191 protein-coding genes, 8 tRNA genes and 1 riboswitch (2 of these 200 only partly in view) are annotated in these 230,686 nt (G+C 63.7%); of the genes, 133 read left to right on the top strand and 66 right to left on the bottom strand.

Annotated elements, in window-relative coordinates; genetic code table 11:
- A protein-coding gene (locus JNB89_RS09050) for a TetR/AcrR family transcriptional regulator (protein WP_041728751.1) crosses the window boundary here: on the bottom strand, window positions 1-666 show its 5' portion. The gene continues 48 nt to the left of window position 1, outside the view; only the first 666 of its 714 coding nucleotides appear in the window; its start codon is at window positions 664-666; its stop codon lies off the left edge, out of view.
- A gap of 341 nt (window positions 667-1,007) precedes the next feature.
- Here JNB89_RS09050 and JNB89_RS09045 point away from each other — a divergent pair, with 341 nt between their 5' ends.
- From JNB89_RS09045 to JNB89_RS09010, 8 genes are all read left to right on the top strand, one after another.
- On the top strand, window positions 1,008-2,315 hold the full coding sequence (locus tag JNB89_RS09045) for a Zn-dependent hydrolase (protein WP_220361955.1): 1,308 nt from the start codon (window positions 1,008-1,010) through the stop codon (window positions 2,313-2,315).
- Window positions 2,316-2,488: 173 nt separating this feature from the next.
- Window positions 2,489-3,838 carry an NAD(P)-dependent oxidoreductase gene (locus JNB89_RS09040; protein WP_220361954.1) on the top strand — a complete coding sequence of 450 codons (1,350 nt, stop codon included), beginning with the start codon at window positions 2,489-2,491 and terminating at the stop codon, window positions 3,836-3,838.
- 70 nt (window positions 3,839-3,908) lie between these two features.
- Window positions 3,909-5,231 (top strand): NAD-dependent dihydropyrimidine dehydrogenase subunit PreA, encoded by a 1,323-nt coding sequence (gene preA, locus JNB89_RS09035; protein ID WP_220361953.1) that lies wholly within the window; start codon window positions 3,909-3,911, stop codon window positions 5,229-5,231.
- A 114-nt stretch (window positions 5,232-5,345) separates the two neighbouring features.
- Window positions 5,346-6,857 carry an NCS1 family nucleobase:cation symporter-1 gene (locus tag JNB89_RS09030; protein ID WP_220361952.1) on the top strand — a complete coding sequence of 504 codons (1,512 nt, stop codon included), beginning with the start codon at window positions 5,346-5,348 and terminating at the stop codon, window positions 6,855-6,857.
- A 50-nt stretch (window positions 6,858-6,907) separates the two neighbouring features.
- Window positions 6,908-8,359, top strand: coding sequence for a dihydropyrimidinase (gene hydA, locus JNB89_RS09025; protein WP_220361951.1), 1,452 nt, complete (start codon window positions 6,908-6,910; stop codon window positions 8,357-8,359).
- 373 nt (window positions 8,360-8,732) lie between these two features.
- Window positions 8,733-9,515 (top strand): amino acid ABC transporter substrate-binding protein, encoded by a 783-nt coding sequence (locus JNB89_RS09020; RefSeq protein WP_220361950.1) that lies wholly within the window; start codon window positions 8,733-8,735, stop codon window positions 9,513-9,515.
- A 22-nt stretch (window positions 9,516-9,537) separates the two neighbouring features.
- Window positions 9,538-10,215 carry an amino acid ABC transporter permease gene (locus JNB89_RS09015; protein ID WP_013338679.1) on the top strand — a complete coding sequence of 226 codons (678 nt, stop codon included), beginning with the start codon at window positions 9,538-9,540 and terminating at the stop codon, window positions 10,213-10,215.
- Window positions 10,215-10,982, top strand: coding sequence for an amino acid ABC transporter ATP-binding protein (locus JNB89_RS09010; protein ID WP_220361949.1), 768 nt, complete (start codon window positions 10,215-10,217; stop codon window positions 10,980-10,982). The genes JNB89_RS09015 and JNB89_RS09010 overlap by 1 nt, the downstream gene beginning before the upstream one ends.
- Before the next feature lie 213 nt (window positions 10,983-11,195).
- On the opposite strand, the gene leuA is transcribed toward JNB89_RS09010, so the two are convergent.
- On the bottom strand, window positions 11,196-12,914 hold the full coding sequence (gene leuA / locus JNB89_RS09005) for a 2-isopropylmalate synthase (protein WP_220361948.1): 1,719 nt from the start codon (window positions 12,912-12,914) through the stop codon (window positions 11,196-11,198).
- Window positions 12,915-13,214: 300 nt separating this feature from the next.
- Here leuA and JNB89_RS09000 point away from each other — a divergent pair, with 300 nt between their 5' ends.
- Window positions 13,215-13,670 (top strand): hypothetical protein, encoded by a 456-nt coding sequence (locus JNB89_RS09000; protein ID WP_220361947.1) that lies wholly within the window; start codon window positions 13,215-13,217, stop codon window positions 13,668-13,670.
- 257 nt (window positions 13,671-13,927) lie between these two features.
- Here JNB89_RS09000 and JNB89_RS08995 read toward each other — a convergent pair whose 3' ends face one another.
- The 3 genes from JNB89_RS08995 to JNB89_RS08985 form a co-directional block, all read right to left on the bottom strand.
- Window positions 13,928-15,874 carry a glycosyl transferase family 1 gene (locus JNB89_RS08995; protein WP_220361946.1) on the bottom strand — a complete coding sequence of 649 codons (1,947 nt, stop codon included), beginning with the start codon at window positions 15,872-15,874 and terminating at the stop codon, window positions 13,928-13,930.
- A gap of 143 nt (window positions 15,875-16,017) precedes the next feature.
- Entirely contained in the window at window positions 16,018-17,289 is a 1,272-nt protein-coding gene (locus tag JNB89_RS08990) for a DUF3443 domain-containing protein (protein ID WP_220361945.1), read from the bottom strand.
- Between the two features lie 132 nt (window positions 17,290-17,421).
- The gene (locus tag JNB89_RS08985) at window positions 17,422-17,880 is read right to left on the bottom strand and encodes a DUF2844 domain-containing protein (RefSeq protein ID WP_220361944.1); all 459 of its coding nucleotides are present in this window, start codon (window positions 17,878-17,880) and stop codon (window positions 17,422-17,424) included.
- Window positions 17,881-18,226: 346 nt separating this feature from the next.
- Between JNB89_RS08985 and bamC (JNB89_RS08980) the strand changes: the two genes are divergently transcribed.
- Together bamC (JNB89_RS08980) and JNB89_RS08975 are read left to right on the top strand one after the other, a co-directional pair.
- Window positions 18,227-19,459: an outer membrane protein assembly factor BamC gene (gene bamC / locus JNB89_RS08980; RefSeq protein WP_013338686.1), complete on the top strand. Its 1,233-nt coding sequence runs from the start codon at window positions 18,227-18,229 to the stop codon at window positions 19,457-19,459.
- A gap of 185 nt (window positions 19,460-19,644) precedes the next feature.
- Window positions 19,645-19,809 (top strand): hypothetical protein, encoded by a 165-nt coding sequence (locus tag JNB89_RS08975; protein WP_220361943.1) that lies wholly within the window; start codon window positions 19,645-19,647, stop codon window positions 19,807-19,809.
- Window positions 19,810-20,248: 439 nt separating this feature from the next.
- Here the strand turns inward: JNB89_RS08975 and JNB89_RS08970 are convergent, their stop codons facing one another.
- The 7 genes from JNB89_RS08970 to JNB89_RS08940 all read right to left on the bottom strand — a co-directional run bounded on the left by JNB89_RS08970 (window position 20,249) and on the right by JNB89_RS08940 (window position 28,282).
- Window positions 20,249-21,175 (bottom strand): DMT family transporter, encoded by a 927-nt coding sequence (locus tag JNB89_RS08970; RefSeq protein WP_135893341.1) that lies wholly within the window; start codon window positions 21,173-21,175, stop codon window positions 20,249-20,251.
- A 270-nt stretch (window positions 21,176-21,445) separates the two neighbouring features.
- Window positions 21,446-23,044 carry an L-lactate permease gene (locus JNB89_RS08965; protein ID WP_135893342.1) on the bottom strand — a complete coding sequence of 533 codons (1,599 nt, stop codon included), beginning with the start codon at window positions 23,042-23,044 and terminating at the stop codon, window positions 21,446-21,448.
- 461 nt (window positions 23,045-23,505) lie between these two features.
- Window positions 23,506-24,096, bottom strand: coding sequence for a hypothetical protein (locus JNB89_RS08960; RefSeq protein WP_220361942.1), 591 nt, complete (start codon window positions 24,094-24,096; stop codon window positions 23,506-23,508).
- Window positions 24,097-24,399: 303 nt separating this feature from the next.
- Window positions 24,400-24,612: a glycine zipper 2TM domain-containing protein gene (locus tag JNB89_RS08955; RefSeq protein ID WP_013338691.1), complete on the bottom strand. Its 213-nt coding sequence runs from the start codon at window positions 24,610-24,612 to the stop codon at window positions 24,400-24,402.
- Window positions 24,613-24,873: 261 nt separating this feature from the next.
- Window positions 24,874-26,805, bottom strand: coding sequence for a phosphomethylpyrimidine synthase ThiC (thiC, locus tag JNB89_RS08950; protein WP_013338692.1), 1,932 nt, complete (start codon window positions 26,803-26,805; stop codon window positions 24,874-24,876).
- 131 nt (window positions 26,806-26,936) lie between these two features.
- A riboswitch (TPP riboswitch) is annotated at window positions 26,937-27,055 on the bottom strand.
- Between the two features lie 211 nt (window positions 27,056-27,266).
- Window positions 27,267-27,686, bottom strand: coding sequence for a GreA/GreB family elongation factor (locus JNB89_RS08945; protein ID WP_135893344.1), 420 nt, complete (start codon window positions 27,684-27,686; stop codon window positions 27,267-27,269).
- A 203-nt stretch (window positions 27,687-27,889) separates the two neighbouring features.
- Window positions 27,890-28,282, bottom strand: a complete 393-nt coding sequence (locus tag JNB89_RS08940; protein ID WP_220361941.1) for a hypothetical protein — start codon at window positions 28,280-28,282, stop codon at window positions 27,890-27,892.
- A 109-nt stretch (window positions 28,283-28,391) separates the two neighbouring features.
- Here JNB89_RS08940 and JNB89_RS08935 point away from each other — a divergent pair, with 109 nt between their 5' ends.
- The 5 genes from JNB89_RS08935 to JNB89_RS08915 all read left to right on the top strand — a co-directional run bounded on the left by JNB89_RS08935 (window position 28,392) and on the right by JNB89_RS08915 (window position 32,468).
- Entirely contained in the window at window positions 28,392-29,225 is an 834-nt protein-coding gene (locus JNB89_RS08935; protein WP_220361981.1) for a DUF1223 domain-containing protein, read from the top strand.
- 27 nt (window positions 29,226-29,252) lie between these two features.
- Window positions 29,253-29,891: a cytochrome b/b6 domain-containing protein gene (locus JNB89_RS08930; RefSeq protein ID WP_013338695.1), complete on the top strand. Its 639-nt coding sequence runs from the start codon at window positions 29,253-29,255 to the stop codon at window positions 29,889-29,891.
- 76 nt (window positions 29,892-29,967) lie between these two features.
- Window positions 29,968-30,759 carry a molybdopterin-dependent oxidoreductase gene (locus JNB89_RS08925; protein WP_013338696.1) on the top strand — a complete coding sequence of 264 codons (792 nt, stop codon included), beginning with the start codon at window positions 29,968-29,970 and terminating at the stop codon, window positions 30,757-30,759.
- Between the two features lie 114 nt (window positions 30,760-30,873).
- Window positions 30,874-31,116 (top strand): pentapeptide MXKDX repeat protein, encoded by a 243-nt coding sequence (locus JNB89_RS08920; RefSeq protein ID WP_135893346.1) that lies wholly within the window; start codon window positions 30,874-30,876, stop codon window positions 31,114-31,116.
- A 422-nt stretch (window positions 31,117-31,538) separates the two neighbouring features.
- Entirely contained in the window at window positions 31,539-32,468 is a 930-nt protein-coding gene (locus JNB89_RS08915; RefSeq protein WP_013338698.1) for an EamA family transporter, read from the top strand.
- 60 nt (window positions 32,469-32,528) lie between these two features.
- Here JNB89_RS08915 and JNB89_RS08910 read toward each other — a convergent pair whose 3' ends face one another.
- A complete protein-coding gene (locus JNB89_RS08910; RefSeq protein ID WP_220361940.1) occupies window positions 32,529-34,577 on the bottom strand; it encodes an NADPH-dependent 2,4-dienoyl-CoA reductase in 2,049 nt (682 codons plus the stop codon).
- Between the two features lie 362 nt (window positions 34,578-34,939).
- Between JNB89_RS08910 and JNB89_RS08905 the strand changes: the two genes are divergently transcribed.
- Window positions 34,940-35,734 carry a DUF4397 domain-containing protein gene (locus tag JNB89_RS08905; RefSeq protein ID WP_220361939.1) on the top strand — a complete coding sequence of 265 codons (795 nt, stop codon included), beginning with the start codon at window positions 34,940-34,942 and terminating at the stop codon, window positions 35,732-35,734.
- A 292-nt stretch (window positions 35,735-36,026) separates the two neighbouring features.
- Here the strand turns inward: JNB89_RS08905 and JNB89_RS08900 are convergent, their stop codons facing one another.
- Both JNB89_RS08900 and JNB89_RS08895 read right to left on the bottom strand, forming a co-directional pair.
- The gene (locus JNB89_RS08900) at window positions 36,027-36,161 is read right to left on the bottom strand and encodes an entericidin A/B family lipoprotein (RefSeq protein ID WP_006052452.1); all 135 of its coding nucleotides are present in this window, start codon (window positions 36,159-36,161) and stop codon (window positions 36,027-36,029) included.
- Window positions 36,162-36,394: 233 nt separating this feature from the next.
- On the bottom strand, window positions 36,395-37,978 hold the full coding sequence (locus JNB89_RS08895; protein ID WP_222858921.1) for a sensor histidine kinase: 1,584 nt from the start codon (window positions 37,976-37,978) through the stop codon (window positions 36,395-36,397).
- Between the two features lie 219 nt (window positions 37,979-38,197).
- On the opposite strand from JNB89_RS08895, the gene JNB89_RS08890 reads away from it, so the two are divergent.
- From JNB89_RS08890 to JNB89_RS08870, 5 genes are all read left to right on the top strand, one after another.
- Window positions 38,198-38,374: a DUF1328 domain-containing protein gene (locus JNB89_RS08890; RefSeq protein ID WP_013338703.1), complete on the top strand. Its 177-nt coding sequence runs from the start codon at window positions 38,198-38,200 to the stop codon at window positions 38,372-38,374.
- A gap of 135 nt (window positions 38,375-38,509) precedes the next feature.
- Complete coding sequence (locus JNB89_RS08885) at window positions 38,510-38,671, top strand: DUF1328 domain-containing protein (RefSeq protein ID WP_006052455.1); 162 nt, start codon at window positions 38,510-38,512, stop codon at window positions 38,669-38,671.
- Window positions 38,672-38,753: 82 nt separating this feature from the next.
- Window positions 38,754-39,326 carry a ferritin-like domain-containing protein gene (locus JNB89_RS08880; protein ID WP_220361938.1) on the top strand — a complete coding sequence of 191 codons (573 nt, stop codon included), beginning with the start codon at window positions 38,754-38,756 and terminating at the stop codon, window positions 39,324-39,326.
- Window positions 39,327-39,492: 166 nt separating this feature from the next.
- Window positions 39,493-40,125, top strand: coding sequence for a response regulator (locus tag JNB89_RS08875; protein ID WP_013338705.1), 633 nt, complete (start codon window positions 39,493-39,495; stop codon window positions 40,123-40,125).
- Between the two features lie 20 nt (window positions 40,126-40,145).
- The gene (locus JNB89_RS08870) at window positions 40,146-40,574 is read left to right on the top strand and encodes a response regulator (protein ID WP_041728756.1); all 429 of its coding nucleotides are present in this window, start codon (window positions 40,146-40,148) and stop codon (window positions 40,572-40,574) included.
- A 12-nt stretch (window positions 40,575-40,586) separates the two neighbouring features.
- On the opposite strand, the gene JNB89_RS08865 is transcribed toward JNB89_RS08870, so the two are convergent.
- Entirely contained in the window at window positions 40,587-41,786 is a 1,200-nt protein-coding gene (locus tag JNB89_RS08865; protein ID WP_220361937.1) for an MFS transporter, read from the bottom strand.
- Between the two features lie 284 nt (window positions 41,787-42,070).
- Between JNB89_RS08865 and JNB89_RS08860 the strand changes: the two genes are divergently transcribed.
- Window positions 42,071-42,586, top strand: coding sequence for a DUF2569 family protein (locus tag JNB89_RS08860; protein ID WP_220361936.1), 516 nt, complete (start codon window positions 42,071-42,073; stop codon window positions 42,584-42,586).
- Window positions 42,587-42,611: 25 nt separating this feature from the next.
- On the opposite strand, the gene JNB89_RS08855 is transcribed toward JNB89_RS08860, so the two are convergent.
- The 6 genes from JNB89_RS08855 to JNB89_RS08830 all read right to left on the bottom strand — a co-directional run bounded on the left by JNB89_RS08855 (window position 42,612) and on the right by JNB89_RS08830 (window position 48,586).
- A complete protein-coding gene (locus JNB89_RS08855; RefSeq protein WP_135893351.1) occupies window positions 42,612-43,439 on the bottom strand; it encodes a phosphodiesterase in 828 nt (275 codons plus the stop codon).
- A 44-nt stretch (window positions 43,440-43,483) separates the two neighbouring features.
- Window positions 43,484-44,572: an ABC transporter ATP-binding protein gene (locus JNB89_RS08850; RefSeq protein WP_220361935.1), complete on the bottom strand. Its 1,089-nt coding sequence runs from the start codon at window positions 44,570-44,572 to the stop codon at window positions 43,484-43,486.
- Window positions 44,569-45,474: an ABC transporter permease gene (locus tag JNB89_RS08845; protein WP_220361934.1), complete on the bottom strand. Its 906-nt coding sequence runs from the start codon at window positions 45,472-45,474 to the stop codon at window positions 44,569-44,571. Before JNB89_RS08845 ends, JNB89_RS08850 begins: the two co-directional genes overlap by 4 nt.
- Window positions 45,475-45,523: 49 nt before the next feature.
- Window positions 45,524-46,348, bottom strand: coding sequence for an ABC transporter permease (locus tag JNB89_RS08840; RefSeq protein ID WP_220361933.1), 825 nt, complete (start codon window positions 46,346-46,348; stop codon window positions 45,524-45,526).
- Window positions 46,345-47,448, bottom strand: coding sequence for an ABC transporter substrate-binding protein (locus tag JNB89_RS08835; RefSeq protein WP_431026584.1), 1,104 nt, complete (start codon window positions 47,446-47,448; stop codon window positions 46,345-46,347). The genes JNB89_RS08840 and JNB89_RS08835 overlap by 4 nt, the downstream gene beginning before the upstream one ends.
- 79 nt (window positions 47,449-47,527) lie before the next feature.
- Window positions 47,528-48,586 (bottom strand): LacI family DNA-binding transcriptional regulator, encoded by a 1,059-nt coding sequence (locus tag JNB89_RS08830; protein ID WP_220361931.1) that lies wholly within the window; start codon window positions 48,584-48,586, stop codon window positions 47,528-47,530.
- Between the two features lie 203 nt (window positions 48,587-48,789).
- Between JNB89_RS08830 and JNB89_RS08825 the strand changes: the two genes are divergently transcribed.
- Window positions 48,790-48,874: transfer RNA gene (locus JNB89_RS08825), tRNA-Leu, on the top strand.
- A 562-nt stretch (window positions 48,875-49,436) separates the two neighbouring features.
- Here JNB89_RS08825 and JNB89_RS08820 read toward each other — a convergent pair.
- Together JNB89_RS08820 and JNB89_RS08815 are read right to left on the bottom strand one after the other, a co-directional pair.
- Window positions 49,437-49,640 (bottom strand): hypothetical protein, encoded by a 204-nt coding sequence (locus JNB89_RS08820; RefSeq protein ID WP_013338715.1) that lies wholly within the window; start codon window positions 49,638-49,640, stop codon window positions 49,437-49,439.
- Between the two features lie 19 nt (window positions 49,641-49,659).
- Window positions 49,660-50,160, bottom strand: coding sequence for a hypothetical protein (locus JNB89_RS08815; RefSeq protein WP_220361984.1), 501 nt, complete (start codon window positions 50,158-50,160; stop codon window positions 49,660-49,662).
- Here JNB89_RS08815 and JNB89_RS08810 point away from each other — a divergent pair.
- The 5 genes from JNB89_RS08810 to JNB89_RS08790 all read left to right on the top strand — a co-directional run bounded on the left by JNB89_RS08810 (window position 50,126) and on the right by JNB89_RS08790 (window position 55,640).
- Window positions 50,126-51,637, top strand: a complete 1,512-nt coding sequence (locus JNB89_RS08810; protein ID WP_220361930.1) for a sugar ABC transporter ATP-binding protein — start codon at window positions 50,126-50,128, stop codon at window positions 51,635-51,637. The genes JNB89_RS08815 and JNB89_RS08810 overlap by 35 nt on opposite strands.
- A 16-nt stretch (window positions 51,638-51,653) precedes the next feature.
- Window positions 51,654-52,679: an ABC transporter permease gene (locus tag JNB89_RS08805; protein ID WP_013338718.1), complete on the top strand. Its 1,026-nt coding sequence runs from the start codon at window positions 51,654-51,656 to the stop codon at window positions 52,677-52,679.
- Window positions 52,680-52,775: 96 nt separating this feature from the next.
- Entirely contained in the window at window positions 52,776-53,717 is a 942-nt protein-coding gene (locus JNB89_RS08800) for an ABC transporter substrate-binding protein (RefSeq protein ID WP_220361929.1), read from the top strand.
- Between the two features lie 33 nt (window positions 53,718-53,750).
- The gene (locus JNB89_RS08795; RefSeq protein WP_220361928.1) at window positions 53,751-55,049 is read left to right on the top strand and encodes an L-fuconate dehydratase; all 1,299 of its coding nucleotides are present in this window, start codon (window positions 53,751-53,753) and stop codon (window positions 55,047-55,049) included.
- 87 nt (window positions 55,050-55,136) lie between these two features.
- A complete protein-coding gene (locus tag JNB89_RS08790; protein ID WP_013338721.1) occupies window positions 55,137-55,640 on the top strand; it encodes a YgjP-like metallopeptidase domain-containing protein in 504 nt (167 codons plus the stop codon).
- Between the two features lie 108 nt (window positions 55,641-55,748).
- On the opposite strand, the gene JNB89_RS08785 is transcribed toward JNB89_RS08790, so the two are convergent.
- Window positions 55,749-58,100: an FdhF/YdeP family oxidoreductase gene (locus JNB89_RS08785; RefSeq protein ID WP_220361927.1), complete on the bottom strand. Its 2,352-nt coding sequence runs from the start codon at window positions 58,098-58,100 to the stop codon at window positions 55,749-55,751.
- 170 nt (window positions 58,101-58,270) lie between these two features.
- Between JNB89_RS08785 and JNB89_RS08780 the strand changes: the two genes are divergently transcribed.
- Window positions 58,271-59,713 carry a PLP-dependent aminotransferase family protein gene (locus tag JNB89_RS08780; protein WP_220361926.1) on the top strand — a complete coding sequence of 481 codons (1,443 nt, stop codon included), beginning with the start codon at window positions 58,271-58,273 and terminating at the stop codon, window positions 59,711-59,713.
- A 78-nt stretch (window positions 59,714-59,791) separates the two neighbouring features.
- Complete coding sequence (locus JNB89_RS08775; protein ID WP_220361925.1) at window positions 59,792-60,136, top strand: helix-turn-helix domain-containing protein; 345 nt, start codon at window positions 59,792-59,794, stop codon at window positions 60,134-60,136.
- Window positions 60,137-60,259: 123 nt separating this feature from the next.
- On the opposite strand, the gene JNB89_RS08770 is transcribed toward JNB89_RS08775, so the two are convergent.
- The gene (locus JNB89_RS08770; RefSeq protein ID WP_220361924.1) at window positions 60,260-60,910 is read right to left on the bottom strand and encodes a lysozyme inhibitor LprI family protein; all 651 of its coding nucleotides are present in this window, start codon (window positions 60,908-60,910) and stop codon (window positions 60,260-60,262) included.
- A gap of 249 nt (window positions 60,911-61,159) precedes the next feature.
- Between JNB89_RS08770 and JNB89_RS08765 the strand changes: the two genes are divergently transcribed.
- The 4 genes from JNB89_RS08765 to JNB89_RS08750 all read left to right on the top strand — a co-directional run bounded on the left by JNB89_RS08765 (window position 61,160) and on the right by JNB89_RS08750 (window position 66,193).
- Window positions 61,160-63,463: a putative bifunctional diguanylate cyclase/phosphodiesterase gene (locus JNB89_RS08765; protein ID WP_013338726.1), complete on the top strand. Its 2,304-nt coding sequence runs from the start codon at window positions 61,160-61,162 to the stop codon at window positions 63,461-63,463.
- Window positions 63,464-63,598: 135 nt separating this feature from the next.
- Window positions 63,599-64,999, top strand: coding sequence for an FAD-containing oxidoreductase (locus JNB89_RS08760; RefSeq protein WP_220361923.1), 1,401 nt, complete (start codon window positions 63,599-63,601; stop codon window positions 64,997-64,999).
- A gap of 95 nt (window positions 65,000-65,094) precedes the next feature.
- The gene (locus tag JNB89_RS08755; protein ID WP_013338728.1) at window positions 65,095-65,670 is read left to right on the top strand and encodes a TMEM175 family protein; all 576 of its coding nucleotides are present in this window, start codon (window positions 65,095-65,097) and stop codon (window positions 65,668-65,670) included.
- A gap of 34 nt (window positions 65,671-65,704) precedes the next feature.
- Window positions 65,705-66,193, top strand: a complete 489-nt coding sequence (locus JNB89_RS08750) for a metallophosphoesterase family protein (RefSeq protein ID WP_220361922.1) — start codon at window positions 65,705-65,707, stop codon at window positions 66,191-66,193.
- 122 nt (window positions 66,194-66,315) lie between these two features.
- On the opposite strand, the gene proP is transcribed toward JNB89_RS08750, so the two are convergent.
- The 3 genes from proP to argA all read right to left on the bottom strand — a co-directional run bounded on the left by proP (window position 66,316) and on the right by argA (window position 70,325).
- On the bottom strand, window positions 66,316-67,776 hold the full coding sequence (gene proP / locus JNB89_RS08745) for a glycine betaine/L-proline transporter ProP (RefSeq protein WP_013338730.1): 1,461 nt from the start codon (window positions 67,774-67,776) through the stop codon (window positions 66,316-66,318).
- An 826-nt stretch (window positions 67,777-68,602) separates the two neighbouring features.
- Complete coding sequence (locus JNB89_RS08740; protein WP_013338731.1) at window positions 68,603-68,878, bottom strand: oxidative damage protection protein; 276 nt, start codon at window positions 68,876-68,878, stop codon at window positions 68,603-68,605.
- A gap of 58 nt (window positions 68,879-68,936) precedes the next feature.
- On the bottom strand, window positions 68,937-70,325 hold the full coding sequence (gene argA / locus JNB89_RS08735; RefSeq protein WP_013338732.1) for an amino-acid N-acetyltransferase: 1,389 nt from the start codon (window positions 70,323-70,325) through the stop codon (window positions 68,937-68,939).
- A 23-nt stretch (window positions 70,326-70,348) separates the two neighbouring features.
- Here argA and hrpA point away from each other — a divergent pair, with 23 nt between their 5' ends.
- Window positions 70,349-74,698 (top strand): ATP-dependent RNA helicase HrpA, encoded by a 4,350-nt coding sequence (gene hrpA / locus JNB89_RS08730; RefSeq protein WP_220361921.1) that lies wholly within the window; start codon window positions 70,349-70,351, stop codon window positions 74,696-74,698.
- Window positions 74,699-75,176: 478 nt separating this feature from the next.
- Here hrpA and JNB89_RS08725 read toward each other — a convergent pair whose 3' ends face one another.
- Entirely contained in the window at window positions 75,177-78,329 is a 3,153-nt protein-coding gene (locus JNB89_RS08725) for a YadA-like family protein (protein ID WP_220361920.1), read from the bottom strand.
- A 577-nt stretch (window positions 78,330-78,906) separates the two neighbouring features.
- On the opposite strand from JNB89_RS08725, the gene JNB89_RS08720 reads away from it, so the two are divergent.
- The 4 genes from JNB89_RS08720 to JNB89_RS08705 all read left to right on the top strand — a co-directional run bounded on the left by JNB89_RS08720 (window position 78,907) and on the right by JNB89_RS08705 (window position 82,862).
- The gene (locus tag JNB89_RS08720) at window positions 78,907-79,926 is read left to right on the top strand and encodes a beta-propeller fold lactonase family protein (RefSeq protein ID WP_220361919.1); all 1,020 of its coding nucleotides are present in this window, start codon (window positions 78,907-78,909) and stop codon (window positions 79,924-79,926) included.
- A gap of 94 nt (window positions 79,927-80,020) precedes the next feature.
- Window positions 80,021-81,016 (top strand): sterol desaturase family protein, encoded by a 996-nt coding sequence (locus tag JNB89_RS08715; protein WP_013338736.1) that lies wholly within the window; start codon window positions 80,021-80,023, stop codon window positions 81,014-81,016.
- Between the two features lie 151 nt (window positions 81,017-81,167).
- On the top strand, window positions 81,168-82,001 hold the full coding sequence (locus tag JNB89_RS08710; RefSeq protein WP_013338737.1) for an EI24 domain-containing protein: 834 nt from the start codon (window positions 81,168-81,170) through the stop codon (window positions 81,999-82,001).
- Between the two features lie 30 nt (window positions 82,002-82,031).
- The gene (locus JNB89_RS08705; protein ID WP_220361918.1) at window positions 82,032-82,862 is read left to right on the top strand and encodes a competence/damage-inducible protein A; all 831 of its coding nucleotides are present in this window, start codon (window positions 82,032-82,034) and stop codon (window positions 82,860-82,862) included.
- A 450-nt stretch (window positions 82,863-83,312) separates the two neighbouring features.
- On the opposite strand, the gene JNB89_RS08700 is transcribed toward JNB89_RS08705, so the two are convergent.
- A complete protein-coding gene (locus tag JNB89_RS08700; RefSeq protein ID WP_220361917.1) occupies window positions 83,313-83,777 on the bottom strand; it encodes a rhodanese-like domain-containing protein in 465 nt (154 codons plus the stop codon).
- 447 nt (window positions 83,778-84,224) lie between these two features.
- Between JNB89_RS08700 and glnA the strand changes: the two genes are divergently transcribed.
- The 4 genes from glnA to JNB89_RS08680 all read left to right on the top strand — a co-directional run bounded on the left by glnA (window position 84,225) and on the right by JNB89_RS08680 (window position 90,837).
- Window positions 84,225-85,640: a type I glutamate--ammonia ligase gene (gene glnA, locus JNB89_RS08695; protein ID WP_013338740.1), complete on the top strand. Its 1,416-nt coding sequence runs from the start codon at window positions 84,225-84,227 to the stop codon at window positions 85,638-85,640.
- A gap of 142 nt (window positions 85,641-85,782) precedes the next feature.
- Complete coding sequence (gene glnL, locus JNB89_RS08690) at window positions 85,783-86,925, top strand: nitrogen regulation protein NR(II) (protein WP_135894410.1); 1,143 nt, start codon at window positions 85,783-85,785, stop codon at window positions 86,923-86,925.
- A gap of 47 nt (window positions 86,926-86,972) precedes the next feature.
- Window positions 86,973-88,487: a nitrogen regulation protein NR(I) gene (ntrC, locus tag JNB89_RS08685; RefSeq protein WP_135894411.1), complete on the top strand. Its 1,515-nt coding sequence runs from the start codon at window positions 86,973-86,975 to the stop codon at window positions 88,485-88,487.
- A gap of 205 nt (window positions 88,488-88,692) precedes the next feature.
- On the top strand, window positions 88,693-90,837 hold the full coding sequence (locus JNB89_RS08680) for a prolyl oligopeptidase family serine peptidase (RefSeq protein WP_220361916.1): 2,145 nt from the start codon (window positions 88,693-88,695) through the stop codon (window positions 90,835-90,837).
- 6 nt (window positions 90,838-90,843) lie between these two features.
- Here the strand turns inward: JNB89_RS08680 and xth are convergent, their stop codons facing one another.
- Complete coding sequence (gene xth / locus JNB89_RS08675; RefSeq protein WP_220361915.1) at window positions 90,844-91,620, bottom strand: exodeoxyribonuclease III; 777 nt, start codon at window positions 91,618-91,620, stop codon at window positions 90,844-90,846.
- A gap of 216 nt (window positions 91,621-91,836) precedes the next feature.
- On the opposite strand from xth, the gene JNB89_RS08670 reads away from it, so the two are divergent.
- Window positions 91,837-92,124 (top strand): hypothetical protein, encoded by a 288-nt coding sequence (locus tag JNB89_RS08670; RefSeq protein ID WP_218741539.1) that lies wholly within the window; start codon window positions 91,837-91,839, stop codon window positions 92,122-92,124.
- A 92-nt stretch (window positions 92,125-92,216) separates the two neighbouring features.
- Window positions 92,217-92,293 (top strand) — tRNA-Met (locus JNB89_RS08665).
- A 136-nt stretch (window positions 92,294-92,429) separates the two neighbouring features.
- Here the strand turns inward: JNB89_RS08665 and JNB89_RS08660 are convergent.
- Window positions 92,430-93,128, bottom strand: a complete 699-nt coding sequence (locus tag JNB89_RS08660; protein WP_220361914.1) for an aspartate/glutamate racemase family protein — start codon at window positions 93,126-93,128, stop codon at window positions 92,430-92,432.
- Window positions 93,129-93,354: 226 nt separating this feature from the next.
- Here JNB89_RS08660 and JNB89_RS08655 point away from each other — a divergent pair, with 226 nt between their 5' ends.
- A complete protein-coding gene (locus JNB89_RS08655) occupies window positions 93,355-94,647 on the top strand; it encodes an amidohydrolase family protein (RefSeq protein WP_220361913.1) in 1,293 nt (430 codons plus the stop codon).
- A 149-nt stretch (window positions 94,648-94,796) separates the two neighbouring features.
- Here the strand turns inward: JNB89_RS08655 and JNB89_RS08650 are convergent, their stop codons facing one another.
- Window positions 94,797-96,914, bottom strand: coding sequence for a M3 family metallopeptidase (locus JNB89_RS08650; protein ID WP_013338747.1), 2,118 nt, complete (start codon window positions 96,912-96,914; stop codon window positions 94,797-94,799).
- A gap of 294 nt (window positions 96,915-97,208) precedes the next feature.
- Here JNB89_RS08650 and JNB89_RS08645 point away from each other — a divergent pair, with 294 nt between their 5' ends.
- Window positions 97,209-98,363, top strand: a complete 1,155-nt coding sequence (locus JNB89_RS08645; RefSeq protein ID WP_220361979.1) for an acyltransferase family protein — start codon at window positions 97,209-97,211, stop codon at window positions 98,361-98,363.
- 324 nt (window positions 98,364-98,687) lie between these two features.
- Here JNB89_RS08645 and folD read toward each other — a convergent pair whose 3' ends face one another.
- The 3 genes from folD to fixL all read right to left on the bottom strand — a co-directional run bounded on the left by folD (window position 98,688) and on the right by fixL (window position 103,047).
- Window positions 98,688-99,548, bottom strand: coding sequence for a bifunctional methylenetetrahydrofolate dehydrogenase/methenyltetrahydrofolate cyclohydrolase FolD (folD, locus tag JNB89_RS08640; RefSeq protein ID WP_220361912.1), 861 nt, complete (start codon window positions 99,546-99,548; stop codon window positions 98,688-98,690).
- A gap of 341 nt (window positions 99,549-99,889) precedes the next feature.
- Window positions 99,890-100,534 (bottom strand): oxygen response regulator transcription factor FixJ, encoded by a 645-nt coding sequence (fixJ, locus tag JNB89_RS08635; RefSeq protein WP_006051254.1) that lies wholly within the window; start codon window positions 100,532-100,534, stop codon window positions 99,890-99,892.
- The gene (gene fixL, locus JNB89_RS08630) at window positions 100,531-103,047 is read right to left on the bottom strand and encodes an oxygen sensor histidine kinase FixL (RefSeq protein ID WP_041728759.1); all 2,517 of its coding nucleotides are present in this window, start codon (window positions 103,045-103,047) and stop codon (window positions 100,531-100,533) included. The genes fixJ and fixL overlap by 4 nt, the downstream gene beginning before the upstream one ends.
- Window positions 103,048-103,322: 275 nt before the next feature.
- Here fixL and aceE point away from each other — a divergent pair, with 275 nt between their 5' ends.
- From aceE to lpdA, 3 genes are all read left to right on the top strand, one after another.
- A complete protein-coding gene (gene aceE, locus JNB89_RS08625; RefSeq protein ID WP_135894418.1) occupies window positions 103,323-106,019 on the top strand; it encodes a pyruvate dehydrogenase (acetyl-transferring), homodimeric type in 2,697 nt (898 codons plus the stop codon).
- Window positions 106,020-106,116: 97 nt separating this feature from the next.
- Window positions 106,117-107,802: a dihydrolipoyllysine-residue acetyltransferase gene (gene aceF, locus JNB89_RS08620; protein WP_220361911.1), complete on the top strand. Its 1,686-nt coding sequence runs from the start codon at window positions 106,117-106,119 to the stop codon at window positions 107,800-107,802.
- Between the two features lie 210 nt (window positions 107,803-108,012).
- On the top strand, window positions 108,013-109,788 hold the full coding sequence (lpdA, locus tag JNB89_RS08615; RefSeq protein WP_220361910.1) for a dihydrolipoyl dehydrogenase: 1,776 nt from the start codon (window positions 108,013-108,015) through the stop codon (window positions 109,786-109,788).
- 391 nt (window positions 109,789-110,179) lie between these two features.
- On the opposite strand, the gene JNB89_RS08610 is transcribed toward lpdA, so the two are convergent.
- Window positions 110,180-110,752 carry a phasin family protein gene (locus tag JNB89_RS08610; protein ID WP_006051259.1) on the bottom strand — a complete coding sequence of 191 codons (573 nt, stop codon included), beginning with the start codon at window positions 110,750-110,752 and terminating at the stop codon, window positions 110,180-110,182.
- Between the two features lie 751 nt (window positions 110,753-111,503).
- On the opposite strand from JNB89_RS08610, the gene pbpG reads away from it, so the two are divergent.
- A complete protein-coding gene (gene pbpG, locus JNB89_RS08605; protein WP_220361909.1) occupies window positions 111,504-112,685 on the top strand; it encodes a D-alanyl-D-alanine endopeptidase in 1,182 nt (393 codons plus the stop codon).
- Window positions 112,686-112,800: 115 nt separating this feature from the next.
- Here the strand turns inward: pbpG and JNB89_RS08600 are convergent, their stop codons facing one another.
- A complete protein-coding gene (locus tag JNB89_RS08600; protein WP_013338756.1) occupies window positions 112,801-113,613 on the bottom strand; it encodes an IclR family transcriptional regulator in 813 nt (270 codons plus the stop codon).
- Window positions 113,614-113,792: 179 nt separating this feature from the next.
- Between JNB89_RS08600 and JNB89_RS08595 the strand changes: the two genes are divergently transcribed.
- Window positions 113,793-114,515 (top strand): (Fe-S)-binding protein, encoded by a 723-nt coding sequence (locus JNB89_RS08595; RefSeq protein ID WP_220361908.1) that lies wholly within the window; start codon window positions 113,793-113,795, stop codon window positions 114,513-114,515.
- Between the two features lie 10 nt (window positions 114,516-114,525).
- A complete protein-coding gene (locus tag JNB89_RS08590) occupies window positions 114,526-115,941 on the top strand; it encodes a lactate utilization protein B (RefSeq protein ID WP_220361907.1) in 1,416 nt (471 codons plus the stop codon).
- Window positions 115,942-116,119: 178 nt separating this feature from the next.
- Here JNB89_RS08590 and JNB89_RS08585 read toward each other — a convergent pair whose 3' ends face one another.
- The gene (locus JNB89_RS08585; RefSeq protein ID WP_220361906.1) at window positions 116,120-116,632 is read right to left on the bottom strand and encodes a hypothetical protein; all 513 of its coding nucleotides are present in this window, start codon (window positions 116,630-116,632) and stop codon (window positions 116,120-116,122) included.
- A 267-nt stretch (window positions 116,633-116,899) separates the two neighbouring features.
- Here JNB89_RS08585 and JNB89_RS08580 point away from each other — a divergent pair, with 267 nt between their 5' ends.
- From JNB89_RS08580 to iscX, 10 genes are all read left to right on the top strand, one after another.
- Window positions 116,900-117,139 (top strand): hypothetical protein, encoded by a 240-nt coding sequence (locus JNB89_RS08580; protein ID WP_220361905.1) that lies wholly within the window; start codon window positions 116,900-116,902, stop codon window positions 117,137-117,139.
- Between the two features lie 144 nt (window positions 117,140-117,283).
- Complete coding sequence (locus tag JNB89_RS08575; RefSeq protein ID WP_220361904.1) at window positions 117,284-117,781, top strand: low molecular weight protein-tyrosine-phosphatase; 498 nt, start codon at window positions 117,284-117,286, stop codon at window positions 117,779-117,781.
- A gap of 188 nt (window positions 117,782-117,969) precedes the next feature.
- Window positions 117,970-118,500, top strand: coding sequence for a Fe-S cluster assembly transcriptional regulator IscR (gene iscR / locus JNB89_RS08570; protein WP_013338762.1), 531 nt, complete (start codon window positions 117,970-117,972; stop codon window positions 118,498-118,500).
- Between the two features lie 73 nt (window positions 118,501-118,573).
- Window positions 118,574-119,797, top strand: a complete 1,224-nt coding sequence (locus JNB89_RS08565) for an IscS subfamily cysteine desulfurase (RefSeq protein WP_013338763.1) — start codon at window positions 118,574-118,576, stop codon at window positions 119,795-119,797.
- 90 nt (window positions 119,798-119,887) lie between these two features.
- Window positions 119,888-120,301 (top strand): Fe-S cluster assembly scaffold IscU, encoded by a 414-nt coding sequence (iscU, locus tag JNB89_RS08560; protein ID WP_013338764.1) that lies wholly within the window; start codon window positions 119,888-119,890, stop codon window positions 120,299-120,301.
- A gap of 133 nt (window positions 120,302-120,434) precedes the next feature.
- Window positions 120,435-120,758 carry an iron-sulfur cluster assembly protein IscA gene (gene iscA / locus JNB89_RS08555; RefSeq protein WP_013338765.1) on the top strand — a complete coding sequence of 108 codons (324 nt, stop codon included), beginning with the start codon at window positions 120,435-120,437 and terminating at the stop codon, window positions 120,756-120,758.
- Window positions 120,759-120,912: 154 nt separating this feature from the next.
- Window positions 120,913-121,440 (top strand): Fe-S protein assembly co-chaperone HscB, encoded by a 528-nt coding sequence (gene hscB, locus JNB89_RS08550; protein ID WP_013338766.1) that lies wholly within the window; start codon window positions 120,913-120,915, stop codon window positions 121,438-121,440.
- Between the two features lie 177 nt (window positions 121,441-121,617).
- Window positions 121,618-123,489 (top strand): Fe-S protein assembly chaperone HscA, encoded by a 1,872-nt coding sequence (hscA, locus tag JNB89_RS08545; protein WP_220361903.1) that lies wholly within the window; start codon window positions 121,618-121,620, stop codon window positions 123,487-123,489.
- Window positions 123,490-123,648: 159 nt separating this feature from the next.
- Window positions 123,649-123,990: an ISC system 2Fe-2S type ferredoxin gene (gene fdx / locus JNB89_RS08540; protein WP_013338768.1), complete on the top strand. Its 342-nt coding sequence runs from the start codon at window positions 123,649-123,651 to the stop codon at window positions 123,988-123,990.
- A 15-nt stretch (window positions 123,991-124,005) separates the two neighbouring features.
- Window positions 124,006-124,203, top strand: a complete 198-nt coding sequence (iscX, locus tag JNB89_RS08535) for a Fe-S cluster assembly protein IscX (protein ID WP_013338769.1) — start codon at window positions 124,006-124,008, stop codon at window positions 124,201-124,203.
- Window positions 124,204-124,320: 117 nt separating this feature from the next.
- Here the strand turns inward: iscX and JNB89_RS08530 are convergent, their stop codons facing one another.
- The 5 genes from JNB89_RS08530 to JNB89_RS08510 all read right to left on the bottom strand — a co-directional run bounded on the left by JNB89_RS08530 (window position 124,321) and on the right by JNB89_RS08510 (window position 131,228).
- Window positions 124,321-125,100, bottom strand: a complete 780-nt coding sequence (locus JNB89_RS08530) for a glycine zipper 2TM domain-containing protein (protein ID WP_220361902.1) — start codon at window positions 125,098-125,100, stop codon at window positions 124,321-124,323.
- Window positions 125,101-125,396: 296 nt separating this feature from the next.
- On the bottom strand, window positions 125,397-126,923 hold the full coding sequence (gene lysS, locus JNB89_RS08525) for a lysine--tRNA ligase (RefSeq protein ID WP_013338771.1): 1,527 nt from the start codon (window positions 126,921-126,923) through the stop codon (window positions 125,397-125,399).
- A gap of 115 nt (window positions 126,924-127,038) precedes the next feature.
- Window positions 127,039-128,143, bottom strand: a protein-coding gene (gene prfB / locus JNB89_RS08520) for a peptide chain release factor 2 (RefSeq protein ID WP_013338772.1) whose coding sequence is annotated in 2 segments (ribosomal slippage) — window positions 127,039-128,061 and window positions 128,063-128,143 — 1,104 coding nt in all. Because the reading frame shifts where the segments join, the coding sequence is not laid out codon by codon here.
- Window positions 128,144-128,347: 204 nt separating this feature from the next.
- Window positions 128,348-130,054 carry a single-stranded-DNA-specific exonuclease RecJ gene (gene recJ, locus JNB89_RS08515; RefSeq protein WP_220361901.1) on the bottom strand — a complete coding sequence of 569 codons (1,707 nt, stop codon included), beginning with the start codon at window positions 130,052-130,054 and terminating at the stop codon, window positions 128,348-128,350.
- 37 nt (window positions 130,055-130,091) lie between these two features.
- Window positions 130,092-131,228, bottom strand: a complete 1,137-nt coding sequence (locus JNB89_RS08510) for a regulator (protein WP_220361900.1) — start codon at window positions 131,226-131,228, stop codon at window positions 130,092-130,094.
- A 443-nt stretch (window positions 131,229-131,671) separates the two neighbouring features.
- Between JNB89_RS08510 and JNB89_RS08505 the strand changes: the two genes are divergently transcribed.
- The 9 genes from JNB89_RS08505 (at window position 131,672) to ftsB (ending at window position 143,513) form a co-directional block, all read left to right on the top strand.
- On the top strand, window positions 131,672-132,925 hold the full coding sequence (locus JNB89_RS08505; protein WP_013338775.1) for a lipoprotein-releasing ABC transporter permease subunit: 1,254 nt from the start codon (window positions 131,672-131,674) through the stop codon (window positions 132,923-132,925).
- Window positions 132,918-133,661, top strand: a complete 744-nt coding sequence (gene lolD / locus JNB89_RS08500) for a lipoprotein-releasing ABC transporter ATP-binding protein LolD (protein ID WP_013338776.1) — start codon at window positions 132,918-132,920, stop codon at window positions 133,659-133,661. Before JNB89_RS08505 ends, lolD begins: the two co-directional genes overlap by 8 nt.
- A gap of 151 nt (window positions 133,662-133,812) precedes the next feature.
- On the top strand, window positions 133,813-134,601 hold the full coding sequence (locus JNB89_RS08495; protein WP_220361899.1) for a TatD family hydrolase: 789 nt from the start codon (window positions 133,813-133,815) through the stop codon (window positions 134,599-134,601).
- 147 nt (window positions 134,602-134,748) lie between these two features.
- Window positions 134,749-137,808: a ComEC/Rec2 family competence protein gene (locus JNB89_RS08490; RefSeq protein WP_220361898.1), complete on the top strand. Its 3,060-nt coding sequence runs from the start codon at window positions 134,749-134,751 to the stop codon at window positions 137,806-137,808.
- 224 nt (window positions 137,809-138,032) lie between these two features.
- Window positions 138,033-138,836 (top strand): alpha/beta fold hydrolase, encoded by an 804-nt coding sequence (locus tag JNB89_RS08485; protein ID WP_220361897.1) that lies wholly within the window; start codon window positions 138,033-138,035, stop codon window positions 138,834-138,836.
- 121 nt (window positions 138,837-138,957) lie between these two features.
- On the top strand, window positions 138,958-140,631 hold the full coding sequence (locus JNB89_RS08480; protein ID WP_013338780.1) for a CTP synthase: 1,674 nt from the start codon (window positions 138,958-138,960) through the stop codon (window positions 140,629-140,631).
- Entirely contained in the window at window positions 140,628-141,482 is an 855-nt protein-coding gene (gene kdsA / locus JNB89_RS08475) for a 3-deoxy-8-phosphooctulonate synthase (protein ID WP_013338781.1), read from the top strand. Before JNB89_RS08480 ends, kdsA begins: the two co-directional genes overlap by 4 nt.
- Window positions 141,483-141,679: 197 nt before the next feature.
- A complete protein-coding gene (gene eno / locus JNB89_RS08470; RefSeq protein ID WP_013588905.1) occupies window positions 141,680-142,963 on the top strand; it encodes a phosphopyruvate hydratase in 1,284 nt (427 codons plus the stop codon).
- Window positions 142,964-143,081: 118 nt separating this feature from the next.
- Window positions 143,082-143,513: a cell division protein FtsB gene (gene ftsB / locus JNB89_RS08465; protein ID WP_013338783.1), complete on the top strand. Its 432-nt coding sequence runs from the start codon at window positions 143,082-143,084 to the stop codon at window positions 143,511-143,513.
- A gap of 219 nt (window positions 143,514-143,732) precedes the next feature.
- Here the strand turns inward: ftsB and JNB89_RS08460 are convergent, their stop codons facing one another.
- The 3 genes from JNB89_RS08460 to JNB89_RS08450 all read right to left on the bottom strand — a co-directional run bounded on the left by JNB89_RS08460 (window position 143,733) and on the right by JNB89_RS08450 (window position 145,840).
- Window positions 143,733-144,119 (bottom strand): hypothetical protein, encoded by a 387-nt coding sequence (locus JNB89_RS08460; RefSeq protein WP_135894436.1) that lies wholly within the window; start codon window positions 144,117-144,119, stop codon window positions 143,733-143,735.
- 172 nt (window positions 144,120-144,291) lie between these two features.
- Entirely contained in the window at window positions 144,292-145,242 is a 951-nt protein-coding gene (gene hslO, locus JNB89_RS08455) for an Hsp33 family molecular chaperone HslO (RefSeq protein WP_013338785.1), read from the bottom strand.
- A gap of 73 nt (window positions 145,243-145,315) precedes the next feature.
- A complete protein-coding gene (locus JNB89_RS08450; protein WP_013338786.1) occupies window positions 145,316-145,840 on the bottom strand; it encodes a gamma carbonic anhydrase family protein in 525 nt (174 codons plus the stop codon).
- 374 nt (window positions 145,841-146,214) lie between these two features.
- Here JNB89_RS08450 and JNB89_RS08445 point away from each other — a divergent pair, with 374 nt between their 5' ends.
- The 10 genes from JNB89_RS08445 (at window position 146,215) to JNB89_RS08400 (ending at window position 155,508) form a co-directional block, all read left to right on the top strand.
- Complete coding sequence (locus tag JNB89_RS08445) at window positions 146,215-147,138, top strand: ferritin-like domain-containing protein (protein ID WP_220361896.1); 924 nt, start codon at window positions 146,215-146,217, stop codon at window positions 147,136-147,138.
- Window positions 147,139-147,222: 84 nt separating this feature from the next.
- Window positions 147,223-148,107: an alpha/beta fold hydrolase gene (locus tag JNB89_RS08440; RefSeq protein ID WP_220361895.1), complete on the top strand. Its 885-nt coding sequence runs from the start codon at window positions 147,223-147,225 to the stop codon at window positions 148,105-148,107.
- A 211-nt stretch (window positions 148,108-148,318) separates the two neighbouring features.
- The gene (locus JNB89_RS08435) at window positions 148,319-149,149 is read left to right on the top strand and encodes a 3',5'-nucleoside bisphosphate phosphatase (RefSeq protein ID WP_220361894.1); all 831 of its coding nucleotides are present in this window, start codon (window positions 148,319-148,321) and stop codon (window positions 149,147-149,149) included.
- Window positions 149,150-149,299: 150 nt separating this feature from the next.
- Window positions 149,300-149,935 (top strand): L-threonylcarbamoyladenylate synthase, encoded by a 636-nt coding sequence (locus JNB89_RS08430; protein ID WP_013338790.1) that lies wholly within the window; start codon window positions 149,300-149,302, stop codon window positions 149,933-149,935.
- A 47-nt stretch (window positions 149,936-149,982) separates the two neighbouring features.
- Window positions 149,983-150,645 (top strand): site-2 protease family protein, encoded by a 663-nt coding sequence (locus tag JNB89_RS08425; RefSeq protein ID WP_013338791.1) that lies wholly within the window; start codon window positions 149,983-149,985, stop codon window positions 150,643-150,645.
- A gap of 6 nt (window positions 150,646-150,651) precedes the next feature.
- Window positions 150,652-151,854 carry a tryptophan--tRNA ligase gene (locus JNB89_RS08420; RefSeq protein ID WP_013338792.1) on the top strand — a complete coding sequence of 401 codons (1,203 nt, stop codon included), beginning with the start codon at window positions 150,652-150,654 and terminating at the stop codon, window positions 151,852-151,854.
- Between the two features lie 16 nt (window positions 151,855-151,870).
- Entirely contained in the window at window positions 151,871-152,470 is a 600-nt protein-coding gene (locus JNB89_RS08415) for a class I SAM-dependent methyltransferase (protein ID WP_220361893.1), read from the top strand.
- Window positions 152,471-152,513: 43 nt separating this feature from the next.
- Window positions 152,514-153,464 (top strand): 4-hydroxy-tetrahydrodipicolinate synthase, encoded by a 951-nt coding sequence (gene dapA, locus JNB89_RS08410; RefSeq protein WP_220361892.1) that lies wholly within the window; start codon window positions 152,514-152,516, stop codon window positions 153,462-153,464.
- A gap of 123 nt (window positions 153,465-153,587) precedes the next feature.
- On the top strand, window positions 153,588-154,727 hold the full coding sequence (bamC, locus tag JNB89_RS08405) for an outer membrane protein assembly factor BamC (RefSeq protein ID WP_013338795.1): 1,140 nt from the start codon (window positions 153,588-153,590) through the stop codon (window positions 154,725-154,727).
- A gap of 7 nt (window positions 154,728-154,734) precedes the next feature.
- Window positions 154,735-155,508 (top strand): MBL fold metallo-hydrolase, encoded by a 774-nt coding sequence (locus JNB89_RS08400; protein ID WP_220361891.1) that lies wholly within the window; start codon window positions 154,735-154,737, stop codon window positions 155,506-155,508.
- Window positions 155,509-155,656: 148 nt separating this feature from the next.
- On the opposite strand, the gene JNB89_RS08395 is transcribed toward JNB89_RS08400, so the two are convergent.
- On the bottom strand, window positions 155,657-156,355 hold the full coding sequence (locus JNB89_RS08395; RefSeq protein ID WP_006051305.1) for a Bax inhibitor-1/YccA family protein: 699 nt from the start codon (window positions 156,353-156,355) through the stop codon (window positions 155,657-155,659).
- A 331-nt stretch (window positions 156,356-156,686) separates the two neighbouring features.
- Between JNB89_RS08395 and ndk the strand changes: the two genes are divergently transcribed.
- The 17 genes from ndk (at window position 156,687) to JNB89_RS08310 (ending at window position 176,362) form a co-directional block, all read left to right on the top strand.
- The gene (gene ndk, locus JNB89_RS08390; RefSeq protein ID WP_013338797.1) at window positions 156,687-157,112 is read left to right on the top strand and encodes a nucleoside-diphosphate kinase; all 426 of its coding nucleotides are present in this window, start codon (window positions 156,687-156,689) and stop codon (window positions 157,110-157,112) included.
- Between the two features lie 169 nt (window positions 157,113-157,281).
- The gene (gene rlmN / locus JNB89_RS08385; RefSeq protein WP_220361890.1) at window positions 157,282-158,433 is read left to right on the top strand and encodes a 23S rRNA (adenine(2503)-C(2))-methyltransferase RlmN; all 1,152 of its coding nucleotides are present in this window, start codon (window positions 157,282-157,284) and stop codon (window positions 158,431-158,433) included.
- A gap of 217 nt (window positions 158,434-158,650) precedes the next feature.
- Window positions 158,651-159,736 carry a helix-turn-helix domain-containing protein gene (locus tag JNB89_RS08380; RefSeq protein WP_220361889.1) on the top strand — a complete coding sequence of 362 codons (1,086 nt, stop codon included), beginning with the start codon at window positions 158,651-158,653 and terminating at the stop codon, window positions 159,734-159,736.
- A gap of 83 nt (window positions 159,737-159,819) precedes the next feature.
- Window positions 159,820-161,136 (top strand): flavodoxin-dependent (E)-4-hydroxy-3-methylbut-2-enyl-diphosphate synthase, encoded by a 1,317-nt coding sequence (gene ispG, locus JNB89_RS08375; protein ID WP_220361888.1) that lies wholly within the window; start codon window positions 159,820-159,822, stop codon window positions 161,134-161,136.
- Between the two features lie 18 nt (window positions 161,137-161,154).
- Window positions 161,155-162,495 carry a histidine--tRNA ligase gene (hisS, locus tag JNB89_RS08370; RefSeq protein ID WP_013338801.1) on the top strand — a complete coding sequence of 447 codons (1,341 nt, stop codon included), beginning with the start codon at window positions 161,155-161,157 and terminating at the stop codon, window positions 162,493-162,495.
- A 78-nt stretch (window positions 162,496-162,573) separates the two neighbouring features.
- Window positions 162,574-163,203, top strand: a complete 630-nt coding sequence (locus tag JNB89_RS08365) for a tetratricopeptide repeat protein (protein WP_013338802.1) — start codon at window positions 162,574-162,576, stop codon at window positions 163,201-163,203.
- Window positions 163,204-163,263: 60 nt separating this feature from the next.
- Window positions 163,264-164,409, top strand: a complete 1,146-nt coding sequence (gene bamB / locus JNB89_RS08360) for an outer membrane protein assembly factor BamB (RefSeq protein WP_013338803.1) — start codon at window positions 163,264-163,266, stop codon at window positions 164,407-164,409.
- Between the two features lie 614 nt (window positions 164,410-165,023).
- Window positions 165,024-166,361 (top strand): ribosome biogenesis GTPase Der, encoded by a 1,338-nt coding sequence (gene der, locus JNB89_RS08355; protein WP_013338804.1) that lies wholly within the window; start codon window positions 165,024-165,026, stop codon window positions 166,359-166,361.
- Between the two features lie 154 nt (window positions 166,362-166,515).
- On the top strand, window positions 166,516-166,752 hold the full coding sequence (gene hfq, locus JNB89_RS08350) for an RNA chaperone Hfq (RefSeq protein ID WP_006051315.1): 237 nt from the start codon (window positions 166,516-166,518) through the stop codon (window positions 166,750-166,752).
- A gap of 70 nt (window positions 166,753-166,822) precedes the next feature.
- Entirely contained in the window at window positions 166,823-167,995 is a 1,173-nt protein-coding gene (gene hflX / locus JNB89_RS08345) for a GTPase HflX (RefSeq protein WP_013338805.1), read from the top strand.
- 69 nt (window positions 167,996-168,064) lie between these two features.
- Window positions 168,065-169,462, top strand: coding sequence for an FtsH protease activity modulator HflK (hflK, locus tag JNB89_RS08340; protein ID WP_220361887.1), 1,398 nt, complete (start codon window positions 168,065-168,067; stop codon window positions 169,460-169,462).
- Between the two features lie 12 nt (window positions 169,463-169,474).
- Complete coding sequence (gene hflC, locus JNB89_RS08335; RefSeq protein WP_135894449.1) at window positions 169,475-170,380, top strand: protease modulator HflC; 906 nt, start codon at window positions 169,475-169,477, stop codon at window positions 170,378-170,380.
- Between the two features lie 42 nt (window positions 170,381-170,422).
- Window positions 170,423-170,614 carry a DUF2065 domain-containing protein gene (locus JNB89_RS08330; RefSeq protein WP_013338808.1) on the top strand — a complete coding sequence of 64 codons (192 nt, stop codon included), beginning with the start codon at window positions 170,423-170,425 and terminating at the stop codon, window positions 170,612-170,614.
- 250 nt (window positions 170,615-170,864) lie between these two features.
- Complete coding sequence (locus tag JNB89_RS08325) at window positions 170,865-172,016, top strand: ATP phosphoribosyltransferase regulatory subunit (RefSeq protein WP_220361886.1); 1,152 nt, start codon at window positions 170,865-170,867, stop codon at window positions 172,014-172,016.
- A 264-nt stretch (window positions 172,017-172,280) separates the two neighbouring features.
- A complete protein-coding gene (locus JNB89_RS08320; RefSeq protein WP_135894451.1) occupies window positions 172,281-173,627 on the top strand; it encodes an adenylosuccinate synthase in 1,347 nt (448 codons plus the stop codon).
- A 3-nt stretch (window positions 173,628-173,630) separates the two neighbouring features.
- Window positions 173,631-174,221, top strand: coding sequence for a phosphoribosyltransferase (locus JNB89_RS08315; protein WP_013588876.1), 591 nt, complete (start codon window positions 173,631-173,633; stop codon window positions 174,219-174,221).
- A 254-nt stretch (window positions 174,222-174,475) separates the two neighbouring features.
- Window positions 174,476-176,362: a potassium transporter Kup gene (locus tag JNB89_RS08310; protein WP_220361885.1), complete on the top strand. Its 1,887-nt coding sequence runs from the start codon at window positions 174,476-174,478 to the stop codon at window positions 176,360-176,362.
- A gap of 239 nt (window positions 176,363-176,601) precedes the next feature.
- Here the strand turns inward: JNB89_RS08310 and JNB89_RS08305 are convergent, their stop codons facing one another.
- The gene (locus tag JNB89_RS08305; RefSeq protein WP_220361884.1) at window positions 176,602-178,947 is read right to left on the bottom strand and encodes a Tex family protein; all 2,346 of its coding nucleotides are present in this window, start codon (window positions 178,945-178,947) and stop codon (window positions 176,602-176,604) included.
- A 131-nt stretch (window positions 178,948-179,078) separates the two neighbouring features.
- Window positions 179,079-179,348, bottom strand: coding sequence for a hypothetical protein (locus tag JNB89_RS30935; protein WP_222858919.1), 270 nt, complete (start codon window positions 179,346-179,348; stop codon window positions 179,079-179,081).
- Between JNB89_RS30935 and JNB89_RS08300 the strand changes: the two genes are divergently transcribed.
- The 3 genes from JNB89_RS08300 to JNB89_RS08290 all read left to right on the top strand — a co-directional run bounded on the left by JNB89_RS08300 (window position 179,347) and on the right by JNB89_RS08290 (window position 183,021).
- Window positions 179,347-180,249: a hypothetical protein gene (locus JNB89_RS08300; RefSeq protein WP_222858918.1), complete on the top strand. Its 903-nt coding sequence runs from the start codon at window positions 179,347-179,349 to the stop codon at window positions 180,247-180,249. The two genes, JNB89_RS30935 and JNB89_RS08300, sit on opposite strands and share 2 nt — an antisense overlap.
- 209 nt (window positions 180,250-180,458) lie before the next feature.
- The gene (locus JNB89_RS08295; protein WP_013338815.1) at window positions 180,459-180,677 is read left to right on the top strand and encodes a DUF465 domain-containing protein; all 219 of its coding nucleotides are present in this window, start codon (window positions 180,459-180,461) and stop codon (window positions 180,675-180,677) included.
- A gap of 64 nt (window positions 180,678-180,741) precedes the next feature.
- Complete coding sequence (locus JNB89_RS08290) at window positions 180,742-183,021, top strand: ATP-dependent DNA helicase (RefSeq protein ID WP_220361883.1); 2,280 nt, start codon at window positions 180,742-180,744, stop codon at window positions 183,019-183,021.
- Between the two features lie 219 nt (window positions 183,022-183,240).
- On the opposite strand, the gene JNB89_RS31010 is transcribed toward JNB89_RS08290, so the two are convergent.
- Together JNB89_RS31010 and JNB89_RS08285 are read right to left on the bottom strand one after the other, a co-directional pair.
- The gene (locus JNB89_RS31010) at window positions 183,241-183,507 is read right to left on the bottom strand and encodes a hypothetical protein (protein ID WP_083788033.1); all 267 of its coding nucleotides are present in this window, start codon (window positions 183,505-183,507) and stop codon (window positions 183,241-183,243) included.
- A gap of 233 nt (window positions 183,508-183,740) precedes the next feature.
- Window positions 183,741-184,991 carry a cupin domain-containing protein gene (locus tag JNB89_RS08285; RefSeq protein WP_220361882.1) on the bottom strand — a complete coding sequence of 417 codons (1,251 nt, stop codon included), beginning with the start codon at window positions 184,989-184,991 and terminating at the stop codon, window positions 183,741-183,743.
- A 32-nt stretch (window positions 184,992-185,023) separates the two neighbouring features.
- Here JNB89_RS08285 and JNB89_RS08280 point away from each other — a divergent pair, with 32 nt between their 5' ends.
- The gene (locus JNB89_RS08280) at window positions 185,024-185,569 is read left to right on the top strand and encodes an FKBP-type peptidyl-prolyl cis-trans isomerase (protein ID WP_013338818.1); all 546 of its coding nucleotides are present in this window, start codon (window positions 185,024-185,026) and stop codon (window positions 185,567-185,569) included.
- A 3-nt stretch (window positions 185,570-185,572) separates the two neighbouring features.
- Here JNB89_RS08280 and JNB89_RS08275 read toward each other — a convergent pair whose 3' ends face one another.
- The 4 genes from JNB89_RS08275 to JNB89_RS08260 all read right to left on the bottom strand — a co-directional run bounded on the left by JNB89_RS08275 (window position 185,573) and on the right by JNB89_RS08260 (window position 192,303).
- Window positions 185,573-186,979, bottom strand: a complete 1,407-nt coding sequence (locus JNB89_RS08275) for a hypothetical protein (protein WP_431026583.1) — start codon at window positions 186,977-186,979, stop codon at window positions 185,573-185,575.
- Window positions 186,936-189,611, bottom strand: a complete 2,676-nt coding sequence (gene mutS, locus JNB89_RS08270) for a DNA mismatch repair protein MutS (protein WP_220361881.1) — start codon at window positions 189,609-189,611, stop codon at window positions 186,936-186,938. Before mutS ends, JNB89_RS08275 begins: the two co-directional genes overlap by 44 nt.
- 135 nt (window positions 189,612-189,746) lie before the next feature.
- The gene (gene lplT / locus JNB89_RS08265) at window positions 189,747-191,045 is read right to left on the bottom strand and encodes a lysophospholipid transporter LplT (RefSeq protein ID WP_220361880.1); all 1,299 of its coding nucleotides are present in this window, start codon (window positions 191,043-191,045) and stop codon (window positions 189,747-189,749) included.
- A gap of 454 nt (window positions 191,046-191,499) precedes the next feature.
- Complete coding sequence (locus JNB89_RS08260) at window positions 191,500-192,303, bottom strand: inositol monophosphatase family protein (RefSeq protein ID WP_013338822.1); 804 nt, start codon at window positions 192,301-192,303, stop codon at window positions 191,500-191,502.
- 347 nt (window positions 192,304-192,650) lie between these two features.
- Here JNB89_RS08260 and JNB89_RS08255 point away from each other — a divergent pair, with 347 nt between their 5' ends.
- Window positions 192,651-193,529 carry an RNA methyltransferase gene (locus JNB89_RS08255; RefSeq protein WP_220361879.1) on the top strand — a complete coding sequence of 293 codons (879 nt, stop codon included), beginning with the start codon at window positions 192,651-192,653 and terminating at the stop codon, window positions 193,527-193,529.
- A gap of 212 nt (window positions 193,530-193,741) precedes the next feature.
- Window positions 193,742-194,755 carry a serine O-acetyltransferase gene (gene cysE, locus JNB89_RS08250; protein ID WP_220361878.1) on the top strand — a complete coding sequence of 338 codons (1,014 nt, stop codon included), beginning with the start codon at window positions 193,742-193,744 and terminating at the stop codon, window positions 194,753-194,755.
- Window positions 194,756-194,863: 108 nt separating this feature from the next.
- Here cysE and JNB89_RS08245 read toward each other — a convergent pair whose 3' ends face one another.
- From JNB89_RS08245 to JNB89_RS08230, 4 genes are all read right to left on the bottom strand, one after another.
- Entirely contained in the window at window positions 194,864-195,661 is a 798-nt protein-coding gene (locus JNB89_RS08245) for a UDP-2,3-diacylglucosamine diphosphatase (RefSeq protein ID WP_013338825.1), read from the bottom strand.
- A gap of 44 nt (window positions 195,662-195,705) precedes the next feature.
- A complete protein-coding gene (locus JNB89_RS08240; protein ID WP_218741531.1) occupies window positions 195,706-196,200 on the bottom strand; it encodes a peptidylprolyl isomerase in 495 nt (164 codons plus the stop codon).
- Between the two features lie 167 nt (window positions 196,201-196,367).
- Window positions 196,368-196,952, bottom strand: coding sequence for a peptidylprolyl isomerase (locus JNB89_RS08235; RefSeq protein WP_013338827.1), 585 nt, complete (start codon window positions 196,950-196,952; stop codon window positions 196,368-196,370).
- Between the two features lie 59 nt (window positions 196,953-197,011).
- Window positions 197,012-197,743: a tetratricopeptide repeat protein gene (locus tag JNB89_RS08230; RefSeq protein WP_220361877.1), complete on the bottom strand. Its 732-nt coding sequence runs from the start codon at window positions 197,741-197,743 to the stop codon at window positions 197,012-197,014.
- A 565-nt stretch (window positions 197,744-198,308) separates the two neighbouring features.
- Here JNB89_RS08230 and cysS point away from each other — a divergent pair.
- The 10 genes from cysS (at window position 198,309) to JNB89_RS08180 (ending at window position 210,617) form a co-directional block, all read left to right on the top strand.
- A complete protein-coding gene (gene cysS, locus JNB89_RS08225; RefSeq protein ID WP_220361876.1) occupies window positions 198,309-199,706 on the top strand; it encodes a cysteine--tRNA ligase in 1,398 nt (465 codons plus the stop codon).
- A gap of 47 nt (window positions 199,707-199,753) precedes the next feature.
- Window positions 199,754-200,851 (top strand): DNA-3-methyladenine glycosylase family protein, encoded by a 1,098-nt coding sequence (locus tag JNB89_RS08220; RefSeq protein ID WP_220361875.1) that lies wholly within the window; start codon window positions 199,754-199,756, stop codon window positions 200,849-200,851.
- Window positions 200,852-200,976: 125 nt separating this feature from the next.
- The gene (locus JNB89_RS08215) at window positions 200,977-201,948 is read left to right on the top strand and encodes an acetyl-CoA carboxylase carboxyltransferase subunit alpha (protein ID WP_013338831.1); all 972 of its coding nucleotides are present in this window, start codon (window positions 200,977-200,979) and stop codon (window positions 201,946-201,948) included.
- Window positions 201,949-202,010: 62 nt separating this feature from the next.
- Window positions 202,011-203,459 carry a tRNA lysidine(34) synthetase TilS gene (gene tilS / locus JNB89_RS08210; RefSeq protein ID WP_220361874.1) on the top strand — a complete coding sequence of 483 codons (1,449 nt, stop codon included), beginning with the start codon at window positions 202,011-202,013 and terminating at the stop codon, window positions 203,457-203,459.
- Between the two features lie 436 nt (window positions 203,460-203,895).
- Window positions 203,896-205,146: an aspartate kinase gene (locus JNB89_RS08205; protein WP_013338833.1), complete on the top strand. Its 1,251-nt coding sequence runs from the start codon at window positions 203,896-203,898 to the stop codon at window positions 205,144-205,146.
- A gap of 189 nt (window positions 205,147-205,335) precedes the next feature.
- Window positions 205,336-205,429, top strand: a tRNA-Ser gene (locus tag JNB89_RS08200).
- Between the two features lie 97 nt (window positions 205,430-205,526).
- On the top strand, window positions 205,527-205,895 hold the full coding sequence (locus tag JNB89_RS08195) for a DUF3987 domain-containing protein (RefSeq protein ID WP_220361873.1): 369 nt from the start codon (window positions 205,527-205,529) through the stop codon (window positions 205,893-205,895).
- A 130-nt stretch (window positions 205,896-206,025) separates the two neighbouring features.
- The gene (locus tag JNB89_RS08190) at window positions 206,026-208,479 is read left to right on the top strand and encodes a type VI secretion system Vgr family protein (RefSeq protein ID WP_220361872.1); all 2,454 of its coding nucleotides are present in this window, start codon (window positions 206,026-206,028) and stop codon (window positions 208,477-208,479) included.
- 46 nt (window positions 208,480-208,525) lie between these two features.
- The gene (locus JNB89_RS08185) at window positions 208,526-209,365 is read left to right on the top strand and encodes a hypothetical protein (RefSeq protein WP_223216720.1); all 840 of its coding nucleotides are present in this window, start codon (window positions 208,526-208,528) and stop codon (window positions 209,363-209,365) included.
- A gap of 118 nt (window positions 209,366-209,483) precedes the next feature.
- Window positions 209,484-210,617, top strand: a complete 1,134-nt coding sequence (locus JNB89_RS08180) for a WD40/YVTN/BNR-like repeat-containing protein (protein ID WP_431026582.1) — start codon at window positions 209,484-209,486, stop codon at window positions 210,615-210,617.
- A 214-nt stretch (window positions 210,618-210,831) separates the two neighbouring features.
- Here JNB89_RS08180 and JNB89_RS08175 read toward each other — a convergent pair whose 3' ends face one another.
- The gene (locus JNB89_RS08175) at window positions 210,832-211,608 is read right to left on the bottom strand and encodes an SDR family NAD(P)-dependent oxidoreductase (RefSeq protein WP_220361976.1); all 777 of its coding nucleotides are present in this window, start codon (window positions 211,606-211,608) and stop codon (window positions 210,832-210,834) included.
- Window positions 211,609-211,761: 153 nt separating this feature from the next.
- Between JNB89_RS08175 and JNB89_RS08170 the strand changes: the two genes are divergently transcribed.
- The 8 genes from JNB89_RS08170 (at window position 211,762) to JNB89_RS08135 (ending at window position 221,064) form a co-directional block, all read left to right on the top strand.
- On the top strand, window positions 211,762-212,367 hold the full coding sequence (locus tag JNB89_RS08170; RefSeq protein ID WP_223216718.1) for a TetR/AcrR family transcriptional regulator: 606 nt from the start codon (window positions 211,762-211,764) through the stop codon (window positions 212,365-212,367).
- Between the two features lie 435 nt (window positions 212,368-212,802).
- Window positions 212,803-213,429: a class I SAM-dependent methyltransferase gene (locus JNB89_RS08165; RefSeq protein ID WP_220361869.1), complete on the top strand. Its 627-nt coding sequence runs from the start codon at window positions 212,803-212,805 to the stop codon at window positions 213,427-213,429.
- A gap of 477 nt (window positions 213,430-213,906) precedes the next feature.
- Window positions 213,907-214,254, top strand: a complete 348-nt coding sequence (locus JNB89_RS08160) for a hypothetical protein (RefSeq protein WP_027213364.1) — start codon at window positions 213,907-213,909, stop codon at window positions 214,252-214,254.
- A gap of 161 nt (window positions 214,255-214,415) precedes the next feature.
- Window positions 214,416-216,371, top strand: a complete 1,956-nt coding sequence (locus JNB89_RS08155) for an extracellular solute-binding protein (RefSeq protein WP_220361868.1) — start codon at window positions 214,416-214,418, stop codon at window positions 216,369-216,371.
- Between the two features lie 64 nt (window positions 216,372-216,435).
- Complete coding sequence (locus JNB89_RS08150) at window positions 216,436-217,473, top strand: microcin C ABC transporter permease YejB (protein ID WP_013338839.1); 1,038 nt, start codon at window positions 216,436-216,438, stop codon at window positions 217,471-217,473.
- Complete coding sequence (locus JNB89_RS08145; RefSeq protein ID WP_220361867.1) at window positions 217,473-218,579, top strand: ABC transporter permease; 1,107 nt, start codon at window positions 217,473-217,475, stop codon at window positions 218,577-218,579. Before JNB89_RS08150 ends, JNB89_RS08145 begins: the two co-directional genes overlap by 1 nt.
- Before the next feature lie 95 nt (window positions 218,580-218,674).
- On the top strand, window positions 218,675-220,261 hold the full coding sequence (locus JNB89_RS08140) for an ABC transporter ATP-binding protein (RefSeq protein WP_220361975.1): 1,587 nt from the start codon (window positions 218,675-218,677) through the stop codon (window positions 220,259-220,261).
- 137 nt (window positions 220,262-220,398) lie between these two features.
- Complete coding sequence (locus tag JNB89_RS08135; protein WP_013338842.1) at window positions 220,399-221,064, top strand: C40 family peptidase; 666 nt, start codon at window positions 220,399-220,401, stop codon at window positions 221,062-221,064.
- A gap of 189 nt (window positions 221,065-221,253) precedes the next feature.
- Here JNB89_RS08135 and JNB89_RS08130 read toward each other — a convergent pair whose 3' ends face one another.
- Window positions 221,254-222,210, bottom strand: coding sequence for a patatin-like phospholipase family protein (locus JNB89_RS08130; RefSeq protein ID WP_041728776.1), 957 nt, complete (start codon window positions 222,208-222,210; stop codon window positions 221,254-221,256).
- 392 nt (window positions 222,211-222,602) lie between these two features.
- Here JNB89_RS08130 and gltX point away from each other — a divergent pair, with 392 nt between their 5' ends.
- From gltX to JNB89_RS08095, 7 genes are all read left to right on the top strand, one after another.
- On the top strand, window positions 222,603-224,012 hold the full coding sequence (gene gltX, locus JNB89_RS08125; protein WP_013338844.1) for a glutamate--tRNA ligase: 1,410 nt from the start codon (window positions 222,603-222,605) through the stop codon (window positions 224,010-224,012).
- A gap of 141 nt (window positions 224,013-224,153) precedes the next feature.
- A tRNA-Ala gene (locus tag JNB89_RS08120) sits at window positions 224,154-224,229 on the top strand.
- Window positions 224,230-224,407: 178 nt separating this feature from the next.
- Window positions 224,408-224,483: transfer RNA gene (locus JNB89_RS08115), tRNA-Glu, on the top strand.
- A 104-nt stretch (window positions 224,484-224,587) separates the two neighbouring features.
- Window positions 224,588-224,664: transfer RNA gene (locus JNB89_RS08110), tRNA-Asp, on the top strand.
- Between the two features lie 61 nt (window positions 224,665-224,725).
- A tRNA-Glu gene (locus JNB89_RS08105) sits at window positions 224,726-224,801 on the top strand.
- An 84-nt stretch (window positions 224,802-224,885) separates the two neighbouring features.
- A tRNA-Asp gene (locus tag JNB89_RS08100) sits at window positions 224,886-224,962 on the top strand.
- Window positions 224,963-225,102: 140 nt separating this feature from the next.
- The gene (locus tag JNB89_RS08095; RefSeq protein ID WP_013338845.1) at window positions 225,103-225,567 is read left to right on the top strand and encodes a GNAT family N-acetyltransferase; all 465 of its coding nucleotides are present in this window, start codon (window positions 225,103-225,105) and stop codon (window positions 225,565-225,567) included.
- 41 nt (window positions 225,568-225,608) lie between these two features.
- On the opposite strand, the gene JNB89_RS08090 is transcribed toward JNB89_RS08095, so the two are convergent.
- Complete coding sequence (locus JNB89_RS08090) at window positions 225,609-226,523, bottom strand: AraC family transcriptional regulator (RefSeq protein ID WP_220361866.1); 915 nt, start codon at window positions 226,521-226,523, stop codon at window positions 225,609-225,611.
- A gap of 135 nt (window positions 226,524-226,658) precedes the next feature.
- Between JNB89_RS08090 and JNB89_RS08085 the strand changes: the two genes are divergently transcribed.
- Entirely contained in the window at window positions 226,659-227,060 is a 402-nt protein-coding gene (locus tag JNB89_RS08085) for a gamma-glutamylcyclotransferase family protein (protein ID WP_013338847.1), read from the top strand.
- 149 nt (window positions 227,061-227,209) lie between these two features.
- On the opposite strand, the gene aceB is transcribed toward JNB89_RS08085, so the two are convergent.
- Window positions 227,210-228,805: a malate synthase A gene (gene aceB / locus JNB89_RS08080; RefSeq protein ID WP_220361865.1), complete on the bottom strand. Its 1,596-nt coding sequence runs from the start codon at window positions 228,803-228,805 to the stop codon at window positions 227,210-227,212.
- Window positions 228,806-228,900: 95 nt separating this feature from the next.
- On the bottom strand, window positions 228,901-229,845 hold the full coding sequence (locus JNB89_RS08075; protein WP_220361864.1) for a (S)-2-haloacid dehalogenase: 945 nt from the start codon (window positions 229,843-229,845) through the stop codon (window positions 228,901-228,903).
- 148 nt (window positions 229,846-229,993) lie between these two features.
- On the opposite strand from JNB89_RS08075, the gene JNB89_RS08070 reads away from it, so the two are divergent.
- Window positions 229,994-230,686, top strand: the 5' portion of a protein-coding gene (locus tag JNB89_RS08070; RefSeq protein ID WP_220361863.1) for a LysR family transcriptional regulator. Its footprint extends 210 nt past the window's final position; the window shows 693 of its 903 coding nt (coding positions 1-693); it begins with the start codon at window positions 229,994-229,996; the stop codon falls past the right edge of the window.

Genomic DNA, 230,686 nt, shown 5'->3' with positions numbered 1-230,686 from the left:
GCCGCACGCGCGAATCACGAGTTGCACGACTTCTTCAGTCGTCGCCTCGAACGACTTTTGCGTGAGCGCGCGCTTGCCTTTGAGCGCGCGGATCTGCGCGTCGAAGTCCGCGTAGTGCTGGGTGGTGGCCCAGATCATGTACATCAACGTGCGCGGGTTCACCGGGGCGAGCAGCCCGCGTGCAATCCAGCTGTCGATTACTTTCACTCGGCTGTCGAGCCACGGCTTGACCCGGCCCGTGAGAATGTCTTCCATATGCTCCGCGCCGTGAATGATCTCGCTCGCCCATACTTTCGAGCCGAGCGGACGCCGCCGCGACAATTCCATTTTCGCCCGCACATAGCCGCCGATTGCCTCGACGGGGTCGTCGCTGCATTCGAAGGTATCGGCCGCGCGATGCCAGTCTTCGAACAGGTCTTCGAGCACGCGGCGGTACAGCGCAAGTTTCGTCGGGAAGTAGTAATGCACGTTGGCTTTCGGTAGACCTGCGCGCTCGGCGATCATCGCGGTGCTTGCGCCGTCCAGCCCGCGTTCGGCAAAAACCGCTTCCGCACACGCCAGAAGGTGGGCTTCGTTCGACTCGCGAATGTGCGCCTTGCGCCGCCGCAAAGGCGCGCGTGTTTCGTCATGATCGGTGATGCGTGCCGCTACGTCTTCGTCTCTCATGTTCGCCTTCGTCGGCATGCGTGCCGCGTCGCGCTTCATTCTAGCCGCTCGACGCCGCGCTCACACACGTATTTCTCACGTGCCGCGCGGCCGTGCTGCAATGCAATGGCACGCTTCTCGCTCTTGTTTCTCTCGTGCGAAAGGCATTGATTTGGCGGTGTGAATCGTCTACAACCTGTCCAACTGGACAGGATTGACAGAGCGGGACATGCACCAGGGTTTGCCCTTTGTATCAGTGGGCAGCCGAGTGCATCGAGCTTGCACCGCCACCGTGCGGACACGCCCCACAACCGCCGCCCATGCACCAGTTTCATGTCGGTTCACCGAAAGGAGCGAGACGAATGAACGCGGTTACTGAAGCGCTGAAGGGCGCGCCGAAGGGTGCTCCCGTGGCGGGTGCGGACGACGCGGCGTCGGTCCGGGTCGACGGCAAGCGGCTGTGGGACAGCCTCATGACAATGGCGAAGATCGGCGCAACGCCCAGAGGCGGCGTGTGCCGCCTTGCGCTCACCGACCTCGACAAGCAGGGGCGCGACCTGATAGTTAGCTGGGCGAAGGAAGCGGGCTGCACGGTCAGCATCGACCAGATGGGCAACGTCTTCATGCGCCGCGCGGGGCGCAATCCGGACGCGCTGCCTGTGATGACCGGCTCGCATGCCGATTCGCAGCCGACGGGCGGCCGCTTCGACGGCATCTACGGTGTGCTGGGCGGTCTGGAAGTGATTCGCAGCCTGAACGATCACGGTATCGAAACAGAGCATCCCATAGAGGTCGTGATCTGGACCAACGAAGAAGGCTCGCGCTTTGCACCCGCCATGGTCGCGTCCGGCGTATTCGCGGGGGTGTTTTCCCTCGAGTATGGCTTGTCGCGCAAGGACGTAGACGGCAAGACCATCGGCGAGGAATTGCAGCGCATTGGCTATGCGGGCGATGTACCGTGCGGCGGTCGCCAGTTGCACGCGGCGTTCGAACTGCATATCGAGCAGGGGCCGATTCTCGAGGCCGAGCAGAAAACCATCGGCGTGGTCACCGACGCGCAGGGCCAGCGCTGGTATGAAATCACGTTGACGGGTCAGGAAGCGCATGCGGGGCCGACACCCATGCCGCGGCGGCGCGATGCGCTGCTGGGCGCCTCGCGCGTTGTCGATCTTGTCAATCGCATTGGGCTCGACCATGCGCCGCTCGCATGCGCGACGGTCGGCATGATGCAGGTGCATCCGAACTCGCGCAATGTGATTCCAGGCCGCGTGTTCTTTACCGTCGACTTCCGTCACCCCGACGACGCCGTGCTCGCAAAAATGGATGCCGCATTGCGCGAGGGCGTTGCTCGCATTGCCGGCGGCATTGGGCTCGAAACCGAACTCGAGCAGATCTTTTACTACGCTCCGGTTGCGTTCGACGAAGCCTGCGTGAAGTCCGTGCGCGCGGCGGCGCAGCGCTTCGGTTACTCGCATCGCGACATGGTGTCGGGCGCGGGACACGATGCGTGTTACCTCGCGCAGGTCGCGCCCACGTCGATGGTGTTCGTGCCCTGCGTGGACGGTATCAGTCACAACGAAATCGAGGACGCCACGTTCGAATGGATCGAGGCGGGCGCGAACGTCCTGCTGCACGCCATGCTCGAGCGGGCGTGCGAGCCGGTTTCATAGTGGGTGCTTCTTGGGTTGCTCTAGTGCTTTAGTGCACTAGCCGCTTCACCGCAGCGACCGCAGTAATCGCAGAAACCGTAGTAATCGCAGTGCCAGAAAAATGCCGTGCGAGCCTCGTCCACGCGAGCGCCGACCAACGCGGCTGCGTCCTCACATCGACAGAAGGAACGTGTATGGCCATCAAGCAAACCGGCGATATCGCCGCGCAGCGCCTGTCGTCCGAGCAGCTTGCCTGCGAGTTCTCCGACATTGCGCCGTTGCTCGACGCGAGTGCCGCCGCGGCGGCGGCGAACCGCTGCCACTATTGCTACGACGCCCCGTGCGTGAACGCATGCCCGACGCAGATCGACATCCCCAGCTTTATCCGCAAGATCGGCAACGGCAATCTGAAGGGCGCGGCGCTGGACATTCTGTCGGCGAATCCGCTTGGCGGCATGTGCGCGCGCGTGTGCCCCACCGAGATTCTTTGCGAAGGTGCTTGCGTGCGCAACCATCAGGATGCGAAGCCGGTAGCCATTGGCGCGCTGCAACGCCATGCGACCGATTGGGCGATGGCGCGCGGCGAAGCGCTCTTTACGCGCGCGCCCGCAACCGGCCGGCGGGTTGCCGTGCTCGGCGCGGGCCCGGCAGGTCTTTCCTGCGCGCATCGCCTCGCGCTGTTCGGCCACGACGTGACGATTTACGACCCGCATGAGAAAGCCGGCGGGCTCAACGAATACGGGATTGCGGCCTATAAGACCGTCGACGATTTCGCGCAGCGCGAAGTGCAATGGCTGTGCTCGGTCGGCGGTATCGAGATCAGGCACGGTATGGCGCTCGGTCGCGACGTCGAACTGGATGCGCTGCGCAAGCAATACGACGCGGTGTTTCTCGCGATCGGCCTCGCGGGCGTGCGTGAGCTTGGCGCGGCGGGCGAGGATCTGGCCGGCGTGATGAACGCAGTGGACTTTATCAAAACGATTCGCAGCGCGCGCGATTGGGGCAGCGTGTCGGTTGGCCGCCGCGTCGTCGTCATAGGCGGAGGCAATACGGCAGTGGACGCCGCGGTGCAAAGCCGCAAGCTCGGCGCGACTGCGGTGACGATGGTGTACCGGCGCGGCGTCGAATCCATGAGCGCGACGTGGGCAGAGCGGGAGTTCGCGCAGACCAACGGCGTCACGCTCGTCACGCACGCAACGCCGGTGCGTCTGCTCGGAGAGGGCGGCGTGGTGACGGGGGTGGAGTTCGAACGAACGCTGAGCACGGGTGACACTGAGCGCCTCGTCATTGAAGCGGACATGGTGCTGAAGGCAATCGGGCAGACGCTCGTGACCGTTGGACTCGATCGCGAACTGCTGACGCTCGACGGCAGCCGCATCGCCGTCGATGCGAACGGGCAGACCTCGCTCGCCGGTGTGTGGGCCGGGGGCGATTGTGCGGCGAGCGGCGGCGTCGATCTGACGGTACAGGCGGTGCAGGACGGCAAGCTTGCCGCCGACGCCATTCATGCGCAGTTTGCACGCACCGGCATCAAGGCCGCCTAGCGCGAAAGACCCGAGAGGCGGGTCGCATAAAACGAGTCACATAAAAACAGCCGTCCCCAAGGAGCCCAACATGGCCGATCTGCGCTGTACGATTGCCGGCATTACATCGCCGAATCCCTTCTGGCTCGCCTCCGCGCCGCCAACCGACAAAGCCTATAACGTGAACCGCGCGTTCGAGGCAGGCTGGGGCGGCGTGGTGTGGAAGACCCTCGGCCTCGACCCGCACGTGGTCAACGTCAGTTCGCGCTACGGCGCCGTGCAATGGAACGGTCAGCGTATCGCGGGGCTCAACAACATCGAGTTGATTACGGATCGTCCGCTGGAAGTGAATTTGCGGGAGATCGCGCAGGTCAAGCGCGACTGGCCTGAGCGCGCGATGATCGTGTCGCTGATGGTGCCGTGCAACGAGCGTGACTGGAAGTGGATATTGCCGCTCGTCGAAGACACCGGCGCCGATGCGGTGGAATTGAATTTCGGCTGCCCGCACGGCATGAGCGAGCGAGGCATGGGCTCGGCGGTCGGCCAGGTGCCGGAGTACATCGAAATGGTCACGCGCTGGGTCAAGGAAGGCTCGTGCCTGCCGTGTCTCGTGAAGCTCACGCCGAACATCACCGACATTCGCCTCGGTTCGCGCGCGGCATATAAAGGCGGCGCGGACGGCGTGTCGTTGATCAACACGATCAACTCGATTGTCGCAGTGGATCTCGACGCAATGTCGCCGTTGCCGATGGTCGACGGCAAGGGCACGCACGGAGGCTACTGCGGCCCGGCGGTCAAGCCGATCGCGCTCAACATGGTGGCTGAAATTGCGCGCGACGAACAAACGCCGAACCTGCCCATCTCGGGAATAGGCGGCATTTCCACGTGGCGCGATGCGGCGGAATTCATGGTGCTGGGCGCCGGCAGCGTGCAGGTTTGCACGGCGGCCATGCACTACGGCTTCCGCATCGTGACGGATCTCGCGGACGGCCTGTCCAACTGGATGGATGAAAAGGGCTACGCGACACTCGACGACATCCGCGGGCGCGCGGTGCCCAATGTCACCGACTGGAAGTATCTGAACCTCAACTACAGCATCAAGGCGCGCATCGATCAGGACAAGTGCATTCAATGCGGGCTGTGTCATATCGCGTGCGAAGACACTGCGCACCAGGCAATCACGAAAGAAAAAGCTGGCGTGCGGCATTTTGAAGTGATGGACTCCGAATGTGTGGGCTGCAATCTGTGCATGCACGTGTGCCCCGTCGAGCAATGCATAACGATGGAGCGCGTGGATAACGGCGAATACGCGAACTGGACCACGCATCCGAACAATCCGGCGCGCGTGAATGTGGCACAGAGCGAAGCACACGAAGCAGGCACGGAGCCGGCGCACGCAGCAAAAGCCGCGTGAAACCGGGCACTTTCTGTCATTTGCGCAGTGCTTGTGCAGGAGCCGTGTTTCCCTTAACGCCCGACGCGCCGCAAGAAGCCGCGCGGGCTGCAACGTTCAAGTGGAGATCTTTCGATGAAGCAGACCGCGCAACCCGCCGACCCGCAATTCGCGGCCGGCGCGCACAGCAGCAGTCTTTACAACGACGACCTCGCGCCGACCGGCACTGCGCAGCGCACATGGCGCTGGTATCACTTCGCGGCGCTGTGGGTCGGCATGGTGATGAACATTGCGTCATACATGCTGGCCGCCGGCTTGACCGAACAGGGCATGTCGCCGTGGCAGGCGGTGTTGACCGTGTTGCTCGGCAATTTGATCGTGCTCGTGCCCATGCTGCTGATCGGCCACGCGGGCGCGAAGCACGGCATTCCGTATGCGGTGCTGGTGCGCTCGTCGTTCGGCACCCAGGGCGCGAAGCTGCCTGCAATGCTGCGCGCCATCGTGGCGTGCGGCTGGTACGGCATACAAACGTGGCTGGGCGGCAGCGCGATCTATACGCTACTGAATATTCTGACCGGCAACGCGCTGCATGGCGCGGCCTTGCCGTTCATCGACATTTCCATTGGACAGCTCGCCTGTTTTCTCTTCTTCTGGGCGCTGCAGATTTACTTCATCGTGCACGGCACAGATTCGATCCGCTGGCTCGAAAGCTGGTCGGCGCCGATCAAGATTGTGATGTGCGTGGCGCTCGTATGGTGGGCGACGTCGAAGGCGGGCGGCCTCGGCTCGATGCTTTCCGCACCGTCGCAGTTCGTGCCGGGCGGCAAGAAAGAGGGGATGTTCTGGGCCACGTTCTGGCCGGGCCTCACTGCGATGGTCGGCTTTTGGGCCACGCTCGCGCTGAACATTCCCGACTTCACACGCTTTGCAAGAACACAGCGCGACCAGATGGTCGGACAGTCGATCGGCTTGCCGGTGCCGATGGCTTTGCTCTCGGTGATCTCCGTCGTCGTGACCTCGGCGACCGTGGTGATCTACGGCAAGGCGATCTGGGACCCGATCGATCTGACGAGCCGGATGACGGGCATTGGCGTCGGACTGGCGCTCATTATTCTCACGCTCGACACCATGTGCTGCAATCTGGCCGCGAATCTCGTCGGCCCCGCCTATGATTTTTCGAGCCTGTGGCCCAAAGGCATTTCGTATCGCGCGGGCGGCATGATTACCGCGACCATTGCGATCGTGATGATGCCGTGGAAGATTCTCGCGACCACGCAGGGCTATATCTTCACGTGGCTCGTCGGCTATTCGGCGTTGCTGGGTCCGGTGGCAGGCATTCTGATGGTCGACTACTTCCTGATTCGCGGCACGCGCCTCGATACGCGCGAGCTTTTCGACGAACGCGGCGAATACAGCTATACGGGCGGCTGGAACATTGGCGCGGTGGTGGCGCTCGTGATCGGCGTGCTGCCGAATCTGCCCGGTTTCCTGCACACTGCCTTTCCGGCTTCGTTTGCCAACGTGCCGTCGATCTTCAATACGCTCTATACGTATGCGTGGTTTGTCGGGCTTGCATTGGCGTCCGTCGTGTATAGCGCCTGGATGAAGTTCAGCAAGGGACCGAGTGCGCGCGTGGCGAGCGCGTAGACAATAACGCAGACGGCAGCGATATACGCAAGTTCACAAGGAGGCGGAACATGACGACCCTGATTCGCGGCGGCACGATCATCGACGCGGAAAACACCTACCGTGCCGACGTGTTATGTGCCGACCCGCAGGACGGCGGCACGATCCTGCAGATCGGCACGGACCTCGCGGCCCCGGCGGACGCGTCGATAGTCGACGCGGGCGGCCAGTACGTGATGCCGGGCGGCATCGATCCGCACACGCATATGGAACTGCCGTTCATGGGCACCACGGCGAGCGACGATTTCTACACCGGCACGGCGGCCGGATTGTCGGGCGGCACGACGAGCATCATCGACTTCGTGATTCCCAGTCCTAAGCAAAGCCTGATGGAAGCGTTCAACGAGTGGCGCGGCTGGGCCGGGAAGGCGGCGGCGGATTATGGCTTTCATGTGGCTGTGACGTGGTGGGACGACTCGGTGTACCGCGACATGGGCACGCTCGTGCATGAGCACGGTGTGTCGAGCTTCAAGCATTTCATGGCCTACAAGAACGCGATCATGGCCGACGACGAAGTGCTGGTGAACAGCTTCTCGCGTTCGCTCGAACTCGGCGCGCTGCCCACCGTGCATGCGGAAAACGGCGAGCTGGTGTTTCAGTTGCAGCGTCAGTTGCTCGCAAAGGGCTTTACCGGTCCGGAGGCTCATCCGCTATCGCGGCCGCCGGAGGTGGAAGGCGAGGCCGCCAATCGCGCGATTCGCATTGCGCAGGTGCTGGGCGTGCCGGTGTATATCGTGCACGTGTCCGCGAAAGACGCGGTCGACGCGATTTCGCGCGCGCGCAGCGAGGGGCTGCGCGTATTCGGCGAAGTGCTGCCGGGGCACCTGGTGATAGACGAAGCGGTGTATCGCGACCCCGACTGGACGCGCGCGGCGGCCCATGTGATGAGCCCGCCGTTTCGCTCGGCCGAGCATCGCGAAGCACTATGGCGCGGCTTGCAGGCCGGGCAGCTGCATACCACGGCCACCGATCACTGCGTCTTTTGCGCATCGCAGAAGGCAATGGGCCGCGAAGACTTCACGAAGATCCCAAACGGCTGCGGCGGCGTGGAAGACCGCATGGCCGTGCTATGGCATCACGGCGTGAACTCGGGGCGTCTCACGCCCAATGAGTTCGTGCGTATCACGTCCACCAACGCCGCGCAAATCTTCAATCTGTATCCGCGCAAAGGCGCAATACGCGTGGGCGCCGATGCGGACATCGTCGTATGGGACCCGCATGCAAGCAAGACCATTTCGGTGAAGACGCATCATCAGAACGTGGACTTCAACGTCTTCGAAGGAATGACCGTGCAGGGCGTGGCCATGCACACGCTCACGCGCGGCGCGCTTGCGTGGACCGATGGCGAGTTGCGCGCGGTGCGTGGCGCGGGCCGTTATCAGAAGCGTCCGCCCAACCCGGCCTACTTCGATGCGATCCGGGTGTCCAACCGGCTCAAAGAGCCGCACCCGGTGGAGCGGTAGAGGTTTTGCAAGCCTGACCGGCGGCGCGGGCATGCCACGCCCGCGCCGCATTTGCCACGCTGCCGCGCATTCGCTGCGGCACAAGCGTCTCGCGTTTTCCCCGATGGCGCCGCGCCCACCTTCCATGTTGCGATGCATGCCGCGCATTCGTATCTGCTGTAGAGTTGAAACTCGCGCGATGACGAACGCCGCGGATGCGGCTTAGCACGCATATGCATATGAATTGGAAACCTGATCCTTTGTAAAAAGGCAAGCCGTTTGCTACAGTCCGCCCACTCCGCCGGGCGCGCTGCCTGCGGGACTGCCGACACAAGACCAGGCATACGGCCTGGCCACACCAGGCATTGCGCCTGGCCACTTTAGGGAGCCTCTCATGAAGTCGATTCGTTCCATTGTTCTGGTTGCGCTGCTGCATGCGGTCGCCGCGAGCCCCGTCTTCGCAGCCGATGAATTCGCGCAGATCAAGTCCTCGGGCGTGTTCAGGATCGGCACCGAAGGCACTTATGCGCCGTTCACGTACCACGACGAATCGGGCAAGCTGACCGGCTTCGACGTGGAGATCGGCACGCAGATCGCGCAGCGTCTTGGCGTCAAGCCGCAATTCGTCGAGGGCAAATGGGACGGCCTGATCGCGGGGCTCGACGTGAACCGCTACGACGCGGTGATCAATGAAGTGGCGGTTACGGACGCGCGCAAGGCGAAATACGATTTCTCGGACCCGTACATCACGTCGCACGCGGCGCTGATCGTGCGCTCGGACAACACCACCATCAAGACTTTCGACGACCTGAAAGGCAAGAAGTCGGCCAATACGCTCACCAGCAACTTCGGCAAGATAGCAGCGGCGCACGGCGCCGAAGTGATTCCGGTGCAGGGCTTCAACGAATCGATCGACCTGTTGACCGCGGGGCGGGTGGATGCAACCGTCAACGATTCGCTGTCGTTCCTCGACTTCAAGAAGCACAAGCCGAATGCAAAGGTGAAGATTGCCGCGCTGGATACGTCGGGCGAGAGCAGCGACAAGTCCGCTGTGCTGATCCGCAAGGGCAGCCCGGAACTCGTCGCGGCCATCAACAAGGCGCTCGCGGATATGAAGAAAGACGGCACGTACGCGAAGATTTCGCAGAAGTACTTCGGCAAGGACGTCTCCCAGTAAACGCCTTTTGCGAGTCTGAATCATGCCGGCATGGTTGCATCTGATGGCACAGTCGCTGTGGCCCCTGCTGTATGCGGGGCTCGTGTTCACGGTGCCGCTCACGCTGGCGTCGTTCGCTATCGGTCTCGCGCTCGCGTTTATCGTCGCGCTCGTGCGGCTGTTCGGGCCGAAGTGGGCGGTGGCGGCGGTGCGCTTTTACGTGTGGCTCTTTCGTGGCTCACCGTTGCTCGTGCAACTATTCGTGATCTTCTATGGCTTGCCGAACGTCGGCATCGTGCTCGATCCGTTGACAGCCGCGATTATCGGTTTTTCGCTGAACGTGGGCGCCTACAACTCGGAGGTGATACGCGGCGTGATCGAGTCGATCCCGAAAGGGCAGTGGGAAGCCGCATATTCGATGGGCATGACGCGCGAGCAGGCGCTGCGTCGTGCGATCCTTCCGCAAGCGGCGCGTGTCGCGCTGCCGCCGCTATCGAACTCATTTATTGCGCTCGTGAAGGACACCTCGCTCGCGGCGGTGCTGACCGTGCCCGAGGTGTTCCAGGCCGCGCAGCGAATTGCTTCGGTGACCTACGAACCGTTGATCCTGTACACCGAGGCGGCGCTCGTCTATCTGCTGTTCAGCTCGGTGCTGTCTTCGGCGCAGGTGAGGCTCGAGCGCAAGTTCGGCCGTCATGCACTCTTTCAGGCGGGCAACTGATGATCCGACTGGAAAAAATCGACAAATACTTCAGCGGGCACCGTGTGCTCGATTCGGTCGATCTGCAACTGGCGCAAGGCAACGTGACCGCGCTCATCGGTCCGTCGGGCAGCGGTAAAAGCACGCTGCTGCGCTGCGTGAATCTGCTTGAAATTCCCGAGGCCGGTTCGCTCGAAATCGGCGATCAGAGGCTCACGTTTACTCGGGACGAGCGGCCGTCGCGCGAAACGGTGCTCACCATTCGGCGCCGTACCGGCATGGTGTTTCAGAACTTCCAGCTGTTTCCACATTTGACGGTGCGTCAGAACGTGATGGAAGGGCTGCTGACCGTGCTCAAGTGGGATAAGGAAAAAGCGCGCGCCCGCGCCGACGAACTGCTCGAAAAAGTGGGCATCGCGCATAAAGGCGATGCGTGGCCCGTCACCCTCTCGGGCGGGCAGCAGCAACGCGTGGCGATTGCGCGCGCGTTGGCGCCGTCGCCGGAAGTGTTGCTGTGCGACGAACCCACCTCCGCGCTCGATCCCGGCCTTGCCGCCGAAGTGGTGGAAGTGCTCAAGCAACTCGCAAGCGAAGGCATGACCATGCTGATGGCCACGCACGACTTGCGGCTCGCGGCGACAATCGCGCGCGACGTGGTGTTTCTGAACAATGGCGTGGTGGTGGAGTCGGGTCCGTCGCGCGATGTCTTCATGCGGCCGAAGCAGGAGGAGACCGCGCGCTTCGTGTCGACGCTCACGCACAGCTTGCCTGATGCGTGGTCCGAGTAGAAGGCGGGGTTTGTCGCACGGCAGGTGTGGGTAGGTACGCCGCTCGGGTTGGGGTATACAGCAAAGGCTGCTGTGAGCCCAAAAAACCGCACCCCCGAAATTGGACACAGGTCCAACCTTTGGGGTGCTTCACCGTTTTCCCGGACTCGCGGTGCGGCGGCTCAGCCCGCGCGCTTTCGCGAGTCCGGTCATCGCCACCCGGCTAGCTGCCGCTCATGCCTCCGCGCGCTCGGCTTCGTCACTCAGCGCCGTATCGAAGAAGCGTTGCTTCGCTGCTTCGCTGGCACGCGCATAAGCGCGGTTCACACCGCTGATTACCGCGCGAATCGACGCCGTCACCAGATTGGCGTCGATACCCACGCCGAACGCGCTGCCGGTTACGTCGGCACCGGCCATTTCAGCGACGGCCACCGCGCGCGCATCCGCGCCTTGCGTCAACGCGCGCTCCTCGTAGTGCTGGATACGCACCGGCACGTCGAGCGCATGCATGAGAGCGTCGAGCGGACCATTGCCTTCACCGTGCAACACGCGGCGCGCGCCGTTGATGTCGACAGTCAGCTTGATGCGCTCGCGTCCGTTCTGCTCGGACAGGCTGTGGCCGACGTAATGAACCGGCGCCGCGGTGCGCACATATTCCTGCTGGAACAATTCCCAGATCTGCGGCGAGGTGACTTCCTGTCCGCTCGTATCGGTAAAGCGCTGCACGGCCGAGCTGAAATCCACCTGCAGGCGACGCGGCAACACCACGCCGTAGCTCTGCTCGAGCAGATACGCAATGCCGCCCTTACCCGACTGGCTGTTCACGCGAATCACGGAGTCGTAGGTGCGGCCGAGGTCGTTCGGATCGATCGGCATATAGGGCACTTCCCACAACGCGTCCGGCTTCTGCGCGGCAAAGCCCTTCTTGATCGCGTCCTGGTGCGAGCCGGAGAACGCCGTGAACACCAGGTCGCCGACATACGGGTGACGCGGATGCACCGGCAACTGCGTGCACTCCTCGGCGGTGCGTGCGATTTCGTTGATGTTCGAGAAGTCGAGCCCCGGGTCGACGCCCTGCGTGTACAGATTCAACGCGAGGGTGACGAGGTCGACGTTGCCGGTGCGCTCGCCGTTGCCGAACAGGCACCCTTCGATGCGGTCCGCGCCGGCCATCACCGCGAGTTCCGCGGCGGCGACAGCCGTGCCGCGGTCGTTATGCGGATGCACGGAGACGATCAGCGAATCGCGGCGGGCGAGGTTGCGGTGCATCCATTCGATCTGGTCGGCGTACACGTTCGGGGTCGCCATTTCAACCGTCGCCGGCAGGTTGACGATGGCTTTGTGTTCAGGCGTCGGTTGCCAGATGTCGAATACGGCGTCGCAGACTTCCTTGGCGAATTCCAGTTCGGTGCCGCTGAACACTTCCGGGCTGTACTGCAGCGTGAAGTGCGTTTCCGGCGCGGCGTCGGCAAGACGCTTCATGGTGCGCGCGGCTTTTTGCGCGAGTTCCTTCACGCCGTTCTGGTCGAGGCCGAACACGATCTTGCGGAATTCCGGCGCTGTCGCGTTGTACAGGTGGACGATCGCGCGCGGCGCACCACGCAACGACTCGAAGGTGCGTTCGATCAGGTCGTCGCGAGCCTGAGTCAACACTTCGATCGTGACGTCGTCGGGAATATGGCCGCCCTCGATCAGCTCGCGCACGAAATTGAAATCGGTTTGCGACGCCGACGGGAACGCGACCTCGATCTCCTTGAAGCCGATCTGCACCAGCGTCTTGAACATGCGCATCTTGCGTTCGCTGTTCATCGGCTCGAACAGTGCCTGGTTGCCGTCGCGCAGGTCGGTGCTCATCCAGATCGGCGCGCGCGTAATGGTGCGCGACGGCCACTGGCGGTCCGTCAAATTGATGGGCTTGAACGAGCGGTACTTGGTGGCAGGGTTTTTCAACATTTTCATCGTCCGTGGATTCGACAGGCAGGTAGTCGACCGGACGACAAAAACGTAAAGCAGGGCCGCCGGTCGGGAACCGGGGCTGGTCAGTTACTGGGGAATTATGCGGTGCTTCGGGTGATTCAGTTGGAAGCGCGCAGCAGCAGACCTAGCCCGGTAGAGCGGGCTAGTAGTAGCGATAGGGTGGTCTGGGCGCGGTACATAGTGCGCAATGGGAACATATTATTGGGACGGCGTCAAGCACAGGCTTGTGCACGCGCCCAGGCTACAATTCGCGACGGTTTGACAAACGGAACGTCAATGAAGATTCGGATTCTCACTCTCGCGTGCGTCTCGACCACTGCGGCACTGCTCGCGGCCTGCACCGCTGTCTACAAGAACTCCGACGCGTGCGAGCAGTTAATGCGCAGCAAGCTGGCGCAAACATCGTCCGATACGCTGAAGATCCGGCATACGGGCGCCGGTATCGACGGTTCGCGCGTGGTGGTGGAAGGATCGATCGAACACGTGATGACGGCGTCCGAAGTTGCGGCGGCGCGTGCCGCTTCGGCGGTCGGGGCGGGGACCGGGGCGGCTTCCGAAGCCCGAGCGGCTGCGCAAGCGCAGGCACCGGGCTCGGACAAGCCGAAAAAGGCCATTCAAGCCGCGGCCGCCGAGTGCACGTTTCATGGCCCCGTTCTCGGCACGTTTAGCTGGCTTGCGCCAGCAAAGCTGGCCGCGCCGTCGGGGCAAGACGAGAACGAGGCGGACGAATAAAGCGGACGAATAAAGCAGAAAGCAGAGTGGACGAACAAAGCTCCACGACGCAACGATTACCGGCGTGCGTGAAGAAGCCACGCCAGCGTGCGTGAAGAGACCACGGCCGAGGGCACGGCAGAGCGCTGCCGCCGCGGCCGTGCCATGCGAGAACAAAAGCTCACTCGCGCCAGTACAGGTTGCGCATGCGGCGCCGCCACCCGCGTGGTGTGCGGACGGCCGCGCCGGCCCTCAGGCAAGCATTTGCCGCACAACGCTCAGCTCGTTACCTCGACTTCACGCCGGCTGCGCGTTTTTTCCATCAGGGCGAGCACGCTTTCGGGAAACGCTTCGGGGTGGCCTTCAAAGCAGCGCTCGACCGCTTGTGTATCGAGCAACTGCTGCCGCAACGCTATACGTTCGTCGTGCCCGTCGATCATGCGGACTGCTGCCGCTATATAACCCGCTGTGTCGTCTGCCGTGGTCCACAGCGGCATGCCCACGCGCTGGAACAGCGCGCTGTCAATCCGCTCGAACACCTCACGCCCGCGCATGCACACGCCAGGCAGGCCGAGCGTGAGCGCGTCAACGATGCCATTGGTATTGCCGAACGGGAACGGGCTCAGGAACAGATCGGAGCCATTGACCCGCTCCATATAGCCCGGATACTGATGGAACCCATGCACGACCGATCCAGGCAACGCGCGGCCGATTACCTCGCGCATATGATCGAGCGGCAGACCGGGATGCACGCCGCTCATGAAATGAAACTCGACGGGCGTTGTGGCGCGCGCCCCGATTTCCCTGCATGCGTCGAGAAACGCGGGGTTCAGCTTCATCGCGCTCGCGGTAATGACGACCTGCAGCGTGGCGCGTGCCGGCCCAAGGGGGGGGACGCCAGCAGGAACGACAGCAGGAACGACGCCGGGAACGACAGCAGGAACGATGGCCGGCAGCGCGACGGAAGGCCGGTACGGCTGCCCGTCTTTCGGCAGCTTCATGATGCGCTCGCTGAAGCAGGCCGGATCGCCGAGATAGTCTTCCTCCACGCTGACGTAGTCGATCTTGTCCGAGTGCGTGGTGGCCGGGTGCCCGAGCCCCGCTATCTGCACCGGCGCGACCCGCAGGTTCGACATGAAGATGGTCATTACGAACATGCCGACGCTCGGCATGTACAGCACGTCCGGCTTTTCCCGCTCGGCAAAATCGCGAATAGTGTGCAGACATTCGCCGATGTACTCCGGCTCCTCGAGTTCGATAAAACGGTCGAAAACGGCTCGGCCGATGTCATCGATTGCATAACCGAAGCCGAAGGCCACCACTTCGAAATGCTTGCGCGCAGCCTCCAGCGTGCGTGAGTGCGTCCGGTAGATGGAATGCGCGCCGCCGAACCATTCGAGCACCACCAGCATGAGCGGCTTCTTGCGCCGCTTCGCCTTGGTTTTTGAGTTTGCCTTCGCCTTCGCCACGCCGGATGGAGGCGGCGCCGGCAGGTCGCTCAGGCCGAGTTGCGCAAGCTTGCGCCGCACCAGCACGTTGATGTCGCGCTTGATCTCATGCCGGCGAGGCGACTGGGCGTAGCTGCAGAACATGTAGGCGTTATGCAGCAGGGCAGTGGGCAGGTCGTCGAGGTCTTCGATCTCCTGCAGTTTGCCAGGCAGCCATTCGATCAGCGCCTCGCGCTTCACGTGCGCGTTCGCCGAGCCCTTGAAAACCGGTGCGAACAGGACAAGCGCGAGGCAGGCGGCAAGCACTTTGTCGTACGCCCACAGCGCGGCAAACTCCAGTTCGAACTCGGACTCCGTCGAATAAAGTACGCAGAGCTTTTCCACAAAAGTGTCGCCCGGCAGAAACTGCCGGTCTTGCGGGCCGCGCGGGTTCAGGTGGCGCGCCACATGGTCTGCATTGCCGAACGGTGTGACGGAAAACAGCAAGCCGACCCATTCGTGCAACGTCAAAAAAAGCCTGAAGCAGTCGGCCGGCGGCGTGAATGTGGGATCGGAAAACAGTGTGGAAGCCGCGCTCGCGAGCCGCGTGCAGAAGCGCTTGCGTTGCTCGGCAGGCGTGAGGCCGATCATGCCCGACGCGAGGAAGCTCTCGTCGAGCAGGCCGCGCTTGTGCTGCATCAGCGCGAGTGCGCAGAGCAACTGGACGGTTGCGCGGTTATGCTGCCGCGTATAAACCAGTTGCTCGAAATCGTCGAGGGAAAAGGTGGCGTCTTGCATTGGTTGGCGGTGGGTAGTTTTGCATGACTAACTATCTTCCTGGAAGCGTTAGCCGCGAACAGCCATTATCGCAGCCACCCAATATCGAATTTATGCGGTGCGTCAGTTTGTGAATTTTCGGCACATCAAATGCGGTCTTGCCTTCAGAAGGCGTAGTACGGCCCCGGTCCCGCGGACGTCATGCGCGAGGCAATCGCCGTGTACACGCGCCGGCCGAAGAAGAACGGCAAGCCCCAGCCGAAGCTGCTCGCGGCAGGCCCCGCGAGATTGTTGAACGCATTATTTGCTGACGCAAACAGCTCGCGCGAGTTGCCGACATTGAAGGTCACCGTGTTCGAAGCGCCGTTCGCTCCGGTGATCGTCGCGCTCGCTGTTTGCGTCGAAGCAGGGCAATACCAGTAGCCGCACTGCGGCAGTTGCGTGTCGCGATAGAAGAGACCGTTCGAGCCCGTGTCGAGATAGCTCTGCGTGTAGAGCTGCCCGTTCTGCGTCGTGCTGACGTAGCCGGTTTGCGCACTGCCTTTGAGCACGCCCGCGCCGCCAAGCGTGTTGTTCGCCTGCGTGTCGATGCCGAAGATCATCGAACCGGACACGGTAAGCGCGCCCTCGTCAGGAATGGCGGGCAGATCGATCACCACGCCGTTGTTGTCGAGCGGGAAGCGGCTGACGGGATTCACCACCTGCTGCGCGAGCGGCTGCGTGCTCGGTTGGCAGGCGCCGCTCGGGTCGCAGCTGTAGTACCAGCGGGGCAGGGCGGCGTTCGCGCAGGCGCCGCCGCAGTCGGCCGCGAACACGCCGACGCCGAGAATCCCGTTGGCGCGCAAGGTGTCGAGCGTGAGCATTGACGGGCCGGAGGCGGCGCAGTCCGAGGGCACCGACGGCACGGAAGGGTCCGCAATCAGCTGGATTGGAATTGCCGCGGCGAGCTGTCCGGCCATGCGCACGTCGGCGCTGCGCACGGCGCCCCACGCGTAGCCGCCGCCGAACACCGCGCATTCGCCGGACACGCCGCCGCTCGCGGGCACTGCGGCGAGCGGCAGGCTGGCAGGCAGCGCCGAGGCAAGAATGCGCAGGCCGTGCGAGCCGGTGTCGACCTGAATGTTGTCGATGGTCGCGCAGTTGCCGGTGCCTGGCTGACACAACGTGACGCTCGTGGTCAGCATATTGCGCGTGAGATGCGGTGCGGCGTGCACGACGATCGGCTGAACGTTCGGCGTATTCGATTGGGCGACGCTCGTGCCGCCGGGCGCGGGAGCCGCAAGCGGTGCGGAGGCGGCCGCCGGCGCGCTGGCCGTGCCGACGGGAGCGGCGGCCGGTGTGCTGCCGCCACCGCCACCGCCGCCGCCACTGCCGCCGCAAGCGGCGAGCGCGGCACAGAGAACGAACAGGACGCTGGGAAGGGCGTTTGGTTTCATGGCGTCAGGGGCGATAGTTTTTGTGTTTGTGGAGGACCGGCGCGTTAGCGGAACGCGGCGCGGGCGTCGGGGCTTCGACGCGGATTGCGCCGCAACCGTCCGCGCCAGGCAGCGGCCGGATGCGAACGACGCTCAGTGCAGGTCGTCCGCCGACACGCCCGGCGGCAACGCGGCGGGAAGCCACGCGCGGCCCGCATAGCCGCGCATCGGACCGCCCGATTCGACGATCACGTCCGGCCGCGCGACGCGCGACGCGTGCAGATTGCCGGTCGCCGCCGCAGCCGCTGCGCCCGCGCGGTAAGAGCCGGCGTACTTGCCGAGCAGCGCGGCCAGATCCGGCATGGTCGGCCCTTGCCACGTGTAGGCGACGATCTCGCCGTTGCTCGTCCCATACTCGTTGATGGTCGTGTTGCCCGCATCCGTCGAGGTGCGCATGCGCAGCGCGCCGTTGAGCACGTTTTGCGGCGCGCTGGCGCCTGCTTTGGCCGCCATCACAGCACCGAGTTGCGCGCAAGCATTTGCGCTGCTGCATAGCGTCGCGACAGCCATTACGGAGGCGGACAGAAGGCGGGAAGGATCGGGTTGCGGCATGGCGTTATCTCCTGCGTAGGACGCCCAAGGCTTGCTGCAAGGGCGTTTTGAAGATAGCACTCGTGCTGGCTAACCACGCCTGGCGCCAATCTCGCGGGTTTGCGTCATCCCAAAAGCGGCAGGTGCCGAATCTCAAAAAGAGCCTTTGAAAACAATATCCTGACAAGCGATAGGCACGGCTCTGACAAGCTATTAGGAATCGTTGTCGATTGTTAAAAGTGTCTCGTGCAGGAGTCCGTCTCGGGCGGGGCAAACCCCACTTTTTGCACAGGGCTCGCCGGGATCGGTAAAATGTTGGGTTGATCCACGGAAACTTGCCGTGGCGTAGCGGAAGGATTCCCCGAACATGACTGATCTTCGTCTTACCAAGCGGTTCGCAGTAATGCTGATGGCAGGCGGGCTGGTCGCCGGCTGCGGCACGTCGTCGCCGACCAAGGTCGACTACAAGAGCGACTCCAAATCGAAGCAGGTGTCACTTGCCGTCCCGCCGAATCTGATCGACGAGACGGCCGATCAGCGTTCCTTGCCCCCGCAAGGCGGCGAAACCTCGTTGTCCACGCTGCGTCAGGTGCAGGCGCAGGCGCCCGCCGCGAACACCCTGTCCGTCGTGCCGCCGGTGAGCGGCATGCACATTCAGCGCGACGGCACGGAAAGCTGGCTCGTCATCGACAACAAGGCGCCGGCGCAGGCCTGGCCGCAGATTCGCCGCTTCTGGCAGGAGCAGGGCTTCCTGCTGGTCGTCGATCAGCGCGACAAGGGCGTGATGGAGACAGACTGGAACGAAACGCACGCGCAGATCAACGACGGCCTGATCCGCAGCACGCTGTCCAAGGCCATGGGCAACAGCTACGTCACGTCCGAACGCAACAAGTACCGCACCCGCCTCGAAGCGGCGCCCAATGGCGGCACGTATGTGTTCATCAGCCAGAAGGGCATGCGCGAAGCGTTGACCGGCACGAACAACGACTCGAGCACGTGGCAGCCCAAGCCGAATGATCCCGGCCTCGAACAGGAATATCTGAAGCGCCTGATGGCTGCACTGGCACTCGCCGATTCGCGCACGAAGGCGGGCGGCGCGCAGAGCGCCGAGCTCTCGCCCGCGGGTGCCCAGGCGGCGCCTGGTGCGGCGAGCGCAGGTGCGAAGTCGGCGGCCGCGGCCACGGCTGCGCAGAACGTCGTGCTGGCGGCACAGCAGCCCGTGCGCGATCCGCAGTCGGCGGGCGGCTCGGCGCAGCTAACGTCGAACGAGCTGACACTTGGCGAACCCTACGACCGCGCCTGGCTGCGGGTGGGCTTGGCGCTCGATCGCAGCAACTTCACCGTCGACGATCGCGATCTGACGCGCGGCCTGTACTTCGTGCGCTATGTCGATCCGAAGGATATGTCGTCGGCTGAGCAGGGTTTCTGGAGCCAGGTGTTCCACGGCAAGAAAGAGAAGGTCGCCAAGCAGTACCGCGTGAACGTGCGTGCGCTCACGCCGGATCAAACGCGCGTGGCCGTGGTCGACGACAAGGGCGGTATCGACGAAAGCCCGCAGGCAAAGCAGATTCTGAGTCTGATGGCCGACCAGTTGCACTGAAGCGCGCCGCTGGTGAACCAGCGGCAGGCAGTATGAGAACCCGCCGGGAGCATGGCGTTCCGGGCGGGTTTTTTTATGGCTTTCGCGTCGCCCGGCGGGCAGCGGGCGTCGCGCTTGCGAATCGCGCGCACACGTCTTGCTATCACGAAGATGCCGGCACGAACCGGCATTCGACGGAGATGGCCATGTTCGACGTGATTCCTTACTGGATGTGGGCCGCGAGCTTGCTGGTTCTCGCGCTCGTATGCGGCGCGGCACTCAACCCACGCGAGCCGCACGAACGGCGCGAGCCGCGCTTGGGGCGCAGCCGGCAGGTGAGCGTGCTGCGCTCGAAGTGGCCGATGCGTTGACGCATCGCAGCTTGTGGATTGCTAGCCGCGTGACGTCACGTTACTCGGCTGACGTTACGCCGGTGACGTAACTCTCCTCCGAACCAGCGAGCGGCTCGCCACGGCCCTCGTCACGCTGTCCAATTCCCTGCGAGATCAATAGGTTGCCGCAATTTTCTGCGGTTCTTCCATAACTGGCATACAAGGTGCTTTTTAGCTTGAAGGGGCCGGATGGCCAGATTCCCGCATTCCGGCACAAGCACCCCTTTCACGCACGTTGTTCAACCAGTTGAGCACCAGTCGAGCGTCGGTCATGCAGCCGACGCTCTGCTCAACGACGGCCGCGCGTCCAACGCGCAGGCCCCGGTGGCCCCGTCGCCTATCCTCGTAGGGCGACGGTTTTTGCCCGCACTCCGGCGGAGTGCGGGCTATTTTTCGCGCAGGCTGACACAGCCCCAAGTCAGGTATCCGCGTGCCGCGTGCCGAACCACGGCAAGCGCTTGACGACGCCGGTCGCCAATGCCGTACCCACGAGAATGACGGCGCAGCCTTCGAGCATGCCCGCCGACACGCCTTCGCCGAGAAACAGCGCGCCCCAAAGAATGCCGAAGATAGGGATCACGAACGTGACCGTGATGGCTCGCGCCGGGCCCGCCACGGCGATCAGGTGAAAGAACAGCATGTAGGCGATGCCCGTGCATGCCACGCCGAGCGCGAGCACTGCGCCCCACGCGTGCAGCGAGACCGGCGCGGCCGGCCAGTAGATCACCGCGAGCGGCAGCAGCACCACGGTCGCGCCGGTCATCGTGCCCGCGGCAACGGTAAGCGCATCGACGCCGGTCAGGTAACGTTTCGTATAGTTTGCCGCGATGCCATACAACAACGTCGCACCGAGCGCCGCGCCAGCGGCGAGAGCGGTGCCAAGCGGCGTGGCAGCCGAGCCGCTCGGCGCGGCGATCTGATCCCATACCAGCATGAGCACGCCGAGAAAACCGATCGCAAGGCCGAGTGTGCGCAGCCCGCTTAGCCGATCGCGCAGCCAGACGAACGCGACCAGGCCGCCCCACAGCGGCGTGGTCGCATTAATCACCGAGGTGACGCCCGCGGAGAGCGTCAACTCTGCATAGGCGAACAGGCAGAACGGCGCCGCCGAATTGAGAATGCCCACGACGAGCAGGGGCAAGGCTCGGGTGCGCAGAACCGTCGCGGATTGCTGCAACGGACGCCGCGCGAGCAGCACGACGATAAGAAACAGCGCGCCGATGCCAACGCGCAGCGCCATTAGCGGAGCGACGCCGAAGTCGGTTACGCCGACGCGGATAAACAGGAACGACGCGCCCCACAGGGCAGCGAGAATCAATAGCTGGAAAAGGTTTTTTGCGTTCATTGTGGTGGCGTCGCGCGCGGTTGAGTCGAGACGCCACGCGCATCGTAACAGCGCGTTAGCCCAAAACGTTTCACGTTCGAATGAAACGGCAAATACCGGGAGATGACGTCTGACACACGTGATCGTAAGCGTCGCCGTCTGACGCGCAAAGCGAGCAATTCTCACGCTGATGTGAGAAAAATTGCGACTCGTGACGACAGCAGCGACGAAGCCCAACGCCTGGCGCGGCAATCTCGCGAGTCCGCCGCGCGTGTCACCGCCGTCGCGGCTTCAATGCGGAATCATCCCTTGCAACAGGTTCTGTTGCAGCCACACGAGAATGCCGAGTAGCACCGTCAACAGAATGGAGTGCTTGAAGGTTCTTGCGAACACCACGCCTTCCTTGCCTTTGAGTTCGGTGGTGGCCACGCCGGTCGAGATGTTTTGCGGCGAGATCATCTTGCCCATCACGCCGCCCGACGAGTTGGTCGCCGCCATCAGCACCGGGTTCAGATTCAACTGATGAGCCGCGACCACTTGCAGATTGCCGAACAGCGCGTTGCCCGACGTGTCGCTGCCTGACAGAAACACCGCAACCCAGCCGAGGAATGCGGACACCAGCGGGAAGAAAGGTCCAACCGATGCAACGCCGAGCCCCAGCGTATAGGTGAGGCCCGAGTAATTCATCAGATACGCGAGTCCGACGATGGTCGCGACCGTCAGAATGGCAATGCGCGTCTGTACCCACGTATCGACGATGGCCGCGCCGAATTCGCGCGCGCCGAGCCCGACCACGACGCTCGTGATGACGGCCGCCACCAGAATGGCCGTGCCCGTGGCAAGTGGCTGAAAGTCCCAGATCGCGCCGTAAGGCGTGTTGTACAACGTGATGAACACGGCCTTGTCGAGCCCCGGCCACGGAATCTTCACATCGCCGATCATGAAGACCTTGGCCACCGTCCAGACGATCACCACCACCGACACAATGATCCAGGGATACCAGCCCTGGCCGCCGCGGATTTTGCCGCGCTCGTCGCCGACCCGCTCGATGTTCACCGCGAACGCCGGGTCGGCGGCCGGCTTCCATACGCGCAGAAACGCGATGGTGACGATGAGGGAGACCATCGACGACAACACGTCGGTCAGACTGTAATTGACGTAGTTCGACGCGACGAACTGCGTGAGCGCGAAACTCGCGCCCGACACCAGCAACACCGGCCAGATGCGCAGCATGTTGCGAAAGCCCGCGTACACGGCGATCACATAGAAGGGCAGCAGGAGCGCGAAAAACGGCAACTGGCGGCCCACCATTTTCGCGAGCGAATCGGCCGGCAAATGCGTGACCGCGCCGAGCACCGTGATCGGCACGCCGAGCGCGCCGAATGCAACCGGCGCCGTGTTGAAGATGAGCGTGAACGAGAGCGCCTCGAGCGTCGGAAAACCAAGCAGGATCAGCAGCGAACTGGTGATTGCGACCGGCGTGCCGAAGCCCGAAATACCTTCGAGCAGCGCGCCAAACGAGAAACCGATCACGACCAGTACGACGCGCCGGTCGTTCGGCAGGTTGTCGATCATCCACGTACGGAACGCGGCAAAGCGGCCCGAACGTTGCGCGATGTTGTAGAGCAGGATCGCTGCGAACACGATCCACATGACCGGCCAGCACGCGAACACGGCGCCGGCCGCGACTGAATCGAGCGCGAGGCCCACCGGAAACTTCCACCCGGCAATGGCGACGATCAGGCCGACCACGAGCCCCGCGAGCGAGGCCTGCCACGCGGGCCGGCGCGCCCAGCCGAGCAGCACCAGCACGACGATGATCGGCAACGCCGCGACCAGAAACGACTCAGGCAGGGAATTGCCGACGGGGGTGAGCAGTTGATGAAACATCACGTCTCCTTCGTTGTTGTTCGAACTCGACGCGAAGTTGCCAATGACGGGACGCGTCGCTGGTGCAGGACGGATGAGCGCCGCCGGTGGAAACAACGGGCGGCCCAGGTTTTAAGCGCTTACTGTGTGCGGCCTAACAAAGAATAGAGCGCGAGGCTCGCGCGTCAAGAAGGGAAACTACGGGAGGAGGGCGAGAGCGGTCGCAGGAGAGGGCGGTTAGCCACGAGGGGCAGGCTTTCCAGTCCGGGCCCGCACGCACGTCGAAATTCAGTTTTGCATGAACCGGTCCGCAGAAGCGAGCCTTAGCGAATCGGTTCCGAAAGTTTGCTGAAGGAAGCCGGCCGAAAGCCGCCGCGCCAAAAATGCCAGCCGGCAAGTGGGTTGCCGTATGCTGACATTGGGCTGCCGGAAACCGCGGCTCCAGAAAACCGCACAAGGGTCATAGCCTCGCGTCCTGCCGCTCAATGATGCCGTCCGCGCCCGCCGCCCCACGACCAGCCGAAGCCAATCGACACCGCCGGGCCGTACCAGCCAGGATAGCCGTAGCCATACCAGCCCGGATAGCCATAGCCGTACCACGCCGGATAGACCGGCCGCGGATAGTACACGGGATAAGCGGGCGCCACGTATACCGGCACTGGCGGCTGCGCGACCACATAGGTCGGCGGCGCGGCGTCCGGCTGCACTTGCTCGGCCTGCTGAGCCTGTTGGGCTTGCTGGGTTCCCTGAGCCTGCTGAGTCCGCTGGGCCGACCGCGACTGCTGCGACTGCGTCGACTGCTGCCCTGACTGCGACGCGCCTGACGAATCGGTTGCCGTGCCGAGCGGCACTTCGCGCTGGGCGGCGCTGGCGGGCACCGTCGCGTAATAAGCCGGGTAGGCGGAAGGGTAGTAAGCCGGATAGTAGCCGTATGGGTAGTAGCAGCCCGACAACAGCAGCGCGCTCGCGACGCCGCTCAGCGCGAGTCGGCCGTGGCCAAGGGACCGCGCACAGCCGATGCGCCGCAGGCGCATACCGTTGGTGAGGAGAGAATTGATGACGCGGGACTTCATGACGCGCTCCGTTTGCGAACAACGCGGCCGACGCCATCGTCGGCACGTTATCGCACGAGCTTACGCCCTTGGTGCGGGATAAACATTGCAAAACCGTAACGGCGCATTGCGCGGCGTTGCGGCCGGCTTGCGGCTAAATTGCGGCCAAATTGCGCCGCATTGCAGCCCCGTTAGAACCGCGTCCGAGTCCTCATGCAGCGATGTTTTCCTCACGTAACGAACGCCACGTAACTTGAGCCTGACCGCCGCAAAACGGGCGCGGTCTTGCACCCGCGCCCGCCTTTACAAGTGATACGCGAGGATTTACTTGCCGACCTGGTTGCCGATCACGCCGCCCACCGCCGCGCCGCCGAGCGTGGAGAGCGCGCTGCCGCCGATCACCGCACCCGCCGCGCCGCCGACGCCCGCGCCGATTGCCGTGTCACGCTGCCGCGTGGTCATGCCTTCGCACGCGGAAAGGCTTGCAACCACCGCCACGATCATCGCAAGCGAACCCATTTTACGGATCGATTTCATGATGACTCACTCCCTTTGTTGTGATTTGAAGCCGCCTGTCGTTATGCATGTGTTGGTTTGATCTTATCGCTGCAACCCGTATCGAGTTGTGTGAGGTTGTCAGCAGACTGACGGTTTCGTAATCAAATGTTTCTCCACGTTTAGCATGCGCCGTGCCTGCGCGGAGGGCAAAAAAAAGCCCGCCTTGCGGCGGGCCTTCGAGGGCAAGAAAGTTGTGCGCGCATCGACTCCGGCGGCAGCCGGCGCGAAGCGCGGTCATCATCATTGCCGCTGGTAAATTTCGGCGCCCTTCTTCATGAACTCGATCGACTTCACTTCCATGCCTTTTTTCAGCGCCTCGTCGTCGGTCACGCCCTGTTGCGCGGCGAACTCGCGCACGTCCTGGGTGATCTTCATCGAGCAGAAGTGCGGGCCGCACATCGAGCAGAAATGCGCGACCTTGGCCGAATCCTTCGGCAGTGTTTCGTCGTGGAATTCGCGCGCCTTGTCCGGATCGAGGCCCAGGTTGAACTGGTCTTCCCAGCGGAACTCGAAGCGCGCCTTCGAGAGCGCGTTGTCGCGCACCTGCGCGCCCGGATGGCCCTTGGCGAGGTCGGCGGCATGCGCAGCGAGCTTGTAGGTGATGATGCCGGTCTTCACGTCGTCCTTGTTCGGCAAGCCGAGGTGCTCCTTCGGCGTCACATAGCAGAGCATCGCCGTGCCGAACCAGCCGATCATCGCCGCGCCGATCCCCGACGTGATGTGGTCGTAACCCGGCGCGATGTCGGTGGTGAGCGGTCCGAGCGTGTAGAAGGGCGCTTCGTCGCACCATTCGAGCTGCAGGTCCATGTTCTCCTTGATCAGTTGCATCGGCACGTGGCCGGGGCCTTCGATCATCGTCTGCACGTCGTGCTTCCACGCAATCTGCGTAAGTTCGCCGAGCGTCTTCAGTTCGCCGAGCTGCGCTTCGTCGTTCGCGTCGTAGATCGAGCCGGGGCGCAGGCCGTCGCCGAGCGAGAAGGCCACGTCATACGCTTTCATGATTTCGCAGATGTCTTCGAAATGCTCGTACAGGAAGCTTTCCTTGTGATGCGCGAGGCACCACTTCGCCATGATCGAGCCGCCGCGCGACACAATGCCGGTCATGCGCTTCGCGGTGAGCGGCACGTATTGCAGACGCACGCCCGCGTGGATCGTGAAATAGTCGACGCCTTGCTCGGCCTGTTCGATCAGCGTGTCGCGGAAAATTTCCCAGGTCAGGTCTTCGGCCTTGCCATTGACCTTTTCGAGCGCCTGGTAGATGGGCACCGTGCCGATAGGCACCGGCGAATTGCGGATGATCCACTCGCGCGTCTCGTGGATGTGCTTGCCGGTGGACAGGTCCATCACCGTGTCGCCGCCCCAGCGGATCGCCCACGTCATCTTGTCGACTTCTTCGCCGATGGAGGAGGTCACCGCCGAGTTGCCGATGTTCGCGTTTACCTTCACGAGGAAATTGCGGCCAATGATCATCGGCTCGCTTTCGGGGTGATTGATGTTGTTCGGAATGATCGCGCGGCCGCGCGCCACTTCTTCGCGCACGAATTCGGGGGTGATCTCCGTCACGCCGTTCGGGCCGAACGCGCTCGCACCGAACGCCTGGCCCGGATGCTGGCGGCCCATCATCGCGGCGAGTTTTTCGCCGTTCGGGCCGCTCTTCTTCAGGCTCTCCAGATATTCGGCGCGGCGCTGGTTCTCGCGAATCGCGATGTACTCCATTTCCGGCGTGATGATGCCTTTACGTGCGTAGTGCATCTGCGAAACGTTCTTGCCGGGCAGCGCGCGGCGCGGCGTGCGGTGCAGGCCCTGGAAACGCAGTTCCGCGGTGGCCGGGTCGGCGGCGCGCTCGCGGCCGTATTCGCTCGTGAGGCCGGTGAGCGCCTCGGTGTCGCCGCGTTCCTCGATCCAGCGCTGACGCAGCGCCGGCAAACCGGCGCGAATGTCGATCTTCGCGTCCGGGTCGGAGTACGGGCCCGACGTATCGTAGACGTAGACGGGCGGATTCTTTTCGCCGCCGAAGCTGTCAGGCGTATCGGCCTGGGTGATTTCGCGCATCGGCACGCGGATGTCGGGACGGGAGCCGGTCACGTAGACCTTGCGGGAATTCGGCAGCGGCGCGACGGCGGCTTCGTCGACGTGGGCGTCGGCGGAAAGAAACTTCGGATTGGCGTTCATGCGTGTTCTCCATGTGTCGGCCCGGAGCGGGCGATAGCACGCCTTGTCCGGTCCCATGCAATGTGGGGCCGCTAAGCAGGAGACGAGATGGAAGTAGTCGGAATTCGCGAGGAGTAAAGCCTGGAGCTGCGGTGCGAAATCCGTACGCTTCCCTGCGCTGGCATTATCCAGATCAGGTTCAAAGGGTATTTCTCACCCACATGGCACGGACCTCCAACTCCCGTGCTGCGCAGGACCCCCGCGTTAGCAGCGCACACAATACACCGGCCGGGCGCCGCTTGGCAACCCATGCGCGATGCTGTGCGGGCACAGCGGCCGTGGCGCGGCGTTCTGCTCGCGGGCCAGAAGGCGCCTCCGACGCAACGCCGTTGCCGCGCCATTCACGAACTATTCTTTTATTTGACGCGGCCCACCGCTCATGACGCGTTGCAGCACGCGCGGTCCGCAGCCGCACTGAACGACTAGCGTGTGAAGTCTTCGGCGGCTTCGGGCTGATACAGAATTTTTTCAAGCTTCAGCACTTTTTCGTCGCCGCTTGGCGGCATGAAGCGAATCTGCTCGCCGCGCTTTGCGCCGAGCAGCGCGAGGCCCACCGGCGAGAACACATTCAGGCGGCCGTGCGCGAAGTCGGCCTCGGGCGGATAGACGACGGTCCACGTCATATGCTCGCCGCTTGCTTCGTCGACGAGCGTGGCCTGCGAATTCATCGTTAGCACGTTGGCGGGAATCTCGCGCGAGTCGACGATCACGGCGCGCTCCAGCACGTCGTCGAGCATTTCCTGGAAGCGGGCAGGCGCGCCCGGCGCGGCCGCGTGCTTCTCAAGACGGGCGACGTCGAGTTCGGTGAGATAACACTGCTTGGTTTTGCGGGTGGTTTTCACGGCGGGTACTCCGGTTCGAATCTGCCATACGGCGGCTGCAAGAAACTGCGAGAGAAATGCAAGAGAACTGCCAGACGGCTGCAATCGGCCTGCAGTGCGGCTGCAATCTCTATACGAGAAGACATCCTGATGATGTGATCGATCGCCCGGCGCCCCGACAGTCCCTTGAGGGACAACGCGGCTCGGCAGGAAAGCGAACAGCGTCAGTCGGAGTGCCGGGCGGCGGGAAGCGGTGCCGTTGTCGGCGAAAGCGTTCGCAAACGTTCGCCGGCCCCTTGCGGCGCGCACTGCACGCGCGCGCAGCCGGTCGCGCGGCAACGGCGCAAGCGGGTGAGGGAGCGTGAGGTCGGCAGACGCATGAAGGGCAGTCGGATATCGAATGGAGTGAACGTCGCGCCGCGAATTCGAATGACGAAAGCCACATGGCGAAGCAGCGCGAACGGTAGGGGCATGTTAGCACGGCGTCTTTCAGCCGCCTTGGCGAAGCTTTCGTTGCTGTAGGTTTTGAGGCGGTTGAAGCCGGCGAGAAGGCGCGAGCACTCGCCGCGTCGGCTGGCAAACGCGAGGCATAAAAAAATTTTGCTAAGCGGTGTCATAACCGGCTGCGTGCTTCGACAAACGTCCAGATCCTGAGCGGAGCACGTCATGCAATCAGTCTTCAAGCAATGCACGCAACACACGCAGCACAGCCAGCGCAAGTGTCATATGCAACAGCGGCGTCAGCCGCTACAGCGCGCCGTCGCACTCGTCACCGCGCTCACGCTGCTGTGTGCGAGCGGCGTCGCGAGCGCTGCGGGCGCCATGTGCAGCACGCACAGCCCGGCACATCGGGTTGCGCTCGTCGAGCTTTACAGCAGCGAAGGCTGCAATAGCTGCCCGCCCGCCGACGCGTGGCTCGGCCAATGGAAAAACAGCGGTTCCACGCAAAGCGTCGTGCCGCTCGCATTGCACGTCGACTACTGGAACAGCCTCGGTTGGACCGACCGCTTCTCGCAACACCGTTTCACCGAGCGTCAGCAGACGCTTGCGAATCTTGCGGGCGGCCACACGATCTACACGCCCGAAGTTTTCGTAGCGGGCCGCGAATTGCGGAGCTGGTCGCAGCCGGACAACAATTTCCAGAGCCGTGTCGGCAAGCTGATTGCCGAGCCCTCGAAAGCCGACGTTGCACTGGTCATCAAGCCGCGGCCCGGCAATGCTGCGTTCGATGTCGCCGCTCGTTTCGACAGCGCGACGACCGACAAAACGGCACCGCTCAATGCATACGTCGCGGTGTACGAAAACGCGCTGAGCTCGCAAGTCGGCGCGGGAGAAAACCGCGGCGCGACCTTACATCACGAAAGGGTCGCGCGGCAATGGATCGGGCCGGTGCCGCTCGTTGGCGGCACGGCGCAGATTCGCCGCGACATCCGCCTCGACGACGCCGCACGCACTGGCGACCACCGCATCAATGCCGGGCAGGCCGGCGTGGTCGCGTTCGTTGAAAACGCCGCAACCGGCGACGTGCTGCAAGTGGCCGAACTGGCCTTCTGCCCCTGAGCGCGTCGTGAACTACAGGAGATTGTCATGACAACGCCTCATATCGTTCGCGGCGCCGCGCCGCCCGCCGCGCCTGCAAGCGGCGCGATTCATCCGCGATGGGTGCGCATCACGCATTGGCTGAACGCACTCGCCGCGATTCTGATGATGCTGTCCGGCTGGCGCATCTACGACGCGTCGCCGGTTTTCGCGTCGTTCAGCTTTCCAACGCAAATCACGCTGGGCGGCTGGCTCGGCGGTGCGTTGCAATGGCACTTTGCCGCAATGTGGCTGCTGGTGGCGAACGGTTTGATCTACATCGCGCTGAACCTCGTGAGCGGGCGTTTTGCGCGCAAGTTCCTGCCGCTCACGCCGCGCGCGGTGTGGCGCGATTTCGTCGCCGCGTTGACGGGCAAGCTCTCGCACGCCGATCTGCGCGTCTATAACGCGGTGCAGAAATTTGCCTACCTGTTCGTCGTTTTCGATCTGATCGTGCTGGTACTGTCCGGGCTCGCGATCTGGAAGTCGGTGCAGTTCCCGCTGCTGCGTGAACTGATGGGCGGCTATGACAACGCACGCGTTGTCCATTTCTGTGCGATGGCGCTGATGGCCGCGTTCATTGTCGTGCATCTCGCGATGGTGGCGCTCGTGCCGCGCTCGCTGCTCGCCATGTTGCGCGGACGGTGAGTGGACGCGGAGTGGACGCGGAGTGGACGTTGAGCCCCCATCAAGCGCAAAGTTCGAATATTACGGATACCGAATCATGAAGAAGCCATCTGACACGTCGCGGCGCGAGCCCACCGGCAAGCTGGACCGCGAGTCGATTCTGATCGATGCAAGGCGCGAGCTTTCCATGCCGTCGCGGCGTCTGTTCGGCAAGCAGTTGCTGTCGCTAGGCGGCCTGTCGCTGCTGACCGGCTGCTCGCTCACCGACGACGAGTCGGTCAACAAGTTTCTTGTCGCCGTGTCGCGTCTGAACGATCGCGCGCAAGCTGCGTTGTTCGATCCGAAGCTGCTCGCGCCGACTTACACGGAGGCGCAGATCACCCGGCCATTCCCGTTCAATGCGTACTACGGTATCGACGAAGTGCCGCACGTCGACGCATCCGGCTACAAGCTGAAGGTCAGCGGCCTCGTAACCGGCCAGCGCGTGTGGACCTTGCCCGAGCTGTACGCGCTGCCGCACGCCGAGCAGATCACGCGGCACATCTGCGTGGAGGGGTGGAGCGCGATCGGCCGCTGGGGCGGCACGCCCTTCGGCGATTTTTTGCGGCGCATAGGCGCTGACACGACCGCGAAATACGTCGGCTTCAAATGCGCGGACGACTACTACGAAAGCATCGACATGCCCACCGCGCTGCATCCGCAGACGCTGCTCACCTTCTCGTACGACGGCGAGCAACTGCCCGCGAAATACGGCTTCCCGATGAAGCTGCGCATGCCGACCAAGCTCGGCTACAAGAATCCCAAGCACATCGTCGAGATGTTCGTCACCAACACCTACCCTGGCGGCTATTGGGTCGACCAGGGTTACAACTGGTTCGGAGGCTCCTGACGCGCGCGGATCGCGTATGCGCCGCGCGCGCCTCGCCGATCCCGGATGGCAGGAGCTTCGGAAATATGCCGGCTCGAGCCGGTTCGATTGATCCACAACAAACGGAGTGATCCCATGAAGAAGTTTGCAATCGCAGCAGTCGCCTTCGCATTTCTGAGCAGCGCAGGCGCATTCGCCCAGGCAAGCGGCGCTATGTCCGACGGCGCGATGTCGCATGATGCGATGTCGAAGGACGGCATGTCGAAAGACGCGATGTCCAAAGACCACATGAAAAAAGACGCCATGAAGCACGACAAGATGAAAAAGGGCGACGCGATGGGCATGAAGCACGAGGCGTCGGGCGCGATGAGCAATTGAGCAGCCCAGCGACAGGCCGCGACGCGGGCAAGCTGCCACCCAGTGCGATGCAGCGCCGTGCCTGTCCGGATGCGCGCCGCATAGACTGCCAGGTGCGGCGCGCGTGAAGGTGCAAAGCCGGGGCCCGCGTGGCCCCGGCTTTTTGTTGCATACGCACCAAAAGTTACGATTCTTTCGCCTGGCGCAAGGGGCGCTTACTGCATAATGCGATGCTGCGCGCCGCGGATTTTCGGCGCGCGAGCCGCGAACCCGCCGCAACAACCGGCACGGCTACGCAGTTCCGTATGGCTTTCTCTGTTAGCCAACCATCGCCCTTCGCTCCACCATCATGTCCGCCAGCCTCGCCCGTTTGTCCGCATCGCCGATGCGGTGTCCGCCGTCCCCGCAGCGGGAATTCCGAACGGCGTCGGCGGGTTGACGGTATGTCGCAGGAACTCTCAGGCTGGTTTTCACGTGGTTTCCCGATCCGTTTGCCGCGCTCGCGCAACGGCCAGATTGCGCTCGCGCTCGGTGTCGTGTATCTGGTGTGGGGCTCGACCTATCTCGCCGTGCACGTCGCACTCGGCTCGTTTCCGCCTCTGCTGATGTCGGGCCTGCGCAATCTGTTCGCGGGTGTGGGTCTCTTTGCGTTCGCGGCGCGCCGCAACCCGGTATGGCCGAGCTTCGCGGAAATTCGCAACGCCGGGCTCGTCGGCACGATGCTGGTCGGCTTGTCGAGCGGCATGCTGGCCTACGGCATGCGCACTGTCGGAACCGGTACGGCGGCGGTCATGGTTGCCACCGTACCGCTCTTTGCAACGGTGATTGCGGCGGTGGCCGGGCGCAAGATCGGCAAAGGCGAGTGGTTCGCGGTGGCGCTCGGGCTCGTCGGCATCGCGATTCTGAGCCACGGCGACAGCGCGCCGGGATCGGCAGGGGGCAGTCTCGCCATCCTCTGCGGCGCGCTCTTCTGGGCGGGCGGCGCCCATCTCGCGAGCCGCCTCAAACTGCCGTCCGACCTGTTTCTCTCGACGTCGCTGCAAATCGGCCTGGGCGGCGCGATGTCGACAATGGTCGCGTGGGTCTCCGGCGAACGGATGCTCGAAGTGCATTTCCTGCCGGTGCTGGCGTTCATCTACCTGATGCTGATCGGCACGATGGCCGCCTACGTTGCCTACGGTTTCCTGATCCGGCACACGAGCCCGATTATCGCGAGCAGCTGCATGTACGTGAATCCGGTCGTGGCGGTGGCGCTTGGTGCGCTGCTGCTCGGTGAGCCGGTCACCCATTCCACGGTGATTGCAACCGTGGTGATTCTCGTGAGCGTGGGTCTGTCTTTCTGGCTCGATTACCGGAAGAAAGGGCTTGCTTGATGCGGGCGGTTCTCCGCGACGCAGAACCGGGACCGCATACGAGCGCTCGTGGCCGCCGCGCTAAAGCCGCGCGGCCAGCTCCGCGCCTTCGCGGATTGCGCGTTTCGCGTCCAGTTCCGTGGCGAGCGCCGCGCCGCCTATCACGTGGTAGCGCGCGCCGCTCACGTGCGCGGCTTTTCCCGGCACAAACTCGCCCGGGTGCAGATCGCGCAGCGATTCCTGCCCGGCGCATACCACGATGTTGTCTACGTCGAGCCACTCTTCGACACCGCCGCGCGCAATCTTCAAACCCCGCGCCTCAATGGTCACGTAAGAGACGCCTGCGAGCATCGTCACGCCGTTTCTTGCGAGCGTCGCACGATGCACCCAGCCGGAGGTCTTGCCGAGGCCCGCGCCGAGCTTGCCTGACTTGCGCTGCAGCAGCCAGATTTGCCGCGGCGGCTGGGCTGGCGCGGGCGTCTTGAGACCGCCGCGCGCGCTTACCGACAGATCCACGCCCCATTCGTCGAGCCACGTGTCGAGCGGCACCGGAAGCGGCTCGTCCGCGCGGTGCAGCAGAAACTCGCTCACGTCGAAGCCGATGCCGCCCGCGCCGATCACCGCGACCCGGCGCCCCACCGGCGCGCCGCGCAGCACATCGACATACGACAGCACATGGGGCGCGTCGATGCCAGGAATTGCCGGCCGCCGCGGCACGATGCCGGTCGCAATCACGATGTCGTCGTAGGCGCCCGCCGCGAGCAGCGCGGGGTCCACGCGCGTGCCGAGCCGTACGTCGACGCCATGCCGCTCCAACTGGCTGCGGAAATAGCGGATGGTTTCGCTGAACTCTTCCTTGCCCGGCACGCGCATCGCAAGATTGAACTGACCGCCGATCGTTGCGGCCGCATCGAACAGCGTCACGCGATGCCCGCGCGAGGCCGCCACGGTGGCCGCCGACAGTCCCGCCGGCCCCGCGCCGACCACGGCGACCGAGCGCACCTTGTGCGGATTCGCAACAGGCCGGTACACCAGTTCCGTTTCGTGTCCCGCGCGCGGATTGACGAGGCAGCTCGCGCGCTGATTCCTGAACGTATGGTCGAGGCAAGCCTGATTGCACGCAATACATGTGTTGATTTCGTGCGCGCGGCCCTCGGCGGTTTTCAGCACGAAGTCGGGATCGGCGAGCAGCGGCCTCGCCATCGAAACCAGATCGCCCGCGCCGTCGGCGAGTAACGCCTCCGCGACTTCGGGCGTGTTGATGCGGTTCGAGACGATCACCGGCACGTTCACGGCGGCTTTGAGCCGCGCGCTCAATGCGGCGAACGCGGCGCGCGGCACCGAGGTGACGATGGTGGGAATGCGCGCCTCATGCCAGCCGATTCCCGTGTTGAACAGGGTCACGCCGGCCGCTTCGAGTGCGCGGGCGACCTGCACGGTTTCCTCCCACGTATTGCCGCCTTCCACCAGATCGATCAGCGAGAGCCGGTACACCACGATGAAGCGCTCGCCGCACACCGCGCGCACCCGCTCGACGATCTCGCGCGCGAGGCGCATGCGGTTCTCGATGCTGCCGCCGTAGCGGTCGGTGCGCCGGTTGGTGCGCGGGCAGAGGAACTGGTTGAGCAGATAGCCTTCGCTACCCATGATCTCGACGCCGTCGTAGCCGGCGCGCTGCGCGAGCCTTGCGCAGCGGGCGTAGTCGCGCACGGTTTGCTCTATGCCGCGAATGCTGAGCGCGCGCGGCCTGAACCTGGAGATAGGCGACTTCAAAGCCGATGCGGACACAACCAACGGCTGATAACCGTAGCGACCTGCATGCAGGATCTGCATTGCGATCTTGCCGCCTTCTTCGTGAACTGCTTGCGTGAGCCGCCGATGATTGCGCAGATCGAACACCGAGTTCAGCGTGCCGCCGAACGGCAGCAGCCAACCCTCGCGATTCGGCGAGATACCGCCGGTAATGATCAGGCCGACGCCGCCCCTGGCGCGCTCGCGAAAGTATTCGGCAAGCTTCGCATAATTCCAGAAGCGGTCTTCCATGCCCGTATGCATGGAGCCCATTACCACGCGGTTGCGCAAGCGGGTGAAGCCGAGGTCGAGTTCAGCGAGTAAGCGTTGGTAAGACATACAGGCTGCCGTTGTAAGTATGGGGGGGCGCACGAACGATACACCGCGTCGCCGTGCCCACCATCTGAGGAAAGGTTCTAATGCGCGCGGAATATTGTCCATCAAGACATTCTCGCGCCGTCATAAGCCAATTCGATGGTCGCGGCACAGGCATTGCTCATTGGGTGCGTCCATCGACTTGGACCGCGGTGCGCCTTGATTAAAAGGCCGCGGCGCGCAGGGATAGGAGGGAGTGCAACGCCCAGGACAGCCGCAAAGAGACCGTGCGAACAATTGCCGAGCACGGTTTCTGATGGCGAAGTCCCGAGCATGCGCCCGCATATGAATGGGCGGAGAGCCCGACATCGAGATAGGTGACCACAATGAAACTGATTCGAACCATGGCGGCCATGATTGCCGTTGCATCCGTGCTGAGCGCATGCGGCGGCGGCTCCGACGACGTAGGCAAGGAGCTCGGCCTCACCAATCCGCAAATCCACTTCGTGCACGCGATTCCCAGCGGACCCGCGGTGGATTTCCTCGTCAACGGCAACGCACCGTCGGGACAGACGAATGTTTCGTATAAGGGCGTGACGAACTTCACCAACATCAACACAGGCTCGACGAACGTCGCCTATGCCGCGACCGGCACGACGACCCCGCTTGCGAGCGGCAACTTCCCGAACGTCGCGAAGGGTCACGAATATACGGTGCTCGCGCTGCCGGGCACGGCAACGCCGGACATCGGCCTGATCGACGATCCGTTCGACAAGGGCCTGCTGTCCAACAGCGCACGCGTGCGCGGCTTCAACGCGTCGGGCAACGCGCCGAATCTCGACCTCTATCTCGTGCAGGCCAGCAACACGAACATCAGCAACGTTTCGCCGACCATGGCCGGCGTCGCGTTCAAGAACGCCGTGCCGGCAAGCGGCCAGGATTCGATCTATGTCTCGGGCGGCCAGTATGTGCTGATCGCGACGGCGGCGGGCAGCAAGACGCCGATCTACCAGTCGCAGGCGTTCACGCTGTCGAACAACGCCGACTGGCTCATTACGTCGGTGCCGATCGGCGGCGCGTTGAGCCAGCTCGCAGTCGGGCAGATTCATCTGCTGATCGTGCAGAACGGCAACACGAGCACACCGAGTGTCGAACTCTCGAATACGCTGACGGGCGCATAAGCTCGCTAGCAAGCATGCGCGCATTGCAGCGCATGGCATAGCGGCAAGTCCTGGGGAGGACGGGGCGGCGATCCACGCAAGTGGGTCGCCGCTTTGTTTTTGCAGACTGTTTCTCGCGATGCGCGCTGCTGGCCGGCGCGCGCAAGGTGCCGACGCAACCTCCTGCGCGCGTTCGCTTCGCCTTCGGCAACCCATGAAAAAGCCCGCTGCGGTGTCCCGCAGCGGGCTAGATGATGCATTACGGCGATAGGCCCTGCGCCCGCGAGGCGCACGGCCTTCAACCCGCGGCGCTTTACTTCGCCTTTTCAGCCTGGTTGGTGAGGGCGTCGCCACCCTTGGAGATGTCCTGGCCGGCACCTGCCATCGTGTTGCAGCCGGCGAGCGCGGCCGTGCCTGCGATGAGGAGCAAAGCGATCAGTCGATTCATGGAAGTTCTCCTTGTCGAGAAGGTATCGGTTGACGTGTCCCGCTAGCGGCTCTGCTAGCTGCCGACCGTGGCTTGCGCCAGTCGATCCGGTCTGATTGCATGGTAAAAAAAGGGCGTGTGCGGCGCTGTCGGCTGCGCTGCGATTTTGTTGTAGGTGCGCTCTGGTGTTCGCGTCGGCGCACTCCTACAACCACGCGTTCGGCCCCGTTGCGTTCGGCCCCGTTGAAGCGCGCCTAGATCGGTGTGCGCAGCGGGGCCGGCGACGCGTCGCTGCCGGGCTGCGCAGCGGTGCTGGTGCTCGGCATGACGACATGAATGTCGGTGCCGCCAGGCACGCCCCGACGGATGTCGAAGCGCCCGCCATGTGCGGCGACGCGCTGACGCATGCCGAGCAGCCCGTGCGTGTGCGTGCGCTTCAGATCGGCCGGCATGATGCCCACGCCGTTATCGGCAATGTCGAGCGTGACGAAGCCTTCCCCAACGTGCAGGCCGATCGACACCTGCGAGGCGCGCGCATATTTCGCGGCGTTGGTGAGCGACTCCTGCGCGACACGGAAAAGCGCAATTTCCGTCTGCTCGTCGAGTTGAATGTCGTCTGCGGGAAGCTGCAGGTTCAGTGTCCAGTTGTTGCGCTGCGCGGCTTCGTCGGCGAGTGTGCGCAGCGCGGTCACGAGACCGAAGTTCGCCAGCACGGTGGGGCGCATGTCCTCGATGATGCGGCGCTTGAGCGCAATGCCCTGGTCCAGATTGGCGAGCGCGCGGCGCAGTTTCTCCGAGATTTCCGGAGCGCTGTCCTTCAGCTTGCGGTTCGCCCATGCGACATCCATCTTGCTCGCGGTCAGAATCGCGCCGAGTTCGTCATGCAATTCGCGCGCAAGCTGGGTCTTTTCGTTTTCGCTGACGGCCTGCAAATGCCAGCCGAGCGCCTCCAGTTGACGCGTGCGCTCGTTCACCAACTGGTCGAGCTCGCCTTGCTGCGTAATCAATTGACGCTGCACGCGTGCCTGTCTGTCGATCTGAATGCCGAGATTGCGGAACAGCAGAATGAACAACACGATGTTCAACGCCGAGAGTCCCGCCGCGCACAGTGTCGAGATGCGCTGGTCGGCGCGGCTTGCGGCGAGCGCGTGCTGCGCACGGCGCTCTTCGTTGTCGCGCAGCAGGCTTAGCGTGCTGTCGACCAGCGCCGCGTCGACAGGTTGCGCGCCGCTCGTGCCGCCGCAAGCGGCGAGATCGAGCGGATGCGGCGCGGCGCGCTGCAGAGCCGCCGCGCCCGCGCCGATGCGTGCGTCGATCAGCGCGCGAATCTGCGTGAAGCTCGCAAGCTCGGCGCTGTCGGCTTTCGGACTGACGTAAAAGCGCTGCAACGGCTCTTCGCTGGCGCGGATGCGCGCGGCCGTCGCGCAAAACCCGTGGGCGGCGTCGTCGCGCTTCGTCAGAAGAAACTCGCTTTGCTGCGCGCTCAAGTGCGAAAGCTGGCTCGCCAGCGCGCTCAGTTGCACGGTGACGTCGCGCGCTTCGAGGGCTGTTTCGTACTCGGCGGCGATGCGCTCGCGCGCGGTCTCCAGAATGACGAGCCCGCCCACCGTGATCACGATTGCCACGGTCATCGCAATGGCCCAGCTGCGTGCGCGCATCCACGCGCTCAGCCGCGCCGCGAACCGTGCGGCCGGCGGCGGCGCGTCGCCGGTCGCGCGGTTCGCGGTCTGGCCCGCCGCTTCATGCGGTGGTTCATATGGCGCGTCGTTCGGCAAACCGGGCGCGTGAGGTGCGTGAGGTGCGTGAGGTGCGTGAGGTGCATTGTGCACGTTTGACAAGTTCAGCTCCCTGGACAGGCATCAGTGTAGCGTTCGACGCCGTGCTCGCGCGAGCCCGGGCGGGGGCGCGGCGCCCGGCCCGTGCGCGCGGCGTAACGCTGCCGTAATCCAATGTAAGCGGATTCTCACACGAAAACCGGAGCGCGTCGGAATGCGCGCAGCGCCGCTCGTGGCTAGGATGAACCCTGATCCCATTCACTGTTTCAGGAGGAAGCCATCATGCTGAAGTGGGCGTTGTTTTTCGCCGTCATCGCGGTGATAGCCGGCCTTCTTGGCTTTACCGGCATTGCTGCGGGCGCGGCGGCCATCGCGAAGTTCCTGTTCGTGGTGTTTGTGATTCTGTGCGTGGTGTTCCTCGTGCTCGGCTTCGTGGTGACGAAAAAAATTGTCGATTAGCGCCGCTTCGCCTTTTCGCTTTCGCCTTTGCCTTTTGTTTTGAGCAGGCGCCCCGACAAGGGCAAGGCGAGGCGGTGCTGACACCACGCAGGTGCACGAGAATTCACGCCGATACCAACAAGAAGGAGAGTTGCCATGCTTCACTATGCCATCGTCTTTTTTGTCATCGCCATCATTGCAGCGGTGTTCGGTTTCACCGGCATCGCGGCAGGCGCGGCCGAAATCGCGAAGATTCTGTTCTACATTTTCCTCGTCGTGTTCGTGGTCACGCTGCTGCTCGGCGTGTTCCGAACGTAGACCTGAGCGTAACCCTCACGGCGCGTCGCGGGCGCGGCTCCCGATGCGCGCATTCCCCCAATACGGATAAAGGAGAAACTCAATGGCGAACACACCTGGCGCGCAAGGCGCGGCATCCGGCTCGAGCGACCCGTTCGTGATGGACATTCAGAAGATCCGCGACGACGCCCGCAAGCACATGTCGGACGGTCCCGTTACGCAAAGCTACGGCGCGAATCGCGAGACGGTGCTCAAACTGCTGAACGACGCGCTCGCAACCGAAATTGTCTGCACGCTGCGCTACAAGCGGCATCACTTCATGGCGAAGGGCATCAATTCGGAGGCCGTGGCCGCCGAATTCGCGGAGCACGCCGCGCAAGAGCAGGAGCACGCCGACCGTATTGCCGAGCGCATCGTGCAGCTTGGCGGCGAGCCCGACTTCGCGCCGGACGGCCTGAAGACGCGTGCGCATTCCGAGTACAAGGAAGGCGAGAATCTCACGGACATGATTCGCGAGAACCTGGTCGCCGAGCGCATCGCGATCGACACGTATCGCGAGATCATCCGCTATCTCGGCGAGAAGGACGTCACGACGCGGCGTCTGTTCGAAGAGATCCTCGCGGTCGAGGAAGAGCATGCGGACGACATGGCCGATCTGCTCGAGGGCCGCGAGTGAGTGTGCCCCGCAAGGCGAGCGGCCGGCCGGCAGCGGCGGCCGCGATGATGTCTGCAGGCCGGACGGACGGGAAGGGCGGCGCGCGGACTTGCGGCGCGTCGACATGCGCCGCGACATCATTACAATGTCTGCTTCGGGGCGACGCCATCGTACGGACACAAAGCCGATGATTCGAGTGTTGATAGCTGACGATCACGCGATCGTCCGAGGGGGTTTCAGACAGTTCGTGGCCGACGAGCCGGATATGTGCGTCGCGGCGGAAGCCGCGACCGGCGACGAGACGATCAGCCTCGTGCGCGAGCAGGCCTTCGACGTCGTGCTGCTCGATATTGCCATGCCGGACAAGAACGGCATCGACACCCTGCGCGTGATCAAGCAGGTGCGCCCCGAGCAGGGCGTGCTGATTCTTTCCGGCTACCCGGAGAGCCAGTACGCGATCAACCTGCTGCGCGCGGGCGCGAACGGTTATCTGAACAAGGACTGCGAGCCGGACGAGATCGTGCGTGCGATTCGTGCGGTGGCGCGCGGGCATCGTTATCTGTCGGAGGCCGTGGCCGACACGCTGGCCGACAATCTCGACAAACCGGCGGCGGCGCGGCCGCACGAGGCGCTCTCGGAGCGCGAGTTCCAGATTTTCTGCAAGCTGGCCGCAGGGCAGATTCCCACCCAGATCGCCGAGGAGTTGCACCTGTCCGTGAAAACGGTGAGCACGTACCGGGCTCGCGTGCTCGAGAAGATGCGGTTGGCGAATAATGCCGATCTCACCTACTACGCGATCAAGAACGGCTTGATCGAATAATGGACGATCGAGAGATCCCGATGAACAGCGAATCGAACATCCTTGCCGAGTCAGCCAGCCGCGCACCGTTGCGCGTGCTGCTTATCGAAGATTCGCCGCTGATCCGCCGCAGCCTGGTGGAAGCCATCGACGCGTCGGGTTCGCTGCGCGTGGCCGCGTATGCCGATTCGGCAGACGAAGCCATTGCGCTCCTTGGCGACGAAGCATTCGACGCGGTGATAGTCGATCTGCAGCTCAAGCGCGGTTCAGGCGTGCCCGTGCTGGCCTATCTGCAGCGCGAAGGGCTGATCGACTCCGTGTTCGCGGCGGTGCTCACCAATCACGCATTGCCGGCGTATCGCGAGCGCTGCGAACAGTATGGCGTGCGGCACTTCTACGACAAGTCGTTCGAATTCGACCGCGTCATCGACGCGCTGCACGAATACGCGTTTGCCCGAAGCCACGGCTAGGCGCACGCCTCGTTATTGTTTCGCGTTGGTCTGCAACGCCAGATGATTCCATGCGGCAAGGCCCGCGAACAGCAGACCCGCGACGCTCACGCCCACCCATCCGAACACCGGCCACACCGCGGCGCCTACGCCCGAGCCGAGTGCGCCACCAATGAAATACGCGACCATGTACACGGTATTCACGCGGCTGCGCGCGTCGGGTTTCAATGCGTAGATGCGCGACTGGTTCGAAATCTGCGCGGCCTGCACGCCCACGTCCAGCACGATCACACCGATCACGAGCCCGGTAATGCTGGTGGCCGAAACGCCGAAGATCACGAAGGAGATCGCCACCAGCACGATTGACAGCGTAATGATCGTGCGCGGTCCGCGCCGGTCCGCGAACTTGCCGGCAAGCGGCGCCGCGAGCGCGCCCGCCGCGCCGACAATGCCGAACAGACCCGCGGCCTGCGGTCCGAGATGAAAGGGCGGGCCGGCCAGAAGCAACGCGAGCACCGACCAGAAGATGCTGAATGCAGCGAACATCGCCGCACCGGTCAGAGAAGCCTCGCGCAACGCGCGATGTTCGACGACCAGATGCCACATCGACAACAGCAGCTTGCCGTAGGGCAGCGTGGAGGTGGGCTTGCTTTTCGGCAACCTCAAGACGATGACCACCGCGAGCGCCAGCAGCGCGACCACCGAGGCGGCGAACACCGCGCGCCAGCCGAAGTATTGCGCGACCAGGCCCGCAGCCGTTCGCGCGAGCAGAATGCCGAGCAGCAGGCCGCTCATGACGGTGCCCACCGCATGGCCGCGTTCAGAGGGCGGCGCGAGTTCGGCGGCGAACGGCACCGCTTGCTGCGCGATGGTGGCGAGCACGCCGATCACGAGGCTCGCGGCGACCAGCACCGGCAGCGCCGGCGCGGCCGCCGCCACTACCAGCGCGACGCATAGGCCGGCGGTTTGCAGCAGAATCAGCGCGCGCCGGTCGAAGCGGTCGCCAAGCGGCGCCAGCAGCAACATGCCGGCGGCGTAGCCGAGTTGCGTGACGGCCGGCACCACGCCGACCCACGACGCGCTGTCGGGAAACGAGTGCCGCAGGTTATCGAGCAGCGGCTGGTTGTAATAGATGTTCGCGACCGCCACGCCGGCAATGGTGGCAAGCAGAAGCAGGAGGCCGCGCAGCGACCGGTCGGCGGAAGCGGGGGTGGACGCGTTGGACGTGGACATGACAGGAGGCAGTGAGCGGACCGGCTCATGCGCGGTCCTCAAGCGTGCCGATCATACCGGAGCCAATCGGATCGTGCTGGCCCGCTGGCCAGCTTGCGCAAGGTGCGGGCGGCCCGCGCACGGCGGCCCGTCCGCGGCGAGCTGCGCATGGCACCTCGCATGCCAACTCGCATGCCAACTCGCACGCGAGCTCACAGCGTCTCGCGCTTGTGACAAAAATGCGCGATTTGCTGGGCTGGGGTTCGTAGAATCGCCGCGCTATCCGACCCACTTCGCACGATTCGATGAAACAACCCAATCTGTCCACGACCCGACGTCACGCACATGCCGAAGCCGCGCCGCGGCGCATTGGCGGCTGCCTGCTCATCGCGCTGCTTGCTCTCGCCGCGTGGGCGTTCGTCACCGCATGGGCGATGCGCGACTCGCTGCACCTGATGCTCGAATGGGAACTGCTCGCCGTTTCCGTGCGCGCTGGCACGCACGGCTGGTATCGCACGGTGATGGCGATGACCGCCTTCGACGTGCTGATCGGCGCATTCATGGTGGCGGGCATCGGCTGGCTCGCGCTGCTCACGCGGCGCAGGTCGGCGCGCTTGCCGACCCACGTGCAGGCGTGGCTCGGAACCATTCTCGCGATCCGTACAGGCGCGTATCTGCTGAGCGATTACATGACGCACGCCATCGGCATTCACATCGCGATTCCGTTCGAAGGTCTTCTGCAGGCGCTTGTCGCTGCCGCGCTCGGCATACCGTATTTCAGGCTGTCGCGGCGCGTGCGTCAGACCTTCGTCAACCGTTGAGCGCGTTTTGAGCCCGAAGGCGCGTTCAGTCGATCAGCGCGCCTTCGGGCTCATAGAACGGGTAAGGGCCGTCGGCCGCGTCCACATACGCGTGATGGGTGACGATGCCGGTCACTGCGTCGTAGCGATGCAGTGCAAACGCGGGCGGCTCCATCATGAACGCCGACGGCGCATCGTCGCGAAGATCGAGCGCCACCTGATGCGCGGGCGCCGGCACCGCGCACGCAATGGTGCCGCCAAAGCGCACGAACATCGGACGATGCACATGTCCGCAGATCACACGCTCCACGTTCGGATAACGCGCGATCAGCGCGGCGAGCCTGTCAGCCGCGCGCGGATCGAGCCGCAGTTTGTCCATGTGTCCCACGCCGCAAGCAAACGGCGGATGATGCAGCGCGACCACAGTCGGCTTGCCGCCCGCCGCATCGAGTTGTGCCGAGAGCCACGCAAGCCGGGCGTCGCACAGCGTGCCGGCGCTTTGGCCCGGCACCATCGAATCCAGTGCGATCAGACGCAGCGGACCGACATCCACCGCGTAATGCACGAACTCGCCGCCGCTGTGCAACTCCGCGCGCTCCGGAAAGACTGCGCGCAGCGCGGCGCGGTCGTCGTGATTGCCGACGAGCAGCAGGTAGGGAATGTCGAGCGGCGCGAGCAGCGCTTTCAGGTGCTCGTACTGTTGCGCTTCACCCTGATCGACGAGATCGCCTGTCACGATCACGGCGTCCGGGCGAGGATCGAGTGCGTTCAATGCGGCGATGCAGCGCGTGAGATACGCAGCGGTATCGACACGGCGATAGGCGAGCGCGCCAGGCCGTTTGATATGCAGATCGCTAATTTGAGCCAGCAGCATGGGGTAGTCCTGTTGGTTGCGCGCAAATGCAAAGCGCGGCTTCATTACGATAGCGCAATCAGCGCGTCCTGACCGATGCACAGGCCCACCGGCGTGCCGCGTGCGAGCTCGACACGGCCTGCCACGTCGACGAATAACGCATCGGGAGCGGCGCCGTGAATCGTCAGGCGCGTGCGTTCGCCGAGAAATGCGCTGCTTTCCACGGTGCCGCGCAGTTGCGCTCGAGCCGGGTCGGCGAGGAAGGCGTCCTCGGGGCGAAAGAAAATTTCGTGCTTAGCATCGGCTTGTGCCGCGGCGTGCCGCTGCGCCGGCGGCAGCGGCACCTCGCCGCCCGTGGTCGTCAGCAGGTTGCCGCGGCGCTCGCCTGCCACGCGATTGATGGTGCCGACAAATTGCGCAACTGCACGATTCGCCGGGCGATAGTAAATGTCGCGCGGCGCGCCGATCTGCTCGATACGACCCGCGCTCATGACGACGATGCGGTCGCCCAGTTCCATCGCCTCGGCCTGATCGTGCGTGACGTAGACGGTGGTGATGCCGAGTTCGCGCAACAGCGTGTTCATTTCGCTGCGCAGTGCGTCGCGCAGGCGGGCGTCGAGTGCCGTCAGCGGTTCGTCGAGCAGCAGCACGCGCGGCTGCACGGCGAGTGCGCGGGCGAGCGCGACGCGCTGGCGCTGGCCGCCGGACAGTTGATCGATGGGTTTGTCCGCGTGCGCGGTGAGACGCATCATGCCGAGCAATTCGTCCACACGTGTTCGCGCGATGTCAGCGGGCATGCGGCGGATTTTCAGGCCGTAGCCGATGTTGCCTCGTACCGTCAGATTGGGAAACAGCGCATAGCTTTGAAACACCATGCCGACCTGACGTTTTTCGATGGGCAGCGCGGTGACGTCGTCGTCGCCGAACGCTATGCGGCCGCCGGCGTCGGGCGTCTCCAGGCCGGCGATCATGCGCAGCGTGGTGGTCTTGCCGCAGCCGGACGGACCGAGCAATACCAGCGTCTCGCCAGCCTCGATGCGCAGATCGACCGGTTCGAGCACACGTGTGCCGCGAAATGTCTTCGCGCACTGCGTGAGCGTGATGGGAACCGAAGCGGAAGCGGAAGCGGAAGAGGGAGCAAAAGCGAGTGTCATGGCGTTGTGGTGGATGTCGTGGAAGCCGCGCCGCGGTGCTTGCGCGCAGTGCGCTGGCCGGTTGCATCGACGCCGAGCCATTGCATGGCGACGAGCAGCGGCATCGTCATGATGAAAAAGAGAATCGTGTAGGCGCTGCCTATTTCGATGCGCAACGACGCATACGTATCGGCGAGACCGACCGGCAGCGTCTTGGTGTCGGGCGTATGCAGCATCCAGGTGAGATTGAATTCGCCGATGGAAAGCGTCAGCACCGCGAGGGCGCCCGCCACGATGCCCGGCCTTGCATTGGGCAGCACAATGGTCATGAAGCGCTGCACGAAGCTCGCGCCGAGACTCGCCGCGCCTTCTTCCAGCGTGCGCAGATCGCTGCTCGCGCATACGGCGGCGACCGCGCGCACCATGAACGGCAGCGTGAAGACCACGTGACCCACCACGATAAATGCGACGCTCATGCGAAACATCGTGAAGCCGCCATAGACCACGAGCAGCGCAAGCGCGGATGCAAGGCCAGGCAGCGCGATGGGCAGCACCAGAAACTCTTCGATGACCCGCGAGAGCCGCGTCTTGCTGCGCGCGAGCACATAACCCGCCGGCACGCCCGTCAACAACGTGATGACGAGCGTGGCGGCCGCGACTTCGAGTGAAAGAAACACGGAGCCGTGATATTGCGTCCACACTTCGCCGAGCCAGCGCAACGTGAGGCCGCTCGAGATGCCCTTGAAGTAGTTGACCGTCAGACCGGCGAGGATCGACATGGCGACCGGCACGATCAGAAACGCGCACAGCAGCAGCGTGACGAACCATTGGCCCGCCGCGAGCCATGCTCGGGCGTCGGGCATAGCCAGGCGCACGCGGCGCCTGGGAAGAGCCGCCTGTGAGGCGGCAGTGATCGAATTCATGCAAACGTCCTGCTTTGGATGTGTGTTGCTGCGTTGTGGTCGACCCCGCTCATGCGCTCGCCGCCACGGCCGAGCCGCTCATGCTGCGCGCAAGAGCGAGCACCGCCCATGTGACGATGCCGAGCACGATCGAGAGCCCTGCCGCTGTCACCATGTTCGCGTTGAGCGTGAACTCGGTGTAGATCGTCATCGGCAGTACGTCGATGTCGGTGGCCAGCGTGAAGGCGGTGCCGAATGCGCCCATTGCCGTGGCGAAGCACACGGCGCCCGCCGCGATCAGGCCAGGCGAAAGAGCGGGCAACACGATGTCGCGTGTAATGCGCCAGGGCGACGCGCCCAGCGAACGCGCGGCTTCCTCGAGCGAAGCATCGAGTTTGGTCGCCGAAGCCATTACCGTGACGATCACCCGCGGAATCGAGAAGTACAGGTAGCCGAGAAAAAGCCCGCTCATCGAATAGGCAAAGACCCAGCGGTCGCCGGCGAGCTTCAGCGAGAGCGCGCCCACTAGCCCCTGACGGCCCGCCAGCATGATGACCATGAAGCCGACCACCACGCCCGGAAATGCGAGTGGAAATGTCAGCAACGCGAGCAGCGTGCGCTTGAACGCGAATTCGCGGCGCGCGAGCAGCAGGCCGGCGATCACGGAGAGCACCAGCGTGACCGCCGTGACCGCCGCCGACAACACCACCGTTGCGCCGAGACTCGACATGTAGCGCGGATTCGTGAGCATCGCGCGATAGGTGGCGAACGCGTGGCCGTCGCCGCTCAGTTGCGCGAGCGCACCCATGGGCAGCAGCCAAAATGCGATGAAAACCGCCAGTGCCGGCGCGAGCAAGGCGATGCGCCAGCGCAGCGGGAACGTGATGTCGTTCAATGCATCACCTGCAAGTAGCGTTCGCCGAAGCTCGCCTGCTTCTCGGCCATCTTGCCGAAGTCCACTGCTTTGGCGCGGGCATACTCGCTGGCCGGCAGAAACTTCGCGGCGGTTTCGGCGCTCATCGCGTTCGCGCGCACCGGACGCAGATAGGCGTCGGCCCACAGCTTCTGGCCTTCGTCGGAGAGCACGAAGTCCAGCACCTTCTTGCCGTTCGCTTCGTGCGGCGCGCCTTTGACGAGACTCATCACATATGGCACGGAAATCGTGCCTTCTTTCGGAATCACGAATTCGACGTTGGCGTGATCTTTGTACTTCGCGCGGTAGGCGTCGAAATCGTAGTCGAGCAGGATGGGAATTTCGCCGGACATGACGCGGGCGTACGCCGTCTGCTTCGGCACGATCGGCGCATTCGCCTTCAGCTTGCGGAACCAGTCGAGACCCGGTTCGAAGTTATCCAGCGTGCCGCCAAGCGCCTGGTTCACCGCCACCGCCCCCGCGTAACCCACAAAGGCGCTCGACGGATCGAGGTAGCCGATCATGCCTTTGTATTCCGGCTTGAGCAGATCGGCCCATGAGCTCGGCACCGGCTTGCCTTCGAGCGCGTCCTTGTTGACGAAGAAGCCGAGCGTGCCCGAGTGGATCGTGAACCAGTAGCCTTGCGGGTCCTTCAGGTTCGCGGGAATGTCGTTCCAGTGCGCGGGCTTGTACGGTTCGACCACGCCCTTGTCCTTCGCCTGAAATGCCGAGGAAACGCCGAGATACACCACGTCTGCAACCGGGCTCTTCTGCTCGGCCATCAATTGCGCAATCGACTGGCCCGAGTTCTTGTTGTCGAACGGCACGCGGATGCCGGTTTTCTGTTGGATCGCCTTGATCTGGCTCGCCCAGTCGGCCCATTCGGGCGGGCAGTTGTAGCAGATCGCGGTTTCTTCCGCGCGGGCGCTTTGTGGCATGACGACGGCAAGCGCGGCGGTCATCAGCGCGCCGGCGCACAGCGCGACGACGGTGGACCGCGCGAGGCGATGCATCGCCGGTTTCAGCGGCGATATAAGCGGCGATATGAGTGGCGATGTCAGTCGTGTTGACGAGCGGGTCACTGCGGTTCTCCAGGAAGAAATGAGCGGGTGTTTCATGCTTGTTGTGTGGTGGCGTCTTGTCGGTCGAAATGCTGAGGACTCAGGAAGAACGTGCGGCCGCACGCGTGGCGAGTTGGCCGCCATGATCGGAAATCGCGGCAATGGTCGCGCCTTCGCGCAGGCTGTGCGGCAGCGTCAAGGCGAGCGGCGAGTCGTCGAGCTGTTCGTGGCTGCCGGTGACGCGCGCGAGCAACCGACGCCACGCCGCGCAGCCGATCTCGCGGTTCGGCGCGCAGACGCTCGCAAGCGGCGGCGACAGCAGTTCGCCCATTGCGAGGCCGTCGAAGCCGAGAATCGACATGTCGCGCGGAATCTGTAGACGCGCACGGCGCAGGCCGCGCATCACGACCATCGCGAGCAGATCGTTGCTGCAGAAAAGCGCGCTCGGGCGTTGGGCGCCGTGCGTCAGGTGGGCGAGCACGGAGGGCGCGAGTTCGTCGGCATTGAAATCGACTTCGAGCGCGGGCGCGGGCGTGAGGCCCGCCTGCTGCATGGCCTGCGCATAGCCGAGGTGGCGTTGACGCGCGCGGTCCGAAGCGGCGAGCGTGCCGGCGAGCATCAGGATGCGGCGATGGCCGTGCGCGATCAGCATGCGCACGCCGTCGTAGGCGGCCAGGCGGTTGTCCACGGAGACCGACGGACGACGCACGGTGTCGTTGTGCATCAGCACGTAGAGCAGGCCGTCCCGGTCAAGCTCGTCGAGCAGCGGATGCGTGTCGGCGTCGGCGACCGTGAGAATGAGACCTTCCACGCGATGTTCCCGCAGCGTTTCGATCGCGCGGCGTTCGCGGTCGGCGTCGTACTGCGTGGTCATCAGCATGAGCCGATAGCCTTGCGCCGCCGCGAGTTCGTCGATGCCTTGCAGGCACTCTGCGAACACCGGATTGGCGAGCGTCGGGACGATCACGCCGATCAGCCGCGTGCGCTCGCCGCGCAGTTGACGGCCGAGCGGGCTGGGCCGGAACTGCAGGGCGTCGATGGATTGCCGGACCTTGTCGAGCGTGACGGGGTTCACGGTGTGCGGCGCGTTGATCGCGCGCGAGACCGTCGCAATGGAAAAGCCCGCGTGCGCAGCAACGTCCTTGATGGTCGGGATCATGATTTCCGCTCGGTTGTAAACGTTTTCGCAGCGGATTATCGGGAACGTTTATGACTGGCGGATGAATGTGGAGGTGACGGCCTCGCGGGTTGGCGAGGCGGCTGGCGGGCGGCTTACTGGGCGGTTGGCGGGCGGATTGCGGGCCGGTTGGTCGGCCGCGCGGCGAATGGTAGAATGCGCGTCCACGCGGTTTTCCCACCCTCGCCGGGGTGATGAAATTGGTAAACATAGCGGACTTAAAATCCGCCGCTTCACGGCTTGCCGGTTCGAGTCCGGTCCCCGGCACCATGCTGTTTCCCAACGCCTCCCTGGATTGACTAAAACCGTCTAAGGCGAGGGTTTGCGGCGTTTCGCTTTGCCAAGATTGCCGATGGTCTCCCATTGAGACCCAAGGGAAGTGGGGCATCGCTGGGGGCAGGTTTCAATGCATTGGGCACAAATATGCCCCACACCCGAATGCCGCTTGCCGATGCCGCCGAACGCGCTGCCGGGCCCCGTGAGAAGGCCTCTAAGCTGGCCGATAGTCAAGGCATCCACCTCGAAGTCATGCCCAACGGCTCGAAGTGCTGGTGTCTCAAATGCGGGATCGACGAGAGAGAGCAGCGGGCCGTGCTGGCGGATACCCGAAGTGTTGCTCGTTGCCGCCCGTAAGGCGTGGGAGGAAATAATGAGCGCACTGAGGACGGGCTTGGGTCTCTTGCACTAGGCATACGGCCGCGGCTCTATGCGCCACTCCGAACCCCCTACCAGACACTCCCCCGCGGCTGCCTGATCCAGCAAGCGCGAGAGAGCTGTGCGACATCATGAATCAGATCATCTGCAGAAAGCCGTGAACTGAGCGTGGATCGTGTCACCCGACGATGCTTAGGACTTCGTCCAGGGTCATCTCGCCGAAGTACTCCGCGAGCAACGGAAACAGCGCGGCATCGTATGCGGCACAGTGCTTTTCCTTGAAGATGTCGAACTCTCCGTATCGCGCGACAACGCAGGCTTCTGCTGCAATGCTCGCCGATTTGAAGAATGCCTTGGCTTGGGTGATGATATTTGCGTCCATGTGAAGACTAACGGCATCGTCAATAGAAGCTTGAGGGTGAGCCCGACTGCAACTGGTTCAGGTATTCGCTGAATGCCGCCTTGCGGGCGAGGTGGCCAAAGATCATGTCCAGCGTGTTCGCCTGTGCGAATAGCATAGACTCAACATGCGACATGTCACCCTTGTGGACCTCCTCAGATTGCATGCGCAGCAGTCTCGCGCAGGTGCTCGGGTCCAGGACCTCGCCAAACCCCGGCCCCAATCCCACACTCTGCACAACTCCCGCCTTTTTCACCCGTAACCACTCCAGACACTCGGGAATGCCTGCACTTGAGCCGTTGCCGCCGGGCGTCGTAGAATCGTCGCACATCGGTTTGGGGTCCAGCAATGTGCCTGGCTTCTCGTTGCGATTACAGTCGAACCACCCCGCGCCCTGCGGCGCCATCGCGTCCCGCCTCGCGGGTTGAGACGAGCGTTTGCCGCGCAATCGCCATTGGCTTTGCGCCATGACCCCGCTGATTTCCGTCAGCAAGCTCAGCAAGAGCTTTCCCGGCGTGCGGGCGCTTCACAACGTCCAATTCGAACTGATGGCTGGCGAAGTCCACGCGCTAATGGGCGAGAACGGCGCCGGCAAATCCACGTTGATGAAAATTCTTGCCGGCGTGTACTCGCGCGATTCGGGCGACATCCTGCTGAACGGCGAGCCGGTCCATTTTTCGAGTCCGCGTGACGCGCAAGCGGTGGGCGTCGGCATCATTCATCAGGAACTCCAACTGATGAATCATCTCACTGTCGCGCAAAATATCTTCATCGGCCGCGAGCCGCGCGGGCGGCTCGGCGTCTTTCTCGACGAAGACAGGCTGAACGCGCAGGCACGCGACATCCTCTCGCGCATGCATGTGAAGCTCGATCCGCGTGCGATGGTCGGCGATCTCACGGTCGCCAGTCAGCAGATGGTCGAGATCGCGAAGGCGCTATCGTTCGACTCGCGCGTGCTCATCATGGACGAGCCCACCTCTGCGCTAAACGACGCCGAAATTGCCGAGCTGTTTCGCATCATTCGCGAACTGAAAGCGCGCGGCGTGGGCATCGTCTACATCTCGCACAAGATGGACGAGCTAAAGCAGATCGCCGACCGCGTCACCGTGCTGCGCGACGGCGAGTACGTGGCTACCGTCGACGCCGCGAACACCACCGTTCAGGCGATTATCGGCATGATGGTCGGGCGCACGTTAAGCGATGCGGCGCCCGCGGCCCACGTTGCGGCGCGAGGCGAAACTGCGCTTGAAGTGAGAAACCTGAACGCCGGCTCACTCGTGCGGGACGTGAGTTTCACGGTGCGCCAGGGCGAGATTGTCGGCTTTGCCGGTTTGATGGGCGCGGGGCGCACCGAGGTCGCGCGCGCGGTGTTCGGCGCGGACCCCGTCGAGTCCGGCGAGATCTTCGTGAAGGGCGCGAGGGCGTCGATCAGGCATCCGCGCGATGCGGTGGCGCACGGTATCGGCTATCTGTCGGAAGACCGCAAGCGCTTCGGCCTTGCCACCGGCATGGACGTCGAATCGAACATCGTCATGTCGAACCTGCGACACTTCCTGTCGTGCAGCTTTTTTCTGCGCCGTGCGCGCATGCGCCGGCGCGCAAACCATTTCATCAATCTGCTCGCCATTCGCACGCCGTCTGCCGCGCAGGAAGTGCGGCTGCTTTCTGGCGGCAACCAGCAGAAGATCGTCATTGCGAAGTGGCTGGAGCGCAACTGCGACGTGCTGTTCTTCGACGAACCCACGCGCGGTATCGACGTCGGCGCGAAGAGCGAAATCTACAAGCTGCTGCGCGCGCTCGCGGACGAGGGCAAGGCGATCGTAATGATCTCGTCGGAGCTGCCCGAAATTCTGCGCATGAGCAACCGTATCGTCGTGATGTGCGAAGGCCGCATTACCGGCGAACTCAGCGCCGCCGAGGCGACGCAGGAGCGCATCATGCATCTGGCCACGCAGCGCCCAACCCTAAAAGCGGCGTGAGCCTTATGAGGACGCTATGACATTGCCATCCGATTCTCCTGCACTGAGCGGCGAGCGGCGCCTGAGCGGCCTGAAGGCCCGCATCTTCTCGCCGACGGCTTTGCAGAAGCTGCTGGCATTCGCGAGCCTGATTCTGCTGCTGGTGTTTTTCAGCTTCGCGTCGCCGGCTTTCATGCAGATGGACAACATTCTCGGCATTCTGCAGGCGACAGCGGTCAACGGCGTGCTGGCGATCGCGTCCACGTTCGTCATCATCACGGGCGGCATCGACCTCTCGGTCGGCACCTTGATGACCTTCACCGCGGTCATTTGCGGCGTGTTCCTCACTTACTGGCATCTGCCGATGTGGCTCGGCGTGCTGGCCGCCATTGCGACTGGCGCGATCTGCGGGACGATCTCCGGCACGCTCACGGCGAAAATGAAGATTCCGCCCTTCATCGCAACGCTCGGCATGATGCTGCTGCTCAAAGGGCTCTCGCTCGTGGTGTCGGCGGACAAGCCGATCTATTTCACTGACACCGAAAATTTCTACATGATCTCGCAGGACTCGCTGATTGGTTATCTATTGCCGAGCCTGCCGATTCCAAACGCCGTGCTGATCCTGTTTGTTCTCGCGATAGCCAGTTCGATCACGCTCAATCGCACGGCGCTTGGCCGCTACACCTTCGCGCTCGGCAGCAACGAAGAGGCGGTGCGTCTTTCGGGCGTCAACGTCGACCGCTGGAAGATCGCCATTTATGGCCTTGGCGGCGCGATTTGCGGCGTCGCGGGGCTGCTGATCGCGTCGCGGCTGAACTCGGCGCAGCCGGCGCTCGGCCAGGGCTACGAGCTCGAAGCGATCGCCGCGGTGGTGATCGGCGGCACGTCGCTGTCGGGCGGCTCGGGCACGATACTCGGCACGATCATCGGCGCGTTCATCATGAGCGTGCTGACCAATGGCTTGCGCATCATGTCGGTCGCTCAGGAATGGCAGATCGTGGTGACCGGGCTCATCATCATTCTCGCGGTTTATGCCGACATTCTGCGGCGCAGGAAGCGCTGAGCCGTGCCGGACAATCAATAATCGACAAGGGGAGGCGCCGCGAGGCTTCCCCGGCGGCTGAAGAAGAAGCGTCCACACCTCAGGAGGAGATAGTCCATGTTGAATCGCAAAGTATTCGGCGTCGTGATCGGCTTGAGTGCGCTTGTCGGCGCGAGCAGTCTCGCGCATGTCGAGGACGTTTATATTCCGCTCGTCTCCAAGGGCTTTCAGCATCAGTTCTGGCAGGCGGTCAAAGCGGGCGCGGAGCAGGGCGCAAAGGAGCACAAGGTCAGGATCACCTTCGAGGGCCCGGAGACCGAAGCGATGGTCGACAAGCAGATCGACATGCTGTCGGCCGCGCTCGCGAAAAAGCCGCAAGCCATCGGCATCGCCGCGCTCGACAGCAAGGCGGCCATTCCGCTGTTGCGACGGGCGCAGGCGGCAAAAATTCCGGTGATTGCGTTCGACTCCGGCGTGGACAGCGACATTCCGCTCACCACCTGCGCGACCGACAATCTGGCCGCCGCCGCGCTCGCCGCGGACAAGATGGCGCAAGCCATCGGCAATGCCGGCGAAGTCGGCGTGATCGTGCACGACCAGACGAGCCGCACGGGCATCGACAGGCGCGACGGTTTTCTGAACGAGATGAAGAGCAAACATCCGAACGTCAAGATCGTCTCCGTGCAGTACGGCGGCGGCGACCACCTGAAGTCGGCCGAAATCGCCAAGGCGATGATTCAGGCGAACCCGAATCTGAAGGGCATCTTCGGCGCGAACGAAGGCTCGGCGGAAGGCGCGGCAATCGGCGTAAAGGAGTCGGGCAAGAAGCTCGTGCTGATCGGCTATGACTCGGGCAAGGAGCAGAAGGACGACATCAATTCCGGCCTGATGGCGGGCGCGATCACGCAGAACCCGATTGGCATCGGCAAATGTGTCGTGGATTCGGCGGTCAAGGCGCTCAAGGGCGAGAAGCTGCCGAAGAAGGTCGACACCGGCTTTTACTGGTACGACAAGAGCAACATGACCGATCCGAAGATCGCCGCGGTGCTCTACGATTGATCGTCCTTTAGCTGGCTGTCCCGGAGCGTAGACATGACCACGATCACCAGACTGTCGGTGCGGGACATCCGCTTTCCGACCTCGCGTTCGCTCGACGGCTCGGATGCGATGAATGCCGCGCCCGATTATTCGGCCACCTACGTCACGCTCGAAACGGACGCGCCGGGCGCCTTGGCAGGCCACGGCCTCACGTTCACGATCGGGCGCGGCAACGAGATCTGCGTGAAGGCGGTAGAGGCGCTCGCGCCGCTCGTCGTCGGTAAGACTCTCGCGGAGATTGCCGCGGACATGGGCGCGTTCTGGCGCGCGCTGACCTCGGACAGCCAGTTGCGCTGGATCGGTCCGGACAAGGGCGCGATTCATCTGGCCACGGCGGCGCTCGTCAACGCGGTCTGGGATCTGTGGGCGAAAGCGCAAGGCAAGCCCGTGTGGAAGCTGCTCGTGGACATGAGTCCCGAAGAGCTGGTGCGCTGCCTCGACTTCCGCTATGTGACCGACGTCATCACGCCGCAAGAAGCGATTGCGCTGCTGCATCGTCATGCCAGCACAAAAGCCGCGCGTGAGCGCGAAATGCTCGCGCACGGCTATCCGGCTTACACGACCTCGGCGGGCTGGCTCGGTTACGACGACGACAAGATCCGCCGTCTCGCGCGCGAAGGCGTCGCGCAGGGCTGGACGCATTTCAAGCAGAAGGTGGGCGGCAATCTCGCGGAAGACATGCGCCGCGCGCGCATTCTGCGCGAGGAAATCGGCGAGCATCGCAAGCTGATGATGGACGCCAACCAGGTGTGGGACGTGGACGAAGCCATCGCGAACATGCGGCATCTCGCGCAATTCGACCCGTGGTGGATCGAGGAGCCCACCAGCCCCGACGACATTCTGGGGCACGCCGCGATCCGCGAGCGGCTTGCACCGATCGGCGTGGCGACCGGCGAGCACTGCCATAACCGGGTGATGTTCAAGCAGTTGCTGCAGGCGCGCGCCATCGACTTCTGCCAGGTGGACAGTTGCCGCCTGGGCGGTCTGAACGAAGTGATCGTTGTGCTGCTGATGGCGGCGAAGTTCGGCGTGCCGGTGTGTCCGCATGCGGGCGGCGTAGGTTTATGCGAGTACGTCCAGCATATTTCACTGTTCGACTATATCTGCGTGTCGGCGTCGCTGGAGAATCGCGTGCTCGAATACGTGGACCATCTGCATGAGCACTTCGTCGATCCTGTCGTGATTCGCGACGGCCGCTATATGCCGCCGCAACGTCCCGGCTACAGCATCGAAATGCACGCGGCGTCGCTCGATCAGCATGACTTTCCCGGCGGCCCGGTTTGGCGCGTGTAGGCATCGTGGCGGAACAGCCGTGTAAACTGCGCGTTTAGCGCCTCGCGTCGCAAAGCAGACACGAAGCGCCCACGGCAGCCCACCACCATGCACCACCTGAAATACCTGAGCGGCTATCCGCCTGCACTGCTCGAGAAGGTCAAGAAACTGATCGCCGACGACAAGCTCGGCGCGTACCTCGCTGCACGCTATCCGGACACGCACGACGTGCAGACCGACCGCGCGCTCTACACGTATTGCGCCGAATTGAAGCGCGAGCATTTGCGCAGCGCCGAGCAGATCGACAAGGTCGTCTACGACAGCAAGCTCGATGTGATGCGCCATGCGCTGGGCCTGCACACCAGCATCTCGCGGGTGCAGGGCGGCAAGCTCAAGGCGAAGAAGGAAATTCGCATCGCCTCGCTATTCAAGGCGGCGGCGCCGGAATTTCTGAAGATGATCGTGGTGCACGAACTCGCGCACCTGAAGGAAAGCGAGCACAACAAGGCGTTTTACCGCCTTTGCGAGTTCATGCAGCCGGGCTACCATCAGATCGAATTCGATCTGCGGCTTTATCTGACGCAGCGCGATCTTGCCAAAGGGTCTGCCTGATCGCTTGGGCAGCACGCTCAGGCAGCACGCTCAGGCAGCATGCTCAGGCAGCATGCTCAGGCAGCATGCTCAGGCAGTGCGCTCACGTAGCGCAATCAAATAGCGCAATCAGGCAGCGGCCGCGTCCAGTACCGACGCCTTCAACAGCACGGGAATCGACTTCGAAGTCGGCGTGCCCGCGCCGTCCGCGACCGAAGAGAGCGGCACGAGCGGATTGGTCTCCGGATAATAAGCGCCGAGGCAGCCGCGCGGAATGTCGTATTCGACCAGCAGAAAGCCGTCCGCGTGACGCTCGACGCCGTCGTCCCACACGCTCGTGATATCCACGCGCTGGCCGGCCGTGAAACCGAGCATCGCGATGTCTTCCCTGTTGGCGAACAGCACGCGCCGTTGGCCGTACACACCGCGATAGCGGTCGTCGAGGCCATAGATCGTGGTGTTGTACTGATCGTGCGAGCGCGTCGTCATCAAGGTCATCAGGCGTTCGCCGTGCTGCTTGCGCGCGCGATGCATCGGCGTGTCGAGCGCAATGCGATGCACGAGGAACTGCGCCTTGCCGCTCGGCGTTTTCCAGATCCGCTCGCGCGACGCCACGCCAAGATGAAAGCCGCCGGGGCGCTTCAGGCGCTCGTTGTAATCGTGAAAGCCGTCAATCACTCTGGCTATGCCGTCGCGAATCAGCGCATAGTCCGCGGCGTGCGCGAGCCAGTCCACCTTGTCGCTGCCAAGGGTCGCATGCGCCATGCGCGCGACGATCGCAATCTCCGAGAGCAGGTTTTCCGAGGCCGGCTTGTTCATGCCGTACGAGATGTGCACCATGCTCATCGAATCCTCGACACTCACGCCTTGCGCGACGCCGTTCTGCAAGTCGATTTCGGTGCGCCCGAGTGTCGGCAGGATCAGGGCGTCGCGGCCGTGCACGAGATGGCTGCGGTTCAGCTTGGTCGTGATGTGCACGGTGAGATCGCATGAACGCATTGCTTCCCATGTGCGCGGCGTGTCGGGCGTCGCAATCGAGAAGTTGCCGCCAAGGCCGATGAACACTTTTACCTTGCCGTCGAGCATCGCCTGGATGGTGTTGACGACGTCAAGACCATGCTCGCGCGGCGGCTCGAAGTGGTAGACCTCGCCGAGCCGGTCGAGAAACGCCTGAGTGGGCTTCTCCTCGATGCCGACCGTGCGGTCGCCCTGCACGTTCGAATGCCCGCGCACCGGGCACAGGCCCGCGCCGCGCCGGCCGATGTTGCCGCGCATCATCATCAGGTTCGACAGCAGTTGCACTGTCGGCACCGAATTCTTGTGCTGCGTGAGACCCATGCCCCACGTGGAAATCACCGCGCGGCCTTTCACGTAGATGTCCGCGAGTTTCAGCACGTCTTCATACGGCACGCCCGATTCGGCGACGATGGTGTCCCAGCTTTCAGCGCGCAGGTCGTCGGCGAAGGCCTCGAAGCCCACCGTGTGCTCGGCGATGAACGCAACGTCCAGCACGCGTTCGAGGCCGCAGGCCTGCGCTTCGTCGTCGAGCTCGATCACGCGCTTGGCCACGCCCTTGATGAGCGCGAAGTCGCCGCCCACTTTCGGACGAATGAACACGGAGCTGATCTTCGTGCTGCCGAGCGTGAGCATCTCCACCGGATGCTGAGGGCTCGCAAACCGCTCGAGACCGCGCTCCTTGAGCGGATTGATCGACACGATCGTCGCGCCGCGCTTCGCGCACTCGCGCAACTCGCCAAGCATGCGCGGATGGTTGGTCGCCGGATTCTGGCCGAAGATGAGCAGCGTGTCGGCGTGTTCGAAGTCGTCGAGCGTGACGGTGCCCTTGCCGATGCCCACGGTATGCGGCAAGCCGCGGCTCGTCGCCTCATGGCACATGTTCGAGCAGTCGGGGAAATTGTTGGTGCCGTACATGCGCACGAACAACTGGTAGAGGAACGCAGCTTCGTTGCTCGCGCGGCCCGACGTGTAGAACGCGGCCTGGTTTGGATCGGGCAGGCGTTTCAGGTGGCTTGCGATCAGGTCGAACGCTTCGTCCCAGCCGATCGGCACGTAGCGGTCGCTGAGCGCGTCGTAGACCAGCGGGTCGGTCAGGCGGCCGTGCTGTTCCAGTTCGAAGTCGGACTGGCTCATCAGGTCGGCCACCGTGTGCTTCGCGAAGAAGGCGGGCGTGACGCGCTTGCTGGTCGCCTCGGCGGCCACGGCCTTCACGCCGTTCTCGCAAAACTCGAAGGTGGACGCATGCTCGCGGTCCGGCCACGCGCAGCCCGGGCAGTCGAAGCCGTCCGGCTGATTCTGCTTGAGCAGCGTACGGTAGTTGCCGCCCGCCACCTTTTCCTTGATCAGGTTGATGGCGACGTACTTGAGCGCGCCCCAGCCGGCCGCCGGGTACGTGTACGGCTCGATACGGGCGCCGCTGCTCGGGTCGGCGTGGAGTTTGTTGCGGGTGTCGGTGTTCTTCATGTGCTTGCCGCGCGTGGTCTGTCATGGCTTCTGGCCGATATGGCCAGACTACTGTGTTCCAATCGCAGTGCAGCATACAGAAAAACAAAAAGGGAAGGTGTACAGTTCAGGTGCCTTGCGTTTTGTCATAGACTGGCGCGCGAGCCATTCCCTTTTCTTGAGCCTGGTCCTTGAAACTCTACGAAAAGCTCGCCGAGGAGATTACCGAAGCCGTGCGCCGCGGGGTGTTCGCGGCGGGCGAGCGCATTCCGTCGGTGCGCCAGGCGAGTCAGCAGCATGGCGTCAGTATCAAGACCGTGCTGCATGCTTACGCGCTGCTGGAAAGCCGGGGCATCGTCGAAACGCGCCCGCAGTCCGGCTATTTCGTGCGTGAGGCGGCGGTGAACGCGTTCAGACCCGAGATGCGGCGCACGGACGGCAAAACGCGGCCACCGGCGCCGCCCGCCGCGCCCGTCGCCGCCGAAGTCGACGTGAGCCGTCTGGTGCTCTCGACACTGCGCAGCATCCGCGCGCACGACGCCGTGCCGTTCGGCTCGCCGTACCCCGACCCGTCGCTTTTCCCTTGGCGACGCATCAACCAGTATGCGAACGCGATTGCGCGCCGTCAGGCGAGCTGGAATCTGATGGACGACCTGCCGCCCGGCAACCCGGAACTGATCCGGCAGATCGCGCGCCGCTACACCGAAAACGGCATGCCTGTCGATCCGGGCGAACTCATCATCACGCTCGGGGCGACCGAGGCTATCAATCTCAGTCTGCAGGCGGTCGCGAAACCCGGCGACACAGTGGCCGTCGAATCGCCGACTTACTACGCGATGCTGCATGCGATCGAGCGGCTCGGCATGCGGGCGATCGAGGTGGCGACGCATCCCGTGGACGGCATCGACATCGACGCATTGGCGCAGGTGATCGCGAAGCAGAAGATCGCCGCCTGCATGGTGATGCCGAATTTCCAGAATCCGCTCGGCTTCAGAATGCCCGACGCGCGCAAGCAGCAACTGGTCGAACTGCTCGCCGCGCAGCAGATTCCCGTGATCGAAAACGACGTCTATCAGGAACTGTATTTCGGCGAGACGCGACCCTCCACATTGAAGAGCTTCGACACGCAGGGACTCGTGCTGCATTGCGCGTCGTTTTCGAAGAGCCTGACCGCGTCGTACCGCATCGGCTGGGCGCTGCCTGGGCGTTATCGCGCGCAGGTCGAGAAGCTCAAGTTCCTCAATACACTCACCACGCCTTCGGTGCCGCAGGTCGCCGTTGCCGATTATCTGCGCCAGGACGGCTACGACCGGCATTTGCGGCACGTGCGCAAGGTTTATCGCCAGCAGGCGAGCATCATGAGCGCAATGGTGCGGCGGTTTTTTCCGGCCGGCACGCGCATCTCGTCGCCGCAAGGCGGCTATGTGTTATGGGTGGAGTTGCCGCAGAGCGTCGATTCGATGAAGCTGTATCAGGCGGCGCTCGCGCGCAGCATCACCGTCGGGCCGGGCATGATGTTTTCGACGCGCAATCACTTCCGCCATTTCATCCGGCTGAACTACAGCTATCCGTGGACGGCGCAAAGCGAAGCGGCGCTAAAGACACTCGGCGAGCTGGCTACGCAGATGGCGTGAAGCAGCGCGGCAAGCTGTGTACAGACAGCTGTGTACAGACCCGCGCCCGGCATACATACATATAGATAGGAGACATGCATGGATGACGACGAAATCGACCCGGTGCTGCTCGCCGTGCTCGCGCAACTATGGCGCGCACAAAGCGATCGGCCCGCGCGCACGACGCCCGGCGGCGCGTGGTCGCTCGCCAAGCTGTCGAAGCAGGCCGACGTGCCGATGAGTGTGTTGCGCCGGCAATTGACGGTGCTCGTCGACGGCGGCCTTGTGCAAACGACGTTCGACGAAGCGGGCGCGGGCACCGCGCGTCTCACCGACACGGGACGCGAGGTATGTGCTGAGCTGTTCGGCGCTAGCCAGCCCGAAGAGGACGGCGAGCCCGGCGCGCACGCGCCCGGCGAAGACCTGCCGCCGCGGCTTCATTGATCAATGACGAAGCTGCAGACAAGGCTGCAAACGAGGCTGCAAACGAACCCACTAACGACCCCACTAACGACCCCACAAACGAGCCCACAAACGACCCCACAAACGAAACCGCGCGACCCGCGCTCACGAACGTTCCAACGTCGCGACGCCGCAGAACCAGTCGCCGCCATGCGCGCGGTACTTCCACGGACTGCCGTTCTGACGGATCACGTTCGGGCACTGCTCGCCGATCACAAGACCCGGATGCGAGGCCGTGCATTCGAGCATCGCGGTATCGGCGGTAGAAGACGTGGACATCGGCGGCTTGTCGGGCCGCTCGGGTTGCGTGGTCTTTGCGGCAGCGCTGGCGTGCGGCGTCGTAGCGGTGTTGGAGGCAAAGTCAGAAGCAGGCGGAGAGGCAGACGGAGAAGCAGACGGAGAGGCAGAGGCGCTCCCGCCCGCCGCCGAGCCCCGTTGCATGCGCGCGAGCACTTGCTGCAACTCGTCGATACGCGTCGCATACCATGTGCCGAGGCACGCGGCGTCACGACAATTGGCCTCGCGCCAGGCCCACTTGCTGTCGCTGTCTGCGATGAAGGCGCGCCGGTCGCTCACTTTGCGCCGCGCTTTCCAGTAGAGTTGCCCCAGCGTGTCGTCGAGGCGCGACAGCGCGGGGTCGTTGCAGATCATCTTTTCGGTGAGGGAGCGGCCCTTGCTGCAATCGAAGCTCGTGGCCTCAGCGGACGAATGCGCGATCAGCAGTGCGGCGAGCATAACGGGGCGGACGATTTTCATGAATGTTCACGATGCTGGGTTGCTCATGCAACGGATGATCGTTCAATCCCGCGTCGCGCAGACCCGCGAATAGGCAGCAGTCCGCGAAAGTGATTACCAGATGTTGCCTGGCGTGGCGCGGTCCACGGCGCGCGAGTGCGAGGCACGGCAGGCCCACGCGCTGCGCGCGAAAAACATTGTGCACTCGACGGGTATACCCTGGTGCGCTGCTTACATAATCTTGCCGATGTTGGGTTGGGGGGCGCATATATGAACCGCGAAGCGACATCACGTACGGAGGTGGGTGCGACGCCCGAGGGCTGCCGTGTCCGGCCGGATCTGGCCGAAGAGGTGCTGGCGTCCGAGCGCAGCGTACTGAGGCTCATCACCTGCAATACGCCGCTGCCGGAAGTGCTGGACGAAGTGTGTCGCCGCGCGGAAGCGCTGCTGGGCGAGGGCGCGTCGTGCTCGATCCTGCTGCTCGACGAAGACGGCGTGCATGTGCGCGTCGGCGGCGCGCCGTCGCTGCCGAGGCGCTATAGCGCAGCGATCGACGGCGTGCGGATCGGTCCGTGCGCGGGCTCGTGCGGCACGGCGATGTACGAACGGCGCCTCGTGGTCGTCGAGGACATCGAGACCGATCCGCTGTGGGCCGACTATCGCGCGCTGGCCTTGCCGTACGGCTTGCGCGCGTGCTGGTCGGTGCCGTTCGAAAACGACACCGGGGCGGTGCTGGGCGCGTTCGCCGTCTATCACCGCGAGCCGCGCCGGCCTACCGCGCAGGAAGAGACGATGCTGCGCGACATTGGCCGCAGCGTCGGGCTCGCCGTGCATCAGAACGCGATGGCGCAACGTCTTGCACATAGCGAAGAGCATCATCGGCTGGTCGTCGATCATCTGATCGAAGGCATCGTCGTGCAGTCGCGCGCGGGCGTGGTACTGGCCTGCAATCCGAGCGCGCAGCGCATGCTGCGCACCGGGCCGCAAATCGTCGGACGCAGCATTCGCACGGTGATGGTGCGCAGCTTTCACGAGAACGGCTCCCCGGTGGCGGAGGAGGAGCGGCCGACGAACCAGGTGCTCGCAACCGGCAAACCGATGCTCGACGTTACGCTCGCCCTCGAGCTCGTGAACGGCGAAGTGATCTGGGTCACTGAGAACGTGGTGCCGATCCTCAAGCCGGGCCAGAGCAAGCCCGACTCGGTGCTGATCTCTTTCACCGACATCGGGCCGGTGCGCGAAGCGCAGCGCCAGCTCAAATTCCTGGCTACCCGCGATTCGCTAACCGGCCTTTACAACCGAGCTTACCTGACCGAGCGGATGCACAGCCTGTTCGCGCCGGGCGGGCCGAACGGCAGCGGCGAAGTGGTGAGCGTGGCGGTGCTGTTCGTCGATCTGGACGGTTTCAAGAAGGTCAACGACACCGCCGGTCACGAAGCCGGCGACGCGTTGCTCAGGAGCGTCGCCGAGCGCCTCGCCGGTTGCGTGCGCCACGACGACACGCTCGCGCGAGTGGGCGGCGACGAGTTCGTGATCGTGGTGAGCGCGTGCGACTGCAACGATCAACTCGTCGCGCTAGCCCGCCGTATCCTCGACGCGATTGCGGTGCCGTTCGCGGTGGCGGAGAACGAGTACTACCTGGGCGCTTCGATCGGCATCAGCCGCTATCCCGAAGACGGCCAGGACGCGCCCACGCTGATGCGCAATGCCGATTCGGCGATGTATCACGCAAAGCAGCGCGGCCGCAACAACTTCCAGTTCTTTACCGCCGAGCTCAATCAGCAGTTGCAGCGCCGCTTCGTGATCGAGCAGTTGCTGCGCCGCGCGCTTGCAGCCAACGAGCTAAGCCTCGTGTATCAGCCGATCGTCGACAGTCACGGCGGCCGGACCATCGGCGCAGAGGCGCTGCTGCGCTGGTACAACAGCGAGCTGGGCAACGTCTCGCCGGCCGAGTTCATTCCGGTTGCGGAAGACGCGGGCCTGATCGCCGAAATCGGCGAATGGGTGCTCGCGCATGCGTGCGAGCAGGCGGCGCAGTGGCGGCGCACACTCGCGCCCGACCTGATCGTCGCGGTGAACCTGTCGCCGCGCCAGTTCAACGACGGCCTCGTCGAGCGGATCAGGCGCTGTCTCGACCAGTCGGGGCTGGAGCCCGCGGCGCTCGAACTCGAAATCACCGAGCGGCTTCTGATGAGCGACAGCGACACAGTGTTGCCCATGCTTCAGGCACTGAGCGCGACCGGCGTGCGCATTTCGGTGGACGACTTCGGCACCGGCTATTCGTCGCTGTCGTATCTGAAGCGCTTCCCGTTGCACAACCTGAAGATCGACCGGTCGTTCGTCGCCGGCTTGCCGGATCATCGCGACTCCATTGCGATCACCCAGGCCGTGGTGGCGATGGCGCATTCGCTCGGCATGAACGTCACCGCCGAAGGCGTGGAAACACCGGAGCAGGCAGCGTTTCTGCGCTCCATCGATTGCGACAAGCAGCAAGGCTATCTGTACAGCCGGCCGGTTGGTGCAAGCGCTTATGCGCGCGCACTTGCCAACGTGTGTGCGCCCGCGGCGGGCTGAGCCTCGCAGGGCTTGCACGTGACGCTGCGCCTGGGTGTCGCGCACGGACTACTGCGATTGGCAGCGTGGCGCAAGCGAGGCGGCGACTGGGCGTAAGATGCGACGACCAGCACACGAGCCGCGAGGAGAGTCGCCATGGCACAGCATTTCGACGCAGTCGTGATCGGCACCGGGCAGGGCGGCGCGCCGCTCGCCGTTCGGCTTGGGCAAAGCGGCCGCCGCACGGCGGTCATAGAACGCGCGGCCTTTGGCGGAACTTGCGTGAACGTCGGCTGCACGCCGACCAAGGCCTATGTGGCGAGCGCGCGTGCGGCGCACGTGGCGCGCCACGCTGCGCGACTCGGCGTTCTGGTGAGCGGCTCGGTCAACGTCGATCTGGCGGCGGTGAAGGCGCGCAAGGACAAGATCATCGGGCAGTCGCGCGACGGCGTCGAACAATGGCTGCGCGGCACGGAAAACGTCACCGTGTTCAATGGCCACGCGCGGTTCACGGGGCCGCATGCGCTTGCCATCAGCGCACCGGACGGCACGCTGCTGCATGAGTTGAGCGCCGACGAAATCTTCCTGAACACCGGCACGCGCGCGGTGGTGCCGCCGCTCCAGGGCATCGAGCGAATCCGCTATTACACCAACTCGAGTCTGCTTGAACTGAGCGAATTGCCGGACCGGCTCGTGATTGTCGGGGGCAGCTATATCGCGCTTGAATTCGCGCAGGTGTTTCGCCGTTTCGGCAGCGAAGTGACGGTGCTGGTGCGTGGCGACCGGGTGCTCACGCGCGAGGACCCCGATCTCGCCGAGTCGGTGCAGAAGGTGCTTGCGCGCGAAGGGGTGGAGTTCCGCTTCGGCGTGCAGCCTTCGCGGGTCGAGCCGCATCCGCATCGCGAGCATGAGGTGTGCATCGGCTTCGAGCAGAACGTGCCGGCGCTCGAGGCTTCGCATCTGCTGTTCGCGACCGGGCGCGAGCCGAATACCGATGATCTGGGCCTCGCGGCAGCCGGCATCGAGACCGACCGGCACGGCACGATTCCCGTGGACAGCCAGTTGCGCACCAACGTGCCGGGCGTGTGGGCGATCGGCGACATCAACGGGCGCGGCGCATTCACGCATACCTCTTACGACGATTACCAGATCGTCGCGGCGAATCTGCTCGACGGCGGCGCGCGCTCGGTCGACGCGCGCATCATGGCGTACGCGGTGTTCGTCGATCCACCGCTTGCGCGCGTCGGTCTCTCGGAACAAGACGTGCGCAAGAGCGGCCGCGAAGCACTGATCGCGACGATGCCGATGTCGCGCGTGGGCCGCGCGCGCGAACGCGGCGAGACGGACGGCTTCATGAAGGTGCTCGCCGACGCACGCAGCAAGCAGATTCTCGGCGCTGCGATTCACGGCATAGAAGGCGACGAGGCGATCCACACGTTCATCGACATCATGACGGCGGGCGCGCCGTATCCCACTTTGCGATACGCGATGCACATTCATCCGACTATCAGCGAATTGATCCCGACCTTGCTCGATGGTCTGCGTCCGCTGAAGTAACGCGACCTGCGAGGCGCTGATCGACAAGGCGTCGTCGCATCGCGGATAATCCGCGATGCGGTGCAATCCAACCGCATTCACTCGAGGAACAGCCGATGGGCAAGGGACGCGTCGAAGCCTTCAGCGATGGTGTGATCGCCATCATCATCACGATCATGGTGCTGGAAATCAAGGTGCCGGAGGGCTTCGATCTCGCCGCGCTGCGGCCGCTCGTGCCGGTGTTCGGTGCGTATGTGCTGAGCTTCCTCTACGTGGGCATCTACTGGAACAATCATCACCACATGTTCCATGCGGTTCAGAAGGTCAACGGCGGCGTGCTGTGGGCCAATCTGCATCTGCTCTTCTGGCTGTCGCTGCTGCCTGCGGTCACGCATTGGGTCGGCGAAAATCATCTGGCTTCGTGGCCGACCGCGCTGTACGGCGTCGTGCTCTTCATGTCGGCAATTGCCTATTTCATCCTCACGCGCTTGCTCGTTCGGCAGCACGGCCAGGATTCGGCTCTGGCGAAGGCGGTCGGCAACGACTTCAAGGGCAGGGTCTCCGTCGCGATCTATCTCGCGGGCATCGTGCTCGCGTTCGTTGCGCCGTGGATTGCGGCGGCGCTCTATACGCTTGCTGCCGCCTGGTGGCTGGTGCCTGACCGGCGTATCGAACACGTGCTGGAAGCGTGAGCGTGCGTGCATCGAAGCTTGCACGACTGCCTTCATGACTCTACGTAAGCACGCCTTGCCGCCAGCGCGCATCGGCTTGATTTCCGACACGCACAACCTCGTGCGGCCCGAAGCGCTCGACTATCTCGCGGGCTGCGACGCCATCATTCATGCGGGCGATATCTGCAACGCGGCGGTGCTCGACGCGCTCTCGCAAATCGCACCGCTGACAGTCGTACGCGGCAACAACGACACCGGCGAGTGGGCCAGTTCGCTGCCCACGCACGCCACGCTTACCGTGCAGCAGGTCACCATTCTGGTGGTGCACGATATAGCCGACGTGCCGGCCGATTTGCGCCGGCAGGGCATCGGCGTAGTGGTGACCGGCCATTCGCACAAGCCGTCGATCAGCGAGCGCGACGGCGTGCTCTTCGTCAATCCCGGCAGTGCGGGACCACGGCGCTTCAAGCTGCCGGTGTCGGCGGGCATGCTGGTTGTCCACGGCACGCGCGCCGAGGCGAGCTTCGACTCGTTGCTCAAATGAAAACGGGCCGGCTGTAAAGCCGGCCCGTCCTGCATGTAAATGCACACATTTGCATGCGTTCGTACGCACGGCGCGGCGGAGCGCCGTGCCTCATTGCATCATTGCTTCATTGCTTCATTCGATCACGCACGCGCCGTAGCCGCGTAGCGTTCGTCCATCTCTTCGGCTTCGCGTTCGCCGCGCAGCACGGCGTGTGCTTCGGCGCGCGTCGCGACGCACGGGCCCGAGCCGAGCAGCGGCTTGCGGGCGGTTTCGCGCAGCGCCACCACGGAGACGATGCCGATCAGCGACGCGCCCATCAGGTAATACGCGGGCATCATCAGATTGCCGGTACGGTCGACGAGCCATGCGGTCACGAGCGGCGTCGTACCGCCGAACAGCGACACCGAAATGTTGAAACCGATGGCGAGCGCGCCATAACGGATCTTCGTCGGGAACAGCGCCGGCAGTGCCGAGGGCATCACACCCGTGAAGCACGACAGCAGCATGCCGAGAATCATCAGGCCGGCGAACACCGGCAGCACCGTGCCCATACGGATCAGCAGCAGCGCGGGAATCGCCAGCGCGAAGAGTCCCACGCAACCGAACAGCATGACCGGTTTGCGGCCGATCGCATCGGACAGGCGGCCTGCCACGAGCGTGGCCGGCATCATCAGCACCATGACGATCAGAACGATGAAGAGACCGTGCGATTCGTTAAAGTGCAGCGTCGCCGACAGATAGCTCGGCAGATACGACAGCGCCATGTAGTCGGTCACGTTGAAAATCAGCACGAGGCCGACGCACAGCAGCAGCGGCTTCCATTGCTGCGCGAGCAGCTGGCGGAACGACTGCTTGGGCAGCGCCTTTTCCTCGGCCTCGCGTTGCTCGGCCTGCTTCTTGAACGCGGGCGTTTCCTCGAGCTTCATGCGGATGTACAGACCCACGAGTCCGAGAGGACCAGCAATCAGAAACGGCACACGCCAGCCCCACGACAGCAGCGCGTCGTTCGTGAGCGTCGCGGTCAGCACCGCGACCGTGCCCGCGCCGAGCACGTAGCCGATCAGCGTGCCGAACTCGAGGAAGCTGCCCATGAAGCCGCGGCGCTTGTCCGTCGAAAACTCGGCAATGAAGGTCGCCGCGCCGCCATATTCGCCGCCGGTCGAGAAGCCTTGCACGAGACGCGCGACGAGCAGCAGCGCCGGCGCAAGAATGCCGATCGACGCATAGCTCGGAATCAGGCCGATCGCGAAAGTGCCGAGCGCCATCATGATCATGGTCATCGCCAGCACGCGCTGACGGCCGATGCGATCACCGAGCGGCCCGAACACCATGCCGCCGACCGGGCGCACCAGAAACGCGGCGGCAAAGGTGCCGAAAGTCGCGATCAACTGGGCGGACGGGCTCGACGACGGGAAGAACACTTTGCCGAGGGTCACGGCAATGTAGCTGTACACGCCGAAATCGAACCATTCCATTGCGTTGCCAAGCGCCATCGCGCCGACGGCACGCTTGAGCAGAGAGTTGTCGACGACGGTGATGTCGTCGAGGGAAAGGCGTTGTTCTTGTTGGTGTCGCCAGAAGCCGTTGCTGGAAGCGGTCAAGGTAATACTCCGATGACTGCGACGAAACTCATGATGCGTTCCGCCACGGTTGCTGGAAAGTGCAGTTTCGCAAACGGGGCGAGGGCCTCTTCGCCGCGGCGGCGAAAGAGCGGGTGCGCGTCGAAACAAAACGCAGCAGCGCAGCCAGGGCCGCAAAAGCGGCAAGCGCCCGTGCCTCGCGAGCCAGGTCGCGAAAAAACACTCGTCTAGATTGTGCTGACTGTCGCACTTGCCGGGCCGTGGAACGGGGCAGGTGCATGAGGACGCGGATGGCTGGAAGCCAGACCCTACGCCGTTGGAAGGCTTGAAACGAAAAAGGCCGGTGCTTGACTCGCCGCTTGTGCAAAACCCGTTGGCCAACTCTCTCGAGGGGCGTCAGGCAAGCTCAAACCGCGATACGACCGACAAGCCTTCTTGTATAAAAAACTGTTCCATCGCGATGGACACGCGCAGTGCAAGCACTTGGTGTCGCAAGGTCAGGGAACGCGAATGAAGGTGAATTGCTGTTGGAACGACGCACATATTAGCACGATGACAGAGGATCGTGCAAACCTGCTTTTACCCGGCGGGCCGGGCAATGCCGCCCGATCCCTTGCGGGGCGGGGGATTGCGGGAATCGCGGCGGTCTGCGCAAAGGGTTTAAACGGCCCAAAAATGTACCGTTTGGGGAGTTTTGCGCCGGCCTGCGGACGAAAAAAATCCGCGCACGAGGCGCGGATTCTGGGCGGTGGGCGGCGAGTGTGCAAGGCCGATCGAGCAACGAATCGCGGCGTTCACGCAAACTTCATCGGGCACGCGGCGCTCTCGCCCGGTGCCTACCCGTCTCTTATTCGCCCGCCGGCGGCACGTAGCCCTGCGCGGTGTCCGCACCTTCGCCGAAGAAGAACTTCTCGGTCTGCTTCATCAGATACTGGCGCGCGCGCGGGTCGGCCATGTTCAGGCGGTTTTCGTTGATCAGCATGGTTTGCTGCTTCAGCCAGCTTTGCCACGCTTCCTTCGAGATGCTTTCGTAGATCCGCTTGCCGAGTTCGCCCGGCAGCGGCGGAAAATCGAGGCCTTCGGCTTCCTTGCCGAGCTTCGCGCATTGAACCATACGAGTCATGCTGTGCTTCTCCTGTAATCGATGTGGGGACGACGGCCAGGCGCTTATATGAGGTCGCTCAGAGCTGTTTCATCAGCACGAGCGATTTGCGCTGCCAGTTGTAGAGTCGGCGGCGGTCTTCGGGCAGGTCGTCGACCGTGACCTTGACGAAGCCGCGCTTGAGGAACCAGTGTTCGGTGCGCGTGGTGAGCACGAAAATGCGCGTGAGGCCGCGTGCCCGCGCGCGTTGCTCGATGCGCTTGAGCAGGCGCTCGCCGTCGCCGGTGCCCTGTGCTTCGGGGGCGACGGTGAGGCAGGCCATTTCGCCGATGCGCTCCTGCGTGTACGGATACAGCGCCGCGCAGCCGAACAGCACGCCGTCGTGCTCGATCACCGAGAAATGGTCGATGTCGCGTTCGATCTGATGGCGGCCGCGCCGCACCAGCGTGCCGTCCGATTCGAGCGGCTCGATCAGCGCAAGAATACCGCCGACGTCGTCCGGCGTCGCTTCGCGCAGACTTTCGAGGTTCTCGTACGAGATCATCGTACCCACGCCGTCGTGCAGGAACAGTTCGAGCAGCAAGCTGCCGTCGAGCGCGTAGGGGATGATGTGCGCGCGCGGCACGCCGCCACGGCACGCTCGGATCGAGTGCTTCAGGTAAAAGCCCGCGTCGCCGGTCACTTCGCCGCTTTCGTGCAGCTTGTAGGCGTCGTCGAGCGACAGTTCGCGGATCAGTTCAGGGCCGTCTTCGCCAGCCTGCATGAGGCCCGGCGTTTCGGTCAGGAACACGATCTTGTCGGCACGCAGCGCAATGGCGGCGGCGGACGCCACGTCTTCCATCGACAGATTGAACGCCTCGCCGGTGGGCGAGAAGCCGAGCGGCGAAAGCAGCACGAGCTTGCGGCTTGCGAGCGAATGGCGGATCGAATCGGCGTCGATCTTGCGCACCACGCCGGTGTGGGCGAAGTCCACGCCGTCGAGAATGCCGACCGGGCGCGCCGTGACGAAATTGCCCGACACGACGCTGATGTGCGCGTGCGCCATCGGCGTGTTCGGCAAGCCCTGGCTGATGGCCGCCTCGATATCCAGACGCACTTCGCCGGCCGCTTCTTTCGCGGATTCGAGCGCGCGCGCGTCCGTAATGCGCATGCCGTGTGAGAACTCGGACTCGACACCGTGCAGGCTCATCTGTTCTTCGACCTGCGGACGCGAGCCGTGCACCAGCACGATCTGGATACCCATGGCCTGCAGCAGCGCGATGTCCGACACGAGCGCATTGAGCAGCCCCTGATGCACCACCTCGCCGCCAAAACCGACAACAAACGTCTTGTTGCGGAACGCGTGGATATAAGGGGCGACTGAGCGCATCCAGTCGACGAATTGCGCGTGCTGTGCGAGGTCTTCCGATGTGCCGGCAGGGGCCGGAACGCTCGCGGGCGCGGGGACGAGGTCGGTTTGGGAATTCATGCCCGGGATTATAATGCGCCCCCATGTCGAATGTACCCAAAAGTCCCGCCGCGGCGAACGAGAATGCGGCGCCGGCCGCCGATCAAACGAAGCCAGGCGACGCGCAGCGCGGCGCCGGCCAGCAGGCGAAGCGCGGCCAGCCGAACACGCCCCGTACGGGGCGCGAGGCGCAGCGCGCCGCGCAGAGCGGCGAGGCGAAGCGTGCCGCGCCGAATGAAAAGCCGCAGCGTGGCGTGTCAAACGAAAAAGCGCACGGCGCCGAGGCGCAGGGCAACCCGCGCAATGAGCGCCGCGAACCGCGCGCGGCGCACTCGCCGCGCAGCGCCCGCCCTGTCGTCGCGCCGAACCCGATACCGCCGATCAGGTTTCCCGAAGCGTTGCCGGTGTCCGGCCGTCGCGACGAGATTGCACGAGCCATCGCCGAGAACCAGGTGGTGATCGTGTCGGGCGAAACAGGCTCCGGTAAGACTACTCAGTTGCCGAAAATCTGCCTCGCGTTGGGCCGCGGCCTCGGTGCCGGCGGCTCGGGGCTGATTGGCCACACGCAGCCGCGCCGCATTGCGGCTTCGGCAACCGGCCGGCGCATAGCCGAAGAACTCGGCACGCCGTTCGGCGAGGTGGTCGGCTACAAGGTGCGCTTTACCGACAATCTGTCGCCCGGCGCGTCGGTCAAGCTGATGACAGACGGCATTCTACTCGCCGAGACGCAGACCGATCCGTTGCTCAACGCGTATGACACGCTGATCATCGACGAAGCGCACGAGCGCAGTCTGAACATCGACTTTCTGCTCGGCTATCTGAAGGAAGTCCTGCCGAAGCGCCCCGATCTGAAGCTGATCGTGACCTCGGCGACCATCGACGCCGATCGCTTCGCGCGCCACTTCGGCAGCGAGGACAAACCCGCGCCGGTGATCGAAGTGAGCGGGCGCCTCTATCCCGTGGAGGTGCGCTACCGTCCGGTTGCTCAAGACAGCACGGCGGTAAACGCCGCGCAAGGCACCTCGGGTGGCACCTCGGCCGGCGCCGGTGCGCCGAGCTCGCACGCTGCGCGCGGCGAGCGGGCAAGGTCGCCGCGCGAAACCGGCAAGGAGCGCGACCGCGATCTGATGGAAGCGCTGGTCGACGCCGTCGACGAATTGTGTCGCGAAGGCCCCGGCGACGTGCTCGTGTTTCTGCCCGGCGAGCGTGAAATTCGCGACGCGGCCGAGGCGCTGCGCAAGCACCATCCGCCGCATACGGAGATCCTGCCGCTCTTCGCGCGGCTTTCCGCCGCCGACCAGGAGCGCGTGTTCCGCACCTCGAACGCGCGGCGCATCGTGCTCGCGACAAACGTCGCGGAAACCTCGCTGACGGTGCCCGGCATCCGCTATGTGGTCGACACGGGCCTTGCGCGCGTGAAGCGCTACTCGTATCGGAACAAGGTCGAGCAGTTGCAGGTCGAGCCCATTTCGCAGGCCGCCGCGAATCAGCGGGCAGGGCGTTGCGGACGGGTGGCCGACGGCATCTGCATCCGTCTTTATGACGAGAGCGATTACCAGGCCCGCGCGCGCTTTACCGACACGGAGATTCTGCGCTCGTCGCTGGCTTCCGTGATTCTGCGCATGAAGTCGCTGCATCTGACGGCAATTGAGACCTTTCCGTTTATCGAGCCGCCGCCTGGCCGCGCGATTGCCGACGGTTATCAACTGCTGAACGAACTGGGCGCCGTCGACGACGACAATCAGCTCACGCCGCTTGGCCGCGAACTCGCGCGTCTGCCGCTCGATCCGCGCGTCGGCCGGATGATTCTCGCCGCACGCGATCAGCAGTCGCTGAAGGAAGTGCTGGTCATTGCGAGCGCGTTGTCCGTGCAGGACCCGCGCGACCGGCCGATCGAGGCGCAGCAGCAGGCCGATGAGGCGCATCGCCGCTTTGCCGACGAACGCTCGGAATTCCTGCAGTGGTTGAAGATCTGGAACTGGTTCGAAGAAGCGATTGCGCACAAGAAGTCGAACAAGCAGTTGCACGAGGAATGCCGCAAGAACTTCCTGTCGCAACTGCGTCTGCGCGAATGGCGCGACGTTCATTCGCAGTTGCTGACGGTGGTGCGCGAGCACGGCTGGCGTCTGAACGAAGCCGAGGCGACCTTCGAGCAGATCCACCTGGCGCTGCTCACGGGCCTGCTCGGCAACATCGGTCTGAAAGCCGACGACGAGCCGTACTACCTCGGCGCGCGCGGCATCAAGTTCTATTTGTGGCCGGGCTCCGCGCTGGTGAAGAAAGCGGGCAAATGGGTGATGGCCGCAGAACTGGTCGAGACGAGCCGTCTGTACGCGCGCTGCATCGCGAGGATCGAGCCCGAGTGGATCGAGAAGATCGGCGCGCATCTGCTGAAGAAGTCGCTTAGCGAGCCGCATTGGGAAAAGCGCGCGGCGCAGGTGTCCGCGTTCGAGCGCGCGGTGCTGTACGGACTGCCGATCTACCACCGCCGCCGCGTGAGCTTCGGCAAGCAAGACCCGGCGCGCGCGCGCGAGCTGTTTATTCGCGGCGCGCTCGTCGAAGGCGAATTCGACACGCGCCTCGGTTTTTTCGCGCACAACCGCAAGCTGCTTGCCGACATCGAGCAACTCGAACATAAGTCGCGCCGTCAGGACGTGCTGGTCGACGAAGAACTGATTTTTGGCTTCTACGACCAGGCGCTGCCCAAAGGCATTTACACGGGCGCGGCATTCGAGCGCTGGTATCGCGACGAGGTGAAAAAGAGCGGCCAGCCGGAGGACAAGCTGCGCCTGCTGTACCTGTCGCGCGACGACCTGATGCGCCACGAAGCCGCCGGTGTGACGACAGACCTGTTCCCCAAACGGATGACGATGGCGGGCGTCGAGATGGCGCTCACGTATCACTTCGAGCCGGGTTCCCCGCGCGACGGCGTCACGCTCGCCGTGCCGCTCTTCGCGCTGAATCAGGTCGACGCGCGGCGCTGCGAGTGGCTCGTGCCCGGCATGCTGAAGGAGAAGACGCAACTGCTGCTGAAGTCGTTGCCGCAAAAACTGCGGCGTCACTGTGTGCCGCTGCCGGAGTACGCGGCGGGTTTCGTCGAGCGTCATGAGCCGCCGCGTTTTGCCGCGGGCGGTCTACTCGAAGCGTTGATCGCCGATGTGCGCGAACAGAAGCAGGTCGCGCTCAGGCAGGCCGACTTCAAACTCGAGACCTTGCCGCCGCATCTGTTCATGAACTTCAAGGTGATCGACGAGCACGGGCGGCAGCTCGCGATGGGCCGCAATCTGTCGCAACTGCGCGCGGAGCTCGGCGGGCAGGCGCAGCAGCATTTCCAGAAGATCGCGTCGAGCGCGGCGGGCGCGGCGCTCGCGGGGACTGCGGGTGCTTCGGGTGCTGCTGGTACTGCTGGCGCCGCTGGGGCGCGCGGAGAAGTGGCGTCGCCGCCGGGGGCGTCGTCTGCTGGCAAGGCGGCGCGCGCGCCAGGCGTTGCCGTGCCGGGCGCGCAGGGCGCGGCCTCGGGCGGCGGGAGCGCCGGCACCGCGCTGTACGAAAACCTCACTACCTGGAATTTCGGCAAGCTGCCCGAGCTGCTCGAAATCCGCCGCGGCGGGCAGACGCTGTTCGGTTATCCGGCGCTGGTGGATCGCGGCACCCATTGCGACGTCGAGGTGTTCGATTCACCCGACGAGGCGGCGCGCATTCATCGCGCGGGCTTGCGTCGGCTGTTCGCGTTGCAGTTGAAGGAGCCGATCAAGTATCTGGAGAAGAACCTGCCGGGCTTGCGAGAAATGGCGATGCAGTTCATGACTCGCGGCACGCAGGAAGAACTGCGCGACCAGTTGGTCGACACCGCGCTCGATCGCGCGTGCCTGCAGGATCCGTTGCCGGACGACGACGCGAGCTTTCACACGCGGCGCGACGAAGGGCGTAGCCGTCTGAGCCTGCTTGCTCAGGAAATTGCGCGACTAGTCGGGCAGATTCTCGGCGAGTACGCGGCTGTGCTGAAGAAGCTGGTGCAGGCCAGGTCATTCACCAGCGCGCATGCCGACATGCAGAATCAGCTCGATGCGCTGATCGGCAAGCGGTTCGTGGTCGATACTCCGTACTCTCAACTGACGCATTTCCCGCGTTATCTGAAGGCCATTGCATTGCGCATCGACAAGCTGAAAGCAGACCCCGCGCGCGATGCGCGGCAGTTTGCCGAATTCCAGCCGTTGTTGCAGCACTATCAGCGCGCGCTCGCGCAGCGTGGCGGCGTGCCGGATGCGCGTCTTTCCGAGTTCCGTTGGCTTTTGGAAGAGTTGCGCGTGTCGCTGTTCGCGCAGGAATTGCGCACGCCGATGCCCGTCTCCGTGAAGCGGCTTTACAAGGTGTGGGACTCGATGCAGCGCTGAGCTGGGCGAGGGTGGGCGTGGGCCGGGTGTGTCGCGCGGTGTAACGCGAGGGGCAATCCGAGGGGCAATCGGAGGCTCAACCAGAGGCCAACCCGAGGCTCAACCCGAAGCTCAACCCGAAGCTCAACCGAGGCTCAACCGAGGCTCAACCCGAGGCTCAACCCGAGGCTCAACCCGAGGCTCAACCCGAGGCCAACCCGAGGCCAACCCGAGGCCAACCCGAGGCACAACCCGAGGCCAACCCGAGGCCAACCCGAGGCACAACCCCGAGGCACAACCCAAGGCCCAACCCAACTCGGCTGTGCTGACGGTCCTTCCGGTTCCCGCCAAAAAGGGCGCGCGCCGTGCCCCGCTGTTCGGGCGCCCATCGCGCACGAAGCCATTCAAGCCGGGATTGGACCCGAGCCTACCTGTTCGCTGCATTCGCATTGCGACGCATCGCCGGCTAACGGCGATGCGTCGATCTACGGTGCCGTTTTTACCAGTGCATGCCTGCACCGACCGACGCGCCGAACTGGCCGCGCGAGTCCGTGGTGCCTTGCAGCTTGTAGACCCACTTGCCCGTCTCCGACAACTGCGACACGCCGATGGCGAGCGCCGACTGCCCGCCATAGGTGCCGCCGGCCATGGCAACCATGCCCCGGCCAGGCAGGACTGCTTGAGGCAGACCGGCCATGGCGAGGGCGGATGCGGTCCCGCCATACGAATCGCGCCGCGCGGAACGGATCTGGTCGTCCGTATAGCCGCGCGCTGCGCCCAGGGTGCCGCTCATGCTCTGTTGCAACTGGTTGACGTTGACCGCATCGGTGCCTTGCACGCCGGCTGCAACGTTGGCGATCTGACGTTCCTGACCCACTGCGCCGACCGACACTGTGTTGGCACGATCCGCGACCGAGCCTTGGCCCAGCGCCACCGAATTCGCGGCGCTTGCCGTGGCGCCTGCACCGAGCGCGGTCGCCCCGCTGCCGCTGGCGAGCGAGTTCGCGCCGACGGCGCTGGCGTTCGCCCCGGTGGCGCGCGCGTTCGCCCCGCTCGCCACCGAGTGCACGGCGGACGAAACGGCGCCTTCCAGGTCGCGGTCGCCTTCCGCGCTGACGAATGGGTTGGCCGCATTGACGACGGCGTTGTTCACCGCGCCGTTGATCGCTGCGTTGAGTTGGCCGACGTTCACCGCGTCGGAGTTGTCGACGCCGTCGGCCACGTTGTGGAGGACCGTGCCGCCGCTCGCTGCGTCGCCGCCCAAGGTGACGCTATTCCTGTTGACGCTGCCGTCCGGATTGCGGTCGTACATCACCGCGCCGTCGAGCTTCGCGGCGGTGGCGGTGCCCTGGTCGCTCACGGCTTTCAACTGCGCGACGTTGACGGCGTCGGTGTCGGCTGTGCCGGCCGCGACGTTGGTGATCTGGCGTTCGTTGCCGGCGGAGCCGACCGAGACGGTATTGGCGCGATCCGCGACGGAGCGTTGGCCGAGTGCGACCGAGCCCGGTGCCTGCGCTTGCGACATCGCACCCAGAGCGAGCGAACCGGCGCCCTGCGCAGAGGCGAGTTGGCCGAGCGCCACGCCATAGTCGCTGGGCGCGCTGGCTGCCGTGCCTACGGCAATGGCGCCGACACCAGAACTCGACGCGCCATTGCCCAGCGCAACCGAGTTGGCCGCCTGCGCGCGTGCCTGGTAGCCGAGCGCGGTGGCGTTGCCGCTCGTCGCGCTGGCCTCGTAGCCAAGCGCGGTGGAGCCGTCGCTCGCCGCATCGGCGAAGCCGCCCACGGCGGTACTGAATCCGCCTTGCGCCTGGGCACTGGTGCCGGCGGCGAAGCTGGCTTGGCCTGTGGCCAGCGCCGAGCCGCCGACGGCGACCGCGTTCCCGCCGCTTGCGATAGCACTTGCCCCGACCGCCACACTCTCTGAACCGCTGGCCGCCGCGCTGCTGCCGATGGCGACCGCGCGGTCTCCTGTGGAGCTCGCGTCGTCGCTGCCGTCATTGGCGCCGCCGGCCTTGAAGTAGCGCGACGCGTTGCCGACCGCGGTATTGAGCTGCGTGACGTTGACCGCGTCGGTCCCTTGCACGCCGGCTGCGACGTTCGTGATCTGCCGTTCGTTGCCGCTCGATCCGACGGAGACTGTGTTGGCCCGATCCGCGACAGAGCCCTGGCCCAGCGCGACCGAGTTCGCCGCCAGCGCGCGTGCCTGGTAGCCGAGCGCGGTGGCGTTGCCGCTCGTCGCGCTGGCCTCGTAGCCAAGCGCGGTGGAGCCGTCGCTGGCCGCATTGGCAAAGCCGCCCACGGCGGTACTGAATCCGCCTTGCGCCTGGGCACTGGTGCCGGCGGCGAAGCTGCCTTGGCCTGCGGCCAACGCCGAACTGCCGAGGGCGACGGCACCGGCGCCGCTGGCCGCCGCACTTGTGCCAAAAGCGACCGCCTCCTCGGCGCTAGCCTTGGCGTTTGCGCCGAGAGCGACGGCCGCTGTACCGCCGGCAGTGGTATTCGAGCCGAGAGCGACCGCGTCCGCACCGCTCGCCGTCGCACTCGCGCCGACGGCGACCGCTTGAGTACCGCTCGCCGCTGCGGCGCTGCCGACCGCGAGCGCACGAGCGCCCGTTGCGCTTGCGTCGTCGCTGCCGTCATTGGCGCCGTCGGCCTTGAAGTACCGCGACAGACCTGTGGTCGCGGCCTGCAACTGACTGACGTTGACCGCGTCGGTCGCGTCCGCACCGGCGGCGACGTTGGTCAGCCGGCGTTCCCTTCCCGACGAGCCCACCGACACTTCGCCCATTGCTGTTGCCCCCGCTATTGTCGCGGGAGCGGCGCCGGACGGTACATAGGCGGCCTTGGTGAGGTCTGCGTTGGTGGTGGAACCGGAACCCAGCGCGACGCTGTTGTCGGCCGACGCGCTGGCGGCATAGCCAAGGGCGACCGAGTTCAGGCCCGTGGTCGAGGCCGAATAGCCGAGTGCCGTGGAGTTGTCGCCCGCGGCCTTGGCGGATGCGCCGCCCGCAAACGAATAATTGTTCGACGCCGTGGCGGCATAGCCGAGCGCAACCGCGCTGATTCCGGCAGAGCGTGCGCCGTATCCGACCGCGCTCGACAGCGTGGCATTGGCCTGCGCGGAACCGCCCAACGCCGTGCTGCCGTCACTGCTGGCGGTCGCGCCGGCACCCGCCGCAATGGAGTCGGTGCCGTTCGCATGCGAGTTAAAGCCGCTCGCCACCGAGCGCAGGCCGGCCGCCACCGCAGCCGTTCCGGTGGCGGTGGCGCCGTCCGCCAACGCGCGGGCGCCGAGGCCCGTCGCGGTCGAAGCGGCGCCACTCGCCGTGGCGCCCATCCCCAGCGCGACGGCGTTGTCCCCGAGAGCAATGGCATTTGCGCCTTCGGCAATCGCATTCACCCCGGATGCGGTCGTGCTCACTCCCACTGCCACCGAGCCGTCTCCCGCCGCATTGGCCATTGGCCCTACCTCTGTTGCATTAAAGCCCGCGGCCAGCGCGTTTTCCCCGAGCAAGGCGGCGGCGAGCACCGCCAGCGCGACGGTTTTTGCGCGGGCCGAACCGCGCCGGGTCTTCGCCTTCGAGCTTTCCGGGGCCGCTACCCACGTGCATGTTGCTTCGCACCAGATTAATTGATAAGTCTTGTTCACCTATTAACTCCGCGCTGCTGTTGTGTGGCGGAGTGGGCGCGATAATCCGGACGAGGCGTCATCGCCCGTTTAAAGGGCCGGGAAAATTACCACTATCGATGGCAATGTGGTTGCCTGCCACTACTCATCGTGGCGCTGGATTGGCGCATTTTCATTGACCGGATCAGTCCGCCCACTCGAACGTCCACCGGGTTGAGGGCTGGACGATGAACGCGCGAGGATTGTCCAGGGTGGATTAAGTGCCAGAAATAAGCCAAATCCGAAAACTGTGAAATAAATATTTTCCGTCTTAATTTTTTGTGTAAATGAATGCGATTATCTGGACAAAATAAAGATTACTCAGAATTAATCTTAGGCGCGGCGTATTTTATTAAGCGTGTTCCCGTTTATTTGAGCCGGGAATAAGAAGAGCTTTTTTCGCTATCCAGTGCGGTGCTTTCTATGCGTTCGTCGCACCATCCCGCTAGACCCACTCGCATGTGACCCTTCATTTTCCCTGTCGCGCGGCCCGACCTACGTCAACCGCAGGCAGCGGCAAACGTTCTACAATGACAGCCGTTCTCCGAAGTGAGTTTTCATGCGTAAATTTTTTCTTCGCGGCGTGACAGCCACGTTCGCCGCAGGCTTTGCTCTCGCCGCCGCAGCAGGCTTTTTTTCTCCGGCTGCGCGCGCCAACAACGTGATCGTGCTCAATTCCGCCGAAGCCACGCTGAGCCTCATCGACGAGGCGAGCCACCAGGTCGTGGGCACGGTGCCCACGGGCAAGGAGCCGCATCACCTGATGGTGACGCCGGACAACTCTTCGCTGATCGTCGCAAACTCGGTGTCGAACAATCTGATGCTGGTCGACCCGAAAACTGGGCAGGTCCAGCGCTGGGTCGAAAACATCGAAGACCCGTACCAGATCGGCTTTTCGCCTGACCGCAAATGGCTCGTCACGACCGGTCTGCGCCTCGACCGTCTCGACATCTATCACTACGACAGCCAGAAGAACCAGATGACGCTCGCGTCGCGACTGCCCCTCGCGGTCATGCCGAGCCACATGGCTTTCACGAACGACAGCAAGACGGTCTTCGTCACGCTGCAGGTGTCCGGCGAACTCGCCGCAATCGATCTGCCCACCCAAACCGTCAAGTGGAAGATGAAGGTCGGCAAGGTGCCGGCAGGGCTGTGGATGACGCCGGGTGAGAAGTACCTGCTGGTCGGCATGACCGGCGCCGACTACGTGGCGGTGGTGGACTGGCATACGCAGAAGGTCGTGAAGACCATCCACACGGGCAATGGCGCGCACAACTTCCGCTCGCTGGCGGACGGCCGGCATGTCGCGGTGTCGAACCGCGTCGCGAGCACCATCAGCATCATCGACGAGGAGTCGCTCACCAACGTGGGCGACATCACGGGTCTGATGCCGGGGCCGGACGACATGGAACTTTCCGCCGACAAACGCTATCTGTGGGTAACGTTCCGCTTTGCGAAGCACATCGGCATCATCGACCTGAGCACGCGCAAGCTGATCCAGACGATCGCCGTGGGCCGCTCGCCGCACGGCATCTATTTCTTTAATCGGGCGCCGGTCACGGCGCCCAACGGCGCGTGATAATAGGGCCTGCCATGCCGCGTCAAAGCCGCGGCATGTTGCAAGCTCGTGTCGCGAGATAAGAGCCGCAAAGATCGAAGTCACCACCAGCGCCATGTTCCATCTGATCTTCTCTTCGCTCGACAACTTCGTCTCCTCCGCGCAGACGTTGCTGTACGTCAACGTGGTGCAGCCGCTGCTGTTCCACTTCGATCTGATGGACTACGACGAAGACACCTACGACAGCCTCTACTGGGTGATCGTGGGCATCATCGAGGTGCTGGCCATGTACGCGGTGCTGCGGCCGCTCGAGGCGCTGCGCCCGGTCGAGCAGTGGGAGAACCGCAAGGCGGTGCGGGTCGACGTGATCTACACGTGGATCGCGAAGCTCGGCATCCTGAACCTGTTTTTCTTCTTCGCGCTGCAGCCGTTTTTCGACAATGTTCAGGCATGGCTGCGTCTGCATAACATCTCCAATATCGAGTTCGACAACCTCTGGCCGGGCGTGACGACGCAGCCGCTCGTCACGTTCGTCATGTACCTGCTCGCGCTCGATTTCGCCGGCTACTGGTATCACCGCTGGCAGCACCGCATCGGCGTGTGGTGGGAATTGCACGCGGTGCATCACAGCCAGCAGCAGATGTCCCTGTGGGCCGACGACCGCAACCATCTGCTGGACGACCTGCTGCAGGCGTCGTTCTTCGCGGTCATTGCGCTGGTGATCGGCGTGCCGCCGTCGCAGTTCGTCGTGCTGGTCGCGATCACGAATCTCGCGCAGAGCGTCCAGCATGCCAACATCCGCCTCTACTTCGGCTGGCTCGGCGAGCGCTTGCTGGTGAGCCCTACGTTTCATCGGCGCCATCATGCAATCGGCTACGGTCACGAGGGCCTGAAATACGGCTGCAACTTCGGCGTGCTGTTTCCGTGGTGGGACATGCTGTTTCGCAGCGTGTCGTGGAGCCGCGACATGGAGCCCACCGGCATCAGCGACCAGTTGCAGGGCCGCACCTACGGCGAAGGCTTCTGGGCGCAGCACTGGCTTGCTTTCGTGCGCATCGGCCGGCGTTTGTCCGCGCGGCGCCGCAATGAGAGCGGCGCGACCGCGGTCTGAACCCGCCTGCCTTTCTGCCTGATGCGCTGCCGGTCTCGCCGGTGGTCGCTTGCGTGGTTTATGCTGTCCACGTTCGCGCGCGCGGTCCGCATTGGGTGGCCGCCGCGCCGCTTCCTTCATTTCATCGTTGCATTCACCGGCACCAGCTCGCATGAATGACCTTTTGCGCTCGTTCGGGCGTGCGCTCGCAAGCGCGCTCCACCCGCGCATGCTCTGGCTGACCTTCATGCCGTTTTTTGCGGCAACGGTCGGGTGGGGCGTGATCCTGTGGTTTTCCTGGCAAACGCTGATCGGCGCGACCCGCAGTTGGCTCGAAAGCTGGTCGTTTACCGTCACGCTTTACCATCTGTTCGACTCGCTCGGTTTTTCAGCGCTGCACGCGGCCATTGCGCCGTTCCTCGTGATTGCGATGACGATCCCGCTCATTGTCGTGACCGTCCTCCTGCTGATCGCGACGCTGTCGATGCCGGCCGTCATCCGCTTTCTGGCGACGCGCCAGTTCGCCGGCCTGGAAATGCGCCGCGGCGGAACGTGGTACGGTAGCCTCGGCCAGGCGCTGTGGACGACGCTGGTATGCCTCGTGCTGCTCGTCGTGACGCTGCCGCTGTGGCTCGTACCGCCGTTTTTCGCGTTGATTCCGCCGCTGCTGTGGGGCTGGCTGACCTATCGCGTGATGACCTACGACGCGCTCGCGCTGCACGCCACGCGCGACGAGCGGCGCGCGCTGGTGCGGCGCTTTCGCTTGCCGCTCCTGCTGATCGGCGTCGCGAGCGGCCTGCTCGGGTCGCTGCCCACGCTGGTGTGGGCGTCGTCGGTGTGGCTGGTGGTGCTGTTTCCGGTCGTCACGGCGGTGACGATCTGGATTTACGCGTTCATCCTCGTGTTTTCGGCGCTGTGGTTCGGCTACTACTGTCTGCGGGCGCTGCAGCGCATGCGCGCGGACGAGGCCGGCGGCGTGCGGCAGACGGCCCCGATTCCTTATTGATCAACGAACCAGACAACCAAAGAGGCGGCAATGGCATTTGGCGTCATCATCATCGGCGATGAAATCCTGTCGGGCAGGCGCGTCGACAAGCATTTGCCGAAAGTCATCGAACTGCTTGGCGCGCGCGGGCTGTCGCTCGGCTGGGCGGAGTACATCGGCGACGATCCGCAGCGCATTACCGCGACGCTGCGGCGCACGTTCGAGTCCGGTGACATCGTTTTCTCGACGGGCGGCATAGGCGCCACGCCCGACGACCACACGCGTCAATGCGCGGCAGCCGCGCTCGGGGTGCCGCTGCAACTGCATCCGCAGGCGCAGAAGCTGATTCAGGAGCGCATCCGCGACATGTATCCGGCGACGGCTACTACGCCGCTTGACCTGAACTCGCCGGAGAATCTGCATCGGCTGAATATGGGCACGTACCCGCAGGGCGCGGAGATCATTCCGAACGGCTACAACAAGATTCCTGGCTTCTCGATCCGCGAGCATTACTTCGTGCCGGGCTTCCCGGTCATGGCATGGCCGATGATCGAGTGGGTGCTCGACACGCACTACGCGCATCTGCACCACGCCATGCCGCACGCGGAGAAGTCGTTGCTGGTTTTCGAATTGCCGGAGTCGCGTCTCACGCCGCTCATGGAGAAGATCGAGCAGGACTTTCCGGGCGTGCGGGTGTTCAGTCTGCCGAGCGTGGGCGACGCGGAGCGCGGCGGCGTCTATGCGCGCCATCACATCGACCTGGGTGTGAAGGGCGAGCCGGAAGCGGTAGCCGCGGCGTTCGTCAAGCTGCGCGAAGGGGTGCACCTGCTCGGCGGCGATATTGTCGAGCACGAGGCTGCGGCGGCAAAGCCGGGCGAGTGAGCGACGGAGGTGGCCTGGCTCGGGTCGGGCGGGGTAGCGTTCGCTGGACCGGTGCGCCTGGTTGCTGTGGCTTACTGGTGAAGCTGACTGCTGCGCCTGATTGTTTATCGAGTCTGACTGGTGCAGCGGACTGCTGGGGCTGGCTGCTCGGGCGTGCTGCTGAGGCTCACTGCTCTGGCCATTCGTCGAGCCTGAATGTTGGCCCGGCCGCCAGGCTCGGCCGTCGCGCTTCCTCAATGAGCCGGCAAGCGCTGCAAGTAAGCGGCAAAAGTTCGGGCGCGACCAAGGCTCGTCTCGCGCGGGCTTCAGCGTCGATCTCAGGCTGCTGAAGCCCTCAAGCTCTCAAGCCCTCAAGCCCTCAAGCCCTCAAGCCCTCAAGCCCTCAAGCCCTCAAGCCCTCAAGCCCTCAAGCCCTCAAGCCCTCAGCCCTCAGCCCTCAGCCCTCAGCCCTCAAGCCCCGATCCACGGCAGACCGCGGAAGCACCACCCGGATACGGTCTTGCGATGCCCTTGGCCGTCCTTGTCGCCTTCGAATCCTTCCAGCAGGTCATAGGCGTGCGAGAAACCGGCCTGCGCCGCGGCGATCGCAGCCAGCTTCGAGCGCGCGGCGCTGCGACACAGAAACAGCACCGGCGTGTCCGGCGACGCAACCTCGCTCAACTGAGGCAGGAATTCGGGGTTCGGTATGGCGCCCGGATAGCGCGTCCATTCGACGTGCGCATACTGTCCATCGCCGATCACCGGCCGGCCGACCCAGTCGAGCTCGGCGCGCGTGCGCACATCCACGAGACGCGCGCGCGGATCGAGTTGCAGTAGCTCGAACGCCTCCGCCGGCGAGAGCGCGCCGGCATACGGCAACTGGTTTTCGGTGCGGCGTTTGTCCGCTTGCGAGTACAGCTGTTCCAGCGTGCTCATGGCTCGGTCTCGTCGGTCAAATGATTATTCTAGCGCGGCGCTTCGGCCGGGTGCGGTCCATGCCAACTGCCAGGACGCCCTCACAAAAGACGGCGGCGAGAGCCGCCTTGAAGCCCTAAACTGGTGCAATATGCGCAATGCGCACCAAAACAAATCGTCAGAGAGGGCGTGCCGCCCAAAACGCACATTTCTGGTGCTCAACCTCGGTTGCCGATATAAGGGCTGCATACCCTTCGGTGCGCGCATTCCCCGCCAGCGCGCGCGCCCGATGCTGGCGCGCCGACTTGGCGCATGCATGGCACGGTTGCTGCTTTAATCGTCCCGATCGATCTGCCGCGGCTAATTTTCACATTCGCAGTTCACGATACAGGGGTGGACGCGCCGGGACGGGTCAGCTAGATTGGGCGGCGGCTAAACCCGCCGAATTCGTTAATCAGGAGATAGGTTATGAGTAAATCCGTGGCCGACGTCGTTCAACTCGTCAAAGACGAAGACGTCAAGTTTGTCGACTTCCGTTTCACCGACACGCGCGGCAAAGAGCAACACGTTTCGGTGCCGGTGTCGGCATTCGATGAAGACAAGTTCGAAAGCGGCCATGCGTTTGACGGTTCGTCGATTGCCGGTTGGAAGGGCATCGAAGCATCGGACATGTTGCTGGTCCCGGACGCGAACACGGCCTTCATCGACCCGTTCTACGAAGAGTCCACTCTGGTGCTGACCTGCGACGTCGTCGAACCGGCGGACGGCAAGGGCTATGAGCGCGACCCGCGCTCGCTCGCCAAGCGCGCTGAAGCCTATCTGAAGAGCTCGGGTCTGGGCGACACCGCCTTCTTCGGTCCGGAGCCGGAATTCTTCATTTTCGACTCGGTCCAGTGGAACACGGACCAGTCGGGCTGCTTCGTCAAGATCGGTTCGGAAGAAGCACCGTGGTCGTCGTCGAAGGAATTCGAAGGCGGCAACACCGGCCACCGTCCGGGCACGAAGGGCGGCTACTTCCCGGTCGCTCCGGTCGACACGTTCCAGGACATGCGCTCGGAAATGTGTCTGCTGCTCGAGCAGATCGGCATTCCGGTCGAAGTGCACCACCACGAAGTTGCGGGCCAAGGCCAGAACGAAATCGGCACCAAGTTCTCGACGCTCGTGCAACGCGCCGACTGGCTGCAGCAGATGAAGTACATCATCCAGAACGTCGCGCACACGTACGGCAAGACGGCTACGTTCATGCCGAAGCCGATCGTCGGCGACAACGGTTCGGGCATGCACGTTCACCAGTCGATCTGGAAGGACGGTCAGAACCTGTTCGCGGGCAATGGCTACGCAGGTCTGTCGGAATTCGCGCTGTTCTACATCGGCGGCATCATCAAGCATGCTCGCGCGCTGAACGCGATCACGAACCCGTCGACGAACTCGTACAAGCGTCTCGTGCCGCACTTCGAAGCACCGGTGAAGCTGGCTTACTCGGCACGCAACCGTTCGGCATCGATCCGCATTCCGCACGTGTCGAATCCGAAGGGCCGCCGTATCGAAACGCGCTTCCCGGATCCGATGGCCAACCCGTACCTGTGCTTCTCCGCGCTGATGATGGCGGGTCTGGACGGCGTGCAGAACAAGATTCACCCGGGCGAAGCCGCCGACAAGAACCTGTACGACCTGCCGCCGGAAGAGGATGCAAAGATCCCGACCGTGTGCGCCGGCCTCGACCAGGCTCTCGACGCGCTGGACGGCGACCGCGAATTCCTGACGCGCGGCGGCGTGTTCACGGATTCGATGCTCGACGCGTACATCGAACTGAAGACGAACGAGCTGCAGCGTTATCGTCAGTCGGTGCACCCGATCGAATTCGAAATGTACTACTCGCTGTAAGCGGCAATGGCGCTTCGCCTTTCGAATGGCGAAGCGCGTTGTCCGACGCTCGCGATCGGTCACGAAGGGACGGCGGCGCCGTCCCTTTTTCGTTAGACCGGCGCAGGGATTTGCCACCATCTCCTATCGGCCAGACTGCAAGATGGTTCTAAAGAATCTGATCAAGACGAGAAAAGGGCACGTCGAGACACTGTCGGACGATGCACAGCTGGTTGCGTCCGGACTGTTGCCGGGCTTCGAGGCACTGCCGACCGTCGTGCTGATACTCGAAAAGCGCACGCTGCGAGTGGCGTTCGCGAATCCGTCGGCGGAGTCGATGCTCGAGCTTTCGCGCAAGCAGCTCATGCAAATGGCGTGGCCCGACATTTTCTCGAATGCGGACGAGCTCGTCGCGACCATCACCGCGATTGCCGCGCACCGTTTCCACGCGACGCATCTGGACGCCGTACTCGAGCGGCCCGGCCACGAGCCGCTGCACGTGCACGCGATTGTCGGTTTTCTGGAAAACGCGCAAGACTATGTGCTGCTCGAACTGTTCGAGAACGAGCGGCATTTGCGCACCGACCGCGAGGAGCGCATCAACGATCTCACCGCGGTCAACAAGCAACTGATTCGCAACCTCGCGCACGAAATCAAGAATCCGCTCGGCGGCATTCGCGGCGCGGCGCAGTTGCTCGAATTCGAACTGGGCGAGCGGCAGCGCGACGAGTTGCGCGAATACACGCAAGTGATCATCAAGGAATCGGACCGGCTGCAAACGCTGGTCGATCGTCTGCTCGAGCCGCATCGTCATCCGCATATCGTCGGCGACGTGAACATTCACGAAGTATGTGAGCGCGTGCGCCAGGTGATTCTCGCGGAGTTTCCACGCGGCCTGACCATTGAACGCGATTACGACGTGAGCGTGCCGGATCTGCGCGGCGACAAGGAGCAACTGATCCAGGCGCTGCTGAACATCGTGCGCAACGCGGCCGAAGCATTGCGCGAACGCATCTCGCAAGGCGACGCGCGCATCGAGCTGCGCACGCGCATCGCGCGCAAGATCACGATCTCGAAACGTTTATGTAAGCTGGCACTGGACTTGCATATCGTCGATAACGGCCCGGGCATTCCCGAGGACATTCGTGACCGCATTTTCTATCCGCTCGTATCGGGGCGCGAGGATGGCAGCGGTCTCGGCCTGACGCTCGCTCAGACCTTCGTGCAACAGCACGACGGCCTGATCGAAGTGGAAAGCCGGCCCGGCCATACCGAGTTTCAGATTCTGCTGCCGCTCGACTACTGACACGCCTGCGCACATCGCAAGCATCTCAAGACTTCTGACAGACCTATATGAAGCCGATCTGGATAGTAGACGACGATCAATCGATTCGCTGGGTGCTTGAAAAAGCGCTCGCTCGCGAAAACTTCGCGACTCGCAGCTTCGCGAATGTGCGCGAGGCGTCGGCGGCGCTCGATCACGAAAGCCCGCAGGTGCTGGTGTCCGACATCCGGATGCCGGGAGGCTCTGGCCTCGAATTGCTGCAAACCGTGCGTGACAAGGTGCCGGGCCTGCCGGTCATCATCATGACGGCATTTTCCGATCTGGATAGCGCGGTTGCCGCGTTCCAGGGCGGTGCGTTCGAATATCTCGCGAAGCCTTTCGACGTCGACAAGGCCGTCGAGCTAATCCGCCGCGCGGTGGACGAAAGCATGCGCGGCGAACAGACGTGGGACGAGCGCGTCGCCGATGCACCTGAAATGCTCGGCCAGGCTCCGGCGATGCAGGACATGTTTCGCGCGATCGGCCGCCTGTCCCATTCCGCGGCAACCGTGCTCATTACCGGCGAATCAGGCACCGGAAAGGAACTGGTTGCTCGTGCATTGCACCGACATAGCCCACGCGCGAACGGTCCCTTCATTGCGCTGAACACCGCGGCAATTCCCAAAGACCTGTTGGAATCCGAACTATTCGGTCATGAGCGCGGAGCGTTCACCGGCGCGCAGGCGATGCGCCAGGGCCGCTTCGAACAGGCCGAGAACGGCACGCTGTTTCTCGATGAAATCGGCGACATGCCGTTCGATTTGCAGACCCGCTTGCTGCGTGTGCTGTCGGACGGCCAGTTCTATCGCGTGGGCGGGCACAATCCGCTGCGCGCGAACGTACGCGTGATCGCGGCGACGCACCAGAATCTCGAGTCGCGCGTGCGTCAGGGGCTGTTTCGCGAAGACCTGTATCACCGCCTCAATGTCATCCGTCTGCGATTGCCGGCGTTGCGCGAGCGCAGCGAAGACATCCCGCTGCTCACGCGACACTTCCTGCAAAAGAGCGCGCGTGACTTGGGCGTGGAGCCGAAGCGCGTGTCGGAGGAAGCGCTCGCCTATCTCGCGTCGCTGCCGTTTCCGGGCAACGTGCGGCAGTTGGAGAACCTCGCTAACTGGCTCACGGTGATGGCGCCTGCGCAGACCATCGAGATCAAGGACTTGCCGCCGGATCTCGGCCCCGCACAATCCGGCGCGACGGATCTCGCCGCCGGCGGCGCGGTGCTCGGCGCTGCGGACGCAAGCCTCGCGGCGACTGCGCCGCTCAATGGCGCGAGCCCGGCCGCGCAGTTGAGCCCGGCGGGCGGCATGCCGGTCGCCGCGCCTGTCAGCGCATGGGAAGGCGGCCTGCGCACTGAAGTCGCGCGCCTGTTGCGCGAAAATTCGGCAGACGTCATGGACGAACTCGCGCGCCGTTTCGAAGCAGCGGTGATTCGCGAGGCGCTCGACTTCACGCGTGGGCGCAAGGTGGAGGCGGCTGAGCGTCTTGGCATTGGCCGCAACACGATTACGCGCAAGATTCAGGAACTCAATCTCGAGCCCTGATCGCACCTAGCTGCAATGCGGCGGCCGGGCCGGGTTGTTGCCGGGTTCTTGTCTGGTCGGGGCCCGGTCGGCCGCCGTCGCGTGCGCGGCTTTGCGTCCGCGCGGCAACGCTCATGCGCCGTGAATTGCGGCGCAGGCCGCACCGCAGCCGCGGCTCTTTACCCGGCAAGGCATAATCAACGCTGTTTCCCTCCAACAGCCTACGATGCCTTCCGCTTCTGCCGTTCCCTCACCCTGGCCGCTTTCCCCCGATCCGTTCCTCTGGCTCGAAGCGCTCGACGACCCCAAAGCTCTCGCATGGGTCGAGCAGCAGAATGCCCGCACCCGCCGCGCGTGGTGCAGCGGCGCGCCATTCGAGACGCTGCGGCAACGGCTGGCCGACGCCTACCTGCCTCGCGAACGCCCGGTCATTCCGGACAGATGGAAAGAGTGGGCGTACGACCTCTGGCAGGACGAGCGCAACCCCAAAGGTCTGTGGCGGCGCACCAGTTGGGCAGCGTGGCGCGCCGGCAAGCCTGACTGGCAGAACCTGATCGACTTCGACGCGCTAGGCGCGGCCGAACGCACGCCGTGGGTGTGTGTCGAGCTCGACATTCTTTATCCCGACGGCGATCGCGCGCTGATCACTATGTCGCCCGGCGGCTCGGACGCGCTGGTGGTGCGCGAGTTCGACATCGACGCGCGCCGTTTCGTCGACGACGGTTTTGCGATTTCGAAGGCGGGCAAGCACACCGCATCGTGGATCGACCGCGATACGCTTTACGTCGGCTGGGACAATGGACGCAAGAGCCTCACGCGCTCCGGCTATCCGCGCGAGGTGCGGCGCTGGACGCGCGGCACGGCGCTCGCCGACGCGCCCGTGGTGTTCAGGGGCGCGTATAGCGACATCGGCGTGGAAGCACACTACGATCCGCTGGAAGAGCGGCATACGGTGGTGAGTAGCGTCGATTTCTTCGACTCGCACACGTATTACCTCGACACTACCAAGGCGGCCGCTAGTGCCACCGATGCGTGGCGTCGTTACGAGGTGCCCTCGCATGTCGCGGTGAGCGGCTGGCAGGGCTGGCTGTTGCTCGAGCCGCGCCTCGACTGGCATTTCAATGATCTCGAGTACCCGGGTGGCGCATTGCTGGCGATCCGCGAAGACGCGTTCCTGCGCGGCGAGCGTGCGCTCACGCCGCTCTTTCTGCCCACGTCGCAGACTTCCGCGTGCGAATGGACGCATACGCGCAGCCAGCTCATCCTCTCGTATCTGGAAGACGTGCGGAACAAGACCTTGCTGTTCGCGCCGACACAATCCGCCGACGGCACATGGCAGTGGCATCAGCGCGTTTTCCCGTCGCGCGAAGACGGCCAGGCGGAGGTCTCGCCGGTGGAAGCGACGCTGAATGACGAGGTGTTCGTCGATACCGACGACTACCTGCAACCGCCGGCGTATTGGCTCACGGACCTTGCCCGCGATGATCTCAACGACTGGGAGCTGCTCGACCGCTGGCCGACGCAATTCGACGCGGCGCGCTTCGCGGTGACGCGCGGCCATGCCGTGTCGGCGGACGGCACATGTGTGCCTTACACGGTGATTGGACCGCGCGAGATTCAGGCTGCTGAGCACGCAGACAAGAGAGAACAGCCGGGCGCCGCCCCGAAGGCGCGGCCGTGCCTGTTAAGCGGCTATGGCGGCTTCGCGATTCCTTTGCTGCCGAGCTACCTGACGGGGCAGGGCATTGGCTGGCTGGAGCGCGGCGGCGTGTACGTGGTCGCGCACATACGCGGCGGCGGCGAATTCGGCACGCGCTGGCATACGGCGGCGCAAGCCGGGCATCGGCAACGCGCGTTCGACGATTTCATCGCGGTGGCCGAAGCGCTCGTGGCAAGCGGCGTGACGAGTGCCGTGCAACTCGGCATTCAGGGCGGCAGCAACGGCGGACTGCTGGTGGCGGCGTGCATGGTGCAGCGGCCTGAGCTGTTCGGCGCCGTGGTCTGCGAAGTGCCGCTGCTCGACATGAGCCGCTATCACCTGTTGCATGCGGGTGCTTCGTGGATCGACGAATACGGCGATCCCGACAATCCCGACGACGCGCGCGTGCTTGCCGCTTACTCGCCGTATCACCGGGTGTCGGCGGGGGTGAAGTATCCGCCGGTGCTGTTCACCACCTCGAGCGCCGACGACCGCGTGCATCCCGGCCATGCGCGCAAGATGGCCGCGCGCATGCAGTCGCTCGGCGTGGACAACGTGTGGTATCGCGAGAACACCGAAGGCGGCCACGGCGGCTCCGACGAACTGGAGCAGGCCGAGCATGATGCAATGGTGTTCGGATTCTTGTGGCAGACGCTGGCCGTTTCGGCTTGAGGTCTATCAGCTAAGCTGCGCGACGACCGGTGCGTGGTCCGACGGCTGATCCCACTTGCGCGGCACCTTGTCGACTTCGCATGACGTGCAGGTTTCGGCAAGCGGCTTCGACAGCAGAATGTGGTCGATGCGCAGACCCGCGTTGCGGCGAAACGCCATCATCCGGTAGTCCCACCACGAGTAGATTTTTTCGGGCTGCTCGAACTGACGGAACGCGTCGACAAGGCCCAGCTCGGTCAAGCGCACGAACTCCGCGCGTTCTTCCGGCGACACCAGATTCTGGCCTTCCCACGCCTTGGGATCGTGCACGTCGCAATCGTCCGGTGCGATGTTGTAGTCGCCAAGCAGCGCGAGCTTTGGATACAGCGCCATTTCGCTTTGGACCCAGTCGTGCAGCGCAGCGAGCCAGCGCAGCTTGTAGGCGAATTTGTCGGTGCCGGGCGCCTGGCCGTTCGGAAAGTACGCGGAGATGATGCGCACGCCGTCCACGGTTGCGGCGACCACGCGCTGCTGCAGGTCGTCAAAGCCCGGAATGTTTCGCACGATGGTGGTTTCGTCGACGCTGATTCCTTCGCGAACGAGGATGCCTACGCCGTTGTACGTTTTCTGGCCCGCGAACCAGCTCCGGTAGCCCTTCTCTTCCAGCTCCGCACGCGGAAACTTCTCGTCGGGGAGTTTCAGTTCCTGAAGACATAGCACGTCGGTGCGGCTCGTTTCGAGCCAGTCGATCACATGCTGTTGGCGGACCTTGAGAGAGTTGACGTTCCAGGTAGCGATTTTCACGGGAAATTCTCGGGCTGAATGGCGCAGGAGCCGTAGCTTACCAGCGTGTACGCACGGCAGACGATTTTCGCGCGGCGAGGGCGCGCACGGCCGGACTGAAAATAAAAAGCCGGGGCGTGCGACACGCGGCGTATAGTAGGGATCACACTCACAGGTTGACTGCTCAGTCACCAGCGCAGTCACCAGCGCAGTCACCAGCGTGCAGCGGAGGGCATCATGGCTCGAACCTACCCGGAAATTTATAAGGACTTCGAAGTGCATCCGCTGGTTTTTTCGCGGGAATTCGGCAAGTTCGACGGCCACAAGCGTGATGCCGAAGGCTATGACGTCGCGGTGCGCGTGTGTCGGCCGGGTGCGATCAGCGGGTCGAACGCGAGCCGCGTGTTTCGTCTTGTGCTGCCGGTCACGTTTGCGGACTTCGGCGTGGCCAAGCGCAGTGCGAGCCAGTACGGTGCGGACATTATCGACGGCAAGATCGAGGGCGCGACGGTTCAGGATCTTTGATGGTGCTGGCGCGAGCTTGCATGCTTCGCGAGGAATTCGTGCGCGATTGTTTGACGTTTTACCTGCGTCCCTATACAATCTCTTTTCTCTGACGCGGGGTGGAGCAGTCTGGCAGCTCGTCGGGCTCATAACCCGAAGGTCACAGGTTCAAATCCTGTCCCCGCAACCAAGCATTGCTGAAGCCCGCTGGCGTGAGCCACGCGGGCTTTTTAGTTTCTGGCGCGAGAATTGGCGCGTCAGCAGGCTGCGGTCAATGACGGCACTCGCCCGCCTCAGTTGCCCGCCTCTGTCACCCTTACTCGACCTCACTCAGCCTCGATCGCCCACTCCACCGCCGCTTGCGCATGCAACGCCGTGGTATCGAAAACGGGCAGCACCGAGTGTTCCGGCTTGATCAGCAACGTGATTTCTGTGCAACCAAGAATCACTGCCTGCGCCCCGCGGTCACGCAGCGATTCGATCACGCCTTGATACACCTCGCGCGATTCGCGCTTCACGTCGCCATGACACAGCTCGTCGTAAATGATGCGATGCACGTCGGCACGGTCCGCTTCGTCCGGTACCAGCGTGTCGAGGCCGTAGCGCTCGCGCAGCCGCCCCGTGTAGAACGTCTGCTCCATCGTATAACGCGTGCCGAGCAGGCCGACCCGCTCGACGCCCGCGGCGCGCAACGCGCTGCCGGTCGGATCGGCGATATGCAGAAACGGCACGTGAATGGCCCGTTCAATCGATTCATACACGCGATGCATGGTGTTCGTGGCAAGCATCACGAGTTGCGCGCCGCCGCGCTCCAGTTGGCGTGCGGCGTCGGCCATCTGCTCGCCGAGTGCGTCCCAGTCGCCGGCACGCTGGTCGGCTTCGACCCGTGCGAAATCGACGGTCAGCATCAGGCTGCGGGCGTTGTGATGGCCGCCCAAGCGCGCCTTGGCGTGACGGTTCAGCAGCCTGTAATACTCGGCGGACGACTCCCAACTCATCCCGCCAATCACACCTATCGTTTTCATCTGCGCACACCCGAATCGGTAACAATGAGCCGAGTATAGGCGTGCTGCCGCCCCCGTTGCCGATACGGATTTCGTCGTGCCCGCCGGTACGGAACAACAGGTCAGCCTGTGCACGCAATACCGCACGTAGCGCCGCAGGACCCTGAATAAAAGCCGCAGCGCCTTTCTGACGCCGCTAGAATCGTCATCAGTCACGACGCCAACGCCCACAATAAAGGAGCGGGATATGGACCTGATCATCCGCCGCGCGATGCTGCCGCCACGCTTCGCGCCGCAAACGAGGCATGCGGTCGACATCGGCATTGAAGCAGGGCGCATCGTTGCCGTGGAGGCGCGACTGACCGCCGTGGCGCGCGAGGAAATCGACGCCGCGGGCTCGCTCGTCACGCCACCCTTTGTCGATCCGCATTTCCATATGGACGCCACGCTCTCCTATGGCCTGCCGCGCGTGAACGCGTCGGGCACGCTGCTCGAAGGCATTGCGTTGTGGGGCGAACTGAAGCCGCAACTCACGCAAGAGGCGCTGATCGAACGCGCGCTGCAATATTGCGACTGGGCGGTGGCGCGCGGGCTGCTGGCAATCCGCAGTCACGTCGATGTTTGCGATTCGCGCCTGCTCGCCGTCGAGGCGCTCGTCGAAGTGAAGCGCCGCGTCGCGCCATATCTTGATCTGCAACTCGTGGCCTTTCCGCAAGACGGTGTGCTGCGCAGTCCTGGTGCTTTCGAGAACCTGAAGCGCGCCATCGCAATGGGTGTCGACGTGGTGGGCGGCATTCCGCATTTCGAGCGCACGATGGCTGACGGCGCGCAATCCGTGCGCATGTTGTGCGAGTACGCGGCGGAGCAGGGCTTGCGCGTGGACATGCATTGCGACGAGTCCGACGATCCGCTCTCGCGTCACATCGAGACGCTCGCAGCCGAAACGTTGCGTCTCGGTTTGCAAGGGCGCGTAACGGGCTCGCATCTCACGTCGATGCATTCGATGGACAACTACTACGTGAGCAAGCTGTTACCGCTGATGCGCGAATCGGGCGTGTCGGCGATCGCGAATCCGCTCATCAACATTACGTTGCAGGGACGCAGCGACACCTATCCGAAGCGGCGCGGCATGACCCGCGTGCCGGAGATGATGGCGGCGGGCATCAACGTCGCGTTCGGTCACGATTGCGTGATGGACCCGTGGTACAGCCTCGGCTCGGGCGACATGCTCGAAGTCGCGCACATGGGCTTGCACGTCGCGCAGATGACGGGCGTGGAAGGCATGCACGCATGCTTCGACGCGGTGACGGCAAACGGCGCGCGCATTCTCGGTCTGCAAGACTATGGCGTTGCGCCGGGCTGCGCCGCGAACCTCGTGCTGCTCGATGCGCGCGACCCCGTGGAGGCGATCCGCCTGCGCGCGGCGCGCCTTGCAGTGATAAGCCGTGGCAAAGTGGTGAGCCGCGCACCGGCGGCGCGCGCCGCGCTGTCGCTGGAAGGGCGCCCGGCCGAGGTGGATTTCAAGCTGCATCGCGATTGAGTGTCGCGCAGCGGATAAAGCGCACAAACAATCTCGCGCGCCAACAAAAAGCCGGTGCCCGCTCACGCGGGACACCGGCTTTCTCCTTGCGGCGCTGGCACACCAGAACCAGTGCCGCGCCCTTTTCGTCAGCAGTTCACGCCAGCCGATCAATGCGTCGCGCTGGGCGCCATGCCGTTATGGCGCAGCAACGCGTCGATGTTCGGCTCGCGTCCACGGAACGCCTTGAACGATTCCATTGCCGGGCGGCTGCCGCCCACTTCGAGAATCTCCTTGCGATAGCGCATGCCGGTCGTCTGGTCGAGTACGCTGCCGCTTGCTGACTGCGCCGCTTCTTCGAATGCCGCATAAGCGTCGGCGGACAGTACCTCGGCCCACTTGTAGCTGTAGTAGCCCGCCGCATAACCGCCCGCGAAAATATGGCTGAACGTATTGGGCCAACGCGAGAAGGGCGCTTGCGGCACGACGTGAAAGCGCTCGTTAATCTCGCTCGCAAGTTGGGTCGCGTTCTTCGCGCCGCTCGCGTCGAAGCCGGTATGCAATTGCATGTCGAACATCGAGAACACGATCTGCCGCAACGTGCCGAGTCCGCTCTGGAAATTCTTCGCGGCGAGCATCTTGTCGAACAGTTCGCGCGGCAGCGGCTTTGCGGTCTCCACGTGCGACGTCATGTCGGAGAGCACGTCCCACTCCCAGCAGAAGTTTTCCATGAATTGCGACGGCAGTTCAACTGCGTCCCACTCGACACCGTTGATGCCCGACACGCCGAGCTCGTCGACACGCGTGAGCATGTGATGCAGCCCATGGCCGAATTCGTGGAAGAGCGTAATCACTTCGTCGTGCGTAAAGCAGGCGGGCTTGCCGCCGACCGGCGCCGAGAAGTTGCAGGTGAGATACGCAACCGGCGTTTGCACGCCGCCGTGCGTATGCTTGTGACGGCCGCGCGCGTCGTCCATCCACGCGCCGCCGCGCTTGCCTTCGCGTGCGTACAGGTCGAGATAGAACTGCGCGACGAGGCCGCCGTCCTGATTCTCGACGCGGAAAAAGCGCACGTCCGGATGCCAGACGGCCGCTTCGTCGCGGCGAATGCGCACGCCGAAAAGCGTCTCGGTCACCTTGAACAGGCCTTTGAATACCGCGTCTTCCGGGAAGTACTGCTTGACTTCGTTTTCGGAAAACGAATAACGCTTCTGACGCAGGCGTTCGGCGGCAAACGTCATGTCCCAGGGTTGCAGGTCGGCAAGACCGAGCTCGCCCGCTGCGAATTCGCGCAACTCCTTCCAGTCCTGCTCCGCATGCGGACGTGCGCGCGTCGCGAGGTCTTCGAGGAAAGCCATGACCTGTTCCGGCGACTCGGCCATTTTCGGCGCGAGCGAGACTTCGGCGAAGTTCCTGTAGCCGAGCATCTGCGCTTCTTCCGCGCGCAGCTTCAATTGCTCCGCGAGCACGGACGTGTTGTCCCATTCGGGTTTGCCGTTGCCGTATTGCGGACCGAGTTCGGACGCACGCGTTACGTACGCACGGTACATGGCTTCGCGCATCGGACGGTTCTCCGAGTACTGCATGACTGGGAAATACGACGGGAAATGCAGCGTGAATTTATAGCCGGTCTTGCCTTCGCGTTCGGCCGCTTCTTTCGCGGCTTCAATCACGTCTTCGGGCAGGCCTGCGAGTTCGGCCTGCTCCGCGCCGTTGCCGGCTTCGACGAAATACGCATAAGCGTTGGTCGCATCCAGCACGTGGTCCGAAAACGCTTTGGACAACGCCGCCTGGCGCTCCTGCAATTCGGCGAAACGCGGCTTCTGGTCTTCAGGCAGTTCTGCACCGGACAAGCGGAAATCGCGCAGCGCATTGGCAAGAATCTTTTTGCGCTCGCTCGTGAGCGAAGCGAATTCGTCGCTCGCATTCAGCGCCTTGTACTTCTCATACAACGCGAGATTCTGTCCGACGCTCGACCAGAACTCGGTGACGCGCGGCAGGTTTTCGCCATACACGGCGCGCAGCTCGGGCGTGTCCGCGACCGCGTTCAGATGGCCGACGATGCTCCACGCGCGCGACAGCGGTTCGGTGGCGCGCTCGACGGGCTCGACCACATCGGCCCACGAAGCGGGCGTAATGGGCGCGGCCGCGCGCTCGACGGCGGCTGCCGCGTCGGCGAGCAGCACGTCGAGTGCGGGCGTGACGTGTTCGGGGCGGATTTCGCCAAAGCGCGGCAGGTCGGAGAAATCGAGGAGCGGATTGTCGTGATTCGAGACGGTAGTGGACATGAGGCTTCCTGTCTGACGCGAGTGAACGGGTATTCGGTACTTTAACCGGTGCAGGGCGCGGTGCGCGCGGCGGCGCCATCTTGCACCTGTCATAGACGTTATTGGGGCGGATAGGCCGATTCCAATCGTCGGCATACAAATTACCAGATGTGGCGGCCCGCGGCGCTTTTGTGCGAAAGCGAACGGTGCGAAATGGTGCCGCGCCGCATGCTGACGTGTCTGCCGCCCGATTGCCGGGTGAAACGCACAGCAACCGAAGCGGCGCTTTGCGCCGCTTTCCTGCCAGAGGTATCGATGCATCCGCTTTCGCACGCTCTATCGCGTAACGGCAACAACTTCGACCTCGTGCGGCTCGTGGCCGCCGTGTCCGTCGTATATGGCCATTCGTACCTGCTGCAGGCGCCTGACGGCACGAGCGACTGGGTCGAGAACGCGCTCGGTTTCGACGGTTTCGGCGCGCTCGGCGTGTATGCGTTCTTTCTGCTGAGCGGCATGCTGGTGACCGCGAGCTTCGACCGGCAACGCTCGGTGCCGCGCTTTACGGTGCTGCGCATCGCACGCTTGTGGCCGGCTGTGGCGCTCGGCTCACTGGTGACGGTGTTCGTCGTCGGGCCGCTGTTCACGACGCTGCCGCTGCGCGAATATTTCAGTTCCGGCATGACTTGGGCGAATCTCGACAACTTCTCCACCATCGTGATGAAGTCCGGCTGGGCGCTGCCGGGCGTGTTCGAGCACAACCGCTTTGCTGTCTCGGTGTGCGGGCCGCTGTGGACACTGCCGATCGAAGTGCGCTGTTATCTGATCGTGCTCGTGACCGGCATGCTCGGCCTCCTGTCGAGCCCGCGCGGCACGGTGCTGGCGGCGGCGCTCGGCATTGCCGCGTTCGTGTTGCGCGTGCATTTGCCGCCGCATCTGACGCCGCATGCGCTGCCGCTCGTGCAGATCGGTTTGCGCGACTTCAGCGAAACGCCCGGCGGCTATTCGTTCTGGCCGGAGCCGTTTTTCATGCTGGGCATGCTGCTGTATGGCTTGCGCGAGCACATCAGTATCAACGGCCTGGCGGCGCTCGCCTTCACGATGGTGTTCCTGGTGTTCCGCGATACGGCGGGTGCGCAACCGCTGTTCTACCTGGCATTTGTGTACGGCGTGCTGTGGGTCGGGACGACGCCGCTCATGCGGCGATTCGTGCCGCGCCATGATTACTCGTATGGCATCTACCTGTATGGCTTCATGGTGCAGCAATGCGTGGCCAGTCTTGCGCCGCAGTTGAACCATGTGACGGCTGTGCTGATCGCCGCGCCGGTGATCCTGCTGTGCGCGGCGCTCTCGTGGCATTGCGTCGAGCGGCCGGTGCTCACGTGGTGCCGTGGGCGTCTTGCACGTCGGCGAACGGTGCGGGTCGAAACGGCGCCCGTGGCAGAGCGGGGCGCGGGGCAAACCGTCCGCTGAAGTGGCAGAGAGCGGTTGGCTCCAGCAGTTACGAGAGCGAGAGGGGAAGCGCGCGAGGGACGTAGACATGCGCGAGGGCTGGAGATTTTGCGTGGCGCCACGATCTGTATGCAGCGCTACAGGCAGGACAGCGGAAAGGGCCGAAAGGGCCGAAAAGCGGAAAGGGCCGAAAAGCGGAAAGGGCCGAAAAGCGGAAAGGGCCGAAAAGCGGAAAGGCGATTCAACCGGATCGCGCAGTGGATCGAGGTAGGAGCGTGTAAAGCAGGTTGCGTAGCGAGTTGAAAGCGCGGGGCTAGCAGGTGCCCAGCGCTTTCCTTTTTCGCGTCAGCCGTTCTTCGCCGCCTCGCGCTCGGCGGCTTCAATCGTGTTCACCAGCAGCATCGTGATGGTCATTGGACCGACACCGCCCGGCACCGGCGTGATGTAGCCGGCCACGTCCTTCACGCCCGCGAAATCCACGTCGCCGCACAGCTTGCCTGCTTCGTCGCGATTCATGCCCACGTCGATCACCGCGGCGCCAGGCTTCACCATGTCGGCGGTCAGAATGTTGCGCAGGCCGGTGGCCGCGACCACGATGTCGGCGTTGCGCGTATGCGCGGCCAGATCGCGCGTCTTGCTGTGGCAGATGGTGACCGTCGCGCCGGCTTCGAGCAGCAGCAACGCCATCGGCTTGCCGACGATGTTCGAGCGGCCGATCACCACCGCGTTCGCGCCTTGCAGAGGAATGTCATAAGCCGCGAGCATTTTCATCACGCCATACGGCGTGCATGGGCGAAACAGCGGCTGGCCCGTGAGCAGCGCACCGGCGTTGGCGACGTGAAAACCGTCCACGTCCTTTTCCGGCGCGATTGCCTCGATCACCTTGTGGCTGTCGATATGCGGCGGCAGCGGCAGTTGCACGAGAATGCCGTGAATGAGCGGGTCGCGATTCAGTTCGTCGATACGCTCGAGCAGTTCCGCTTCCGACAGGTCCGCCGGATAACGGTCGAGCGACGAACCAAGACCGTTGTCGTGGCACGCCTTCACCTTGTTGCGCACGTAGACTTCGCTGGCCGGATTGTCGCCGACCAGCACGACGGCGAGGCCCGGCTGATGGCCGCGGGCGGTGAGGGCGGCGGCGCGCGCGGCGACGTCGGCGCGCAGTGTCTTCGAGAGGGCTAGGCCGTCGATCAATTTGGCAGTCATGGTCGGTCGAGAGGGGCAGTGTGGTAAGCGGAGCAGCGCGCGTGCCGTGGACGATGGCGTTTTTCAGCAGCAACCGGTCGGCACATGAAAAGCGCGCGACGCCACTTCGCGGTAGGCGTCGCTGCGAAGTCCGTCATTATACCGGCGCGAGCGGCGAGGCCCACGACGTCCGCGCTGACAGATGTAAGGCGCGGATGCAATGCGCGGATGCAAGGCGCCGCTGCGCGAGGCGAGCAAACAACGGGAAGGTCCGGATGAAAACCCGGCGAGACGCCGGACAGGGCAGTCCGGCCGGAAGTGCGCGGCGCGCCGCGGCGAATGCCGCGCGCGCCGCCGGCGTCTTATTGCGCCGGTTGCGGCTTGTTGGACAACGCGAGTCGCAGCAGGTCGGCAACCGTGTTGACGTTGAGCTTTTCCATGATGTTGGCGCGGTGCGCTTCCACCGTCTTGATGCTGATGCCGAGGTCGTCGGCGATCTGCTTGTTCAGGCGGCCTGCAATGATGCGCTCGAGCACCTGATGCTCGCGCGCGGTCAGCTTGCCGAGGCGCTCAGCGGCCGCGCGCTGTTGCTGCACGCTGGTGCTTTCGCTGCGTGCCTTGTCGAGCATGCGCTCCACGAGCTTGCGCAGTTCGGCTTCGTCGAACGGTTTTTCGATGAAGTCCATCGCGCCTTTTTTCATCGTGGACACGGCCATCGGCACGTCGCCATGACCCGTCACGAAGATGATGGGCAGCGACGCATTGTCCGCGATCAGGCGTTCCTGCAGTTCCAGTCCGCTCATGCCGGACATCCGCACATCGAGAATCAGGCAGGCGATCTGGCCCGGATGCTGGTGCGGCTGCCACGCGTCGATAAACTGCTCGGCGCTGGAGAAGCACTGCACGCGGTAGCCGTTCGCCTCCAGCAGCCAGCGCAGCGAATCTCGCACGGCCTCGTCGTCGTCGACGACAAAGACAGTTTCCTGTGTGGTGACTGGGCTGTTCATAGCTCTCCCGTAACGGTTTGTGGTGTCGGTGCCTCGGACCCGCCGTTGCTCGGGCCGTCAGGCTCTCCAATAGGCAGACTGCAGTGGAACGTGGCGCCTGTGATGTGGCCGTCGGACTCGACGTTGTTCACCACCCACAGACGGCCGCGGTGCGATTCGATAATCGAACGGCAAATGTTCAGCCCCATGCCCATGCCGTCGGACTTGGTGCTGTAAAACGGTTCGAACAGCCGCTCGGCCGTTGCTTCGTCGACGCCCGGCCCCTGGTCGACGACGCTGATGCACACAAAGCCGCTCTCCAGCCGCACGACCACGCGGATCACCGGATCCACCGCGTGCGGCCGCGCTTCGGCCATGGCCTCGGCGGCATTCTTCAACAGGTTGACCAGCACCTGCTCGATCAGCACCGGGTCCACATAAATCACCGGCAGTCGCGAGCGCATGTCGGTGACGATGCGAATGCGCCGTTTGCGCGCTTCGATTTCGGCGAGCCCCACGGCGTCCGCGACGATGTCCGATACGCGGGTGGCCTGACGCTTCGGCTCGCTGCGTTTCACGAATTCGCGAATGCGCTTGATGATCATGCCCGCGCGCACCGCTTGCTGGGCGGTTTTTTCGAGCACGGGCAGCAGATTGTCAGGCGTTGTCCGACCCGATTTAACCAGTGCGACGGTTCCGGAGCAATAGTTGTTGATCGCGGCGAGCGGCTGATTCAGCTCGTGCGCGAGCGACGAGGCCATTTCGCCCATCGTCATCAGGCGGCTCGTGAACTGCAGCTTTTCATCCTGCTGACGCGACAGTTCCTGCGCCTGTTTGCGGGTCGTGATGTCCGTTGCAATCTGCATCTGCGCGAGGTGACCGTCCACCCACTGAATGTACTGACGGCGCACTTCGAACCACTTCTGGATGCTCTCTACATACACTTCCTGGGCGTCGGCGGTGCTCTCGGTGAGCGCGGCGGCGGGCAGCCCGGCGTACGTGTCCACCATGTCGATCGAATCCGACGACGCCTGCGAGCTGTCGAACCCGCCGCCCGCCAGTTCCAGATGACCGTCGGGACGAATGCCGAATAGATGCCGGTAATAGCGGTTCGCGAACAGCAGTTCGGCTTCGTCGGCGGCGAGCACGGACACCGCGGCGTCCAGACTCTCGAGCACGGTGGTGAAGCGCTCGTGCGCGGCGGCCAGTTCCTCACGCGCGCGTTTCGGCTCCGTGATGTCCGTCATCGACGACATCCAGCCGGTCTGGCGGCCCGAGCTGTCGATCAGCGGCGACACGTAGAGGCGCGCATGGAACATGGAGCCGTCCTTGCGTCGCACCCGCAATTCAAAACCGGAGGAGGGCGCCTTGCCGCGCAGCGTCATGTCGAGCTGGCGCTGCATTTCCGGATACGAGTCGCGCGGCCAGTAGGCGAACGGCGCCGTCTTGCCGACCAGATCGCTTTCGTCCCAGCCCGTCATGCGGCAGAACGCCGGATTCACGTGCGTAATGCGGCCGTGCATATCCAGCACGCGCATGCCGATCAGCACGGAGTTTTCCATTGCGCGACGGAAGAATGCTTCCGCATACAGCGCCTGCTGCGCCTCGAAGCGCTGGCGTGTGTGTTTCCACAGACTCCACAGACTCCACAGCACGAAGCACGACAGACCCGCCACCAGCCACACCAGCGTGTTGTTGGTGAAGTTGGTCATCTGCGGGAACGCATAGACGCGCACCGAGACGCCCTGGCCTGGCGGGTCGAGCGGCAGGTCGTAGAACATGTCGCGCGGCAGGCGCGGGCGCGTGGACGTGGTGGTCAGCTCGCGATTGTTCGCGTCGATGATCGAGATCTTGTACTTGGCCGACAGCTCAGTCGGAATGTCGTGCTTGAGGATGCCTTCCACCGAGAACACCGCGGCGATCGAGCCGAGAAATTCGCGGTCGCGGAACACCGGTGTCTGCAACGTGATGTAGCCGTTGCCGACGTCGTCATAAATGAGCGGCGAGTACACCTGGCGGCGCGTGCTGCGCGCCTCGGCGAAGGCGGCTTTCACCGCTTCGTCCATTTGCGTGTCGTTGGGCTTGGCAAGCCGCTGTCCGAACACGGGCAGCGCCGTATTGGGCCAGCGCGGCTGCTGCTGGCTCGTGTACCAGTTCATGTAGAGGATTTCGGGATGCCCCTGCATGATGTCCGTGGTGGACGCCTGAAACGAATTCGGATCGGCGTGGCCGGCGGCAAGGTCGCGCGCGAGCGCCTGGATCTGCTCCTGCGCGCCCGTCATGGAAAGACGGATTTGCTGCTGCGCCCACGCGACGTTGCGGTAAAGCGTGTCTTCCTGCTGTTGCTGCTCGCGCCGGTTCAGACTCCACAAAATCAGGCTCATGACGACCAGAAACACGAGGATCGACAAAAGCGGCGTCAGCAAATAGGAATTGGACCACCATGGCCCATGGTGCCAGCGGGAGGACGGCGACGAATCCGCCGGCGAACCAGCGGTGCGCGCCGATCGAGCGAAAAGCCGTTCGGTCAACATGCGTGGCATTGTAGCGCAGCGCGTAGCTGGCAAATGGCGCAAAAAATCACGGAAAGTCCCGTTAATCGGCGCAAACTAGCCGAAGTATTCCCGCAAAGGCAGTCAAATCAGGTTGCGCCGCAGCAATTTTCCGCATTATGAGAGCGAATCTCGTAATTCGAAAATTTTGTTGCGTGGACGTCGGGACCCTTATTACAATCGGCCGAAGCTGCCGCGGCCGTGCTTCGTCCGCGTCGTCTGTTCAAAGAGCGTTCCTCTATATCCAGGAGACGAGCATGTCCGCTGTACCCGACGAAGTCATGAAATATGTCGCCGCTGAAAAAGACGACGATCCCCAGGAAACCGGCGAATGGCTGGAAGCGCTGGATGGCGTGATTTCTGCTGTTGGCCCCGACCGTGCCCACTACCTGATCGAGAAGCAGATCGAGTTCGCCCGCGTGCATGGCGAACATTTGCCGTTCTCCGCCAACACCCCTTACATCAACACGATCCCGGTTTCGCGTCAGGCGAAGATTCCCGGCGACCAGGACATCGAACACCGTATCCGTTCGTACACGCGCTGGAACGCCATTGCCATGGTGCTGCGCGCCGGCAAGGACACCAACGTCGGCGGCCATATCGCGTCGTTCGCGTCCGCCGCCACGCTGTATGACGTCGGCTTCAACCATTTCTGGCACGCACCGTCGCCTGAGCATGGCGGCGACCTCGTGTTCGTGCAGGGCCACTCGTCGCCGGGCGTGTACTCGCGCGCGTTCCTGCTCGGCCGTCTGACCGAGCAGCAACTCGACAACTTCCGCCAGGAAGTGGGCGGCGAGGGCATCTCGTCGTATCCGCACCCCTGGCTGATGCCGGACTTCTGGCAATTCCCGACCGTCTCGATGGGCCTTGGCCCGATCATGGCGATCTACCAGGCGCGCTTCATGAAGTACCTGCAGGCGCGCGGCATTGCGAAGACCGACGGCCGCAAGGTCTGGGCGTTCCTCGGCGACGGCGAAACGGACGAACCGGAATCGCTCGGTGCGATCGGCATGGCCGGCCGCGAGCGGCTCGACAATCTGGTGTTCGTGATCAACTGCAACCTGCAGCGCCTCGACGGTCCGGTGCGCGGTAACGGCAAGATCATCCAGGAACTGGAAAGCGAATTCCGCGGCGCGGGCTGGAACGTCATCAAGGTCGTGTGGGGCAGCCGCTGGGACGCGCTGTTCCAGCGCGACAAGTCGGGCGCGTTGATGCGCCGCATGATGGAAGTCGTCGACGGCGAATACCAGACGTACAAGTCGGAGTCGGGCGCGTTCGTTCGCGAGCACTTCTTCAATACGCCGGAACTCAAGGCGCTGGTCGCCGACTGGTCGGACGAAGACGTGTGGAACCTGAACCGCGGCGGCCACGATCCGCACAAGATCTACGCGGCGTTCCACGAAGCCACCCACACGAAGGGCCAGCCGACCGTCATTCTCGCGAAGACGATCAAGGGCTACGGCATGGGCGAAGCCGGCCAGGCCATGAACATCACCCACCAGCAGAAGAAGATGCAGGTGGAGCAGCTCAAGAAATTCCGCGACCAGTTCCGTCTGCCGATTTCCGACGAAGACATCGTCAACGTGCCGTACCTGAAGTTCGAAGAAGGTTCGAAGGAACTCGAGTACATGCGCGCCCGCCGCCAGGAGCTGGGTGGCTACCTGCCGGCGCGCCGCCAGAAGGCGGAGTCGCTGCCGGTGCCGGATCTGTCCGCGTTCGAGCCGTTGCTCAAGGGCACGGGCGAGGGCCGCGAGATTTCCACGACCATGGCGTTCGTGCGTATTCTCAACATCCTGCTGAAGGACAAGGCACTCGGCAAACGCGTGGTGCCGATCGTGCCGGACGAGTCGCGCACCTTCGGTATGGAGGGTCTGTTCCGTCAGATCGGTATCTGGAATCAGGACGGCCAGAAGTACATTCCGGAAGACTCCGACCAGCTGATGTTCTACCGCGAGTCGGAAACCGGTCAGATTTTGCAGGAAGGCATCAACGAAGCCGGCGGCATGTCGGACTGGATCGCAGCCGCGACGTCGTACTCGACGCACGGCGAGATCATGATCCCGTTCTACATCTTCTACTCGATGTTCGGCTTCCAGCGCATCGGCGACCTCGCGTGGGCCGCGGGCGACATGCGTTCGCGCGGCTTCCTGCTGGGCGGCACCGCGGGCCGCACCACGCTGAACGGCGAAGGTCTGCAGCATGAAGACGGCCACTCGCTGCTGTGGGCCGCTTCGGTGCCCAACTGCATCAGCTACGACCCGACGTTCGGTTACGAACTCGCCGTCATCATGCAGGACGGCCTGCGCCGCATGGTCGCGGAACAGGAAGACGTGTACTACTACATCACGGTGATGAACGAGAACTACGAGCACCCGGCGATTCCGCAGGGAGAGAACGTGGCGGCCGACATCATCAAGGGCATGTACTCGTTCCGCAAGGCCGAAGCCGACAGCAAGGCGCCGCGCGTGCAGTTGATGGGCGCGGGCACGATCTTCAACGAAGTGATCGCCGCCGCTGACCTGCTGAAAAACGACTGGGGCGTTGCCGCCGACCTGTGGAGCGTGCCGAGTTTCACCGAACTCGCGCGCGAAGGCCACGAAGTGCAGCGCTGGAACCTGCTGCATCCGACGGAGGAGAAGAAGCTGTCCCACGTCGAGAAGCTGCTGAAGGACGCGCAAGGTCCGGTGATCGCATCGACGGACTACGTCCGCGCGCTCACGGAACAAATCCGCGCGTTCGTGCCGCAACGCTTCGTCGTGCTGGGCACGGACGGTTATGGCCGCTCGGACACGCGCGAGAAGCTGCGCCACTTCTTTGAAGTCGACCGCTACTGGGTCACGGTTGCCGCGCTGAATGCACTGGCAGACGAAGGCACGATCGAACGCAAGGTGGTCGCCGAGGCGCTCAAGAAGTACAACCTCGATCCCGCCAAACCCAACCCGATGACCGTCTAAGGCATCATTCCCCGTGTGCCACGGCGTGCGCGCCTGCCCCTGACCGGTCTTCGACCGGCGCAGGCAGGCCGCGTGCGCGGCCCAGGAGACACTAACAATGAGTCAAGCGATCGAAGTCAAGGTGCCGGACATCGGCGATTACAAGGACATTCCTGTGATCGAGGTGCTGGTGAAGGCGGGTGATACCGTCGAGAAAGAGCAATCGCTCGTTACGCTGGAATCCGACAAGGCGACGATGGACGTGCCGAGCTCGGCGGCCGGCGTCGTGAAGGAAGTGAAGGTCAAGGTTGGCGACAACGTGTCCGAAGGTTCGCTGATCGTCGTACTGGACGGCGCACAGGGTGGCGCGGCCGCACCGGCGCCCGCACCGGCTGCCGCGCCTGCACCGGCGCCTGCACCTGCACCTGCACCTGCGCCTGCGTCTGCACCCGCGCCTGCGCCGGCTGCTGCTCCCGCCTCCGGCGGCGGCCGCGAGGAAGTGAAGGTGCCGGACATCGGCGACTACAAAGACATTCCCGTCATCGAAGTCGCGGTGAAGGTCGGCGATCGCGTCGAGAAAGAGCAGTCGCTCGTCACCCTCGAATCCGACAAGGCGACGATGGACGTGCCGAGTTCCGCTGCCGGCGTCGTCAAGGAAGTGAAGGTCAAGGTGGGCGATACCGTGTCGGAAGGCTCGGTGATCGTCGTGGTGGAAGCCGAAGGCGCTGCTGCCGCCCCGGCGCCGGCACCCGCTGCTGCGCCGAAACAGGAAGCCGAAAAACCGTCGGACGCGCCGGTTGCGCCGTCGCCGGCACCGGCTTCGCCGTCCGCGCTCGCACAGGCGCCGTTGATTCCGGCAGGCGAGGGCGGCTCGCGCCGCACCAGCCACGCTTCGCCGTCCGTGCGCAAGTTCGCGCGCGAGCTGGGCGTCGACGTCACGCAGGTCCAGGGCACGGGCCCGAAGGGCCGCATTACGCAAGCGGACGTCACTGCGTTCATCAAGGGTGTGATGACGGGCCAGCGCGCGGCGCCGGCAGGCGCGGCCGCGCCCGCGGCGGCAGGTGGCGGCGAGCTGAATCTGCTGCCGTGGCCGAAGGTCGACTTCTCGAAGTTCGGCCCGTTCGAGGCGAAGCCGCTGTCGCGCATCAAGAAAATTTCCGGCGCTAATCTGCACCGCAACTGGGTGATGATTCCGCATGTCACGAACAACGACGAAGCGGACATTACCGAACTCGAAGCACTGCGTGTGCAGTTGAACAAGGAAAACGAAAAGGCCGGCGTGAAGATCACGATGCTGGCGTTCGTGATCAAGGCGGTAGTGTCGGCGCTGAAGAAATTCCCGACCTTCAACGCGAGTCTCGACGGCGACAACCTCGTGTTCAAGCAGTACTACCACATCGGTTTTGCTGCGGACACGCCGAACGGTCTGGTGGTTCCGGTGATTCGCGACGCGGACAAGAAGGGCCTCGTCGAGATCGCGAAGGAAATGACCGAGCTGTCCAAGGCCGCGCGCGAAGGCAAGCTCAAGCCCGACCAGATGCAAGGCGGCTGCTTCTCGATTTCGTCGCTGGGCGGCATTGGCGGTACGAACTTCACGCCGATCATCAACGCGCCCGAAGTCGCGATTCTCGGTTTGTCGCGCGGCGCGATGAAGCCGGTGTGGGACGGCAAGCAGTTCGTGCCGCGTCTCACGCTGCCGCTGTCGCTGTCTTACGACCACCGTGTGATCGACGGCGCGGAAGCTGCACGCTTCAATGCGTATCTCGGGTCGATTCTTGCCGATTTCCGGCGTGTGATTCTTTGATGTGATGTTGCGCGGGGCACCGGTCGCGGCCGGTGATCCGCGCGTTGGCGTAGAACCTGTTCTCACATCGGTGTTCTGCGTTGCCCCGTTGGGCAACGGTGCGTCCTCGAGCGGGCAGCAACGGATATTGCTGTCCGCCGCGCGCTAAGCTACGAGGCCTTGTCGACACAGGTTCTTCGCTCGTCACGATCAACAGGAGAAGGGGACACTATGAGTCTCGTCGAAGTAAAAGTGCCGGATATCGGCGACTTCAAGGACGTCGATGTCATCGAAGTCAATATCAAGCCGGGCGATACGATCGAGCAGGAACAGTCGCTCCTGACGCTCGAGTCCGACAAGGCTTCCATGGAAGTGCCGAGCGACACCGCCGGGACGGTCAAGGAAGTGCGCATCAAAGCCGGCGATAAAGTCTCGCAAGGCACGGTGATCGCGCTCGTGGAAACGTCGGGCGAAGCGTCGTCCGCGAAAGAAGCGCCGAAGGCTGCTGCGCCGGCGCCCGCACCGGCTCCCGCAGCTGCCGCTGCGCCCAAGGCCGCCGCGCCCGCGCCGCAAGCGGGCAGCTTCAGCGGCAGCGCGGACATCGAGTGCGATATGCTCGTGCTCGGTTCGGGCCCCGGCGGTTATTCGGCTGCGTTCCGTTCCGCCGACCTCGGCATGAAGACCGTGCTCGTCGAACGTTATTCGACGCTTGGCGGCGTGTGCCTGAACGTCGGCTGCATTCCGTCCAAGGCGCTGCTGCATACCGCGCTGGTGATCGACGAAGCCGAAGCGCTCGGCTCGCACGGCATCACGTTCGGCAAGCCGCAAATCGACCTGGACAAGCTGCGCGACTTCAAGTCGGGCGTGGTCAAGAAGCTCACCGGCGGTCTCGCCGGCATGGCGAAGATGCGCAAGGTCGAGGTCGTGACAGGCACCGGCGCGTTCGTCGATCCGAACCACATGGAAGTGCAGACCGAAGGCGGCAAGAAGGTGGTGCGGTTCAAGCAGGCGATCATCGCGGCGGGTTCCGAAGCGGTGAAGCTGCCGTTCATACCGGAAGATCCGCGCGTCGTCGATTCGACGGGCGCGCTCGAACTGCGGCAGATTCCGCAGCGCATGCTCGTGATCGGCGGCGGCATCATCGGGCTGGAAATGGCCACGGTGTACGCGACGCTCGGCGCGCAGATCGACGTGGTCGAAATGCTCGACGGCCTGATGGCCGGCGCGGACCGCGATCTCGTGAAGGTCTGGGAGAAGTACAACGCGAAGCGCTTCGCGAACGTCATGCTCAAGACCAAAACGACTGCGGCAGAGGCCAGGGAAGACGGCATCTACGTGTCGTTCGAAGGCGAGAAGGCCCCGGCCGAGCCACAGCGCTACGACCTGGTGCTGGTGGCCGTGGGCCGTTCGCCGAATGGCAAGAAGATCGGTGCCGAAAAGGCTGGCGTCGCTGTGACGGATCGCGGCTTTATCGAAGTCGACAAGCAGATGCGCACCAACGTGCCTCACATTTTCGCGATCGGCGATATCGTCGGTCAGCCGATGCTGGCGCACAAAGCTGTGCACGAAGGTCACGTTGCAGCGGAAGCCGCGCATGGCGAGAAGGCGTATTTCGACGCGATCCAGATTCCGTCGGTGGCTTACACCGATCCGGAAGTGGCGTGGGCCGGCAAGACCGAAGACCAGTTGAAAGCAGCCGGCATCAAGTACGGCAAAGCTGTGTTCCCGTGGGCCGCGTCGGGCCGGGCGATCGCCAACGGCCGCGACGAGGGGTTCACCAAGCTGCTGTTCGACGAGGAAACGCATCGCGTGATCGGCGGCGGCATTGTCGGTCTGAATGCGGGAGATCTGATCAGCGAAGTGTGCCTGGCGGTGGAGATGGGCGCGGACGCGACGGACATCGGCAAGACGATTCACCCGCACCCGACGCTCGGCGAATCGATCGGCATGGCGGCCGAGTTGTACGAAGGCGTTTGTACCGACCTGCCGCCGCAGAAAAAGAAGTAAGGCGTTCGGCCGGTTCGTCTGCGTGCGGACGGCACTGAAAAAAAACGGCGCGCCCCGCGAAAGGGCGCGCCGTTTTTAATTGTCCGAAAGACTGCGAGTTAGAGCTTGTCCGCGGCCGTTGCTGCGCGTCCAGTTGCGCGTCCAGTGAGTCTGCAGGGAAACACTGCAAGAAACACGGCGCAAAAAAATCCCGGCTCTGGGCCGGGCAAACGATACGTCATTCGACGTATCGGAGCGTTCGGCCAATTGGAACCGTGGGAGCGGCAACGGCACGACGCTGTTGCTTACAGCAACGCCGGCGCAGCGGTTACGCTGGGCCGGCGCGGAAGATGCCTGAGCTCAGGCTTCGGTGCAGGCCCCGCAAGCGAGGCCTGGAACGGCAGACGGAAACTTAAACCGGCTTCTTGGCCGAGCGCGATGCCTGCGCAGCGGCTTGCGAAGCTGCCTTCGACGCGGCCGTGGCGGCTGCGTTGAAGTTGCTTTCCGCGATTTCGACAGCCTGCTTGGTTGCCTTGTGGACCGTTTCGTACGTCGTGTTGGCGGCGGTGATGGCCGACTTGATCACGGCGACGGCGGTTTCCGAACCGGCCGGCGCATTCTTGGCGACGTTTTCGACGAGCGACTGAACCTTGCGGTTCTGCTCTTCGAATTGCGCTTCGGCTACGCGGGCGAACTCACCTTGCGTTGCCGAGACGATTTCGTACACATGACGGCCATACGACAGCGCCTTTTCAGCGACCGGCTGGGCGAGGCTCGCTTGCAGGGCCAACAACTCTTGCGCGTCTTTGACCGACAGCGCGCGTTGGGCATTTTCCTGGCTTTCCGCGAGCGTCGATTTCACGACTTGCAGGTTCAGTTCGACCAGTTTCTCAACGCCTTCGAATGCTTTGGTGGTCAGGCCGAACAGCGTTTCAAAGTTGGCTTTCTGGGCTGCAGCGAATTGCTCGGGGGTCAGCAGAGTCATGGTTTACGCTCCTGGATCGCGGCCGATCTTTGCGGACCGCATTGGGTGGTGGCGAGACGCAGATTCGTCTGCCCGGACTGCGATGAATGGTGCATCGCAGCAATGGGTTCTATTTTAGGATGGTGCCGGTGAATGTCAAGCGCTTTTTGTGCATTGCACAATCTTAAGAAACCGCTTACGAAACAATAGCTTATGCGCTGTGCATGACGGCTCGGTGACGCGGCATGATTGACCTGCGTGGGCGGCGCGAGGAGATCATTCCGGTAATAGGTTCCGGCTGCGGCGGCCGTTTTGCGTACCTCGGCAGTGCGCTGCAAAATTTAACAAAAGGCGGGTGTCCGCGCGAATTGATGTAAACCATAAAGCGTTACGGAACGTTAATTGTTGACGCCAGTCAAATGCGCGTCTGTGATTTGCAGCAGGCGTTTAAGACTGTGCCTCGGGCCAGGCGAGCCCGCTTGCGGTCGGCGCCGCGGGGTCTGGCGTTCGGCCAGAGCCGTGTTTCCCCTCATCAAGGTTGTCTCTGAATTGCCGTTATGCTAAAGGGATCACACCCTTTTGAGGGCTCTGGCGTCGGCGAAACGTGGCGCTTTTGATCGTTTTTATCGATCGAGGCGCGGCACTTATTTGCGTTTTTGCGATCCCAGCTTACAAGCTGGTTTAAAGAGCGCCCATAAGTGCTTCAAATTGCTAATTTTTCGTTGTTTTAATACACTTGCGGAACCCTCTCGCCGCTCCCTATAGAACACCCATGAAAACCGACATGTTTTCGTCGCTGAAAGTGATCCACGGCGCGGCGCGCAGCACCGCTCTGTCGGTTGCCGCCTCCATGGTCCTTGCGGCGGCGCTTGCCACGCCAGTAAGCACCTTTGCCGCGACGTCCGCTACCTCAGCGAAAACCTCAAAACACGCCAAGGCCGGCAAGAAGCCTGCCGCGCCCGCCAAAGTCTCCAGCAAGGCCGCGAAAGCCGGCAAGGCTGCGGCCGCCAAAACGGCTGCGGCGGAGGACGATGCGCCCCGCGCGGGCGTCAAGCGCAAGCGCGTGATCTATACGACCAATGGCCGTCACCACACCGTGGTGCGGCGCGTTGCGTATGAGCCGCGTCCGCCGACCGTCGGCCAGGCATTTGGCCTGCACGAAACGCCGGACGCGCTGATGCTGCGCTCGAGCGTCGCGTACGTGGTCGACCAGAACACCGGCGAGCCGCTCTTCGACAAGAACTCGCGCGCCGTGGTGCCTATCGCGTCCATCACGAAACTGATGACCGCGATGGTCGTGCTAGATTCGAAAGAGCCCATGACCGATCAGCTCGAAGTCACGGACGAAGACCGCGACTACGAGAAGAACACCGGCTCGCGTCTGTCCGTCGGTTCGGTGCTGTCGCGCGAAGACATGCTGCACATCGCGCTGATGGCCTCCGAAAACCGTGCTGCTGCCGCGCTGTCGCGCTACTACCCGGGCGGCCGCCCGGCGTTCCTCGCTGCGATGAACGCGAAGGCACGGCAGCTCGGCATGACTGACACGCACTTCGAAAACCCGACCGGTTTGACGAGCCAGAACGTGTCGAGCGCGCGCGATCTCGTGAAGATGGTCAACGCGGCGTATCAATATCCACTGATTCGCCGGTTCTCCACCGACCACAGCTATGAGGTGTACACGGGCAAACGCACGCTGGCCTACAACAGCACCAATGCGCTCGTGCGTAACCCGACGTGGGACATCGGTCTGCAAAAGACCGGCTTCATCAACGAAGCCGGCGAGTGCCTCGTGATGCAAGCTAACATTCACGGCCGCCCGATGGTGCTGGTGCTGCTCGATTCGTCGGGCAAGTACTCGCGCTTTGCGGACGCCACGCGCCTGCGCACGTGGCTGGATAACGGCGGCGATCAGGCCCGCATCACGAGCGCGGACGCTGGCGGTCCGGGTACTTGAGATGGCTCACATGCGGCCGCTTGCATAAACGGCCGCCGCCAAAGCAAAGCCCCGCAGATGCGGGGCTTTTTCGTTTTGAGCCTTTGCAAGCCGGTGATCGGCTTGCCGTGTAGCGCTAGCTGTGCGAATTCGGATGATGGCCAGGATTCTGCGAGGCTTGCGGCCGATACCCGAGCGCCTCCGAAATGACCAGCGCCGTCTGGCTCAACTGACCAAGCCAGGAATCCTGCAGACGGTCGGCCGGCGCCGACAACGACAACCCGGCGACCAGCTTGCCGGTGTCGTCGTAGATGCCCGCGGCGATGCAGCGCACGCCCAGTTCCAGTTCTTCGTTGTCGCGCGCGCATGCCTGCTGGCGCACATGCGAAAGCTCGCGCTCGAGCTTGGCGAGGTCGGTAATGCTGTTTTGCGTGTGACCCGACAGGCCCGTGCGCGTCGCGTACGCGCGCACGCGCGTGGATTCGTCGGCGGCGAGAAAGAGCTTGCCGACGGAAGTGAGATGCAGCGGCGCCCGGCCGCCGATGGCCCGCACCACCTGCATGCCCGAGCGCTCTGAATAAGCGCGCTCGATGTAGACGATCTCGTCGCCCTGACGCACCGACAGGTTCACCGTCTGGCCGGTCTGACGGTGCAGCTCGCGCATCGGCGCAAGCGCCGCGTCGCGCACGGACAGCCGCGCCTTCACCAGATTGCCGAGTTCGAGCAGGCGCATGCCGAGCCGGTACGTGCCGGGATCCGACCGGTCGACGAGGCGGCACATCACCATATCGTTGAGGATGCGGTGCGCGGTGGACGGATGCAGTTCCGTGCGCAGGGCGAGTTCTTTCAGGCTGACCGGGTCGCTATGCGCGGCGAGTGCGTCGAGCAGGCGCATCATGCGTTCGATCACCTGGATCGAAGTTTTGGGATCCGGGTTCGTGTCGCTCATAAGAAGAATCAGTTGACGCGTCAAACAGCGGAAATTGATTGTATCTCGTATGGTGAAAAAAGCGAACGCACTTGGAGGTGCTCTTCCAATTCGGCGACGCATTCGCCCTATGCCTTCCGGCCGTTGGTATTGTGCGCCAAACAGCGGATAATCAGGGACGTTTTCCCGGAGGAGGGCTCATGCGAGTCGGATTGTTCGTCACCTGCCTGATTGACCTGATGCGGCCCGAGATCGGTTTTTCGGTAATCAAGCTCATTGAATGCGCCGGCTTCGAGGTGGTGGTGCCGCCCGCGCAAACCTGCTGCGGCCAGCCTGCGTATAACTCCGGGGAACGGCGCATCGCGCGCGACCTCGCCGAGAAAACGCTACGCGAATTCGAGCAGTTCGACTACGTGGTCGTACCGTCGGGCTCCTGCGGCGGCATGATTCGCGCCCATTACGGCGACCTTTTCGCCGACGATCCCGAGCTGATGAGCCGCTTTGGCCGGCTGCGCGCCAAGGTGTTCGAACTGACAGATTTCCTCGTCAACGTTGCAAAGGTTCAATTGCAGCCCGGCGAGTTCACAGGGCAGGTCACTTATCACGACTCCTGTTCCGGCCTGCGCGAGCTCGGCGTCAAAACGCAACCGCGCGAGCTGCTCGCGCAGGTGGGCGTGGCGGTGACCGAAATGAAGGGCTGCGAGCATTGCTGCGGCTTTGGCGGCACCTTCGCGGTCAAGTACGGCGACATTTCCACGGCCATCGTCGACGAAAAGTGCGCCAATATCCGTGAGAGCGGCGCCGGCGCGGTGGTGCTCGGCGACCTCGGCTGCATGCTGAATATAGAAGGGCGCCTGAGGCGTACCGGCGACACCGCCACGCGCGTGCTGCATATCGCGCAGGTACTGGCCGGCGACGTGTGACGGAGAAGCCATGCAAATCCAATCCATGCAGTTCAAGGCGCGCGCCGGTCAGAAGCTCGCTGACCAGCGCTTGCAGCAGAACCTGACCAAGCTGTCCACCAAGTTCGTCTCGGCGCGCGCCACGGCGCTCACGGCCATCGACTTTCCGGCCACGCGCGCCGCGTTGAAGGAGCGCCGCAACCGCGCGCTCGAGAATCTGGACGTGTGGCTCGAAACCTTCGAGCGCGAGGCAACCCGGCGCGGCGTCACGGTGCTGTTCGCCGAGACCACGCAGGAGGCTGCGCGGCTCGTCGGCGACATTGCGCGCCGCCACGACGTGAAGAAGGTGATCAAGACGAAGTCGATGGTCACCGAGGAACTGCGCCTGAACGAAGTGCTCGGGCAACTGGGCGTGCAATCCATCGAAACCGATCTCGGCGAATACATCCTGCAGATCAACGGCAACGAACCGCCGAGCCACATCATCGCGCCCGTCGTCCATAAGGATAAGGACGAGATTGCCGACCTCTTCGCGCGAACCCATGGCCGGCCGCGTCTCACGGAGATTGCGGACATGACGCTCGAAGCCCGGCAGATGCTGCGGCCGCACTTCATGAGTGCCGACATGGGCGTGACGGGCGGCAACTTCGTGATCGCGGAGACCGGCTCTGTCGTGCTCGTCACGAACGAGGGTAACGAAGGTATGTGTACGGTCATGCCGCGTGTGCATGTTGCCGTCACCGGCATCGAGAAGGTGTTGCCCACGCTCGAAGATCTCGCGACGGCCATGCGCCTGTTGCCGCGCTCCGCGACCGGCCAGAGCACGTCGAATTATTTCTCGGTGCTCACCGGCCCGCGCGGCGAGGGCGATCAGGACGGACCGGAGCACATGTACGTGGTGCTCGTCGACGGCGGACGCACGGGGCTCATCGGCGGCGATTTTCAGGAGATGCTGCGCTGCATCCGCTGCGGCGCGTGCATGAACCATTGCCCTGTTTATCAGAAGGTGGGCGGCCACGCGTATGGTTGGGTCTATCCGGGCCCAATGGGCTCGGTCTTGACGCCGAGCTACGTCGGGCTCGACAAGGCACTCGATCTGCCGCAAGCGGCCACGCTCTGCGGCGAGTGCAACAGCGTGTGTCCGGTAGGCATTCCGTTGTCGGACCTGCTGCGCAAGTTGCGCGAAAAACAGGTCGAGCGGCGCCTGCGTCCATGGAAAGAGCGCGCCGGTCTTGCGCTATGGGGCTTTCTGGCGATGCATCCGGATGCCTATGCGCTCGTCACCAAACTTGCCGTGCGCGTGCTGGAGCGCATGGGCGGGAAAAACCGCTCGATCGCCAAGCTGCCTTTGGCGGGTGCCGGCTGGACCGCTACGCGCGAAATGCCGGCACCAGTGGGGCGCACGTTCAGGGAGTTGTACGCCGCACAGCGCAGCCATATTGGTTAATTAATGCAAGCCCGGTTGGTGCGCTCCGGCACTCGTAGCTCATCGACCGAAGGAGCATCCAGCCCTGCGCATTCGCGCGCGTCGCTGCTTGCGCGTCCCGCTCGGCGCGCCGACGGACATCCCGGCGTGCTGCACTCGGAAGGTTCGCGGCACCGTGTAGCGCTAAAGCAGCGCGGCTTTAATGCTCGGTCGGCCCACCTGAGGGCCGATTCGGAACGCCTCTGGCGACCGGCGCGCCGCCGTTGCCTCGACCACCACCTCCTCCTGCCTGCGGGGCGGGGGCCGGCGGAGGCGGCGGCGCGACGCCGGGCCGCGGCGCGTTCGATCCGCTCGGTCCGCGCGGGCCGCCCACCGCGCCTTGCGGCGGCGGTCCGCCGCTCGGCTGACCGCGCGAGCCACCGTATCCCCCGCGATTGCCGTTGTCCCCGTCATGATACGGGCGACCCGGATAGCCTCGATATCCCGGACCCGGCCCATAATAGCGCCCCGGACCGTCGTAATACCCCGGACCGTAATAATTGCTGTAGCCCATGTACACATTGGTCTGTGGGACAACCGGCACGCCGTACGCGTCGTAACCGTCATAAGTGCTGTAGCCGTTGCTGTACATCGGTGTGCCGTCCGGATAGACAGCACAGCCGCCGAGAAGGGCGGCGAGGGTGACGGCGGCCAAAGGTGCAAAGCGTTTCATTTCAAGCCCGAGGCAGGAGGTTTCATAGCTATGAGACCGCAATTATGCGCATCTGTCGCGCTAGGTTTGTATGCTTTTGTAAGGACTTATTTTTCGTGCCAGGCTGCGTTGCGCGGTTGCCTGCCGCAAGCCCTGCCGTCGACTGTTCCATTTCAGACAACGCTGTATCGCGGCTGAGCGGGTTTTTCCCGATTGTCGATTCCTATAGCATTCGTGATGGGCATAGTGAGTAACGCACTCGCTAGCCATCTTCTGGAATAAGACATCATGAGAAAGACAATAGCGATGTACTGGCCGCTTGCGCTCGTTATCGGTTTGGCCGCAGCAGCCTACCTGCACCTGTACAGCGATGCGGCCGCGCGCGGCCCGCAGGCGCCGCTAGCGGCGGATCAACTGAGCGCGGAGCTCGCCCGGGCCGTGTCCTACGGGATAATCGACGATGCCTCCTCGCCTGCAGTCAAACCGTTGCGCGAGATTCCCGCGCTGCCTTTAGTGCAGGCGTCCTGAAACCATGAGGCGCGGCGGCAGAGCGTCACGCGGGCGGCCGACGCGATTTCGCGCGGCTTTGTATAATCGCGGCACCGCGCAGCGACGCCAGACTTTGTACGTCGTTCGCCCTCACTGCGCCGCAAGCGCGACAAGAAGCCTGCGATGAAAACTGTGTCCATCTGCTTTGTCTGCCTCGGGAACATCTGCCGTTCGCCGACCGCGGAAGCCGTCATGCGCGGTCTCGTCGAAGAGGCGAAGCTCACGGAGCAGATTCTGATCGACTCGGCAGGCACCGGCGATTGGCACATCGGCCAGCCGCCGGACGAGCGGGCGCAGCATGCCGCGCGCGGTCGGGGCTACGATCTGGCGGCATTGCGGGGGCGCCAGATTGCAGAAATCGACTTTGACCGCTTCGACCTGTTGATTGCGATGGACGACAGGAACGTCGCCGCGCTGCGCCAGGTTTGCCCGCCACAGCAGCAGGACAAGATTCGCCTGCTGATGGAGTTCGTGCCGGAGAGCGACGTGCGCTGGAGCGGCGCGCGTGAAGTCGCCGACCCTTACTTCGGCGGTGCAGACGGTTTCGAGCAGGTGCTGGACCAGTGCGAAGCGGCGTGCCGCGGCCTCATCGCCGCGTTGCGCCCCCAATTGCTCGGCTAGCTTGTCCACGCCGCTGCAACACGGGGTATAAGCAGTGCACAAGCAGTGCACAAGCAGTGCACAAGCGGTGCACGAACCGGGCGAAAACATTTAAGTGAATGACCCATATCGCGACAGGGATACTTGACTAAATCGCTCATGTATTTATACTTGACAAAACTTGTCGAGAATAGCGGTTCCCCATACATATGAGACTCACCACGAAAGGCCGTTTCGCCGTCACGGCGATGATTGACCTGGCGTTGCGCCAGGAGCAGGGCCCGGTGACGCTTGCGGGTATCAGCCAGCGCCAACACATCTCCCTGTCCTACCTCGAGCAGCTGTTTGGCAAGCTGCGTCGCCATGAAATCGTCGAGTCCGTGCGCGGACCGGGCGGCGGCTACAACCTCGCGCGCCGTCCCGAAGACGTGACGGTGGCCGACATCATCATCGCGGTGGACGAACCGCTCGACGCCACGCAGTGCGGCGGCAAGGGCTCGTGCGAAGGCACCAAGCAGCACGACGGTCACTGCATGACGCATGAGCTGTGGTCCACGCTGAACCAGAAAATGGTCGAGTACCTGGATTCCGTCTCGCTGAAGGATCTGGTCGATCAGCAGCGTTCGCGCGAAGGCGCGCCGGCGGTTCTGCGCGACAGGCGCAGCGAGGCGCCCGCGGTCGAGCCGGTGCGCGTGGCGCCCAAAGGTCCCAATTCCGTTTTCAACATGGCCGGTTCGTAAGACGCGGCGCGGCACCACCGCAGCGCGATAGCGAATTCAGAAGCCAGAGCATACGACGTCCCCGGAGCGATAGATGAACAACGAGATTCCCCACCTGCCCATTTACATGGACTACAGCGCCACGACACCGGTCGATCCGCGCGTGGTGGACAAGATGATTCCGTATCTGCGCGAGCAGTTCGGCAACCCCGCGTCGCGCAGCCATTCGTATGGCTGGACGGCGGAGCGCGCGGTCGAAGAGGCGCGGGAGCACGTCGCGGCGCTGGTGAACGCCGATCCGCGCGAAATCATCTGGACCTCGGGCGCGACCGAGTCGGACAACCTCGCCATCAAAGGCGCGGCGCACTTCTACAAGAGCAAGGGCAAGCACATCATCACGGTGAAGACCGAGCACAAGGCCGTGCTCGACACCTGCCGCGAGCTCGAGCGCGAAGGCTTCGAAGTGACCTATCTCGACGTGCAGGACGACGGTCTGATCGACCTCGAGAAGTTCAAGGCCGCGCTGCGCCCGGATACGATTCTCGTGTCGGTCATGTCGGTGAACAATGAGATCGGCGTGATCCAGGACATCGAGGCAATCGGCGAAATCACCCGTGAAAAAGGCATCATTTTTCATGTGGACGCCGCTCAGGCCACCGGCAAGATCGACATTGACCTGCAAAAGCTGAAGGTCGACCTCATGTCGTTCTCCGCGCACAAGACCTACGGCCCGAAGGGCATCGGCGCGCTGTACGTGCGCCGCAAGCCGCGCGTGCGTATCGAAGCGCAGATGCACGGCGGCGGTCACGAGCGCGGCATGCGTTCGGGCACGTTGGCTACGCACCAGATTGTCGGCATGGGCGAGGCATTCCGCATCGCACGCGAAGAAATGGCAACCGAGAACGAGCGCATTCGCATGCTGCGCGACCGGCTGCTGCGCGGCCTGTCGGAAATCGAAGAAGTGTATGTGAACGGCGACATGGAAAAGCGTGTGCCGCACAACCTGAACATCAGCTTCAATTTCGTCGAAGGCGAGTCGCTGATCATGGCGGTGAAGGACGTAGCGGTGTCGTCGGGCTCGGCGTGCACGTCGGCTTCGCTGGAGCCGTCGTACGTTCTGCGCGCGCTTGGTCGTAACGACGAACTCGCGCACAGCTCGATCCGCTTCACGGTGGGCCGTTTCACGACCGAGCAGGACGTGGACTACGTGATCAATCTGCTGAAGACGAAGATCGCGAAGCTGCGCGATCTGTCGCCGCTGTGGGAAATGCACCAGGACGGCGTCGATATTTCGAGCATCCAGTGGGCAGCGCACTGACGCGCCGGCTGGTCGAAAAATTTTCGCGCAGTTCAGGTTCACCGCGCGTTCAACGCAACAGCGGATCGAAACGAATCAAGGAGTGTAATCATGGCTTATAGCGACAAGGTTCTGGACCATTACGAAAACCCGCGCAACGTCGGCTCGTTCGCCAAGGACGACGACGCGGTCGGCACCGGCATGGTCGGCGCGCCCGCGTGCGGCGACGTGATGAAGCTGCAGATCCGCGTGGGCGCGGACGGCATCATCGAAGACGCGAAGTTCAAGACGTATGGCTGCGGTTCGGCCATCGCGTCGAGCTCGCTCGTGACCGAGTGGGTGAAAGGCAAGACGCTGGACGAGGCAATGTCGATCAAGAACACGCAGATCGCCGAAGAACTGGCGTTGCCGCCGGTCAAAATCCACTGCTCGATTCTCGCGGAAGACGCAATCAAGGCAGCGGTCGCCGACTACAAGCAGCGTCACGGCGAAGCAGTGGCCGAGAGCGAGAAGCAGCACGCCTGAAGCCGCGCAGTTCGCGACCAGCCAGGCGAAGTGAAGCAAGGCAGACGGCGCGTATGGCGCCGTCCGGCAAGAGCGATATTTGATGCAAGCAGGGTAGCGGCGCATCCGCACGCACCGCGCAATGAGAAACGCTATGGCAATTACGTTGACCGAAAAGGCAGCACAGCACGTGCAGAAGTACCTGACCCGCCGCGGCAAAGGCGTGGGTCTGCGTCTGGGCGTGCGCACCACTGGCTGCTCCGGCTTGGCATACAAGCTCGAATATGTGGACGAACTCGCGCCCGAGGACCAGGTGTTCGAATGCAACGGCGTGAAGATCATTGTCGACCCGAAGAGCCTCGCCTATATCGACGGAACCGAGCTCGACTTCGCGCGTGAGGGCCTGAACGAAGGCTTCAAATTCAACAACCCGAACGTGAAGGACGAGTGCGGTTGCGGCGAGTCGTTCCGCGTGTAGCGGGAGCAACTCCGCGTGCAGCGGACCAAAGGCGGCGCGGGCCGCCTTTTTAGTTTGCCGCGCGAGATCGCACGACGCGAGCGCCCGCGCCGCAATTGGGCTGCACGTGAACCGCACTACGGTGCGCTTCTCTGAACGAAAAAATACTTATCCGATGGCCTCGCTGAACGATAGCCACTTCGACCTCTTTGGTCTGCCGGCGCAATTCGCGCTCGATCCGGCTGCGCTCGATCACGCGTATCGCACGGTGCAGGCGCAAGTGCATCCGGATCGCTTCGCGGCGGCCGGCGACGCGCAAAAGCGCATCGCGATGCAATGGGCGACGCGCGCGAACGAGGCGTATCAGACGCTGCGCGACCCGCTCAAGCGCGCGACGTATCTGCTGCATTTGCGCGGACTCGACGTGGGCGCGCATGACAACACGGCCATGGAACCGGCGTTTCTGATGCAGCAGATGGAATGGCGCGAAAGCATTGAAGACGCGGCCGCGGCGAAGAACGTCGACGCGCTCGACGCCCTGCTCACCGAGTTGCGCGACGAAGAGCGCGTGCGCTTTGACAAGCTCGGCGCGCTGCTCGACAGCGGCGCGAATCAGGCGGCGGGCGAGGCCGTGCGGCAGTTGATGTTCATTGAACGGGTGGCGTCGGAGATCGGCTCGCAGATCGAGCGGCTCGAAGGCTAGATCGGCCTTTATCGCCTGACTCGCCGCCGCATTGCAGCGCTCAGGTGGCGCTCACGTGGCGCTCACGTGGCGCTCAGGTGGCGCTCAGGTGAAGCTCAGGTGACTTCGGCTGCGGCCTTGGCATCACATTCAGCAACGAAATTCAGGACGGGGCCTCGCGGCTCCGAGAAGATCCAGATGGCCTTACTGCAAATCTCCGAACCCGGCATGGCGCCGGCGCCTCACCAGCGGCGTCTCGCGGTCGGTATCGACCTCGGCACGACCAACTCGCTCGTCGCCGCCGTGCGCAGCGGCGTGCCCGACGTGCTGCCCGACGAGGACGGCCATGTGCTGCTGCCGTCGGTGGTGCGCTACCTCGAGAAGGGCGGCCGGCGCATCGGCCGCGCGGCCAAGGCGGAGGCGGCGACCGATCCGCGCAACACGATCGTTTCCGTCAAGCGCTTCATGGGACGCGGCAAGGCGGAAGTGGAAGGCGCCGAGAACGCGCCGTACGATTTCATCGACGCGCCCGGCATGGTCCAGATCCGTACCGTCGACGGCGTGAAGAGCCCCGTCGAAGTGTCGGCGGAAATTCTCGCGACGCTGCGCCAGCGCGCCGAAGACACGCTCGGCGACGAACTGGTCGGCGCCGTGATCACGGTGCCCGCATATTTTGACGAGGCGCAGCGCCAGGCGACCAAGGACGCCGCGCGTCTGGCGGGTCTGAACGTGCTGCGTCTGCTGAACGAACCGACAGCGGCGGCGATCGCGTACGGGCTCGACAACGGCTCGGAAGGGCTCTATGCGGTCTACGACCTGGGCGGCGGCACCTTCGACCTGTCGATCCTCAAGCTCACCAAGGGCGTGTTCGAAGTGCTGGCGGCAGGCGGCGACTCGGCGCTCGGCGGCGACGACTTCGACCACGCGTTGTATCGCCACGTGTTGCAGCAGGCGGGCATCGCGCCGCAAACGCTCGCACCTGAAGACGTGCGGCTGCTGCTCGACAGCGTGCGCGTGGCCAAGGAGGCGCTCTCGGATGCGCCCATGACAACCCTCAGCGCGACGCTCTCGAACGGCGCCAAGCTCGATCTGACGATCGACGAGGCCACTTTCGAGTCCATCACCGAGGCGCTCGTGCAGCGCACGCTCGGTCCGACCAGAAAAGCGCTGCGCGACGCCAGGGTTACGACGAAGGACATCAAGGGCGTGGTGCTGGTCGGCGGCGCAACCCGCATGCCGGTGATTCGCCGCGCAGTCGAAGCGTTCTTCGGCCAGCCGCCGTTGACCAATCTCGACCCGGACCAGGTCGTTGCGCTGGGCGCGGCGATCCAGGCCGACCTGCTCGCGGGCAACCGCGGCGCCGAGGGCGACGACTGGCTGCTGCTCGACGTGATACCGCTGTCGCTCGGCGTCGAGACGATGGGTGGGCTGACCGAGAAGATCATCCCGCGCAATTCGACCATTCCGGTCGCGCGCGCGCAGGATTTCACCACCTTCAAGGACGGCCAGACCGCCATGGCGATCCACGTCGTGCAAGGCGAGCGCGAGCTGGTGAGCGATTGCCGTTCGCTCGCGCGCTTCGAGTTGCGCGGCATTCCGCCGATGGCGGCCGGCGCCGCGCGCATTCGCGTGACCTACCAGGTGGACGCCGACGGTCTGCTGTCCGTGTTCGCGCGCGAGCTCGGCTCGGGCGTGGAGGCGTCGGTGGTCGTGAAGCCGTCGTACGGCCTCGCAGATGACGACATCGCCCGAATGCTCGAAGACAGCTTTTCGACGGCCGAAGTCGACATGCGCGCCCGCGCTTTGCGCGAAGCGCAGGTGGAGGCCCGGCGTCTGCTCGATGCGACCGACGCCGCGCTCGCCGCCGACGCAGAGTTGCTCGACGAAAGCGAACGCGCGCAGCTCGACGCGCTGCTCAACGGTTTGCGCGCGCTTGCGCAGAGCGAAGACGTCGACGCAATTGAAGCCGCGACCAAGGCGCTTGCCGAGGGCACCGACGAGTTCGCCGCGCGCCGCATGAACAAGGGCATTCGCCGTGCGCTGGCGGGCCGCAAGCTCGACGAGATCTGATCGTCGCGGGACGGCGCGGGCCGGGTCCGCGCTCGCCGTCATTGCAAAAGCGCGGTGCGGACCTGATTGAAGACACGCAGGCTTTAACAACCGCGCGTGTCGCCAGTAAAATGGTGCGAAGCCTGTTTGAGGCCGCGCCTCAGACCAAACGGAACATGTATGCCTCAAATCGTTGTGCTGCCTCACGTCGAACTGTGCCCGGAAGGCGCGGTGATCGATGCCGTGCCCGGCAAGAGCATTTGCGACAATCTGCTCGATAACGGCATTGAAATCGAGCACGCGTGCGAGAAGTCGTGCGCGTGCACTACCTGTCACGTGATCGTGCGTGAGGGTTTCGCCGCCTTGACGCCGTCCGAGGAAGACGAGGACGATCTGCTGGACAAGGCGTGGGGGCTCGAGCCGGCTTCGCGTCTGTCGTGCCAGGCCATCGTGCCGGCTGAGCAGGACCTGGTTGTTGAAATCCCGCGTTACTCGATCAATCACGCGAAGGAAAACCACTAACAGGAGGACGCAGCCATGAAGTGGACCGATACGCAAGACATCGCGATGGCCCTGACCGACAAGTATCAGGACATCGATCCGCAGCAGGTGCGCTTCACGGACCTGCACCGGTGGGTCACTGAACTGGAAGGATTCGACGACGACCCTAACCGGTCGAACGAAAAGATCCTCGAGGCAATTCAGGCTGCATGGATCGAAGACTCGGATTACTGAGCGGGCACGCTGGCGTGCCGCCGCTGCCCTAAAAAAGGCGACTCGATTTGGAGTCGCCTTTTTTCATGCGCGTGGCGCGCTGAGCGGTGCCGAGCCGTGCCAAGCGCCGCGCCGCTATTAGTCGGCGACCAGCGTGCCGTTTTCCACCCGAACGCGTTGGCCCTGCTGGAAGGGCGGCGCTTCGTGATACGTGAAGTAGCGCGTCTTGCCGTTTTCCATCCGCACCCGCACGGAATACGACGTGCTGCTGCGCAGGTGCTTTTCCACTGAATTGCCGGCAAGGCCGCCGCCTAGCGCGCCAAGCAGGGTCATTGCGGTGCGGCCGTTGCCGCTGCCAAACTGATTGCCGACCACGCCGCCCGCCACCGCGCCGCCTACCGCACCAATGCCGGTACCGTGACCTTCCTGGCGCGCCGCCGAGATCGCGACCACGGTGCCGCACGTCGAGCAATGCGCCGTCTGTGCGGGCTGCCGTTGAGCATATTGCGGCTCCTGCGCCGCCGGCGCCTGCGCGACGGGTTCCTGCTGAGCGTATTGCTGCGGGGGCGGCGCTGGAGCGCGTTGCGGTTGCGCTTGGGCGGGCTGTTGTACGACTTGCTGCGCCGCTTGTTGGCCAGCTTGCTGCGAGTTCTGCTGTGCGGCGAGATTAGCGGGGGCGGCCGAATCGACCACCGTTTGCTGACCGCTTTGCGGTGTGACCTGGGCCGCCTGCGTCTGGTTGGTCGGCTCGCCGGTGCTCGACGCTTTCGGGAACATACCGGTGACCGCCGCCGTCGCGACGAGGCTCGCGATAATCACTGCGCCCGCCGCCGTCGCGATGAGCGGGTGAAGCCGCCGCTGTGCCGGCGGCGCCGGCGGCGCGACTTGAGTGGCAGGTTGCGTGGTGCGTTTATCCATTTTGGCCTCCGTCTTCAGCAGAGTGACTTTTGATTGAGACCCAGTCTCGCCCAATTCGATCCCTGAGGCGTTTCAAATTGTAACGATTTACCGAAAAGCACCCGGCCGGAAGGCTCGATCACGGTGGCTTTTACCTGTCGTTACAAAACGCGCGAAGGCCGCGTACAGTCACGCAAAGCGAGCAGCCGCACCCACAAACAACAACGCCCGGCAAGGAAAGCCGGGCGTAAGTCAGACGCACTGCGCTAAACCGCGGCGAACCCCGCCAGGCAGGGACGCCGCGGCGAGCCCCGCGCTCAATCTTCGCGGCGCAGGTGGGGGAACAGAATCACGTCGCGAATACTTGGACTGTCGGTGAGCATCATCACCAGCCGGTCGATGCCGATGCCGCAACCGCCCGCAGGCGGCATGCCGTATTCGAGCGCACGGATGTAGTCGGCGTCGTAGAACATGGCTTCCTCGTCGCCGGCGTCTTTCTGGTCGACCTGTTTCTTGAAGCGCGCGGCCTGGTCTTCCGGATCGTTGAGTTCGGAGAAGCCATTGGCGATCTCACGCCCGGTGATGAACAGTTCGAAGCGCTCCGTGATGCCTTCCACTTTGTCCGACGCGCGCGCGAGCGGCGACACCTCGACCGGGTAGTCGATGATGTACGTCGGCTCCCACAATTGCGACTCGGCGGTCTCTTCGAACAGCGCCAGTTGCAGCGAACCCACGCCGGCGTTCAGGAACTGCGGCTGCGACGCATCCACGCCGAACTTCTTGAGTTCGCTGCGCAGGAATGCGCTGTCGGCGAGTTGTTCGTCCGTGTACTGCGGCGCGTATTTCTGAATGGCTTGCGTGATCGTCAGACGGTGGAACGGCTTGGACAGATCGAGCTCGCGCCCCTGATAGGTGATGGTGGCCGTGCCCAATGCGTCGATGGCCGCCTGGCGGATCAACTGCTCGGTGAAGTCCATCAGCCACTTGTAGTCGGTGTAGGCCGCGTAGAACTCGATCATCGTGAATTCCGGGTTGTGGCGCACGGACACGCCCTCGTTGCGGAAATTACGGTTGATCTCGAACACGCGCTCGAAGCCGCCCACCACGAGGCGCTTCAGATACAGCTCGGGCGCGATGCGCAGGAACATCTGCATGTCCAGCGCGTTGTGGTGCGTGGTGAACGGCTTGGCCGCCGCGCCGCCGGGAATCGGGTGGAGCATCGGCGTTTCGACTTCCATGAAGCCGGCGTCGGCCATGAACTTGCGGATCGACGAAATTGCCTTGGTGCGGGCGACAAAAGTCTTGCGCGTTTCCGGCGTGACGATCAGATCGACGTAGCGCTGCCGATACTTCATTTCCTGGTCGGACAGACCATGGAACTTGTCCGGCAGCGGACGCAGCGACTTGGACAGCAGGCGCAACTGCGTGCAGCGCACCGATAGCTCGCCCTTGTTGGTGCGAAACAGCACGCCGCGGGCCGCGACGATGTCGCCCATGTCCCACTTCTTGAAGGCGTCGTACGTTTCCTGGCCGACGTCGGCGGGGGTAATGAAGAACTGGATCTGACCCGAGCCGTCGCGCACGGTCGCAAAGCTCGCCTTGCCCATCACGCGTTTGAGCATCATGCGGCCGGCAATCGCGACTTCCAGCGGGTTGGCCTCGAGCGCTTCCTTGTCGGCGTGCTCGAACTGCGCCTGCAGATCTTCCGCGTGATGCGTGGGGCGGAAATCGTTCGGATACGCGACGCCTTGCTCGCGCAACTCGCGCAGCTTTTCGCGGCGCTCCGCGATGATCTTGTTGTCGTCCACCTCGGGCACGAGGTTCGGTTGGATCGGTTCGTTCATGATGGTCTTGGTGTTCGTGGTCCGCGTGGGTTGATCCGCTTGCGAACAGCCAGTCGGCGAAAAACCTCAGGCAATAAAAGATGCGGCGCGGCCATGCATGCCGCGCCGGTTGCGCTTAAACGCCTTGCTTCAGGCTTGCGCTAATAAACGGATCGAGATCGCCGTCGAGCACGCTCTTCGTATTGCTGATTTCGACGTTGGTGCGCAGGTCCTTGATACGGCTGTTGTCCAGCACGTACGAGCGGATCTGGTGACCCCAGCCCACGTCCGTCTTGCCGGCTTCGAGCTTGTCCTGCTCCTCCTGACGCTTGCGGATTTCCGCTTCGTACAGGCGCGACTTCAGCATGGCCATTGCTTCGGCACGGTTGCGGTGCTGCGAGCGGTCGTTCTGGCACTGCACGACGATGCCCGAGGGCATGTGCGTGATCCGCACCGCGGAGTCGGTCTTGTTGATGTGCTGACCGCCCGCGCCGGATGCGCGGTAGGTGTCGATACGCAGGTCGGCCGGGTTGATGTCCACTTCGATCGAATCGTCGATTTCCGGATACACGAACACCGACGAGAACGACGTATGACGCCCGCCCGACGAGTCGAACGGCGACTTGCGCACGAGCCGGTGCACGCCGGTTTCGGTGCGCAAAAAGCCGTACGCGTATTCGCCTTCGATCTTGATCGTCGCGTTCTTGATGCCCGCCACGTCGCCGTCGGTCTGCTCGAGTACTTCGGTCTTGAAGCCCTTGCGTTCGCAGTAGCGCAAATACTGGCGCAGCAGCATGGACGCCCAGTCGCACGCCTCGGTGCCGCCCGCGCCTGCCTGAATGTCGAGGAACGCGTTGTTGGGGTCGGCGGGATTCGCGAACATGCGGCGAAATTCCATGTCGGCGACGCGCTGCTCGAGCGCTTGCGCGTCTGCTTCGCAGGCGAGGAGCGTTTCGTCGTCGCCTTCTTCGCGCGCCATTTCGAAGAGGTCTTGCGTGTCGCGCAAGTCGTTATCGAGCGACGTGAGCTTGCCGACCGTGTCGTCCAGCAGCTTCTTTTCCCGCCCGAGCGCCTGGGCGTGTTTCGAGTCGTTCCAGACGTCCGGGTCTTCGAGTTCCCGGTTGACTTCAATCAGACGACGTGACTTGTCGTCGTAGTCAAAGATACCCCCGTAGGTCGGCCGCGCGCGTGCGCAGGTCCGCCAGAGAGGCTTCGATCGCGTTGAGACGTTCCGCTTCCATGTCGATCTTGTGTGGCTTCGTAAAAAGGGGAAATTATAGCCGATCGGCGCGCCGCGCCGGGGGCGTGTCGGCGATCCGGCGCGTGTTTGCGGTTGATTTTGCGGAGATTTTCGCCGCCCGCGCGCAGGTCGCCGCGCGGGCGGCGGTGGGAGGCGGTGGCCGGTGGCTAGCCTTTCGTTGCGAGGCAGTCCGGCCGCACGCCTGCTAGCTCGCGGCGTGCTCGACGATCAGTTGCACGCGCGACACGCCGTTCCACGTGTCGCTGGCGAGCCGGTAGGCAACCATCGTGCGCGCGGGCAGCGTGTCCGTATGGTTGAACCAGATCGCGTTAAAGCGCTGGCGGCCGCGCATGAGTTGCAGCTTCAGGTGCTTGTCTTTCACGAGCGCCTGCGAGGCGACGTCGAATTCGCCGGAAAAGACCGGTGCCGGGAAGCCTTGGCCCCATACCGCCGCGTCGAGCATTTCGACGAATTGCGGCGTGAAGTAGGCGTCCTCGAGCTCGCCGTCGGTTTCGACGGTGCGCGCGAGCGCGTCGTCGCTCAGCCATTCGCGGCCGACCGCCTCGAACGCGGCCGTGAAGCGCGGCACGTCGGCGGTGGCGAGCGTGAGCCCTGCGGCCATCGCATGGCCGCCGAATTTGACGATGAGCCCCGGCTCGCGCTTCGAAATCAGATCGAGCGCATCGCGCAGATGAAAGCCCGCGATCGAGCGGCCCGAGCCTTTGACGAGCTGGCCGCTGTCGTCCGCGGGGGCGAAGGTGAACGCCGGGCGATGGAATTTTTCCTTCAGCCGTCCCGCGACAATGCCGATCACGCCCTGGTGCCACGCCGGATTGAACAGCGTGATGGTGGTCGCGCCGTCGGGGGCGACTGACGAGAGGTCGTCGAGCGCCTGTTGCTGCATGCCGGCTTCGATCTCGCGCCGCTCGCGGTTCATCGTGTCGAGCTGCTGCGCGAGTTCCCACGCGCGGCCAACGTCGTCGGTCGTCAGGCATTCGATGCCGAGCGACATGTCCGACAGCCGTCCTGCCGCATTCAGCCGCGGGCCGAGCGCAAAGCCGAGGTCGAAGCCGGACGCGTTGCGCGCATCGCGCGCCGCGGCGCGGAAGAGGGCGGCAATGCCGGGCTGCATCTTCCCTTTGCGGATGCGCTGCAAGCCTTGCGCAACCAGCACGCGGTTGTTGCCGTCGAGCTTCACGACGTCGGCCACCGTGCCGAGCGCGACCAGGTCGAGCAGCCCGTCCAGCCGCGGCTCGGGAAAGCTGTCGCCGAACGCGCCGCGGCGGCGCAATTGCGCACGCAACGCGAGCAGCACGTAGAACATCACGCCGACGCCCGCCATGCACTTGCTCGGGAACTCGCAGCCCGGCTGATTCGGATTGACGATTGCGCGCGCAGCCGGCAACTGGTCGCCGGGCAGGTGGTGATCGGTGACGAGCACGTCGATGCCGAGCGCGTTGGCCGCCGCGACACCGTCCACGCTTGCGATGCCGTTATCGACCGTGATCAGCAGATCCGGCTTGCCCGACGCACTGCGCGCGGCAAGTGCGACGATCTCCGGCGTGAGGCCGTAGCCGTATTCGAAGCGGTTCGGCACCAGATAGTCGATCTGTGCGCCGAACATTCGCAGCCCGCGTACCGCGACTGCGCAGGCAGTGGCGCCGTCGCAATCGTAGTCGGCCACCACCAGCATGCGGCGCCTTTGCTGGATCGCGTCGGCGAGCAGCAGGGCGGCGTCGTCGCAGCCCTTGAGCATGGCCGGTGGCACGAGTCGGGCAAGGCCGGTTTCGATTTCATCCGGCATGCACACGCCGCGCGCCGCATAGAGGCGCGCGAGCACCGGATGCAGGCCGTGGCGCACGAGCGCTTCGGCGTCGGCGGGAGAACAGGCGCGCGTAACGATTCGGGTCATTCTGAAAAGCCGTGGGTAGGGTCGGTCATGCAATCGTTCATTCGATGAAGAGCGAGGCCAGCACGCGCCGCCGCCAGAATTTGCGCAGATCGCCGCGCGTCACGGCGAGCGTGACTGAGCCGGTGTCGCCGCACAGCGTCAGGCCGAGCTCGGCCAGCGCGCCGGATTCGAGTGCCGCGAGCGCCGGTTCGAACCAGTCCCCCTGCAGCGCCGCGAAGGCCGCGTTCCAGCGTGCCCAATCCTGCTGGATGTAGGGTGCCGAGAAGGGGTCGAGTTCGACGAGCGTCGTGGCGGGCGCGTTGGTGTCTGCGTTGGTGTTGGTGTTGGCATTTGCGCCGGCTGAAGCGTTCAGCGCGGCGAACGACGCGGGCGGCGCGGCGACGCGCACGTCGGCCGTAATCGCGAGGCCGCGCGTCGCGGCGGCGTCGGAGAAGACCTGGGTGAACGGACTGCGCAGCGGGCGCGCCGCGCCTTGCGCGTGAAACCAGATGGAATTGACCGCGGGCAGGCCGCGCGCTTCGCGGGCCTCGTTGACGGGGTGCCCGAACCAGGCCATCTGCACTTCGTTTTGCAGCTTCATCCAGGCACGCGAACGCTCGCCGGAATGCGCCTCATGCGGCAACCAGATTTCGATGTTGCGGCCGCTCGCACGCAGCGGTGACGCGCCGGCCAGGGTGCCGAAGTCGTCGCCCGACAGATACCAGCGGGCGGGCCTCGGCGCCTCGATCCGCACGCCGAGCTCTTCGATCAGCGGTCGCGCCACTGCGAGCAGCGCGCCGGCTTCTTCATCCGACAGTTCGAGCGACGCAGGGTCGATCAACACCAGATGGTCATGCGCGATGCGCACGTGCACCGGTTGCACGCAGGCCCACGTGGCGTCGCCTGGCTCGCCGCCGTCGGCGCGCAGCATGTAGGGAGCGAGCGGGGCTTCGTCGGCAGCTGCGCCCGTCGAACTGCTGGATGTCGCGCCGAACTGGCGCGCGATCCAGCGTTCATGCGGCAGCGTGCGCTGGAAATCTTCGCCTATCACACGCTCCAGCAGCGTTGCGCGGGCGATCAGCCGGTCGAGGGCGGCACTGCGAATGTCGTGCAGGGCGGTGGCGGCGTCCGCTGCGGCAGGCAGCGCGAAAGGAAGCAGCAGATGGAGGCGGTTGGCGTGCATGATGCTGCGCATTGTAGGGCAAAGCGCGTGCGGGTTTCGATTGGGGCGCAAGGTACGCAAGGTACGCAAGGTACGCAAGGTGCGCATGGTGCGCAAGGTGCGGCGCGGCTGTGCGAGCGAATGGCGAGCGGGGGAGCGTTCCCGCCCGCTCGCGCCTTTGCCGGTCGTTTGCGCTCGTTTCCGCTTGCTCTCGCTTGTTTCCGCTTGCTCCCATCGCGCGGCGGGGCGGCATTGTATGGCAAACTTCGCGCTTGGTTGACGGTGACGGCACCGGCAATCCGGAGCGGACTGCAAAGCCGTGGGCCCGCCCGGAACCATCCCGATTGCCGCGACACCAATGATCAGGGCACTTGGGCCGTGCAGCCGTCACTGCAAGCAGGCGCAGGCAGGGCACGCATGTGCAGCCACGCGGCGCGGCGGCCCCCGGTGGCCGAAGAACGCAGAAAAGGACTCGCTTGAAATTTCCCTACGAATGGCAGATTGGCTGGCGCTACACGCGCGCCGGCAAACGCACGACCGGCAACGGCTTCATTTCGTTCATCGCGCTTGTTTCGATGTCGGGCATCGCGCTCGGCGTCGCGGCGCTGATCGTCGTGCTCTCCGTGATGAACGGCTTCCAGAAGGAAGTGCGTGACCGCATGCTGTCGGTGCTCGCGCACGTCGAGATTTTTTCGCCGACCGGCTCGATGCCCAACTGGCAACTCACCGCTCAGGAAGCGCGCCAGAACAAGGAAGTGATCGGCGCGGCGCCCTACGTCGAAGCGCAGGCGCTGCTCACGCGCCAGGACGCGGTAAGCGGCGTGGCACTGCGCGGCATAGAGCCGACGCTCGAGCCGCAGGTTTCGGACATCGGCAAGGAAATGAAAGGCGGCAAGCTGACCAATCTGGTGCCGGGCGAGTTCGGCATCGTGCTGGGCGCGGATCTCGCGACCAACCTCGGTGTGACCGTCAACGACCGGATCACGCTGGTCGCGCCCGAAGGCACGATCACGCCGGCCGGCATGCTGCCGCGCCTGAAGCAGTTCACAGTGGTGGGCATTTTCGAATCCGGCCATTACGAGTACGACAGCACGCTCGCGCTCATCAACATCAAGGACGCGCAGGCGCTGTTCCGGCTGCCCGCGCCGACCGGCGTGCGACTGCGCCTCGCCGACATGCAGCGGGCGCCCGAAGTCGCGCATCAGCTTGCGCGCAGTCTGTCGGGCGACCTGTATATCCGCGACTGGACCCAGCAGAACAAGACCTGGTTCTCGGCCGTGCAGATCGAAAAACGCATGATGTTCATCATCCTCACGCTGATCATCGCGGTCGCGGCGTTCAACCTGGTGTCCTCGCTCGTGATGACCGTCACCAACAAGCAGGCCGACATCGCGATCTTGCGCACGCTCGGCGCGCAGCCGCGTTCCATCATGAAGATCTTCGTCGTGCAGGGCGTGACCATCGGTTTTATTGGCACCGCAACGGGCGTCGCGCTCGGGTGCCTGATTGCGTGGAGCATTCCGTGGCTCGTGCCGATGATCGAGCATGCGCTCGGCGTGCAGTTCCTGCCGCCGTCGGTGTATTTCATCAGCGAGTTGCCGTCCGAGCTGATTCCCGCCGACGTCGCGCGCATCGGCATCATTGCCTTCCTGATGTCGGCGGTGGCGACGCTCTATCCGAGTTGGCGCGGTGCACGGGTTCGTCCCGCGGAGGCACTGCGCTATGAATGACCGTTCCGCAAGCTTATCGGTAGCCGCTCAGGACATGACGCCTCACCCCTATGTGCTGGAAGCGACCGGCATTTCCAAGTCGTTCGTGCAGGGCGGCCTGAACGTGCAGGTGCTCAACAACACGCAACTGAGCGTGCGGCGCGGCGAGAAGCTCGCCATCGTCGGCGCGTCGGGTTCCGGCAAGAGCACGCTTTTGCATGTACTCGGCGGTCTGGACGATCCGAGCGCGGGCCATGTGTCCGTCATGGGCAAGCCGTTCACCAAACTGTCCGAGCGCGAGCGCAACGACTTGCGCAATCGCGCGCTCGGCTTCGTGTATCAGTTTCATCATCTGCTGCCGGAGTTTTCCGCGCTGGACAACGTGGCGATGCCGCTGCGCATTCGCCGCATGACCACGGAAGCGTCGCGCCGCGAAGCGCTCGCCGTGCTGGAGCGCGTCGGCATGGCGCATCGCGCGAAACATCGGCCGGGCGAGCTGTCGGGGGGCGAGCGGCAGCGCGTCGCAATCGCGCGGGCGCTGGTCACGAAACCGGCGTGCGTGCTCGCCGACGAACCCACCGGCAACCTGGACGGCAGCACCGCGGACACGGTTTTCAACCTGATGCTCGAACTGTCGCGCACGCTCGAAACGAGTTTTGTGATCGTCACGCACGACCCGGAACTGGCGGGCCGCTGCGACCGCATCATGCGGCTGCGCGACGGCGTGCTGCACGAAGAGCCGCCAGTTCCGGTATGACGGCGCGGCCGGACAGTCCCGCGCGGCAAGCATCGCGATGCCCGCGTCGGCTGTCTGGCAGGCACGATCGGAACCTGCCGGGCGCGATGAGCGGGCGCTCTGGCAAACGCTGTTGCCAAGCCTGTTGCCAACTCTGTTAGCGAGGCAAGCCATGTGGATCGATACGCACTGCCATCTCGACGCATCCGAATTCGACGCCGACCGCGAGCATGTCGCGGCGGCGGCGCACCGCGCGGGCGTAGGGCGTATCGTGATTCCAGCAATTGGCCGGGAGAACTTCGCGGCGGTGCGCGAGCTTGCGCACAGCTTCGAGGGCGGCGTGTATGCGCTCGGCATTCACCCGCTCTTCACGCCGTCCGCGCAGGAGCACGACCTCGAATTGCTGCGTGCGGAAATCGAGGCGAGTCTCGACGATCCGCGCTTCGTGGGCATCGGCGAGATCGGCCTCGACTATTTCGTCGACGGGCTCGACGACGACCGTCAGCAATTCTTCTACAACGGCCAACTGCAGATTGCGCGTGAATTCGACCTGCCGGTGATCTGCCACGTGCGTAAATCGCAGGACCAGGTAATCAAGGGACTGCGCCGGCACCAGATTCACCGTGGCATTGCGCATGCGTTCAACGGCAGCTTCCAGCAGGCCAAAGCGTATATCGACCAGGGCATGCATCTGGGCTTCGGCGGCAATCTGACGTTCGAGCGCGCGCGGCAGATTCGCCGGCTCGCCGAACAGTTGCCGTTCGACGCACTCGTGGTCGAAACAGACGCGCCAGACATTCCCCCTGCCTGGATCTACAAGCAGCGCAATTCGCCCGAGCAGATTCCCGGCATCGGCGCGGGCCTTGCGCAGTTGCGCGGCACGACCGCCGACGAAACCGCCCTACGCACAACGGCTAACGCGCTCGCCGCGCTGCCGCGGCTTGCCGTTTCCTCTGCATAATCGAAGCGCTTGATTCACAGTGGTTCGCGCCGGGCGAGATCCACGCCCCGGCCGTGCGTGCACTTGCGCGCGACCCGTGCCCTGCCTTGCGCTGCGTAGGCGGGGTGATGCGTGTGGCTCGCCCGGCGCATGGCGGGCGGAGGGCGGATGCGAGCGTGGTGGTGTGGGTTTGCGGTGGGCGTGGTGTGGCTGCAGCGACAGGCGGCGCTGCCCGACTGGCGTAGCGGGTGCGTGCTTGCGTTGCTGAGCTGCACGGCGTTGGCAGTAACCGGCTGGGGCCGGTGGGGGCGTCTATCTCGCCAGCGCGATGAGCATGACCAGCATAGCGGGCCTTCTTCACTTGCGTGGTCTCGACGCTGGCGGTCCTGCGCCGGATGGGGCGCGCTGTGCTGTGCGGCGTGCTGCACGGGCTTCGGCTATGCCGCGTGGCGTGCCGAGGCACGGCTCGCGTCGAGCCTGCCGCTAGCTTGGGAAGGGCGCGATATCGACGTGCTCGGCAGCATCAAAGGTTTGCCTGCGCGCGATGACCAGGGCGTGCGTTTCCTTTTCGAAGTGGAGTCGCCCGATGCTTTGCCGTCTGGCGTGGCTTCGCCCGTGGCGGTCGCATTTCCGCGCGTCATTCAGCTTGCATGGATCAGTGACGAAGCACCGCCGCCGCCGCTCGAGCCCGGCGAGCGCTGGCGTTTGCGGGTGCGTCTGAAGCGACCGCACGGCAATGCGAATTTCGGCTTGCGCGACGCGGAGGCTGCCTTCCTCGCGCGCAACGTGCGGGCCACTGGCTATGTGAGCGGCACTGCACAGGCGGTGAAGCTACGGGTGGATGCGCGCGGCATCGGCGTGAGCGTGGATCGCTGGCGCGCGGCGCTGCGCAGGCGCATCGACACCGTGCTCGCGAGCGCGGCGCATCGCGGCATTGTGACGGCGCTCGCAATCGGCGCGCAGGACGAAATCACCCGCGCTGACTGGCAAACAATGCGCGCCACCGGCACGAGTCACCTGGTGGCGATCTCGGGCCTGCATATCGGCTTTGCCGCGGGCCTTGCGGCGTGGCTGGTCGGCACTGTCTGGCGGCGCTCGGGATGGCTCGGCCGCCACTGGCCGTTGCGTCTGCCCGCGCAGATTGTCGCGGTGACGGGCGGCGCGCTGTTCGCCGCACTTCATGCCGCGCTCGCCGGTTTCAACGTGCCGGTGCAGCGCGCGCTGTGGATGGCGAGTGTCGTCGCGGTGGCCTACCTGAGCGGGCGCAATGTGCCGGGCTCTGTGGTGCTTGCATGGGCGCTCGGGCTCGTGTTGCTGATCGATCCGTGGGCAGTGGCCTCGGCGGGGTTCTGGCTGTCTTTCTGCGCGGTCGGGGCGATTCTTTACGCCACGTCGGGGAGGCCACGCGTGCAGAATCACGAGCAGCACGCAGACGAAGTCGACGACGAAAGCCGCGCGGTAGCCGCGCCTTCGGCGCGCTTTTCGCGCTTCGCGCGCTTCTTGCGCCTCTCGTACTTTTCACGCCTCTCGCGCTTCCCACATCTCTCGCGCTTGTCGTGGTTTTCGCGGCTCTCACGCTTCTCACGCCTGTCGTGGGTCTCGCGCCTCTTGTGGTTCTCACACCGCTCGCGCTTCTCGCGGCTCACACGGCTCACACGCCTCGTGCGCCTCACGCGCTTTTCGAGCTTGCGCTCCGCCGCTGCGCGGCGCCTGCGCGCGTTCGGCGAGCGGTTGCCTGGCGCGGCGCATGTGCAGCTTGCGGTCACGCTCGCGCTCGCGCCGCTGACAGTGCTCTGGTTCGCGCAGATTCCATTGATCGGGCCGCTCGCGAATGCGTTCGCGATTCCGTGGGTGAGCGTGTTCGTGACGCCCGCGGTGCTGGCTGGCATGGCGCTGCCCGCGCCGCTGGATGCGGCGGCGCTGCGAATCGCGCACGCCTTGCTCGACCTGATGATGGCGGGATTGCAGTGGCTATCCGGTCCGCGCTGGGTGATCTGGTGGCTGCCGCAGCCGGACAGCTGGGCGCTTGCCACCGCTGCGGCGGGCGTGCTGTGGTGTCTTGCGCCGCGCGGCTGGCCACTGCGCTGGGCGGCGCCGCTCACATGGTTGCCGCTGGTTGCGTCGGCGCCGTCCGCGCCGCCGCCCGGCAGCTTCCGGCTCACCGCGCTCGATGTCGGGCAAGGCAGCTCGGTGCTAGTCGAAACCGCGCATCATGCGCTGCTGTTCGATGCCGGGCCCGGGCCCGAATCGACTCATGCCGGCGAGCGGGTGGTCGTGCCGTTCTTGCGGGCGCAAGGCGTAAATGCACTGGATACGCTGATCGTCAGTCACGCAGATTCCGACCACTCGGGCGGCGCGCCGGCCGTGCTGGAGGCGATCGAGGTTCGCCAGATGGTCGCCTCGCTGGTGCCCGCTAACGCGCTATGGGCGATTGCGCGGCAACACGGCGCGCAGACACTGCCGTGTGCGGCGGGGCAGCGCTGGCAGTGGGACGGTGTCGAGTTCGCCATGCTGTGGCCCGACGCCGGGCCCCTGCAAGGCAAGCCAAACGAACATTGCTGCGTGCTGCGCGTGAGCACGTCGCCCCGAATGGAGGTGCGCGGCTCGGCTGCGCATGACGGTGTGCGCAGCGAGGCGGGCAGCGGAGGGCGAAGCAACTCCAACGACAAGGTTGACGGCAACCCAAACGGCAACCCAAACGACAACCCAAACGACAACCCAAACGACAACCCAAACGACAACCCAAACGACAACCCAAACGACAACCCAAACGACAACCCAAACGACAAACCGAACGACAACCCCACCCACTCCGCGAAGCCTCAAGCCCCGGGTGCGCCTCTTGCCGCTTTGCTCACGGCGGACATCGAGGCGCCCGCCGAACGCATGCTGCTCTCGCGCGATCGCGACATGCTGCGCGCGCAAGTGCTCGTGGTGCCGCATCATGGGAGCAAGACTTCGTCGACCGAGCCGTTCCTCGATTCTATCGACCCGCTCGTCGCGCTATTTCAGGTAGGCTATCGCAACCGCTTTCATCATCCCAATGCGGGTGTGCTGGCACGCTATTCGGCGCGTCACATCGAGCTGGGCAGGAGCGACGCGGACGGTGCGGTGCGCGTTTTCATCGACCCGCATTTCGCGACGCGCGAAGGCCAGCATGCGCAAGAGGCCGCGCTCACGGTCGAGCGCTATCGCGACACGCAGCGGCGCTACTGGATGGATCGCTGAATATTCGTGCGGCCGTTCGCCGATCGTGGCCATGCATCACGCAGGCATCACAGTAGAGAGTAGAACGGCCGAGGAAGGGCCGAGAAACGGCCGACGCGAGCGGCGCTTTCCACTCGCTGTCGAGCGGGCACACAAACCGCGGGGCTACCAGAACACCGCCGGGCATCTGCCGTAGGCAGCAAAGCTTCATCCGCTGCACGAGAACAGAACGGAGATCATCGCAGTTGAAAAACATCATTCACTTTTCGCACGCGAACGGCTTTCCGGCTTCGACTTACCGGACGATTTTCGCCGAACTCTCCGACCACTACGAGGTGCGCGCGATCGAACGCATCGCGCATGATCCGCGCTTTCCGGTCACGCAGGACTGGCCGCATCTCGTCGAACAGCTGCTGGACGACGTCGGCCGTACCTACGAGGAGCCCGTGTGGCTCGTCGGCCATTCGCTGGGCGGCTATCTCTCGCTGATGGCCGCGTTGAAAAAGCCGCAGTGGGTGAGGGGCGTGGTGATGCTCGACTCTCCAGTGGTCGCGGGCTGGCGCAGCAGCATCCTGCGTGTCTCGCAGTGGACTGGGCTCGACGAGCGGCTCTCGCCCGCGGCCGCCACGCGCACGCGCCGCACGCACTGGGCAAGCCGCGACGAGGCATGGCGGCATTTCCATGCGAAGCCCGCGTTCGCGCGTTGGGACGAGCGCACGCTGTCCGACTACATCGACTTCGGCATTCCACAGGTATCGCATGACGGAACGGGCAGCCTCGCGTTCGATCGCCGCATCGAATATCAGATTTACCGGACTTTGCCGCACACGCTCGGTGCGCGGCTCGCGCGAGGCGCGCCGGTGCCCGTGGGTTTCATCGCCGGCACGCGCTCGAAAGAAATCCGCCAGGTCGGGCTCGCCGCCACGCGCCGCGCGACGGGCGGGCACATCGAATGGATCGAGGGCAGCCATCTCTTTCCGATGGAAAAGCCGATCGAAACGGCGCGCGCCGTGCAGCGGATGCTGCGCGAACTGAAGCTGCGTTGCTGAGGCGGCGCGCGTCGATCACGGTCGAATTGCGCTGCACATGCGCGCGGCGGGGCCGCTCGCATTTTGCTCGGTTGGGACCCTGCTTTACGGTATAATCCGTTTTTCCCGCGAGCATCCAGCGATGACCAAATATGTTTTCGTCACCGGCGGCGTAGTATCTTCCCTCGGCAAGGGTATTGCCGCCGCTTCCCTCGCCGCGATCCTCGAATCGCGCGGTCTCAAAGTCACCCTTCTCAAGCTCGATCCCTACATCAACGTCGACCCCGGCACGATGAGCCCGTTCCAACACGGCGAAGTGTTCGTGACGGAAGATGGAGCGGAGACCGACCTCGACCTCGGCCACTACGAGCGCTTCATCAGCACGAAGATGCGCAAGGCCAATAACTTCACCACGGGCCAGATCTACGAATCGGTGATCCGCAAGGAACGCCGCGGCGATTATCTCGGCAAGACGGTGCAGGTCATTCCGCACATCACGAATGAAATCCAGGCGTTTGTCGAGCGTGGCGCCGCGTCGGCCACCTGCGGCGAGCCGGACGTTGCGATCGTCGAAGTGGGCGGCACGGTGGGCGACATCGAATCGCTGCCGTTCCTCGAGGCCGCGCGTCAGATGAGCCTGCGCATGGGCCGCAACAGCGCGTGCTTCGTGCACCTCACGCTGGTGCCCTGGGTGGCCACCGCTGGCGAACTGAAAACCAAGCCCACGCAACACAGCGTGCAGAAGCTGCGCGAGATCGGTATTTCGCCGCACGTGCTGCTGTGCCGCGCCGACCGCCGTATTCCGGACGACGAACGCGCGAAAATCTCGATGTTCTCGAACGTGCCGGAAGACGCCGTCATTTCCGTGTGGGACGCGGACAGCATCTACAAGATTCCGCAGATGCTGCACGACCAGGGTCTCGACGCGATCATCTGCGAAGAACTCAAGCTCACGCCGAAGGCGGCGGATCTGTCCATGTGGTCGGAGCTCGTCGAAAAGCTGCAGAACCCGGAGCACGAAGTCACGATCGGCATGGTCGGCAAGTATGTCGATCTGACGGAATCGTACAAGTCGCTGATCGAAGCGCTGCGCCACGCGTCCATGCATACGTCGACGCGCGTGAACATCGAGTACATCGATTCAGAAGAGATCGAAACGCACGGCGTCGAGAGCCTCAAGCATCTGGACGCGGTGCTCGTGCCTGGCGGCTTCGGCCGTCGCGGCACCGAAGGCAAGATCGCGGCAATCCGTTATGCGCGTGAAGCAAAGGTGCCTTACCTCGGCATCTGCCTCGGCATGCAACTGGCCGTGATCGAATTCGCACGCGACGTGGTCGGCCTGAAGGACGCGAACAGCACGGAGTTCGATCAGGAAACGCCGAATCGCGTGGTCGCGCTCATCACCGAGTGGTACGACCGCGAAGGCCGCGTCGAAAAGCGCACTGAAGAATCCGATCTCGGCGGCACGATGCGTCTCGGTTCGCAACGCTGCCCGATCAAGCCCGGCACGATGGCCGAAGAGATCTATGGCAAGGATGTGAACGAGCGTCATCGTCACCGTTATGAAGTCAATAACCGCTTCGTGCCCCAGCTCGAAGCCGGTGGTCTTATCATCAGCGCCCGTACTCCGAGTGAAGATCTGCCGGAAATGATGGAACTGCCGCGCAGCATGCACCCGTGGTTCGTCGGCGTGCAGTTCCACCCGGAATTCACGTCCACGCCGCGTGACGGCCATCCGCTGTTCAAGTCGTTTGTCGAGGCAGCGCTTGCGCATCAGCAGTCTCGTGTCGCGAACGAAGTCGGGGAGAAAGCATGAAACTGGGCGATTTCGAAATCGGGCTCGACAAGCCGTTTTTCCTGATCGCCGGCACCTGCGTCGTCGAATCGGAGCAAATGACCATCGACACGGCGGGCCGCCTGAAGGAAATCTGCGCGAAGCTGAACATTCCGTTCATCTACAAATCGTCGTACGACAAGGCCAATCGCAGCAGCGGCAAGTCGTTCCGCGGTCTTGGCATGGACGAGGGTTTGCGCATTCTGTCGGAAGTGAAGCGTCAGCTCGGTCTGCCGGTGCTGACCGACGTTCACGCCGAGCACGAGATCGAACAGGTCGCCTCCGTGGTCGACGTGCTGCAAACGCCTGCTTTCCTGTGCCGTCAGACTGACTTCATTCACGCGTGCGCGCGTTCGGGCAAGCCGGTCAACATCAAGAAAGGCCAGTTCCTCGCGCCGCACGACATGAAGAACGTGATCGACAAGGCGCGCGACGCGGCACGTGAAGCCGGTCTTTCCGAAGACCGCTTCATGGCCTGCGAGCGCGGCGTGTCGTTTGGCTATAACAATCTCGTGTCGGACATGCGCTCGCTCGCGATCATGCGCGAAACCAATGCGCCGGTCGTGTTCGACGCCACGCACTCGGTGCAGTTGCCGGGCGGCCAGGGCACGAGCTCGGGCGGTCAGCGCGAATTCGTGCCGGTGCTTGCGCGGGCGGCCGTGGCAGTCGGCGTGGCGGGCCTGTTCATGGAAACGCATCCGAATCCGGCAGAAGCCAAGTCGGACGGCCCGAACGCGGTGCCGCTCAAGCGCATGGCCGATCTGCTGGAGACGCTCGTTACGCTCGATCAGGCGGTCAAGCGCGCGCCGTTCCTCGAAAGCGATTTCAACTGATTCAGGCATGCGCCCGCGCGTCGGCTCGTATCATCGGCCGGCCGGCTCCTGTTGCGAGCCGGCGCGCGGCAAATGCACACAATGGTTGTCGAACGTATCGGCGCGCAGCTTGTCTGTCGGGGTGGTCGGCCAATGCCACACCGGGCGCCAGGTGCAGTGTCACAGTAACGAATTCATCGTCATTTCTTGAGGAAACCATGAGTGCTATCGTAGATATCATCGGTCGAGAGATTCTCGATTCGCGAGGCAACCCCACCGTCGAATGCGACGTGCTGCTGGAGTCCGGCACGATGGGCCGCGCCGCGGTGCCGTCGGGCGCGTCGACCGGCTCGCGCGAAGCGATCGAACTGCGCGACGGCGAAACCGGCCGCTACAGCGGCAAGGGTGTGCTGAAGGCCGTCGAGCACATCAACACCGAAATCTCCGAAGCGATCATGGGCCTCGACGCTTCCGAGCAGGCTTTCCTCGACAAGACCCTGCTGGAACTCGACGGCACGGACAACAAGTCGCGCCTCGGCGCGAACGCGATGCTGGCCGTTTCGATGGCCGTCGCGAAGGCCGCCGCCGAAGAAGCCGGCCTGCCGCTTTACCGTTACTTCGGTGGCTCGGGCGCCATGCAACTGCCGGTGCCGATGATGAACATCGTCAACGGCGGCGCGCATGCAAACAACAGCTTGGACATCCAGGAATTCATGATCGTGCCGGTCAGCCAGCCGACCTTCCGCGAAGCGCTGCGCTGCGGCGCCGAAGTGTTCCACGCGCTGAAGAAGATTCTGTCGGACCGCGGCATGAGCACGGCGGTCGGCGACGAAGGCGGCTTTGCGCCGAACTTCGGCAGCAACGACGAATGCCTGTCCACGATCCTGCAAGCCATCGAGAAAGCGGGCTACCGTGCCGGTGAAGACGTGCTGCTCGCGCTCGACTGCGCAGCGAGCGAGTTCTACCACGACGGCAAATACCAGTTGGCGGGCGAGGGTCTGCAACTGTCGTCGGCGGAATTCACCGACTATCTCGCGACGCTCGCCGACAAATTCCCGATCGTGTCCATCGAAGACGGCATGCACGAAGGCGACTGGGAAGGCTGGAAGCTGCTCACCGAAAAGCTCGGCAAGAAGATCCAGCTGGTCGGCGACGACCTGTTCGTCACGAACACGCGCATCCTGAAGGAAGGCATCGAGAAGGGCATCGCAAACTCGATCCTCATCAAGATCAACCAGATCGGCACGCTGACGGAAACCTTCGCCGCGATCGAAATGGCGAAGCGCGCGGGCTACACGGCTGTGATCTCGCACCGCTCGGGCGAAACGGAAGATTCGACCATTGCGGATATCGCCGTCGGCCTGAACGCCGGGCAGATCAAGACCGGTTCGCTGTCGCGCTCGGACCGTATCTCGAAGTACAACCAACTGCTGCGTATCGAAGAAGACCTCGGCGATATCGCCAGCTATCCGGGCAAGTCGGCGTTCTACAATCTGCGCTAATCAATGGTTGTGACCACTGTTTTTTGCGCTGACCGATGAGCCGGTTCTCCTTCGTGTCTGATTGACCTCGCCGCCCTGCGTAAAGCGCAGGGCGGCGCGTATTTATTGTGCTTACTACATGCGGCTCGTCACTGCTGTACTGATCGTTCTGCTGGCTTTGATCCAGTATCCGCTGTGGTGGGGCCATGGCGGATGGTTGCGCGTTCACGAGCTACAGCAGCAACTCGCGCAGCAGGTGCAGAAGAACGCCGAGGCTAAGCTGCGTAACGAGCGCATTCAAGGCGAGGTGCAGGATCTGCAGAACGGCACCGCTGCCGTCGAAGAGCGCGCCCGCTACGAAATGGGCATGGTCAAGGACGGCGAAGTGTTCGTGCAGTTCGTGTCGCCGAATGCACCGTTGCCGACGGCCAATGCGCCATCGGCCACGACATCGACTCGCGGCGAGGTGTCTGCCGCACCGCTGCATGTGGTGCCGAATCCGGAGTCGCGTGCAAAGCCGGAGCGCAAGCACGGCGGCAAGGCGGCAAAAGAGAAGAAGCCCGCGCACTGAGCCTGGCGCAAGCCCGCGTGTGCGGCAGTGGTCCTCGAGCGGGAGGCAGGGTACAAGGCCCACAGTGCGGCGGCAGAACCCGGACGAAAAAAGGCGCGGTGCGAACCGCGCCTTTTTTGCGTCTGCCGCCATGCAGCAGGGAGACCGCGTGAAAAGTCTTAAGCGGTCTGTATTCGTGCATGCCTGCAACGAGTATTCAGGCATGACGCCGGTATGTCGTTACCAGCCCCAATAAGGCCCGTAGCCGATGCCGACACCCGTGCCCCAACCGTGGCCCCATCCGCCGCCGTAGTAGCTGCCGTACACGGAGACGGGTACCGGGGGACTGTAATAACGCGACCACGCCTGCGCGGCGTTTTCCGCGGCAATCGCCTGATTCTGCTCGGCCATGACCTGCTGATCAATCGCATCGTAACGTTGCCGCTCCGCTGGTGTCAGCGGCTGGGCGGTGCTCGCCATGCCCGACTGGTCGGCGGGCAGCCGGCTGTATATGGGCGAGGGGCCCGGCGGGTCCATCATGCAACCGGTCAGGGCAGACAGGCTCGCGAGCGCCGTCAGCACGGCAAGCGTGCGCGCGGCGCCTGGCAATGAAGTGGAAATGCTCATGTTGAGTCCCGATAGATCGGATGCCTAAACGGACGCTAAGTAGCAACCAGGTGACAAGGGCATGGTGCGAGGTGCCCGCCGGGCACCCACGAATCGGACCGCCGGCGGGCTGCCACGCGAGCCCTGGGCCGTGTACTGAAGGCACCGCCCAAACCGCCGGCCCGCGGCCCTGTTAGTGCCGTTGTTCCGCGGCCGGCGTCACACCTTGTGAGAGTGCATTGGCGAGAAAAAGTTGCGCCACGTCGACCGGGTCGAACTCGTACCGCTGGTTGCAGAACTCGCAATGAATCTCGACATGGCCGCGCTCCGCGATCACGCTGTCCACTTCGTCGCGACCGAGCATCTTCAGCATCGAGCCCACTTTTTCACGCGAGCACGTGCATTCGAAGCGTGCGCTGGCCGGCTCGAAATGCTGGACGTTTTCCTGCCAGAACAGGCGGCGGAACACGGTTTCCGGCTCTTCCTTCAGCAGTTCGTCCTGCGACAGCGTGCTGCCGAGCGTGCACACGCGCTCCCACGTGTCCGCATCCAGTTCGCCCGGATGCGGGACGATGCCGCCGTCGCCCGGCAGCTTTTGCAGCAGCATGCCGACCGCCCGCTCGGAGTTGGCGGCGAGCCACAGACGCGTGTCGAGCTGCTCGGAGTGATGCATGTAGTGCTCCAGCACCTCGGCCATCGAGCTGAGCGGCCCGTCTTCGCCGGAAAGCGGCACAATACTCTGGTAGGGCTGCTGACCGGGCTTCTTGTCGCGCGGGTCGAGCGTGATCACGCAGCGGCCATGACCGCTTGCGTTGAGCAACTCCACCATCGAGGCGGTTTCGCCGATCGTGCTGCCTTCTTCGCCGGAAAGCTTGGCGGTCGCGCGCATCGACAGGTCCGAGCTGCACTGAACCACCAGCATCTTGGCCGGGCCGTCGCCGAAAATCTGCATGATCAGCGTGCCGTCGAACTTCAGATTCGCCGACAGCAGCGCGCAGGCCGCCATCATCTCGCCGAGGATCGTACGCACCGGCGCCGGATACTCGCGGCGCGTGAGCACCTCCTGCCACGTATTGCGCAGCGAAACGATCTCGCCGCGCACCGGCGCCGCGCTGAACATGAATTTTTGCAACTGGTCGCTCACAACTTTTCCTCTATCGAATGGCGCCGCACGGCCAAATCCGTGCATGCGCCGTGCGCGCCGCGCGCCCGGCCGGTTAGCCGATGCGCACCAGCTGCGCCTTGAAATACTCGCGGCGCTCGGCGTAACTGGCCGTGCCGCGCTGCATGTTGGCGATGTCCGCCTCGGTCAGTTCGCGCACCACTTTCGCGGGGGCGCCGAGAATCAGCGAATTGTCGGGAAACACCTTGCCTTCGGTGACGATGGCGCCCGCTCCGACCAGACAGTTGCGGCCGATTACCGCGCCATTCAAGACCACCGCCTGAATTCCGATCAGCGCGCCTTCCCTGATCGTGCAGCCGTGCAGCATGACCTGGTGGCCGATCGTCACGTTCGCCTCAATTGTCAGCGGAAAGCCGGGGTCGGTGTGCAAGACGGCGTTTTCCTGGACGTTGCTGCCCGCGCCGAGCGTGATCGGCTCGTTGTCGCCGCGCAGCGTTGCGCCAAACCAGACGCTTGAATTTTCCTCCAGCGTCACGTTGCCGATGATGGTCGCGGAATCGGCGACGAACACGCTTTCATGGATGTTCGGCGCGGCGTCGCCAAGCTTGTAAATGGTCACGTTGTCTCCTCGTGGATCGGTCGCGGGCAGGAAAGGCTCGCGGCGTATCGGGTTCGACGGCTCTTCGCGGGTTATGGTGCGAACGCGTTGGGCGCTTGCGGACGTCGAATCGAGTATTGTAAACGGTTGTGTGGTTCGGGCGCTGCGCGGTATCCGGCTCACGATGCGGGGCTCTGGCGCGGGCCTCGGCTGCGAGGGCCGCTGAGGTTGCTTGTGTATGAGCGAGCGGTGTGGCTGTCCTGCACGTGAGGCGCCACGCGAGGCACCCAAGCGGTCGTCAACCCACGCGTCCCGCATCCGCGCCGTGCCCGCCGCTGTCCGCGCCGTTCTCTCGCCATCTGTCACATTCAATAACTTTGCCGTCCACGTTTTTTATGAAGTCCTCCGCCATTCCCGGTTGCTCGGCGCCGTCCGCTGCGCCCGTTCAATCCGCCTCCGAGCCGGGCGGCGAGCCGCGTTGCGCGCGCACGGCCGCGCTCGCCGCACTGCGCGAAATCGATCCAGCCAGGAAGGCAAGCGCCGCGCGCGCCCTCCATGCGGCGGTGCTCGACGGCAGCGTGCCGTGCGTCGCGGACATCACGTTGGACGAGCCGCCGGGTCTGCCCGGCCGGCCTGCACGCCCGGAACTGGTCGAGCCGCGCCGCCTGGAACGGCGCAGCATGCAATCGCCGCAAGGGCGCGCGGTGCTGCTGCACGCGCTCGCCCATATCGAATTCAACGCGATCAACCTGGCGCTCGACGCAGTGTGGCGCTTCGCCGGCATGCCCGCTGCCTTCTACACCGACTGGCTGAAAGTGGCCGCCGAAGAGGCCTATCACTTTTCACTGCTCGCCGCGCGGCTCGCGGAGTACGGCCATGCGTACGGCGACTTTCCGGCCCATGACGGCCTGTGGGACATGTGCGAGCGCACGCGCGGCGACGTGCTTGCGCGCATGGCGCTCGTGCCGCGAACGCTCGAAGCGCGCGGACTCGACGCCTCCCCGCCGATTCGTGCGCGTCTGCTGCAGGCGGGAGACCGGCAGTCGGCGTCGATCCTCGACGTGATACTGCGCGACGAAATCGGTCATGTGCTGATCGGCAACCGCTGGTTCCGTCATCTGTGCGACGAGGGCGGGCTGGATCCGCATGCGACCTACACGCGCCTCGCCAGCGAATATCACGCGCCGAAGCTGCGCGGGCCGTTCAATTTCGAGGCGCGCCGCGACGCGGGTTTTGACGCTGCGGAGCTTGCCGAGCTGGCGGCGCTGGCAGGCGTCGAGGTGGACAGCGCGCCAATCGCTCCCACGCCATCCGACTGACTCGTTCCTCTGCGCGGTTGCCGCCTGCGGTCCGTTCATCTCGTTATAATCGAACGATCATTCTTTTTTGGCGTGCGTCCAACCATGAATACCTCCCGATCCGAGTTCGTCGCTGTGCGCGGCATCCGTCTGCATGTGCGGCGCTGGGGCCATCCCGACGCGCCCGCGCTCTTCATGCTGCACGGCTGGATGGACGTGGCGGCGTCGTTCCAGTTTGTCGTCGATGCGCTCGGCGGTGACTGGCAGGTGATCGCACCCGACATGCGCGGCTTCGGTCTGTCCGACTGGCCGGTGGCGCAAGCTGGGGGCGGACATTACTGGTTCCACGACTACCTCGCCGATCTGGATGCGCTGCTGGACCATTACGCGCCGACCGGTCAGGTCAACCTGGTCGGACATAGCCTCGGCGCGAACGTCGTTTGCCTGTATGCCGGCGCGCGGCCGGAGCGCGTGCGGCGGGTGGTCGATCTGGAGGGTTTCGGGCTCGCGCCCGCGCACGCCGCGCAGGCGCCCAGACGCCTGCAAAACTGGCTCGACGAGTTGCGCGATCCGCCGCAACTGAAGCGCTACGCGTCGCTCGACGAAGTGGCCGGGCGGCTCGTCAAGACCAATCCGCGGCTTGCGCCCGCTCGCGCGCAGTTCCTGGCAAAGCACTGGTCGAAGCCCGACGGCGAGGGGCGCTTCATGTTGCTCGCGGACCCGGCGCACAAGCTGCGCGGACCGATGCTCTACCGTCTGGACGAGGTGATGGCTGTCTGGCGCAAGGTGAGCGCGAAAGTGCTGCATGTGGAGGCCGCGAATTCTCCGACGCTTGCGGAGCTGGCCGGCGAGATTCCGCTCGAGGAATTCAAGGCGCGCTTTCGGGCGTTCGCGGACTGGCGCGAGAAGATCATCGACGAAGCGGGGCACATGGTGCACCACGATCAGCCGGAACAGGTCGCGGCGTTGATCGAGGGGTTCTGCGCGTAGAGCGGGGGAAGGGCGCGGGGCGAGGGGCGAACGGTGTGCCGCCGGCGCGGAACACCGCACTCCGTACGCCGGCACATCACGACCTCTGCGCGACGGGCACACCTCCAAAACCTCCCTCAAGCAGCCAAAGCGCGCTCGCCACTGCGAGATTTGCTCTGCGTCCACTTACTGCGTTGCAGTAAAATGGCTGCAGACCCCTCTACAGACGATGATGAACGCCGACCTCCACTGTCACTCCACCGTTTCCGACGGCCAGTTTGCGCCGGCCGATGTCGCCCGCCGTGCGCATGCGGGGGGCGTGACGTTGTGGGCGCTCACCGATCACGACGAACTCGGCGGCCAGCACGAAGCCCGGCAAGCGGCCGAGGCGCTCGGTATGGGCTATCTGAGCGGCGTTGAAATCTCGGTGACATGGGCCGCGCGTACGGTGCACATCGTCGGGCTCGGTATCGACCCCACCAGTTCCGTGCTGATCGACGGCCTCGCGCGCACGCGCAACGGGCGCGCCGCGCGCGCGGAGGCAATCGGCGAGCAACTGGCCACGCTCGGCATTCCCGGCGCGTATGAGGGCGCGCTGAAGTACGTGTCGAACCCCGACATGATTTCGCGTACGCATTTCGCGCGTTTTCTGGTGGAAAGCGGTCATGCCAGTTCCACGCAAGACGTCTTCAACCGCTATCTGGGCGACGGCAAGCCCGGCTACGTGCCGCATCGCTGGTCGAAGCTGGCGGACGCCGTCGGCTGGATCAAGGCGGCAGGAGGCGAGGCCATCATCGCGCACCCGGGCCGTTATGCGTACTCGCCAACCGAGTTCGACGCCTTTTTCGCGGAGTTCATCGATCTGGGCGGCAAGGCGATCGAAGTCGTGACCGGCAGCCACACGCCGGATCAATACCGCGAGTACGCCGAGGTCGCGCGCCGCTTCGGCTTTGAGGCGTCGCGTGGTTCGGATTTCCATGCGCCGGGCGAGGGCCGCGTCGAACTCGGCACGTTGCCGCCGCTTCCTTCCGATCTCAAGCCTGTCTGGGAACGCTGGCTGTGAGCGCCCGCCGTGCCCGTGCGGCACGTCCCGCGGGCGAGCCGGCGAGTCGCCGTGCTCGCGCCTGACGTGCAGCGTCCGGCTCACGGTCCGCGAAGTTTGCGTTGGACCGCGCCATCAAACGTTGTTTCTCCGTAGTCACCGTTAGCCGCCATGTCCCAATACTTCCGGCTTCATCCAGATAACCCGCAGCCGCGCCTCGTCAAACAGGCCGTGCAGATCATCAACGACGGCGGCGTGGTCGCGCTGCCGACGGACTCGAGCTACGCACTCGCCTGCCATCTCGACGACAAGAACGCGGTGGAGCGCCTGCGCCGCATCCGCGGGCTCGACGAAAAGCAGCTACTGTCGCTGCTCGTGCGCGATCTGTCGGAACTCGCGAATTTCGCGATGGTGGACAACCGCCAGTACCGGCTCATCAAGTCCGTGACGCCAGGGCCTTACGTGTTCGTGTTGCAGGCGACCAAGGAAGTGCCGCGGCGCCTGTCGCATCCGTCGCGCAAGACCATTGGCCTGCGTGTGCCGGATCACGCAATTACGCTCGCGATCCTCGGCGAACTCGGCCAGCCGCTTCTCGGCTCGACGCTGATTCTGCCGGGCGAAACCGCACCGCTGAACGATCCCGAGGAAATCCGCGCGCGGCTCGAAAAACAACTCGATCTCGTCATCGACGGCGGCGCCTGCGTGTGCGAGCCGTCCACGGTGATCGACCTGACCGGCGACGAGCCGGTGCTGGTACGGGCAGGGCGCGGTTCTCTCGCGCCATTCGGTCTCGAAGAGACGGCATGAGCGAAAGCGGGCAGACGCACGCAAACGCATTGTTACAATAGCGAGCTATGGATTCTTCCCTGATACAAACCATTGCGGTCTACGCATTGCCGGTGATCTTCGCCATCACGCTGCACGAAGCCGCGCATGGTTACGTCGCGCGCTGGCTCGGCGACAACACCGCTTACGTGCTCGGCCGCGTGTCCCTAAACCCCATGCGGCACATCGACCCGCTCGGCACCATCGCCATTCCGTTGCTGCTGTACTTCGCCACGAGCGGCGCCTTCATGTTCGGCTATGCGAAACCGGTTCCGGTCGCTTTCGGCAATCTGCGTAATCCTCGCTGGGGCAGCCTGTGGGTTGCGGCGGCGGGGCCGGCCTGCAACTTCGCGCAGGCGCTCATCTGGGGCCTGTTCGGCGTGGCGCTGGCTGTCATGGCCGTCGACGAACCGTTTTTCACACGCATGGCGGGCGCGGGCGTCGGCGTCAATCTGGTGCTTGGCGTGCTCAATCTGTTTCCGTTGCCGCCCCTCGACGGCGGCCGCGTGCTGATGGCGCTGCTGCCGCCGCGCCAGGCCATCGCACTGTCGCGTCTCGAACCGTATGGCTTTTTCATCGTCATGGCGCTGGTCATGACGGGCACGCTGACGCGCTATTGGCTGAGCCCGCTCGTCACCGTGGGTTACAGCGCAATCACTGCAGTTCTGACTCCACTTGTTTCGCTTTTCTAAATAACCATGTTCCCAGACCGTATCTTCTCCGGCATGCGGCCCACCGGGTCGCTGCACCTCGGCCACTATCACGGCGTGCTGAAAAACTGGGTGCGGCTGCAGTCCGAATACCCGTGCTTCTTCGCTGTCGTCGACTGGCACGCGCTCACCACGCACTACGAAACGCCTGAGGTTATCGAGAAAAACGTCTGGGAGGTGCTGATCGACTGGCTCGCCTCGGGCATCGATCCGGCCCAGGCCACGCTCTTCATTCAGAGCCGCGTGCCCGAGCACGCGGAGCTGTCGCTGCTGCTCGGCATGAGCACGCCGCTTGGCTGGCTCGAACGCGTGCCGACTTACAAGGAGCAGATCGAGAAGCTGAAGGAGAAAGATCTGTCCACTTACGGCTTCCTCGGCTATCCGGTGCTGATGGCGGCGGACATTCTGCTGTACCGCGCGTCGCTCGTGCCGGTCGGCGAAGATCAGGTGCCGCACGTCGAAATGACGCGGGAAATCGCGCGCCGTTTCAACTACCTGTATGGCCGCGAGCCGGGCTTCGAGGAAAAGGCGAACGAAGCCGCGAAAAAGCTCGGTGGCAAGCGCGCGAAGCTGTATCACGAGCTGCGCAACGCCTACCAGCAGGAAGGCGACGACGAAGCGCTCGAGCAGGCGCGCGCGATGTTGCAGGAGTCGCAAAGCCTGTCGATGAGCGACCGCGAGCGCCTGTTCGGCTACCTCGAAGGCTCGCGCAAGATCATCCTGGTCGAGCCGCAGGTCATGCTGACGGAAGCTTCGCGCATGCCGGGCCTGGACGGCCAGAAGATGTCGAAGTCGTACGGCAACACCATTGGCCTGCGCGAAGACGCCGAAACGATCACGAAGAAGGTGCGTACCATGCCGACCGACCCGGCACGCGTGCGCCGCACGGACCCGGGCGATCCGGACAAGTGCCCGGTATGGCAACTGCACCAGGTTTACACAGACGAAACCACGCACGAGTGGGTTCAGAAGGGTTGCCGCTCGGCCGGCATTGGCTGCCTCGAATGCAAGCAGCCGGTGATCGAAGGCATTTTGCGCGAGCAGCAGCCGATGCTGGAGCGCGCGCAGAAGTACATGGACGATCCGTCGCTGCTGCGCGCGATCGTCGCCGACGGCTGCGACAAGGCGCGCCGCTTCGCCACGGAAACGATGCGTGACGTGCGCGAGGCGATGGGTCTGTCGTATAACTGAGGGTCGCGTCGACGTCATGAGCATTTCCGCGGCGTCCATGCACGGATTGGGCGAACCGTCGCCTTGGGTGCGCCATTGGGCGCATCTGGTCGCGGCGGGCGGCGCGGTGCTCGACGTCGCGTCCGGGGCGGGGCGGCATGCGCGCTTTTTTGCGTCGCTGGGCCACCCGGTCACGGCCATCGACCGCGACGCCGCCGCACTCAATACACTGGCAGACGAACCGCTCGTCACGCCGGTCGTGGCCGACCTGGAGAACGCTCCGTGGCCGCTGCGCGCAGAGGCGAAATTCGCCGCGGTGGTTGTCACCAATTATCTGCACCGGCCGCTTTTTGCGCGCCTCATCGAATCGCTTGCACCCGGCGGCGTACTGGTTTACGAGACCTTTGCGCAAGGAAACGAAAGGGTGGGCAAGCCCTCTAATCCCGCGTTCCTGCTCACGCCCGGCGAACTGCTGGAGCTCGTGCGCGGCCGCTTGCGGGTGGTCGCGTTTCAGGACGGTTTTCTCGCGCAGCCACGCCCGGCTTACGTCCAGCGCATCTGCGCCATTCTGGAGGCGGACCGCTCAGGCAACCCCGCGCAGGCGGCGCCCCCGCCTTGTTACGAGTTGGCTGGCTAATCCGCTACAATCGCGGTTTACCTGATCAAATTCATGGCTTTTCATGACTAACGGCACTCAAGCAGGCACTCAAGCAGGCACCCTCGCAGGCACTCAGAGCAAGAGCGGCAGCGTCAATATTCGCGGCAGCATTCCCGCCATCATCACCCCGATGCTTGAAGACGGCAGTCTTGATTTGCCGGCGTTTCGCAAACTGATCGACTGGCATATCGCCGAGGGCACGAATGCGCTCGTGGTGGTCGGCACGAGCGGCGAATCGGCCACGCTGTCCGTCGAAGAGCACGTGCTGATGGTCAAGACCGCGGTGGAGCACACGGCGGGCCGGATTCCCGTGATCGCGGGCTCGGGCGGCAACTCCACGACCGAAGCTATCGAACTCACGCGTCAGGCGAAAGAAGTGGGCGCCGACGCCACATTGCAGGTCGTGCCGTACTACAACAAGCCGACGCAGGAAGGCATCTATCGCCATTTCGTGAAGATCGCCGAAACGGTCGATCTGCCGGTAATCCTGTACAACGTGCCAGGCCGCACGGTCGCGGACATGAGCAACGAGACCATTTTGCGTTGCGCACAGGTGCCGGGCATCATCGGCGTGAAGGAAGCGACCGGCAACATCGACCGCGCGGCGCATCTGATCAAGTCGGCGCCGGCGCACTTCGGCATTTACAGCGGCGACGATCCCACCGCGATCGCGCTGATGCTGCTGGGCGGCCACGGCAATATCTCGGTCACCGCGAACGTCGCGCCGCGTCTCATGAGCGAGCTGTGCAAGGCCGCGCTGGCGGCGGACGCGAAGACCGCGCGCGAGATTCATCTGAAGCTCCTGTCGCTGCACAAGAACCTGTTCATCGAATCGAATCCGATTCCGGCGAAGTGGGCGCTGCAGCAGTTGGGTCGTGTGCAGGGCGGCATCCGCCTGCCGCTCACGCCGCTCGACGCGCAATACCACGAAGTGGTGCGCGGCGCGCTGCGCGAAGCGGGCCTGCTCGGCTAGGCGGGCAACCGCCGGACCCGTCAGCGCTCACCCGCCAATGGCATTCCCTTAACCGACGTCGATCCAGCCCACGTTCCCGGCACACAGAACCAGGCACCGCGTTCCAGCATCACGAAGGACCTCATGAAACGTTCCGCACTTTCCCTCCACGCAACCCGCATGGCGGCGCTGACGCTTGCCCTGGTGACGCTCGCCGGCTGTGACACTTTGAACGACTGGTTCGCTTCTGATCGCGTGAATTACAAAGCCGCGGGCAGCGCGCCGCCGCTCGCCATTCCCGGCGACCTGAACACCACCGCAACCGATCAGCGTTACGTCGCACCGCCCGCCAATCTGGCGCTGGGCGGCGCGACCAAGCGCGCGGTCACGGCGGCTGGCAATTCGACCGAAGGCCAGCCGACCGCGCAAGATCCGTACGGCATGCATATCGAGCGTGACGGCGACCGCCGCTGGCTGGTGGTCGACGGCCGCTCGCCCGAACAGCTGTGGCCGCAATTGCAGGAGTTCTGGCAGGAAAACGGCTTCGCGCTGAAAACCGACGCACCGGCCACCGGCATCATGGTGACTGACTGGGCGGAGAACCGCGCCAATATTCCGGACGACTGGTTCCGCCGCACAGTGGGCAAAGTGATCGACTTTGCGTATTCGTCGGGAACGCGTGACAGTTTCCGCACGCTGGTGTCGCGCGGTCCTTCCGACACGACGGATATTTCCGTCACGCACAGCGCAATGGAAGAAGTGCTGACCGGGCAGGACAAGACGTCGTCGCGTTGGGAAGAGCGTCCGCGCGACCCGGCACTGGAAGCGCTGTTCCTCACCAAGCTGATGCAGAAATTCGGCCTGACCGAAGCGCAATCCAAGCAGTTGCTGACGGAAGCACGTCCGGCCGCCGCGCCGGCCACGCTCGACAAGACTGCGGGCGCCTCCACGCTCGATCTACAGGAGTCGTTCGACCGCGCGTGGCTGCGCGTGGGCCTCGCGCTCGATCGCACCAATTTCACCGTCGACAACCGCGACCGCGAGAAGGGCATTTACTACGTGCGCTACGCGGACTCGATGCAGGAACTGAAGAAGGAAGGCTTGCTCGGCAAGCTGTTCTACAGCGGCAATTCCTCGAAAAAGCCGGGTCAGGAGTTCCTCGTCAACGTGCGTCCCAAGGGCGATACCTTGACGCAGGTCGCGGTGCTGGACGCGAATGGCCAGATCGACAATTCGTCAGACGCACAGCGCATCGTGACGCTGCTGCACGCGCAACTGAACTAAGCTGACTGTGCGGTTCGCAAGTCTTGGCAGCGGCAGTGAAGGCAATGCGTTGCTGGTGGAAGCGCAAAGCGGCGCAACCACCACGCGCGTGCTGCTCGATTGCGGGTTTTCTGCAAAGGAAGTGGAGCGGCGCCTGAACCGGCTCGGCTCGAGTGCCGAAGCCCTCGACGCCATTCTGATCACGCACGAACACAGCGACCACATTGGCAGCGCGCTGACCTTGGCGCGCAAGTGGTCGATTCCGCTGTTTATGAGCTGGGGCACGGCGCGCGCGGTGGGCGCGGACGAAGCCGACGTCGACCTGCACGTGCTATGGGGCGACGAAGCGGTGGCAATCGGCGACCTCAGCGTTCTTCCCTACACGGTTCCGCACGACGCCCGCGAGCCGTTGCAATATGTGTTCTCCAATGGCGTGAGCCGGCTCGGTGTGCTGACGGACGTGGGCACGTCCACGCCGCATATCAGCGCCGTATTGAGCGGTTGTGACGCGCTGGTGCTGGAATGCAATCACGATGTGGGTATGCTGGCCGGCAGCCGCTACCCGCAGTCGTTGAAGGCGCGCATCGGCGGCAATCATGGGCATTTGAATAACGACGCGGCGGCTGAAATTCTCGCCTCGCTCGATCGTTCGCGCTTGCGCCACGTTGTTGCGGCGCACCTGAGCCAGCAGAACAATCTGCCCGAACTCGCCCAGGCCGCGATGGCCGGCGTGTTGGGCGCTGCGCCGACCGAGGTGGTGGTGGCCTCGCAGGCGGAAGGGTTCGCGTGGCTGAGCCTGTAGGGGCTGGCCCGGTCGCTTTTATGTCGCCAGCAACGGCGACGGCGTGGAAACAAAAAGCCCATAACGAGCAGTCGTTATGGGCTTTTCTACAAGGCCGGCGCATTCAGCGCCGAGCCCTTACTCCGTACCATGCGGCTTAGTTACGGTCTTAGTTCCGGTTGCCGCCGAAGATGCCGAGCAGCGCCAGCAGGTTCACGAACACGTTGTACAGGTCCAGATAGATGGCCAGTGCTGCGGTGATGTAGTTCGTCTCGCCGCCGTTCACGACGCGCTGCACGTCGAACAGCATATAGGCCGAGAAGATCACGATGGCCATGACGGACACCGTGAGCATCAACGCCGGCAGGTGCAGGAACACGTTCGCGACGGACGCGAGCAGCAGCACGATCACGCCCATGAACAGCCACTTGCCGAGACCAGAGAAGTCGCGCTTGCTGACGGTCGCAATGGTCGCCATTGAAGCGAAGATCACACCGGTGCCACCAAAGGCGAGCATGATGAGCGACGGGCCGTTGGAGAAACCCAGCACGAAGCCCAGAATGCGCGACAGCATCAGGCCCATGAAGAACGTGAAGCCCAGCAGCACGAACACGCCGGCGGAGCTGTTCTTGGTTTTCTCGATTGCGAACATGAAGCCGAACGCGATCGCGAAGAACGCCAGCAGGCTCATGGCGGGACTGGTGGCGGCGAACAGCGAAAACCCGGTGGCGAGCCCCACCCACGCGCCCAGCACTGTCGGAATCATGGACAGCGCCAGCAGCCAGTAGGTGTTTCGTAGCACGCGGTTACGCGTTTCGACCGTGCTGACCGCGCCAGTGCGGCCAAAGCTATACGGATGATCGTTCATGGTCTCTCCTTACGTCAGAAGCGTGTTGCGTGATGTTGTCAGCGGTTTGTCCGGCGCTTTTGCCGTGTGCCGCGCCGGAGGCTCTCGCCGCCCGCGTCGGCCTACCCGTACCTAAGATTAGCGCGAGCGCGGGGAGTTTCAATGCCACCGGTGCGACAAAAGTGAATTGAAGAATGCGTCGAAGCGCCCACACGGCCTACGCTACCAGTATTCAGAAACTCCTGCTTGGAGTCTTTCAGTGCTGTAAGGGTTCAATCGCAATCATACACGGGAACATGCTACAATTGCGGATTCATTTGAATCTGTAACCTCTTAATTTTTTGGAGTTTTTATGGCGATCGAACGCACCCTGTCCATTATCAAGCCGGACGCAGTGGCCAAGAACGTGATCGGCCAGATCTACAGCCGTTTCGAAAACGCTGGCCTGAAGATCGTGGCTTCGCGCATGGTCCACCTCTCGCGCGCCGACGCTGAGAAGTTCTACGCCGTGCACGCTGCACGTCCGTTCTTCAAGGACCTGGTCGAATTCATGATCTCCGGCCCGGTGGTCGTGCAGGTTCTGGAAGGCGAGAACGCCATCCTGAAGCACCGCGATCTGATGGGCGCAACCGACCCCAAGAAGGCTGAAAAGGGCACGATTCGCGCCGACTTCGCCGACAGCATCGACGCCAACGCGGTGCACGGTTCGGACGCCGCCGAAACGGCAGCGGTTGAAATCGCGTTCTTCTTCCCGCAAGTGAACGTGTATTCGCGCTAATGCTGGTTACCCGGCCGCGGGTGCGGCAAGGCGGCTTTATTCACACCAATTCGCACCAACCGCCGGGCAAAGTAGTAAGGTAAAAGCAGCAGGGATGGGCGCGAACGGTTTTGCGGTCATGCAGCTTGTTGCATGAACCTGGTCTCGCACTGAAATGGCAGGATTCGATATGACGAGCAGTTCCACCGTCAACCTTCTCGACCTCGACGCCCAAGGGCTCGTCGCCTATTGCGACAGCCTGGGCGAGAAGCCGTTTCGCGCCAAGCAATTGCAGCGCTGGATCCACCAGTACAACGCTGCAGACTTCGACGGCATGACCGATCTCGCGAAGTCCTTGCGCGAAAAGCTCAAGGGGCGCGCCACGATCTCCATGCCGGGCATCGTTAGCGACCATGTTTCTGCCGACGGCACGCGCAAGTGGCTGATCGACGTCGGCAACAGCAACGCAGTCGAAACCGTCTTCATTCCGGAAGAAACGCGCGGCACGCTGTGCGTGTCCTCGCAGGCGGGCTGCGCGGTGAACTGCCGCTTCTGCTCTACCGGCAAGCAGGGGTTCTCGCGTAATCTCACCACCGGCGAGATCATCGGCCAGCTGCGCATGGCCGAATTTGCGCTGCGCGCGTCGCTCGGGGCGGCCGGCGGCCGTGCCACGGGCGGTGAAGGCAAGGGCGAGCGCGTCGTCACGAATGTCGTGATGATGGGCATGGGCGAGCCGCTTCTGAACTACGACGCGGTCGTGCCCGCCATGCGCCTCATGCTGGACGACAACGCTTACGGCCTGTCGCGCCGGCGCGTCACGCTGTCCACTTCGGGCGTCGTTCCCATGATGGATCGGCTCGGCGCCGATCTGCCGGTTGCGCTCGCAGTGTCGCTGCATGCGCCGAGCGATCCGCTGCGCGACATGCTGGTGCCGCTCAATAAAAAATATCCGCTGCGCGAATTGATGGCCGCTTGCCAGCGCTATCTGAAAGTCGCGCCGCGCGATTTCATCACCTTCGAATATTGCATGCTCGACGGCGTGAACGACAGCGAAGCGCAAGCGCGCGAGCTGCTCGCCCTGACGCGCGACGTGCCGTGCAAGTTCAATCTGATTCCGTTCAATCCGTTCCCGGAGTCGGGCCTCGTGCGCTCCAGGCCGGAACAGATCAAGCGGTTCGCGCAGGTGCTGGTGGACGCGGGCGTCGTCACCACAGTGCGCAAGACGCGCGGCGACGACATCGACGCTGCCTGCGGTCAATTGGCCGGTGCGGTGAAGGACCGCACGCGCCTCGCTGAGCGCAGCGGCAAGGCAGCAAAAGTCATCGAGGTTCGCGCGGTTTAGCGGGGGAGTGGCGGCGGTTGCAGGGCATTCGGTGCTGCGCACCGGAAAATGCTGAAAGACGCTTCACGCCCCGGCAATTGAAAAGAAAGTTTGCAGAATCGATCGGAAGCGGCACAAGAGGCCGCGCATTTTGTTATAAACGGTCTGCGATTCGGACATGAAGTTTGGACCGGTCCGGTCGCACAAGTGAAAAAGAATCGACGCGAAAGGATTTGGGATGAGTGAGCCGCAGCACCCGCAGCCGCAGGACACAGACACGAACGAAGGCCGCTTGGCATCTGTCGCGCGGGCGGTGGTGCAGCCTGTGGGGCAGCCGGGCCTGGACTCTTTGGCGGCGGTGGGCGCGCGCTTGACGCAACTGCGCGAATCCAGGGGCTGGTCGATCGAAGACGTCTCCGCGCGGCTCAAGGTGGCTCCCGGCAAGTTGCGCGCGCTGGAGGCGGGCGACATCAGCCATCTGCCGGACACTACGTTCGCGCTCGGCGTGGTGCGCAGCTACGCGAAGATGCTCGGCGCCGATCCCACGCCGTTCACCCAGGTTCTGCGTCGCGAGAAGGGCGTCCCCGCGCCGGATCTGTCGATGCCGGCCTCGTCGGGTCGAGATTTGCCGCGCGGCCGTGTGTCGCTGTCGCTTGGCGGCGGCGCGCAAAAAAGCCGCTCGTGGTTGTGGGGTGTCGCGGCGGTGATCGTCGCGGTCATTGCGCTCGCCATGTGGCACACCAACGGCGGCGATTCCACAGCGTGGCTCGCGCGTCTGAAGGCGAGCGCCAATGGTGGCGCGGGTGGCGTCAGTGGCGCATCGGGCGCCGTCGGCGCGGTCGGGCAGGGTCCGGCAGCCGGATCGGAGGCCGCCGCCGCTCAGGAGGCGGCGTCGGCGCCCGAGGCGCAAACTGCGGCACCGGGCGCGGCGTCGGCCACGCCCATGCCGGCACCGCTCGCGGCGGGCACGGCGCCGGCTTCGGCGCCTCCCGTCACGGCGACGCCGGCGGCACCTGCTGCACCTGCCGCAGCGGCCGCGAGTGCGCCGGCGGTGTCGGGGGCAGCGCCGGTTGCCGGTTCGGCAACCATTGCGTTGCGCGTCAGTCAGGACAGTTGGTTCAGCGTGCGTGGCAAAGACGGCAAGGAAGTGTTCTCCGGCCTCGTGCGTGCAGGCGATACGAAAGAAGTAACGGGCGAGGCGCCTTTCAAGGTGACCGTCGGCAACAAGGCGGGTCTGGAGTCGATCACGCTGGACGGCGCCCCGGTCGATCCGTCGAAATATGCGGCGGCCAAAGGCAACGTGGCGCGTTTTGCGTTGCCTTGATACAGACGGTGTGCGCCGCGGCCAACCGGACCGCGGCGCTTTTTCAATTCAGGCGCTGCATTTGTGTGGCGCGTGCGGCGTAAATGGGTTTTTCGATGCAATCCGAAGCTCAATCCCAATCCAGTAGCAAGATCGTCTCAAACGAGCCGGTGTTCGGCGGCCCGGCACCGCGGCGCAGGTCGCATGCGGTGGACGTCCGTTGGGGCGGCCAGCTTGTCACCATCGGCGGCGACGCGCCCGTGCGCGTGCAGTCGATGACGAACACGGACACTGCCGACGCCATCGGCACCGCCATCCAGATCAAGGAACTGGCTCAGGCCGGTTCGGAACTGGTGCGCATCACGGTGAACACGCCGGAGGCGGCCGCGGCCGTGCCGGCAGTGCGCGATCAGCTCGACCGCATGGGCGTGTCGGTACCGCTCGTCGGCGACTTTCATTACAACGGCCACGTGCTGCTGCGCGACTATCCGGCCTGCGCGGAGGCGTTGTCGAAGTACCGGATCAATCCCGGCAACGTCGGGCACGGCGCGAAGCGCGATACGCAGTTCGCGCAGATGATCGAAGCCGCCGTGAAGTACGACAAGCCGGTGCGTATCGGCGTGAACTGGGGCAGTCTCGACCAGGACCTGCTTGCGAAGATGATGGATGAAAACGCGGCGCGCTCCACGCCGTGGGAAGCGCAAAGCGTCATGTACGAAGCGCTGATCCAGTCGGCGATCGGCTCGGCCGAGCGCGCGGTCGAACTTGGCCTTGCGCGCAACAAGATCATCCTGTCGTGCAAGGTGAGCGGCGTGCAGGACCTGATCGCCGTGTACCGCGAACTCGCGCGCCGTTGCGAGTTCGCGCTGCATCTGGGCTTGACGGAAGCGGGCATGGGCTCGAAGGGTATCGTCGCGTCCACGGCTGCATTGTCGGTGCTCTTGCAGCAGGGCATCGGCGACACCATCCGCATCTCGCTGACCCCGGAACCGGGCGCGCCGCGTACCGGCGAAGTCATCGTCGGCCAGGAAATCCTGCAGACCATGGGACTGCGCTCGTTCACGCCAATGGTGATTGCGTGCCCTGGTTGCGGCCGTACTACGAGCACGTTGTTCCAGGAACTCGCGTCGCAAATTCAGACGTACTTGCGCACGCAAATGCCTGTGTGGCGTGATCAGTATCCTGGCGTCGAAAAAATGCACGTAGCGGTGATGGGTTGCATCGTCAACGGCCCGGGCGAGTCGAAGCAGGCGAACATCGGCATCAGCCTGCCGGGCTCCGGCGAGAATCCAGCCGCGCCGGTGTTTATCGACGGCGAGAAGGTGAAGACGCTGCGCGGCGAGAACATCGCGCAGGAATTCCAGCAAATCGTGAGTGACTACGTCGAGCGCCGCTACGGCCGCGCCGAGGCGCTCAACTAAACATCGGCTATTCAAGAGATGACTGAACAGAAGAAAAAGCTCGACAAGCTGTCCGGCGTGAAGGGCATGAACGACATCCTTCCGCAGGACGCCGGGCTGTGGGACTTTTTCGAGACCACCGTCAAGTCGATGCTGCGTTCGTACGGATACCAGAATATTCGTACGCCGATCGTCGAGCATACGCAGCTGTTTACGCGCGGTATCGGCGAAGTGACCGACATCGTCGAGAAAGAGATGTACAGCTTTACCGACGCGCTGAACGGTGAAAATCTGACCCTGCGCCCGGAAAACACGGCGGCGGTGGTGCGCGCGGCGATCGAGCACAACATGCTGTACGACGGCCCGAAGCGCCTGTGGTACATCGGCCCGATGTTCCGCCACGAGCGCCCGCAACGCGGCCGTTATCGCCAGTTCCATCAGGTCGGCGTGGAAGCGCTCGGCTTCGCCGGTCCTGACGCGGACGCAGAAATCATCATGATGTGCCAGCGCCTGTGGGACGACCTCGGGCTTACGGGCATCAAGCTCGAAATCAATTCGCTGGGTCTCGCGCAAGAGCGCGCGGCGCATCGCGTCGAACTGATCGCGTACCTCGAAAAGCACATGGACGTGCTCGACGAAGACGCAAAGCGCCGTCTCTACACGAACCCGCTGCGCGTGCTCGACACGAAGAATCCGGCGCTGCAGGAAGTCGCGCAGAACGCGCCGAAGCTGATCGATTTCCTCGGCGAGGAATCGCGCGCGCACTTCGAAGGTTTGCAGCGCATTCTGAAGGCCAACAACATTCCGTTCACGATCAATCCGCGTCTGGTTCGCGGTCTCGATTACTACAATCTGACCGTGTTCGAATGGGTGACGGACAAACTCGGCGCACAGGGCACCGTGGCCGCGGGCGGCCGCTACGATCCGCTGATCGAGCAGCTCGGCGGCAAAGCCACGGCCGCCTGCGGCTGGGCGATGGGCATCGAGCGCATTCTCGAGCTGCTGAAGGAAGAGCAACTCGTGCCGGAAGACGAGGGTTGCGACGTCTACGTGGTCCACCAGGGCGACGCGGCGCGCGAGCAGGCCTTCATCATTGCGGAGCGGCTGCGCGACACGGGCCTCGACGTGATCCTGCATTGCAGCGCGGACGGACAGTCGGCCAGTTTCAAATCGCAAATGAAGCGCGCCGACGCGAGCGGCGCGGCATTCGCGGTCGTGCTCGGCGAAGACGAGATCGCCAACGGCACCGTCGGGGTCAAACCGCTGCGAGATACCAATGCTAACGGCGGTAAAAACGAGCAACACAACGTGCCCGCCGAAGACTTGACCGAATTTCTAATCAATGCGATGGTTGCAACCGCCGAAGACGGCGACGACTGATCGCGATGTCCTCGAGCCGGTTCTTTCCCGATCAGGCTCGACACACACCCGTAGCAAGAAAGAGGAAATCGCCGGGCAATGAGTTACCACGACGAACAAGAATCGATTGAAAGTCTGAAGGCTTGGTGGACGCAGTGGGGTAATGCAACCACGTGGATCGTGCTGGTGGCGCTGGTCGCCGCAGCCGGCTGGAACGGCTGGAATTTTTGGCAGCGGCGTCAGGCCGCGGAAGCGGCGGTGCTGTACGACCAGGTGCAGCAGGCCGTGGCATCGGGCGACAAGGCGAAGATCGCGCGCGTCGCCGCGGACATGGAAGACAAGTTCAGCCGGACCGCCTACGCGCAAATGACGGCGCTTGCCGCCGCGAAGGCACTTTACGCAGCCGGCGACGAAGGCGGTGCGAAAGCCCAGTTGCAATGGACCATCGACCACGCGAAGGACGACGAGTTCAAGCAGGTCGCCAAGCTGCGCCTCGCTTCGCTGCTGCTCGACGAAAAGGCCTACGACCAGGGCCTCGCTCTGCTCGCAGAGCCGCAGTCGGAGCCGTTCAAGGGCATCGTCGCAAACGGCCGCGGCGACCTGCTCGCCGCTCAAGGCAAGCGTGACGACGCGCGCGCGGCCTACAAGCTCGCGCTCGATGCGCTGCCGAAGAACGACACCTCAACGCGCCAGCTGATCCAGTTCAAACTGGACGCGCTGGGCGGCTAAGCGCCGCATGCAACGGCCAAGCGGCCTTTCTATAACTTTTCCTGAATGCTTCGTCCACCGATGAATCTGCTGAAACGATACGCTGTGCCCGTTGTCTGTGCGATGACCGTCCTCGCTCTCGCGGCATGCTCATCCACGAAAGACGAGCGCCGCGTGCCGACGCCGCTCACCGAGTTCAAGCCCGTGCTGGACGTGCAGCAAGTGTGGAAGACGAGCGTCGGCAAGGCAGGCCGCTACCTGTTCTCGCCGGTCGCGGTCGGCGACGCGGTTTATGCGGCTGGCGCCAACGGCTCGGTTGCGAAGATCGACGCGCAAACTGGTAAGGACATCTGGCGAGTCAAGCTGCACGACGACATTTCCGCGGGTGTAGGCAGCGACGGCACGTTGACGGCGGTCGGCGGCCTCAAGGGCGACGTCTATGTGCTCGGTGCCGACGGCAAGCAACTGTGGACTGCGAAGGCGCCTGGCGAAATCATCTCGCCGCCGCTCGTCGGCAATGGTCTCGTGGTCGTGCGGACGGTGGACGGGCAGATCGTTGCGTTCAACGCGCAAACCGGCGAGCAGAAGTGGAACTACCGCAACCGCGCTGTGCCGCTCAATCTGCGTGTGTCGTCGGGCATGACGTTCGCGGGCGACGCCGCCGTGCTGGCCGGTTTCCCCGGCGGCGCGTTCTCGGCGATCAATCTGCAAACGGGCGAGGCCTACTGGCAAACGCCGGTGTCTTACCCGAAGGGCGTGACGGAAGTAGAGCGCATTAACGACGTGACCGGCCCGCCCACACTGGTTGGTTCGGAAACCTGCGCCGTGACCTTCCAGGGCCAGCTTGGCTGTTTCGATGCGAACTCGGGCCGCGCGCTGTGGGAAAAGGCGTTTTCGAGCGCGAGCGGTCTCGCCCAGGACGACCGCGCGGTAGTCGCGGCGGACGACTGGTCGGTCGTGTCCGCGTTCGACGTGAATAACGGCACGCCGCTGTGGAAAAACGACAAGCTCAAGAATCGCGAACTGGGCGTGCCGTTTATCCTCGGTCATGCAGCAGTGCTGGGCGACTATCAGGGCTACGTGCACTTTCTGTCGCGCGACGACGGCACGCTGGTCGCCCGCGTGAAGACTGACGGCAGTGCGATTACCGCAGCACCGGTGCTGGCCGGCGAGACACTCGTCGTGCAAACACACGACGGTGACGTGTACGGCTATCGTCCGCGATAAACGCGTCGTAGCGGTCAAGCGTGCAGGCCGGCTTTGCCGGCCGCGCGTTTTTTCGCGGCGCGTACGTGCAAAGGCTTTGCTGTCCCTTCACGTGCCGCGGAACATGTAGTGCCGGGCCGTAATGCCCGCATGCAGTGTTCGGCATGCAATATCCGCAGACAGCACCGCGCAGCAGGAAAGTGAAGTTCGCCTGATTGGCTGGTCCGGCGAAGTCGACTGAAAGCGGCCCACGACATGGATCGACACGAGCGGCGGCACCCGCAACGCGCCAAGGCGGCACACGTAGGTGTTCAGTAAAACGGCCGATGCGGCCAGCCCCGGTCGATGCGGCGTGGACGTCGAATGGCACTGCGCCGCGAGACGCGCGGCATGGCCGTCGCAACGCCGCCGCATGACCGTCGCGCGAGCGGCCGTGCAGCAGGACGCAAGCCAGGCAGCCTGACGGTGCTGCGCATACAGCCAAATCCCCGTCCGCCTCGGCGCGCATCTGGAGAGCGCGTCCGGGGCAGGCCGAATTCGTGATAATTTTCGTCAAACGCTGCCGTGTAGTGGCGCAATGGCGTCGCCATGCGGTCGGTCGGTTCCGATCCGCGTTTCACCGTGAACAACATCTGATGAAACCCGTTATTGCCCTCGTCGGGCGCCCCAATGTGGGGAAATCCACGCTCTTCAACCGTCTCACGCGTTCGCGTGACGCGCTCGTTGCCGACCTGCCCGGTCTCACCCGCGATCGCCATTACGGCGAAGGGCGCACCGGCGAGCGGCCCTATCTCGTCGTCGACACGGGCGGTTTCGAGCCGGTCGCGAAAGACGGCATCCTGCACGAAATGGCGCGCCAGACGCGTCAGGCGGTGGAGGAGTCGGACATCGTCGTGTTCATCGTCGACGGCCGCAATGGCCTCGCGCCGCAAGACAAGTCGATTGCCGACTATCTGCGCAAGACCGGCCGCCCGATCTTCCTCGTCGTCAACAAGGCCGAGGGCATGAAGTACAGCGCGGTCGCGGCCGATTTCTACGAACTTGGTCTCGGCGACCCGCGCGCCATTTCCGCGGCGCACGGCGACGGCGTGACCGAAATGATCAACGAGGCGCTCGGCGTCGCATACGCGGGCCAGCCCGAAGAAAGCGACGACGACAAGGAAGCGCGCGGCGTGAAGATCGCCATCGTCGGCCGCCCGAACGTCGGCAAGTCGACGTTGATCAACGCGCTCGTCGGCGAAGAACGCGTAATCGCATTCGATATGCCGGGCACTACGCGCGATTCGATCTACGTCGACTTCGAGCGCCAGGGCAAGCCTTACACGCTGATCGATACGGCAGGCCTGCGCCGCCGCGGCAAGGTGTTCGAGGCGATCGAAAAGTTCTCGGTGGTGAAAACGCTGCAGTCGATTTCGGACGCCAATGTCGTGATTCTGCTGCTCGACGCGCGCCAGGATATTTCGGAGCAGGACGCGCATATCGCCGGCTTCGTGGTGGAGCAGGGCCGCGCGCTGGTGGTGGGCGTGAACAAGTGGGACGGGCTCGATTCGCATGTGCGCGAGCGCACGAAAGCGGATCTGGAACGCAAACTAAAATTCCTCGACTTCGCCAAATTCCATTTCATTTCCGCTGCGGAAAAGACTGGCATTGGCCCGCTGATGCGTTCTGTCGACGACGCGTACACGGCGGCCATGTCGAAGCTGCCCACGCCGAAGCTCACGCGTGCGCTGATCGAGGCTGTCGAGTTCCAGCAGCCGCGCCGCCGCGGTCCGGTGCGGCCGAAGTTGCGATACGCACACCAGGGCGGCCAGAATCCGCCGATCATCGTGATTCACGGCAACGCGCTCGACGCGATCACCGAAACGTACAAACGCTACCTTGAAAACCGCTTCCGTGAAACTTTCAAGCTGACCGGGACTCCATTGCGAATAGAGTTCAGATCGTCGACGAACCCTTACGCGGACAAAGGCTGAATCCCGGCTGAAACCCGCGTGTGCGTTGGGTTTGGCCGCTTGGGCAGGGGCCCCGCGCGAAAACGAAAATCGGCTATAGTGTAGCGGTTGACGGCGGATATCTTTTTCTTCTGTCGTCAATTCAGTCAACCTGCAAAAAAATACGGAGTTTGCTATGAGCAACAAAGGGCAATTGTTACAAGACCCGTTTTTGAACGCACTGCGTAAAGAGCATGTGCCGGTGTCGATCTACCTGGTCAACGGCATCAAGCTTCAAGGGAACATCGAATCGTTCGACCAGTACGTCGTGTTGCTCCGGAATACAGTCACCCAGATGGTCTACAAGCACGCAATCTCGACTGTCGTGCCAGCCCGTCCGGTGAATTTCCACCCGGATTCCGAACAGTCCTAACCCCGCCGCGGCCGGCGCAGCGTCGCCCGTTGGCGATCTTTCCGGCCGCCTCATTTTGATACCCTCCAATTTGATCAATGCAGCGCTTGTCGGCATCGACTTCGGTAAGATCGATTTCGAAGCCAGTCTCGAAGAACTCAGTCTGCTCGCGCAAAGCGCGGGTGCGAATCCTCTAGTCACTCTCACCGGGCGCCGGTCGAGCCCCGACGCGAAAATGTTCGTCGGCAGCGGCAAGGCCGAAGAACTGCGTCTTGCGTGTGAGGCGAACGACATCGAACTCGTCATTTTCAACCATGCTCTTGCGCCTGCGCAGCAGCGCAATCTGGAGCAGGCGCTTAATCGGCGCGTGGTCGATCGCACGAGTCTCATTCTCGATATTTTCGCGCAACGTGCCCGCAGCCACGAAGGCAAGCTGCAGGTGGAACTTGCGCAACTGCAGTATCTGTCCACGCGGCTAATCCGCGCATGGACTCACCTCGAGCGTCAGAAGGGCGGTATCGGTTTGCGCGGTCCGGGCGAAACGCAGCTCGAAACAGACCGCCGGCTGATCGGCGAGCGAATCAAGGCGCTCAAGTCGCGGCTCGACAAGCTGCGCCGCCAGCACGGCACGCAGCGCCGCCAGCGCTCGCGCAATCAGACCATGTCGGTGTCGCTCGTCGGCTATACGAACGCGGGCAAGTCCACGCTCTTCAATGCACTGACAAAAGCGCAGGCGTACGCGGCCAATCAGCTGTTTGCCACGCTGGACACCACTTCGCGGCGCGTTTATCTCGGCGACGAAGCGGGGCAGGTGGTCGTGTCCGACACGGTCGGCTTCATTCGCGAATTGCCTCACCAACTGGTCGCGGCATTTCGCGCCACGCTCGAGGAAACCATTCACGCCGATCTGCTCTTGCATGTCGTGGACGCGTCGAGCGCCGTGCGGCTCGATCAGATCGATCAGGTGAACGAGGTATTGCACGCAATCGGTGCAGACACGATCCGGCAGGTGCTCGTCTTCAACAAGATCGACGCGGTGCCCGAGTTGGCAGCCCGTGGCGAAGCGGTCGAGCGGGACGAGTATGGTAATATTTCGCGCGTCTTTTTGAGCGCGCGCACGGGGCAAGGGTTGGATACATTGCGCGCTGCCATCGCTGAGATCGCTACTGCCGAACCTCTTCCCGACACGCTGCTGGAAGCTTCGGAAGAAGACCGGTCGGCAGCTCCACGCGAGCACCGCAAGGTTCCAGAACTCGGGCACTGACCCATTCTGATTGCACTGACCCGCATTGACCCGCACTGACCCGCTGTCTACTCTGGTGAACGAACACAGGTGAACGATTACAACGAGCGGAGTATCTGGCTGCGCATGCGCGCCATGCTTTCACTGAACGATCCGCGCTGGGGCCGTGGCGACGGCAATGGCGAGCGCCAGCGACCGGTCGAGCCGAAGCGCCCGCAAGCCAAGGAAGGTGAAGGTCCGCCCGATCTCGACGAGATGTGGCGCGATTTCAACCGTCGTTTGAGCCGGATGTTCGGCCGCAAGGGCGGTGGCGTCGGCGGCGGGCGTCCGGACAATGGCCGTGGCGCGCGCATCGGCGTGGGCATCGTGATCGGCGTGCTGATCGCCATCTATCTTGGCAGCGGCGTGTTCGTCGTGCAGGACGGCCAGGCCGGCGTCGTAATGCAGTTCGGCAAGTATCGCTACACGGCGGGCCACGGTGTGCACTGGCGCTTGCCGTATCCGTTCGAAAATCACGAGCTCGTCAACATCGGCCAGGTTCGCCAGGTTGAAATCGGCCGCAACAACGTGGTGCGTCTCGCGAATGTGAAGGACGCGTCCATGCTCACGCACGACGCAGACATCGTCGACGTGCGCTTTGCCGTGCAGTACCAGGTACGCAAGCCGACCGACTACCTGTTTCGCAGTGTCGATCCCGATCAGAGCGTGATGCAGGCCGCGCAGGCGGCGGTGCGCGGCATCGTCGGTACGCGCAGCACGCAAGAGATTCTTGATCAGGATCGCGAAGCAATCCGGCAGCAGTTGCTTGCGGCTATTCAGAAATCGCTCGATCAGTTCCAGTCCGGCCTCGCTGTCACCGGCGTGACGATCCAGGCGGTGCAGGCGCCCGACCAGGTGCAGGGCGCGTTCAGCGAGGCTGCCAAAGTGCGCCAGGAGAACGAGCGCGCGAAGCGCGACGCCGAGGCCTACGCCGCGGACCTGCTGCCGCGTGCGCAAGCCGACGCGGCGCGCCAGATCGACGAGGCCAAAAAGTACAGCGACAAAACGATCGCACAGGCACAAGGCGACGCGGACCGCTTCAAGGAAGTGTATGCGCAGTACTCGAAGGCGCCCGCTGTGATCCGCGAGCGCATGTATCTGGAAACCATGCAGCAGATCTATTCGAATACGACCAAGGTGTTCGTGGACAACCGCGGCGGCAACAACGTGCTGTATCTGCCGCTCGACAAGCTCGTCGAGCAGAACCGTCAGCGTGCGGCGGATGCTGCGGCGGCAGCCACGGCGGCGTCCGCCGCGGCCGCATCCGCGTCTGGCGCCGCGCAGTCAACGAATTCTGCTTCCGCGGCGGGATCGGCCGCTGCCGCGCCGGGTGCCGTTTCCGGGCCGGCCGCTGCAGCCACGCCCGCGAGCCGCCCGGCGGCGGGCAGCGATCCGCTGCGTTCGCGCGAGTCCTTCCGCAATCGCATGCGCGAAGACGACGTTCAATAAGGAGCGCACAACATGAACAAGATCATTGCGCTCGTCGTTGCCGTTGTCATCGTGCTGTTCGCAGCATCGTCGATGGTGTTCGTGGTCGACCAGCGTCACATGGCAGTGCTGTCGTCCCGTGGCGACACGGCGCCGGCGCTGCTCGGGCCGGGGCTTCACGTGAAGTTGCCCCCGCCGTTGCAAACGGTCACGCTCGTCGATAACCGCATTCAGTCGCTCGACGCGCCGGACGAAGACCGCTACGTCACCGCGGACAAGACCGATGTGCTGGCCAACCCGGTCGTCAAATACCGTGTGACCGATCCGCTGAAGCTGCTCGCCGAGACGAAGGGCGACGTGCAGAGCCTTCCGGAGCGCCTCGCGCTTGTCGCGCGCAGCGCGCTAGGCGACGCGTTCAGCAAGTACACGCTGCCGGATGCCCTCGCCAAACAGCAGGCGCTCGCGGACGACGCGCGCGGCGCGATGGACAAAAGCGCGGCGTCGCTCGGCGTCACGGTGGTCGACGTGCAGTTGACGCGGGTGGACTTCCCGGCTTCGATGGCGGACTCGGTCTACAAGCGAATGATTGCGCAACGCGAGCAGATCGCGGCTGACGAACGCGCGAAGGGCGCCGCCGAGGCGGACAAGATCAAGGCGGACGCGGTCGCGCAGCAGCAGGCCATTCTCGCGGACGGCTACCGCCAGGCGCAGACCATCAAGGGCGAGGGCGATGCGCAGGCAGCGCAGATCGCTGCACAGGCATACGGCAGCGACCCCGAGTTCTATCAGTTCTATCAAAGCATGCAGGCATACCGGAACACCTTCAAGCCGGGCGACGTGATCGTCGTCGATCCAAGCAGCGAGTTCTTCCGCTTCATGCGTAGTCCGACCGGTGGCGCAGCCCCGGACGCTTCCGCGGCCTCGCGCAAACACCAATAACCGGGAACGCCGCGGCATTCGCATCGCGGCGGCTTCTTTCGCATGGATATAGTCGGCTCGTTACTGCTCGCGATCGCGTTGATGCTGATTATCGAGGGGATGTTCCCATTCGTTTTTCCGAGCGCCTGGCGCGACACGTTTCGTAGAATAGCGGAACGGCCCGCGCATCAGATCCGCATTGGCGGCCTGATCGTGATGTTGCTCGGGCTGGTTCTGCTGTTTTTCGTGACCTGACGCAGTGGACCGAGGCGGCGCGACTTAGGGCATGAGCCACCCCGCCGTGCTCGCGCGTCAGGCGCCGTGTGTTGCAAAAGGCGCTGCAATAAGGCACTGCGAGAGGCACTGCAAAATACGCGGCGATGCGGGCGTGCCGCAGCCGCCTTCCGTAGACCATCGGCCGTCGCCGGAAACAAGCCCTGGCCCGCCATTCACACTCATTACCGGCGCATTCTGCCGCCGTGTTCAACGTCGTAGGACTGTATCGATGTCGACCTGGTTACTCCCCGAGAACATTGCCGACGTGTTGCCGTCGGAGGCCCGCAAGATCGAAGAATTGCGGCGTCGTCTGCTGGACCGTTTCCGCTCGTACGGCTATGAGATGGTCATGCCGCCGCTGCTCGAGTACATCGAGTCGCTGCTGACGGGCAGCGCCCAGGATCTGAGTCTGCGGACGTTCAAGCTGGTCGATCAGCTGTCCGGACGCACGCTCGGGCTGCGCGCGGACATCACGCCGCAGGTCGCGCGTATCGACGCGCACTTGCTGAACCGTCAGGGCGTCACCCGTCTGTGCTACGCCGGCAATGTCGCGCACACGCGGCCGCGAGGGCTGCATGCCACGCGCGAGCAGATTCAGATCGGCGCGGAAATTTACGGCCACGCGGGTCTGGAAGCCGATCTGGAGATCCAGCAATTGATGCTCGACTCGCTTCATCTCGCCGGCCTCGGCAAGGTGCGCCTCGACCTTTGTCACGCGGGCGTGCTCGCCGCGCTGATCGAGGCGGAGCCGGCGGCGGCGGACCTCGGGCAGTCGCTGTACGACGCGCTAGCCGGCAAGGACGTGCCGCGTCTCGTCGATCTGACCGCCAATCTCACGGCCGTTACTCGCGACGCCCTGCGGGCGCTGCCTTCGCTTTACGGCGACGCCTCGGTGCTCGAGGAAGCCCGCGCACGTTTGCCGAACGCACCGGCCATTGCACGTGCGCTCGACGACCTCGCGTTCCTCGCGAGCCAGGTGGAAAGCGCTGAAGTCATGATCGACCTCGCCGATCTGCGTGGCTATGCGTATCACAGCGGCGTGATGTTCTCCGCGTATGTGGACGGCGTGCCGAACGCGGTTGCACGCGGCGGCCGTTATGACCACGTGGGGCAGTTCTATGGGCGCGCACGGGCGGCGACCGGTTTCTCGCTGGATCTTCGCGAAGTGGCGCGCATTTCGCCGGTCGAGGCGCGCAGCAGCGCGATTCTCGCGCCCTGGCAACACGACGACGCGCTGCGCGTGAGCGTGGCCGCGTTGCGCGATGCCGGCGAAGTCGTCATCCAGGCACTGCCGGGTCATGAGCACGACGTGGACGAATTTGCGTTCGACCGCGTGTTGGTCGAGCGCAACGGCGCATGGACAGTCGAGCCGCGCGCGTAAGCGTGTGAGCGTGTCACGCCAGCGCCCCCTGCGGGCTTGCGTGCGCGCGAATCCGCAGGCGCCTGCACTTGTCCTGCATGCGCCTCGATGCGCAGTCGGCTGCGGCGCGTTCACGGGTCAGCAGCGACCAGCAGCGGCCAGCACCGGCCGCGCTTCTTTCCAAATACCCACCATAACGTGCATACCGTTGAGCGGAAACGGAAAAATTCCGGAAGCGTCCGCGAACATAGGTAAAATACGTTTTTAACCAGCTTACGAAACAACATGTCTGCCAGCGCAGTGAATGTGAACCCCGGGCGTAACGTCGTCGTCGTGGGAACCCAATGGGGTGATGAAGGCAAGGGCAAGATCGTCGACTGGCTGACGGACCACGCTCAAGGCGTCGTTCGCTTCCAGGGCGGTCACAATGCCGGTCACACGCTTATCATCGGCGGCAAGAAAACCATCTTGCGTCTGATTCCGTCGGGCATCATGCATCCCGGCGTCGCGTGCTACATCGGCAATGGCGTCGTGTTGTCGCCGGAAGCGCTGTTCAAGGAAATCGGCGAGCTCGAAGCCGCGGGTATCGACGTTCAGAAGCGCCTGTTCATTTCCGAAGCCACTACGCTCATCCTGCCCTATCACATTGCAATCGACCAGGGCCGCGAAGCGCGCCGTGGCGCGGGCAAGATCGGCACCACCGGTCGTGGCATCGGCCCCGCCTACGAAGACAAGGTGGCGCGTCGTGGCCTGCGCGTGCAAGACCTGTTCGAGCCGGCCGCGTTCGCCGAACGTCTGCGCGAAAATCTCGACTATCACAACTTCGTGCTCACGCAGTATCTGGGTGTCGCCGCCGTCGACTTCCAGGAGACGCTCGACACGATGCTCAGCTATGCCGACCGTCTGAAGCCGATGGTTACCGACGTGTCGCGCCGTCTGTACGACGCGAATGCTGCCGGCAGCAATCTGCTGTTCGAAGGCGCGCAAGGCACGCTGCTCGACATCGACCACGGCACCTATCCGTTCGTCACGTCGAGCAATTGCGTGGCGGGCGCAGCAACGGCCGGCGCGGGCGTCGGTCCGCAAAAGCTGAACTATATTCTCGGCATCACCAAGGCCTATTGCACGCGTGTGGGCTCGGGCCCGTTCCCGAGCGAACTGTACGACGCGGACAACGCCGCGCGTCAGGAAGCCATCGGCCTGGAACTTGCAACCGTCGGCAAGGAATTCGGCTCGGTTACGGGCCGTCCGCGCCGCACTGGCTGGCTCGACGTCGCCGCGCTGCGCCGCTCGATCCAGATCAACGGCGTGTCGGGTTTGTGCATGACGAAGCTGGACGTGCTGGACGGCCTCGACGAAGTGAAGCTGTGCGTCGGCTATACGGTCGACGGTAAGCACGTCGATCTGTTGCCGCGCGGTTCCTCCGAAGTCTCCCGTTGTGAGCCGGTGTACGAAACCTTCGCGGGCTGGAAGGAGAGCACCGTCGGCATCAAGGAATGGGACAAGCTGCCGGCGAATGCACGCGCGTATCTGTCGCGTGTCCAGGAAGTGGCGGGCATTCCGATCGACATGGTGTCCACGGGTCCGGATCGCGACGAGACCATTCTGCTTCGTCATCCGTTCAAGGCTTAAGCGATGGTGCAAGGTGTACCCATGATTGCGATGAAAGATCCGCGCAACGACGACAAGAACCTGTGGGTCGGCTGGGACGAATATCACCGGCTGATCGAGTTGCTCGCTCTCGCGGTGCATGAGTCGGGCTGGAAGTTCGACAAGATCCTGTGCCTCGCGCGCGGCGGTCTGCGCGTGGGCGACCAGCTCTCGCGCATCTACGATCTGCCGCTCGCCATTCTCGCGACGAGTTCCTATCGCGAAGCGGCCGGCACGGAGCAGGGCGAACTGGACATCGCGCAGTACATCACGATGACGCGCGGCGAACTGCATGGCAATGTGCTGCTCGTCGACGATCTGGTCGATTCTGGCGTGACGCTCGCACGTGTCCAGCAGCATCTGAAGGAGCGCTATCCGGCCATCACGGCGGTGCGTTCGGCGGTGCTCTGGTACAAGGGCTGTTCGAAGGTGAAGCCCGATTATCACGTGCAGTATCTGCCTACCAATCCGTGGATTCATCAGCCGTTCGAGGAGTGGGACACGGTTCGCCCGCACAACCTCGGCGCGTGGATCAAGCGCGGCATGGCGCAAGCGCAGGAGTCCTCGGAAAAGTGATGCGTATGCAGCGCGTCCAGAGCGGAGCCCGACGGGGCTCCGTTTTTTTATCCACGCGCAGACGCGCGGCGCGCTTCGCAGGCAGGCAATGACATTGAGCGCGCCGCAATTCGCGCAGCAGACGCGCACATATCGCAGTGCTACACTGCGCGGACCATCCACGTGGTGTATCCACAACAAGCCGGGCGGCTTCGGGCAGTCAGTTTAGAATAGCGGTCGTTTTTTCCGCCCAGGAAACGGATTTCCTCGCGTTTATGACAGATAACAATCACGAGCACAAACAGCCACTGCCCGCGCTTGCGCTGGCCGCGATCGGAGTGGTGTTCGGCGACATCGGCACGAGCCCGCTGTATGCGCTCAAGGAAGCGTTCAGTCCGTCGCACGGTATTGCGCTGACCGAGCAATCCATTCTCGGCGTGATTTCGCTGCTCTTCTGGGCGATCGTCATTGTGGTCGGCATCAAGTACGTGTTGTTCGTGATGCGCGCGGACAATAACGGCGAGGGCGGCGTGCTCGCGCTGATGGCGCTGGCGCTGCGTTCGCTGGATGAAAAATCGAAAATGGCCGGCTTGCTGATGATGCTCGGCATCTTCGGCGCCTGCATGTTTTACGGCGACGCGGTGATCACACCGGCCATATCGGTGATCTCCGCGGTCGAGGGGCTCGAGATCGCGGCGCCTCATCTTTCCCATCTGGTGTTGCCGCTCACCATCCTCATTCTCGTGCTGCTGTTCTGGATTCAGCGGCACGGTACCGCGACGGTCGGCCGGCTGTTCGGCCCCATCATGCTGCTGTGGTTTGCGGTGCTCGCCGCGCTCGGCATCTGGCACATCGTGCAATCGCCGAGTGTGATCCGCGCGCTGAATCCCTATTACGCGTACTCCTTCATGGCGGCGCATGTGCTGCAAGCCTACGTCGTGCTGGGTTCGGTCGTGCTGGTGCTCACGGGTGCCGAGGCGCTTTACGCGGACATGGGCCACTTCGGCGCGAAGCCTATCCGCATGGGCTGGTACTGCCTCGTCATGCCTTCGCTGGTGCTGAACTATTTCGGCCAGGGCGCATTGCTGATGCACGATGCCAAAGCAATAGAGAATCCCTTCTTCCTGCTGGCGCCGCAGTGGGCATTGCTGCCGCTGATCGTACTGTCCACCATCGCGACCGTGATTGCTTCGCAGGCCGTGATATCAGGCGCATATTCGCTGACGAGCCAGGCGATTCAGCTCGGCTACGTGCCGCGCATGAAGATCCTGCACACGTCGGAGCTGGCAATCGGCCAGATCTATGTGCCGGTGGTGAACTGGATGCTGCTCTTCATCATTCTGTGCATCGTGATTGCGTTCAAGAGCTCCGATAACCTTGCCGCCGCATACGGCATCGCGGTGACGGCGACCATGGTGATCACCACGATCCTGGCCTGCGTCGTGATGGTCAACGTATGGAACTGGAACAAGATCCTCGTCGCGCTGATTATTGGCGTGTTCATGACGATCGATATCGGCTTTTTCGGCGCGAATCTGCTCAAGGTCGAAGAGGGTGGCTGGCTGCCGCTCGGTATTGGCGCGTTGCTGTTCTTCCTGCTGATGACCTGGTTCAAGGGCAGGATGATCGTGAAGGAGCGCACGGCGGCCGACGGTATTCCGCTCATGCCGTTCCTGCAAGGGCTGCTCGCGCATCCCCCGCATCGTGTTTCAGGCACCGCCATCTACCTGACGGGCAGCGAATCGCTGGTGCCGGTGAGCTTGCTGCATAACCTGAAGCACAACAAGGTGCTGCATGAACGCACCATCTTCCTGACTTTCGTCACGCGCGACATTCCGTATGTGAACGACGCGGAGCGTTTGACGGTGAGGAATATCGAAGGCGGTCTGTATCTCGTCAAGGCCGCTTACGGCTTTAACGAAACGCCGGACGTGAAGGCCGTGCTGGCGGAAATCAGCCGCACGCACGACATGACGTTCGAGCTGATGGATACGTCGTTCTTCCTCGCCCGCGAAACAGTCGTGCCCACGCAATTGCCCGGTATGTCGGTGTGGCGCGAACGTGTGTTCGCGTGGATGCATCAGAACGCCGCGAAGCCGACCGACTTCTTCAGCATTCCCGCGAACCGCGTCGTGGAGCTAGGAACGAAGATCGAGATCTGAGCACGTGCGCGCTGTCCGCGTGCGGTCTGCTGCGCGGCGCAGAAGCAAAAAACCCACGCCATGGCGTGGGTTTTTTATTGGATCTCGGACAAAAGCGAAGCGGTTAAACCGGCACTTGAAGACAGGCACTTCAAGACAAGCGAGAAGCGCCCGAGGGGAAGGGCGCAACGAGATGCGCCCAACGCGAACCGCACGTTCGGTGACGCTCAAGCACATCGCACACCGAAGGCACTCGCTCCTTATTTCTGCTTGAGCTTCGCGAAGGCCGCGGCCATCGCGCCCCCCGGTTCGGGCTCGCGCGAACGCTGCGGCGCGCCGCGGCCGTTGCCATTCGAGCGGCCAAAGCCGCCGCGGTCCTGCTGGGCGCCCCCGCCGCTACGCGCCGTGCCTGCGCCGAACTCGTCGTCCAGACGCATGGTGAGCGCGATGCGCTGCCGCTTCACGTCGACTTCGAGCACCTTGACCTTGACGATCTGTCCGGCCTTGACCACTTCGTGCGGATCTTTGATGAACTTCGTCGACATGGCCGACACGTGCACGAGACCGTCCTGATGCACGCCCACGTCGATAAACGCGCCAAACGCTGCCACGTTCGTCACCACGCCTTCCAGCACCATGCCGGGCGTCAGGTCGCTGACCTTCTCGACGCCTTCGCGGAAGGTTGCGGTTCTGAACTCCGGACGCGGATCGCGGCCCGGTTTTTCGAGTTCGAGCAGAATGTCGCGAACGGTCGGCAGACCGAAACGATCGTCGACGAATTCGGCGGGCGACAGGCCGCGCAGCGCGTCGCGATTGCCGAGCACTTCGCCCACGTGTTTGTTGATCTTCGCAAGGATCCGTTCGACGACAGGATACGCTTCAGGGTGCACCGATGAGCGGTCGAGCGGATTCTCACCATTGTTGATGCGCAGAAACCCCGCCGCCTGTTCGAACGTCTTGTCGCCAAGCCGCGGCACTTTGCGCAGATGCTCGCGCGAAGGGAAGGGACCGTTCGCATCGCGATAGTCGACGATGTTGCGCGCCAGGGTCGCATTGAGCCCCGACACGCGCGCGAGCAACGCCACAGACGCAGTATTCGCGTCCACTCCGACAGCGTTTACGCAGTCTTCGACAACCGCGTCGAGCGAGCGCGCCAGTTCCCGTTGGTTCACGTCGTGTTGGTATTGGCCGACGCCGATTGCCTTCGGCTCGATCTTCACCAGCTCCGCGAGCGGATCTTGCAGACGCCGCGCAATCGACACCGCGCCGCGCAGCGACACGTCCATGTCCGGAAACTCCTTGGCCGCGAGTTCAGAGGCCGAGTAGACCGAGGCGCCCGCCTCCGACACGACGATCTTCTGCAGCTTGAATTCCGGATGGCGCGCGATCAGCTCGCTCGCCAGCTTGTCCGTTTCGCGTGACGCCGTGCCATTGCCGATGCTGATCAGCTCCGCCTGCGTCTGCGCGCATAGACGCGCGAGTTTCGCAATCGAGCCGTCCCAGTCGCGGCGGGGCTCGTGCGGGTAGATGGTGTCGGTGGCGAGCACTTTGCCGGTACGGTCGACAACCGCAACCTTGACACCGGTGCGCAGGCCCGGGTCGAGACCGATCACGGCCTTCGGTCCTGCGGGCGCCGCCAGCAACAGGTCTTTCAGATTGCGCGCGAACACGCGAATCGCCTCGTGCTCCGCTTCGTCGCGCAGGTTCGTGAGCAACTCGTTTTCGAGGTGCGGCTGCACCTTCACGCGCCAGCACCAGCGGCACACGTCCGAGAGCCATTTGTCGGCCGGACGGTTCTGATTCGTAATGCCGAAATGACGCGCGATCAGCGCTTCGCCCGGGTGCGGCACTTGCGCGTCCAGTTCTTCGCCAAGGCCGAGCTTGATCATCAGCACGCCCGCGTTGCGGCCGCGGAACAACGCCAGCGCGCGATGCGACGGTACAGTGCGGATGGTTTCCGCGTAGTCGTAGTAATCGCGGAATTTTTCTTCTTCCGCGGTTTCCTTGCCCTCGACCACTTTTGACGACACGACGCCCTGATTGAACAGGTAGTCGCGCAGTTTGCCGAGCAGTTCAGCCGTTTCGCCGAACTGTTCGGAGAGAATGTCGCGCGCGCCGTCGAGCGCGGCTTTCACGTCGGCGACACCTTTGTCGGCGTTCACATAAGCGGCGGCTTCGCTTTGCGGGTCGAGCAGCGGATTGCCGAGCAACGCGTCGGCGAGCGGCTGGAGGCCGGCCTCGCGCGCAATCTGCGCGCGCGTGCGGCGCTTGGGCTTGTACGGGAGATACAGGTCTTCGAGCACCTGCTTGCTGTCGGCGCCCTCGATGGCCGTGCGCAGCTCCTCGGTGAGCTTGCCCTGTTCGTCGATGCTGGCGATGATCGCCGCGCGCCGGTCTTCGAGCTCGCGCAGATACAGCAGGCGTTCCTCGAGGCTACGCAACTGCGTGTCGTCGAGATTGTCTGTCACTTCCTTGCGGTAGCGCGCGATGAACGGAACAGTCGCTCCTTCGTCGAGGAGTTGCACCGCTGCCGCGACCTGGCGCGGCTGTACGGACAGTTCGGCGGCGATGCGCTGTACGATCTTGAGTGCTACGGTTTCCGTCATAAGCTGTTGGGTTTCCTGCGGACTCGGTCAAGGGCCGTGCGCCGCGGCGCCTCGCGGCGCCGGGCACGCAGTGCGTGCGCGCTGCGGCCAGATGGCTGGAGCGGGGCATTTTGCCACAAATGCCAAAGGGCTCAACCGCGCCGGGGTGATAGAATTTCGGGCATATCCCGTCGACCCTCTTTGACGCTGTCCATCACGTTGCCAATCAAGTTGCCAATCAAGTTGCGATTGTCCTTTTTGTTCAACCGCCAGGGCTTGAGCCCGGTCTTCCGCTCGCCACACTTGCCGCCGTTTGCTGTGCGCAGGCCGTTCGCTTCGCGCGCCGCGGGCGGATTCCCTGCGCATAGCGGCGCGCCCGTGGCGGACCGCGCATCTTTTGCATCTTGCGCGTCATGGGTCATGGCAGCGATGCTGGCGATGCCGATGGCAGCATCGGCGCAGTCGTCGGTGCCCGCTGTCGAGCCATCGGTCGCGCCCGCGGCGCCTGGCCTCGCGCCCGCCGCTGCGCCTGCAAACGCGGGCTCGCAAGGCGCGGGTTCAGGCGTCCAGACGAAGGCCGCTGCCGCCGATGCGGCGAGCGCCGCTTCTCTCGACAGCCAATTCGACGCGCGGCAGAAGGTGCTCGATCAGCGCACCGAGGAAAATAACTATCGCTACGGCGTTGCCGAACACAACTGCTACAGCACGTTCTTCGTCAATCACTGTCTGAACAAGGCGCACGATCAGATGCGCACGGTGCAGGCAGAGATTCGCAAGGAGCAGCTCGCGCTGGACGGCGAAGAGCGCGCCGAGCGCGCGCGCAGGCGTGACGAGCAGGCAGCGCTCAAGCGCGCGCAGGAAGAGGCGAGCGCGCCGCAGCGTGCTGCCGAAGACGCGCGCAACGCTCAGGCTTACGAAGAAAAGCAGCGCCAGCACGAGCTCGATCAGGCGCAGCGCAACGCCGAGGCTCCGCAGCGCAGCGCCAACGCTGCGGCTTACGAGGAAAAGCAGCGTCAGCACGCGATCGACCAGGCACAGCGCGGCATCAGTCCGTCGCAGGCGGCGGCGAATCAGCGGGCTTACGATCAGAAGCAGGGCGACTTCCAGCGCCGGCTCGACGAGGCCCGCCGCCAGGGCGCGCAGAAAGCGCAGGAACGCGTCGAGAAGCAGAAGAGTTTCGAGAAGAAACAGGCCGATGCTGCTCAGCATAAGGCCGAGGTCGAAGCGCGCCAGAAGCAGGCCGCCGAAAAACAGCAGGCGAAACGTCAGCAGCAGTTGCAGGAGCAGAAACAGCGCGAGCAACAGCAGCAGCAACAGCAGTGAGCCGCAGCCCGCCGCAGTCGTGTCGCGCCCGCGCGGCACACGACCTTGCGGCGGTTTGCGGTTGTATTATCGCGGTAGTGAAGGTCGCGGAGACCGTCAGCAGTGCGCATACAGTCGCCGCAACGAAGTTCTGAGCCGGACAGCAACCTCAGGCAATGGGCTGAGCATGGCCAACATGCAGCCCGTGCCGCAGTCGAGCGGAGGCGGGCATGCGGGATCAACATCAGGTCATCAATGCGGAAACGCTGCGCGACCGGATTCTGCAACTGGAATCGGAGCACAGTGGGCTCGACCGTTTGATCGACCGAATGTCGGATGAACCCGGCATCGACGACTTCGAGCTGCGGCGCCTGAAAAAGCGCAAGCTCAAAGTCAAGGACACCATCATCTTGCTGCAATTGCAGCTCGAACCGGACGCACGCGCCTGAGTTCGCGGCCTGGCAGGCGCCGGGCGCGCGCCGCGCGGGCCGGACTTTGCAGGAAACGCTTGCCTTGAATTCACCGCTTGAAACCTCACCACACGCGAGTACCGCGGGCGCGACGTCACAGACCGGCACCGCCGAGTCGCGTCCTGCCGCGTCCGCGCTGAGCGCATCGCTCAATCCGCGGCGCGCCGCGGAACTCAACGAGATTTTCGCCGACAACGGCCTGCTCGCGCGGCAGATCGACGGCTATCGCTCGCGCGCGTCGCAAATCGAAATGTCCCGCGCGGTGGCCGCCGCGATGGAAGCGTCGGGTCGTGCGATGCCCGAGCCCGCGATGTTCGAAGCGCAAAAGCGTCCGGCGCGGCGTCTGCAAACCGCGGGTGCCGACGCGCCAGCCGAGGCCGCCGAAGCCGACGAAGCACAGCCGCTCGACGGCGGCGAGAACACGCTGATCGTCGAAGCAGGTACGGGCACCGGCAAGACCTATGCATATCTGGTGCCGGCCATGTTGTGGGGCGGCAAGGTGATCGTCTCTACGGGCACCAAGCACTTGCAGGATCAGCTTTTTCAGCGCGATATCCCGACGGTTCGCGACGCACTTGCGGTGCCTGTGTCGGTGGCAATGCTCAAGGGGCGCGCGAATTACCTGTGCCACTACTATCTGCAGCGCACGGCAGATAACGGCCGCTTGCCGTCGCGCCAGGAAACCTCGTATTTGCAGGACATCGTGCGCTTTGCAAAGATCACGCGCACCGGCGACAAGGCTGAGCTGGCGAGCGTGCCCGAAACGGCGGCGGTGTGGTCGATGGTCACGTCCACGCGCGAAAACTGTCTCGGCCAGGAGTGTCCGCACTACAAGGACTGCTTCGTGATGCAGGCGCGCCGCGAGGCACAGCAGGCCGACATCGTGGTGGTGAATCACCATCTCTTTTTCGCCGACATCATGTTGCGCGATACCGGCATGGCTGAACTGCTGCCCACCGCCAACACGATCATCTTCGACGAAGCGCATCAGCTTCCGGAAACGGCCACGCTGTTTTTCGGTGAGACGCTTTCGACCGCGCAGTTTCTCGAGCTCGCGCGCGATTCGGTGGCCGAGGGTTTGGGCCACGCACGCGACGCGGTGGACTGGGTCAAGCTCGGCTCCACGCTGGAACGCGCCGCGCGCGACGTGCGGCTCGCATTCAAGGAAGATTCGGTGCGTCTGTCGATCGGCCAGTTGCCCGACGACCATCCTTTATTCGCTGCGCTCGAAGCGCTCGAGACCGAGCTCAATGCGCTCGAGTCCGCGCTTGCGGGGCAGGCCGAGCGCGCCGAGTCGATCGGCGCATGTCTGCGCCGCGCCCGCGAGTTGCAAGCGGTGCTGGCTGGCTGGACCACGCCGCCAACCGAGCTAGAGCGGGAAGCCGCGGATGCGGCTCCCGGCGCCACGACCGAGGGCAAGGGCGAGCGCGCCGATCCGAATGAAAAGGTGCGCTGGATCGAAGTCTTCGCGCATACCGTGCAGTTGCACGAGACGCCGCTCTCGGTCGCGCCGATTTTCGCGAAGCAGCGTGCCGGCGTGCCCCGCGCGTGGATCTTCACGTCGGCCACCTTGTCGGTGCGCGGCGACTTCACGCACTATGCCGCGCAAATGGGCCTTAACGCGAAACGTTCGATGACCTTGCCAAGCCCGTTCGACTATCCGTCGCAAGGGCTGCTGTATGTGCCGCGCAACCTGCCGCAGCCGTCGTCGCCGATGTTCACCGACGCCGTGTTCGACGCGGCGTTGCCGGCAATCGAAGCGTCGGGCGGCGGCGTATTCATGTTGTGTACGACGTTGCGCGCGGTGGACCGCATCTCCGCAAAACTGCGCGATGTAATCGAGGCGCGCGGCTGGAACTATCCGCTGCTCGTCCAGGGCGATGCAAGCCGCACGGAATTGCTGGATCGCTTCCGCGCGTACGGTAATGCGATTCTCGTGGGCAGTCAGAGCTTCTGGGAAGGTGTCGACGTGCGCGGCGATGCTCTGTCGCTCGTCGTGATCGACAAGCTGCCTTTTGCGCCGCCTGACGACCCGGTTCTGTCGGCGCGGCTCGATGCGCTCACGAAGAAAGGTTTGAGCCCGTTTGCGGTCCATCAACTGCCGCAGGCGGTCATCACGCTCAAGCAGGGCGCAGGTCGCCTGATTCGCGCGGAGACGGACCGTGGCGTGCTGATGATCTGCGATACGCGTCTTGTCGATAAGCCTTATGGACGCCGGATCTGGCAAAGCCTGCCGCCGTTCAAGCGAACTCGCGAGATAAAAGTGGTGCGCGAGTTCTTTGAAGAGAGCGGCAACGTGGCCCAACGGGCGGGGCTTGACTAGCCGTGAAGGGATTTGCGGATTCGCGCCGTTAAATCGGCGTTATAAATGCGCTGCGATCCGCTGCCGCATAACAGGCCCGCAGAAACAGACCCCCCAAAAGCAAAGCCCGAAAAGCAAAACGCCACAGACCTGAGTCTGTGGCGTTTTGCTTTACCACTCGGGAAATCGCGATGACTTCCCGATGCAGTTTTCGCCCTAAGGCGAACCCTACGCGACAGCTTACTGGCTTGCGCCCGAAGCCGGAGCAGCAGCCGAAGCAGCAGCGCCTGCGTCCGAAGCAGCGGTCGTAGCCGAAGCAGCAGCGTCGCTCGCAGCAGCAGCCGCACCCGAAGCAGCAGCAGCCGAATCCGAAGCTGCGGCGGCAGCCGGTGCCGAAGCGGCAGCAGCGTCGCTAGCAGCCGGGGCAGCGGCTTGGTCGTTGCTCTTGTTGCATGCAGCCAGTGCCACAGCTGCCAACAGGGATGCTACGAGGAGGGATTTCTTCATGATCACGTCCTTTTATGGTTAAAGGTAAGCAACAGCGCAAAATAATACCGGTAATGTGCTCCAACACCGACCTGGGCCGCTGGTGGAGACGCTCTTTTGACGAGCAGGAATCTTCCCTACGGCTTGGGCGGAAATTATATGCACTTTCGTACTGACAATCCATAAATCCGGGGTCAATACGTTGTCTTTCTCATACAAAATTTCAATGTACTGTGTATAACAGACACGCGAGGCTAGGCAAGCTCGCCTATCTGTATCCAGCCCGCACGATACCACTCGTGTAGCCGTGCTGTCACCGACGAATCGTGCGAGAGTGTTACAAAGCGTTTCGCACTCAAAGACCGGCGATCAGCGAGTTCAAACAGCCACTTTTTCGTCCCGTCAAATGCCGTTTTCTCTCCATTTACGAAGAAAAAGCGACGGTTGTACAACAGGTTAGTCTTGCGGTCCAGTCGCACACCTGATTTCGATGCCTGACTGATAAAACGTGCTTCGTTGAGCGGCCTTTGCGGCGGATCGAAGACGACACTCGGCTTGGGTTCGCTGAGATACGTGCCAAGGAACGACGCAATGTCCTGCTCATTCCACGCAATTTCAGCAAGGATTGCGCCAACCCGCTCGACGAGCGCCGCAGGCAGTTCCGCCGGGCGGTCGACGGCAGGCTGCTGCGGGTCGCGGTAAAGCCCGCCGGTCCGGCCGCTGGCCTCGCCGCGCTCGGCGAGGTGGTAAAGGAACTGGGCGGTCAGCTCGCCGGCCGACGCCGCGCGAAAGCCGATCGAGCAGGTCATGCACTCGCCTTCGGCCACGCCGTCGTGGGCGATATGCGGCGGCAGATAAAGCATGTCGCCAGGCTCAAGCACCCACTCTTGTTCTGCCTCAAAGTTCTGTAAAACTTTCAACGGCATGCCGGGTTGCAGCGTCAGATCTTTCTGCGCGCTGATTCGCCAACGCCGCTTGCCTTTTACTTGCAAAAGAAACACATCGTAGGAATCGAAGTGCGGACCAACGCCGCCACCGTCCGTCGCATAGGAGATCATCAGATCGTCAAGTCGCGCGTCGGGAACAAAGCGGAAGCGGTCGAGCAGGGTGCGCGCGCGGTCGTCGTGCAGGTCGACGCCTTGCACGAGCAGGGTCCACGCACGCTGTTTCACCGTGGGCAGTTCGTCGGGCGCGACCGGGCCGTGCTCCAGTTGCCACTTGTTGCGAAAGTGAGTGATGAGCCGCGACTCCACTTCGTCCTGATCTGCCAGTGCGAACAGCTCGTCGCGCGAAACCGGCGACTCGACGTTCGGAATGGCCTGGCGAATCAGCAGGGGCTTTTTCTGCCAGTACCGGCGCATGAATTGCGACGGCGTGAGATTGCCGAGGAGCGGCGTTGGCGTGTCGGGCGGAGGCGGGAGAAGCGCGGAAGCGGGCTTTTGAGCCGACGACAAATGGCGTGCCGAAGCTGCTTCGGCCGGGTGGTGAGTGGGCCGCCTGGGCATCGTATAATGTGAGTTGTATTCTGGAGAATCGAATGAAAATCGCAAAGAACACCGTCGTGTCGGTCGCTTACAAGCTGTCGGATGCGCAAGGCAATCTGATTGAAGAGAGCGACGAGCCGATGGTCTATCTGCACGGCGGCTATGATGGCACGTTCCCCAAGATCGAGGAAGAGCTCGACGGCCACGAGGCCGGCTTCGAGACCCAGATCCAGCTCGAGCCGCAAGACGCGTTCGGCGAGTACGATCCGGAACTCGTGAAGATCGAGCCGCGCAACCGCTTTCCGGAACCGCTCGAAGTCGGCATGCAGTTCGAAGGCACGCCGGAAGAGGGCGACGAGGATCTCGATTCGCTCGTCTACGTAGTGACCGACGTGGCCGAAGACAAGGTGGTGCTCGACGGCAACCATCCGCTCGCCGGCATGGCACTGCGCTTCGCGTTGACGGTGAAAGACGTGCGCCCGGCCACCGAAGACGAGATCCAGCACGAACACGCGCACGGCGCGGACGGTCTGGAAGTGCTCGACGAAGACGACGACGCGGACGACGAAAGCGGCAAGTCAGGCCCCACGCTGCACTGAGCTTCAGGGCGAGCCCGAAGTACCCGAGGCCCCCGGCGCACCGGGCGCCGCTGGCGCGCTGCGCTGCGCGGGCGCAACGGAGGTCGCCGGCCCGTAGCCCCCGCCGCCCTGGTCGGCGGGAATACGCGGCAACTGTTCGAACTCCTGCGGGTCCGGCTGCGGCTGACCTGGCGTTTGCAAAAGCGGTGGCAACTCGGAGGCGGGTCCGAGCGACGGCACTGCTGGCATAGAGGCGGCAGGCTCGTCTCTTTGCAATACAGGGGGCGCCGTGGGCATCGGCAATTGCCGCGGCACATCGCGCATGGTCACGCGAAACGGCGGCGTTCTGTCGAAATCCGCCTCAATCTCAATCCATTGGTTATGACGATCATGCGGCGCAAGCGCGACACGCGTGAGGTTCGTCACCTGATTCCCCTTGTCGTTGCGTAACGGCTGGTCGATCACGAAGCCGCCGCTCGCGCGTTCGTCGTCGCAATGAATCACGAGCACCGGCCTCTGAAAGGTCTGTGCGAGCTTGACGAGGCTGCGCTTGAACTCGAGAAATCCGTCGCGGCGCGAATTGCGGCCAAAGCGCAACCATGCGAACCGCTCAGGCCGTTCATAGCGCTCGGGTTCGGGATCGCCCTGAATGAACACGACGATTGCGCGTGCGTCGCGGCGCTTTGCATATTCACCGGCGTGCTGGAGCCAGAATGCGTTGGCGATCACGCGGTCTTCGAACTCGCCGTTGCGGCCCCCTGCAGTCAGATAGTGATTGTTCGGGCTCGGCGCGTTCAGCGCGACGAACACCGTGTCTCCCAACTGCCAGCGGGCATTCTCGCGATAAGGGCGAAAGCGCGACACCTCGCTTTCGCGCGTCAACGGCATCGGGTTCTGGCCCATTGATTGAGCGTCGCCGAGCAGTGTCTGACGCAACTGGTCGAGCCGTTCCACCGGATCGAAGCCGCCGGCTTGCGCGCTCGTGCAATCGACCCAGTCATGCTGGCCGGGAATGAAGAAAAGTGCCGGCCGCGAAGTTTCCAGCACGGCGTGCCGCCGTTCGTAGAGCGCGTCGCGACAGGCTTCCTTGGGGCCTTTCAGGTTGCCGTCGTAGACGATGAACGACACGCCTCGCTCGCGACCGATCGCGTCGATGAGCCGCTGCGTGGGCGCTTCGTCCGCGGGGCTTTGCATCGTGTTCGCGATGACTGCAAACCGGTAATGCGGCGCTTGCGCGTAAGCCGCCGCGACCGGCCACGAGCACGCTAGCGCCAGCGCCAATGCAGACGCGAGCAACGTGCGGCGCAATGCACGGCTAGTTGCTAGCGCACACGCAACGGCGAGTGCCGCGCGCAACCGGCGCGGCCGCTTTGCAAGCACGCGTGCGTCAACGACCGGCATCCGGCGCAGCGGCCAACTCGTGCAGTTCATACAGCAGATCGAGCGCTTCGCGTGGGCGCAGATCGTTTGGATCGATGCCGCGCAGCCGCTCGACGAGCGCCTGGAGTGCCGGCGCCTCGTGCCCGGTTTGCGGCTCGTCGTCGTCCGCATCTTCCAGCAGTGCCGGCGGCGCGGCGAACAAGTCGAGCTGCGGCGCCGGTTGTCCTGCCGATTGTTGTTCGAGATAAACGAGATGCTTGCGGGCCGAGCGGATTACCGCGTTCGGCACGCCGGCGAGCTGTGCGACCTGCAAACCATAGCTCTGGCTTGCCGGCCCTTCGTTGACCGCATGCAGGAACACAATGCTGCGCCCGTGCTCAACCGCCGACAGATGCACGTTGGCCGCCTGGGGAAATTCCGCCGGCAACTGCGTCAGTTCGAAGTAGTGCGTTGCGAAGAGAGTATGGCAACCGTTGTGCGCGAGCAGATGCCGCGCGATCGCCCACGCGAGCGCGAGGCCGTCGAACGTCGAGGTGCCGCGGCCGATTTCGTCCATCAGCACGAGGCTTTGCGGCGTAGCGTCGTTCAGAATCGCGGCCGCTTCGGTCATTTCGACCATGAAGGTCGAACGGCCGCCCGCGAGGTCGTCGGCGGCGCCGATGCGCGTGAAAATGCGGTCGACGGGGCCGAATGCCGCGCGCCGCGCCGGCACGTAGCTGCCCACATACGCGAGCAGCGTGATCAGCGCCGTCTGCCGCATGAAGGTCGATTTACCGCCCATGTTGGGGCCGGTGATCAGCAGCAGTTTGCGCTCCGGTGTGAGCGTGCAGTCGTTTGCGGTGAACTGTTCCACCTGGGCTTCCACGACCGGATGCCGGCCCTGCTCGATGTCGATGCCCGCGTCCGGCGAAAAGCGCGGCGCGACCCAGTCGAGCGCGCGAGCACGTTCGGCGAAAGCGGCGAGAAGATCGAGCTCCGCGAGCGCCGAGGCAACGCGCTGGCAGTCCGGAATGAAGGGCAACAGCGCCTGCAACAGCGCTTCATACAGCGAGCGCTCACGGGCCAGTGCACGTTCCTGTGCGGACAGCGCCTTGTCTTCGAATGTCTTGAGTTCCGGCGTGATGTAGCGCTCGGCATTCTTCAACGTCTGACGGCGGCGATAATCGTCCGGAACCTTGTCGGTCTGGCCGCGCGTGACTTCGATATAGAAGCCGTGCACCTTGTTGTACTCGACACGCAGATTGCCGATGCCCGTGCGTGCGCGCTCGCGCGTTTCGAGATCGATCAGGAACTGCCCACAGTTCTCCGAAATATCCCTGAGTTCGTCAAGCTCAGGATCGTAGCCGCGGGCGATCACGCCGCCGTCGCGCACCATCGCGGCGGGTTCGGGCGCGATGGCCCGCACGAGCAACTCGACACATGCTTGCGGCGGCTCGAGCGACGTGTCGATGCGCGCCAGCGACTGCGCATTCGACGTGACGGCCGCGACTTTTGCGCGCAGTTCGGGCAACGCGATAAAGGTATCGCGCAAGCTCGACAGATCGCGAGGGCGCGCCGACAGCAGCGCGAGACGGCCAGTGATCCGCTCGATATCCGAGATATGTCGCAGCGCGCCGCGCAGCGCGTCGACGTCCGCGCCGGCGGGCGCCTCGAGCAGCGCGCCGATAGCCTGCTGGCGCGATTGTGCATGCACCGGATCGCGCGGCGGATGATGCAGCCAGTGACGCAGCAAACGGCTGCCCATGGTCGTGCAACAGGTGTCGAGCAACGAGCACAGCGTGGGCGATTCGGTGCCGCGCAGGGTCTGCGTGATTTCGAGGTTGCGCCGCGTGGCGGGGTCGAGGCCGATATATTCCGATTCGTGTTCGACCTTCAGGCTGCGCACATGCCGCAGTTGCTGCCCTTGCGTCGCGGCAGCATACAGCAGCAGCGCGCCCGCCGCGCCGCACGCGCAGGTGAGCGAATGCGCGCCGAAGCCGTCTAGCCCGGCCACTTCCAACTGGTCGCACAGACGCTGCGTACCCGAGGCGACGTCGAAATGCCACGCCGGCACGCGCGTCAACGCGCGATTGCCTGTGGGCGGGGCTGAGCCGGCGGTGTCGGCGTCGGTATCGGCGACCAGAATTTCCGCGGGGTCTATCCGTTCGAGCGTGGCGGCGACCTGGTCGGGTGCGACTTCTGCGAGCCGCAACGCGCCGCTCGCGAGATTCAGCCAGGCGAGCCCGACGCTTGTCGCGACGCCGCGGCGATTGTGCGCAACGCACATTGCCATGAGGAATACGTCGTTCTTGTCGGACAGCAGCGCGGCGTCCGTGAGCGTGCCCGGCGTGACGACGCGCACGACCTTGCGCTCCACGGGACCCTTCGACGTGGCCGGATCGCCGATCTGCTCGCAGATGGCCACCGACTCGCCGAGCTTCACCAGCTTCGCCAGGTACTGTTCGACCGCGTGATGCGGCACGCCCGCCATCTTGATCGGATTGCCCGCCGACGCACCGCGCTGCGTGAGCGTGAGATCGAGCAGGCGCGCGGCTTTTTCCGCGTCGTCGAAGAACAGTTCGTAGAAGTCGCCCATCCGGTAGAACACCAGCGTGCCCGGGTGCTCGGCCTTGATGCGTAGGTACTGCTGCATCATTGGCGTGTGTTGTGCGACGTCGCTGGCCGCTGCGGTTTGAGTGCCCATCCTCGGTGTCTTTCTGCTTTAGCTGTACAGGGCGTGAGTTTAACCCGCCGGCGAGGCGAGCGGACCCTGGCCGGATGGCCAAAGCACGCCGCTATGATGTGTGGCTCGGCCATGCGCGCTCCGCTTACGCCGCCATTACTCCTCGAGCAGCACGTGCATGTTGGCCGTACGTTCGTTCGTCGCACTGCGCCGTTTTGCGAGCCACATCATGAACGTGATGAAAACGCCAAACACGACAATGATCCACTGCGCCGGCATCTTCGCCGTCAGCAACAGCGCGTACGCGCCGAGCATCAGCAGCACGGCGAGATTCTGATTGAAGTTCTGCACCGCGATCGAATGTCCCGCGGACAGCAGCGTGGCGCCGCGATGCTGGAGAATCGCATTCATCGGCACGATGAAGAAACCGGATAGAGCGCCAAGCAGGATCATCAGCGGATAGGCGAGCACGATGTACAACGGCACCCCGTACGAACCGACGTGTATGCCCGCGTCCGCAGGAAAAAGGTTCTTGTTGTAGAAGGCCATGGCAATGGCCACCGCGCCGGTGACAATGCCGACCGGCAGCACGCGAAGCGAGCGGCGCAGCGGAATGAGCGCCGCGGCCGCAGCCGCGCCGACGGCAATGCCGAGGCCCGTCACGCCCTGCATCACGGCCGCCTTCGAAAGCGACAAGCCGAGGTTCACGTTGGCCCATTTCAGCACCAGCAACTGCAACGTTACTGCGCCGCCCCACATGAGCGTCGTGACCCACAACGCGATTTGCGCGAGCTTGTCGGCCCACAGCACGTTGAAGCAGTGATAGAAGTCGCCGACGAGCCTCGTCGGTTCCGAGAGCCGGTTCGGGTAGCGCGCGCCGGTGTCGGGAATGAAAACGTTGATCGCGGCCGCGATCGCGTAGGTGAGCATGACCGCGAACATCGCAAGATCTGCCGATGAACGGATCAGCGGCAGATGCGCATGCGCGACGAATCTGTCGGCAAATGTGCTGATGAGCGCGCCGCCGACCATCGTGCCGACGATAGTCGACAGCACGGTAGCCGATTCGAGCCACGCGTTGGCCTTGACGAGTTTTTCGGCGGGCAGCAGCTCGGTGAGAATCCCGTATTTCGCCGGCGAATAGGCGGCGGCGCCGAAGCCCACCACGCCGTAAGCGATCATCGGATGCACGCCTGCGATCATCATCATGCAGCCACTTGCCTTCAGCGCATTGGAGATGAACATGACGTGGCGCTTTTGCAGAGCGTCCGCGAACGCGCCGACAAAGGGCGCAAGCAGCACATATGAAATGGTGAAGAAAATCTGCAGCAGCGGCGTGACCCACGCGGCGGAACGGATCACGGACAACAACGCAATGGCGGCGATCAGCAGGGCATTGTCCGCCAGCGACGAAATGAACTGCGCCGCGATAATTGTATAGAAGCCTTTTTTCATGAAGCGGATGGGAAGCTGCGCGCAAGACGAGGCGCGAAGAACGCGCGCATGCGATTGCTGGGGCGGGCCCACACGGAAGGCTCGGCGCAGCGCGCGAGCAAGCCCGATGTAAGGCTTTGCAAAGCCTGCAGGAACGCCTGGCAAAGCTTGCAGGAACGCACACGGCAAAGCCCGCGGCAAGCGCTCGCCCTGGCCCCTACGAAGCACATACGGAGCGCACATGGCACTCACCAGCCGCACGGGCACGCGCAGCGTGGAATGCGAAAATGCAACCGGCGAAGACATCATGCCGGCGCGGCTTCCCGCTTTGTAGCACGAATGTCCGCATCATGCAGGCACGCCAGCAAAAAAAGCGGCCGGAGCCGCTTATGTCGTGTGAGCGCCGTGTGCGTTGGCTCGCGACGGCTCACAGTGCGGACGGCGCTCGCGCTGCGCGCGGCGCCGTCGCATGCGTTCAAGCCGCTTGCTGACGCGTGCGGCTGTAGCGCGAGAGGATCGGCACCATTTGCGCGTAGATCTTCGGATTGCCGGCGACAACTTCGCCCACGTGCAGGAAGTCCGAGTCGCCGGTGTAGTTGCCCACGAGTCCGCCCGCTTCGGTAATCAGCAGGCTGCCTGCTGCGACGTCCCACGGATTCAGGCCCTGCTCGAAGAAGCCGTCCATGCGGCCCGCGGCCACGTTGGCCAGATCCAAGGCGGCCGCTCCGGGACGGCGCAGGCCCGCGCAGGCTTGCGTCATTTCGGCGAACTGGCGGCCGTATGCTTCGAGGCCGTCTGTTTCGCGGAACGGAAAGCCGGTGCCGATCAGGCCGTCGGCGAGACGGTCGCGCTTGGCGACGCGAATGCGGCGGTCGTTCAGGAAAGCGCCGCGGCCGCGCGAAGCCGTGAACAGGTCATTGCGAGTCGGGTCGTACACCACGGCCTGCGTCACGATGCCTTTGTGAGCGAGCGCGATCGACACGCAGTAGTACGGAAAGCCGTGAATGAAGTTGGTGGTGCCGTCGAGCGGATCGATGATCCACTGGTATTCGGACTCGTTGTCCGACTGGCCGGATTCTTCCGCGAGGATCGCGTGGTCGGGATAGGCGGTCTTCAGCGTGTCGATGATGGCCGCTTCAGACGCCTTGTCGATCTCCGTGACGAAATCGTTGTGCTGCTTCTTGCTGACCTGGATCAGGTCGAGGTCGAGCGAAGCGCGGTTGATGATCTGGGCTGCGCGGCGCGCGGCCTTTACAGCGATATTGAGCATGGGATGCATGGACGGATCCTTGTGCCGGGGCAGCACGGCTGCTTGCCGGTAAATGAGCGCTACGCGCGCGCTAACAGGCGCCCTCGATGAGGCGCGAAAACAGCACGGAACGCTTGCCCGGTACGGGACCGGCGCGCATTCCGCCAACGGAGACGAATTGAATAAGAACGAGCGCCCCGGCTTTGGCTGATTGCACGCACCCATGTGAACTGACTCAGGGCGCAGCGCAGCGTGGTGCAGGCCGGACGCGAATTTGCGTATTTTACCTGAGTCCGCGGCTCGCGGCAGCGCTCGCATCGGGTAGGGCGCCCGGGTTGGCGCTACCATACGCGTTCTCCGACTAGCAGAACCTCATCGTGGACCACACCCACCATTCTTCCGATCCCGCCGTGGCCGATCTTCGCGGCGGCTTCACATCGACACGCTTCGTGCTGGTCGAGCCGAGCCATCCAGGCAACGTCGGCGCCGCGGCGCGCGCGCTCAAGACCATGGGTTTTTCGCGGCTCGTGCTGGTCTCGCCACGCGTGGCGAACGTGCAGAGCGACCCGGAAGCCATTGCAATGGCGAGCGGCGCGGACGACGTGCTCGCCTGCGCCCACGTCGTGCCGACGCTGGCCGACGCGCTTTCGGGCGTGCACTGGTCGGTCGCGCTGACCGCGCGGCAGCGCGAATACGGCCCGCCGCAATGGACGCCGCGCGCGGCCGCCAGTCTCGCGCGCGACGAGGCGCTGCACGGCGAGATCGCGCTCGTGTTCGGCAACGAGCGCACGGGTTTGTCGAACGAAGATGTCGAGCGTTGTAGTGCGCTCGCGCATATTCCGGCCAATCCCGCCTATAGTTCGCTGAATCTTGCGCAGGCGGTGCAGGTGCTCGCTTATGAGCTGCGCATGAACTACCTCACGAGCGGCGAGGAGGCCAACGTCCACACTCATGCCACCGCCAGCACGTCGGCAGGCCGTGCACCGCACACGCCAGGCGCCGCGCCCGCAGGCTCCGCCGCCGAACCCGCGGGCCCGCGCGCTGCAAGCGACGAAATCGAAAGCATGTTCGCACATCTCGAGAGCGCGCTCGTTGCGCTCGAGTTTCTCGATCCCGCTAACCCGAAGAAGCTGATGTCGCGCTTGCGGCGGCTTTTCGCGCGTTCGGGCCTCGAGCGTGAGGAAGTGAACATCGTGCGCGGCATCGCCAAGCACATCCTGCTCAAGACCGGCCGCACAGACGACGGCGGCCGCTAACGCGCCCCGCAAGGCAGCCCGGCAGCGAGCTGGCGGACGCCGACTAACACGACGACCTTTTGCACTACATGGACTTCCGGCAGGTTTCCGGGAACCGTCCTACAATCCTCGAAACGTTCTAAGCAAAGCTGCCGACCTGCTATACGGCAGCCCTGCACGCACGCATGCCGTCGTCCGCATGCGCCTTGTTCCCACAACACATCGTCCCTGCCATGTTCACGAGACTTCGCGAAGACATTGCCACGATCCGCGAGCGCGATCCCGCCGCTCGCAGTGCCTGGGAAGTGCTCACGTGTTATCCGGGCCTGCATGCGTTGCTGCTGCACAGGTTCGCGCATGCGTGCTGGCAGGCGCGGCGCCGCTGGCTCGCGCGCTTCGTTTCGCAGATGGCGCGCTTCATGACCGGTATCGAGATTCATCCGGGCGCGACGCTCGGGCGGCGCGTGTTCATCGATCACGGCATGGGTGTCGTGATTGGCGAGACCGCGCAGATCGGCGACGATTGCACGATCTACCAGGGCGTGACGCTTGGCGGCACGTCGCTCACGCGCGGCGCGAAGCGGCACCCGACGCTCGAGCGCGGCGTGATCGTCGGCGCCGGCGCAAAGGTGCTCGGCGGTTTCACGATCGGCGCGGATGCGAAGATCGGCTCGAATGCCGTGGTGACGAAGCCTGTGCCGGCTGGTGCCACGGCGGTCGGCAATCCGGCGCGGATCATCGTGCCCGCGGCGGCCTCGGGTGTCGGTTCGGCTACTGCTGCTGCAGCTGCTATGGCTTCGGCGTCAGGAACAGCGTCACCGGCCGCGCCGGGCTCAGTAGCGGCGGCCGCGGCGGTTTCTGCTGTCACGGTCGTGGCGAAGGCCGCGGCGGTTGCCAATGGCCGCGCGAGCGTAGACGTAGCATCGGCGGGCGCAACGGCGGAATGCGCGTCTTCCACTGCCGGCACGCGCGAGCGCGAGGCCGGCAAAGCCGCGAGCGAGCAGCGCAGCACGTTCTGCGCATACGGCATCACGCCGAACGCAGACGATCCTGTGTCGCTCGCTATCCACGGGCTGATCGATCATGCGGCGACGCAAGCGAGGCGCATCGACGAGATCGTGATTGCGCTCGAGCGTCTGGGCACGAGTCTCGAGGGATTGCAAGGCGCGGACGCAGCGCTGCTCGACTTGCGGCGCCTGTCCGCGGCGATCGCGGGCAAGGTGGACGGGGCGGTGACGGCGCGTTGAACGCGTGCAGCGGGCGGATTGCCGCGTGCGATCAAGGCGCGTGGCACACCGTTGCCGCAGAGCACATCGGATCGCTGGGACCCAAAGGATGCTCAAAGTGCATCCCGCTCAATCGAGCGGCAACGCCCTGATCCCTTCAGCGTCGATACGCAGATAGCCGCCGCGCCGTTCGCCGTGATCTAGATCCCAGTCGGGCAGCACCCAGCGTATGCCGCCAGGTTCGCGATGACGCGCGGGGCGGTGTGTGTGCCCGTGAATGATCGTGGCCGCTTTCGACCACTTGAACAATGCTGCGACGCCTTTGGGCGTCACGTCGTACTTCAGCGAGACGGGACGCATGCGGCCGTCCTCGCTCTTTGCCCGCATGTTCTCCGCGAGCGCCTGGCGCCACGAAAGCGGCGAAGCGAGAAACAGCAATTGCGCAAGACGAATGCGCGCGAATCGGCGGAATAGCTGATAGCCACGGTCCGCGGTGCACAGCCGGTCGCCGTGCGCGAGCGCAACGCGCGTACCGAATGCGGTAATCACGATGGGGTCGGGCAGCCAGATCGCGCCGGCCGCTTTCATGAAGCGCTTGCCAAGCAGAAAGTCCCGGTTGCCGTGCATGATGTACAGCGCAATGCCTCGCTCGGTGAGCGTATGCAGCAGCGCGGCCATACGCGCTGCGAACGGCTCGGCCAGCATGTCGTCGCCGATCCAGTACTCGAACAGGTCGCCGAGAATGAAAACAGAATCGGCCTGGTCTGCGGTGACGCGAATGAAGTGTTCGAACGCGGCGACCGTGCGCGGGATCGCCTCACTCAAATGAATGTCGGAGAGGAACAAAAACGGGCGTGCGGCGTGCGGGCGTCGGCCCTCGCCAGGCACGCCCGCAGCGACGCTTCGCAGCGGCGTTTCTTGCAGCATTGAAGGTGCCTGTGTTTCAGCTTTTAGTGAAGGCGCGTGCGCGATCAGTCGACGATCACGGCTTTTTCGATCACGACGTCGTCAACCGGCACGTCCTGATGGAAGCCCTTCGAACCCGTCTTGACCTTCTTGATCTTCTCGACGATCTCCATGCCTTCGACGACCTTGCCGAACACTGCATAGCCCCAGCCTTGCGGCGTGGGCGACGAGTGGTTCAGGAAGTCGTTGTCGTTCACGTTGATGAAGAATTGCGCGGTCGCCGAATGCGGGTCGTTGGTGCGCGCCATTGCGATGGAGCCGTTCACGTTCTTCAGACCGTTGTTCGCTTCGTTGTTGATCGGCTCGGCCGTCGGCTTCTGCTTCATGCCGGGTTCAAAGCCGCCGCCCTGAATCATGAAGCCGTCGATCACGCGGTGAAACACCGTGTTGTCGTAATGGCCGGCCTTCACGTAGTTGAGAAAGTTCTCAACCGACTTCGGTGCCTTCTCGGCGTCCAGTTCGAGCTTGATGACGCCGTGATTCGTATGCAGTTCAACCATGATGGAATCCTTTGATGAACGGGTGGGTGGAGAGAACGCGGCACGCCGTCGTGCGCTGATGGAACGTTCCGCGCAGTTTCATGCGGGTGACGGCGGCCGCGCGGGGGCGTAAGTGTGACGCTTCTACGCTTGCGTTACCTGTTCCTTTCTTGTTCTTGACCTGTGCTTCACTTGCTGCCGACCACGCTAGCCGATTCGATCACGATCGGCTTTTGCGGAACGTCGCCCATTGGTCCGCGCGTGGTGGTCGGCGCGGCTTCGATCTTCTTCACGACGTCCATGCCGCTCGTGACTTTGCCGAACACCGCGTAGCCGTTGCCATCCGGATTCGGATAGTCGAGGCCCGCGTTGTCCACCGTGTTGATGAAGAACTGCGCGGTGGCCGAGTTCGGGTCACTCGTGCGTGCCATCGCGAGCGTACCCACGGTGTTCTTCAGACCGTTGCGGCTTTCGAGCGGAATCGGGGCACGCGTGGGTTTCTCGGCGAAGCTTTGCGTGTAGCCGCCGCCCTGGATCATGAAGCCGCGAATCACGCGATGAAAGATCGTGCCGCTGTACTGCCCGGACTTCACGTAGTCGAGAAAGTTGGCAACCGTCTTCGGCGCTTTCTCAGGATACAGCTCGACGCGAATATCGCCTTCCGACGTCTTGAGGAGGACGGACGGATGCGCGGCTTGCGAACCGGACTGGGCAAACGCGGGAGCGTTCGCGATCAGGGCGGCGCTGCCGAGCGCCAACATCAACCATTTCATGAAAATCCTCAGGGTTGGAAAAAACGTATGACAGCAAGGAGGCGGCGTCAGCGGCCGCGCTATTGCGAAGGCGCCATGTAAGGCGGCATGGCGAGCGAGCCGTTTGCGCCGCCGTACTGGAAGCTCGGCGTTTGCGTCATGTTGGCAGTGGTGCCGGGCGTGTAGTTTTCCGGTGCGGCAGCGGCCCGTTTAGGCGCCTTGCCCGGCTTGGGCGGTGCCACGATCTTCTGGATGTCGGCAATGCGCTGCGTGGTCGCCGCGCTCGCCTTGCCGAGGCTCTGCGCACGCCGGTAGGCTTCGTTGGCCATGCGCAGGTAGAGGTCGCCCAGATTCTCGTAAGCGAGGCCGTAGCCGGGGTTGACCTTCGTTGCGGTTTCGAGCGCGGCGCGCGCTTCGACATAGCGGCCATGTTTTGCGTACAGCGCGGCCAGATTGTTGTACGGCTCCGGCAACTCCGGATACAGCTGCGTGAGTTCGGTGAACGCGCTGATCGCTTCGTCGTCGCGGTTCAGATGCGCGAGCACGGTGGCGCGTTTGAACTTTGCCTGGGCGTCGCGCGGATTCGACGCGATGCGCGCATCGAGCTGCGTCAAGGACGCTTGCCAGTCTTTCTGTGCAATGGACGCGTCGATCTCCGGCGTGTTGTCGCGCACCGCAGGGCCTTGCGGCATGGTGGGCGTTTTTTGCGCGAAGGCAGCGGCGCCTGGCAGCATGCCGAGCGCGAGCGCCACGGCGGCGCGCACGAACTTGCGTGCAACGGTGCTGCGCGCGCCTTGCATGAAGTCGTGCATCGGGCTGCCGGCTGGGGCATTACGGCGAGCGCCGGATGAGGCAACAGGGGAGGCAGCAGGCGAGGCACCGAACGGTACACGATTCGCGGCGCCGAACGAGGCATCGGGCGGGGCTCGATGCAAGGCGCCTGCAAGCGCACCTGCAAGGGCGCCTGACGAGGCACCTGAGGGAGCACCTGACGGAGCACCTGAGGAGGCACCAAACGCCGTCGCGGCGAGGGTCGCAGCGCTGCGCGCGCGGCCGCTGGAAGGTTTCATAGGCTCGGGTCTGGATGTTATACTCCGAGCCATTCTAACAAAAGGTCTGCGCGTTCCGTCGAACCGCCGGCTGTCTTTTCGCCACTCGTGGTCGTCTCCGCCTTGATTGCAGTCTGACCGCCGCACGAGGTGCATCGGTTCGCTGCTGTGCGTGTTTCAACAGTCGCTGTTGTGCGTGTCTCGACTGCCGGGCAATACTCTGTGCAAAGCCCGGCCGAGTCAGCCGACAGTACGTCTGCGCCGTCCGGTTCAGAGGGCGGCACGCATGAAATATGGCGGATTTCTTTCGGCCCACGCACCGTTCTCTATGGAATCACTGCGCATCTACAACACGCTCGCGCGTGACAAGCAAACCTTCGTGCCCCTCGAACCCGGCGTCGTGCGGATGTACGTGTGCGGGATGACCGTGTACGACTATTGCCACGTGGGTCATGCGCGTGTCATGGTCGTGTTCGACATCGTGCAGCGGTGGCTGCGCACGCTCGGCTATCAGGTGACGTACGTGCGCAATATCACGGACATCGACGACAAGATCATTCGTCGCGCCGTCGAGAACGGCGAGACCATCAAGTCGCTGACCGACCGCTTCATCCGGGCGTTGCATGAAGACGCGGACGCGCTCGGCATCGCGCGGCCCGACATGGAACCGCGCGCGACCGACTTCATCCCGCAGATGCTCGGCATGATCGAGAAGCTCGAGGAGAAGGGCTACGCGTATCAGGCCAAAGACGGCGACGTGAACTACGCGGTGCGCAAGTTCGCAGGCTACGGCAAGCTCTCCGGCAAATCGCTCGAAGACCTGCGCGCGGGCGAGCGCGTCGCTGCGAACGACGCAAAAGAAGACCCGCTCGACTTCGTGTTGTGGAAGCAGTCGAAAGCCGACGAACCCGCCGACACCGGCTGGGACTCCAAATACGGCCGCGGCCGCCCCGGTTGGCATATCGAATGCTCGGCAATGGGCTGCACGTTGCTTGGCGAACGTTTCGACATTCATGGCGGCGGCCAGGATCTGCAGTTTCCGCACCACGAAAACGAAATCGCGCAAAGCGAAGCTGCGACGGGTCAACCCTTCGTGAATTACTGGATGCACAACGGCTACGTGCAGATCGACAATGAGAAGATGTCGAAGTCGTTGAATAATTTCTTTACGATTCGCGAGGTATTGGCGCAGTACGATGCGGAGGTCGTGCGATTCTTCATCGCGCGCGCGCACTACCGTTCGCCGCTGAACTATAGCGACGTGCATATCGACGACGCCCGCAACGCACTGGGCCGCCTCTACACGGCGCTCAAGGACGTGACACCGGACGGCGCCGCGCTCGACTGGAACGAAGCGCATGCGCAGCGATTCCAGGCAGCCATGAATGACGACTTCAACACGCCGGTTGCGGTCTCGGTGTTGTTCGAGTTGGCAACAGAAGTGAACCGCACGCGCGACCCCGCGCTGGCCCGTCAATTGCGCTCGCTGGGCGCAGTGCTCGGGCTGCTCGGGCGCGAGCCGCGTGCATACCTGCAGCAGGCAGCGGGCGCCGCGGTACAAGGCGCTCTCGAGCCCGCCGCGATCGAAGCGAAGATCGCCGAGCGTGTGGCCGCGAAGCAGGCGAAGGACTATGCGGCAGCAGACCGGATCCGGGCCGAATTGCTCGAGGCCGGCGTTGCACTTGAAGACAAACCCGGCGGGTTGACCGAGTGGCGGCGCGTGTGAGCGCACCTCGTACTTCCCTCTGAAAGACTCGCCAGGCAGGAGGCAGGATGGCAACGGCCACGAAGACGCCGGCTAAACGAGCCACGTCTCAAACAAACGCGGCAGCAGCGGCAAAGTCGACCCGAAGGTCGGCGCGTCAGGCTAGCGGCGCGGTGAAGGCAGGATCGTCGAAAGGCGCGGGAGCGGGCACGAAGAGCGCGGCTGGCGCGGCGAAGAAGGCCGCTGTCAAGCGCGCGTTGAATGGCGCATCCGCGCCTACGTCACACGCCGCTGTGAAGCGCGCAAAGACATCGTCTGTGAAGACCTCGCGCGGCAAGGGCACGAGTGGCATCAGCGGCAATGGTGCATTGCCTGCGGAACTCGCGGGCGACGTGCAGGAACTCGCGCGTGTCGCAAAGACGCAAGGCAGCCAGGAAGGCGAGATCGTGCGCAAGACGCGGGCGTCGTCTTCCGCGGCGGGCGGCGAGACAGCGAGCGCGAGCGAGGTCGCCGTACCGGTGCAGATCGGCGGCCTGACGCCTGAAGCAACGCGCCCGGATTACTGGGACAAGGCGTGCGCCGACCTCGTCAAGCGCGACCGCATTCTGAAAAAGCTGATTCCGAAGTTCGGTCCCGTGCATCTGCTAAGCCGCGGCGATCCGTTCGTCACGCTTGCGCGTTCGGTGGTGGGCCAGCAGATTTCAGTGGCGTCCGCGCAGGCCGTGTGGGCGAAAGTCGCCGCGGCGTGTCCGAAGCTGGTGCCGCAGCAGTTCATCAAACTGGGTCAGGAAAAGCTGACGGCGTGCGGCTTGTCCAAACGCAAGGCGGAGTATGTGCTCGACCTCGCGCAGCATTTCGTGTCGGGCGCGTTGCACGTCGGCAAGTGGCGCTCGATGGAAGACGAGGCGGTGATTGCCGAGCTCACGCAGATTCGCGGCATCGGCCGCTGGACCGCGGAGATGTTCCTCATCTTCAATCTCTCGCGTCCCGACGTGCTGCCGCTCGACGACCTCGGTCTGATCCGCGCCATCAGCGTCAATTACTTTAGCGGCGAGCCGGTCACGCGCAGCGAAGCGCGCGAGGTTGCCGCGAACTGGGAGCCGTGGCGCACGGTCGCCACCTGGTATATGTGGCGTAGCCTCGACCCGCTGCCGGTCGACTACTGAAAGAACAAAGAGGCATGCCGCTTGTGAAACTATCAATTGTTCAATACCGATAGTTGCGAAGTGGTTTTGACAGCGGCGAGCGCGGTTAGAATACGCGCTGCCGGTAAGTCCAAGGATTAAAACCAATGAAGACCACGTTTCTGGATTTCGAACAGCCGATCGCTGAACTCGAAGCGAAGATCGAAGAATTGCGCTTCGTGCAGGACGATTCGGCCGTCGATATTTCGGAAGAGATCGAGCGGCTGTCCAAGAAGAGCCAGCAACTCACCAAAGATCTGTACGCGAACCTCACGCCGTGGCAGGTTTCGCAAATTGCCCGTCATCCGCAGCGCCCGTACACGTTCGACTACGTGAACGAGCTCTTCACCGACTTCCACGAACTGCACGGCGACCGCAGCTATGCAGACGACCTGTCTATTGTCGGCGGTCTGGCGCGATTCAACGGCCAGGCCTGCATGGTGATCGGTCACCAGAAGGGCCGCGATACGAAGGAACGTGCGCTGCGCAACTTCGGCATGCCGCGTCCCGAAGGCTATCGCAAGGCCGAGCGGCTCATGCGCCTTGCCGAGAAATTCGGCTTGCCAATCTTCACGTTCATCGACACGCCGGGTGCTTACCCTGGCATCGGTGCCGAAGAGCGCGGGCAGTCGGAAGCTATCGGGCGCAATCTGTATGTGATGGCCGAACTGAAAACGCCGCTGATCGCCACTATCATCGGCGAGGGCGGTTCGGGCGGCGCGCTCGCCATTGCCGTCGGCGACAGCGTCCTGATGCTGCAATTCTCGACCTATTCGGTGATTTCGCCGGAGGGTTGCGCGTCGATTCTGTGGAAGAGCGCGGCCAAGGCGCCGGAAGCGGCGGAAGCGCTCGGCCTCACCGCGCATCGACTGAAAGCGCTCGGACTGATCGACAAGATCGTCAACGAGCCGCTCGGCGGCGCGCATCGCGACCCGAAGGGCATGGCTGCGCTGCTGCGTCGGGCGCTCGCCGATTCGCTGCGTCAGTTCCAGGGCATGAGCATCAACGACCTGCGTCAACGCCGTTTCGAACGGCTCATGGCGTACGGCAAGTTTAAGGAAACGACGCCGGGTGCCTGAGCCCGCGCGCGTTCTCTTCTGTCTATCGGCGCAACGCATCCTGATGCCGCTGCGCTAACGACGTGACCACTTCTGCCCAATCAAGCGCCGACCGCCTCGTTCTCGAAGCGGTCGGCGTTGCTTTTGCCGCGCTGCCCGCGCATGCGCGAGTGGCGGTGGCATTCAGCGGCGGCGTCGATTCGGGCGTGCTGCTCGATGCTGCGGTGCGCGTGGCGGGTGCATCGCGTTGCATGGCGTTTCATGTTCATCACGGGCTGAGTCCGAATGCCGATGCGTGGCTCGCGCACTGCGAGGCATTCGCGCGCGAACGTGGCGTCGAGTTTGCCGCGCGTCATGTCGAGGTCTTGCGCGATGCGGGCGTCAGCGTGGAAGCCGCGGCGCGCGACGCGCGTTATCAGGCGTTGGACGCGCTGTGCGCAACGCACGGCATTCAGTGGCTGTGGCTCGCACAGCATGCGGACGACCAGGCGGAAACGGTGTTGCTGCAACTGTTGCGCGGCGCGGGCCTCGCAGGTCTCGCGGCAATGGCCACGGAGTTCGCGCCCGCCGGCGCAGCGGCGGTGCGCGTGCGGCCGTTGCTGCATCTGCTGCGCGCGCAGATCGAGCAGTATGCAAACGCACGCCACCTGCGCTGGATCGACGACGAATCGAACGCGGACACGCGCTATGCACGCAATGCGCTGCGTCACGAGGTAACGCCAGCGCTGGCGATTCACTTTCCCGGTTTTCGCGATGCACTTGCGCGCACCGCGTCGCATGCGGCATCGGCGCAGCGGCTGCTCGACGAACTGGCGCGCATCGATCTTGAACTCGCATCACGCGACGAAGGACGCGCGCTCTCGCACCACGCGCTCATCGCACTGGACGACGAGCGCGCGCTCAACTTGCTGCGCTACTGGATGCGCTTGCAAGGCTTCGTGCCTGCGTCGAGCGCGCGTCTTGGCGACGCGCTGCGGCAACTGCGCGAAGTGGGGACAAGCGGGGACGGGCATCGTCTGCGTGTCGATCATGCCGGGCAGGCGCTGCGCTGCTATCGCGGCCTGGTTTACTGGGAGGCGGGCGACAGCCGCGATCCCGCCGACGAAACCGCGCTTGCCGCGCGCGAGGTAAGCGAGCTTGCGTGGAGCGGCGAAGCGACGTGGCGCGTGCCGCAATGGCGTGGCACTTTCGTGTTCGAAGCGCTCGACGCGGCGCATGACGGTACCGCGGCAAGCGAAGCCGCGGTCCCCGTTAGCGTGTTGCAGCGTGCGTTGCTGAGCGCTCGCTCGCGTCGCGGCGGCGAGCGCATGCGAACGGGCGACGCACCCGGCGCGCGCAGCCGCACGCTCAAGAACCTGTTCCAGGAGCGCGGCATTGCAGCGTGGAAGCGCGATGTGCCCTTGCTTTATATCGGCGACGAATTGCTGTTCGTGCCGCTGCTTGGCCTCAATCGTGCGGCCTTGCCCTCGGACGTTGCGCCGAACGAGGCACGCGTGTCGATTAGCTGGCGCGAGGACTTGCTGATTGCCTGACCGGTTCGTCGCCGCCTGCGCAGCGAGGCAAGGGGCGGGGCTGGAAGCAGGGCAAATAGGGCGCGAGTGATCGGCTCGAAGATTCGGGGCAAGATGCGGCCCGAACGCGGCGCGAGTTCAGGGCCGGCAAGGCTTTCCACGCATATCCCGAGGCGCTGCCACGGCCTTTGCGGCTTGTCTTTTTGCGTCCGATCGGGTACGTTAACTTGTTTGCCCGCCCCGCTTTTGCCGTCGCTTTTGTCGGTTTTCCGATCGTGATCCGAGTTTCCCGGTAAGCCATTAGCGATCAATCACGGGCAAATCCGCGCGTGTTGCACGCGCGCTGCATCTACGCCGCCACACACTTTGCCGCCGTTCACAAGACGTTGCGCCCCTGTGCTTTTGTGCGGTCGTCGCGAGCGCGCCAGCGCGGTTTCTCCTCCAGTTCAGAACGACAATGGCACTCATCGTACATAAATACGGCGGCACCTCGATGGGCTCGGTCGAGCGCATCAAGAACGTCGCCAAGCGCGTCGCGAAATGGCATAAGGCCGGCCACAAGATGGTGGTCGTGCCCTCGGCAATGTCCGGCGAGACCAACCGCTTGCTCGGCCTCGCGAAAGAGATCACGGCCCAGCCAAGCCCGCGTGAACTCGACATGATCGCCGCCACCGGCGAGCAGGTCAGCTCCGGGCTGCTCGCCATCGCGCTGCAGGAAGCCGGCGTCGAAGCGGTCAGCTATGCCGGCTGGCAAGTGCCGGTCAAGACGGATAGCGCGTTCACCAAGGCGCGCATCAGCGAAATCGACGGCGAGCGCGTGCTGCGCGATCTCGACGCAGGCAAGGTCGTGGTGATCACGGGCTTCCAGGGCATCGATCCTGACGGCAACATCACTACGCTTGGCCGCGGCGGTTCGGACACGTCGGCGGTTGCGGTCGCGGCTGCATTGAAGGCGGACGAGTGCCTGATTTATACGGACGTCGACGGCGTGTACACCACCGACCCGCGCGTGGTCGAAGAGGCGCGCCGGCTCGATCGCGTGACGTTCGAAGAAATGCTGGAAATGGCAAGCCTGGGTTCCAAGGTGCTGCAGATCCGCTCGGTGGAATTCGCCGGCAAATATCAGGTGAAGACGCGCGTGCTGTCGAGCCTGACCGATCCGCTCATCCCGCTCGACGCTGAAATGAAGTCGGGCACCCTGATTACTTTTGAAGAAGACGAGACCATGGAAAAAGCAGTCATCTCGGGCATCGCGTTTCAGCGCGACGAAGCTCGCATCGCCGTGATGGGTGTGCCCGACAAGCCGGGCATCGCGTACCAGATTCTCGGCCCGGTGGCGGACGCGAACATCGACGTCGACATGATCATCCAGAACCAGAGCGTGGAGGGCAAAACGGCTTTCACGTTTACCGTGGGCCGCGGCGACTACCAGCGCGCGATGGACATTCTCACGAATCAGGTGAAGGGTCACGTGCAGGCCGAGCAGGTGCTGGGCGATCCGAAGGTGTCGAAGGTCTCGGTGGTGGGCGTGGGCATGCGTTCGCATGTGGGCATTGCCAGCACGATGTTCCGCACGCTGTCGGAAGAGGGCATCAACATCCAGATGATCTCGACCTCCGAAATCAAGATTTCGGTACTGATCGACGAAAAGTATATGGAGCTCGCAGTGCGCGCGCTGCATAAGGCTTTTGAACTGGACCAGGCGTAATTCGCTGTGAAACGGCGGGGCGTACAGGAGCGTTCCGTTCGTTGATCCGTGCTGGCGCGGCCCGGTCAGAAAATCTCGGTGAATGACGAAATTGGCACAAAAAAGCGTTCGTCAGACATTGACCTTGGCGGTTCGGGCCGCTATTATCTTGGCTTCGTCGCGCTGACTCCCTGCGCGAGCGAAAGTTTGGGAGACGTGGCCGAGAGGTCGAAGGCACTCCCCTGCTAAGGGAGCATCTGGGCCAAAACCTGGATCGAGGGTTCGAATCCCTCCGTCTCCGCCAGTGATGGTGGCGAAACCCCGTAAGTTTAAAGACTTACGGGGTTTTTGTTTTTCTGGCCCATCAATCAGCCCATCATCGGGCAGCGTCTCCGCTGCCAATGGTCGCATCGTCGGCACTTGCTGCGCTCAGCGTAGCGATACAGGCGCACGTCGATATGCAGCGCGATAGCCGCTTAAGCGGGCCGGTGAGTCTGCGCGTGGTGGTGATCGCGGACAGTGGCGAGCGCAAATCAACGTGCGACGGCTTTTTCATGTGCGCGATTCGTGACGATGAGGACGCGGCGGACGCCGCGCAACCTGACATGGCCCGCCAGCGTGCCGCGCTTGCCGCGTGGGAAGCCAAATCGAACGGCCTGAAGGATCGTATTCGCCAGGATTTGAAGGCGGGCAAACCACGACGCCACCGCCGAAAGCAGCGACTTCGCCGTGTTGTTCGCGATCAATCGCCCACTCTCGGATTTTGCTGATTGAAGCACGACGGCGCGCGGCGTAAAAGTCTCCGGGGCGGATCAGTCCCCATTGCGGCCTTCGCCCATCCGCGGGGGCATCCAGCGTACAAGCCGCGCTTCTCAGCATGATCAGCACGGAGGCTACCCAATGGCAGACCTGCAAGGCGCACTGCAAGCCATATCAGGGCGGCAGGCGTATCACCTCAGCGTGCCCGGCACAGACGCCGCCGCCGCGCTCTCGGTCGTGTCGTTCACGGCGACCGAAAAGATGGGCGAACCCAACGTCGTCCAGATCGAACTGACCCATCCGCAGCAGCTACCGCGCGCCGATTTCCTGAACCGCGACGCGGTGTTTTCCATCGTGTCCGACGACGGGACCGTGCGGACTTTTTCGGGCTTCATCGCGCGGTTCTCGACGGTTAGGATAACGAAGGACTACGCGAAGTACGAAGCCGTTTTGAAGTCGCACTTCGCACGGCTCGAAGCGGTCACGAATACAGGCATCTATCAGCATCTGAGTACGCCCGACATCATTGCAGCGGTGCTGCGCCGTCACGGCCTGCGGGATCATCAATTTCGCTTCCGTCTGCGCGGGCAGTACCGCAAGCATCTGTTCCGCATGCAGTACCGCATGACCGATCTCGCCTACGTTCAGATGCTGATGCAGAAGGCGGGCATCTATAGCTATGTCGTGGATAGCGAGCACGGCGACGAGATTGTATTCGGCGACGATATCGATCACTACCTGTACGACGATCCGCAACGGATAGTGCCCTACCGCGAAGCGGCAGGACTTGAGGCGGGCGGCATCAGGGCCGTGACGGCGATCAAGACGCATGCCGTGACCGTGCCGCAATCGTTCATCGTGGCGGACTATAACCCGGCCCAAGCCTGGGAGCGTTTTCGCGACGAAGCAAACGTCGCGCCGCAGGACGCGACCACCTACGGCCAGGCGTATGTGTATGGCACGCACCACCTGGACCAGGCGGGAGCCAGATGGGAGGCGCAGCTTCGCCACGAAGCGGCCATTGCCCGCCAGGTTGTCTATGAGGGAGAAAGCAACGTGCTGGCGTTGCAGTGCGCGAGCGTGCTGGAGACGGACGCGCTGTTGCCCGACGCACCGAAAGGCCAACTGATTGTCGAGCTGACGCACAGCGGCGCGCGCGACGCATCGTATAAGAACCGCTATATGGCGATCCCGGCCGACCGGCGTTTCAGGCTGGAACTGAAACCGGAGACCTGGGCAAAAGTTAGCGGCACACTGAGCGCACGCGTCACCAGCCCCGATAGCTACACCTACGCCTATATCACGGCAGAGGGCCACTACACCGTGCGCTTCGACGCCGATTTCCAGACGTGGCCCAATGGTGGCGAGAGCGTACCGCTACGCCTTGCCAGGCCATTCGCGGGCAAGCTGCAAACCGGGATGCACTTTCCGGCGCTGGATAACGACGAGGCGGTTATCACGTTCCGTGACGGCGACCCCGACAAACCTGAAATCAGCGGCTTTCACCACCACAGCCAGGCGCGCGACCTGGTGACGAATGACCGGCGCTGGCTGTCGCGCAACGTGATCCGCACGCAGAAGAACAACAAGCTGCGTATGGAGGACTGGGCGGGCCAGGAAGGCATCAAGGTTAGCACCGAACATTCGGGCAAGTCGCAACTGAATCTCGGCTACCTGGTCGACAGCGGGCTCGGCTATCGGGGCGAAGGGTGCGAGCTTCGCACATCCGGTTATGGCGTGCAGCGAGCGGGCAAAGGTGTAATGCTCACCGCGTATGACCGCCCGGGCGCAGCCGGCAAGCAGCTGGACATGCAGGAGACCATCGCGCAGCTCGAAAGCGCGCTGGCGACCGCAAAGGCGCTCGCCGCGTCCGCCAGTAGCGCGAAGGCAGAACCGGCCGATACCGACGCGCAGCAGCAAATAAAGGACGACCTGGACGGCCTGAAGAAGCCGGGTTTGCTGATGAGCACGCCCGCATCGGCGGCGCTTGTCGCTGGCGGCGGTGTGCAGCTCGCCGCGCAGGACAGCATCAACGCCGTGGCCGGAAAGCACGCCGACTGGAGCGTGGTCAGGCGCTTCACAGCCGCGGCGGGCGAGAAGATTTCGCTGTTCGCACAGAAACTCGGTATCAGGATATTCGCCGCGAAAGGCCCGGTCGAATTGCAGGCGCAAAGCGGCCCGATGTCCCTTATTGCCGACAAGGACGGGAACGTCGCAAGCGTCAACGGCAAGGTCAATCTGTCCGCTGCGAAGGAAATCACCCTGGAGTGCGGCGGCGCGTTCATCCACATGAAGGATGGCAGCATTACGCTCGGCGGCCCGTTCGACCTTTTCATCAAAACGATTACGGTCCAGAAGAAAGGCGCACAAAGTCTGACAACCGCAGTCCCGTCATTGCCGGAATCGAAGGGGGCGTTTGACGAGGCTTTCGTTGTGCATTGGGCCGGCTCAGACGTTCCCGTCGCCAACACACGTTATCAGATGTTTTCCGAAGGCAAGCTGATCGCGGAAGGGACGACCAATGAGAACGGCGAGACGTCGCTGGCGCAAAGCCATGTTCCTCAAGGTGTGTCGATAAAATTGAAGGGCAATTAAAAAAATGGCAGATGAAAACAGGGATGTAGGTTACGCGGAGTCGTACATGACGCCCCGCTCCTATATGAAACGCGCGAGGGTCGAGCGTACCGCCTGCGATGTTCACGTACCCCCGGCGGCTGACTCGATTATCGGACATTGTGAGTACTACTACAGGCCGTTGCAGTGTGAGTACACGGAAACCGTCGAGAAGGTCACGGCAGGCAGCGTATGGGCCACGGTGAAAGCCTTCGCCACGTCCTGGGACCCGTGGACCGACAAGGGAGTGTCCGCCCGTCTGTTGCACCAGCGGCAGACGCTGATTCAGCCTGATTGCACGGACTCCGACTGGTCACGGCATAGCAATTTCATGATGCGCCACATCGGCTGCGGACATAAACCACCCGCCTATTACGTCAGCTATGGCTACTTCTACTGTTCGAACTACGGGGCGAAACTGAAGCCAACGCTTTCCCAGGCGGGCAAGGATTGGCTCGACAGCGCGAGGTGGTATCTACAGGCAAACATGGAAGATGGACTGAAGCAGAACATGAAGGGAAACAACATCCAGATGAGCAGCGCAAAGCCTGGAAACGGCAGCTTCAAAATGACGGTTCCTCAATACAAGCTAGAACTGGACAGCGATACATTCAAGAGTTTTGCGTTCAAGACGCACCCGCTTGCCTATCTCGACGGGGGACTGGCCGATCTGCAGCTTCCCGACATGATGAAAATCATGGGCGGACCCGCGCTGGAAGAATGGGGCGACTGGCGGACCTATGAGCAGGTTTGGGACAGCGGCAAAGTGGTGGCGGGCAAAACGATCGGCGATGCGTGGGACGCTATCAATGCCGACATTGCTGATCCCGTAAGCACGACACTCGGTCGCCTGATGGGCGCAAAGTAGCATGCGGACGCCCAGGCGCAGGACAACTATCGTCGGCGGCCTTCTGCTGGTCGCTCTCGCAACCTACGGGTACCACAGCATGACAACTCCAGGATGGCAGACCCTGTCGACGACGTTCATGAAGAACGACAGGCCGTATGGCGGCGGCGACGCCAGGATCAACGGAAACGAGGTTATCAGTCTCAAAATCGCTGGTCCAGAGATTACATTCAAGCCCGTCAACCAGCGAAAGGACCCTGAATACGCTGAGCCTAGCGAAGCGTGGATGAACAATTCCAGTGAGCGACTTAATCGGGGCACCGTTGCTTTTTTTCGCGGCACAGTTGACGGCGGGTTAACGCGTTACTTCCAGCAACCGGGACAGGATGCGGCCTGGTGGTATTCGAAGGACTGGAGCACGCAGTATGTCAGTACGGACTGGATGGATTACAAACGCGCCGATCATGAGACAGGTCCAGCGCCGCATATCACGAAACTCTGGCGCTCGCGCGACGGCGGCAGGAACTGGACGCAACTTGACTGGCCAGAGAACCGGTATATCGGCCAGCTATTTTTCCTTGATCCTGAACGGGGTTACGCAATTGGCTGGGGACCGAGCGTATGGCGGACGGCAGACGGGGGACGAACCTGGAAGGCAATCCCCGTGCCGCCTGGCGCTACTGACCGTGCCGAGCCGAGGAAAACCTTTGATGCCGTGGACCTTGGGCCGGATGGGATATTGCGCGTTGCCTACTATGTGCCGGAAGAGATCGAGGAAATTCAGCCTGAAAGCCTCGTTGACCGGCTGAAATGGGATAGTGAGGCGTTCGAGCCTGATGTAAAGCTCCCTGACCAGGTTGTCGTCTCCCTCAGGTCGGAGCCGGTGCCGCCCGACTACAGCTATGCGGTCTATGCACTATCCAGGCTCGGAAAGCCAGCCAATATAATAGAGGACCCGAACGACAACGGGCGGCGTACAGGAGCGCTATCGACGTGGGGGAATTGTGGCACCCAGACAGTCGAACAGCTTCATACGTTCGATGCGCGCCTGATGCTGGAGGGTATCAGCGTTGGCCGGCGTGGCGTGCTGCTTGTGTATGCGACAGATGCCAGTGGCGAAGGCGCACCGCGTGATATAACGCTCGCCAGCAAGGACTATGGCAAATCATGGAGCGAGACTGACGACGGGATTACGCAAGGGGTCTATTTCGACGCAGCCACCAACACGCAGTACGGACTCTATGCCTATACCCTGAAAAAGCGTACCTGGTGAGCGTTCGCGTGATTCCGTAGGTGCTGACCGCTGCCCCGCTTCGGCGGGGCTTTCATTCGAGCGTCGAGGACTGAGCCGGTCGTTTCGGCTGGCGGCAATTCAGCGGCCAGCTTTTGACGGCTCAGTTTGACGTGACATGCACGGCTCATTGTTCGATCATCGGCGAAAGCGTGCACCATCGGTCAACTCAATCCAAAAGCAGCTGCCATCGAGCTCACACTCTGCCGAAAACCGCCGCCCCCCAAGGCGCGCCGGTCGTCCCGCCATCCACGACGATCTCCGCGCCCGTCATGCCGGACGCGTCGTCCGAGGCGAGAAACAACACCGCTGCCGACACCTCTTCAGGCGTCGCAAGACGTCCCATCGGAATGCGCGGGCCAAGTGCCTGCTCGGTGCCGTCGAGCGTCGCGCCTTCGCGTGCGCCGCGTGTCCAGATCGGCGTGCGCGTGCCTCCAGGAATGACCGTATTGACACGTATCCCGCGCTCCACGAGTTCCGACGCGAATACCTTGGCCATACCCGTGATGCCCGCCTTGGTCGCGGAGTAAGCCGACGATCCGGGAGAGCCGAGCTCGCGCATCACCGAGCCATTCAACACGACGGCGCCACCGGCGCTCATTAGCGGCAACGCGCCCTGCACGGTCAGAAACACTGCCGTGAGATTGGTGCGCAAGATGGCTTCAAACGCGGCGGCTCTGGTGTTGCCGAGCGGCGTCGGGCCCGAAATGCCGGCGTTCGCGAATACGATGTCGAGCGAACCGAACGTACTCCTGATCTGTTCGAACAGTGCTTCGATTTCAGCTTCGTTGTCCAGATTGGCCTGCACACCCAGCGCGTTTTCACCCAACTCCGCGACTGCCTGGTCCAGTTTGGCGCGATCGCGTCCGGTGATTACCGCTCGTCCGCCCTCGGCAATCAGCCGCCTTGCCGTCACGAAACCGATGCCGCTGTTGCCACCGGTTATCAACGCGGTTTTTCCTGTGAAACGCATCATTTCTCTCCTTCAGCGGCGCCGCCTGGCGCCTGAAAACGGTTGAACGGCGAATTTGCCGCCGCGTGCGGACATCCCTTGGGGACATTGTCGTCCTGACATTCTGCATGTTGATCATCATGCACGTTTTCAGTATTATAATCATCATGCAGAATGTCAAGGGGTGACGTAATGGGCTATTCGCAGGCGCAAAAGGCAGAGAGCCGTCGGCGTGTGCTGGAAACAGCCGCGCGGCAAATCCGGGAAGAGGGTATCGACTCGCTCGGCGTGGCCGACACCATGCGGCAAGCGGGGCTGACGCATGGCGCGTTCTATGGGCACTTCGCGTCGCGTGACGCGCTGATCGTCGAGGCGCTGCAATACGCAATGGAGCAGAGCGAACAACGTGTCGCACAGGCGATGTCATCGGCGGGTGCAGGTGGTTCTGCGAAGAAAGAGCCGCTGCGGGTGATCGCCGAGCTGTTCCTCAGCGATCGCCATATCAAGAATCCCGGCGCGGGCTGCGCGTTATGTTCGCTCGCCGGTGAGGCGCGTCATGCGGCACCAGAAGTGCGCGAAGGCTTGACGCGCTATGTGCACGCGCTCGCGGCGCGGATAGCGCAGACGCTTGCGGGCAGAAACGAAACGCTCGCGCTTGGCATTGTCGCGACTATCGTCGGCGCGGTCACGTTGGCACGCTGCGTCGACGAGCCTGCGCTTGCTCGCTCAATTGTCTCCGGTGCGCTGGACCTGATACTCGCGCAAGGCGGCGACGCATAGTGATGCGGTGGCGGCACGAGTTCGACAAGTGATCGATAGTCGCTCAATAACGGCTGGACAAGAACTGGACAAGAGGGCGGATAACAGTTCAACCAAAGCTCACTAACGGCTCGATGAGAATTCCGATAAGTGGCCATTGAGCGCTACGCGCGATCGACGCGCACTCCAATCGAACCCGGCTCACCTCCGCCGAAATCGGCGCACAATAGATATCCCACGGGTGCCCGTCTTACAGGTGTGAAGGCGCGCGTCACTCGCCAGCGTATGGTCGGAAAAATCGCCCGACACAGTGGCGTGCGCATAGCAGCCGGAGTAACGCCCGGCCGCCCGTGGCCCGCCGCAGCCGTTGGTTTGCCATCAAGCGGCGTGCTTTGCACGGCTTGCCGGGTGCGGTAGATCGGCCGTGCGGCGACGTGCACAACGGGAGGTCCAACAATGTCCAATAACGTCAGCGGAACGGAAGGCTACGCGGAAGAGGCGGGCGCTCTTATCCGGCAGTGGCGGGGCATTTCATTCGCGGATCATCATGCGCCGGTTTTGCACCTGTTGCCGACCGTGCCGTCCCGCGTTCTCGACGTCGGCGCTGGAGTCGGAACCGATGCAGCGGCGTTGGCCGCGATGGGCCACACGGTCCTCGCCGTGGAACCCGTAGACGAACTGCGCAGCGCGGCCAGCGATCAGCACCGGTCGTCGCGCGTCGAGTGGATCGACGACAGCCTGCCCGATCTCACGATCGTCCGCTCAAGGCAGGAAACATTTGATCTTGTGATGCTCACTGCTGTGTGGATGCACCTGGATCACGAGCAGCGTTGCCGTGCGATGCCACGCGTGAGCGGCCTGCTACGGGATGGCGGAAGGCTGATTATGTCTCTTCGTCACGGACCTGTCCCTGAGGGGCGTCGCATGTTCGACGTCTGCGCGCAGGAGACAATCGGACTTGCGCGAGCATCAGGTCTTGAAACCGTTTTGCAATTGTCCGTCCCATCGGTTCAGCCAGGCAATCGGCGCGTCGGTGTCAGTTGGACGCGGCTGGCCTTCGAGAAGCGCATTGCACATCGCTGAACTTCGTTCGGCTTTCGCAAGGCGCTCCAGATAAACCAATGGAAAAATCTCGCATTGGTATTCGCTGTCGAATAGGAGTAGCGGCATGTCGCCGTTTGAAATGCGCTGGTGAGCGCTTGCAGCACTCCATGTCGGTCGGAACGATATGGATGCACGACTGAGCCGCAGTGCGTGAATAATCTCCGTGACCGGCCAACCGCCGGCAATATTCGGCTTCAAGGCGGCGCCAGTACTATTTTGATTCGGTTTCCGAAATTAATTGCCGTCGTGTCGACGCAATAAATGCCCCAAGGCGGACACGGTAGCACAGCCTCCCTCAGTCGCTGCGCCTGTTGCGATGCCATCGCAGGAATGTAACGGAAAGTAACTTCTCGCCCCGGCTGCGATCTTATGCATCAGTTATTACAAAGTTGAAATACGCCGCGCGCCGCCTTGCGCTATATTTCCGCCAACCACACATTCTTCCAAGGGTGATCGATGAAGTCCGCTCGTTTTGTTCTGCTTCTTCTCGGGACTGCGGCGTTGAGCGCGTCGGGTGCAGCAATGGCCGGCGGGGTCAACATCGGGGTAAATATTGGCATTCCCGCGCCCGTATATGTGGCGCCCGCTCCGGTTTATGCCCCGCCGCCTCCGCCTCCGCCGCCGGTGGTGTACCAGCCCGCGCCCGTCTACTACGGTGCTCCCGCCATCGTGATCGGCTGGCACGGCGACCGCTATTGGGACGGCCGTCGCTACTGGGCACGCGACGACTGGTATCGTCATCATCCGCCGGGTCGTTACGACTATCGCCGCGATCACTACGATCACGGCCGTGGCTGGCACTAAGCCGCAGCAAAGATTCATCAGCGCAGACAGAAGCCGCCCGAAAGGGCGGCTTTTTCATGGCCTCGCGAGTCGGCCTGCCGGCCAGACGCGCTGACGGTTCGGGCGGATTTATTGGGTAGAATCCCTTCACCACGAATTGTCCACTGACCACCAAGGCGCTTATGACAACTGGCTCGCGACGGGTTCCATCGCCTCGTGCACTTCAACGTGTCGTTTCAAGCGTCTCGCGCGTCGGTAGGGCGGTCGTGTCAGGTTCATCGCGCAAAGCTGGCGTCGTGGTGCTGGGCGGTGTGCTCGTCGCCGCCGGTCTGGTTGCGGCGCCAGCCGCTCACGCAGTCTATGCAATCGCGCAATACGGCGAGCCGAAGTATCCGGCGGACTTCAGGCATTTCGACTACGTGAACCCGGATGCGCCCAAGGGCGGCACTCTCGTGCTCGCCAATCCCAGCCGCCTCACCAGCTTCGATAAATTCAATCCATTCACGTTGCGCGGCAATACGGCGCCCGGCGTAGACCTGCTGTTCGAGAGTCTGACGACGGGCAGCAGCGACGAAGTGGCCTCCGCATACGGGCTGCTCGCCGACGACATCAAGGTCGCGGCCGACGGCTTGTCGACCACCTTCCATATCAACCCGCGCGCGCGTTTCTCCAATGGCGATCCCGTTACCGCGGGCGACGTCAAGTACTCGCTCGACACGCTCAAGAGTCCGCAGGCTGCGCCGCAATTCATGTCGATTTTCGGACAGATTGCGCGCGCGGTCGTCGTCGATCCGCACACGGTAAGGTTCGAATTTCAGCAACGCAATCGCGAGTTGCCGTTGCTTGCAGGCGGCATGCCGGTGTTCTCTCGCAAGTGGGGGATGAAGCCCGACGGCAGTCGCATTCCATTCGATCAACTGGCGTTCGAAAAGCCGATTGGCAGCGGCCCCTACCTGATCGAAAGCTACGACAACGGGCGTACGATTACCTATCGCCGCAATCCGGAGTACTGGGGCGCGGCGTTGCCAGTGCGCGTCGGCATGTACAACTTCGATCGCATCGTCTACAAGCTGTACTCCGATAGCGTCGCGCGGCTCGAAGCCTTCAAGGCCGGCGAATACGACGCGCTGGTCGAATATGTGGCGCGCAACTGGGTGCGGCGCGACGTGGGCAAGAAGTTCGACAGCGGCGAGCTCATCAAGAAAGTGTTCCCGCAACATAACGGCACGGGCATGCAGGGCTTCATGCTCAACACGCGGCGACCGCTGTTTCAGGACGTGCGCGTGCGCAAGGCGCTCGATCTCGCGCTCGACTTCGAGTGGCTGAACCGGCAGTTGTTCTTCAATCAGTACACGCGCATCGACAGTTTCTTTGCCAACACGGATCTGCAGGCAAAGGGCCTGCCGTCGCCGGGCGAGCTCGCGCTGCTCGAACCGTGGCGCGCGAAGCTCGACCCGGCGGTGTTCGGCCCGCCGCCGAAGCAGCCCGACACCGATCCGCCAGGCTCTTTGCGCGCGAATCTGCTGCAAGCGCGTGCGTTGTTGCAAGAGGCCGGTTGGACCTACCGCGACGGCGCGCTGCGTAACGCCAAGGGCGAACCTTTTCAGTTCGAGATACTCGACGACTCGGGGTCGGCGGCGCAAATGGAGCCGATCGTCGCGACCTTCATCCGCAACCTGAAAAAGCTCGGCATAACCGCGACCTTTCGCGTTGCAGATTTCGCGGTGTACCAGAAGCGCCTCGACGCATTCGACTTCGACACCACGACAATCCGCATGCCGGACGTGCAGGTGCCGGGCTCCGAGCAGATCGAGCGCTTCGGCAGCAAGGCGGCGGACACTCATGGCTCGGACAACGTGATCGGATTGAAGTCGCCCGCGGTGGACGCGATCCTGCGCGCACTCGTGCAGGCGCAGACGCGCGAGCAGCTGCTCGATGCGACGCATGCCCTCGATCGCGTGCTGATGCATGGCTACTATGTCGTGCCGCACTGGTACAGCGCGACGCACCGTGTCGCATTCAAGCGCGGGCTCGCGTGGCCGGCAACACTGCCCCTGTACTATGGGGCAGAAGGCTGGATCACGTCGACATGGTGGTTCGCACAGCCGCAACAGGCGAACCGGGCTCAGTCGCAGTGATCTGCTGCATGCAAGCCGCGCGCTATAGTCATCCAATCACCGCCCTCGCAACGGAACGCCCGCCATGTGGAGCTACATTCTCAAACGCCTGCTGCTGATGATCCCGACGTTGCTCGGCGTGCTGACGCTGACCTTCGTGGTAATCCAGTTCGTGCCGGGCGGCCCTGTCGAGCAGATGCAGCACGAACTGCGCAAGGGCGCCGAGGGCGCGGTGCCATTCGGTCTGCGCTCGCACAACGGCGTGGACGCGCAGCAGATAGCGCAACTGAAGGCGCTGTACGGTTTTGACAAGCCGCCGCTCGAGCGCTATGTGCTGATGCTCAAGCGCTTTGCGACTTTCGACCTGGGGCAGAGTTATTTCCGCCACCAGAGCGTGTGGTCGCTGATCGTGTCGAAGCTGCCGGTGTCGATCAGCATCGGCTTATGGACGTTTTTTCTCACCTATCTGATCTCGGTGCCGCTCGGCATTGCCAAAGCCGTGCGCAACGGCTCGCGCTTCGACGTCGCGACGAGCCTCGTTGTGCTGATCGGCTACGCCATTCCGGGTTTCGTGCTCGGCGTGCTGCTGCTGGTGCTGTTCGGCGGAGGCACTTTCCTGCAGCTTTTTCCGCTGCGCAACCTCACGTCGGATAACTGGGCGCAATTGAGCGTGGTAGGCAAGGTTCTCGATTATTTGTGGCACATCGCCTTGCCGATCACGGCCTCGGTGATAGGCAGTTTCGCGGTCGTCACCATGCTCACGAAAAATGCCTTCCTCGACGAAATTCGCAAGCAGTATGTGCTGACAGCGCGCGCGAAAGGTCTTTCGGAAAAACGCGTGCTGTGGAAGCACGTGTTTCGCAACGCGATGCTGCCGCTGATTGTCGGCTTTCCCGCGGCCTTTATCGGCGCGTTTTTCACGGGCAGCCTGCTGATAGAAACGCTTTTCTCGCTCGACGGTCTCGGCCTGCTGTCGTATGAATCGGTCGTGCGGCGCGACTATCCGGTGGTGCTCGGCACGCTGTATCTCTTCACGTTGATCGGCCTTGCGACAAAGCTCGTTTCCGATCTTTGCTACGTGTGGGTCGACCCCCGCATCCAATTCGAACAACTGGAGCGCTGATGAATCGAGCCCGCCTCTCAGCCGATGCAGCAGCCCGCGCGGAGCCCGCGCGCGCGTTCATCTCGCCTTCGCCTGCGCGCCGCGTGTGGCAGCGGTTTCGTCAGCAACGTCTTGGCTACTGGAGCCTGATCGTGTTCGTCGCGGCTTTCGTGGCAAGCCTCGCGGGGCCGCTGTGGTCGAACGACAAGCCGCTCGTGGTGCGCTACGACGGGCATTTGTATTTCCCGCTTTTTCGCACGTATGCCGAAACCACGTTCGGCGGCGACTTTCCGACGCCAGCAGATTATCTGGACCCCTACATCAGGCAGCGTTTCAGTGCGCCCGGCAACTTCGCCGTGTATCCGCCGAATCACTACTACTACGACACGCTCAACTATTTTTCGAAAGCGCCCAACCCGGCGCCGCCTTCGCGCGAAAACTGGCTCGGCACCGACGACCGTGGCCGCGACCTGTTTGCACGGCTGCTGTACGGCTTTCGTGTTTCAGTGGAATTCGGGCTCGTGCTGACGTTCATCGGCACGATCTTCGGCATTGCGGCGGGCGCGGTGCAAGGTTATTTCGGAGGACGTACGGATATCGTCGGGCAGCGCCTGATAGAAATCTGGAGCGCGATGCCGGAACTTTATCTGTTGATCATTTTCTCGTCCATCTTCGAGCCGGGTTTTATTCTGCTTATCGTGCTGCTCTCGCTGTTCGGCTGGATCGGGCTCTCGGACTACGTGCGCGCGGAATTTCTGCGCAACCGGCAGCAGGACTATGTGCGCGCCGCGAAGGCCATGGGTTTGTCGAACTGGCAAATCATGTGGCGGCATGTGCTGCCCAATAGCCTTACGCCCGTCATCACATTCCTTCCTTTTCGCATGAGCGGGGCGATTCTCGCGCTCACCAGTCTCGACTTTCTCGGCCTTGGCGTGCCTTCGCCCACACCCAGTCTTGGGGAACTGCTCGCGCAAGGCAAGGCTAATCTCGACGCATGGTGGATCTCGCTGTCCACGTTCGGGGTGCTGGTCGCGATGCTGTTGCTGCTGACTTTCATGGGCGACGCACTGCGCAATGCGCTCGACACCCGCATCTCCGACGCGATGCGCGCAGGAGGTAATCAGTGAGCACGCAAGGGCAGGGGCAAAAGCAGGGGCAAGGGCAGGGGCAAGCGACGCGGCAGCAGCCCGAAGCCGGGGCAGTAGGGGCTGAAAAAAAACCGCTGCTGGAGCTGAATCATCTTCACGTGAGCTTCGGCGAAACGGTCGCCGTCAACGACGTCACGCTGGCAATCCGGCGCGGCGAGCGCGTCGCGCTCGTCGGCGAATCGGGTTCGGGCAAGAGCGTGACGGCGTTGTCGGTGTTGCGCCTGTTGAGCGACGCGCAGGTGAGCGGCTCGATCCGTTTCGACGGCGAGGATCTGCTTGCCAAGACCGAGCGCGAGATGCGCGGCCTGCGCGGCTCGGACATCGCGATGATTTTTCAGGAGCCGATGACTGCGCTCAATCCGCTCTACACGGTAGGCGACCAGATTGCCGAAACGATTGTCGTGCACGACGGCGTGTCGGCAACGGAAGCCCGCAAGCGCGCCGTTGCGCTGCTCGGGCGCACGGGCATTCCCGAGCCGGGCAAGCGCGTGAACAGTTATCCGCACGAACTCTCCGGCGGACAGCGGCAACGCGCGATGATTGCGATGGCGCTGGCGTGCCGGCCGCGTTTGCTGCTCGCGGACGAGCCGACCACCGCGCTCGACGTGACGATTCGCGCGCAGATAGTCGAACTGCTACTCGAACTGCAGCGCGATGAAGCGGCAAAGCGCGGCATGGCGGTGCTGCTGATCACGCATGACCTCAACCTTGTGCGCAATTTTGCCGAGCGTATCGCGGTCATGGAAAAGGGCGTGCTGGTGGAAAGCGGGCCGGTGGCCCAAGTCTTCGAGTCGCCGCAGCACCCGTACACGCAGCGGCTCCTCGCTAGCCGGCCGCAGCGCACGGTCGTGCCGGTGTTGCCCATTGCGCCGGTGCTTCTCGAAGCCCGCGACGTGTCCGTCGATTTCAAGACGAAGCTGCCGGGCTTTGCCGGCTGGTTCCGCTCCGGCCGGTTTCGGGCGGTCGCCGATGCGAATGTTTCCGTGCGGCAGGGCGAGACCCTCGGGATTGTCGGCGAATCGGGTTCGGGCAAGTCCACGCTGGCCATGGCGCTGCTCGGCCTGCAACGCACCGTGCACGGCGAGATCGAGTTTGAGGGCAGGGCGCTCGGCAGCTACCGCGGCGCGGAGCAGACGGCGCTGCGCTCGCACATGCAGGTGGTGTTTCAGGACCCGTTCAGCTCGCTTTCGCCGCGGCAGACAGTCGAGCGGATTGTCGGCGAGGGACTGGCGCTGCACCGCCCGCAGATGTCGCCGGAAGCGCGCCGCGACAAGGTGCTTGCCGTTCTTCGCGAAGTCGGCATCGACCGTACCGCGCTGCTGCGCTATCCGCACGAGTTTTCCGGCGGACAGCGCCAGCGCATAGCCATTGCGCGCGCGCTCGTGGTCGAGCCGCGCATTCTGGTGCTGGATGAGCCGACCAGCGCGCTGGACGTTTCCATCCAGCAGCAAGTGCTGAAACTGCTCGCCGGGTTGCAACAGAAGTACAACCTCGGCTTCGTTTTCATCAGCCACGATCTGGCCGTGATCGGGGCGATGGCGCATCGCGTGGCGGTCATGCAAAACGGTTCTATCGTGGAAAGCGGAGACGTTGAGAAAATCTTTGCGACGCCGTCGCACCCGTACACCCGAAAGCTCCTGAAAGCCGCGTTGGACCATTGATTTTTCACCCTTTCACCAATTGGGTGCGTGCGTCGATTGTATTTTTCTATTTGTTTTGACACGTGAATACTTACTGGCTAGTATCGACCAAACTTTTTTCCGTAGACCCCTGATTCTTTAGCAAAAAATACCGACCAATGCAGCACAGAAATCTGACCCAGGCTTGCACGCGCGCCGTCGCCGGGATGTTCATTGGCGTCTTGATCGCAGCAGCTCCCGGCGCTTTCGCCGACGAAGTAAGCAGTTTCAATCAGAATGCCTCCTATTCGCCGAGCAACACGGCGAATTCCTCGTCCTCCTCCAGCACCCAGTCCGTCTCGGGCAATACCGAAAGCGGCGCCCGATCGTTCCTTTCCGGCATGGCCGGCAAAGCGGGCGACGTGGTCGTCGGCGCGCTGAACATGATCGGCGTTCGCTATCGCTGGGGCGGCAATACGCCGGATTCTGGGCTCGATTGCAGCGGTTTTGTCCGCTACGTGTTCCAGGACACGTTGGGCATGGCGCTCCCGCGCCGCGCCGAAGAAATGAGCCGCGTCGGTGAAAAGGTTCGCGTGAGCGACCTGAAGCCGGGCGATCTGGTGTTCTTCAATACGATGCGCCGCACCTTCTCGCACGTCGGCATTTATATCGGCGACAACAAGTTCGTGCATTCGCCGTCCACGGGCAGCACGATCCGTGTCGACGACATGGACGACGGCTACTGGGAAAAGCGCTTCACCGGCGCGCGTCGCATTGAGACGTCGTATCAGGAAGGTGAAGATCTGCGCAAGCGCGTGAACGCGACTATCGGCGGCAATAACTGATTTTTGCGCGCCGGCGGTTCTGACGCTCAGACCAAAAAAAGCCTGCTTCGTAAGAAGCAGGCTTTTTTGCGTTTGCGCGGCTGGCGTGTGGGCACTTCAAGAGCCGCCGATTAGCGCGGCCCTCGGTCCTGAACCGCACTGAGCCGAGCTGAGAGCCTCGTTACGCCGCCCTAATTCGCCCCAGCCGCCCTAAGCCGCCCGGCTCGCCGCCAGCTTGCGCTGCAACTCCGGCATGATCCTGGCGACGGCTTCCTCACCGGCGAGAATCGCGGCGTTGCGCTGAGAGAAGTCGCTGCCGCTCATGGCTGCGAGGTTCGGCCGGATCACGATGTCCGCATATTTGTCGAGTTCATACGCCTTGATCGTCTGGCCCATGATCGTGAAGGTCTGCATGAGCACGTCGAACGAACTGGCCGTGAGACCGCTTTCAGGGCGCTGCGAAATGTCCACCGCGATCACGAAGTCCGCCCCCATCTTGCGCGCAAATGACGCCGGCACGGGACTCACGAGGCCGCCGTCCACATATTCATGACCGCCGATCCTCACGGGCTCGAAGATGGATGGCACGCTGCACGACGCCCGTACCGCGACGCCGGTGTTGCCGCGCTGAAAAAGAATCGGCTGACCGGTTTTCAGGTCGGTGGCGACGACCCCAAGCGGCTTGACCATCTTTTCGATAGGCCGGTTGTTGAGCGTGGTGTTCAGATAATTCTGCAAGGCGATGCCTTGCAGAAGGCCCCGCGTGCGAAACGGCATGGCCCAGTCGCTGATCGACGCTTCGTCCATCGTGAGCGCGAGCTTGTTCAGCGCAAAGCCGTTCATGCCCGACGCGTAAAGCGCGCCGACCACCGATCCCGCGCTCGTGCCGGCCACCAGATCCACCTGAATGTTGCGCGCCTCCAGCGCCTTGATCACGCCGATGTGCGCGAAGCCGCGCGCCGCGCCGCCGCCGAGCGCGAGTGCAACGCGCAGCGGCCGCTGCGGCTTGTCGAGCGGCGGCGTATTGGTTGCGGGCGTGGCGGTGCCCTTATTCGACGACGACTGGCCGTCGATTTTGCTGCCGGCCGTGGTGCAGGCGGCGAGTACCGCGGAGGCGGCCGCGAGCGAAAAATGGCGGCGGCCGTGACGAGGCGACGAAGGTTTCAACGAGTTCTCCAGCAACGGCGTGGGCGACGCAGTGAGCGCCGCAGGCGGCCGCGATCAGGCAAGGGCGAGGCAACCGCGTGTGGCGGTTCCATCCGCGCCGGGCGGCGTGCAGGGCCCGGCGCGCGCACATCATAATGCAAAGCAGCGCGGTCGCGGCGGCCCGTAATGAAACGTTGCACCGTCGCGCGCAGCGCCGTGAGAGCCCGAGAAGGCGCCGTGACTGGCCATCTGGACGAGGGCAGGCTGGCTGCTCGCGAAAGGTATAATTCGGCTCTTGTTTTTATTCCCTCGTGTCCATTCATGGCAGTCGTTCTGCCGTCCGGGCACGGTTCGCTGCCGCGCTTCAGAGGCGCTGTCTGCCCGGCGCCGGCGCCCGTCTTCGAGTAACGCTAATGACCACCTCCGTTCGCACCCGCTTCGCACCCAGTCCCACCGGCTTCATTCACCTCGGCAACATCCGCTCCGCGCTTTACCCGTGGGCGTTCGCGCGCAAGATGAAGGGGACCTTCGTGCTGCGGATCGAGGACACCGACGTCGAGCGGTCTTCGGTTGAATCCGTCAACGCGATTCTGGAAGGCATGGAATGGCTCGGCCTTGATTTCGACGAGGGCCCGTTCTACCAGATGCAGCGCATGGACCGTTACCGCGAAGTGCTGCAACAAATGCGCGACGCCGGGCTCGTGTACCCCTGCTACATGTCCACTGAAGAACTGGACGCGTTGCGCGAGCGTCAGCGCGAAGCGGGCGAAAAGCCGCGTTATGACGGCACGTGGCGCCCGGAGCCGGGCAAGGTGCTGCCCGAGCCGCCCGCCGGGGTGCAGCCGGTGTTGCGCTTTCGCAATCCGCTCACCGGCGTGGTGGCGTGGGACGACGCGGTGAAAGGGCGCATCGAAATCTCGAACGAGGAGCTCGACGACCTCGTGATCGCGCGGCCTGACGGCACGCCGACCTACAACTTCTGCGTGGTGGTCGACGATCTGGACATGCGCATTACCCACGTGATTCGCGGCGACGATCACGTGAACAACACGCCGCGGCAGATCAACATTCTGCGCGCGCTCGGCGGCGAGCCGCCGGTGTACGCGCACCTGCCCACCGTGCTCAACGAGCAGGGCGAAAAGATGAGCAAGCGTCACGGTGCAATGAGCGTGATGGGTTATCGCGACGCGGGCTACCTGCCCGAGGCAGTGGTCAACTATCTGGCGCGCCTTGGCTGGTCGCACGGCGACGCGGAGATTTTTTCGCGCGAGCAGTTCGTCGAATGGTTCGATCTCGAGCATCTGGGCAAATCGCCGGCGCAGTACGACCATGACAAGCTGAACTGGCTCAACGCGCATTACATCAAGGAAGCGGATAACGCGCGCCTTGCCGGGCTGGCACGGCCGTTCCTTGCTGAGCTGGGCGTGGACGAGGCGAGCGTCGCAGAGGGCGCGGACCTGACGGCGGTGGTCGGCTTGCTGAAGGATCGCGCGTCCACGGTCAAGGAAATAGCGGAGAACGCGGCAATGTTCTATCGCACGCCCGCTCCAGAGGCTGAAGCGCTCGCCCAGCACGTGACCGACGCAGTGCGCCCGGCGCTCGGCGAGCTGGCCGCCGCGCTAAAGACCGTGGAATGGACCAAAGAAGCGATTGCCGCGGCGCTCAAAGCGACCCTTGCCGCGCACAAGCTGAAGATGCCGCAACTGGCCATGCCGGTTCGTCTGCTGGTGGCGGGCACCACGCATACGCCGTCTATCGACACGGTGTTGATGCTGTTCGGCCGCGATGTCGTGGTGAGCCGTATCGAGAAGGCGCTCGCCTGACGCACATGAGGGCGTCCGGGCGCGTTCGCGCGCGCGTTGAGATGGATTGCATGCCTCGTGAGAAAAAAGTCGCATGCAATTGCTCAAAGGGTATTTACAAAGCGCAAATTGGCCTCTAGAATCTCGTTTCTGTTCTGCAAGGGGGGTATAGCTCAGCTGGGAGAGCGCTTGCATGGCATGCAAGAGGTCAGCGGTTCGATCCCGCTTACCTCCACCATCAGAGCAGTGTGAAGTCGTTCCAAAACCTGGAACTTGTAGCAAAAAAGACTTCACAAACAGCAGTAGCGTAGTTAAAATAGCGGTCTTTGCAGTTGACGCAGTAAATAACTGGCAAGTAGTTTAAATCCAGTTTATTTTAGTCAGCAGCAAATTAAAGACAGATCTGAAAAGATTATGTCCCCTTCGTCTAGAGGCCTAGGACATCACCCTTTCACGGTGAGTACAGGGGTTCGAATCCCCTAGGGGACGCCAAACATCAGCGTCGCTTTAGTGTTCGGGGTCGTTGACCGACCCGCGCCAAAGCAGCGCAGCTTGCAGAGAATTAACCGACGCTCGCAAGCCAGGGTGTAAAGACTGGAGTGGTAGTTCAGTCGGTTAGAATACCGGCCTGTCACGCCGGGGGTCGCGGGTTCGAGTCCCGTCCACTCCGCCAGACAAAGCCCGTTCATGCAAACCTGAACGGGCTTTTTCATTAAAGGTGTAAGCAGTACGTTGTCCCCTTCGTCTAGAGGCCTAGGACATCACCCTTTCACGGTGAGTACAGGGGTTCGAATCCCCTAGGGGACGCCAGAACATCGGCGTCGTTCGGTAAGAAGTTGAACGGTGCAGCAGGAGCGAGCTTGCTTGTTCCTTGCTTGATCAGTGTGAAAATCTGGAGCGGTAGTTCAGTTGGTTAGAATACCGGCCTGTCACGCCGGGGGTCGCGGGTTCGAGTCCCGTCCGCTCCGCCAGATTCTGGAAAGCCCACTTCGCAAGAAGTGGGCTTTTTTGTTTCCGCTGACCCTCCCGCCGGCCATGCCCGGACAAACAGCCATTGCCAGCGCGCGCGGCCTGTTTTACCGTTTATCCGACTTCTCTTCGCCGCGCCGCCATGTTCGATCCAACCGAAGCTCCGTCACCGTTTCATCTTCGCAAAGCCAGCATGGATGACTTCGAGTTCGCCGAGGCGCTGACTCACGGCAACATGGGCGGCTACTACCAACGGCATCATCTCGTCTGGCGCGGCGACCTGTTTCTCGGCAGCTGGCGCGAGTCGGAGAACTTCATTCTCGAAATGGACGGCAAGCCGATCGGCGTGCTGCGCATCACGCAGGAAGGCGATTCGCTGCATATTCGCGACGTCCAGATCGCGGAAGGATACAGGCGGCTCGGCGCCGGCACCTACTTGCTGGATATGTCTCACCAGTGGGCGCGTGAGCGCGGGCTGCGCGAACTGCAACTGCGTGTGTTCGTCGACAATCCCGCGGCGCGCCTGTATCAGCGCAAGGGTTACAAGCTGGCCGGGCCGCGGCTTGCACAACTCGGCGCGATCCGTCATCTCGCGCGGCGGGTCTGACGTGCGGGTCTAACGTGCGGGTCTAACTTGTAAAGCCGCGCTCAGTGAGCCGCGCCGTGCGTCGCATCAGGGCGGTTCAGCACCGGCTCTTCGCCGGGAATATCATCCGCACTGGCGCCGTCCGCGCTTTCTCCATTTTCCAGCCGGTGTTCCGAGCCGCGTTCAATAAACGCGCGCGGGCTCTCGCCAAAGGCCCGCCGGAACATCGCCGAAAAGGCGCTCTGGCTCTGATAGCCCAACTCGCGCGCCACATGCGACAGCGGCTGCCCCTGGCTTAACAGAGGAATCGCGCGAGCCAGGATTGCCTGTTGCCGCCACTGCGAAAAGCTCACGCCGAGCTCCTGCCGGAACAAACGCGCAATGGTGCGCGTACTCGCTCCCACGCTCGCCGCCCACTGTTCGAGCGATTCAGCCGGCGACGGGTCCGCAATCACTGCTTCGCACAACGCGCGCAGGCGCTTTTCGTTCGGCATGGGTACGGAAAGAGGCAGCGGCTCCGAGCGCGTCAGCTCGTCCAGCGCGAGTGCGCCAAGCAAGCGCTCGCGTGCCGGCGAGAGGCCGGGCGTATCCAGTGCGGCAATCACTTCGCGCAGCAGGTTCGAGACTTCGACCACGCGCGGCGCGTCGAGCCCCGCGGGCACCGTGCTTTCCGTAATGTAAAGCGTGCGCAGGAACGCGTCTTCGACAGCCACGACCTCGTGCGTGACATGCGGCGGCACCCAGATGGCGCGCGAAGGCGGCACCATCCACGTCGTGCCGGTCGTGGCCACGCGCAGCACCCCGCGCGACGCATACGCGACCTGCGCCCACGCATGCTCGTGACGTGCGAAGTGTGAGCCCATCGGCATAGGCCGCGAGCGCACGCGAATCGGGTGCGCTTCGTTGGGCTGGAATTCGGGCGGAGTGTCGGTCAGGCTGACGAAGCTCGTGCGGTCGGAGCCGGCGTACGCAGTCATGGCAAAAGTCGATCCATCAAGCAGGACGCCGTGGACACAGCGCGATCAAGGGCGGGCTCTCATTGTAGAGCGTGCGCCTTGCGGCGTTGCATAATGTCCGGACTGACCGACCCAACTCGAGGAGCACGAACGACGATGCAAACCGTCTTTGTCTACGGCACGCTGCGAGCCGGCGAAGTAAACGACATCCGCGAAGCTGCGGCGCGCAACGAGATTGCCGAGCCGAACCTGCTGGGTACGGCCACGGTTCGCGGCCACCTGTTCGACTTCGGCTCCTATCCGGGCCTCGTGGTGGACGAGCAGGGCGTGGACGTGATCGGCGATGTCTATGAGATCGACGACGAGCTCGTCGCCGTGCTCGACGAGATCGAGGCGGTGTATCCCGGCGTCGAAGATCGCTTTCTGGCTCGCGAAGTGATGGTGAAAGTGGACGGCAACGTCGTGAACTGCCGCTTCTATCCGGTTACGCCTCATGCGGTGAAGGGCTTGCCGGAAATCCGCTCGGGCGATTGGGTGAAGTATCGCGCGACGCGCTGACATGGGCCGCAGCGGCGCACCGGCCGCCCATGCCATCGAAAACGGCCCGCCCGGCAGCCCCACCCGCAGCAAGTCGGGCGGGCCGTCAGGCCGGGCATTCTCACGCCCGTTTAAGTGCCCCGGCCGTGATTGCGGCCCGGACCAGAGCGTCAGATCTCTTCGTAGAGCGGCAGCGTCAGGAAGTCGGTGAACTGTTCCGACGTCGACATCTGCTCGAAAATCTGCGCGGCGCGCTCATAGGGCTTCGTATCGCCGCCCACCGTCTGCTTGACCTTGTCGAGCTCCTGCACGGCGAGTTCGCGCACCAGTTCGGCGCTCACCTTGCGGCCGTCGGCGAGCGTGCCCTTGGGCGAGCGAATCCATTGCCAGACTTGTGAGCGCGAAATCTCGGCGGTCGCGGCATCTTCCATCAGATTGTGGATCGGCACGCAACCGTTGCCGGCGAGCCACGAGCCCAGGTAGTGAATGCCGACGTTGATGTTGTTGCGCAGGCCCGCCTCCGTGATCGGCGCCTCCGGACGGAAGTCGAGCAGATCCGTCGCAGTGACGAGCACGTCCTCGCGCTGCTTGCCGATCTGATTGGGCTTGTCGCCGAGCACCTTGACGAACTCTTCCATTGCGATCGGCACGAGCCCCGGGTGCGCGACCCAGCCGCCGTCGTAACCGTCGCCGGCATCGCGCGCCTTGTCGGAGCGCACGCCGGCCATCGCCTTGTCGTTCGCGACCGGATCGTTCTTGATCGGAATCAGCGCGCTCATGCCGCCAATGGCCGGTGCGTTGCGGCGATGGCAAGTTTTGAGCAGCAACAGCGCATAGGCGCGCATGAAAGGCGCCGTCATGGTGATCTGAGAGCGATCCGCGAGGCAGAAGTCGCGGTCGGACTTGAACTTCTTGATTGCTGAAAAGATGTAGTCCCAGCGGCCCGCGTTGAGCCCCGAACTATGCTCGCGCAGCTCGTAAAGAATCTCGTCCATTTCGAACGCGGCGAGAATCGTTTCGATCAGCACGGTCGCGCGAATCGTGCCGCGCGGCACGCCGACCGCTTCCTGCGCGGCGACGAAAATGTCGTTCCACAGACGCGCCTCCAGATGACTCTCCATCTTCGGCAGATAGAAGTACGGGCCCGAGCCGCGCGCGACCAGTTCCTTCGCGTTGTGCACCATGAAGAGCGCGAAATCGAAAATGCCGCCCGACACGCGCTTGCCGTCCACCTTCACGTGTTTCTCTTCGAGATGCCAGCCGCGCGGGCGCACGATCAGCGTGGCGACCTTGTCGTTCAGCTTGTAGCTCTTGCCATTCTGCTCGAGCGAAATCGTGCGGCGCACGGCGTCCTTCAGATTGATATGGCCCGTGATCTGGTTGTCCCAGCTCGGCGCATTCGAATCCTCGAAGTCGGTCATGTACGAATCCGCGCCCGAATTCAGCGCGTTGATAATCATCTTGCGCTCGACCGGACCGGTGATTTCCACACGGCGGCATTGCAGGTCTTGCGGCAGCGGCGCAATGGTCCAGTTACCTTCGCGCACACTCTTCGTCTCGGCGAGGAAATCGGGGCGCTCACCCGCGTCCAGACGTTTCGTGCGCTCGGCGCGCGCCTGCAGCAACTGCTGACGGCGCGGCTCGAATGTGCGATGTAGCGCAGCGACGAGTTCCAGCGCCTCGCGCGTGAGAATCGCTTCGTAGCCCGGCTTGATCTCGCCGGTGATTTCCATGCCCTGTGGCAGCGATGACAGCGAATTCGCCATGTTTTCTCCTTGGTCGGTCAGATTGCGAAAGTGCGAACTTCAAAAGCGGTTGTTGTTGTCGAGCTTCGACGCATCGGTGGTGCGCTGCGCAACGCTCATGTACGTCCACTGTGGCGAGCGCGGTTCGCAGTGGCGGCGCGAGCCACGTGCGCCGGGCGTCCCGCGCAAGCAAGCGTGCTCAGAAAGTCGAGCAGCTCGGCCATGCCCGCACCGGTGCCGTGCGGCGTCACGCCAAGTTCCTCGAGCGGCGCGTGCTGACGGTTGAGCCAGAACGTCGTGAAGCCGAACCAGGTGGCGCCGGCCACGTCCCAGCCATTCGACGAAACGAACACGATCTCCGCAGGCTGGGCGCCGAAGGCTTGCGTGCCGAGCGCATAGGCGGCAGGTGCCGGTTTGTATGCACGCACGGCGTCGACGGAAAGCACGTGGTCGAAGAGGCCGCTCATGCCCGCGCTTTTCACCGCCACGTCGAGCATTTGCGGGTTGCCGTTCGAAAGAATCGCGAGGCCGGGGCGCGTGGCGCCCGGCGCGCGAGCGGTTGCTTCGGTGGCTGCGGGTGCGGGTGTGGCTGCGCCAGTGACCGCGGTGGCCGCTGGCGCTGCCGCTGTGGGTGTGGCGGTGGCTGTGGCTGAGTTCGCGCGCGTCGCGATTCGGGAGCGCGGCCTGGCAGGCGAAACACCGTCGCGCAACTGACGCAGTGCAGGCACCGCGTCGGGAAATGCGGATAGGCACGCGTACTCGTCCATCAGACGCTTTTCAGCGCTGCGGCCAAGCGTGAGCTGAAGTTTCTTCGCCGAAAAGCGCAAGGCGTCGAGCGTGATGTCCCAGAACGGACGGTAGTGCGCGGCCCCTTCGCCGCTATCGGCGAGCGTGCGCAACTGCGTGTATTCGATCTGTTTCTGGCGCCACAGTTGGGAGAGTGCGTCGCCGCGCCCAGGAAAGATCTGCTCCGCGGCAGCGATCACCGAGTGCACGTCGAAGAGCGTGCCGTAGGCGTCGAAGATCACTGCTTTGGGTGAGAGTGTCGTTGTGGCCGACATTGCCGTGCACTCCTGTCAGAGGTCGGGGCAGATTGTATTAGCAGCGTTATGCGCTAAAAAAGGGGCTAAAGATCACTTGATTTTTTACTTTCATGCACCTAATCTGGCGCGCACCCGCCAACTTTGCCGCACTCCGGGCGCTTCTTCCATGGACCGTTTCAAGCAGATCGAGACCTTCGTTACCGTCGCCGCAAAAGGCAGTCTGTCGGCGGCGGCGCTCGCCGAGGGCGTGGCGCCTGCAATCATCGGCCGCCGTATCGACGCGCTCGAGGAGCGCCTCGGCGTCAAATTGCTGGTGCGTACCACCCGCAAGATCACGTTGACGTTCGAAGGCTCGGCGTTTCTCGAAGACTGTCAGCGCATTCTTCACGACATGCACAATGCCGAGGCGAGCGTGTCGGCGGGCGGCGTGAAGGCGAGCGGCCATTTGCGGCTTTCCGCGCCGGCCGGTTTCGGGCGTCGGCACGTCGCGCCGCTGGTGCCGGCTTTCACCGTCGCGCATCCGGATGTTTCCATTACGCTGGACCTGTCGGACCGGCTGGTCGACCTCGTCAACGAGGGGTTTGATTGCGCCGTGCGGCTCGGCGAATTGCCGGATTCGTCGCTCGTGTCGCTCAAGCTCGGCGAGAACCGGCGCGTGTGCGTGGCGTCGCCGTCCTATCTGAGCCGGCGCGGCGCCCCGCATAGCCTCGCCGACCTTGCGCAGCACAACTGTCTTGCGCTCGGCGCGAGCGCGAACCAGCAGCGTGGCTGGATGTTCCAGCAGGACGGCAAGGTGGTGTCGATCAAGGTGTCCGGCACGATGGAATGTTCGGACGGCGCGGTGCTGCACGAGTGGTGT

The sequence above is a fragment of the Paraburkholderia phenoliruptrix genome, assembly GCF_019511605.1.
Taxonomy (GTDB): domain Bacteria; phylum Pseudomonadota; class Gammaproteobacteria; order Burkholderiales; family Burkholderiaceae; genus Paraburkholderia; species Paraburkholderia phenoliruptrix_A.
Note: the sequence above shows the minus strand (reverse complement) of the source record. Positions and strands in the feature narration are given on the sequence as shown.

Coding starts and splice junctions, on each gene's coding strand:
- JNB89_RS09045 (WP_220361955.1), top strand. CDS start 1,008: ATGAACGCGGTTACTGAAGCGCTGAAGGGCGCGCCGAAGGGTGCTCCC.
- JNB89_RS09040 (WP_220361954.1), top strand. CDS start 2,489: ATGGCCATCAAGCAAACCGGCGATATCGCCGCGCAGCGCCTGTCGTCC.
- preA (WP_220361953.1), top strand. CDS start 3,909: ATGGCCGATCTGCGCTGTACGATTGCCGGCATTACATCGCCGAATCCC.
- JNB89_RS09030 (WP_220361952.1), top strand. CDS start 5,346: ATGAAGCAGACCGCGCAACCCGCCGACCCGCAATTCGCGGCCGGCGCG.
- hydA (WP_220361951.1), top strand. CDS start 6,908: ATGACGACCCTGATTCGCGGCGGCACGATCATCGACGCGGAAAACACC.
- JNB89_RS09020 (WP_220361950.1), top strand. CDS start 8,733: ATGAAGTCGATTCGTTCCATTGTTCTGGTTGCGCTGCTGCATGCGGTC.
- JNB89_RS09015 (WP_013338679.1), top strand. CDS start 9,538: ATGCCGGCATGGTTGCATCTGATGGCACAGTCGCTGTGGCCCCTGCTG.
- JNB89_RS09010 (WP_220361949.1), top strand. CDS start 10,215: ATGATCCGACTGGAAAAAATCGACAAATACTTCAGCGGGCACCGTGTG.
- leuA (WP_220361948.1), bottom strand. CDS start 12,914: ATGTTGAAAAACCCTGCCACCAAGTACCGCTCGTTCAAGCCCATCAAT.
- JNB89_RS09000 (WP_220361947.1), top strand. CDS start 13,215: ATGAAGATTCGGATTCTCACTCTCGCGTGCGTCTCGACCACTGCGGCA.
- JNB89_RS08995 (WP_220361946.1), bottom strand. CDS start 15,874: ATGCAAGACGCCACCTTTTCCCTCGACGATTTCGAGCAACTGGTTTAT.
- JNB89_RS08990 (WP_220361945.1), bottom strand. CDS start 17,289: ATGAAACCAAACGCCCTTCCCAGCGTCCTGTTCGTTCTCTGTGCCGCG.
- JNB89_RS08985 (WP_220361944.1), bottom strand. CDS start 17,880: ATGCCGCAACCCGATCCTTCCCGCCTTCTGTCCGCCTCCGTAATGGCT.
- bamC (WP_013338686.1), top strand. CDS start 18,227: ATGACTGATCTTCGTCTTACCAAGCGGTTCGCAGTAATGCTGATGGCA.
- JNB89_RS08975 (WP_220361943.1), top strand. CDS start 19,645: ATGTTCGACGTGATTCCTTACTGGATGTGGGCCGCGAGCTTGCTGGTT.
- JNB89_RS08970 (WP_135893341.1), bottom strand. CDS start 21,175: ATGAACGCAAAAAACCTTTTCCAGCTATTGATTCTCGCTGCCCTGTGG.
- JNB89_RS08965 (WP_135893342.1), bottom strand. CDS start 23,044: ATGTTTCATCAACTGCTCACCCCCGTCGGCAATTCCCTGCCTGAGTCG.
- JNB89_RS08960 (WP_220361942.1), bottom strand. CDS start 24,096: ATGAAGTCCCGCGTCATCAATTCTCTCCTCACCAACGGTATGCGCCTG.
- JNB89_RS08955 (WP_013338691.1), bottom strand. CDS start 24,612: ATGAAATCGATCCGTAAAATGGGTTCGCTTGCGATGATCGTGGCGGTG.
- thiC (WP_013338692.1), bottom strand. CDS start 26,805: ATGAACGCCAATCCGAAGTTTCTTTCCGCCGACGCCCACGTCGACGAA.
- JNB89_RS08940 (WP_220361941.1), bottom strand. CDS start 28,282: ATGACACCGCTTAGCAAAATTTTTTTATGCCTCGCGTTTGCCAGCCGA.
- JNB89_RS08935 (WP_220361981.1), top strand. CDS start 28,392: ATGCAACAGCGGCGTCAGCCGCTACAGCGCGCCGTCGCACTCGTCACC.
- JNB89_RS08930 (WP_013338695.1), top strand. CDS start 29,253: ATGACAACGCCTCATATCGTTCGCGGCGCCGCGCCGCCCGCCGCGCCT.
- JNB89_RS08925 (WP_013338696.1), top strand. CDS start 29,968: ATGAAGAAGCCATCTGACACGTCGCGGCGCGAGCCCACCGGCAAGCTG.
- JNB89_RS08920 (WP_135893346.1), top strand. CDS start 30,874: ATGAAGAAGTTTGCAATCGCAGCAGTCGCCTTCGCATTTCTGAGCAGC.
- JNB89_RS08915 (WP_013338698.1), top strand. CDS start 31,539: ATGTCGCAGGAACTCTCAGGCTGGTTTTCACGTGGTTTCCCGATCCGT.
- JNB89_RS08910 (WP_220361940.1), bottom strand. CDS start 34,577: ATGTCTTACCAACGCTTACTCGCTGAACTCGACCTCGGCTTCACCCGC.
- JNB89_RS08905 (WP_220361939.1), top strand. CDS start 34,940: ATGAAACTGATTCGAACCATGGCGGCCATGATTGCCGTTGCATCCGTG.
- JNB89_RS08900 (WP_006052452.1), bottom strand. CDS start 36,161: ATGAATCGACTGATCGCTTTGCTCCTCATCGCAGGCACGGCCGCGCTC.
- JNB89_RS08890 (WP_013338703.1), top strand. CDS start 38,198: ATGCTGAAGTGGGCGTTGTTTTTCGCCGTCATCGCGGTGATAGCCGGC.
- JNB89_RS08885 (WP_006052455.1), top strand. CDS start 38,510: ATGCTTCACTATGCCATCGTCTTTTTTGTCATCGCCATCATTGCAGCG.
- JNB89_RS08880 (WP_220361938.1), top strand. CDS start 38,754: ATGGCGAACACACCTGGCGCGCAAGGCGCGGCATCCGGCTCGAGCGAC.
- JNB89_RS08875 (WP_013338705.1), top strand. CDS start 39,493: ATGATTCGAGTGTTGATAGCTGACGATCACGCGATCGTCCGAGGGGGT.
- JNB89_RS08870 (WP_041728756.1), top strand. CDS start 40,146: ATGAACAGCGAATCGAACATCCTTGCCGAGTCAGCCAGCCGCGCACCG.
- JNB89_RS08865 (WP_220361937.1), bottom strand. CDS start 41,786: ATGTCCACGTCCAACGCGTCCACCCCCGCTTCCGCCGACCGGTCGCTG.
- JNB89_RS08860 (WP_220361936.1), top strand. CDS start 42,071: ATGAAACAACCCAATCTGTCCACGACCCGACGTCACGCACATGCCGAA.
- JNB89_RS08855 (WP_135893351.1), bottom strand. CDS start 43,439: ATGCTGCTGGCTCAAATTAGCGATCTGCATATCAAACGGCCTGGCGCG.
- JNB89_RS08850 (WP_220361935.1), bottom strand. CDS start 44,572: ATGACACTCGCTTTTGCTCCCTCTTCCGCTTCCGCTTCCGCTTCGGTT.
- JNB89_RS08845 (WP_220361934.1), bottom strand. CDS start 45,474: ATGAATTCGATCACTGCCGCCTCACAGGCGGCTCTTCCCAGGCGCCGC.
- JNB89_RS08830 (WP_220361931.1), bottom strand. CDS start 48,586: ATGATCCCGACCATCAAGGACGTTGCTGCGCACGCGGGCTTTTCCATT.
- JNB89_RS08820 (WP_013338715.1), bottom strand. CDS start 49,640: ATGGACGCAAATATCATCACCCAAGCCAAGGCATTCTTCAAATCGGCG.
- JNB89_RS08810 (WP_220361930.1), top strand. CDS start 50,126: ATGACCCCGCTGATTTCCGTCAGCAAGCTCAGCAAGAGCTTTCCCGGC.
- JNB89_RS08805 (WP_013338718.1), top strand. CDS start 51,654: ATGACATTGCCATCCGATTCTCCTGCACTGAGCGGCGAGCGGCGCCTG.
- JNB89_RS08800 (WP_220361929.1), top strand. CDS start 52,776: ATGTTGAATCGCAAAGTATTCGGCGTCGTGATCGGCTTGAGTGCGCTT.
- JNB89_RS08795 (WP_220361928.1), top strand. CDS start 53,751: ATGACCACGATCACCAGACTGTCGGTGCGGGACATCCGCTTTCCGACC.
- JNB89_RS08790 (WP_013338721.1), top strand. CDS start 55,137: ATGCACCACCTGAAATACCTGAGCGGCTATCCGCCTGCACTGCTCGAG.
- JNB89_RS08785 (WP_220361927.1), bottom strand. CDS start 58,100: ATGAAGAACACCGACACCCGCAACAAACTCCACGCCGACCCGAGCAGC.
- JNB89_RS08775 (WP_220361925.1), top strand. CDS start 59,792: ATGGATGACGACGAAATCGACCCGGTGCTGCTCGCCGTGCTCGCGCAA.
- JNB89_RS08770 (WP_220361924.1), bottom strand. CDS start 60,910: ATGAAAATCGTCCGCCCCGTTATGCTCGCCGCACTGCTGATCGCGCAT.
- JNB89_RS08765 (WP_013338726.1), top strand. CDS start 61,160: ATGAACCGCGAAGCGACATCACGTACGGAGGTGGGTGCGACGCCCGAG.
- JNB89_RS08760 (WP_220361923.1), top strand. CDS start 63,599: ATGGCACAGCATTTCGACGCAGTCGTGATCGGCACCGGGCAGGGCGGC.
- JNB89_RS08755 (WP_013338728.1), top strand. CDS start 65,095: ATGGGCAAGGGACGCGTCGAAGCCTTCAGCGATGGTGTGATCGCCATC.
- JNB89_RS08750 (WP_220361922.1), top strand. CDS start 65,705: ATGACTCTACGTAAGCACGCCTTGCCGCCAGCGCGCATCGGCTTGATT.
- JNB89_RS08740 (WP_013338731.1), bottom strand. CDS start 68,878: ATGACTCGTATGGTTCAATGCGCGAAGCTCGGCAAGGAAGCCGAAGGC.
- argA (WP_013338732.1), bottom strand. CDS start 70,325: ATGAATTCCCAAACCGACCTCGTCCCCGCGCCCGCGAGCGTTCCGGCC.
- hrpA (WP_220361921.1), top strand. CDS start 70,349: ATGTCGAATGTACCCAAAAGTCCCGCCGCGGCGAACGAGAATGCGGCG.
- JNB89_RS08720 (WP_220361919.1), top strand. CDS start 78,907: ATGCGTAAATTTTTTCTTCGCGGCGTGACAGCCACGTTCGCCGCAGGC.
- JNB89_RS08715 (WP_013338736.1), top strand. CDS start 80,021: ATGTTCCATCTGATCTTCTCTTCGCTCGACAACTTCGTCTCCTCCGCG.
- JNB89_RS08710 (WP_013338737.1), top strand. CDS start 81,168: ATGAATGACCTTTTGCGCTCGTTCGGGCGTGCGCTCGCAAGCGCGCTC.
- JNB89_RS08705 (WP_220361918.1), top strand. CDS start 82,032: ATGGCATTTGGCGTCATCATCATCGGCGATGAAATCCTGTCGGGCAGG.
- JNB89_RS08700 (WP_220361917.1), bottom strand. CDS start 83,777: ATGAGCACGCTGGAACAGCTGTACTCGCAAGCGGACAAACGCCGCACC.
- glnA (WP_013338740.1), top strand. CDS start 84,225: ATGAGTAAATCCGTGGCCGACGTCGTTCAACTCGTCAAAGACGAAGAC.
- glnL (WP_135894410.1), top strand. CDS start 85,783: ATGGTTCTAAAGAATCTGATCAAGACGAGAAAAGGGCACGTCGAGACA.
- ntrC (WP_135894411.1), top strand. CDS start 86,973: ATGAAGCCGATCTGGATAGTAGACGACGATCAATCGATTCGCTGGGTG.
- JNB89_RS08680 (WP_220361916.1), top strand. CDS start 88,693: ATGCCTTCCGCTTCTGCCGTTCCCTCACCCTGGCCGCTTTCCCCCGAT.
- JNB89_RS08670 (WP_218741539.1), top strand. CDS start 91,837: ATGGCTCGAACCTACCCGGAAATTTATAAGGACTTCGAAGTGCATCCG.
- JNB89_RS08660 (WP_220361914.1), bottom strand. CDS start 93,128: ATGAAAACGATAGGTGTGATTGGCGGGATGAGTTGGGAGTCGTCCGCC.
- JNB89_RS08655 (WP_220361913.1), top strand. CDS start 93,355: ATGGACCTGATCATCCGCCGCGCGATGCTGCCGCCACGCTTCGCGCCG.
- JNB89_RS08650 (WP_013338747.1), bottom strand. CDS start 96,914: ATGTCCACTACCGTCTCGAATCACGACAATCCGCTCCTCGATTTCTCC.
- JNB89_RS08645 (WP_220361979.1), top strand. CDS start 97,209: ATGCATCCGCTTTCGCACGCTCTATCGCGTAACGGCAACAACTTCGAC.
- folD (WP_220361912.1), bottom strand. CDS start 99,548: ATGACTGCCAAATTGATCGACGGCCTAGCCCTCTCGAAGACACTGCGC.
- fixJ (WP_006051254.1), bottom strand. CDS start 100,534: ATGAACAGCCCAGTCACCACACAGGAAACTGTCTTTGTCGTCGACGAC.
- fixL (WP_041728759.1), bottom strand. CDS start 103,047: ATGTTGACCGAACGGCTTTTCGCTCGATCGGCGCGCACCGCTGGTTCG.
- aceE (WP_135894418.1), top strand. CDS start 103,323: ATGTCCGCTGTACCCGACGAAGTCATGAAATATGTCGCCGCTGAAAAA.
- aceF (WP_220361911.1), top strand. CDS start 106,117: ATGAGTCAAGCGATCGAAGTCAAGGTGCCGGACATCGGCGATTACAAG.
- lpdA (WP_220361910.1), top strand. CDS start 108,013: ATGAGTCTCGTCGAAGTAAAAGTGCCGGATATCGGCGACTTCAAGGAC.
- JNB89_RS08610 (WP_006051259.1), bottom strand. CDS start 110,752: ATGACTCTGCTGACCCCCGAGCAATTCGCTGCAGCCCAGAAAGCCAAC.
- pbpG (WP_220361909.1), top strand. CDS start 111,504: ATGAAAACCGACATGTTTTCGTCGCTGAAAGTGATCCACGGCGCGGCG.
- JNB89_RS08600 (WP_013338756.1), bottom strand. CDS start 113,613: ATGAGCGACACGAACCCGGATCCCAAAACTTCGATCCAGGTGATCGAA.
- JNB89_RS08595 (WP_220361908.1), top strand. CDS start 113,793: ATGCGAGTCGGATTGTTCGTCACCTGCCTGATTGACCTGATGCGGCCC.
- JNB89_RS08590 (WP_220361907.1), top strand. CDS start 114,526: ATGCAAATCCAATCCATGCAGTTCAAGGCGCGCGCCGGTCAGAAGCTC.
- JNB89_RS08585 (WP_220361906.1), bottom strand. CDS start 116,632: ATGAAACGCTTTGCACCTTTGGCCGCCGTCACCCTCGCCGCCCTTCTC.
- JNB89_RS08580 (WP_220361905.1), top strand. CDS start 116,900: ATGAGAAAGACAATAGCGATGTACTGGCCGCTTGCGCTCGTTATCGGT.
- JNB89_RS08575 (WP_220361904.1), top strand. CDS start 117,284: ATGAAAACTGTGTCCATCTGCTTTGTCTGCCTCGGGAACATCTGCCGT.
- iscR (WP_013338762.1), top strand. CDS start 117,970: ATGAGACTCACCACGAAAGGCCGTTTCGCCGTCACGGCGATGATTGAC.
- JNB89_RS08565 (WP_013338763.1), top strand. CDS start 118,574: ATGAACAACGAGATTCCCCACCTGCCCATTTACATGGACTACAGCGCC.
- iscU (WP_013338764.1), top strand. CDS start 119,888: ATGGCTTATAGCGACAAGGTTCTGGACCATTACGAAAACCCGCGCAAC.
- iscA (WP_013338765.1), top strand. CDS start 120,435: ATGGCAATTACGTTGACCGAAAAGGCAGCACAGCACGTGCAGAAGTAC.
- hscB (WP_013338766.1), top strand. CDS start 120,913: ATGGCCTCGCTGAACGATAGCCACTTCGACCTCTTTGGTCTGCCGGCG.
- hscA (WP_220361903.1), top strand. CDS start 121,618: ATGGCCTTACTGCAAATCTCCGAACCCGGCATGGCGCCGGCGCCTCAC.
- fdx (WP_013338768.1), top strand. CDS start 123,649: ATGCCTCAAATCGTTGTGCTGCCTCACGTCGAACTGTGCCCGGAAGGC.
- iscX (WP_013338769.1), top strand. CDS start 124,006: ATGAAGTGGACCGATACGCAAGACATCGCGATGGCCCTGACCGACAAG.
- JNB89_RS08530 (WP_220361902.1), bottom strand. CDS start 125,100: ATGGATAAACGCACCACGCAACCTGCCACTCAAGTCGCGCCGCCGGCG.
- lysS (WP_013338771.1), bottom strand. CDS start 126,923: ATGAACGAACCGATCCAACCGAACCTCGTGCCCGAGGTGGACGACAAC.
- recJ (WP_220361901.1), bottom strand. CDS start 130,054: ATGACCCGAATCGTTACGCGCGCCTGTTCTCCCGCCGACGCCGAAGCG.
- JNB89_RS08510 (WP_220361900.1), bottom strand. CDS start 131,228: ATGCGCAGCATCATGCACGCCAACCGCCTCCATCTGCTGCTTCCTTTC.
- lolD (WP_013338776.1), top strand. CDS start 132,918: ATGAATGACCGTTCCGCAAGCTTATCGGTAGCCGCTCAGGACATGACG.
- JNB89_RS08495 (WP_220361899.1), top strand. CDS start 133,813: ATGTGGATCGATACGCACTGCCATCTCGACGCATCCGAATTCGACGCC.
- JNB89_RS08490 (WP_220361898.1), top strand. CDS start 134,749: ATGCGAGCGTGGTGGTGTGGGTTTGCGGTGGGCGTGGTGTGGCTGCAG.
- JNB89_RS08480 (WP_013338780.1), top strand. CDS start 138,958: ATGACCAAATATGTTTTCGTCACCGGCGGCGTAGTATCTTCCCTCGGC.
- kdsA (WP_013338781.1), top strand. CDS start 140,628: ATGAAACTGGGCGATTTCGAAATCGGGCTCGACAAGCCGTTTTTCCTG.
- eno (WP_013588905.1), top strand. CDS start 141,680: ATGAGTGCTATCGTAGATATCATCGGTCGAGAGATTCTCGATTCGCGA.
- ftsB (WP_013338783.1), top strand. CDS start 143,082: ATGCGGCTCGTCACTGCTGTACTGATCGTTCTGCTGGCTTTGATCCAG.
- JNB89_RS08460 (WP_135894436.1), bottom strand. CDS start 144,119: ATGAGCATTTCCACTTCATTGCCAGGCGCCGCGCGCACGCTTGCCGTG.
- JNB89_RS08445 (WP_220361896.1), top strand. CDS start 146,215: ATGAAGTCCTCCGCCATTCCCGGTTGCTCGGCGCCGTCCGCTGCGCCC.
- JNB89_RS08440 (WP_220361895.1), top strand. CDS start 147,223: ATGAATACCTCCCGATCCGAGTTCGTCGCTGTGCGCGGCATCCGTCTG.
- JNB89_RS08435 (WP_220361894.1), top strand. CDS start 148,319: ATGAACGCCGACCTCCACTGTCACTCCACCGTTTCCGACGGCCAGTTT.
- JNB89_RS08430 (WP_013338790.1), top strand. CDS start 149,300: ATGTCCCAATACTTCCGGCTTCATCCAGATAACCCGCAGCCGCGCCTC.
- JNB89_RS08425 (WP_013338791.1), top strand. CDS start 149,983: ATGGATTCTTCCCTGATACAAACCATTGCGGTCTACGCATTGCCGGTG.
- JNB89_RS08420 (WP_013338792.1), top strand. CDS start 150,652: ATGTTCCCAGACCGTATCTTCTCCGGCATGCGGCCCACCGGGTCGCTG.
- JNB89_RS08415 (WP_220361893.1), top strand. CDS start 151,871: ATGAGCATTTCCGCGGCGTCCATGCACGGATTGGGCGAACCGTCGCCT.
- dapA (WP_220361892.1), top strand. CDS start 152,514: ATGACTAACGGCACTCAAGCAGGCACTCAAGCAGGCACCCTCGCAGGC.
- bamC (WP_013338795.1), top strand. CDS start 153,588: ATGAAACGTTCCGCACTTTCCCTCCACGCAACCCGCATGGCGGCGCTG.
- JNB89_RS08395 (WP_006051305.1), bottom strand. CDS start 156,355: ATGAACGATCATCCGTATAGCTTTGGCCGCACTGGCGCGGTCAGCACG.
- ndk (WP_013338797.1), top strand. CDS start 156,687: ATGGCGATCGAACGCACCCTGTCCATTATCAAGCCGGACGCAGTGGCC.
- rlmN (WP_220361890.1), top strand. CDS start 157,282: ATGACGAGCAGTTCCACCGTCAACCTTCTCGACCTCGACGCCCAAGGG.
- JNB89_RS08380 (WP_220361889.1), top strand. CDS start 158,651: ATGAGTGAGCCGCAGCACCCGCAGCCGCAGGACACAGACACGAACGAA.
- ispG (WP_220361888.1), top strand. CDS start 159,820: ATGGGTTTTTCGATGCAATCCGAAGCTCAATCCCAATCCAGTAGCAAG.
- hisS (WP_013338801.1), top strand. CDS start 161,155: ATGACTGAACAGAAGAAAAAGCTCGACAAGCTGTCCGGCGTGAAGGGC.
- JNB89_RS08365 (WP_013338802.1), top strand. CDS start 162,574: ATGAGTTACCACGACGAACAAGAATCGATTGAAAGTCTGAAGGCTTGG.
- bamB (WP_013338803.1), top strand. CDS start 163,264: ATGAATCTGCTGAAACGATACGCTGTGCCCGTTGTCTGTGCGATGACC.
- der (WP_013338804.1), top strand. CDS start 165,024: ATGAAACCCGTTATTGCCCTCGTCGGGCGCCCCAATGTGGGGAAATCC.
- hfq (WP_006051315.1), top strand. CDS start 166,516: ATGAGCAACAAAGGGCAATTGTTACAAGACCCGTTTTTGAACGCACTG.
- hflC (WP_135894449.1), top strand. CDS start 169,475: ATGAACAAGATCATTGCGCTCGTCGTTGCCGTTGTCATCGTGCTGTTC.
- JNB89_RS08330 (WP_013338808.1), top strand. CDS start 170,423: ATGGATATAGTCGGCTCGTTACTGCTCGCGATCGCGTTGATGCTGATT.
- JNB89_RS08325 (WP_220361886.1), top strand. CDS start 170,865: ATGTCGACCTGGTTACTCCCCGAGAACATTGCCGACGTGTTGCCGTCG.
- JNB89_RS08320 (WP_135894451.1), top strand. CDS start 172,281: ATGTCTGCCAGCGCAGTGAATGTGAACCCCGGGCGTAACGTCGTCGTC.
- JNB89_RS08315 (WP_013588876.1), top strand. CDS start 173,631: ATGGTGCAAGGTGTACCCATGATTGCGATGAAAGATCCGCGCAACGAC.
- JNB89_RS08310 (WP_220361885.1), top strand. CDS start 174,476: ATGACAGATAACAATCACGAGCACAAACAGCCACTGCCCGCGCTTGCG.
- JNB89_RS08305 (WP_220361884.1), bottom strand. CDS start 178,947: ATGACGGAAACCGTAGCACTCAAGATCGTACAGCGCATCGCCGCCGAA.
- JNB89_RS08300 (WP_222858918.1), top strand. CDS start 179,347: ATGGCAGCGATGCTGGCGATGCCGATGGCAGCATCGGCGCAGTCGTCG.
- JNB89_RS30935 (WP_222858919.1), bottom strand. CDS start 179,348: ATGACCCATGACGCGCAAGATGCAAAAGATGCGCGGTCCGCCACGGGC.
- JNB89_RS08295 (WP_013338815.1), top strand. CDS start 180,459: ATGCGGGATCAACATCAGGTCATCAATGCGGAAACGCTGCGCGACCGG.
- JNB89_RS31010 (WP_083788033.1), bottom strand. CDS start 183,507: ATGAAGAAATCCCTCCTCGTAGCATCCCTGTTGGCAGCTGTGGCACTG.
- JNB89_RS08285 (WP_220361882.1), bottom strand. CDS start 184,991: ATGCCCAGGCGGCCCACTCACCACCCGGCCGAAGCAGCTTCGGCACGC.
- JNB89_RS08280 (WP_013338818.1), top strand. CDS start 185,024: ATGAAAATCGCAAAGAACACCGTCGTGTCGGTCGCTTACAAGCTGTCG.
- JNB89_RS08275 (WP_431026583.1), bottom strand. CDS start 186,979: ATGAACTGCACGAGTTGGCCGCTGCGCCGGATGCCGGTCGTTGACGCA.
- mutS (WP_220361881.1), bottom strand. CDS start 189,611: ATGGGCACTCAAACCGCAGCGGCCAGCGACGTCGCACAACACACGCCA.
- lplT (WP_220361880.1), bottom strand. CDS start 191,045: ATGAAAAAAGGCTTCTATACAATTATCGCGGCGCAGTTCATTTCGTCG.
- JNB89_RS08260 (WP_013338822.1), bottom strand. CDS start 192,303: ATGCATCCCATGCTCAATATCGCTGTAAAGGCCGCGCGCCGCGCAGCC.
- cysE (WP_220361878.1), top strand. CDS start 193,742: ATGTTCACGAGACTTCGCGAAGACATTGCCACGATCCGCGAGCGCGAT.
- JNB89_RS08245 (WP_013338825.1), bottom strand. CDS start 195,661: ATGCTGCAAGAAACGCCGCTGCGAAGCGTCGCTGCGGGCGTGCCTGGC.
- JNB89_RS08240 (WP_218741531.1), bottom strand. CDS start 196,200: ATGGTTGAACTGCATACGAATCACGGCGTCATCAAGCTCGAACTGGAC.
- JNB89_RS08235 (WP_013338827.1), bottom strand. CDS start 196,952: ATGAAATGGTTGATGTTGGCGCTCGGCAGCGCCGCCCTGATCGCGAAC.
- JNB89_RS08230 (WP_220361877.1), bottom strand. CDS start 197,743: ATGCACGACTTCATGCAAGGCGCGCGCAGCACCGTTGCACGCAAGTTC.
- cysS (WP_220361876.1), top strand. CDS start 198,309: ATGGAATCACTGCGCATCTACAACACGCTCGCGCGTGACAAGCAAACC.
- JNB89_RS08220 (WP_220361875.1), top strand. CDS start 199,754: ATGGCAACGGCCACGAAGACGCCGGCTAAACGAGCCACGTCTCAAACA.
- JNB89_RS08215 (WP_013338831.1), top strand. CDS start 200,977: ATGAAGACCACGTTTCTGGATTTCGAACAGCCGATCGCTGAACTCGAA.
- JNB89_RS08205 (WP_013338833.1), top strand. CDS start 203,896: ATGGCACTCATCGTACATAAATACGGCGGCACCTCGATGGGCTCGGTC.
- JNB89_RS08195 (WP_220361873.1), top strand. CDS start 205,527: ATGGTCGCATCGTCGGCACTTGCTGCGCTCAGCGTAGCGATACAGGCG.
- JNB89_RS08190 (WP_220361872.1), top strand. CDS start 206,026: ATGGCAGACCTGCAAGGCGCACTGCAAGCCATATCAGGGCGGCAGGCG.
- JNB89_RS08185 (WP_223216720.1), top strand. CDS start 208,526: ATGACGCCCCGCTCCTATATGAAACGCGCGAGGGTCGAGCGTACCGCC.
- JNB89_RS08180 (WP_431026582.1), top strand. CDS start 209,484: ATGAAGAACGACAGGCCGTATGGCGGCGGCGACGCCAGGATCAACGGA.
- JNB89_RS08175 (WP_220361976.1), bottom strand. CDS start 211,608: ATGCGTTTCACAGGAAAAACCGCGTTGATAACCGGTGGCAACAGCGGC.
- JNB89_RS08170 (WP_223216718.1), top strand. CDS start 211,762: ATGTCAAGGGGTGACGTAATGGGCTATTCGCAGGCGCAAAAGGCAGAG.
- JNB89_RS08165 (WP_220361869.1), top strand. CDS start 212,803: ATGTCCAATAACGTCAGCGGAACGGAAGGCTACGCGGAAGAGGCGGGC.
- JNB89_RS08160 (WP_027213364.1), top strand. CDS start 213,907: ATGAAGTCCGCTCGTTTTGTTCTGCTTCTTCTCGGGACTGCGGCGTTG.
- JNB89_RS08155 (WP_220361868.1), top strand. CDS start 214,416: ATGACAACTGGCTCGCGACGGGTTCCATCGCCTCGTGCACTTCAACGT.
- JNB89_RS08150 (WP_013338839.1), top strand. CDS start 216,436: ATGTGGAGCTACATTCTCAAACGCCTGCTGCTGATGATCCCGACGTTG.
- JNB89_RS08145 (WP_220361867.1), top strand. CDS start 217,473: ATGAATCGAGCCCGCCTCTCAGCCGATGCAGCAGCCCGCGCGGAGCCC.
- JNB89_RS08135 (WP_013338842.1), top strand. CDS start 220,399: ATGCAGCACAGAAATCTGACCCAGGCTTGCACGCGCGCCGTCGCCGGG.
- gltX (WP_013338844.1), top strand. CDS start 222,603: ATGACCACCTCCGTTCGCACCCGCTTCGCACCCAGTCCCACCGGCTTC.
- JNB89_RS08095 (WP_013338845.1), top strand. CDS start 225,103: ATGTTCGATCCAACCGAAGCTCCGTCACCGTTTCATCTTCGCAAAGCC.
- JNB89_RS08090 (WP_220361866.1), bottom strand. CDS start 226,523: ATGACTGCGTACGCCGGCTCCGACCGCACGAGCTTCGTCAGCCTGACC.
- JNB89_RS08085 (WP_013338847.1), top strand. CDS start 226,659: ATGCAAACCGTCTTTGTCTACGGCACGCTGCGAGCCGGCGAAGTAAAC.
- aceB (WP_220361865.1), bottom strand. CDS start 228,805: ATGGCGAATTCGCTGTCATCGCTGCCACAGGGCATGGAAATCACCGGC.
- JNB89_RS08075 (WP_220361864.1), bottom strand. CDS start 229,845: ATGTCGGCCACAACGACACTCTCACCCAAAGCAGTGATCTTCGACGCC.